The 219751-nt window shown below is 65.9% G+C and carries 222 protein-coding genes, 3 tRNA genes and 1 other RNA gene (2 of these 226 cut by a window edge); 117 read left to right on the top strand and 109 right to left on the bottom strand.

Features of this window, described 5'->3' with window-relative positions:
- The 3 genes from phnX to ACZZZD_RS12675 all read left to right on the top strand — a co-directional run.
- Positions 1–429, top strand: partial view of a phosphonoacetaldehyde hydrolase gene (gene phnX, locus ACZZZD_RS12685; protein ID WP_463435510.1) — the 3' portion only. The gene continues 414 nt to the left of window position 1, outside the view; only the last 429 of its 843 coding nucleotides appear in the window; its start codon lies off the left edge, out of view; the stop codon is at positions 427–429.
- Positions 430–444: 15 nt separating this feature from the next.
- Positions 445–1713 carry a DUF5690 family protein gene (locus tag ACZZZD_RS12680; protein ID WP_463435509.1) on the top strand — a complete coding sequence of 423 codons (1269 nt, stop codon included), beginning with the start codon at positions 445–447 and terminating at the stop codon, positions 1711–1713.
- Positions 1714–1866: 153 nt separating this feature from the next.
- Positions 1867–4455 carry a TonB-dependent receptor gene (locus ACZZZD_RS12675; RefSeq protein ID WP_463435507.1) on the top strand — a complete coding sequence of 863 codons (2589 nt, stop codon included), beginning with the start codon at positions 1867–1869 and terminating at the stop codon, positions 4453–4455.
- 141 nt (positions 4456–4596) lie between these two features.
- Here ACZZZD_RS12675 and ACZZZD_RS12670 read toward each other — a convergent pair whose 3' ends face one another.
- From ACZZZD_RS12670 to ACZZZD_RS12650, 5 genes are all read right to left on the bottom strand, one after another.
- Positions 4597–5049, bottom strand: a complete 453-nt coding sequence (locus ACZZZD_RS12670; protein WP_463435505.1) for a spore coat protein U domain-containing protein — start codon at positions 5047–5049, stop codon at positions 4597–4599.
- On the bottom strand, positions 5037–7190 hold the full coding sequence (locus ACZZZD_RS12665; RefSeq protein WP_463435504.1) for a fimbria/pilus outer membrane usher protein: 2154 nt from the start codon (positions 7188–7190) through the stop codon (positions 5037–5039). The genes ACZZZD_RS12670 and ACZZZD_RS12665 overlap by 13 nt, the downstream gene beginning before the upstream one ends.
- Before the next feature lie 181 nt (positions 7191–7371).
- Complete coding sequence (locus ACZZZD_RS12660; protein WP_463435503.1) at positions 7372–8067, bottom strand: fimbrial biogenesis chaperone; 696 nt, start codon at positions 8065–8067, stop codon at positions 7372–7374.
- Positions 8068–8107: 40 nt separating this feature from the next.
- Positions 8108–8581, bottom strand: a complete 474-nt coding sequence (locus ACZZZD_RS12655; RefSeq protein WP_463435501.1) for a Csu type fimbrial protein — start codon at positions 8579–8581, stop codon at positions 8108–8110.
- Positions 8582–9018: 437 nt separating this feature from the next.
- Complete coding sequence (locus ACZZZD_RS12650; protein ID WP_463435499.1) at positions 9019–9573, bottom strand: lysozyme inhibitor LprI family protein; 555 nt, start codon at positions 9571–9573, stop codon at positions 9019–9021.
- Positions 9574–9657: 84 nt separating this feature from the next.
- On the opposite strand from ACZZZD_RS12650, the gene ACZZZD_RS12645 reads away from it, so the two are divergent.
- Positions 9658–10686 carry a L,D-transpeptidase family protein gene (locus tag ACZZZD_RS12645; RefSeq protein ID WP_463435497.1) on the top strand — a complete coding sequence of 343 codons (1029 nt, stop codon included), beginning with the start codon at positions 9658–9660 and terminating at the stop codon, positions 10684–10686.
- 33 nt (positions 10687–10719) lie between these two features.
- Here the strand turns inward: ACZZZD_RS12645 and ACZZZD_RS12640 are convergent, their stop codons facing one another.
- The 3 genes from ACZZZD_RS12640 to ACZZZD_RS12630 form a co-directional block, all read right to left on the bottom strand.
- Positions 10720–11430, bottom strand: coding sequence for a hypothetical protein (locus ACZZZD_RS12640; protein WP_463435496.1), 711 nt, complete (start codon positions 11428–11430; stop codon positions 10720–10722).
- A 139-nt stretch (positions 11431–11569) separates the two neighbouring features.
- Complete coding sequence (locus tag ACZZZD_RS12635) at positions 11570–12346, bottom strand: lysostaphin resistance A-like protein (protein WP_463435494.1); 777 nt, start codon at positions 12344–12346, stop codon at positions 11570–11572.
- Entirely contained in the window at positions 12343–13422 is a 1080-nt protein-coding gene (locus ACZZZD_RS12630; protein ID WP_463435493.1) for a hypothetical protein, read from the bottom strand. The genes ACZZZD_RS12635 and ACZZZD_RS12630 overlap by 4 nt, the downstream gene beginning before the upstream one ends.
- A gap of 221 nt (positions 13423–13643) precedes the next feature.
- Between ACZZZD_RS12630 and ACZZZD_RS12625 the strand changes: the two genes are divergently transcribed.
- Positions 13644–14303: a hypothetical protein gene (locus ACZZZD_RS12625; protein WP_463435492.1), complete on the top strand. Its 660-nt coding sequence runs from the start codon at positions 13644–13646 to the stop codon at positions 14301–14303.
- A 627-nt stretch (positions 14304–14930) separates the two neighbouring features.
- Here the strand turns inward: ACZZZD_RS12625 and ACZZZD_RS12620 are convergent.
- Genes ACZZZD_RS12620 through ACZZZD_RS12570 form a run of 11 tightly spaced genes read right to left on the bottom strand, consistent with a single transcriptional unit; the run spans position 14931 to position 24095 of the window.
- Positions 14931–15275 carry a hypothetical protein gene (locus ACZZZD_RS12620; RefSeq protein ID WP_135194676.1) on the bottom strand — a complete coding sequence of 115 codons (345 nt, stop codon included), beginning with the start codon at positions 15273–15275 and terminating at the stop codon, positions 14931–14933.
- A 2-nt stretch (positions 15276–15277) separates the two neighbouring features.
- A complete protein-coding gene (locus ACZZZD_RS12615) occupies positions 15278–15820 on the bottom strand; it encodes a chemotaxis protein CheD (RefSeq protein ID WP_463435489.1) in 543 nt (180 codons plus the stop codon).
- Entirely contained in the window at positions 15817–16206 is a 390-nt protein-coding gene (locus tag ACZZZD_RS12610) for a response regulator (RefSeq protein ID WP_463435487.1), read from the bottom strand. The genes ACZZZD_RS12615 and ACZZZD_RS12610 overlap by 4 nt, the downstream gene beginning before the upstream one ends.
- Positions 16207–16221: 15 nt before the next feature.
- Complete coding sequence (locus ACZZZD_RS12605; protein ID WP_463435485.1) at positions 16222–17262, bottom strand: protein-glutamate methylesterase/protein-glutamine glutaminase; 1041 nt, start codon at positions 17260–17262, stop codon at positions 16222–16224.
- Positions 17262–18122 carry a CheR family methyltransferase gene (locus ACZZZD_RS12600; protein ID WP_463435484.1) on the bottom strand — a complete coding sequence of 287 codons (861 nt, stop codon included), beginning with the start codon at positions 18120–18122 and terminating at the stop codon, positions 17262–17264. The genes ACZZZD_RS12605 and ACZZZD_RS12600 overlap by 1 nt, the downstream gene beginning before the upstream one ends.
- Positions 18119–18574 (bottom strand): chemotaxis protein CheW, encoded by a 456-nt coding sequence (locus tag ACZZZD_RS12595; RefSeq protein ID WP_159846579.1) that lies wholly within the window; start codon positions 18572–18574, stop codon positions 18119–18121. Before ACZZZD_RS12595 ends, ACZZZD_RS12600 begins: the two co-directional genes overlap by 4 nt.
- Before the next feature lie 3 nt (positions 18575–18577).
- Positions 18578–20782, bottom strand: coding sequence for a chemotaxis protein CheA (locus ACZZZD_RS12590; RefSeq protein WP_463435482.1), 2205 nt, complete (start codon positions 20780–20782; stop codon positions 18578–18580).
- 27 nt (positions 20783–20809) lie between these two features.
- Entirely contained in the window at positions 20810–21175 is a 366-nt protein-coding gene (locus tag ACZZZD_RS12585; RefSeq protein ID WP_463435480.1) for a response regulator, read from the bottom strand.
- Positions 21172–21447: an STAS domain-containing protein gene (locus ACZZZD_RS12580; RefSeq protein WP_463435478.1), complete on the bottom strand. Its 276-nt coding sequence runs from the start codon at positions 21445–21447 to the stop codon at positions 21172–21174. Before ACZZZD_RS12580 ends, ACZZZD_RS12585 begins: the two co-directional genes overlap by 4 nt.
- Positions 21447–23372 carry a methyl-accepting chemotaxis protein gene (locus tag ACZZZD_RS12575; RefSeq protein WP_463436131.1) on the bottom strand — a complete coding sequence of 642 codons (1926 nt, stop codon included), beginning with the start codon at positions 23370–23372 and terminating at the stop codon, positions 21447–21449. Before ACZZZD_RS12575 ends, ACZZZD_RS12580 begins: the two co-directional genes overlap by 1 nt.
- A 45-nt stretch (positions 23373–23417) precedes the next feature.
- Complete coding sequence (locus ACZZZD_RS12570; protein ID WP_463435477.1) at positions 23418–24095, bottom strand: TorF family putative porin; 678 nt, start codon at positions 24093–24095, stop codon at positions 23418–23420.
- A gap of 229 nt (positions 24096–24324) precedes the next feature.
- On the opposite strand from ACZZZD_RS12570, the gene ACZZZD_RS12565 reads away from it, so the two are divergent.
- The 4 genes from ACZZZD_RS12565 to ACZZZD_RS12550 are packed head-to-tail and all read left to right on the top strand — an operon-like array spanning position 24325 to position 29222.
- Positions 24325–25806, top strand: a complete 1482-nt coding sequence (locus tag ACZZZD_RS12565) for a sensor histidine kinase (protein WP_463435475.1) — start codon at positions 24325–24327, stop codon at positions 25804–25806.
- On the top strand, positions 25803–26414 hold the full coding sequence (gene fixJ / locus ACZZZD_RS12560; protein WP_463435473.1) for a response regulator FixJ: 612 nt from the start codon (positions 25803–25805) through the stop codon (positions 26412–26414). The genes ACZZZD_RS12565 and fixJ overlap by 4 nt, the downstream gene beginning before the upstream one ends.
- A 34-nt stretch (positions 26415–26448) precedes the next feature.
- Positions 26449–28950, top strand: coding sequence for a helicase-related protein (locus tag ACZZZD_RS12555; RefSeq protein WP_463435471.1), 2502 nt, complete (start codon positions 26449–26451; stop codon positions 28948–28950).
- A complete protein-coding gene (locus ACZZZD_RS12550; protein ID WP_463435469.1) occupies positions 28947–29222 on the top strand; it encodes an RNA-binding S4 domain-containing protein in 276 nt (91 codons plus the stop codon). The genes ACZZZD_RS12555 and ACZZZD_RS12550 overlap by 4 nt, the downstream gene beginning before the upstream one ends.
- A 33-nt stretch (positions 29223–29255) precedes the next feature.
- Here the strand turns inward: ACZZZD_RS12550 and ACZZZD_RS12545 are convergent, their stop codons facing one another.
- Positions 29256–29882 carry a YceI family protein gene (locus tag ACZZZD_RS12545; RefSeq protein WP_463435468.1) on the bottom strand — a complete coding sequence of 209 codons (627 nt, stop codon included), beginning with the start codon at positions 29880–29882 and terminating at the stop codon, positions 29256–29258.
- 188 nt (positions 29883–30070) lie between these two features.
- Here ACZZZD_RS12545 and fdxA point away from each other — a divergent pair, with 188 nt between their 5' ends.
- Both fdxA and ACZZZD_RS12535 read left to right on the top strand, forming a co-directional pair.
- A complete protein-coding gene (gene fdxA, locus ACZZZD_RS12540; RefSeq protein WP_159846606.1) occupies positions 30071–30412 on the top strand; it encodes a ferredoxin FdxA in 342 nt (113 codons plus the stop codon).
- A gap of 301 nt (positions 30413–30713) precedes the next feature.
- On the top strand, positions 30714–31244 hold the full coding sequence (locus ACZZZD_RS12535; RefSeq protein ID WP_159846611.1) for a CarD family transcriptional regulator: 531 nt from the start codon (positions 30714–30716) through the stop codon (positions 31242–31244).
- A 73-nt stretch (positions 31245–31317) separates the two neighbouring features.
- Here ACZZZD_RS12535 and ACZZZD_RS12530 read toward each other — a convergent pair whose 3' ends face one another.
- Positions 31318–31827, bottom strand: coding sequence for a DUF3617 domain-containing protein (locus ACZZZD_RS12530; protein ID WP_463435465.1), 510 nt, complete (start codon positions 31825–31827; stop codon positions 31318–31320).
- A gap of 193 nt (positions 31828–32020) precedes the next feature.
- Between ACZZZD_RS12530 and rpmB the strand changes: the two genes are divergently transcribed.
- Both rpmB and ACZZZD_RS12520 read left to right on the top strand, forming a co-directional pair.
- A complete protein-coding gene (gene rpmB / locus ACZZZD_RS12525) occupies positions 32021–32320 on the top strand; it encodes a large ribosomal subunit protein bL28 (protein WP_463435463.1) in 300 nt (99 codons plus the stop codon).
- Positions 32321–32432: 112 nt separating this feature from the next.
- Positions 32433–34151 carry a M1 family metallopeptidase gene (locus tag ACZZZD_RS12520; protein ID WP_463435460.1) on the top strand — a complete coding sequence of 573 codons (1719 nt, stop codon included), beginning with the start codon at positions 32433–32435 and terminating at the stop codon, positions 34149–34151.
- 154 nt (positions 34152–34305) lie between these two features.
- On the opposite strand, the gene ACZZZD_RS12515 is transcribed toward ACZZZD_RS12520, so the two are convergent.
- Positions 34306–35082 carry a transglutaminase-like domain-containing protein gene (locus ACZZZD_RS12515; protein WP_463435458.1) on the bottom strand — a complete coding sequence of 259 codons (777 nt, stop codon included), beginning with the start codon at positions 35080–35082 and terminating at the stop codon, positions 34306–34308.
- 202 nt (positions 35083–35284) lie between these two features.
- On the opposite strand from ACZZZD_RS12515, the gene ACZZZD_RS12510 reads away from it, so the two are divergent.
- The 3 genes from ACZZZD_RS12510 to ACZZZD_RS12500 are packed head-to-tail and all read left to right on the top strand — an operon-like array spanning position 35285 to position 37569.
- Positions 35285–35812, top strand: a complete 528-nt coding sequence (locus ACZZZD_RS12510; protein ID WP_463436129.1) for a biliverdin-producing heme oxygenase — start codon at positions 35285–35287, stop codon at positions 35810–35812.
- Positions 35809–36615 carry an ATP-binding protein gene (locus ACZZZD_RS12505; RefSeq protein WP_463435456.1) on the top strand — a complete coding sequence of 269 codons (807 nt, stop codon included), beginning with the start codon at positions 35809–35811 and terminating at the stop codon, positions 36613–36615. The genes ACZZZD_RS12510 and ACZZZD_RS12505 overlap by 4 nt, the downstream gene beginning before the upstream one ends.
- A 45-nt stretch (positions 36616–36660) precedes the next feature.
- A complete protein-coding gene (locus tag ACZZZD_RS12500) occupies positions 36661–37569 on the top strand; it encodes a DMT family transporter (protein WP_463435454.1) in 909 nt (302 codons plus the stop codon).
- Positions 37570–37641: 72 nt separating this feature from the next.
- Here ACZZZD_RS12500 and ACZZZD_RS12495 read toward each other — a convergent pair whose 3' ends face one another.
- Positions 37642–37845: a cold-shock protein gene (locus ACZZZD_RS12495; protein WP_463435453.1), complete on the bottom strand. Its 204-nt coding sequence runs from the start codon at positions 37843–37845 to the stop codon at positions 37642–37644.
- Between the two features lie 196 nt (positions 37846–38041).
- Positions 38042–38803: an extensin-like domain-containing protein gene (locus ACZZZD_RS12490; RefSeq protein ID WP_463435451.1), complete on the bottom strand. Its 762-nt coding sequence runs from the start codon at positions 38801–38803 to the stop codon at positions 38042–38044.
- A 113-nt stretch (positions 38804–38916) separates the two neighbouring features.
- On the opposite strand from ACZZZD_RS12490, the gene ppk2 reads away from it, so the two are divergent.
- Complete coding sequence (gene ppk2 / locus ACZZZD_RS12485) at positions 38917–39666, top strand: polyphosphate kinase 2 (protein ID WP_463435450.1); 750 nt, start codon at positions 38917–38919, stop codon at positions 39664–39666.
- A 6-nt stretch (positions 39667–39672) separates the two neighbouring features.
- Here ppk2 and ACZZZD_RS12480 read toward each other — a convergent pair whose 3' ends face one another.
- Genes ACZZZD_RS12480 through tsaD form a run of 3 tightly spaced genes read right to left on the bottom strand, consistent with a single transcriptional unit; the run spans position 39673 to position 42195 of the window.
- A complete protein-coding gene (locus ACZZZD_RS12480) occupies positions 39673–40050 on the bottom strand; it encodes a Rieske (2Fe-2S) protein (RefSeq protein ID WP_463435449.1) in 378 nt (125 codons plus the stop codon).
- The gene (locus ACZZZD_RS12475) at positions 40043–41041 is read right to left on the bottom strand and encodes an NAD(P)H-dependent glycerol-3-phosphate dehydrogenase (protein WP_463436127.1); all 999 of its coding nucleotides are present in this window, start codon (positions 41039–41041) and stop codon (positions 40043–40045) included. The genes ACZZZD_RS12480 and ACZZZD_RS12475 overlap by 8 nt, the downstream gene beginning before the upstream one ends.
- Positions 41042–41067: 26 nt before the next feature.
- Positions 41068–42195 (bottom strand): tRNA (adenosine(37)-N6)-threonylcarbamoyltransferase complex transferase subunit TsaD, encoded by a 1128-nt coding sequence (gene tsaD, locus ACZZZD_RS12470; protein WP_463436125.1) that lies wholly within the window; start codon positions 42193–42195, stop codon positions 41068–41070.
- Positions 42196–42241: 46 nt separating this feature from the next.
- Here tsaD and hemC point away from each other — a divergent pair, with 46 nt between their 5' ends.
- The 3 genes from hemC to ACZZZD_RS12455 all read left to right on the top strand — a co-directional run bounded on the left by hemC (position 42242) and on the right by ACZZZD_RS12455 (position 44031).
- Entirely contained in the window at positions 42242–43195 is a 954-nt protein-coding gene (hemC, locus tag ACZZZD_RS12465; RefSeq protein ID WP_463435448.1) for a hydroxymethylbilane synthase, read from the top strand.
- The gene (locus ACZZZD_RS12460; RefSeq protein ID WP_463435447.1) at positions 43192–43914 is read left to right on the top strand and encodes a uroporphyrinogen-III synthase; all 723 of its coding nucleotides are present in this window, start codon (positions 43192–43194) and stop codon (positions 43912–43914) included. The genes hemC and ACZZZD_RS12460 overlap by 4 nt, the downstream gene beginning before the upstream one ends.
- Before the next feature lie 41 nt (positions 43915–43955).
- Positions 43956–44031, top strand: a tRNA-Thr gene (locus ACZZZD_RS12455).
- A gap of 432 nt (positions 44032–44463) precedes the next feature.
- Here ACZZZD_RS12455 and ACZZZD_RS12450 read toward each other — a convergent pair.
- Positions 44464–48114: a YobI family P-loop NTPase gene (locus ACZZZD_RS12450; RefSeq protein ID WP_463435446.1), complete on the bottom strand. Its 3651-nt coding sequence runs from the start codon at positions 48112–48114 to the stop codon at positions 44464–44466.
- A 154-nt stretch (positions 48115–48268) separates the two neighbouring features.
- Positions 48269–48523, bottom strand: coding sequence for a helix-turn-helix domain-containing protein (locus ACZZZD_RS12445; RefSeq protein ID WP_463435445.1), 255 nt, complete (start codon positions 48521–48523; stop codon positions 48269–48271).
- Between the two features lie 206 nt (positions 48524–48729).
- Between ACZZZD_RS12445 and ACZZZD_RS12440 the strand changes: the two genes are divergently transcribed.
- From ACZZZD_RS12440 to ACZZZD_RS12420, 5 genes are all read left to right on the top strand, one after another.
- Complete coding sequence (locus ACZZZD_RS12440; RefSeq protein ID WP_463435444.1) at positions 48730–49053, top strand: hypothetical protein; 324 nt, start codon at positions 48730–48732, stop codon at positions 49051–49053.
- The gene (locus ACZZZD_RS12435) at positions 49053–49490 is read left to right on the top strand and encodes a hypothetical protein (RefSeq protein ID WP_463435443.1); all 438 of its coding nucleotides are present in this window, start codon (positions 49053–49055) and stop codon (positions 49488–49490) included. Before ACZZZD_RS12440 ends, ACZZZD_RS12435 begins: the two co-directional genes overlap by 1 nt.
- 199 nt (positions 49491–49689) lie before the next feature.
- On the top strand, positions 49690–50085 hold the full coding sequence (locus ACZZZD_RS12430; protein ID WP_463435442.1) for a hypothetical protein: 396 nt from the start codon (positions 49690–49692) through the stop codon (positions 50083–50085).
- 80 nt (positions 50086–50165) lie between these two features.
- On the top strand, positions 50166–50555 hold the full coding sequence (locus ACZZZD_RS12425; RefSeq protein ID WP_463435441.1) for a hypothetical protein: 390 nt from the start codon (positions 50166–50168) through the stop codon (positions 50553–50555).
- Positions 50552–50839: a hypothetical protein gene (locus ACZZZD_RS12420; RefSeq protein WP_463435440.1), complete on the top strand. Its 288-nt coding sequence runs from the start codon at positions 50552–50554 to the stop codon at positions 50837–50839. The genes ACZZZD_RS12425 and ACZZZD_RS12420 overlap by 4 nt, the downstream gene beginning before the upstream one ends.
- Before the next feature lie 45 nt (positions 50840–50884).
- Here the strand turns inward: ACZZZD_RS12420 and ACZZZD_RS12415 are convergent, their stop codons facing one another.
- On the bottom strand, positions 50885–51262 hold the full coding sequence (locus ACZZZD_RS12415; RefSeq protein WP_463435439.1) for a LysR family transcriptional regulator: 378 nt from the start codon (positions 51260–51262) through the stop codon (positions 50885–50887).
- 343 nt (positions 51263–51605) lie between these two features.
- On the opposite strand from ACZZZD_RS12415, the gene ACZZZD_RS12410 reads away from it, so the two are divergent.
- Positions 51606–52562: an AAA family ATPase gene (locus tag ACZZZD_RS12410; protein WP_463435438.1), complete on the top strand. Its 957-nt coding sequence runs from the start codon at positions 51606–51608 to the stop codon at positions 52560–52562.
- A gap of 153 nt (positions 52563–52715) precedes the next feature.
- On the opposite strand, the gene ACZZZD_RS12405 is transcribed toward ACZZZD_RS12410, so the two are convergent.
- Positions 52716–52943 (bottom strand): hypothetical protein, encoded by a 228-nt coding sequence (locus tag ACZZZD_RS12405; RefSeq protein WP_463435436.1) that lies wholly within the window; start codon positions 52941–52943, stop codon positions 52716–52718.
- 403 nt (positions 52944–53346) lie between these two features.
- Here ACZZZD_RS12405 and ACZZZD_RS12400 point away from each other — a divergent pair, with 403 nt between their 5' ends.
- Positions 53347–54498 carry a tyrosine-type recombinase/integrase gene (locus tag ACZZZD_RS12400; protein WP_463435434.1) on the top strand — a complete coding sequence of 384 codons (1152 nt, stop codon included), beginning with the start codon at positions 53347–53349 and terminating at the stop codon, positions 54496–54498.
- A gap of 560 nt (positions 54499–55058) precedes the next feature.
- Here the strand turns inward: ACZZZD_RS12400 and ACZZZD_RS12395 are convergent.
- Both ACZZZD_RS12395 and ACZZZD_RS12390 read right to left on the bottom strand, forming a co-directional pair.
- Positions 55059–55676, bottom strand: a complete 618-nt coding sequence (locus tag ACZZZD_RS12395) for an SOS response-associated peptidase family protein (RefSeq protein ID WP_463435432.1) — start codon at positions 55674–55676, stop codon at positions 55059–55061.
- Positions 55677–55686: 10 nt separating this feature from the next.
- A complete protein-coding gene (locus ACZZZD_RS12390) occupies positions 55687–56082 on the bottom strand; it encodes a helix-turn-helix domain-containing protein (protein ID WP_463435431.1) in 396 nt (131 codons plus the stop codon).
- Positions 56083–56137: 55 nt separating this feature from the next.
- On the opposite strand from ACZZZD_RS12390, the gene ACZZZD_RS12385 reads away from it, so the two are divergent.
- Entirely contained in the window at positions 56138–56512 is a 375-nt protein-coding gene (locus tag ACZZZD_RS12385) for a LexA family protein (protein WP_463435429.1), read from the top strand.
- A complete protein-coding gene (locus ACZZZD_RS12380; RefSeq protein ID WP_463435427.1) occupies positions 56512–57753 on the top strand; it encodes a Y-family DNA polymerase in 1242 nt (413 codons plus the stop codon). The genes ACZZZD_RS12385 and ACZZZD_RS12380 overlap by 1 nt, the downstream gene beginning before the upstream one ends.
- A gap of 62 nt (positions 57754–57815) precedes the next feature.
- Here the strand turns inward: ACZZZD_RS12380 and ACZZZD_RS12375 are convergent, their stop codons facing one another.
- From ACZZZD_RS12375 to ACZZZD_RS12365, 3 genes are all read right to left on the bottom strand, one after another.
- Positions 57816–58514 (bottom strand): hypothetical protein, encoded by a 699-nt coding sequence (locus tag ACZZZD_RS12375; protein ID WP_463435426.1) that lies wholly within the window; start codon positions 58512–58514, stop codon positions 57816–57818.
- Between the two features lie 27 nt (positions 58515–58541).
- Complete coding sequence (locus ACZZZD_RS12370; protein ID WP_463435425.1) at positions 58542–60254, bottom strand: RNA-directed DNA polymerase; 1713 nt, start codon at positions 60252–60254, stop codon at positions 58542–58544.
- 94 nt (positions 60255–60348) lie between these two features.
- On the bottom strand, positions 60349–60741 hold the full coding sequence (locus tag ACZZZD_RS12365) for a hypothetical protein (protein WP_463435423.1): 393 nt from the start codon (positions 60739–60741) through the stop codon (positions 60349–60351).
- A gap of 720 nt (positions 60742–61461) precedes the next feature.
- Between ACZZZD_RS12365 and ACZZZD_RS12360 the strand changes: the two genes are divergently transcribed.
- Positions 61462–62136: a GIY-YIG nuclease family protein gene (locus ACZZZD_RS12360; RefSeq protein WP_463435421.1), complete on the top strand. Its 675-nt coding sequence runs from the start codon at positions 61462–61464 to the stop codon at positions 62134–62136.
- Between the two features lie 502 nt (positions 62137–62638).
- Here the strand turns inward: ACZZZD_RS12360 and ACZZZD_RS12355 are convergent.
- Both ACZZZD_RS12355 and ACZZZD_RS12350 read right to left on the bottom strand, forming a co-directional pair.
- Positions 62639–63298 (bottom strand): hypothetical protein, encoded by a 660-nt coding sequence (locus ACZZZD_RS12355; protein ID WP_463435419.1) that lies wholly within the window; start codon positions 63296–63298, stop codon positions 62639–62641.
- Positions 63267–63818, bottom strand: coding sequence for an EF-hand domain-containing protein (locus ACZZZD_RS12350; RefSeq protein ID WP_463435418.1), 552 nt, complete (start codon positions 63816–63818; stop codon positions 63267–63269). Before ACZZZD_RS12350 ends, ACZZZD_RS12355 begins: the two co-directional genes overlap by 32 nt.
- Before the next feature lie 198 nt (positions 63819–64016).
- On the opposite strand from ACZZZD_RS12350, the gene ACZZZD_RS12345 reads away from it, so the two are divergent.
- From ACZZZD_RS12345 to ACZZZD_RS12335, 3 genes are all read left to right on the top strand, one after another.
- On the top strand, positions 64017–64481 hold the full coding sequence (locus ACZZZD_RS12345) for a Ros/MucR family transcriptional regulator (protein WP_463435417.1): 465 nt from the start codon (positions 64017–64019) through the stop codon (positions 64479–64481).
- Positions 64482–64646: 165 nt separating this feature from the next.
- A tRNA-Thr gene (locus tag ACZZZD_RS12340) sits at positions 64647–64727 on the top strand.
- 170 nt (positions 64728–64897) lie between these two features.
- Positions 64898–65251, top strand: a complete 354-nt coding sequence (locus tag ACZZZD_RS12335) for a helix-turn-helix domain-containing protein (RefSeq protein ID WP_463435415.1) — start codon at positions 64898–64900, stop codon at positions 65249–65251.
- Here ACZZZD_RS12335 and ACZZZD_RS12330 read toward each other — a convergent pair whose 3' ends face one another.
- The 4 genes from ACZZZD_RS12330 to ACZZZD_RS12315 form a co-directional block, all read right to left on the bottom strand.
- Positions 65252–65620 (bottom strand): hypothetical protein, encoded by a 369-nt coding sequence (locus tag ACZZZD_RS12330; protein WP_463435414.1) that lies wholly within the window; start codon positions 65618–65620, stop codon positions 65252–65254.
- Positions 65620–66006 (bottom strand): hypothetical protein, encoded by a 387-nt coding sequence (locus ACZZZD_RS12325; RefSeq protein WP_463435413.1) that lies wholly within the window; start codon positions 66004–66006, stop codon positions 65620–65622. Before ACZZZD_RS12325 ends, ACZZZD_RS12330 begins: the two co-directional genes overlap by 1 nt.
- A gap of 89 nt (positions 66007–66095) precedes the next feature.
- Positions 66096–66434: a hypothetical protein gene (locus ACZZZD_RS12320; protein ID WP_463435411.1), complete on the bottom strand. Its 339-nt coding sequence runs from the start codon at positions 66432–66434 to the stop codon at positions 66096–66098.
- Positions 66435–66461: 27 nt separating this feature from the next.
- Positions 66462–66908, bottom strand: a complete 447-nt coding sequence (locus ACZZZD_RS12315; protein ID WP_463435409.1) for a helix-turn-helix domain-containing protein — start codon at positions 66906–66908, stop codon at positions 66462–66464.
- 157 nt (positions 66909–67065) lie between these two features.
- Here ACZZZD_RS12315 and metK point away from each other — a divergent pair, with 157 nt between their 5' ends.
- Entirely contained in the window at positions 67066–68271 is a 1206-nt protein-coding gene (metK, locus tag ACZZZD_RS12310; RefSeq protein WP_463435407.1) for a methionine adenosyltransferase, read from the top strand.
- A 5-nt stretch (positions 68272–68276) separates the two neighbouring features.
- On the opposite strand, the gene ACZZZD_RS12305 is transcribed toward metK, so the two are convergent.
- From ACZZZD_RS12305 to ACZZZD_RS12290, 4 genes are all read right to left on the bottom strand, one after another.
- A complete protein-coding gene (locus ACZZZD_RS12305) occupies positions 68277–69542 on the bottom strand; it encodes a pentapeptide repeat-containing protein (RefSeq protein ID WP_463435406.1) in 1266 nt (421 codons plus the stop codon).
- A 53-nt stretch (positions 69543–69595) separates the two neighbouring features.
- A complete protein-coding gene (locus ACZZZD_RS12300; RefSeq protein WP_463435404.1) occupies positions 69596–70225 on the bottom strand; it encodes a bifunctional diaminohydroxyphosphoribosylaminopyrimidine deaminase/5-amino-6-(5-phosphoribosylamino)uracil reductase RibD in 630 nt (209 codons plus the stop codon).
- Entirely contained in the window at positions 70222–70935 is a 714-nt protein-coding gene (gene gpmA / locus ACZZZD_RS12295) for a 2,3-diphosphoglycerate-dependent phosphoglycerate mutase (RefSeq protein WP_463435402.1), read from the bottom strand. Before gpmA ends, ACZZZD_RS12300 begins: the two co-directional genes overlap by 4 nt.
- 217 nt (positions 70936–71152) lie before the next feature.
- Positions 71153–73807 (bottom strand): TonB-dependent receptor, encoded by a 2655-nt coding sequence (locus tag ACZZZD_RS12290; protein WP_463435400.1) that lies wholly within the window; start codon positions 73805–73807, stop codon positions 71153–71155.
- A 349-nt stretch (positions 73808–74156) separates the two neighbouring features.
- Here ACZZZD_RS12290 and rpsT point away from each other — a divergent pair, with 349 nt between their 5' ends.
- The 8 genes from rpsT to gyrB all read left to right on the top strand — a co-directional run bounded on the left by rpsT (position 74157) and on the right by gyrB (position 82359).
- The gene (gene rpsT / locus ACZZZD_RS12285; protein ID WP_135194610.1) at positions 74157–74426 is read left to right on the top strand and encodes a 30S ribosomal protein S20; all 270 of its coding nucleotides are present in this window, start codon (positions 74157–74159) and stop codon (positions 74424–74426) included.
- A gap of 500 nt (positions 74427–74926) precedes the next feature.
- Entirely contained in the window at positions 74927–76366 is a 1440-nt protein-coding gene (gene dnaA, locus ACZZZD_RS12280) for a chromosomal replication initiator protein DnaA (protein ID WP_463435396.1), read from the top strand.
- A gap of 108 nt (positions 76367–76474) precedes the next feature.
- Entirely contained in the window at positions 76475–77593 is a 1119-nt protein-coding gene (gene dnaN, locus ACZZZD_RS12275; protein WP_463435394.1) for a DNA polymerase III subunit beta, read from the top strand.
- Between the two features lie 68 nt (positions 77594–77661).
- A complete protein-coding gene (locus ACZZZD_RS12270; protein WP_463435392.1) occupies positions 77662–77949 on the top strand; it encodes a GIY-YIG nuclease family protein in 288 nt (95 codons plus the stop codon).
- 54 nt (positions 77950–78003) lie between these two features.
- Positions 78004–79152, top strand: a complete 1149-nt coding sequence (gene recF / locus ACZZZD_RS12265) for a DNA replication/repair protein RecF (protein ID WP_463435390.1) — start codon at positions 78004–78006, stop codon at positions 79150–79152.
- 45 nt (positions 79153–79197) lie between these two features.
- Positions 79198–79434 carry a ribbon-helix-helix domain-containing protein gene (locus tag ACZZZD_RS12260; RefSeq protein ID WP_463435388.1) on the top strand — a complete coding sequence of 79 codons (237 nt, stop codon included), beginning with the start codon at positions 79198–79200 and terminating at the stop codon, positions 79432–79434.
- Positions 79431–79928 carry a type II toxin-antitoxin system RelE/ParE family toxin gene (locus tag ACZZZD_RS12255; RefSeq protein WP_463435386.1) on the top strand — a complete coding sequence of 166 codons (498 nt, stop codon included), beginning with the start codon at positions 79431–79433 and terminating at the stop codon, positions 79926–79928. Before ACZZZD_RS12260 ends, ACZZZD_RS12255 begins: the two co-directional genes overlap by 4 nt.
- 4 nt (positions 79929–79932) lie before the next feature.
- Positions 79933–82359 (top strand): DNA topoisomerase (ATP-hydrolyzing) subunit B, encoded by a 2427-nt coding sequence (gyrB, locus tag ACZZZD_RS12250; protein WP_463435384.1) that lies wholly within the window; start codon positions 79933–79935, stop codon positions 82357–82359.
- 18 nt (positions 82360–82377) lie between these two features.
- On the opposite strand, the gene ACZZZD_RS12245 is transcribed toward gyrB, so the two are convergent.
- The 6 genes from ACZZZD_RS12245 to ACZZZD_RS12220 all read right to left on the bottom strand — a co-directional run bounded on the left by ACZZZD_RS12245 (position 82378) and on the right by ACZZZD_RS12220 (position 88425).
- A complete protein-coding gene (locus ACZZZD_RS12245; protein WP_463435383.1) occupies positions 82378–82818 on the bottom strand; it encodes a hypothetical protein in 441 nt (146 codons plus the stop codon).
- 87 nt (positions 82819–82905) lie between these two features.
- Positions 82906–83298 (bottom strand): hypothetical protein, encoded by a 393-nt coding sequence (locus ACZZZD_RS12240; RefSeq protein ID WP_463435382.1) that lies wholly within the window; start codon positions 83296–83298, stop codon positions 82906–82908.
- 26 nt (positions 83299–83324) lie between these two features.
- The gene (mnmC2, locus tag ACZZZD_RS12235; RefSeq protein ID WP_463435381.1) at positions 83325–85154 is read right to left on the bottom strand and encodes a tRNA (5-methylaminomethyl-2-thiouridine)(34)-methyltransferase MnmC2; all 1830 of its coding nucleotides are present in this window, start codon (positions 85152–85154) and stop codon (positions 83325–83327) included.
- A gap of 83 nt (positions 85155–85237) precedes the next feature.
- On the bottom strand, positions 85238–85543 hold the full coding sequence (locus tag ACZZZD_RS12230; protein WP_463435379.1) for a hypothetical protein: 306 nt from the start codon (positions 85541–85543) through the stop codon (positions 85238–85240).
- 131 nt (positions 85544–85674) lie between these two features.
- Entirely contained in the window at positions 85675–86541 is an 867-nt protein-coding gene (gene motA, locus ACZZZD_RS12225; protein WP_463435377.1) for a flagellar motor stator protein MotA, read from the bottom strand.
- 84 nt (positions 86542–86625) lie between these two features.
- Positions 86626–88425, bottom strand: coding sequence for a long-chain-acyl-CoA synthetase (locus ACZZZD_RS12220; protein ID WP_463435375.1), 1800 nt, complete (start codon positions 88423–88425; stop codon positions 86626–86628).
- 324 nt (positions 88426–88749) lie between these two features.
- Here ACZZZD_RS12220 and ACZZZD_RS12215 point away from each other — a divergent pair, with 324 nt between their 5' ends.
- On the top strand, positions 88750–89340 hold the full coding sequence (locus ACZZZD_RS12215; protein WP_463435374.1) for a hypothetical protein: 591 nt from the start codon (positions 88750–88752) through the stop codon (positions 89338–89340).
- 43 nt (positions 89341–89383) lie between these two features.
- On the opposite strand, the gene ACZZZD_RS12210 is transcribed toward ACZZZD_RS12215, so the two are convergent.
- The gene (locus ACZZZD_RS12210; RefSeq protein ID WP_463435372.1) at positions 89384–90709 is read right to left on the bottom strand and encodes a PQQ-dependent sugar dehydrogenase; all 1326 of its coding nucleotides are present in this window, start codon (positions 90707–90709) and stop codon (positions 89384–89386) included.
- Between the two features lie 12 nt (positions 90710–90721).
- Positions 90722–91273, bottom strand: a complete 552-nt coding sequence (locus tag ACZZZD_RS12205) for a lipocalin family protein (RefSeq protein ID WP_463435370.1) — start codon at positions 91271–91273, stop codon at positions 90722–90724.
- A 147-nt stretch (positions 91274–91420) separates the two neighbouring features.
- On the opposite strand from ACZZZD_RS12205, the gene cysD reads away from it, so the two are divergent.
- From cysD to ACZZZD_RS12190, 3 genes are all read left to right on the top strand, one after another.
- Positions 91421–92389: a sulfate adenylyltransferase subunit CysD gene (gene cysD, locus ACZZZD_RS12200; protein ID WP_463435368.1), complete on the top strand. Its 969-nt coding sequence runs from the start codon at positions 91421–91423 to the stop codon at positions 92387–92389.
- Complete coding sequence (gene cysN, locus ACZZZD_RS12195) at positions 92389–94302, top strand: sulfate adenylyltransferase subunit CysN (protein WP_463435366.1); 1914 nt, start codon at positions 92389–92391, stop codon at positions 94300–94302. The genes cysD and cysN overlap by 1 nt, the downstream gene beginning before the upstream one ends.
- 68 nt (positions 94303–94370) lie before the next feature.
- Positions 94371–95408: a mechanosensitive ion channel family protein gene (locus tag ACZZZD_RS12190; protein ID WP_463435364.1), complete on the top strand. Its 1038-nt coding sequence runs from the start codon at positions 94371–94373 to the stop codon at positions 95406–95408.
- A gap of 147 nt (positions 95409–95555) precedes the next feature.
- Here the strand turns inward: ACZZZD_RS12190 and ACZZZD_RS12185 are convergent, their stop codons facing one another.
- Positions 95556–97706: a malate synthase G gene (locus ACZZZD_RS12185; RefSeq protein WP_463435363.1), complete on the bottom strand. Its 2151-nt coding sequence runs from the start codon at positions 97704–97706 to the stop codon at positions 95556–95558.
- Positions 97707–97946: 240 nt separating this feature from the next.
- On the opposite strand from ACZZZD_RS12185, the gene ACZZZD_RS12180 reads away from it, so the two are divergent.
- Positions 97947–98321 carry a hypothetical protein gene (locus tag ACZZZD_RS12180; RefSeq protein WP_463435361.1) on the top strand — a complete coding sequence of 125 codons (375 nt, stop codon included), beginning with the start codon at positions 97947–97949 and terminating at the stop codon, positions 98319–98321.
- Positions 98322–98348: 27 nt separating this feature from the next.
- Here ACZZZD_RS12180 and ACZZZD_RS12175 read toward each other — a convergent pair whose 3' ends face one another.
- Positions 98349–98495: a hypothetical protein gene (locus tag ACZZZD_RS12175; protein ID WP_463435359.1), complete on the bottom strand. Its 147-nt coding sequence runs from the start codon at positions 98493–98495 to the stop codon at positions 98349–98351.
- 209 nt (positions 98496–98704) lie between these two features.
- On the opposite strand from ACZZZD_RS12175, the gene ACZZZD_RS12170 reads away from it, so the two are divergent.
- From ACZZZD_RS12170 to ACZZZD_RS12155, 4 genes are all read left to right on the top strand, one after another.
- Entirely contained in the window at positions 98705–100231 is a 1527-nt protein-coding gene (locus ACZZZD_RS12170; protein WP_463435358.1) for a hypothetical protein, read from the top strand.
- 31 nt (positions 100232–100262) lie between these two features.
- On the top strand, positions 100263–101894 hold the full coding sequence (locus ACZZZD_RS12165) for a peptide chain release factor 3 (RefSeq protein ID WP_463435356.1): 1632 nt from the start codon (positions 100263–100265) through the stop codon (positions 101892–101894).
- A 56-nt stretch (positions 101895–101950) separates the two neighbouring features.
- Entirely contained in the window at positions 101951–102295 is a 345-nt protein-coding gene (locus ACZZZD_RS12160) for a hypothetical protein (RefSeq protein ID WP_463435354.1), read from the top strand.
- Positions 102296–102403: 108 nt separating this feature from the next.
- Positions 102404–103618, top strand: a complete 1215-nt coding sequence (locus ACZZZD_RS12155; RefSeq protein WP_463435353.1) for a hypothetical protein — start codon at positions 102404–102406, stop codon at positions 103616–103618.
- 4 nt (positions 103619–103622) lie between these two features.
- Here the strand turns inward: ACZZZD_RS12155 and cysQ are convergent, their stop codons facing one another.
- Positions 103623–104450 (bottom strand): 3'(2'),5'-bisphosphate nucleotidase CysQ, encoded by an 828-nt coding sequence (gene cysQ / locus ACZZZD_RS12150; RefSeq protein ID WP_463435352.1) that lies wholly within the window; start codon positions 104448–104450, stop codon positions 103623–103625.
- Between the two features lie 95 nt (positions 104451–104545).
- Here cysQ and chpT point away from each other — a divergent pair, with 95 nt between their 5' ends.
- The 3 genes from chpT to ACZZZD_RS12135 all read left to right on the top strand — a co-directional run bounded on the left by chpT (position 104546) and on the right by ACZZZD_RS12135 (position 106500).
- On the top strand, positions 104546–105217 hold the full coding sequence (gene chpT / locus ACZZZD_RS12145; RefSeq protein ID WP_463435350.1) for a histidine phosphotransferase ChpT: 672 nt from the start codon (positions 104546–104548) through the stop codon (positions 105215–105217).
- Positions 105218–105310: 93 nt separating this feature from the next.
- A complete protein-coding gene (locus ACZZZD_RS12140; RefSeq protein WP_017505646.1) occupies positions 105311–105688 on the top strand; it encodes a response regulator in 378 nt (125 codons plus the stop codon).
- Positions 105685–106500, top strand: a complete 816-nt coding sequence (locus ACZZZD_RS12135) for a CheR family methyltransferase (protein ID WP_463435345.1) — start codon at positions 105685–105687, stop codon at positions 106498–106500. The genes ACZZZD_RS12140 and ACZZZD_RS12135 overlap by 4 nt, the downstream gene beginning before the upstream one ends.
- A 19-nt stretch (positions 106501–106519) precedes the next feature.
- Here the strand turns inward: ACZZZD_RS12135 and cckA are convergent, their stop codons facing one another.
- From cckA to ACZZZD_RS12105, 6 genes are all read right to left on the bottom strand, one after another.
- A complete protein-coding gene (gene cckA, locus ACZZZD_RS12130) occupies positions 106520–108568 on the bottom strand; it encodes a cell cycle histidine kinase CckA (protein ID WP_463435344.1) in 2049 nt (682 codons plus the stop codon).
- Positions 108569–108619: 51 nt separating this feature from the next.
- Positions 108620–109696, bottom strand: coding sequence for a flagellar biosynthesis protein FlhB (gene flhB, locus ACZZZD_RS12125; protein WP_463435342.1), 1077 nt, complete (start codon positions 109694–109696; stop codon positions 108620–108622).
- Positions 109689–110462, bottom strand: coding sequence for a flagellar biosynthetic protein FliR (gene fliR / locus ACZZZD_RS12120; RefSeq protein ID WP_463435340.1), 774 nt, complete (start codon positions 110460–110462; stop codon positions 109689–109691). The genes flhB and fliR overlap by 8 nt, the downstream gene beginning before the upstream one ends.
- Positions 110462–110725 (bottom strand): flagellar biosynthesis protein FliQ, encoded by a 264-nt coding sequence (fliQ, locus tag ACZZZD_RS12115; RefSeq protein ID WP_135194575.1) that lies wholly within the window; start codon positions 110723–110725, stop codon positions 110462–110464. Before fliQ ends, fliR begins: the two co-directional genes overlap by 1 nt.
- An 85-nt stretch (positions 110726–110810) precedes the next feature.
- The gene (locus tag ACZZZD_RS12110; protein WP_463435338.1) at positions 110811–112499 is read right to left on the bottom strand and encodes a response regulator; all 1689 of its coding nucleotides are present in this window, start codon (positions 112497–112499) and stop codon (positions 110811–110813) included.
- Entirely contained in the window at positions 112496–113995 is a 1500-nt protein-coding gene (locus ACZZZD_RS12105; RefSeq protein ID WP_463435337.1) for an ATPase domain-containing protein, read from the bottom strand. Before ACZZZD_RS12105 ends, ACZZZD_RS12110 begins: the two co-directional genes overlap by 4 nt.
- A 342-nt stretch (positions 113996–114337) precedes the next feature.
- Between ACZZZD_RS12105 and folE the strand changes: the two genes are divergently transcribed.
- The 5 genes from folE (at position 114338) to ACZZZD_RS12080 (ending at position 121412) form a co-directional block, all read left to right on the top strand.
- Positions 114338–114922 (top strand): GTP cyclohydrolase I FolE, encoded by a 585-nt coding sequence (folE, locus tag ACZZZD_RS12100; RefSeq protein ID WP_463435335.1) that lies wholly within the window; start codon positions 114338–114340, stop codon positions 114920–114922.
- A 64-nt stretch (positions 114923–114986) separates the two neighbouring features.
- Positions 114987–116144, top strand: coding sequence for an acyltransferase family protein (locus ACZZZD_RS12095; RefSeq protein WP_463435333.1), 1158 nt, complete (start codon positions 114987–114989; stop codon positions 116142–116144).
- Between the two features lie 138 nt (positions 116145–116282).
- Positions 116283–117956: an MFS transporter gene (locus ACZZZD_RS12090; protein WP_463435331.1), complete on the top strand. Its 1674-nt coding sequence runs from the start codon at positions 116283–116285 to the stop codon at positions 117954–117956.
- A gap of 91 nt (positions 117957–118047) precedes the next feature.
- Entirely contained in the window at positions 118048–118857 is an 810-nt protein-coding gene (locus ACZZZD_RS12085; RefSeq protein ID WP_463435329.1) for an SLC5/6 family protein, read from the top strand.
- Positions 118854–121412: a hybrid sensor histidine kinase/response regulator gene (locus ACZZZD_RS12080; RefSeq protein ID WP_463435327.1), complete on the top strand. Its 2559-nt coding sequence runs from the start codon at positions 118854–118856 to the stop codon at positions 121410–121412. Before ACZZZD_RS12085 ends, ACZZZD_RS12080 begins: the two co-directional genes overlap by 4 nt.
- An 11-nt stretch (positions 121413–121423) precedes the next feature.
- On the opposite strand, the gene ACZZZD_RS12075 is transcribed toward ACZZZD_RS12080, so the two are convergent.
- Positions 121424–122035 (bottom strand): response regulator transcription factor, encoded by a 612-nt coding sequence (locus ACZZZD_RS12075; RefSeq protein ID WP_463435326.1) that lies wholly within the window; start codon positions 122033–122035, stop codon positions 121424–121426.
- Positions 122036–122197: 162 nt separating this feature from the next.
- Between ACZZZD_RS12075 and ACZZZD_RS12070 the strand changes: the two genes are divergently transcribed.
- From ACZZZD_RS12070 to ACZZZD_RS12055, 4 genes are all read left to right on the top strand, one after another.
- Entirely contained in the window at positions 122198–123544 is a 1347-nt protein-coding gene (locus ACZZZD_RS12070; RefSeq protein ID WP_463435324.1) for a DcaP family trimeric outer membrane transporter, read from the top strand.
- A gap of 20 nt (positions 123545–123564) precedes the next feature.
- On the top strand, positions 123565–125505 hold the full coding sequence (gene acs, locus ACZZZD_RS12065) for an acetate--CoA ligase (protein WP_463435322.1): 1941 nt from the start codon (positions 123565–123567) through the stop codon (positions 125503–125505).
- A gap of 83 nt (positions 125506–125588) precedes the next feature.
- On the top strand, positions 125589–126584 hold the full coding sequence (locus ACZZZD_RS12060) for a bile acid:sodium symporter family protein (RefSeq protein WP_463435320.1): 996 nt from the start codon (positions 125589–125591) through the stop codon (positions 126582–126584).
- A gap of 22 nt (positions 126585–126606) precedes the next feature.
- Positions 126607–126680, top strand: a tRNA-Gly gene (locus ACZZZD_RS12055).
- Between the two features lie 59 nt (positions 126681–126739).
- Here ACZZZD_RS12055 and ACZZZD_RS12050 read toward each other — a convergent pair.
- The 5 genes from ACZZZD_RS12050 to ACZZZD_RS12030 all read right to left on the bottom strand — a co-directional run bounded on the left by ACZZZD_RS12050 (position 126740) and on the right by ACZZZD_RS12030 (position 130362).
- Positions 126740–127702: a TraB/GumN family protein gene (locus ACZZZD_RS12050; protein WP_463435318.1), complete on the bottom strand. Its 963-nt coding sequence runs from the start codon at positions 127700–127702 to the stop codon at positions 126740–126742.
- A 41-nt stretch (positions 127703–127743) separates the two neighbouring features.
- Positions 127744–128394, bottom strand: coding sequence for a hypothetical protein (locus ACZZZD_RS12045; protein ID WP_463435317.1), 651 nt, complete (start codon positions 128392–128394; stop codon positions 127744–127746).
- Positions 128391–128597 (bottom strand): helix-turn-helix transcriptional regulator, encoded by a 207-nt coding sequence (locus ACZZZD_RS12040; protein ID WP_135194562.1) that lies wholly within the window; start codon positions 128595–128597, stop codon positions 128391–128393. Before ACZZZD_RS12040 ends, ACZZZD_RS12045 begins: the two co-directional genes overlap by 4 nt.
- A gap of 3 nt (positions 128598–128600) precedes the next feature.
- Positions 128601–129059, bottom strand: a complete 459-nt coding sequence (locus ACZZZD_RS12035) for a hypothetical protein (protein ID WP_463435315.1) — start codon at positions 129057–129059, stop codon at positions 128601–128603.
- Between the two features lie 85 nt (positions 129060–129144).
- Positions 129145–130362 carry a DNA recombination protein RmuC gene (locus ACZZZD_RS12030; RefSeq protein WP_463435313.1) on the bottom strand — a complete coding sequence of 406 codons (1218 nt, stop codon included), beginning with the start codon at positions 130360–130362 and terminating at the stop codon, positions 129145–129147.
- Between the two features lie 114 nt (positions 130363–130476).
- On the opposite strand from ACZZZD_RS12030, the gene ACZZZD_RS12025 reads away from it, so the two are divergent.
- Complete coding sequence (locus ACZZZD_RS12025) at positions 130477–130833, top strand: hypothetical protein (RefSeq protein WP_463435311.1); 357 nt, start codon at positions 130477–130479, stop codon at positions 130831–130833.
- Positions 130834–130839: 6 nt separating this feature from the next.
- Here ACZZZD_RS12025 and recR read toward each other — a convergent pair whose 3' ends face one another.
- Together recR and ACZZZD_RS12015 are read right to left on the bottom strand one after the other, a co-directional pair.
- Entirely contained in the window at positions 130840–131442 is a 603-nt protein-coding gene (gene recR, locus ACZZZD_RS12020; RefSeq protein ID WP_463435310.1) for a recombination mediator RecR, read from the bottom strand.
- Positions 131442–131771 (bottom strand): YbaB/EbfC family nucleoid-associated protein, encoded by a 330-nt coding sequence (locus ACZZZD_RS12015; protein ID WP_463435308.1) that lies wholly within the window; start codon positions 131769–131771, stop codon positions 131442–131444. Before ACZZZD_RS12015 ends, recR begins: the two co-directional genes overlap by 1 nt.
- Before the next feature lie 173 nt (positions 131772–131944).
- On the opposite strand from ACZZZD_RS12015, the gene ACZZZD_RS12010 reads away from it, so the two are divergent.
- Positions 131945–132559, top strand: a complete 615-nt coding sequence (locus ACZZZD_RS12010) for a malonic semialdehyde reductase (RefSeq protein WP_463435306.1) — start codon at positions 131945–131947, stop codon at positions 132557–132559.
- 78 nt (positions 132560–132637) lie between these two features.
- Here the strand turns inward: ACZZZD_RS12010 and ACZZZD_RS12005 are convergent, their stop codons facing one another.
- Complete coding sequence (locus ACZZZD_RS12005) at positions 132638–133360, bottom strand: c-type cytochrome (RefSeq protein WP_463435304.1); 723 nt, start codon at positions 133358–133360, stop codon at positions 132638–132640.
- A gap of 142 nt (positions 133361–133502) precedes the next feature.
- Between ACZZZD_RS12005 and ACZZZD_RS12000 the strand changes: the two genes are divergently transcribed.
- The gene (locus tag ACZZZD_RS12000) at positions 133503–134225 is read left to right on the top strand and encodes a 3-deoxy-manno-octulosonate cytidylyltransferase (RefSeq protein WP_463435302.1); all 723 of its coding nucleotides are present in this window, start codon (positions 133503–133505) and stop codon (positions 134223–134225) included.
- On the opposite strand, the gene nudC is transcribed toward ACZZZD_RS12000, so the two are convergent.
- Entirely contained in the window at positions 134222–135142 is a 921-nt protein-coding gene (gene nudC, locus ACZZZD_RS11995; RefSeq protein WP_463435300.1) for an NAD(+) diphosphatase, read from the bottom strand. The two genes, ACZZZD_RS12000 and nudC, sit on opposite strands and share 4 nt — an antisense overlap.
- 49 nt (positions 135143–135191) lie before the next feature.
- Here nudC and ffs point away from each other — a divergent pair.
- An RNA gene (gene ffs / locus ACZZZD_RS11990) (signal recognition particle sRNA small type) lies at positions 135192–135285 on the top strand.
- Positions 135286–135590: 305 nt separating this feature from the next.
- Positions 135591–137447 carry a DNA polymerase III subunit gamma/tau gene (locus tag ACZZZD_RS11985; RefSeq protein ID WP_463435298.1) on the top strand — a complete coding sequence of 619 codons (1857 nt, stop codon included), beginning with the start codon at positions 135591–135593 and terminating at the stop codon, positions 137445–137447.
- Positions 137448–137453: 6 nt separating this feature from the next.
- On the opposite strand, the gene ACZZZD_RS11980 is transcribed toward ACZZZD_RS11985, so the two are convergent.
- Together ACZZZD_RS11980 and ACZZZD_RS11975 are read right to left on the bottom strand one after the other, a co-directional pair.
- Positions 137454–138008, bottom strand: a complete 555-nt coding sequence (locus ACZZZD_RS11980; protein ID WP_135194551.1) for an ActR/PrrA/RegA family redox response regulator transcription factor — start codon at positions 138006–138008, stop codon at positions 137454–137456.
- 87 nt (positions 138009–138095) lie between these two features.
- Positions 138096–139550, bottom strand: a complete 1455-nt coding sequence (locus ACZZZD_RS11975) for an ActS/PrrB/RegB family redox-sensitive histidine kinase (RefSeq protein ID WP_463435295.1) — start codon at positions 139548–139550, stop codon at positions 138096–138098.
- 44 nt (positions 139551–139594) lie between these two features.
- On the opposite strand from ACZZZD_RS11975, the gene ACZZZD_RS11970 reads away from it, so the two are divergent.
- The 3 genes from ACZZZD_RS11970 to ACZZZD_RS11960 all read left to right on the top strand — a co-directional run bounded on the left by ACZZZD_RS11970 (position 139595) and on the right by ACZZZD_RS11960 (position 142435).
- Entirely contained in the window at positions 139595–140218 is a 624-nt protein-coding gene (locus tag ACZZZD_RS11970; RefSeq protein WP_463435293.1) for an SCO family protein, read from the top strand.
- A gap of 251 nt (positions 140219–140469) precedes the next feature.
- The gene (locus tag ACZZZD_RS11965) at positions 140470–141750 is read left to right on the top strand and encodes a polyhydroxyalkanoate depolymerase (protein ID WP_463435292.1); all 1281 of its coding nucleotides are present in this window, start codon (positions 140470–140472) and stop codon (positions 141748–141750) included.
- Positions 141716–142435, top strand: coding sequence for a M48 family metallopeptidase (locus tag ACZZZD_RS11960; protein ID WP_463435291.1), 720 nt, complete (start codon positions 141716–141718; stop codon positions 142433–142435). The genes ACZZZD_RS11965 and ACZZZD_RS11960 overlap by 35 nt, the downstream gene beginning before the upstream one ends.
- Here ACZZZD_RS11960 and ACZZZD_RS11955 read toward each other — a convergent pair.
- From ACZZZD_RS11955 to ACZZZD_RS11945, 3 genes are all read right to left on the bottom strand, one after another.
- Positions 142432–143610: a GAF domain-containing sensor histidine kinase gene (locus ACZZZD_RS11955; protein ID WP_463435289.1), complete on the bottom strand. Its 1179-nt coding sequence runs from the start codon at positions 143608–143610 to the stop codon at positions 142432–142434. The genes ACZZZD_RS11960 and ACZZZD_RS11955 overlap by 4 nt on opposite strands.
- A 94-nt stretch (positions 143611–143704) precedes the next feature.
- Positions 143705–145801 (bottom strand): transglycosylase domain-containing protein, encoded by a 2097-nt coding sequence (locus ACZZZD_RS11950; RefSeq protein WP_463435287.1) that lies wholly within the window; start codon positions 145799–145801, stop codon positions 143705–143707.
- A gap of 106 nt (positions 145802–145907) precedes the next feature.
- Positions 145908–146858 carry an alpha/beta fold hydrolase gene (locus tag ACZZZD_RS11945; protein WP_463435286.1) on the bottom strand — a complete coding sequence of 317 codons (951 nt, stop codon included), beginning with the start codon at positions 146856–146858 and terminating at the stop codon, positions 145908–145910.
- Between the two features lie 377 nt (positions 146859–147235).
- Between ACZZZD_RS11945 and ACZZZD_RS11940 the strand changes: the two genes are divergently transcribed.
- Positions 147236–148330, top strand: a complete 1095-nt coding sequence (locus tag ACZZZD_RS11940) for a Rieske 2Fe-2S domain-containing protein (protein ID WP_463435284.1) — start codon at positions 147236–147238, stop codon at positions 148328–148330.
- Between the two features lie 162 nt (positions 148331–148492).
- Here ACZZZD_RS11940 and ACZZZD_RS11935 read toward each other — a convergent pair whose 3' ends face one another.
- Positions 148493–149509 carry an adenosine kinase gene (locus tag ACZZZD_RS11935; RefSeq protein ID WP_463435282.1) on the bottom strand — a complete coding sequence of 339 codons (1017 nt, stop codon included), beginning with the start codon at positions 149507–149509 and terminating at the stop codon, positions 148493–148495.
- A gap of 92 nt (positions 149510–149601) precedes the next feature.
- Between ACZZZD_RS11935 and ACZZZD_RS11930 the strand changes: the two genes are divergently transcribed.
- A complete protein-coding gene (locus ACZZZD_RS11930) occupies positions 149602–150474 on the top strand; it encodes an ATP-grasp domain-containing protein (protein WP_463435281.1) in 873 nt (290 codons plus the stop codon).
- Here the strand turns inward: ACZZZD_RS11930 and nth are convergent.
- Together nth and ACZZZD_RS11920 are read right to left on the bottom strand one after the other, a co-directional pair.
- Positions 150471–151217, bottom strand: coding sequence for an endonuclease III (gene nth / locus ACZZZD_RS11925; RefSeq protein WP_463435280.1), 747 nt, complete (start codon positions 151215–151217; stop codon positions 150471–150473). The two genes, ACZZZD_RS11930 and nth, sit on opposite strands and share 4 nt — an antisense overlap.
- Complete coding sequence (locus ACZZZD_RS11920) at positions 151214–152530, bottom strand: flavin monoamine oxidase family protein (RefSeq protein ID WP_463435278.1); 1317 nt, start codon at positions 152528–152530, stop codon at positions 151214–151216. Before ACZZZD_RS11920 ends, nth begins: the two co-directional genes overlap by 4 nt.
- Positions 152531–152664: 134 nt before the next feature.
- Between ACZZZD_RS11920 and ACZZZD_RS11915 the strand changes: the two genes are divergently transcribed.
- The 5 genes from ACZZZD_RS11915 (at position 152665) to ACZZZD_RS11895 (ending at position 157271) form a co-directional block, all read left to right on the top strand.
- Positions 152665–153759 (top strand): HlyD family secretion protein, encoded by a 1095-nt coding sequence (locus tag ACZZZD_RS11915; protein ID WP_463435277.1) that lies wholly within the window; start codon positions 152665–152667, stop codon positions 153757–153759.
- Positions 153756–155366 carry a DHA2 family efflux MFS transporter permease subunit gene (locus tag ACZZZD_RS11910; RefSeq protein ID WP_463435275.1) on the top strand — a complete coding sequence of 537 codons (1611 nt, stop codon included), beginning with the start codon at positions 153756–153758 and terminating at the stop codon, positions 155364–155366. Before ACZZZD_RS11915 ends, ACZZZD_RS11910 begins: the two co-directional genes overlap by 4 nt.
- Positions 155366–155971 (top strand): TetR/AcrR family transcriptional regulator, encoded by a 606-nt coding sequence (locus tag ACZZZD_RS11905; RefSeq protein ID WP_463435273.1) that lies wholly within the window; start codon positions 155366–155368, stop codon positions 155969–155971. Before ACZZZD_RS11910 ends, ACZZZD_RS11905 begins: the two co-directional genes overlap by 1 nt.
- Positions 155972–156030: 59 nt before the next feature.
- Entirely contained in the window at positions 156031–156804 is a 774-nt protein-coding gene (locus tag ACZZZD_RS11900) for a creatininase family protein (protein ID WP_463435271.1), read from the top strand.
- A gap of 68 nt (positions 156805–156872) precedes the next feature.
- Positions 156873–157271, top strand: coding sequence for a phasin family protein (locus tag ACZZZD_RS11895; RefSeq protein ID WP_463435269.1), 399 nt, complete (start codon positions 156873–156875; stop codon positions 157269–157271).
- 73 nt (positions 157272–157344) lie between these two features.
- Here ACZZZD_RS11895 and ACZZZD_RS11890 read toward each other — a convergent pair whose 3' ends face one another.
- Positions 157345–157869 (bottom strand): hypothetical protein, encoded by a 525-nt coding sequence (locus ACZZZD_RS11890; RefSeq protein ID WP_463435267.1) that lies wholly within the window; start codon positions 157867–157869, stop codon positions 157345–157347.
- A gap of 86 nt (positions 157870–157955) precedes the next feature.
- Between ACZZZD_RS11890 and ACZZZD_RS11885 the strand changes: the two genes are divergently transcribed.
- Positions 157956–158303, top strand: coding sequence for a hypothetical protein (locus ACZZZD_RS11885; RefSeq protein ID WP_463435265.1), 348 nt, complete (start codon positions 157956–157958; stop codon positions 158301–158303).
- Between the two features lie 97 nt (positions 158304–158400).
- On the opposite strand, the gene ACZZZD_RS11880 is transcribed toward ACZZZD_RS11885, so the two are convergent.
- From ACZZZD_RS11880 to ftsY, 3 genes are all read right to left on the bottom strand, one after another.
- Entirely contained in the window at positions 158401–159015 is a 615-nt protein-coding gene (locus tag ACZZZD_RS11880; protein ID WP_463435263.1) for a MarR family winged helix-turn-helix transcriptional regulator, read from the bottom strand.
- A gap of 98 nt (positions 159016–159113) precedes the next feature.
- The gene (locus ACZZZD_RS11875; RefSeq protein ID WP_463435261.1) at positions 159114–159761 is read right to left on the bottom strand and encodes an inner membrane-spanning protein YciB; all 648 of its coding nucleotides are present in this window, start codon (positions 159759–159761) and stop codon (positions 159114–159116) included.
- A 1-nt stretch (position 159762) separates the two neighbouring features.
- On the bottom strand, positions 159763–160698 hold the full coding sequence (gene ftsY, locus ACZZZD_RS11870; protein ID WP_463435260.1) for a signal recognition particle-docking protein FtsY: 936 nt from the start codon (positions 160696–160698) through the stop codon (positions 159763–159765).
- Between the two features lie 511 nt (positions 160699–161209).
- Here ftsY and ACZZZD_RS11865 point away from each other — a divergent pair.
- A complete protein-coding gene (locus ACZZZD_RS11865; protein ID WP_463435259.1) occupies positions 161210–161422 on the top strand; it encodes a ParD-like family protein in 213 nt (70 codons plus the stop codon).
- Entirely contained in the window at positions 161419–162186 is a 768-nt protein-coding gene (gene map / locus ACZZZD_RS11860) for a type I methionyl aminopeptidase (protein WP_463435258.1), read from the top strand. Before ACZZZD_RS11865 ends, map begins: the two co-directional genes overlap by 4 nt.
- 148 nt (positions 162187–162334) lie before the next feature.
- Here the strand turns inward: map and pelA are convergent, their stop codons facing one another.
- The gene (gene pelA / locus ACZZZD_RS11855) at positions 162335–163630 is read right to left on the bottom strand and encodes a pectate lyase (RefSeq protein WP_463435257.1); all 1296 of its coding nucleotides are present in this window, start codon (positions 163628–163630) and stop codon (positions 162335–162337) included.
- A 220-nt stretch (positions 163631–163850) separates the two neighbouring features.
- Here pelA and ACZZZD_RS11850 point away from each other — a divergent pair, with 220 nt between their 5' ends.
- The 4 genes from ACZZZD_RS11850 (at position 163851) to ACZZZD_RS11835 (ending at position 167938) form a co-directional block, all read left to right on the top strand.
- A complete protein-coding gene (locus ACZZZD_RS11850) occupies positions 163851–165893 on the top strand; it encodes an NAD(+) synthase (protein WP_463435256.1) in 2043 nt (680 codons plus the stop codon).
- 165 nt (positions 165894–166058) lie between these two features.
- Positions 166059–166283 carry an alkylphosphonate utilization protein gene (locus tag ACZZZD_RS11845; RefSeq protein ID WP_159846931.1) on the top strand — a complete coding sequence of 75 codons (225 nt, stop codon included), beginning with the start codon at positions 166059–166061 and terminating at the stop codon, positions 166281–166283.
- A gap of 42 nt (positions 166284–166325) precedes the next feature.
- Positions 166326–167450: a CobW family GTP-binding protein gene (locus tag ACZZZD_RS11840; RefSeq protein WP_463435255.1), complete on the top strand. Its 1125-nt coding sequence runs from the start codon at positions 166326–166328 to the stop codon at positions 167448–167450.
- A 71-nt stretch (positions 167451–167521) separates the two neighbouring features.
- A complete protein-coding gene (locus tag ACZZZD_RS11835; protein ID WP_463435254.1) occupies positions 167522–167938 on the top strand; it encodes an endonuclease domain-containing protein in 417 nt (138 codons plus the stop codon).
- Here the strand turns inward: ACZZZD_RS11835 and ACZZZD_RS11830 are convergent, their stop codons facing one another.
- Together ACZZZD_RS11830 and ACZZZD_RS11825 are read right to left on the bottom strand one after the other, a co-directional pair.
- Positions 167939–168991 (bottom strand): 1,9-bis(guanidino)-5-aza-nonane synthase, encoded by a 1053-nt coding sequence (locus ACZZZD_RS11830; RefSeq protein WP_463435253.1) that lies wholly within the window; start codon positions 168989–168991, stop codon positions 167939–167941.
- Positions 168992–169202: 211 nt separating this feature from the next.
- The gene (locus ACZZZD_RS11825; protein WP_463435252.1) at positions 169203–170468 is read right to left on the bottom strand and encodes a type III PLP-dependent enzyme; all 1266 of its coding nucleotides are present in this window, start codon (positions 170466–170468) and stop codon (positions 169203–169205) included.
- Between the two features lie 258 nt (positions 170469–170726).
- Between ACZZZD_RS11825 and phnC the strand changes: the two genes are divergently transcribed.
- The 7 genes from phnC to ACZZZD_RS11790 all read left to right on the top strand — a co-directional run bounded on the left by phnC (position 170727) and on the right by ACZZZD_RS11790 (position 177599).
- Complete coding sequence (gene phnC, locus ACZZZD_RS11820) at positions 170727–171536, top strand: phosphonate ABC transporter ATP-binding protein (protein WP_159846950.1); 810 nt, start codon at positions 170727–170729, stop codon at positions 171534–171536.
- On the top strand, positions 171533–172546 hold the full coding sequence (gene phnD, locus ACZZZD_RS11815) for a phosphate/phosphite/phosphonate ABC transporter substrate-binding protein (RefSeq protein ID WP_463435251.1): 1014 nt from the start codon (positions 171533–171535) through the stop codon (positions 172544–172546). Before phnC ends, phnD begins: the two co-directional genes overlap by 4 nt.
- On the top strand, positions 172543–173355 hold the full coding sequence (gene phnE, locus ACZZZD_RS11810) for a phosphonate ABC transporter, permease protein PhnE (protein ID WP_463435250.1): 813 nt from the start codon (positions 172543–172545) through the stop codon (positions 173353–173355). Before phnD ends, phnE begins: the two co-directional genes overlap by 4 nt.
- A gap of 79 nt (positions 173356–173434) precedes the next feature.
- Entirely contained in the window at positions 173435–174499 is a 1065-nt protein-coding gene (locus tag ACZZZD_RS11805; RefSeq protein WP_463435249.1) for a substrate-binding domain-containing protein, read from the top strand.
- A gap of 84 nt (positions 174500–174583) precedes the next feature.
- Positions 174584–175462 carry a UTP--glucose-1-phosphate uridylyltransferase GalU gene (galU, locus tag ACZZZD_RS11800; RefSeq protein WP_463435248.1) on the top strand — a complete coding sequence of 293 codons (879 nt, stop codon included), beginning with the start codon at positions 174584–174586 and terminating at the stop codon, positions 175460–175462.
- A gap of 97 nt (positions 175463–175559) precedes the next feature.
- Entirely contained in the window at positions 175560–176357 is a 798-nt protein-coding gene (locus tag ACZZZD_RS11795; protein ID WP_201304488.1) for an enoyl-ACP reductase FabI, read from the top strand.
- 57 nt (positions 176358–176414) lie between these two features.
- Positions 176415–177599 (top strand): benzoate/H(+) symporter BenE family transporter, encoded by a 1185-nt coding sequence (locus ACZZZD_RS11790; protein WP_463435247.1) that lies wholly within the window; start codon positions 176415–176417, stop codon positions 177597–177599.
- A gap of 49 nt (positions 177600–177648) precedes the next feature.
- Here ACZZZD_RS11790 and ACZZZD_RS11785 read toward each other — a convergent pair whose 3' ends face one another.
- On the bottom strand, positions 177649–178047 hold the full coding sequence (locus ACZZZD_RS11785; protein WP_463435246.1) for a DUF3597 domain-containing protein: 399 nt from the start codon (positions 178045–178047) through the stop codon (positions 177649–177651).
- 51 nt (positions 178048–178098) lie between these two features.
- On the bottom strand, positions 178099–178800 hold the full coding sequence (locus tag ACZZZD_RS11780) for a glutathione S-transferase N-terminal domain-containing protein (protein ID WP_463435245.1): 702 nt from the start codon (positions 178798–178800) through the stop codon (positions 178099–178101).
- Between the two features lie 159 nt (positions 178801–178959).
- Here ACZZZD_RS11780 and ACZZZD_RS11775 point away from each other — a divergent pair, with 159 nt between their 5' ends.
- The gene (locus ACZZZD_RS11775; protein WP_426020544.1) at positions 178960–179133 is read left to right on the top strand and encodes a YegP family protein; all 174 of its coding nucleotides are present in this window, start codon (positions 178960–178962) and stop codon (positions 179131–179133) included.
- Here ACZZZD_RS11775 and rimM read toward each other — a convergent pair whose 3' ends face one another.
- From rimM to ffh, 3 genes are all read right to left on the bottom strand, one after another.
- Positions 179134–179661 carry a ribosome maturation factor RimM gene (gene rimM, locus ACZZZD_RS11770; protein ID WP_463435244.1) on the bottom strand — a complete coding sequence of 176 codons (528 nt, stop codon included), beginning with the start codon at positions 179659–179661 and terminating at the stop codon, positions 179134–179136. It abuts the gene before it with no gap.
- A 204-nt stretch (positions 179662–179865) separates the two neighbouring features.
- On the bottom strand, positions 179866–180435 hold the full coding sequence (rpsP, locus tag ACZZZD_RS11765) for a 30S ribosomal protein S16 (protein WP_463435243.1): 570 nt from the start codon (positions 180433–180435) through the stop codon (positions 179866–179868).
- A gap of 25 nt (positions 180436–180460) precedes the next feature.
- Entirely contained in the window at positions 180461–181999 is a 1539-nt protein-coding gene (gene ffh, locus ACZZZD_RS11760) for a signal recognition particle protein (protein ID WP_463435242.1), read from the bottom strand.
- A 313-nt stretch (positions 182000–182312) separates the two neighbouring features.
- On the opposite strand from ffh, the gene ACZZZD_RS11755 reads away from it, so the two are divergent.
- Positions 182313–183518: a saccharopine dehydrogenase family protein gene (locus ACZZZD_RS11755; protein ID WP_463435241.1), complete on the top strand. Its 1206-nt coding sequence runs from the start codon at positions 182313–182315 to the stop codon at positions 183516–183518.
- 10 nt (positions 183519–183528) lie between these two features.
- Positions 183529–184707, top strand: coding sequence for a carboxynorspermidine decarboxylase (locus ACZZZD_RS11750; protein ID WP_463435240.1), 1179 nt, complete (start codon positions 183529–183531; stop codon positions 184705–184707).
- Between the two features lie 36 nt (positions 184708–184743).
- Here the strand turns inward: ACZZZD_RS11750 and ACZZZD_RS11745 are convergent, their stop codons facing one another.
- From ACZZZD_RS11745 to ACZZZD_RS11715, 7 genes are all read right to left on the bottom strand, one after another.
- Positions 184744–186120, bottom strand: coding sequence for a S41 family peptidase (locus ACZZZD_RS11745; protein WP_463435238.1), 1377 nt, complete (start codon positions 186118–186120; stop codon positions 184744–184746).
- 139 nt (positions 186121–186259) lie between these two features.
- Positions 186260–187339 (bottom strand): murein hydrolase activator EnvC family protein, encoded by a 1080-nt coding sequence (locus ACZZZD_RS11740; RefSeq protein WP_463435236.1) that lies wholly within the window; start codon positions 187337–187339, stop codon positions 186260–186262.
- A 1-nt stretch (position 187340) separates the two neighbouring features.
- On the bottom strand, positions 187341–187805 hold the full coding sequence (gene rlmH / locus ACZZZD_RS11735) for a 23S rRNA (pseudouridine(1915)-N(3))-methyltransferase RlmH (RefSeq protein ID WP_463435234.1): 465 nt from the start codon (positions 187803–187805) through the stop codon (positions 187341–187343).
- A 4-nt stretch (positions 187806–187809) separates the two neighbouring features.
- The gene (gene rsfS / locus ACZZZD_RS11730) at positions 187810–188244 is read right to left on the bottom strand and encodes a ribosome silencing factor (protein ID WP_159847318.1); all 435 of its coding nucleotides are present in this window, start codon (positions 188242–188244) and stop codon (positions 187810–187812) included.
- 144 nt (positions 188245–188388) lie between these two features.
- Complete coding sequence (locus tag ACZZZD_RS11725; RefSeq protein WP_463435232.1) at positions 188389–189054, bottom strand: nicotinate-nucleotide adenylyltransferase; 666 nt, start codon at positions 189052–189054, stop codon at positions 188389–188391.
- Between the two features lie 79 nt (positions 189055–189133).
- Complete coding sequence (locus ACZZZD_RS11720; protein ID WP_463435230.1) at positions 189134–190009, bottom strand: alpha/beta fold hydrolase; 876 nt, start codon at positions 190007–190009, stop codon at positions 189134–189136.
- A 17-nt stretch (positions 190010–190026) separates the two neighbouring features.
- Positions 190027–190515, bottom strand: coding sequence for a Fur family transcriptional regulator (locus ACZZZD_RS11715; protein WP_463435228.1), 489 nt, complete (start codon positions 190513–190515; stop codon positions 190027–190029).
- 117 nt (positions 190516–190632) lie between these two features.
- Between ACZZZD_RS11715 and ACZZZD_RS11710 the strand changes: the two genes are divergently transcribed.
- Positions 190633–191409 (top strand): SapC family protein, encoded by a 777-nt coding sequence (locus ACZZZD_RS11710; protein ID WP_463435226.1) that lies wholly within the window; start codon positions 190633–190635, stop codon positions 191407–191409.
- Positions 191410–191469: 60 nt separating this feature from the next.
- On the opposite strand, the gene ACZZZD_RS11705 is transcribed toward ACZZZD_RS11710, so the two are convergent.
- The 3 genes from ACZZZD_RS11705 to phyR all read right to left on the bottom strand — a co-directional run bounded on the left by ACZZZD_RS11705 (position 191470) and on the right by phyR (position 194029).
- Entirely contained in the window at positions 191470–191877 is a 408-nt protein-coding gene (locus ACZZZD_RS11705) for an acyl dehydratase (protein ID WP_372691415.1), read from the bottom strand.
- Between the two features lie 23 nt (positions 191878–191900).
- Positions 191901–192932, bottom strand: a complete 1032-nt coding sequence (locus ACZZZD_RS11700) for an NADP-dependent oxidoreductase (RefSeq protein WP_463435223.1) — start codon at positions 192930–192932, stop codon at positions 191901–191903.
- Between the two features lie 302 nt (positions 192933–193234).
- Positions 193235–194029, bottom strand: a complete 795-nt coding sequence (gene phyR / locus ACZZZD_RS11695; protein ID WP_463435221.1) for an anti-anti sigma factor/receiver protein PhyR — start codon at positions 194027–194029, stop codon at positions 193235–193237.
- A 120-nt stretch (positions 194030–194149) separates the two neighbouring features.
- Here phyR and nepR point away from each other — a divergent pair, with 120 nt between their 5' ends.
- From nepR to obgE, 6 genes are all read left to right on the top strand, one after another.
- Positions 194150–194431, top strand: coding sequence for an anti-sigma T factor NepR (nepR, locus tag ACZZZD_RS11690; RefSeq protein ID WP_463435220.1), 282 nt, complete (start codon positions 194150–194152; stop codon positions 194429–194431).
- Positions 194428–195039 (top strand): sigma-70 family RNA polymerase sigma factor, encoded by a 612-nt coding sequence (locus tag ACZZZD_RS11685; RefSeq protein ID WP_463435219.1) that lies wholly within the window; start codon positions 194428–194430, stop codon positions 195037–195039. The genes nepR and ACZZZD_RS11685 overlap by 4 nt, the downstream gene beginning before the upstream one ends.
- Positions 195040–195141: 102 nt before the next feature.
- Positions 195142–196809 (top strand): sensor histidine kinase PhyK, encoded by a 1668-nt coding sequence (gene phyK, locus ACZZZD_RS11680; RefSeq protein WP_463435217.1) that lies wholly within the window; start codon positions 195142–195144, stop codon positions 196807–196809.
- 86 nt (positions 196810–196895) lie between these two features.
- Positions 196896–197033, top strand: a complete 138-nt coding sequence (locus tag ACZZZD_RS11675) for an entericidin A/B family lipoprotein (RefSeq protein ID WP_184279633.1) — start codon at positions 196896–196898, stop codon at positions 197031–197033.
- 93 nt (positions 197034–197126) lie between these two features.
- Entirely contained in the window at positions 197127–198581 is a 1455-nt protein-coding gene (locus ACZZZD_RS11670) for an NAD-dependent succinate-semialdehyde dehydrogenase (protein WP_463435215.1), read from the top strand.
- A 52-nt stretch (positions 198582–198633) separates the two neighbouring features.
- Positions 198634–199680 carry a GTPase ObgE gene (obgE, locus tag ACZZZD_RS11665; protein ID WP_463435213.1) on the top strand — a complete coding sequence of 349 codons (1047 nt, stop codon included), beginning with the start codon at positions 198634–198636 and terminating at the stop codon, positions 199678–199680.
- Here the strand turns inward: obgE and ACZZZD_RS11660 are convergent, their stop codons facing one another.
- Positions 199681–200820, bottom strand: a complete 1140-nt coding sequence (locus ACZZZD_RS11660) for an AI-2E family transporter (RefSeq protein ID WP_463435211.1) — start codon at positions 200818–200820, stop codon at positions 199681–199683.
- A 99-nt stretch (positions 200821–200919) separates the two neighbouring features.
- Between ACZZZD_RS11660 and ACZZZD_RS11655 the strand changes: the two genes are divergently transcribed.
- The 10 genes from ACZZZD_RS11655 to ACZZZD_RS11610 are packed head-to-tail and all read left to right on the top strand — an operon-like array spanning position 200920 to position 209702.
- A complete protein-coding gene (locus ACZZZD_RS11655) occupies positions 200920–202482 on the top strand; it encodes a helicase HerA-like domain-containing protein (protein WP_463435210.1) in 1563 nt (520 codons plus the stop codon).
- A gap of 50 nt (positions 202483–202532) precedes the next feature.
- Complete coding sequence (locus tag ACZZZD_RS11650; RefSeq protein WP_463435208.1) at positions 202533–203093, top strand: NifU family protein; 561 nt, start codon at positions 202533–202535, stop codon at positions 203091–203093.
- A gap of 45 nt (positions 203094–203138) precedes the next feature.
- Entirely contained in the window at positions 203139–203819 is a 681-nt protein-coding gene (tsaB, locus tag ACZZZD_RS11645; protein WP_463435206.1) for a tRNA (adenosine(37)-N6)-threonylcarbamoyltransferase complex dimerization subunit type 1 TsaB, read from the top strand.
- A complete protein-coding gene (gene rimI / locus ACZZZD_RS11640; protein WP_463435204.1) occupies positions 203816–204259 on the top strand; it encodes a ribosomal protein S18-alanine N-acetyltransferase in 444 nt (147 codons plus the stop codon). The genes tsaB and rimI overlap by 4 nt, the downstream gene beginning before the upstream one ends.
- Before the next feature lie 27 nt (positions 204260–204286).
- Positions 204287–204772 (top strand): Fur family transcriptional regulator, encoded by a 486-nt coding sequence (locus tag ACZZZD_RS11635; protein ID WP_159847368.1) that lies wholly within the window; start codon positions 204287–204289, stop codon positions 204770–204772.
- A gap of 44 nt (positions 204773–204816) precedes the next feature.
- The gene (gene miaB, locus ACZZZD_RS11630) at positions 204817–206208 is read left to right on the top strand and encodes a tRNA (N6-isopentenyl adenosine(37)-C2)-methylthiotransferase MiaB (protein WP_463435202.1); all 1392 of its coding nucleotides are present in this window, start codon (positions 204817–204819) and stop codon (positions 206206–206208) included.
- Positions 206208–207194: a PhoH family protein gene (locus ACZZZD_RS11625; protein WP_463435201.1), complete on the top strand. Its 987-nt coding sequence runs from the start codon at positions 206208–206210 to the stop codon at positions 207192–207194. Before miaB ends, ACZZZD_RS11625 begins: the two co-directional genes overlap by 1 nt.
- On the top strand, positions 207191–207640 hold the full coding sequence (ybeY, locus tag ACZZZD_RS11620; RefSeq protein WP_463435200.1) for an rRNA maturation RNase YbeY: 450 nt from the start codon (positions 207191–207193) through the stop codon (positions 207638–207640). Before ACZZZD_RS11625 ends, ybeY begins: the two co-directional genes overlap by 4 nt.
- Before the next feature lie 4 nt (positions 207641–207644).
- Complete coding sequence (gene lnt, locus ACZZZD_RS11615; protein ID WP_463435199.1) at positions 207645–209282, top strand: apolipoprotein N-acyltransferase; 1638 nt, start codon at positions 207645–207647, stop codon at positions 209280–209282.
- Positions 209283–209297: 15 nt separating this feature from the next.
- The gene (locus tag ACZZZD_RS11610) at positions 209298–209702 is read left to right on the top strand and encodes a helix-turn-helix domain-containing protein (RefSeq protein ID WP_463435198.1); all 405 of its coding nucleotides are present in this window, start codon (positions 209298–209300) and stop codon (positions 209700–209702) included.
- Here ACZZZD_RS11610 and greA read toward each other — a convergent pair.
- Positions 209699–210178 carry a transcription elongation factor GreA gene (greA, locus tag ACZZZD_RS11605; protein ID WP_463435197.1) on the bottom strand — a complete coding sequence of 160 codons (480 nt, stop codon included), beginning with the start codon at positions 210176–210178 and terminating at the stop codon, positions 209699–209701. The two genes, ACZZZD_RS11610 and greA, sit on opposite strands and share 4 nt — an antisense overlap.
- Positions 210179–210263: 85 nt before the next feature.
- Here greA and ACZZZD_RS11600 point away from each other — a divergent pair, with 85 nt between their 5' ends.
- Both ACZZZD_RS11600 and ACZZZD_RS11595 read left to right on the top strand, forming a co-directional pair.
- Complete coding sequence (locus ACZZZD_RS11600; RefSeq protein ID WP_463435196.1) at positions 210264–211472, top strand: BaiN/RdsA family NAD(P)/FAD-dependent oxidoreductase; 1209 nt, start codon at positions 210264–210266, stop codon at positions 211470–211472.
- Positions 211473–211509: 37 nt separating this feature from the next.
- Positions 211510–213156 (top strand): M28 family metallopeptidase, encoded by a 1647-nt coding sequence (locus ACZZZD_RS11595; RefSeq protein ID WP_463435194.1) that lies wholly within the window; start codon positions 211510–211512, stop codon positions 213154–213156.
- Between the two features lie 130 nt (positions 213157–213286).
- Here ACZZZD_RS11595 and ACZZZD_RS11590 read toward each other — a convergent pair whose 3' ends face one another.
- A complete protein-coding gene (locus tag ACZZZD_RS11590; RefSeq protein WP_463435192.1) occupies positions 213287–215608 on the bottom strand; it encodes a sensor histidine kinase in 2322 nt (773 codons plus the stop codon).
- A 127-nt stretch (positions 215609–215735) separates the two neighbouring features.
- On the opposite strand from ACZZZD_RS11590, the gene ACZZZD_RS11585 reads away from it, so the two are divergent.
- Positions 215736–216134, top strand: a complete 399-nt coding sequence (locus ACZZZD_RS11585; RefSeq protein WP_463435190.1) for a metallopeptidase family protein — start codon at positions 215736–215738, stop codon at positions 216132–216134.
- 4 nt (positions 216135–216138) lie between these two features.
- Here ACZZZD_RS11585 and ACZZZD_RS11580 read toward each other — a convergent pair whose 3' ends face one another.
- Positions 216139–216834, bottom strand: a complete 696-nt coding sequence (locus ACZZZD_RS11580) for a MarC family protein (RefSeq protein WP_463435188.1) — start codon at positions 216832–216834, stop codon at positions 216139–216141.
- A gap of 85 nt (positions 216835–216919) precedes the next feature.
- Between ACZZZD_RS11580 and pyrF the strand changes: the two genes are divergently transcribed.
- Positions 216920–217651 carry an orotidine-5'-phosphate decarboxylase gene (pyrF, locus tag ACZZZD_RS11575; protein ID WP_463435186.1) on the top strand — a complete coding sequence of 244 codons (732 nt, stop codon included), beginning with the start codon at positions 216920–216922 and terminating at the stop codon, positions 217649–217651.
- 49 nt (positions 217652–217700) lie between these two features.
- On the opposite strand, the gene ACZZZD_RS11570 is transcribed toward pyrF, so the two are convergent.
- Entirely contained in the window at positions 217701–218840 is a 1140-nt protein-coding gene (locus ACZZZD_RS11570; protein ID WP_463435184.1) for a hypothetical protein, read from the bottom strand.
- A 98-nt stretch (positions 218841–218938) separates the two neighbouring features.
- On the bottom strand, positions 218939–219196 hold the full coding sequence (locus ACZZZD_RS11565; protein WP_463435182.1) for a DUF1674 domain-containing protein: 258 nt from the start codon (positions 219194–219196) through the stop codon (positions 218939–218941).
- Positions 219197–219291: 95 nt separating this feature from the next.
- On the opposite strand from ACZZZD_RS11565, the gene htpX reads away from it, so the two are divergent.
- A protein-coding gene (gene htpX, locus ACZZZD_RS11560) for a zinc metalloprotease HtpX (protein ID WP_463435180.1) crosses the window boundary here: on the top strand, positions 219292–219751 show its 5' portion. It continues 515 nt past the right edge of the window; only the first 460 of its 975 coding nucleotides appear in the window; the start codon lies at positions 219292–219294; the stop codon falls past the right edge of the window.

The following is a 219751-nucleotide window of genomic DNA, read 5'->3' as shown; positions in this document are numbered from 1 at the left end:
GCGGCTCAGGGTTACGAACCGGCGACGGTCGTTTGCGCTGGAGAGACGCGCGAAGGACGCCCCGCGCCCCTTATGATCTGGAAGGCCCTGGTCGAACTGGGCGCCTGGCCGACCGATGCTGCGGTCGTGGTCGACGACGCCGCCGTCGGCGTCGAGGCGGGGCGCAACGCCGGCTGCTGGTCCATCGGGCTGGCGGGCTCGGGCAACGGCGTCGGCCTTTCGCTCGACGCGTATGAGGCGCTGGACTCACAGGACAAAGCCGCTCGCCTCGCCGTGGCCGCCCAGGCCCATGTGGCGGCGGGCGCCGATCTCGTCATCGAGAGCGTCGCGTACCTGTCGCAGGCCTTGGCCATGATCGAGAACCGTATCGCCGAGGGGTTCAAGCCGGGCGAAGCCGACTGCGTCTGCATCGCGCCGGTTCCAGTCTGAGCGCGAGGGCAAGTGATGACCGCCGAAGTTTCCCCCGCTCGCACGTCGCGAGACCTCGGCGTCGTGCTGATGGGAGGCGTCGCCGCCTTCTGCGTCTATCTTTCGATGTACGCCTTCCGAAAGCCCTTCGCCGCCGCCGCCTATGAGGGCGTAGTCGGCTGGTCGGCTGTGATCGATTTCAAGGTCGCTCTGGTGGTGGCCCAGGTGGTGGGTTACGCCCTGTCCAAACTGGTCGGGGTCAAGCTGATCTCCGAGATGAACGGCGCGCGACGCGGCGCGGCGATCCTCGGCCTGATCGGCGTTTCGTGGTTGGCGCTGGTCCTCTTCGCCGTTGCGCCGCCCGGCTGGAAAATCTTCGCCCTGTTCCTGAACGGCCTGCCGCTGGGTCTGATCTGGGGGCTGGTGTTCAGCTATCTGGAAGGGCGGCGCACGTCCGAGGTCCTGGGCGCAATACTGTGCGCCAGCTTCATCGTCGCGTCGGGTGTGGTCAAGTCGGTGGCGGTCTGGCTGATGACCGACCACGGGGTGACGGAATGGTGGATGCCTGCCGCGACGGGTCTGCTGTTCATGCCGCTTTTGACGGCCTCGGTCGTCGGCCTGTCACGCATGCCGCCGCCGGATGAAGCAGACATCGCAGAACGCGTCGCCCGTCGTCCCATGTATGCGGCCCAGCGCCGCGCGTTCCTGAAACAATATGGCTTCGGCGTCCTGGTGCTAGTGCTGGCCTATGTGATGCTTACTGCCCTGCGGGATTTTCGCGACAACTTCGCCGCCGAAATCTGGATCGAGATGGGCTATGCGGGCGTCTCCAGCGTTTTCACCGCCAGCGAATTGCCGATCGCCGCGATCTGCCTGGTCGCGCTCGGCGCACTGATGCTGGTCAAGGACAACCGCCAGGCCTTGATGGCCATCCACGCCATCACCGGATTCGGAATGGCCCTGATCGGCCTCTCCACCCTGGCGTTTCAGCACGGATTCCTGGCCCCCTTGCCGTGGATGATCGCTTCCGGCGCGGGCCTCTATCTGGCCTACACCCCGTTCAACGCCATGCTGTTCGACCGGCTGATCGCGGCGACGCGCCAGGTCGGCACTGCCGGCTTCCTGATATATCTGGCGGACGCTTCGGGCTATCTTGGCAGCGTGGTCCTGACACTGACGCGTAACCTCGCGACCGTCAGCATGCCTTGGCTCGCGTTCTTCATGGCGAGCGCCGTATGGGCGTCTGCAATAGGGTGTGTTCTGACTATTGTCAGCGCGTTCTATTTCGCCAGAAAGTTTCGCTGAAGCATTCGATCTGTGTCTGTGACGATTTTGCGAAACGAAAACTCGCGAAATCTATGATCGACATTGAGGCAATCAAATGGTTCCTCCGCGCGGGACATGGTGTGAGGAGCGGGCCAGACGCCACCGTCGGCTAAATCTTTTGAGAGACCTCCGATGAAGCGCGCCTTCCTCCTCATGGCGGCCAGTTCGACTGTCCTCGCGGCCGCTGCTGCGACCACGCCGGCCGTGGCCCAGGCACAAGCCGATGCAGCGACGGGCCTGCCGTCCCAGGTCGACGACATCGTCGTCACCGGCGCCATCATCGGCGGCGAACGCCGCGCCCTGAACATCCAGAGGTCGGCCGACAACATCCTGAACGTCGTCTCGTCCGACGGCATCGGCCGCCTGCCGGATCGCAACGCCGCCGAGGCGGTGCAGCGCGCCCCGGGCGTCGCCATCGAGCGCGATCAGGGCGAAGGCCGGTTCGTGGCCGTACGGGGCCTGCCGTCGCAATGGAGCTCGACCCTGATCAACGGCGGCCGTCTGCCGACCGCCGAGGAGGAGACGACCAGCCGCGCCACGGCCTTCGACTTCTTCCCCTCCGACCTGATCGACCGCGTCGAGGTGTCCAAGGCGGTCACCCCGGACATGGAGGGCGACGCGATCGGCGGCAGCGTCAACTTCATCACGCGCACGGCGCCCAGCGAACGGACCGTCCAGGCCACGGCCGGACTGACCTATTCCGACAAGGCCGGCGAATACGGCGACCTGCTCAGCCTGACGGTCGGCGATCGTCTGATGGACGGCAAGTTCGGCTTCCTGCTGAGCGGCACCCGCTACGTCCGCGACTGGGCCACCGACAACTATGAGCCGCGTCGCGGCGGCGACGGGATCGGCGTCACTCGCCTGGAACTGCGCGATTACACCGGCACGCGCGAGACCCTGGGGCTTAACGCTGCGGCCGAGTACAACTTCGACAATGGCGGCCAGGTGTTTGGGCGCGCCCTTTACGGGACGTTGGAAGACGACGAGACCCATTACAAGCACCGGCTGAACTTCGCCTCGAACCGGGTCGAGGTGCAGCACATCTTCAACACCCTGATCACCGAGCTGAGCGGCGGCGAGTTCGGCGGCCGCCATCCCTTCGCCGGCGGCGAACTGGACTGGAAGCTGGGCTCCTACCAGAACGAGTTCCGTTACGGCGACACGCCGGACGGCCAGGATAACTCCTATTTCGTCGTGCGTTTCGACCAGCGCAACGTCGGCTATCAGGGGCTGGAAAACAGGGGCGCGGGTAACCTGGCCTACAACACCATCGACGGCGGGTCCGATCCGGCCGACGCCATCAGCAACCATCTGCCGGCCGGTTTCCAAATGGATCCGACCCAGACGCGCCTGGCCAATGTCGAGCTCTACAAGATCGCCGTCACCGAGCGTGACCGCGTCGTCGCCGAGGTCAACTACACCCGCGAGATCAGCCCCGCTCTGGAGCTGAAGTTCGGCGCCAAATATCGCGACAAGGAACGCGACGCCTCCTTCGAGGATCTGTTCTACACCTGGAACCCGGCGGCCGGTCCGGTTCCGACCCTGGCCGACTTCGCTTTGATGGATCAGCCCGGTCGCGGGGACTTTCTGGACGAGTTGGCCATCGGCGCCCAGTACCGCAACCAGTTCTCGCAGGTGGTGTCCGAGGACGACATCACCGCCTGGTACAAGGCCAACCGCCAGAACCTGATCCTGGACGCGGCCGGTTCGGCGACCCTGGAGAATGGCGGCGCCCTGGGCCGGACCTTCAAGCTGAACGAGAAACAGTCCGCCGCCTACGCCATGGCGACCTGGCGTCCCGACCCGCGTTGGACCGTGCTGGGCGGGCTGCGGCTGGAGCACACCGACACGACCGTGAACGGCCAGGTGCTGGTGGATGGCGTATTGACGGCCGAGAATCGGTCGAACGACTATCTCGCGGTCCTGCCGTCTCTGCACCTGACCTATCATCTGGACGCGGACACAAACCTGCGCGCCGCCGTGACTCGCACCTTCGCGCGACCCGACTTCGGCGACATCGCCCCCGGCGGCGCCTTCAGCGAGGCCGACCTGGAATTCTCGGGCGGCAACCCGGACCTGAAGCCGACCTACTCCACCAACCTGGATCTGTTGTTCGAGCGCTTCTACAGCAACGTCGGCGTGGTCTCGGCGGGCGCCTTCTACAAGCGGATCGAGGATCCGGTGTTCGACACCCGCACCGTGGGCAGTTTCCGGGGCATCGACGGCGTCGCCTTCCTGGCGCCCGCCAACGGCGAAGGCGGCTGGCTCTATGGGCTGGAGCTGAACCTGCAGCGCCGGCTGACCTTCCTGCCCGGCGTCCTGTCCCACCTGGGTGTCAACGCCAACTACACCTACACCCAGTCCGAGTTCGAACTGCCGGACGGCCGCAAGGCGGCGATCCCGCGCCAGGCGGACAACCTCGGCAATGTCGCGGTCTATTACGACGACGGCCGCCTGTCGGGCCGCTTAGCCATGAACTACAAGGGCGCATACATCGAGGAGTACGGCTCCGACGCCGCGTCCGACAGCTACTATGGCGAGTACACCAGCCTGGACTTCAGCGCCGCCTACGACATCACCGACCGCGTCACCATCTTCGGCGAAGCCTCGAACCTGACCGACGAGAAGCTGTTCTACTACCTCGGCGAGGAGGATCGCCCGCTGCAGGTCGAATACTACGGCCCTCGCTTCCTGCTGGGTCTTAAGGCCAGTTTCTGAGCAAAGGGCGCCCACCCGTTTCGGCGGGTGGGCGTAATCACGGATTCTGAATCATTGCTGAGGCGCTCGCTTCTGGCTGCCGAACCAATGTCCGCTGCCGTCAGGCTCGCGGGGAGGCTCCGCAAGAACCGCCGATCCAGGTTAGAACTCGATCTGCAGCACCAAAAAATCGCTGTAACCGCCTGCAGGGACGAACTGCCCGGCGGGGACAGACCCATAGATCGCCCAACTGCCTACGCCAGGAGACGACAAGCGCGGCGCTGGGAAGGCGGCGGTGCCTGCGGACCCGTCGCCGAGGACGATGCGATGGGTGGGTTCGACGTACAAGTTGTAGTGAAGCTTGTACGCGCCGGATGTCATGGAGCGGGTGAGATACTGGCCCGATCCGCCCGCGCTCATCGTCACCCGCGCGTTGCCTTCCAGTCCGGCGGGCGTGCAGGTGACCGTCACCCGCCCGTTCGCGGTGTCCCGCGCCGATCCCAGACTGCTGTAGTGACCGAAGTCCACATCCGACACATCCAGACGGCAAGACGCGGTCTGCGCCGCGACAGGCAAGGGGGAGGCGACGAGGCAGGCGGCGATCAGGGCACGCATTCGAAAGGTCCAAGGCGGGGAAGGGTGTTGTCGGGCACGCTGGCGGTGAAATGCGCCTTGCACGCTCCGCTTCGCCAGCGGAGTTGAAGTTCGTTGGGGCCATCGGCGAGGCCTCTTACGAAGATTTCGCCATCGAACCCTAGAGGCGCTTCGAAGTCTCCCCCCGCCAATCGAACGGCTGCGCCCGGAGGAGGCGCCTCGCCACCGGGCAACCTGAGCACGACGACTGCGGATCGCGATCGGGTTACGGTGAAGCGAGCGACCGCCCCAGCCTCGTCCCGGGGAGAAATCAGCAGCGAAGTTCTCGGCGCAGATGCGTCGATGTGGAGGTCCCGAGGGTCGATCGAAAGCGCGTTGGGGACATAGGATTGAAGGCCGGTGACCAGAAGTCGACCGTTCCGGTCCGTGCGTCCAGCCGGTCGATTCTCGATCGCCACCCGAACGCCTGGAGCCCCTTCGACGTCCACGACTGCGAAACTGTCATCGACCCGACCGCCCAGAAACACGCCTCCGCCCATGAACACGAGAGACTGCGCCACCTCCGCCTGAACGCCAGTCGAACCTGCCGTGTTCACCGCACGAACGAAGAGGTCTGCTTTGGACCCATCCCAACTGGCGCTGCCTTCCAGGACGGGTGGGTGTCCCTGGGCGTCTCTTGCGCCGAATTCCCATCTGAGCCGGCCGGATTGAGCCTCGCCCTGCACCTGAACGTCGCTCCGGGGCGATCCATCGGTCCAGCCTTGCTGAACATAAGCGTTGCCGCCCCATGCGAGCGGCAGCGACAGGGCCAGGTAACCGCCCCAATCGCCTCGGGTCGTATCCGCAAAGGCCGTGGCCGAGAGACGCATTTGGCGGCGCCGTCCAACCTCGATGTTGTAGGCACCCGACACGATGCTGGACAGGGCGTGGGTTTCATCACGCTGACGCGCGTAGATGACATTGAGTTGGCCGGCGGGCCCGAAGTTGACGCCGAAGGAGGCCGAGGCGCGCTCGGTGAATTCCGCATAACCGAACCGTGTCGGAAGGTCTTCGTAGCCGAAGCTCCGCATATAGCTGGCTTGCACTTGAAAACGTGGGGTTGCGCGCGAGGCCGAGACGTCAAAGGCCCATCCGGGACGGTTGTTCGACTGGCTAAGGAGAACTGCGGCATCGAGCAGGATCGCTTCACCCACAGCGGTCGTGATCCCGCCGGCCGCCCCGCCATAATCCTTCGAGATCGCACCCTGCGCACGCCAGGTCAGCCCCCCATGGCCGCGTGCGATGCTTCCGGCGGCGAAGACGGGGCCGTAGTCGTTGCTTCGCAGGTTGTAACCGCGCCGCGGAAATCCCGCCTCCAGGCTGAAATCGAAAACGCCGGGCGCCAGCAACTGGTTGGTGGTGTAAAAGGGAAGAACGACCTGCGAGCGACGGCCCGCCCGATCGGTGATCACTGCGACGATCGTGTTGGATCCGGTCACGGTCGGCAAATCGGTCAGGCGAAAGACGCCGGGCTCAACAGCGTCCGAGTAGCGCTGGACCCCGTTCACGAAGAGATCGATGGTCGATGGCGCGGAAATTTCCTGATCGAGCTCTGGAACCGGCATCGTCAAGATGTCCGGACGAAGAGCGAAGTTCCGGCGCCATTGTACGCCGCCGAAACGCAGCGGCCTGGCCCAGATTGGTCCATGGGTGAAGGAATCACCCAGGCGCAAACGCCAACTTCGACCTGTGTCGTCGTAGTCGGCATAGGTCATCAACCGAATGAACCGGGCGTCTTCTCCCGGGTCGAACTCCGTCACCCCTCGACTGACGAAGGTGAAGTCAGGCGTGAACAGACGGGTGTCCAGGGTCGCTGAAAAAGAGACTGGAAAGACGCCTTCATCGCCGTCGGACGAGCCTTGCACGAAGGCGTTCCACCCCACCAGGGCGCCCCAGTCGGCCCGGGCCTCGACCCGAGGAGGGCGCGGCGCGACCGGCAAGTCTTGCACGACCAGGCCCGCCGCAGGAATTGTCATCCTGATTGATTGAGTCAGGGAATCGATGGTCCAGGCAAGCTCGTCGACCCTATCGAGCCATATCCAGCGTTCGTCCCCCAGCCACATCCCCGCGCCCTCGGAGGCGTTGATGCGGATACCCGCCAGCTGCCTGGCGGGTATCCGCAATCTTCCGCCGTCCTCTACAAAACGGGCGACAAGTCCGAGAGGGAATCCGTTCAGCTCCACGTCAAGCAGAAGCACCGAGCCACGCGAAACCTCCGGAGATTCCTGGGCTCTCGTCTCCACGACGTCGGCCCCCAGGAAAATCAGGATCGCAAGGATGAACGGCGGAGGTGACCGAAGGCCTTCACGGGGCGATCGACACATCGGCCTGGACCGCTCCAAACTCGCCTTCCCCACCCACGGTCAGAGTACGACTGTCGGCGGGGACGCCGGCCAGGGTCCAGGTCCGGGCGCTCTCGCTCAGCACATAGCCCTCGATGGGGCCTGCTACGGCCCGCCCGTCAATAGTGACAACGCCGCCCATTACCCGGTCGTGCACCGGGCCGACGTTTTCCGCCGTAAGCAAGACGGTCTCGCCCTGGCGCTTAGCCGTCCACTTCAGGGATGGGCGATCTTCAAGGGAACGCACGATGAAGACCGGGACGAGCGCGCGGATCGCGGTGGTGACGACGGCGCTCCGCCCGTCTGCTTCGGCCGGAATCTGATCGATCATCAATCGGAAAGCGTGTTCGCTGCGGTCCGACGGCAGGGTCTCCGCAACGATCCTGATTACTTGCGATTCCCCTGCCGCCAAGGCGACCTGCGGCGGGCTCGCAAGCAAGATCGTGGAGGGCGAGTGCTGATCACCCTCCGGCGTTTGGCTCCAGTCCATGGCGCGAACCTGAATATCCATTGGCCCGCTGTTGGTGTTGCGCACAGTGAGGGTCGCCGTCCTCTCGGTCCCGACGAGCTGGATCCGGGTCGGGCCGATCTGCAACGAGTTGGCAACGGAGGGATTTTGCGCTTGCCCCGGCGGGGCCTGGCCCGCGAACAGCGCCAACGCCAGAAATAGTCCTGTAGAAGACATGCTGTTTTCCGATTTAGTACTGAACAGTGACGCGGACGGTGTCGACATAGCCGCCGACGGGCACGGTCTGACTCGCCGGCACTTGACCGTATACGGTGTAGACCACCTGTTGTCCGGTGTTGGCGTTCCCCAGAAGCTGCCACGCAGCACCTCCGCTATTCAGCGGGTCCTGCAGGGCAGAGTCGCGATAGATCTGATAGTTCAGGTTTGCTGGGCCAGCCATATGACGGGCTTGGGGATTACCCGATCCGCCCCCATCCAGCGTCACCGTCGCGGCCGATCCGGGAGTGCATTGGATGGTTACGGTCGTACTGGCCGTGGAGGCGGTCGTGGGATCGTAGACCCCGAAGTCGAGATCCTGGGCCGAGACATGGCATTCCGCCACAACCTGCGCTCGGACGGCGAACTGCGCGGTCTCGGTTTGCGCTAAGGCGACGCTTGGGCTCAAAAGCAATCCCCCCACTAAAAACAACGCAGATTTTGCCATTTGGCCCTTCCGTCAACACTGAAATCGTCAAGAAAGCCCAGGAGGGCACTGTAGCAAAGTAGAAAATGCATCACTACAATAGTCAAGTCCGGCAATAATAAAAATGATCGTTAACTGTAGATTGCGGTGAAGCTTCGGCCCTTGTGTCAGTCGAGATGTATTCCGCGATCTTGCCCCGATGATCAAAAAGGCCGGCTCTAAAGACGCCGACATCGCGGTGCCTGCCCTGAACGAGGGCCCAGACTGTTGTCCGGCCTTTATCCCAGGCTCGCGCCAAGCGACGAAATGTACCAAGACTCCTGCGAAAAACTCGTGCCCTCCCCGTGGCGGGCCGACTGCGATTATGTAAGTTTGGCTAACCTGCACGCTGTCGACGGACGACCTCGGCAGAATAGTGGTGCTGGTCTCGGCGCCCAAGCGACCGGCCAACTGGAAGCTCAGCGCTTGAACCGGCAGGAAAGTCGAACACCGTCGTGTCGCTGAATGGTCAGGCTGCGGCCTGCCGCGAAGGTGTTGAAGGGCGACCAGTGGGTGGTTCTTTGACCGGCGATCCAGGCAAACCCTGCATCCCCATAAGCCGCCACAACGCCGTCACGCACATCGAGCCGTAGGGTTTGCCGGTCACCAGCGCCAACGCAGCGCGCAGTTTTGAGGTGGCTGTCGGTAGGCTCGAGAACGGCGACGAACAGCCGCTCGCGCTCGGCGTTAGCGTCACGCAGACACGCGCCCTGATCGATCTGGAAGGCGCACAGGGCGCGCCGCTTGAACCACGCCGGCTGATCCTCGATCCAATCGTTCGTAGGCATGGCGGCCTCGACCGCTCGCCAACTTGCGGAGAGGTCACGCTCCTGTCTGGAGAGGTCTTGATCGGCGCAGATGAACTGATCGGAAGCATAGACGGGGCGGTCACAGTTGGCTGTCGTCTGCTCCATCGGAGGCGGAACTGCCTGCGCCGTCATCCAAAGACCTGTGATGGCGAGAACGATGCTCATGTGCTTCTCCCGACGCGCGTTGTGACGGGACGTCGGCGCGAATAGTCTCGCGTGAGATTAGCACCAAAGCCCAGAGGATCGGCCATGAGCCTGTCGGAATACATGAGGCGCGCAATGCGACCGTCCGTTTTGGCCGTGCTCCTGGCTGTTTCGGGCGCGGAGTCCGCCTTAACCCAAGGTCGCCCGGCCAGCGCGGCTGTGGACCTCGCGCGCGCAGCGGAAACGCTCCAGCCGGGCGAGTGGGTATGGGCCCCCGAGATCGCCCCGACCGGACCGATCATGATCTATGTGAACCTGTCCGACCAACGCGCCACCGTTTACCGCAACGGCGTCCGGATCGGGGTGAGCACCATCTCGTCAGGACAGCCGGGGCACGAGACGCCCACGGGCGTCTTCACAATCCTCCAAAAGGACGCCCGTCACCATTCCACGACCTACGACAATGCGCCGATGTTCTACATGGAGCGGCTGACCTGGGACGGCATCGCGTTGCATGCTGGCGGTTTGCCCGGCTTCCCGGAAAGTCATGGCTGCGTGCACCTGCCGCTGCAGTTTGCCCGCCTGCTTTATGGAGCGACCGACTTCAGCGTGACGGTCGTAATCGCGGGCGACGCGGCTCGGCATGTGGGCGCGGTTCCCGCAGGCGTGCTGGCGCCGTTCGCGGCGGGCGGCCGTCCTGTCGAGCTGCTGGCCGTGGATGCGCCATGGCGCTGGAAACCAGAGCAGGCGGCTGAGGGACCGACGACGATCATCATCTCCAAGGTCGATCAGGTCGCCGTGGTCCTGCGCAACGGCGTCGAGATCGGCCGCAGCGTCATCGCTCTCGACGATCACGATGGGGAGGTACACGTCTTGACCCTGTCGTCCGGGCCAGGCGGCGGTGAGAGATGGGTCTACGCCGGCCTGCCGGGACGCGAGGCCGAGGCGGGAGCCGAGTTGAGCGCGGCCATGGTCGGTCGCCTGCGTGCGCCGCGCCCGTTTTACGCTCAGCTTCGGGCAAGCCTCCGCCCTGGCGACACCGTCGTGATCACTCCCGCGCCGATCGGGGAGGGGTCGGTCGGCCATCCCCTGACGGTGATGGACTCCATCGCCGAGCCGATCGCGACCCCTTAAAGGCGGGGACGCAGGGGCGCGTCGCCGCCAGTTTCAGCGGCCAGCGCTAACGTTCAGCGTATAGTTGGCGCGCTCTCCGCGACGCGCCGCGTTGCGCATCAGGTAGACTTCGACCTTGTAGGTCCCGCTGGCGGTCGTGCGTCCCTGATAGCGATTGCCGCTGGTCGATCCGATGAACAGGGCTTGGTTGGCGCCGGGCGCGGTGACGTTGAAATAGCTGGATCGGTTTGATGTCCGCATGCTGACTGTAAAGGTCTGGCCGGCGCGCAGATCGATCAAATAGGTCACGGTTTCGTAGCCCGACACCGTGCCTTGCCGCGTTGCCGACGATGCGCCGCGCGCAAAGCGGATGGTCTCGGTCCGGCCGCTGGCGACCGGGCCTCCGACTGGACCCGGCAGGGTGGTGGGACGCCCGTTAGGGACTGATCCCGGCAAGGTCGTCGGGCGCGACCGGCGGCAGTCCGGCGCCGGCGTCGATACGATCGAGTCATATCTGCCGTTCACCGTCGCCACCGACAGGCAGACGCCGCGTCGCTCGTTCCACCAGTAGGTCCAGGAGCGGTCGTCGCCCGTCTCGCCGCCGACGTTGACATATCCGCGTGTGTTCAGGACGGTCTCGCCGCTGCTGCCGCGCGCCCCGACCAGGTCGCGGACATCCGAGGGCGTGCTCTGGGCCGAGGCCACGCCCGGAAGGGCGAGCGGCGAAAACAGGACCAGGCTCATGGCGATGGCTGAAGGTCGCATCTAAGTCTCCCGCAAAGTCGCTCATCGGCGACGCAAACGACGCTGAAAATTACTTGAACTTATTGGCTCGGACGTGAACGCTTCCGAACTCAAAACCAGAGCGGCTATCACGCGCTAGAGTTCCGCAAGCGCTGCCAAATCATACCCCCGCGTCGATGGGCATATGCCCGATCGTGAACGAGACGAGGAAGAGCGACCAGTCGTTAGCGACATGGGCGATCGCGCAGACCCAGAGATTGCGCGTGACGACGTAGGCCAACGTCAGGATCAGGCGCGCTGTCCCTATCGTCGTAAGGCACTGCAGCACATTCCAGTTGTAGGTCGGCAGATGCATCGCCGCGAACCACAGGGTGGATACGATCACTGCGATGAAGAGCCCCCATCGCCTCGAAAGACCGAACTTGGAAACGCACAGCCACAGCACGGCCAGCAAAGGCAGGATGGTGACCAACTCCTCGCCGATCAACTGGATGAAGGTGCGCGCTAGAAAGAGAAGCAGTTCGGTTTGACTGGCCTTGACCAGCCCTTCCACAGCCGGGTTTGGGGACGTGTCCGCGAGGCTGGTGAGGATAAGGCCGACAACCATCGAGCAGATGATCGTCAGCAGGGCGAAGCCCAGTCCCGCAAGCATGCCTTTGACGCCGATCGGGCGAAAAATAGCCGGAGCACGCCAGCCTGTTACGGCCATCAAGGCCAGCAGCGGCAGGCCGGTGAAGAGCAGCGCAGGAATGAAATCGAGCGGGAAGGTTTTCAGCGGCAGCGACACCAACAGGCCGAAGGCGACCAGCACAGCGGCGATGATCGTCAGCCAGCCGCGCCCGCTGATCTGAACCGGCTCCCCATTGTAGTAGGGCAGGTCGGTTGTGGCCGACCGGTGGATCCGATCCTTCGCGTCAGTCCGGAATGCGGCGATCATTTCAGGCGTCCGCTGAGGGTCTCGGGCGTTTCGATGGTGCGCTCCCACTTGAGGGACTTGATCTCCCAAGCGGGGTCCGTGGCTTTCAGATCGCGCAGCAATCCGGGCAAGTGGCCGGCGCCGTATGTGACATAGATTTTGTTCGCCGGGCTTTGGGTGATCCGCGCCGCCAGCTCGCGATTGCGATAGTCGAGCACGACCCTATTGATCGGAGCGCTCTCGTCGTCATTGGACGTCACGATATTGAGGATGCCTCGGCACGCCGTTCCAACCAGAAGCTGCTGGCCCGGGGTCGCGCGATCCAGCCAGGCTAGGGTTTTGGCCATGCTGGCGCTGGACGCCTCATCATTCTTCACATCGGACGAACGGGCATAGGCGGCGAACTCTGGGTCTGTGCGGACGAGACGTTCGTATTCGCGCTTCATGTCACCCGTCGTGACGTCGGCGGCGACGTGCCGCTCCGGGTGCGCCGCCTTGTCCACGTCCAGCAGGGTGAAATAGTTTAACTGGAAGTCGAGCCCGCACGCTTTGCCGAAAGCGGTGTAGTTGGCGGATAGATCCCCGCCGCCGGCCAGGGTCTGGCTGAACCAAGCCTCAGCGCTCGGGTCAGGCCGCACCCCTTCGTAGAAGATGACGTAGCCCTCGGTCAGGGCGCGTTCCAGGTCATAGACCACGCCCTTGTAGAAGCTCTCTGTGCCGATATGCATCATGCCTTGGAAGACCACTGTCTTCTTGCCGTTCGACAGGGTGGCCAGCGGCACGGTCACCGGGCGCAGCGTCGCGTTGAACGCCAGGAAATAGATCGGCGTCGCCGCCAGGATCGCCAGCACGGCGAAGGTGGCAAAAGCCGTCTTCAGCAGCGACCTCCGCCATGGCTGCCTACGTTGTCGGGAGAACAATCGCCGCACACCCCAGGCGATGGGCGCGGCTAGAAAGCCGGCAAAGACCGCCAAGCCCAGAACCGCCCACCAGCCGACATCGAACAGGATCGGCAGGCTCAACAGCATGCCGACCAGAATTAGGAACCACAGGATCGCGGAAACGCGGATCAGCCAGACGCCGGTAGACTCTTTCAATCTGCTCTCCTGGCTCCTGAAGCGGATCCGACGAACGAAGAAGCCTCTGCTACGATATGGCTGCGACGTCTCGGAGAGCAGTTGGTCTCAACTCCCCCAAACCGTCAATCGATGTTCAAAAGCAGCGCGCCTCCAGCGTAATCCGATTGTGGATGTCTTACAGGTCTGCAACGGTAAGCGCTTGCGGACAACCAACTGCAGTCGAGGCAATCATGGATTTCATGAAGCTCCTGAAAAGCTTCGAGGATTTCATCTTTGAAGCCGCCAGTTGGCTGATTTTTTATCCGCTCACTCTCGGACGCATCATCATGCATCCGCTCAAGGCGATGGAGTATTCCGATCGCGAACAGACTGACGACAGCGAGCATCGCTACGACGATGCTTTGAGCCCACCGCTATTGCTGTTGGTGACGATCGTCCTGGCCAATATCATCTCCGCGGCGGCCCATATCCCGCCACCGGAAGCGACCTCGGAAACGTTCAAGGCGATTTCAACGACCCAGCAAAACCTGATCCTCTTTCGCTCATTGGTCTTCAGCCTGGTCCCGCTCATCACCGCTGCAAGCTTGGTGCATCGGCAAGGCAAGAAATTGAGCCGCCAAACCCTACGGGCCCCCTTTTATGCGCAATGCTATCTCGCCGCGCTCTGCGCTGCGTCCTTCACCCTTGGCGATGTCTTCCTCCGACGCCCCGACCTTAACAACGCGATTGGCTGGGCCATAATCTTCGGCGGGTTTCTCTGGTTTATGAATGTTCAGTCCGCATGGTTCGCGAGGAAACTCAATGTAAGTCGGCAAAAGGGGACGTTGATCGCGGCTTGGGCGACCGTCCGGGCCCTCGCCTATCTGCTCATTATCGTGATCCCGATCGTAATCGTTTGAACGAAGTACTTTGCTGTTGCCCTCAAGAAGCGAGGAGCGAGCCGAGAAGAACTGGTTCAACTCGCGCGACGGCTAGTGGGAAAGCGTTGTCGAGCTCATGAATCCTTTAACGCAGCTTCGATACGATGCGCGTTCCATCGGAGCGGCGAGGCCGCTCCGGGGGGAGGATGAAGCTAAAAGTCGATGAAGCCCACTGCGTTAGCTCCTAGGCCTTATAGACGATGGAAGGCGGGGCGTGGTTTTCCACTGACCCTTCGACGACCACTCCAAGACTGAGCAGGTCCTAGGTGGTTTCGGTTCAATCTGAGCAGCTCTCAGGTGGTCGCCTCAAATGGTCACATTTCCGGAACCTAACGATTGCGGCCCCGGAGTGAGTAGGTTTTAAGTGGTCCCGACACCTTTTATCGAGACCACCTGACGCGGCTCAAACCGCTTAAGCAGCTGAATCCGCCGCGTAAATGACAGCGCCAACAGGTTACTCAGCGTCAACCGCCGCACCACGCAGCCGGATGGAGCGCAGTCCATCGGCGCCGGCAACGCGCATCGACCGCCTAAGGGCCATGAGCAGCGCCCATCAGGAGGATCGTGGCATGCGCCAGGTTGAGCCGGCCGCCGCCGGCCATGGCGTCAGAATAGCATCAGGTCGCCGGCGTCGGCGGTGGACGCCGGGCGATGTTCGCCGGCGGCGGGCCGCAGGCGGCCGGCCATGTCGGCCAGCGACAGTCGGCTGACGGCCTCGGACGGGCTGGCGCCGCCGCCCAGCATGCGCAGGACGCCGGACAGGGCCTCGAGCCGCTGGGTCAGGGCGTCGAGCGCCTGGGCCTGGGTCAGGGCGTTGGGGCGTTCCTCCGGCGGGGCGCGGCGGACCAGATCGCTGACCAGGGCCTCGATCCCGTCGATGCCTTCGCGGACCAGCATCAGCTCGTCGGCGACGGCGGCCAGCAGATCGGCGTGTTCGGGAGGGGCGCTCATGATCAGAACAGTTCCAGCGCGCCGGTATCGACCGGGGCGACGACGGGCACAGGCTTGGGCGCGACGACATCGGTGACGGCGCGCTGCAGGGCGCGGCCGGAGACCGGCCAGTAATGCAGACGACGTCCGCCGTCGCCGCGCAGGCTTCCGCCCACGACCGGGATGCCTTCGTCGCGCAGGAAACGTTCGGCGAAGTCGGCGTTGCTGCGGCCCACATCGCGCAGGCTGTCGAACATGCGTCCGCCGCCGAACAGCTTGGCTTCCAGCCGCTCGCGCCGACCGCCGGCCTTCAGCAGGTCATTGATCAGAAGCTCCATCGCATAGGCGCCGTAGCGACGCCCGGCGTCGGTCCCCGCCCCCGAGCCTTCCGGCAGCAGGAAGTGGTTCATGCCGCCGACGCCCGCCAGCGGATCGCGCAGGCACATGGCGACGCAGGACCCCAGGATGGTGCTGAGCACGACGTTGGGATCGGACGTGATGTGGTGCTCGCCCTGACCGACGTGAACGCGTTTCTCCACGCTGTCCTTCAGAGCGGCGAAGCTCATGTCAGGGGACCGAAGACGGCTTCCAGCTTGCCTTTGAGCTGAGCGACCGTGAATGGCTTGACCAGGTAGTTGTTGACGCCGAACTGCACCGCGCGCTGGACCAGTTCGCGGTCGGCGCGGCCGGTCAGCATGATAAAGGCGGTCTTGGACGTGGGCGGGTGGGCGCGCACGGCGCGCAGCAGGCCCAGCCCGTCCAGGTTCGGCATGTTGTAATCCGAGATGATCAGGTGCGCGGGCTTGGACACGATGTCGCGCAGCGCGATCTCGCCGTCGGCGGCCTCGCGAATCTCGCGAACGCCGAGTTGTTGCAGACTGGTGCGGACCAGCGAGCGCATAGTCATCTGGTCGTCGACGACCAGACAGTGGAGAGAGGCGGCGGCGGGCATGAGGTACGCTCCCGGTTAGGCGACTGACCGTGCGGCCTTATCGGCGCACAGTTCTAGGATGGCGGGGGACAGGCGGTGCAGCGGCAACTGCCGCTCCACGGCGCCCAGTTCGAAGGCGGCCTTGGGCATGCCGTAGACGACGCAGGTGGCCTCGTCCTGGCCCAGGGTGCGGCCGCCGGCTTCGCGCACGGCCAGAAGGCCCTTGGCGCCGTCGCGGCCCATGCCCGTCAGAATGACGCCCGTCATCGGACGCTTCAGGCGCACGACGGACTCGAACATCACGTCGACGGAGGGGCGGTGGCCGTTGACCGGATCGCTGGCGATCAGGCGGCAGCGTGGCGTCAGGCCAGAGGAAACCTCCAGATGGGTCGCGCCGCCAGGGGCCAGATAGATGTGGCCGGTTTTCAGCGGCGCGCCGTCTACCGCCTCAGTGACGGTCGGGGCGCAGACGCGGTCCAGACGAGCGGCGAAGCTGGCGGTGAAGGTCGCCGGCATGTGCTGGGTGATGATCGTGGCGGGGCAGTTTTCGGGGAAACCGCTGAGCACCGTCAGCAGGGCCTCGACCCCGCCGGTGGACGAGCCGATGGCCAGGATATGATTGAAATCGGGGCGATAGGCGCGCGGCGCCTCGGCGGCGGCCGGCGTGTCGCCTCGGGCGCGGACGCGCGAGCGGGCGGCGGTCTTCACCTTGCCGATCAGGTCGTGGAAGGCGTCCACGCTGGCGACCGCCGGCTTGGCGACGGCGTCCACGGCGCCGATCTCCAGCGCGGCCAGGGTCACGTCGGTCCCCGCCGCCGTCAGGGTCGAAACCATGACCACCGGCATGGGCCGCAGCCGCATGATCTTTTCCAGGAACTCCAGCCCGTTCATGTTGGGCATTTCGACGTCCAGGGTGATGACGTCGGGGTTCAGGGCCTTGATCGCAGCGCGCGCCTCGATGGGATCGGCGGCGGTGCCGACAACCTCGATCTCAGGGTCCGATTTCAGGGCGGCCGAGATCAGGCCGCGCATGGTCAGGCTGTCGTCGACGACCAGGACGCGGACGGGCGCGCTCATCAGGCGCCGCCCAGGCGATAGGTGGTCAGGCCGGCGGTGTGAAGCTGGCTGGCGGCGCCGCCTGAGACGCGTTCGGAATGGCCGATATAGAGAGTCGCGCCGGGGTGCATCAGCGGCGTGAACCGCTTCCACACCCGCTCCTGGGTCGCGTCGTCGAAATAGATCACGACGTTGCGGCAGAAGATGACGTCGAACTTGCCCTTCATCGGCCAGTCGCCGATCAGGTTCAGCTCCTTGAAGCTGACCAGGCGTTTCAGCTGCTGACCGGCTGTCCACTGGCCACGGTCGGCGCGGTCGAAATATTTGCGCCACAGGGTGACGGGCGCCGGCTCCAGCGCTTCCTCGGAGTAGGTGCCGTCGTGGCCTTGGGCGACCATGTTCGGATCGATGTCGGTGGCCAGGATCCGCACATCCAGGTCCGCCGCCTCGGGCAGGACCGACAGGATCGTCAGGGCCATCGAATAGGGCTCCTGCCCGTTCGAACAGGCGGCCGACCACAGGCGCACGCGGCCGCCGGCGCGCGCCCGCGCCGCCAGCTCGGGCATGACACGGTCGCGCAGATCATCGAAATGGTGCGGCTCGCGATAGAAGCGCGTGACGTTGGTGGTCAGGGCCGCCGTCATCTTCTGGCGCTCATCCACGCCGTCCACGCCCTCGACCAGGGCGCAGTAGTCGCGGAAGCTGGTCAGGCCCAGGGTGCGCAGACGCTTGGCCAGGCGCGAATAGACCAGCGCGGCCTTGCCCTCGTTCAGGGCGATGCCGGCATGGGCATGCAGCATTTCGGCGATGTGGCGGAAATCCTCGGCGGTGAAGACGAACTCGCCCTCGACGATGGATCCCCGACCGGCGGCGGCAGTCATGCGGCTTCGGCCTCGACCTGAGGCAGGATGTAATCCAGTTCGATCAGGCTGATCATGCGACCGTCGATGGAGAAGATGCCTTTCACGAAGGTCTTCACCTGGTCGCTAGCCACGTCGGGCGTCGCCTGCACGGAGGCCTCGCTCATCTGCAGGATGTCGGACACGGCGTCGACCAGCAGCCCCACCATCCGACCGCCGATGTGGGCGACCATGATGACGTGGCGGGCCGTCGGTTCCGAGGTCGTCAGACCAAAGCGGGCGCCCAGGTCGATGATCGGCAGGACGGTGCCGCGCAGGTTGATGACGCCCTTCATATAGCCCGGCGAACGCGGCAGAGGCGTCGCGGGCGTCCAGCCGCGGATTTCCCGCACCGACATGATGTCGACGCAGAATTCCTGACTGCCGATGCGGAAGGCGATGAGTTCGCGCTGGGGATCTTTGGCTTCGGTCATGGTTCAGCTCGCGAGCTTGAAATCGGGGCGGATGGATTTGCGGCGCATGTCGGTGACGATGACGTCGACGTCGAGGATCAGGGCCACGCGACCGTCGCCCAGGATGGTGGCGGCGGCGACGCCTTCGACCTGCTGGTAGTTGGTCTCGAGGCTCTTGATGACGACCTGGCGCTGACCCTGGATGGCGTCGAACAGAAGGGCCGCCTGCTGGCCGCTCTCGGTTTCGACGACCACGGCGACGCCGTCGGTCGGGTTCATCGGCTGCTCGCGGAAGCCCATGATCAGGGCCACGTCGATCAGCGGCAGGAAGCGCTCGCGGAAGCGGATCACGGGATCAACGCCGCCGACGAAATGCAGGTCGGCCGCCTGAGGCGTCAGGCTCTCGACGATGGCCGGCAGGGGCGCGATCAGCGTCTGTTCGGCGGCGGCGACGACCATGCCGTCCAGCACCGCCAGCGTCAGCGGCAGGCTGAGGGTGAAGGTCGATCCCTTGCCGGGAACCGAGCTGATGGAGATCCGGCCGCCCAGAGCCTGGATCGAGCGCTTGACCACGTCCATGCCCACGCCCCGGCCCGAGATGTCGGACACGACGGCGGCGGTGGAGAAGCCGGGCGCAAAGATCAGATTGTCGATCTGCTCGTCGGTCAGGGGCGCGTCGGCGGCGATCAGCCCCTTGTCGATGGCGATCTTCTTGACGCGCTCGCGGTTGATGCCGCGACCATCGTCGGAAATCTCGATCACGATCCGGCCCGAACGGTGCAGGGCGGCCAGGCGAACCGTGCCCTCGGCCGACTTGCCGGCGGCGACGCGCTCGTCGGGCGTTTCCAGCCCGTGGTCGATGGCGTTGCGCAGCATGTGGGTGATCGGCTCGGCCAGGCGTTCGACCACGGTCTTGTCGACCTCGGTGTCCTCGCCGACGGTGACCAGGCGGACCTGTTTGGAGACCATGTCGGCGACTTCGCGGACCAGGCGCGGCATGCGCTGGAACACCGACTTCACCGGCTGGGCGCGGATGGCCATGACGCTGTCCTGGATCTCGCGGGTCAGCAGTTCAAGGTCTTCGAGGCCGAGCGCGATGCCGGACGAACGGGCCAGGCCGCTTTCCAGGACGCGTTGCGACAGCATGGCCTGCTGGATGACCAGTTCGCCGACGACGTTGATCAGGCGGTCCACCCGATCCAGGTCGACGCGGATCGTCACCGGCGCCGGGGCGACGGGCGCGGAGGCCGGAGCTGCGGCGGCAGGGGCCGGCGCAGCAACGGGCGGCGGTGCGACAACGGGGGCCGGGTCAGGCTCGAAGGCGACGAATGGGATAACTTCCGCAGGGGCCTCAACGACCGCGCCGCCGGCCTTGGCCAACAGGGCGGCGATGTCCAGATCGTCGCTGGCCGGCAGGATCGCCGCCGGCTCGTCTTCGAACGTCGTGCTCATGTCCGACGCGCCTCCCAAGGGGGTAATGGTCAGTTCGCAGTCGCTCTCCACGAAGTCGAAGACCTCGCGAACGGCGGCCTCATCGACGGCGGCGTCCAGATCGACGGTCCAGGTCAGGCAGCCGTCCTCGACCGGCAGGGCGTCCAGGACGGGCACGTCGGTGTCGTCCAGAACCACCGTCGTCGGGCCAAGGCGGCCCAGTTCGCGCAGCAACAGACCCGTCTCGTTGGCGTTGGCGTACATCCGGCCCAGCGGCTTGAACACGATGCGCCAGCCGACGGCCCCAGGCCCGGGCGCGACGGCGGTCGGTTCGTCCAGCGCCATGTCGAAGGCCATGGGGACGAAGCCGAAATCGTCGTCTTCATCCTCGACCACGGGCTGAGCCTCGCCGCCGTGGGTCAGCATTTCCAGCTCGGCGACCAGGGCGGCGGAGCGCCCCTCGTCCACCGGCGGGATCAGCCCTTGCGCCGCCTGGATATGGTCGGCCAGCACGTCCGAGGCTCGCAGCAGGGTCTTGATCGTGATCGTGTCGCAGGGTTTGCGGCCCCCGCGCAGTTCGTCCATCAGCGTCTCGAACACGTGGGCGAACCGCACCAGGGCTTCCAGCCCGAAGGCCCCTGCCCCGCCCTTGACGGAATGGACGGCGCGGAAGACGGCGTTGATCGTCTCCAGGTCGGTCTGACCCTGCTCCAGCAGCATCAGCTTTGCTTCCAGGTCTGCGAGCAGTTCGTCGCATTCCTGGAAGAAGGTGGCCTTGATGGCTTCGAAGGCGTCCATGGGTCCGGGTCCGGCGGGCGTGGGTGGTCAGGCGGCGACGCGGCGGACGGCGTCCACCAGTTTTGCGGGGTCGAAGGGTTTGACGATCCAGCCGGTGGCGCCGGCGGCGCGCGCGCGCGCCTTCTTCTCGACGTCGCTCTCGGTCGTCAGTACCAGCACCGGCGTGGTGCGGTGGTTCGGATCGGCGCGCACGCCTTCGATGACGCCGAAACCGTCCATGCGGGGCATGTTGATGTCGGTGATGATGACGTCGGCGCCCTTGGCGGCCAGCGTCTCCAGTCCGTCCACACCGTCGATGGCCTGGATCACGGTATAGCCCGCGTCTTCCAGCGCCATCAGCAGCATGTCGCGCATGGTGCGTGAATCGTCGATTGTCAGAACGGTCTTCGTCATGCCGTCAGCCCCTCGGTGTTGAAGTCGGGCGCGCCAAAAGCCGCCCATTGTTCCACCCAAGCTTGCGACACAGAACCTAACCTTAGGTTGACGCCATCGATTGCCCAGGTTTTCCGCGCCGACATGAGGATTTGCAGGCACAGTCCTCCCAGGCGCTGGACCGCCGAGGCGTCCAGCGTCAGGTCTTGACCGCGAAAAGCCAGCAGTTCGGCCTTCAACGGCTCTGCCGCATTACGGTCCAGCACATCGACCAGGGTCAGGGTCTCGCTCATCAGAACTCCTCCCAGCCGTCTTCGACGGCGGCGGCTTGCGGCTTCAGGGCGGCGCCGCCGCGACCGATGGTCTTCAGCGCGGCGACCATGCGGCTGGCGGGTTTGGGCGCAGGCGGGGCCGAATGGGTGCGAACCGGCGCAGGCGAAGACGCCTGCTGGTGCGAACCGACGCGGAACTGAGCGACCGACGCCTGCAGGCTTTCAGCCTCCTGAGCCAGCGAATGGCTGGCGGCGGTCGATTGCTCGACCATCGCCGCGTTCTGTTGCGTGACCTGATCCATCTGGTTCACGGCGGTGTTGACCTGGGCCAGGCCCACGGCCTGTTCCTGGGCCGAGGCGGCGATCTCGGTGACCAGGCTGTCGATTTCGGCGACCCGGTCCACGATCCGTTGCAAGGCCTCGCCGGTCTCGCCCACCAGTTTCACGCCGGCGCCGACCTGGCCGGTAGAGGCCGAGATCAGGGTCTTGATTTCCTTGGCCGCTTCGGCCGAGCGCTGGGCCAGAGCCCGAACTTCGGAGGCGACCACCGCAAAGCCGCGACCGGCGTCGCCTGCACGAGCAGCTTCCACGCCCGCGTTCAGGGCCAGAAGGTTGGTCTGGAAGGCGATCTCGTCGATGACGCCGATGATCTGGCTGATCTGCGACGACGACTGTTCGATCGCGGTCATGGCGGAAACGGCGTCACGAACGACCACGCCGCTCTTCTCGGCATCGCCGCGCGCGGCCTGAACCACGTCGGAGGCCTGTCGCGCGCCCGAGGCGGTCTTGTTCACCGTGGCGGTGATCTCGTCCAGGGCGGCGGCGGTTTCTTCCAGCGAAGCGGCCTGCTGCTCGGTGCGGCGTGACAGGTCGTCGGCGGCCTGGCTGATCTCGCCAGCGCCCGAGCGGATGCCGGAGATGTTGGCGACCACGACCGAGACGGCCTGCTGCAACTGGGCGATGGCGGCGTTGAAGTCGGTCTTCAGCACTTCGGCACGCGGCGCGACTTCCGTCGTGAACCGGTGCGTCAGGTCGCCGTTGGCCATGGCGGACAGGCCGTTCGCCAGGGCGTCCAGGGCGACCTTGTCTTCGGCGGCGGCGCGGGCCTTGTCGGCCTCGTTGGCGGCGCGTTCCTGCTCGCTCATCGAGCGGTGCGCGGCGGCTTCCTGCTCGACGCGGACCTTGTCGATGGCGGCGTCGCGGAAGGCGACGATGGCCTGGCCCATCTTGCCGAACTCGTCCTTGCGGTCGGCGCCGACGATCTGGATCGCGGTGTCGCCCGCCATCAGCTTCTGCATATAGCCGATCATCGTGAAGATCGGCCGCGTGATGGCGCGGGTAGCGGCGAAGCCGGCGGCCAGAGCGATCACGAGTGCGGCGATCAAGCCGATCACCACCGCATTCATCGCGTCGTGGGTCGCCTGCGCCTGAGCATCTCGAGCTGCGGTCAGGGCGGCGTCATTCGAAGCCTTGATCTCGTCGATCGCCTCTTCCAGAGGAGCGACATACGTGTCGGCGACGCCGGTGCGGCCGACCATACTGACCGCTTCGGCGCCTCGGCCTTCGCGGACCATGGCGGAACCAGCCTCGACCACATTTTTGTACCAGGTCGCGTTCGCTTCCACTCCCTTGTCGATCGGCGCGGTGCGATCGGCGGGCAATATGGTCCGCAACTCAGCCATGGCCCCCAAGAACTTGGCGCGGTGGGCGTCGAGACGCTCGATGTAGTAGGGATCCTGGGAAAGCAGATAGCCCCGAAGCGCGTTCTCCTGCCGCGCCATGTAGAACTCAGCCGTGGCGGTCGTGCGGTTCGCCTTGTTCTCCAGGCTACGTTGATCGCCAGACGTTTCCATCTTGACCAGGCTCATCACCACCACGGCGCCCATGACGGCGATCGCCATAAGCACCAAACCGAAAGCCGCAAACAGCTTCCGGCCGACCGGCATATTTTCGATAATCTTCAACTCAGCATCCCCCGATGGATCGGTAACTCAGAACGAATAGGTGGCGGCGGCGACGAGGCGGCCCTCGTAGGGCTCGCCCACGCTGTGGCGGTCGGTGTCGTACCAGCGCAGATCGACGGCGAAGGCGTCGGTCAGCTTGTGCTTGGCCCCGACGTTCCAGGCGTTGTAATCGACCCCGCCGTCCGCCATGCGGTTGGCGACAGCGGCCGACACCTTGGTCTTGGCGGCGACGGCGACCGTGCCTTGAAGCTCAAGCCACCAGGCCTCTTTCGTGGCCGCGAAGCCGTCGGGCGAATAGTTGACGCGCAGGCGCGTGGCGATCGGACCCAGCTTGCGCGAGGCGTCGGCCTGATATTCGAAATAGTTCTCATCGACGCCGAGGCGCGAGCCCGTCAGGTCGCGGTTGACGACGCCCAGATCGAAGGCGACGCCGGCCGCCTTGGGGCGCCAGCCGACCATGCTGACGATCTCCATGTCATAGCCTTGGGATCCGGCCGCGTCCGAGACGAAGACGCTGGCGTAACCGTCGCCGAAGTCGACCTCGGCCTTGGCGAAAGGCGCGGTCTTCTCGTCGCTCTTGCCCAGTCCCTTGCCGACATATTGACTGGCGACGCCGACATCCAGACCGAACGACTGGGCCTGGGCGGCGATGGGTGCTGCGAGGCTTACTGCCGCGACAGCGAAGAGGGGAAACGAACGAAACATGATGGTCCTTGAGGCGTATGCATTCTGCACTCCAAGGATGAGGCGATGATTAATATTAAATCTGAACCACGGCTTAGGTAGGATTGCGTAAGAACGGCGACGCTTGGCGTGCGGACATCGCCAGCGGCCGATTACGTATTTTCACGCATAGCTAAAGGGCCTATGGTAAATACGTCAAAAAGACGACAGGAAGGACGTCGTTGGTTCTGATGTTTCGAGATACTGCGTAGTGAAGCGTGAAAACGCAGCCCCTCTACGATTTGGCCCGCCGGGTATTGTGTTGCGTCGCACAAAAACTTGGTGGGGAGGCATCATCGTCGCCTGCGCTGCAGTATTGTTCGCTTCGGTGATACGCCTCGCGCTCGAACCCTTGGGACATTTTTATTATTTGCCGATGGTTCCGGCGATAATGGTCACAGCCCTGTTCGCGCGTCGGGCGGCTGTGATGCTTTCCATCGCTCTGGCCATCTTTTTGAACCTTTGGCTCGTTCCGCGCGAAAGCGTGTCCGACGCCGTTGTGAACGCCGTTCTTTTCGCCGTCGTGGCCTGGAGCATCGCCGAAGTTTGCCGACGGCTGACGGGCTCGCTTCGGACATCGCGAGCGCTGATGCGTGACCTGGCGCTCCGGGAGATGCTTCTCGATACCATTCTGACGTCCGCGCCCATCGTGACGCTTGATCGGACCGGCCGCACGCAGCGCGTGACGCCCGCCGCGGCGGCGCTGCTGGGCGTCGGCCGCGACAGGGCCATGGACGTGCCGTTTCAAACGCTTCTTCCAGGCTTTGATGAGGGGGCCCTGACGCTCGCACGGCATGGCGGCGAAATTCTCGCGCCCTCATCCGCCTTCTGGACGGTCGTCCATCCCGGCGGTGGTCGTGTGCCGCTGACGATCCACGCCCATGTGCTGCCCGAGGACATCACCCCCGAACACATCGTTCTGGCGCTCGCAGATCAAAGCCAAGCCGAGGGGATCAGGCAGCGTGAGCGTGACCTGACCGAAAAGCTCAACCACGTCTGGCGCCTGAACTCCATGGGCGAGATGGCGGCGACGCTGGCGCACGAAATGAACCAGCCCCTGACGGCCGCCGCTGTCTATCTGCACGCCGGGCAGGCTGACCTCGCCAAGGTCGGAGCGCCGGCAGAGGTCGCCGGTCGGGCGCTGGATCTGGCGAAGGCGCAGCTGCTTCGGGCCGGCGACATCATCCGGCGCATGCGCGAGCTCATCTCGTCCGGATCGCGCACCTTCACCGAGGAACGGGCATCCACGATGATCCAGGACTTGCACCCGCTTTTCGTCCTCATCAGCCGCGACACAGACGTTACGATCGAGATCGACGCAAACGCCGAGGATGATCAAGTCCTGGCGGATCGTATCCAGTTGCAGCAGGCCCTGGCCAATCTGGTCCGGAACGCTGTGGACGCCGTGATCGGACGCTCAGACGGCCATGTCTCCGTTCTCGGCCGCTCGCTCGGCTCCGAAGGTTATGAAATCGCCGTCGAGGACAATGGCCGCGGCATTCCCACGGATCAGCAAGACAGCATCTTTCACCCCATGCTCTCGACCAAGGCAGGCGGCATGGGCCTGGGTCTGTCGGTGACCCGCTCAATCGTGGAAAGCCACGGCGGCGCTCTGATAGTCGGCCGCAGCAAACTGGGCGGCGCCGCCTTCACCTTCCGCCTGCCCCACAGCCCGGAGCTCGACGCCGCATGAACGCGCATTCCGTCTTCATCGTCGATGACGACCCAGCCATGCGGGACTCGCTCGTCCTCATGTTGCGGGGGGCCGGATTTCGAGCGCGCGCCTTCGCCAGCGCCGACGACTTTCTGGAGAACCTGCCGACGGACAAGAGCGCCTGCGTCGTCTCCGACGTGCGCATGCCCGGCGTGGAGGGCCCGGAACTGGTGCGCAGACTTAAGACGATGAGGGGCGACAGCTGGCCTGTGATCGTCATCACCGGCCATGCCGACGTGCCGCTGGCGGTTCAGCTGATGAAGGCGGGGGTGGTCGACTTCATCGAAAAGCCCTTCGATCCCCAGCAGATCCTGAAATGCGTGAGCCACTGCATCGCCTCGCTGAGCAGCCTGGAGGCGAACCGAACGGCGCGGGATGAGGCCCAGAGCCGCTTGGCGACCCTGACCACCCGCGAGCGCCAGGTTTTCGACGCCCTGATCGATGGCTGTTCGAACAAGGAAATCGCGCTGCGCCTTGAGATCAGCCCCCGCACGGTGGAGATTTTTCGCGCCAAGGTGATGACCAAGATGCAGGCGTCGAACCTGTCCACCCTGGTTCGTATGGGAATGCGCGCCGGCGACGCTTGAGCCCAAGCAGAATCGTCTCCACCTTAGGGCGGACATGAGCGACCGGTCCGCAGGCCTCGCCCCGTCCCGCGTCACCGCGGTCCTGGGGCCCACCAATACCGGCAAGACCCATCTGGCGGTCGAGCGGATGCTGGGTCACGCCTCGGGCATGATCGGCCTGCCGCTGCGCCTTCTCGCCCGCGAGATCTACGAGCGGATCGTGCGCCAGCGCGGCGCCGCCGCCGTCGCCCTGATCACGGGCGAGGAAAAGATCGTCCCGCCGCGCCCCCACTATTTCGTCTGCACCGTCGAAGCCATGCCGCTGGAGCGGTCGGTCGAGTTTCTGGCCATCGACGAAATCCAGCTGGTCGCCGATCCCGAGCGCGGTCACGTCTTCACCCAGCGGCTGCTGCACGCGCGGGGCCGGTTCGAGACCATGTTCCTGGGCGCCGGCACCATGGAGCCGCTGATCCGCCGCCTGGTCCCGGATGTGGAGATCGTGACGCGGGATCGCCTGTCCACGCTATCCTATGCCGGATCCAAGAAGCTGACCCGCCTGCCCCGCCGCAGCGCCATCGTCGCGTTCAGCACTGAGCGGGTCTACGCCATCGCCGAACTGATCCGGCGTCAGAGGGGCGGCGCGGCCGTGGTCATGGGTTCGCTCAGCCCTCGCACCCGCAACGCCCAGGTCGCCCTGTATCAGTCCGGCGAGGTCGATTTCCTGGTCGCCACCGACGCCATCGGCATGGGATTGAACATGGACGTGGACCATGTCGCCTTTGCGGGTCTGCGCAAGTTCGACGGTCGGCGGACCCGTTGGCTGCACGCCCACGAGATCGGCCAGATCGCCGGGCGCGCCGGGCGCCACCTGCGCGATGGCACATTCGGCGTCACGGCCGAGGCCGAAGATCTGGACGCCGATCTCGTGGAACAGGTGGTCGAGCATCGCTTCGATCCAGTCGAAGCCGCCGAATGGCGCAACGGCAAGCTCGATTTCGACACCCTGCCCGACCTGCTGCGGTCCCTGACGGTCACGCCCCAGCGGATCGGTCTGAACCTGACCGGGGAAGCGCTGGACGAAACCCTGCTGCGTCGTCTGATCAAGGACGAGGAGGTGGCCCGCATCGGCCGGTCGCGCGGGGCCATCATGCGGCTGTGGGAAGCCTGCCAGCTGCCCGACTTCCAGAAGACGACGCTGGACGAGCATGCGCGGCTGGCCAAGGACGTCTTCCATGCCCTGACCGGCAAGCGGGGTCGGCTGACCGACGACTGGATGGCGCCCCGCTTCGCCTTCGTGGATCGCGACGACGGCCAGATCGACCAGCTGTCGGCGCGGCTCTCGGCCGTTCGCACCCTGTCCTACATCGCCAACCGGCCCGACTGGGTCCACGACGCGCAAGGCTGGCGCGACAAGACCCGGGCGCTGGAGGACCGGCTGTCTGACGTGCTGCACGAGCGCCTGACCGCCCGGTTCGTGGATCGTCGCACCACCGCCCTGATGCGCGCCCTGAACGTGCGTGACGACAGTTTCTCAGGTCTTGGCGCCGGGGTCGCCGACGACGGCGAGGTCACGGTCGAGGGTCAGGTCGTGGGTCAACTGGAAGGCGTCCGCTTCCAGATGGAGAAGGGCGCCTCGGCGCTGGAGGATCGCACCCTGCGTCAGGCGGCGGTCCGCGCCGTGACGCCCGAGATCAATCGCAGGCTGGGTCGGCTGGCGGCCGAGACCGATGAGGCCTTTTCCGTCACGCCGGACGGGGCGGTGCTGTGGCGCGGCGTGCTGACGGCCCAGATCGTGGCCACGCCGCAGGGGGTCGATCCGTTCTCGCCTCAGGTGCGGCTGTTGGGCGAACTGGGGCCGACGCCGGCGCGAGAACGGGCGCGTCGCCGTATCGAGGCCTGGCTGGCATCGGAGGCGGGCCGCGCGCTGCGCGATCTTCGCCGCCTGCGCCAAGCGGTGGAATCGGGGGCGCTGAAGGGCCTGCCGCGCGGCATCGCCTTCCGCCTGATCGAGGCCGGTGGACTGATCGACCGACGCGAGGTCGAACGTGATCTGGCGGCCCTCAGCCAGGTCGAGCGACGCACGCTGAAGAGCTTCGCCATTCGCGTCGGCGTCCACTCCATCTGGCTGCCCGGCCTGCAGAAGCCCCGCGCCCGACATTTCGCCCAAGGGTTCGTGGATGCGCCTCTGATCCCGGCGACGCCCGACCTGATCCCGACGCCGGCCGAGACGCCCTCCCCGCGCCTGCTCTCGGCCCACGGCCTGCGTGCGGCCGGCCGCTGGCTGGTCCCGGTCGAGACCCTGGAGAAGATGGCCGACCTGCGCGCCGGCAACCACGGCAGGCTGTCTGACGAGGCCCTGACCGACCTGGGCTGGAGCGCCGATCAGGCGAAACAGGTCATCGCCGCTCTGAAGACCGAACGCGCCCGCCTGCCCGACAAGCCCGGCGTTGCGCCGAAGATCGTCAAGGATTCGCCCTTCGCGGCGCTGGCGGTTCTGACGGAAGCCCCGCCGGCACGGCCCAAGCGTCGCCGACCGCGTCGAAAGGCGACGGCTTGAGCGAGGAGGCTTGTCGCATCGATCTGTGGCTGTGGCGCGCGCGGTTCGTGAAGACGCGGGGGCTGGCCGCCGATCTGGTCGAGCGGGGCGCGGTGCGGCTGACCCATCACGGGCGGGAGGCGCGGCTAGACAAGCCCAGCCGCTGCGTCCACGTCGGCGACCTGTTGACCTTCGCCCAGGACGGGCGCGTCACCAGCCTGAAGGTGGAGGCGCTGGGCGAAAGGCGCGGACCTGCCGAAGAGGCCCGCGCCCTCTACTCGCTTACGGCTTGATGGCTCAAGCAGCGCAAAGCGCGATAGCCCTACTTACTGCTTGAGAACGAACTCGCCCTCAATGTGCAGCTTCACTTCGTCGGACACGGCCGGCAGGGCGTAGTTGATGCCGAAGTCCGAGCGTTTGATGGTGGCCTCGCCGTCGAAGCCGGACTTGTAGGCGCCCATGACGGTTCCGGCGCCGTTGAACTGGACCTCGATGGTGACGGGCTTGGTTACGCCTTTCAGAGTCAGGTCGCCGACCACGGTCGCTTCGTTGGAGTCATCCGAATCCACCGTCACCGAGCGCGAGACGAAGGTCGCCGTCGGGTGGTTGGCGGTGTCGAAGAAGTCGGCGGTCTGCAGGTGGGCCTTCAGCCGGTCGTCGTTCGGCGCCACATCGGTCAGCGGAATGGTGGCCGTCAGGGTGGAGGCCGACGGGTTGGTCGGGTCCAGCTTCAGCTCGGCCTTCACGTTCACGAACTGGCCCGTATAGGTCGACAGGCCGAAATGGTTCACCGACCAGGTGATCTTGCCATGGCTGGATTCCAGGTCGTAGTTGCCGGCGGTGACTTCGGCGGGGGTCTTGGTCAGAGCGGCCTGGGCCACGACCGCGCCGCCGGCGGCGAGGCTGAGCGCCAGCGCGCCGGCAAGGGCGTATTTCGTGAAGGGCGTACGCATGGAAGAGCTCCTGTCGATATGACGGTGAATATGCAATCACTACAGTTGCGATTAAGCCTGGCTGTTGTCAAGTGGCGTCGATCCCGCTTGAGAACGTCTCTCGCCTTAAGCCCTGCTGTTGACAGTTGGTTGCGTGGCCGCCATGTCGCAGGCCTCCCGCTCACAGACCGACACCCGTTCTTCGCCCAATGACCTACATCGTCACCGACGCCTGCGTGAAATGTAAGTTCATGGACTGCGTCGAGGTGTGTCCGGTGGACTGCTTCTACGAGGGCGAGAACTTCCTGGTCATCGCACCCGACGAATGCATCGACTGCGGCGTGTGCGAACCGGAATGCCCTGTCGACGCCATCGTGCCCGACACTGAGGACGAGCCGGACGGCAAGTGGCTGCAGGTCAACGCCGAATACGCCAAGGTCTGGCCCAACATCACCGTCAAGGGCACGCCCCCCGCCGACCGCGAACAGTACGAACGCGAGACCGGAAAATACGAGAAATACTTCAGCACCAAGCCGGGCAAGGGTTCCTGACTTAGAGCCCGGCGACGATCAAGCCTTGCCGCAAATCCGCGTCCGCCCTGTGGACGTTTTGAAATTCCGCAGATTTGTGATAGGTTCTGTTTCATTGGATCGGGCGGTCCGCGAAATCTTCGCGCCGCCCGTGTTTGCGACAGCATCCCGCCCACAGACGGGATCGGCCAGAGGTTTGGTGATCCGTTTCCGCATTTGACGTCCAGCATCATCCCCTCCGACGGAGCGATCCGGCGGATGAGATCCTGTTTGCGTTTCCTGCGCCTTCGCGTCGCCCGGCCCTGACCGGGAAAGGACGATTATGACGAGCAAGACTGGTCTGGAGTTCAAGGTTGGCGACGCGGTCGTCTATCCGGCGCACGGCGTCGGTAAAGTCGCAGCGGTCGAGGTCCAGGAAGTCGCGGGCATGTCGCTGGAAGTCTATGTCGTGACCTTCGACCACGAGAAGATGACCCTGCGCGTTCCGACCAAGAAGGCCGCGACGGCCGGCCTGCGTTCGCTGGCCGCCGACGATGTCGTGACCAAGGCCCTGACAACCCTGAAGGGCCGCGCCCGCATCAAGCGCACCATGTGGTCGCGTCGCGCCCAGGAATACGAAGCCAAGATCAACTCGGGCGACCTGATCTCCATCGCCGAAGTGGTTCGCGACCTGCACCGCGCCGACACCCAGCCGGAACAGTCCTATTCGGAGCGCCAGCTCTATGAATCGGCGCTGGACCGCATGGCCCGCGAAGTCGCCGCCGCCAACAAGATCGACAAGGACGCCGCCGTCGAGCTGCTCGCCAAGTCGCTCAGCGCCAAGAAGCCGATCCCGACCGCCGAAGCCGCTTAGGCTTCGACCTCGGACGAAAGAAAAGGCCCCGGATCGCTCCGGGGCCTTTTTTGTTGCTCGGCCGGGTGAGCCTTCAGAAATACTCGGCGTTGGCCGGGCACTGGGCGCTGATGCGGCGTGCGGTGATGCTGGCGGGAATATAGGGGGTGCCGCGCACGATCTGGGCGCCGCCGCGGAAGCTGAAGCTGGTGTCCGTATAGGTCCCGTTCAGTCGCACGGCGATGCGGCGATTCTTGTGATCGGAACACGTGCCTTCAAAACGCGCATTGCCGCCGCCGACCACCCGGGTCGGATAGGTGCAGCGCCACTTGTTGGTCGACAGGCCGCCGAAGAAGCGGTTGATCTCGCTGGGCCGAACGCAGCGCTGGAGCGTGTCGCGTTGGCCCACGGCGCTGGTGGTGTATTCCCAATAGCCGGGCAGGACTTCGGACTGGGCGGGCGTTTGGGCGGGCGCGATGGCGGGCGAGGCCAGCATGAAGCCGCCGGCGATCACCGGGGCCAGGACGGCGAGCGCGCGCTTGGGCAGGCGGTCGATCAACGACGGACGGGACATGGCGGCCTTCTGTTCTGCTTTGGTCTGCATGGTATGACCCATACAGCGCGGCATTTGAATGACGGCTGAACGAACCGTCTGGATCATGCGTCCAGACTCAGCTTGACGCCGAACCGCCTCTTCCCTTATACGGCCCCCTCTCGCGCGGGCAGGTTCCTGCGCGCAACTGTTCATGCGTCTTCTCCCATGCTCGGGCTGGACGCCGCATCTTAAGGATCTGACGATGTCGCGTCGTTGCGAACTCACCGGTATCGGCCCGATGGTCGGCCACAATGTGAGCCACTCGAACATCAAGACCAAGCGCCGGTTCCTGCCGTCGCTGAAGACGGTCAAGCTGACTTCGGAAACCCTGGGCCAGACGTTCAGCCTGCGTATCTCGAACGCCGCGCTGCGCACCCTGGACTACAAGGGCGGTCTGGACGTCTTCATCGTCAAGGCGCGCGACGAGCAGCTGTCGATCGCCGCCCAGCGCATCAAGCGTCAGGTTCGCGCCAAGATCGCCGAGCAAGCCGCCGCCGCCTGATCGGCGTCTGCGACATAGAGTTCTGGAAGAGGCCGGTGGAAACACCGGCCTTTTTCTTTGCGCGTCACTCGGGCCGCGCTAAGCCTTCCCCGCCAGACCGAAGGGAAGTTCGATGCGCATCACGGTTCTGCTCGCCGCCGCGAGCCTTCTGGCCCTGACCGCCTGCGCCACCACCCCGACCGCCGCGACGACGCGCGAATCGACCCCCTACACCCTGGCCACCGACCAGCCGTTGACGGCCGAGCAGCAGGCGATGCGGTTCGACAAGGCCGACCTGACGATCCGGGTTATCCCTGCCGATAAGGCCATCGACGCCGTCGCCGTGCTGGACTTCACCGCCAAGGCCCCGCTGGGGGCCCTGGTCGTCGATCTGGATACGCTGCTGACCATCTCTTCGGTTCAGATCGACGGGGTCGAGGTCGCCGTCGACCGCTGGTCCAATCCCGAGGGCCGGCTGACGGTGCAGTTGGCCCAGATGCTCGCCGCTGGACAGTCCGTCGCCTTGCGCGTCGCCTATGCCGGTCAGCCGCGCGTGGCCCCTCGTGCGCCCTGGGACGGCGGCTTCGTCTGGTCCACCGCGCCATCGGGCGAGCCCTGGATCGCCACGGCCGTTCAGGGCGAAGGCTGCGACATCTTCTGGCCCTGCATCGACAGCCCGCACGGCGAGCCGGGCCGGGTCGATCTGCACATCACCGTCCCGTCCGAGCTATCGGCGCCGTCCAACGGCCGTTTCCTGGGCAAGGTCGATCACGGCGACGGCTGGACCACCTGGAACTGGACCGCCAAGTCGCCCAACACCTACGCCATCGCCCTGAATGTCGGTCCCTATGAGGAGGTCGCGGGCGAGTATCGCAGCCGGTTCGGCAACACCATCCCGATGGCCTACTGGCATCTGACGTCGGACACGCCGGAACAGGTCCAGGCCCTGTTCGCCCAGTTCCCGCAGATGCTGGACTTCTTCGAAGCCACCGTCGGCCCCTATCCCTTCGGCGACGAGAAGATGGGCGTGGTCGAGACCCCGCACCTGGGCATGGAGCACCAGACCATCAACGCCTACGGCAACGGCTACAAGATCGACGGCCGGGGCTATGATTGGCTGCTGCAGCACGAATTCGCCCATGAGTGGTTCGGCAACCAGCTGACCAACCAGAACGCCGACGACATGTGGCTGCATGAAGGCTTGGGCAGCTATATGCAGCCGCTCTACGCCCGCTGGCTTCTAGGCGACCGCTACATGCAGCGCGAACTGGCCAACCAGCGCGAGGGGTTGATCAACAAATACCCCGTCGTGTCAGGCACGCCCAAGACCGAGGACGAGGTCTACAAGGGCGATGTCGGGCCGGGCAATGACATCTATTCCAAGGGCTCGCTGATCAGCCATTCGCTGCGGATGCTGATCGGGGACGCGGCCTTCCACGAGGCGATCACCCGCCTGGTCTATGGCCGACCCGATCCCCGACCAGGCAATTTCGCGCCGCTGTATCGTTCGACGGGCGACTTCCTGGACATCGTCAATGTGGTGACGGGCCAGGATTATGGCTGGTTCTTTCAGGCCTATCTCTACAATGCGGCCCTGCCGGTGCTGACGCAGAGGCGCGAGGGCGGGGTGCTGCGGCTTGAATGGACCACGGGCGACGGCGGGGTCTTCCCCATGCCGCTGAAGGTCGAGATCGATGGCGTCGTCCAGACCGTGGCGATGACCGACGGCCGGGGTCAGGTCGCGGTTCCGGCGGGGGCGCACGTGCTGATCGACCCGGAGAACAAGGTGCTGCGCCAGATGGATGTGATCGACGAACTGCAGGCGTATAAGGCGGCGCAGAAGCCCAAGTAACGACCCTTCTCCCATTGGGAGAAGGTGGCCCGAAGGGCCGGATGAGGGTCGGCCGGTGGGCCAACTCGCACCACCCGCCCCTCACCCTTTCGCGCAAAGCTGATCGCTTCGCTCTCAGGCGCTCAAGCCCTCTCCCAATGGGAGAGGGTAAGCATCACGCCGCCGCCACTGTCACCGACTGGCGCACCATCTGGCACCGTTCCTGGGTCGTCAGGAAGGCGATATCGGCGGCGTCCCGACCGCAGGCGATCCGCACCAGACCTTCGACCGGCGCGAGGCCCGTCGCATCGACCAGCCACCAGCCGTTGTCCAGCCAGACCTCGAAAATGGCGTGGAAATCGGGCGGCTCCAGCTGGTGGGCGAAGGCGCTGACCGCGCGCGCCGGAATGCCAGACGCCCGGCACAGGGTCATGCCCAGGTGGGTGAAATCGCGGCACACCCCGGCGCGGTCGATGAAGGTGCGCGCCGCCGTGGTCTCGGTGTCCGACACGCCGTGCTCGTAATCGACGTTGGCGGTGATCCAGTTCAGGATCGCCAGCACGCGCGCGCCGCCGGCCGTGTCGCCGAACTCGCGCGTCACGAACCGACCGAACTGGTCCGACGGGCAATACCGGCTGGGTTGCAGATAGGGCAGGACCTCGGCGGGCAGTTCGCCCCAGTCGTGCTGCGACACGCTGGGCGGCAAGCCCTTCAGCACGCCGTTCTCGACCACCGCCTCATAGGTCAGGGTGACCTCGCCATTGACATGGCACCGCAGCGTCCGGGCGCCGAAATCGACGTCCTCGTCCTCGTGAAACTCGACAGGCGGGTCGAAGGTCAGGGTCTCTTCGATGATGTCCTGACCCGGCCAGTGGGCCACCTGGATCTTGTAGATGGCGTCCGTGGGCGGATCGAAACGATAGACGAGCTCGGCGCGCACGCGCAGTTTCATGAGGGCCTACCGTTCCGAGCGAAGATGAAAATGGACGAGGCTGCTGAACGCCATGCGCCCTGGGCCGTTCCGTGTCCGTGACGCGCCTTCTAGCGCGGCTTGATGCCCGTGAAAATCGACACCAGTATGTTAGTCTGGAGCCTATGATCGCTTCTCCCGCCCTTCTCGCTCTTCGGGAAGCCGCCGCATCCGCCCATGAACGCTGGAGACCGAGGCCCGGATCGAGGCGCGCCTCGCCGACCGCACGACCCGCGCCTCGACGGTCCAGGCCTTTCACCGATTTCACGCCGGTCTGGAGCCTGTCAGCCACCCGCTGGTCGCTCAACTGAACATTGATGTCGGCGGCGGGTTCGCGCCCCGCTCTCGCAACGACGGCATCGCCCAGGACCTCGCGACGCTCGACGTCCGTGTCCCCGCGGCCGCACGTCCCACCCCGCCGACAACGGCCGGGGCTGCATTGGGCTGGGTCTATGTCGCCGAAGGGTCGATGCTGGGCGGTCGAATAATCCGCCGCCGCTTGACGGCCGAAGGTCGCGATCTGGATGGTCTCAGCTTCCTCGACCCGTACGGCGAGGAGACCGGCGCGCGCTGGCGCGCCTTCATGGCCCTGTTGGACCAGGCCTGCACCTCGGGTCGGGCGACCGTCGAAGAGATCGTGCAGGGCGGCCTCGACGGTTTCGCCTTCGCCCATGAGACTTTGCAGCCCCAGACCCAAGACGCGGCCGCATGACCGAGACCCTGGACATGGCGGCAACCGCTCTGACCGAATGCGATCGCGAGCCGATCCACATTCCCCAATCGATCCAGCCGCACGGCTTCATGCTGGTGCTGGACCTGCAAAGCCAGACGATCAGACAGGGCGCCGGCGCGATCGAGGACCTGACCGGTCGCAAGAGCTGGATCGACCGTTCGGTCGCAGACGTGCTGGGCGATGTCGCCGATCGAACGATCCGCAACATGGCCGCCCAGCAGGAGACCGGCTTCGCCTGTCGCTGGCGTGCGACCAACCGGCTGGAATACGACGTGGTCGTGCATCGCGCCGCCGACGCCAATCCCGGTCTGCCCAGCGAGCGTCTGATCATCGAGGTCGAACAAAGCTCGCAGCAGGCGCGGCTCGGGGTCGAACTGATCGCCGACCTGGACGCCGCCGGCGCCGGCGAACTGATCGCGGACCTGGGGTCCAGCATGGGGCCGGACTGGGTCGCCGCCATCGAGACCGATCTGGCCCCCGTCTGCGTCGAGCCAGGTCGCGCCATCACCATCGGACTGATCCTGACCGAACTGATCATCAACGCTCAGAAATACGCCTATGACGGCAAGCTCGGCCCCCTGCGTATCGACTTGGAGGAAGACGACGCCTTCTTGCGCCTGTCGGTCGAGGATGAGGGGCGCGGCGGCCATATGGCGGGCAAGGGATTCGGCTCCATGATGATCAAGAGCCTTGTGGGCCAGTTGGACGGAACCATCGACTTTCGCGACCGCGCGCCCGGCCTGAGCGTCGTGCTGCGCGCACGGATCGATCCATTGGCCTGATCCAGCCTGTGGCGTCACGCCGCAGGGCGGCGTAAGAGCCGCGCCATGTCCGCATTGGCCTTTCGACCCTCCCCCCGCGCCTTTGCGCTGATCGTGTTGCTGATCGCCGCCTGCGTGCTGGGCCTGGCGCCCATCCTGGTGCGGTTGACGCAGACGGGGCCAGCGGCGGCCGGTTTCTGGCGTTTCCTGTTCGCTTTGCCCCTGTTGACGATCCTGGCGGCGCGCGAGCCGGGCGGGATCGCGACCCCGTCGAAATGGGCACTGCTGGCGGGCCTGTTCTTCGCGCTGGATCTTAGCTTCTGGCACTACGGCATCGTCATGACCTCGGTCGCCAATGCGACGGTGCTGTGCAACCTGACGCCGGTGGTGGTCACCCTGTTCGGCTGGTTCGTGTTGAAGGAAAGACCGCACCGGCTGTTCCTTGTGGCCCTGGCGCTGGCGATGGGGGGAGCCTTCGCCATGGCGGCGGGGGCGGACGGCGGACAGGGCACCAATCCGCCGCTGGGCGACATTTTCTCGCTGTCGGTGGCGGTCTGGTACTCTGGCTATTTCCTGGCGGTGAAGGCCGCGCGCGCCACGGCCGGCGCAATGCGCGTCACCTTCTGGGCCACCCTTCTGGGCGCGCCGCTGCTGTTGATCGTCGCCTTTGCCCTGGGCGAGGACATCATTCCCGCCGGTCCCGCCGGCTGGGCCGCCTGTATCGCCATGGGGGTCATGCACGTCTTCGGTCAGGGCGGCGTGGCCTGGGCGCTCGGCAAGCTGCCGGCCTCGGTCACGGCCGTGACCATCCTGATCCAGCCCGTGGTGGCCGGGTTGCTGGGCTGGTGGGTGTTCGGCGAGACCCTGACGCCAGTTCAGGCCCTGGGCGGCGCTCTGGTGCTGGGCGCCATCGTCCTGGCGCAGCGGTCGCAGAGGGCGAAACCCGACGGGCTAAAGCAGCGCGAAGCGCGGTAGCCCAAGAAAAAGAAAACGGGCGCAGGAGAAACTCCCGCGCCCGCATCTTAAAGCCTTGAAGGCTGATCGGACTCAGAGAACCTTGAGGTCGATCGCCGAGGTCTTGCCGCGCTGGCTTTCCAGCTCGTATTCGACCTTGGCGTTCTCATCGAGGCCCTGAAGTCCGGCCTTCTGAACGGCGGTGATGTGAACGAACACATCCGTTCCGCCGCTATCGGGCTGGATGAAGCCGAAGCCCTTGGTGGGGTTGAACCACTTGACCGTGCCGGTCGCCATGTCTGCGTCTCCGTCAACGCGCTTTTCCAGGCGGATCCCCCGAAGGGTGACCCGACAATCCATCTGGACAGCTCGTTCAGGCGAAGGAGCGAAACGCGGGTGTGGACCCCACGCAAAATCCGGACTGCATCGATGTTGTCACCCGGCTTTTCGAGACGGTCAACAGCAAAGCGATTCGCGTTGGTCCCATTCAAGATTAACGGCAGATGCCCCGCGCGGCGCCGTCGATGTGCAGATGGTTGGCATGGGCGGCGTTGTAGTCGGGGGTCAGAACGGTCGAGAACAGACGGCACGCGCCGTCGCGAACGGTGTGGAGAAACCGCGCGCCCGGTTCGCCTGCGGGCCCGTCGCCCCGCCAGTCGTTCAGCACACTGACGGTCCGACCGTCCTTCAGCGTGACCCCGGCGACGTCCAGCGCGTTGGCCTTGGCGTGCTCACTGGGCCGCTCCTGCTCGTTTTCCAAGCCATAGATACGGCGGCAGGAGTAGGTCCCGTAGTTCTCGACGCGGGCCGGCGCCGAACCCAGGATGTCGCGCGACGCCGGCCGCAGCACCTGCCGGTCCCAGATGACGTAGCGCACGGCCAGCGGGCACTGCATGACGACGCCCGCCGGCGCCAGCGGGGTCACCTCGCCGCCCGTGATCCGCACCGCGCCGCGCACGATGCAGAAGCCGCCGTCGTCGCGGTCGGCTGCGCGTTCGACCTCGACTCCCGCGTTGCGCAAGGCCTGCATACAGGCCTCCGTCGCGCTGTTCACCGCCTGGGGCGAGGCGGCGGCCGGCACGTCGAAGGCGGCGACCTTGGCCGTCGTGGCCCGTCCCAGCGGTCGATCCAGGTCCAGCGGCTCCCACGGCAGGTCCTGCGGCGGAGCGAAGACGTTCAACAGGGCGAAGGCCGCGCAGACCAGCAGCGCGAGCTCCCACACAAGATTCCACATATCCGCCAGATCGCGCTTCATTCCGCCCCGTCATGGGCCGACAGGCCCGAGGCGGTAACGCCCAGCTTCGCCGTCGGCTCCCTGAGATAAGGCCTGCCCTTGCCGCCCGCGCCAACCTGGCCCAGTCTCGATCCATGGGAAAGAAATCAGACGCCTATGATGCCGAGCTGGAGCAGATCCAGTTGGCCATCGTCCAGAGTCAGGTCTGGGGCATCGAACACGGCGCGCGCGTGGTCATCGTGCTGGAAGGCCGAGACACCGCCGGCAAGGACGGGGCCATCAAACGGCTGACCGAACATATGTCGCCGCGCCAGACCCGCGTCATCGCCCTGCCCAAGCCCAGCGACCGTGAAACCAGCCAATGGTATTTCCAGCGCTACGTCCCGCACCTGCCGGGCGCGGGCGAGACGGTGATCTTCAACCGCTCCTGGTACAATCGCGCCGGGGTCGAACCGGTGATGGGATACTGCACGCCCGAACAGTATGCCCAGTTCATCACCGACGCGCCCCGCTTCGAACGGATGCTGACGGACGACGGGATCGTGCTGATCAAGATATGGCTCGATATCTCGCGCAAGGAGCAGGCAAAGCGGCTGAGCGAGCGACGAACCGATCCGCTGAAACAGTTCAAGCTGTCATCGCTGGACGCCGAGGCCCAGACGCGCTTCGACGCCTATTCCGACGCCCGCGACCGCATGCTGGAGGAAACGGATCGTCCGTTCGCGCCCTGGATGGTCGTGGCCACCGACGACAAGAAGACAGCGCGGCTGAACATCGGGCGCTACGTCCTGTCAGTGCTGGGCCACACCGAGATCGAGGTGAAGACGCCGGATCCTGACGTGGTCTTCGACGCCGCCAAGGCCAAGGGCAAGCTGGCGCGCTGATCGGCCTCAGGCCGTCCTGACGATCCCGCCCGCCGACGCGACCGGCCAGGGCGTCAGCCGCCCGCCCGCGCAGGGACCGCCCTTGCACTCGCCCGTGAGCGGCTCGAACACCGCCCCGTGCCAGCCGCACAGGATCAGCGACCCGTCGGGCGTCAGATAGCGGTCGATCTCCATGGCGATGGGAAAGCCCGCATGGGGACAACGGTCGACCCAGCCGGCGACCTGACCGTCCTTGCGCACGACGAAGCCGTGGAAGAAGGCCTCGCCGATCTGAAGCACGAAACCGCGCGAGCCTGGATCGGCGATGTCGTCCTCGGCGCACAAGGCGACATTGGGCGGCGTCTTCCAGACCCGCTTGCGCTCTGCCGGGACGTCCTCAGACACGCTCGGCCTTCAGCGGACGCGACAACAGGCCGTCGATCAGGCCGTCCACGTCGATCTCGCCGGCCAGCAGGGCGGCGACGCCTTCGGAGATCGGGATTTCCACGCCCAGGCGCGCCGCCAGTTCGCGCACGGCGGGCGCGCTCTCATACCCTTCTGCCACCGACCGCTTGCCGGCAAGGGCCTGTTCCACCGTCTGCCCCTGGCCCAGGGCCAGACCCAGGCTCATGTTGCGCGACTGGGGGCTGGAGCAGGTCAGAACCAGGTCGCCCAGGCCGCACAGGCCCGCCACCGTCTCGGCCTGACCGCCCATGGCGACGGCGAGGCGGGTCATTTCCGCAAAGCCGCGCGTAATCAGGGCGGCATGGGCGCTGCGGCCCAGTTGGCGGCCCTCGGAAATGCCGCAGGCGATGGCCAGCACATTCTTCAGCGCCCCGCCCGCCTCGGCCCCGACCAGATCGGTGGCCAGATAGGGCCGGAAGCCCGGCGCCGACAGGGTGTTCAGCAGCGCCTCGCCCAACGCCGCATCCGCGCAGGCCAAGGTCACGGCGGTCGGCAGACCGCGCGACACCTCGCCGGCGAAACTGGGGCCGGACAGCACGGCGGCCGGGGCGTCCGGCAGGGTCTCGGCCAGCACCTCGGTCATCAGCTTCATCCTGCCGCGCTCGACCCCCTTGGAGCACAGCACCACCGGCACGCCGGCGCGGTGATGGGGCGCAAAGGCCTTCAGCGTCGCGCGCATATGCTGGGCCGGAGGCACGGCCAGAATTACGTCGCAGTCGGCCAGGTCGGCCAGGTCGGCCGTGAATTTCAGCGCGTCCGCCAACGGCACGCCGGGCAGATACAGGTCGTTGGCCCGCGTCGCCCGCAAGGTCTCGACCAACTGCTGTTCGCGCGCCTGCAACGTCGTGTCCAGACCTGCGCGGACGCAGACCTGGGCCAGGGCCGTGCCCCAGGCGCCCGCGCCGATGACCCCTGCCGTGCGGAATTCCATACGCCCTCCCGAGGCTTCTTTATCGTTCACGCCTTGGCGCCTTTGCGGCCCGGCTTGTGCGAAGGATCGGACAGGGCGCGCGCTTCGTCCAGCGGCCATCGCGGCCGGGCGACGACGTCAATGTCGCTGGTCAGTCCCAGAGCCAGCCGCTCCGCCCCCGCCAGGGCGATCATCGCCGCATTGTCGGTGCAATAGGCCATCGGCGGGGCCAGGAAATCGAAGCCATGTTTCGCCGCCGTCGCCTGCAAGGTCGCGCGGATGGTCTTGTTGGCCGCGACCCCGCCCGCCACTACAAACAACCTGTGCTCATGGGTTTCGGCATAGGCGGCCAGCGCCCGCTCCGACCGATCCGACAGCTGGCGCGCGATGGCGTTCTGGACCGCGTCGGCCAGGTCGGCCTTGTCCTGCTCCGTCTCGCACGTCTGGGCGATGCGGAAGGCCGCCGTCTTCAGGCCCGAAAAGGAGAAGTCGCAGTCTTTGCGGCCCAGCAGGGCGCGCGGCAGATCGAACCGCGAGCCGTCACCGCTGGCTGCCAGCTTCTCCAGCGCCGGGCCGCCCGGATACCCCAACCCCAGGGCCTTGGCGATCTTGTCGAAGGCTTCGCCGGCAGCGTCGTCGATGGTGGCGCCGATCCGGCTCATGTCGCCGATGCCGCGCACCTCCAGAAGCTGGCAATGGCCGCCCGACACCAAGAGCAACAGGAACGGATAGGCTGCGTCCGCCCCCAGCCGGGCCGAAACGGCATGGCCTTCCAGATGGTTGACCGCCACCAAAGGCAGGCCGCGCGCCAGGGCCGCCGCCTTGCCGAAGCTAAGGCCCACCATGACCCCGCCGACCAGACCCGGCCCGGCCGTCGCCGCGATGCCGTCCAGCCCGTCATAGCCCATGTCCGCCTCGGCCATCGCGCGGCGCGTGACCTCGGCGATCATCTCGACATGGCTGCGCGCCGCGATCTCGGGCACCACGCCGCCATAGGCCGCATGGTCGTCGATCTGACTGTGAACGACCGAGGACAGGACCTCCGCCCGACCATTTGTCAGGCGCACCACCGAGGCGGCGGTCTCGTCGCAACTGGTCTCCAGGCCCAGCACCGTCAGCGCCCGGACATCCCGTCCAGTTGCTGACTTGGCGCCGCTGCTATAGTCGGCGGACATCTCCATCGGGTCGAGGTAGCGACCCGGCGACCGGTGCGCAACGCTCATGACCTTTCCTCTCCGCATCGGCACCCGGCGCTCCAAGCTGGCCTTGGCCCAGTCCGGCATGATGCAGCGCGCCATCGGCCGCGCCCTGAACGTGCCCGAGGCCGAGATCGACACCGCCGTTCCGCTGGTCGAGATCGTCACCACCGGTGACCGCATTCAGGACCGCCGCCTGCTGGAACTCGGCGGCAAGGCCCTGTTCACCAAGGAGATCGAGGAGGCGCTACTGGCCGGCCAGATCGACATCGCCATCCATTCGATGAAGGACGTCCCCGCCGAACAGCCGCAGGGCCTGTGCATCGCCGCCATCCCCGAACGCGAGGACGCCCGCGACGCCTTCATCAGCCGCGACTTCGACAGTTTCGACGCCCTGCCCTTCGGCGCGCGCCTGGGCACCGCCAGCCTGCGCCGCCAGGCCCAGGCCCTGGCGCTGCGGCCGGATTTGAAGGTCGAGATGCTGCGCGGCAACATCGACACCCGCCTGCGCCGCGCGGCCGAGGGCGATTTCGACGCCATATTGCTGGCCGTCTCGGGCATGGCCCGTTTGGGCGTCACCGAACATATCCGCGAGAAACTGTCGCTGGACGCCTTCCTGCCCGCGCCGGGCCAGGGCGCCCTGGCCATTCAGACGCGTGCCGCCGACATTGACGCACCTTGGGTCGCCGCCCTGAACCACCCCCAGACCGCCATCGCCGTCGCCGCCGAGCGCGGGGCCATGATGGCGCTTGAGGGGTCGTGCCGCACCGCCGTCGGCGCCTACGCCCTGATCGCCAACGACAGCCTGCACCTGACCACCGAAATGCTCAGCCCCGACGGATCCGCCCGCTGGCGCCGCGTTGGTGATCTTTCTCAACCCACCGCAGCCGACGCCCGCGCCCTGGGCCAGCGTCTGGGCGGCGAGGTTCACGCCTCCGCCGGCGACCAGGAGGTCGATCCCGCGACCCTGGACGGATGACCGCCCCCGACGCAGAAGCCAGGCCCGCCCGCGTCTGGATCACCCGCGCCGAACCCGGCGCCGCCCGCACCGCCGCACGCCTGCAAGCCATAGGGTTGGAGCCCGTCGTCGCCCCCCTTTTGGCGATCGAAAACCTGACCCCGCCCGTCCCCGACCTGGCCCTGTTCACCGCCCTGGCCTTCACCAGCATCAACGGCGTCACGGCCTTCGCCGCCCTGACGCCCGAACGCGACCGCCCGGTCTTCGCCGTCGGCGATGCGACCGCCCAGGCCGCCCGCGACGCCGGCTTCTTCGATGTCCGATCCGCCTCCGGCGACCTCCACGCCCTCGCCCGCCTGATCGCCTCCGAACTGAGCGACGGCGTCGTGATGGTCCCGCAAGCCGAAACCCCAGCCGGCGACTTCGACGCCGCCTTGGCCCAAGCTGGCGCGCGTAACGTGTCCATCCAGTCCCTGACGGTCTATCGCGCCCAGCAGAGGGCGGCCGTCCTGCCGAAGACGTTCGACGCCGTGCTGATCCATTCCCCCCGCGCCGCTCATATCCTTGCCGACCACGCTCCGCAGGCCCTACCCTACGCCGTCACCGCCTGCATCTCCCCCGCCGCCGCCGCCCCTTTAATCGGCCTAGGCCTGACGCCGGCCGTGGCCGAAAGGCCTGACGACGCCTCATTGCTCACGATCTTGAAAGCGGCGCTTGGCAAGCGCGATCCGGCCGTATAAAGACCCCGTCTCGCGCGGACGACTTCCTCCGTCGCAACCGGGCCGCTTTAGCTCAGCCGGTAGAGCACATCATTCGTAATGATGGGGTCAGGTGTTCGAGTCACCTAAGCGGCACCACCACTTCCAGTAGGGACGGACGACGGAAGCGCGCGAAAGCGCGCAAATCCCAGTCTATACCCCGTTCCCACGCTAGAGTGCCTCTAGCCTTGGTGGGTCATTCGTAATGATGGTGTCAGGTGTTCGAGCCACCTAAGCAGCACCACCTCTCCAAAGCACCATTAGCTTTGAAGCCCGGCAGGGATGTGCCGGAAGAGGCTTCCGCTTGGGAGTTGCGTGGGTTGGCGGTGGGACGGACACTACGCCGGTCCGGACACTTTACCGACCTTAGAATTGTTTTTGTCCGGCAGGCGAGGGCGTCCTGATTCGGCTATCAGGCGCTCAGCCGGCGGTGGATTGCGGGATCGACACTAAGGCCTTCAGGTTGGTTGATGCTGGCGCGTGGTTGCTGCGTCGTTACGACCAAAACGGTTTCAGTAGTCCTTGGCCTGATCAGCGCCTGAACAGATTGATGCGAATCGATCCTCCAAACCATCCTTCACTCCAGGATGAGATGACCTCCTTCGCCTTGAGCCATTTCGCCAGCTCGAGATTTTGATCGTTCATTTCCAAGATGGGGATGTGGTAACCCGTGCTAATCTCCGAGAATGGCCTCGGCAGATGAGACAGAATCTTGCGAGCGGCGTGCTTGTCGAACAAAGCCTGGGATGTGTTGAACAATGCAATCTGGGCGGCGGATTTCGAACCGTTCAGAATGATCGCTTGAGCAGCCGCTTCATCGAGCATCGTGATGTCCTCGGTCGCCAGGATCGTTTCGCCGACGGCACGCGCACGCGACGGCATGCCGGAAAGCGTGGACAGGTCCATCGATCGGACGACCGCAAGCTTTTGCTCGCTGGCGATGTTCGATCCCAGCAATCTCTCTCGGAAATCGTCGTCAACCGAGTATGAATTTGCGTTCGCGAGATACACGTCGGCTTGGTTCGCGACGAAGATGAGTTGAAGGTCGGGATATGGCTCCAAACGATCAAAGTTCTCAGGCGACAGAGACACCCCCCCGTTCTCGACCAAAATCCGCAGTTTCGGCTCGCTAATATTTTCTGGGAACTTCCGAAACTGCTTTGGCAGCAGATTGACGTAAGTCCTGTACGCATCCTCATCGAGGCCGTCGTCTCCGATCAGGAACTGGCGGAGCTCCAACGCCGCATCGCCATCAGGAATTGGCTGTGTCCCGAGCGTATTCAACGTAGCGCTCTGGTTTAGATAGAAGGTGAGGCTATCAGCATCGAACGTCTCGCTCGCGAGGAAGGCGCTGCAGTTCGCCCACACTGGCTCGATCCGACCGAGTTGGACGATCAAGGCGTGTAGCCTGTTTGGCGTTCCGTCCAGAGAGGGCAGCAGCGCCTTCTGCTGTGCGAGGAAGGCGGCGATGTCATCGTCGTCTAACCCGTCATGGGCGATCGCGGCGATGATCGCGGGGACACTTTCTTCAGAGTTTCTGTCAAGATTTCGCAGAACGTTTGTAAAGTACTCCTGAAAATTTTTCTCGACCTTCGACTGAAGCGCTTCGTTCTCTGCGCGCAACAATGTTGTGTAGTTCTGCTTCTCCAAGGCGTCTGTCTCTTGGAGGCCCAGAACGGAGCCAAATATGAAGCTCAAGTTCTCGGGAGTAAGGCTGTAAAGCCCCATCTCGAACAGGACGCGGGGGACGCCGGGGAAGCTCTCTAACGAGGAAAGGTCGGCGATCTCGATATCAAGAAGCGCCAGCTTAGAAGGATCCACATTGATCCCAAGCGCGAGAATGGGCGGTAAGTTTGTGGACACATATTCCGAAAATTCCGGGTGCCTCTCCGGCATGCTTTGAAGGATCGAGGGCGGCAGGTGCGCCACCAAATGCGCCACGTGTTTAAGGCTGTTGGGACTGCCAAGTACCGTTGGGACGAACTCTTGCCATGCCTCGGTCAGCTTGCCGAGTAGGGCCGGGACTTCGATCCCAGTCGAATAGTAAGTCGCCAAGAAGGCTTCGCTCTTCTCGAAGTGGCCGGAGATGAACATGATCGCCCGCGCCGTTTCGTCTGCATATGTCAGTGTGTCGCCGAAGAGGCAGTCGACGATTTTGACGTTGAGGACGTAGACCTGCCTAAAGTCATCCTTTCGCATCGCCGCGATGACTTCTTTGGGATTGTCGACTTGGAAGTCTGGTTCCGGATTCGAAAAGCCGCGAATTTGGATCAGGAAATTATTGTCGTTCGGTGACAGACGCCCTTTGTGGAAAAGAGACGTGTACTGATAGTACGTGTCATCGAGAAACCCTTCGAGCACCAAGAACTTCGCGAGACGGCCATCCTCGCCGAGCTCCTCAAAATGGGCGTCAAAAGCTGAGGGGGTGAGCCGGACAATCTCGTTGAATTTGGCGGTTCGCAAACCTGAAATCTTGGCTCTTAGATCTTGGACTTTCCTCGAATTTTGGGTTTTACCTTGGGTAGATTTGGCTTGAATTTCTTCCTTACGCTCTCTGTACGTCTGTTTCGGATCGATCTCCTTTTGAAGATTGGAGATATCAAAACTCTGCCGATTACCGTGAATGTCCCAGTAATAGATGCGCTGGGACTCAATTATGTTTTCGAAGGCATCGTGCCTTGGTAGCGCGGCGAGGCTCACGGGTGCCCCATCTACGCCCACCCTCGTCGTCAGGGCTGGGAGCTTTTCGATCAGGCCCATCGCATACACGCGAGCGAGCTCCTGAATGTCTGCGGGCACCTGTCGTTGCGCCCGGTCGGAGAGATCCTCCAACTCAGAAATCTCTTTCTTGAGTTCAGATTCTCCGAGCGCGATCAGTTCATCATGACGTTTCAGTATTCCTGCGAGAGCGCCTTTACCGCGATGCAGGTTCTCAAAGTCCTGAGGAAATACATTCTTGTAGATCAAGACCGCGAGAAGCTTGTTTGGGTCCAGCACCTTGTCTTCACCCGTCTCGAGGCTAGCTATATATATAGCGTATTCATTAAATATGTTCTGGATCAGCCGAAGGTCATTTAGGTAACGGGACGATTCTCTCAAGAACTGCCTATCTAGGCTACCGGCCAGAGCGAGACGTTCCTCCTGCTCCAGAACCTTATCGATTGAGTTCGACGAGTTGATGATCGGTATGACAGGCAGGATGAATTCGAAGAATTTCGTACGGTCTGTATTCACGAACATGTCGTCGCGGAGGGCGTAAAGGAATCTGATCTTTCGCGTCACCCCCGCGTTCGCGTTGATGAGGCTATTGATCTCTCTCAGAGTGACAAAAATCTCAGTGTTATTAAACCTGTCAAGGTCTTCTATAACAACCAAGTTATAACGCGTGGATTGGAAGAAGTAGATGATCTCATCCAGATGACGATTGAGAATCGACTCCTGCGTCAGCGCGATCGGCGTTATCTCGATGTCCTTCAAGGAAATGCTCTTGAGAGAAACCCCGAAGCTTGCGACGTAGAAATAATGAACAGCAAACCATAAGAACAATAAGCCCATGCCGAAAAAGGCCAAATGCGGCCAGTTGCTGAGCGCAATTGGAGAAAGGTACTCGCCGCTCGAAATCGCTCCGATATTTTTGACGATCTGCCAGCAGGAAATCAGCCCGAACAATATGAAAAGCGATACGCCGACTGCGCTCTTGCCAGGCGTGTTGATCCGCTTGAAGCGGGAGAGCGGCAGCTTGTTCGCGTCGGCCCCATAAAGCATTTGCTGGAGAATGCTTCTTTCGATCTCCTGCTTGCTGACATGGCCACTTTCGGAGGTAGCCTCCGGCAGGAATGCGGCGAGGGATATCTGAAGCACCTGCCGCCGGCCGTACTTCGCCAGGAACGACTCTATAATGCTGCTCTTCCCGGAGCCGTACGGCCCGGTCAGCGCAATGTTCGACACCCGAGGATTGCTTGTCGCGTAAAGGAGCGCTTTTGAGTAGACGCCAGTCTCGTCAGCTTTGTCGGTTGGGGCGAGGTCAACAAAGGCGGTTTGTTTGGCATCCGGCAGCTCGAAGCGGCTGCGCGGAGCTTGGACGCCTCGACTGAGGTCACTCTTCGCGGGCGGTGCACCGGCGAGCCGTGTCGCCAGTGCCAGCCGAAGTTGGCGGATGCGCTCCCTGATCTCGATTTTCATTCCGCCCCTCCTGCAAGTTATGTTCTCAGGTGCTTCGCAATCGATCAATGCGAAACTAGAGGACGAACATCTGCCAAAGCCTAACAACCCCCAGGTGCGCAGGTTGCTTCTGGGTATCGGCGGTTCTCCAATGTCCGGTTTTGGCGCAACCCGGTCAGCGCGCGCTTCGGCCCTTAAGCTTAACGAAATCCGCTAGCAGCTTCGCCGGATCGTGTCCAAGAGCCTCCGCCACATGGCAGAACTCAATAACATCGAGCCGGCGCTCGCCTCGCTCCACCTTCGACACGAAGCTCTGAGGCTTTCCCAATCGGTCTGCTAGCTCGACCTGGGTGACGCCTGCAGCCTTCCGCGTCGAGGCGATGAAGCCAATCAGCTCCTGATGCCGCTGCGTGAATATCGATGACGGCAACGCACGCCCCTGATCGGTGAGGCGCTTTCGCTAAAACCTAAATCGGGATATCCCAGATTCGGTTATTTGGTTTGGGAGGCCGCTACCGCCTGGCGCAGGAGCGAACACAAGCAACAACAGCCTGATGCCGCGCCGAGCGCAAAACTCGGCATCTTATATGATGTGCAAATAACTGCGCGTCTCAACACACTATGAGATCGTATCGGATGAATAGTAATATCGCCCGCATCGGGCTGGCAGCCGTGGCTGCTTTCTACGTAATTGTAACAAGCCTGTTTCTGCAAGCCTACATTCCGCTCCAGCGATTCTACGCCGGCGTCGAGGCAACGTCACTTTCCGATAACCCGAAGGATAGAGATCAAAGACTGCAAGACACCCTGAGCTATCCAGAAAACGAGAGGAAGGTCAGCCGCTACGGTTCCATTCTTCTCTGGGGCACGGTCGGAATCGCGACTTTCGGCGGCGTCTATGTGGCAACACGCCAGAGGAAGCGCGTGGACACGGCTCAATCGGCTAAGGGAGGCGTCTAATGAAGCGCCTCGTCTTTGCAGCTCTCGCCGCTGGCGTCCTGGCCGTCGGTGGCTGCGCTTCTGCACCAGCACGGACGCCCGGCACCTATGTCAGCCAGAGCGAACCCGTCTACCTGATCACCGAAGCTCAGGCCGATCAGATCCTGGTGGACGCCATGAACGTCGAGTTCGGCACCAGCCCGATCGTTCGTGTCGAGCATCCGAACAGGGGGTATCAGGCCACCATCAAGTTCCTGTTCGACAGCCACCAGATCGTCGGCACGATGGTTCCCTCCAGGGGCCGCAAAGCTGACGGCACGCTGCAGGACGGCTTCTATTTCACCGTCTCCCACAGCGGCACCATGCCCCTGTCAGGGATTACCCGCTCAAAACGCTTGAAAGACCGGCTCAACGACGCCGCGACGGCCCTTTCGCCAAGCGTCCCGTCAGCTCGGTAGATCACGCATCGGCTGGTCGGCGTCAGACCCTGGACACCATCGTCCGTCCTCGGCCAAAAGCCTGAAAAGCCGATGCCCGTCATCGACTTTAAGGCCGATCACTAGGGCGGCCTGACGCCTTCCAGAACCCCAACCATCACCGACCCCCGTGGCCATCCGCTGCGGGGGTTTTTTCGTGCCCCGAAAGGACACCCAGACAATGCTCTCCCTGAACGACCGTGACGCCGTTACTGCCGCGCTCACAGACCATAGCCTCGACCCTACCCTGCGTGCCCTCATCGGACTTCGTGTCTGGCAGGTGGACACCGATCGTCGCCGTCCCCTTGGCGAAATCCTCCAGATCGTCGTCGTCCAGCCGAGCGATCCTCCCGAGGCCATTCACGCCGCCGTCGGCTTCCCCATCACCTGGGACCAGGCCGATCAACCCGGCTGGGAATGGATGAACGACCACGGCTCATGGTTCGAGCTAGCCTACGTCCTGACCGATGATTTCGGGATGCTGGTGTTCGTCGCTGACCATCCCCACACCAACCACACGCTCCGCTTCAACTGCCTGGGCGTTGCCGACCGTCCTCCGACCTCCAACGCCGACTAGGCGTCAACAACTCATCCGACCCGCGCCCTCCGACATCCCGTCGCGAGGGCTTTTTTTGTGCCCGAAGGACACCAGTTTCCATGCTCTGCCTGAACACCCTCGCCGACGTCGCCGGCATAATCAGCGACTCTGACCTAGACGATGACCTGCGCACCCTGATCGCTCATCGCGGATGGCAGGCCTACGCCGATCATCCCTCATGCCTCAGCGAGGACTCCCGGATCGTCGTCGTCCAGGGCGGCGACACCCCCGACGTGATCAACACCGCCGTTGGCTTCCGGATCACTGGCGATGATGCCGAGGAGCCGACCTATGACACCCTGGAAGATCACGGCCTATGGTTCGAGATTGTCTACCGGGGCCGGTGCGGGCGAGACACCGTCGTCTTCGTAGAGAACGGTCCAGGGACGGAGTTGGGCCTGCACCATCTTTGCCTTGTACACTTCTGGACTGGAGAGGCACGCCGATGATGGGCCGCTTCCTTCTCCTTCTCGCCCTATGCGTCGCCCTCGCCGTTCTCAGGGCCGTCATCATCGCCGTGGTGGCGTTGGCGGTGCTGGCCCTGATCGTCAGCTTCATCACCCGGCCGAGACAGACACTGGTGTTCGTTGGCACCCTTGCCCTGTCTGCCCTGACTGTGACTCAGCCCCTAGCCTGCATCATCACTCTTGCAGCTTTGGGCTTTGTCATCGCTTTTTCGGGCCGCAAGCGACGCCATTCGAAGTCACGGTATCTCGACCCGCCGCACTCGTGATTAGGCAGACAGGCGGGGAGGTCAGACCGGCGACGGCTGACTTCCTCAGCCTTCGCGCGGCTGAATATCAGGGTTCGGCGTCATGGCAGCCTCTGTCCTGTCTTCTGGCAAGGGCATTTCGATGGGCGAGATGCGGGCTTGGCGAAGAGTCTCCAGCACCATCTTAGCTTGAGGTAAAAACTTCTCCCCATCACTGGTCAGGCGCAAAGGCCACACTTGGTAATCGACCAGCGGACGAACTCGACCTCGGGCGAGCCACTTCTCAAGCTTCTGGATGTGCTTTGTAACGGTCGCCTGATCGACGCCCATTTGGGCGGCGGCCGCAACACGGGAACTGGCTTCCACTGACCGCACAAACGCCTCCAGCCAAACGACTCGAAGGCCACCGAACTCGGTCAGATCCTCCTCCTTCTTTTTCGCCACGACGCCTCCAGACGCACTGAATCTGCCCTCGCTGAAGCATTACAAAAATTTTATCTGGCCGCCAGTTTGGCAAGGTCCTGCCGGAAGTATCGTCCGCTAGGAAACGTGGTTTTGCCCCGCCAGAACAGCGATTTGCTCCCATTTACACCGTGAAATTCGCCGGTCAGAACGCGCTCACTGATCGCGCAGACAAGGAGATCGAGCGATGGTTCTACCCCCTAAGCCACCCCCGGAAGATCCGGATAAAGAGCCCCCTGAAACACCGGCAGAGAAGCTCAACCCACTCGTCAGACACAGTCTGAGAGGGGATGCTGCAAAGCTCCACGCACGGGCGGTGGACACCATGCCTCTGCTTGGCGGCATCATGTTTTTGGGGCAGGCAACGATCATCTACGCCCCACCAAACGCCGGTAAAACGCTCTTGGTGATCAGGTTCATTCAGGACGCGATCGACGAGGGGCGGCTCGATCCGAACATGCTCTTCTACATCAACGCGGACGACAGCGGGAAAGGGTTAGCCGAAAAGGTCGAAATCCTGGAGATTCTGAACGCTCACATGCTGGCCCCCGGCTTGAAAGGCTTCAAGGTCAATCAGTTCGTGGACAAGCTTATCGAGGCCACGCAGAACGGCACGGCTCGCGGCTCTGTAGTGATCATCGACACGCTGAAGAAGTTCACCAATCTTATGGACAAAGCCCGTTCCAGCAACTTCGCCAATGTCTGCCGGGAGTATGTGATGGCAGGCGGCACCATCATTGCGCTGGGCCATACAGCGAAGAACCGGAACGCCGACGGAACCCTGCGTTATCAAGGCACAACGGACATTCTCGAAGATTTCGATGCAGCCTATGTCGCCGAACCGATGATGGGCAGCCCAGGAGCATCCGAGAAGATCGTCCGCTTCACCCAACAGAAGAGCCGGGCGGACAGCCCCCAGGAGGTGGCCTATGCCTACTCTACCGAACAAGGCCTGACATACGCTGAGAAGCTGGCCTCTGTCCGTCCCGTCTATGCTGAGGAATTGGAGTTCAGCGCTTTGGAGGCCGACATGCTGGACGACGCAAAGGTTGCAGACCGAATCCGCGCGTTGATTTTCGGCGGCATGGCATCTTCCGGGCAGGACAAGCTCGTTCGCGCCGTGGCTGAGGACGGGGACATATCCCGGTCGCAAGCACGACGGGTTCTGGATCGCTACACGGGCGAAGATCCCGACAAGCATCGCTGGTCAGTCCAGAAAGGCGATCGTGGAAAGCGGACCTACACCGTCCTCCGGAAGCCTCAGGTCGAGGAGGGCGAATAGAACCGCCGCCCCTCCCCAATTTCCCAAAACCCCAGACATTCCGGCCGACACGGCCGACTAACAATCTGGGGACCTGGGGATTTGGGGGCATCGTCGCGCTTCCGGTCTGGCTCTGAAACGGCGCGGGCCAGACCCGCTCAACACTAGCCTAACTCAATCAAGCATGCGGACCGGTTCACCGGCAAGCGCACCCTCACGCCTATCTCCAAGGAATATTTTCTCATGAACCGACAACGTCAGACCGACGGACTCAACATCGACTTGGATGACCAAACCACCCTGGTCATAACGTTTCTCAGCCTGATCGACGGCGGGTTCTCCGAAGGTCAGGCCGCACTCGCCGAGACGGCCGCCCGACAGTGCGGCATGCCGTTTCGCCATGCTCTTTCGATCCTCCAGCGATACACCGGCTCGGACGACCGAGACCATTATTGGAGGCTTCGCGAAGGCAGCCGAAGCCAACACTCGTACGAACTTCTGCCTCCCTGTCGCAACATGGCAGGTGCTTAAGCTCTACGGGCGTCATGTTCGCCTGACTGCGGTCTAGTCGGCACCACCCTATAAGCTGATCGCCTACCTCTGCGGCCCCCTGAGGCCCGCTCCGGGCACCGCATAGCCCGGCTATCCAGACACCCCAGCCCCCGCCCAGGCGGGCCACCCTGGGGCAAACGCGGGCTCGCCCCGCTCCAGACTTCCCCCTCCACCGCAAACCGCCTCCCGCTGCGCCCCCTCGGCACCGCGTGACGGCGCTCGTCTGAAATCAACATCACAAGGAAAATCTCAAATGCCAAAAGCACATCTGACTCAGGCCTTCGTCGCCAATGCCGGCTGCGAAGTCGGCAAGAAAAAAGTAGACTGGTATGATGATACCGTGCCGGGCTTCGTACTGGAATGCCGATGCACAGGGGGAAAGACGTATTATATCAGATACTTGGATCGGTCTGGCACCCAGAGACAGCATAAGATCGGCGGCTATAACGATGTAACCTTCGCTGCGGCCAAGAAGAGGGCTCAGCAACTTCGGTCCGAGGTGGTCATGGGTGGCGATCCAAGCGCTCAGAAGGTTCTGATCAAGTCTATCCCGACCTACGGAGATCTGGCAGCCAAGCACCTGGAGTTCATCAAAGGCAGCAAGTCCTACTCCTCGGTCGAGATGTGTATGCGCGTCCACATCGTTCCGAAGTGGGGGAAGACACGCCTCACCGACATGAACAGCCGGTCGATGGCTCAGTGGCTCAGTGAAAAACGGGCGTCAGGCCTGTCCCCGGCGTCGGTCGAGAAACTCCGTGTCATCATCGGCCGGTCGTTCGTCCTTGGCGCAAGCTGGGACATTCCCGGCACCGAGCGAACCCCTACCCGTGGCATCCCTCGGACACCGCTGAACAATGGCCGTGAGCGCTTCCTGTCTGCCGAGGAAGCGACGCGGTTGAGGGAGGCTGTCGCGGCATCGCAGAACCCTCAGCTTCAGCACATCGTCGGCCTCCTCCTTCTTACAGGGGCACGGCTTCGCGAACTGTTGGACGCCAAATGGGAGAACGTGGATGTCAAACGTCGGTCCTGGCTGATCCCGACCAGCAAGACCGGTAAGCCACGTCACGTCCCGCTTTCCACACCGGCATTGGCGATCATCGAGACGCTGCCTCGCTTCAAGGACTGCCCTTGGCTGGTGCCCAATCCAGAAACCCGCCTCCCCTTCGTGTCGATCAAGCACGGCTGGCAGCGGGCGATCCGGGAGGCGAGGCTGCCGGGTCTTCGTCTTCATGACCTTCGACACTCCGCAGCGTCGTTCATGGTCAACAGCGGTGTCGATCTGTTCGCCGTGGGCAAGGTGCTGGGTCACGCCAGCTATCAGAGCACCCAGCGCTACAGCCATCTCGCCAACGACACCCTGCTGAAGGCCGTAGAGGCCGGGGCGGCAAAGCAGACTGCAATCTAACTTTCATTCGCCTCGTGCGCTGGCTTCGGCTGGTGCGCGGGGCTTTCCATTTTTATTTTTTCTGAACGCAATGCAGCGCGTGGAGACGTAGGAATGTCTGCGCTGAATCTTACGGCACGTCTCTAGTTGCCGCCTTGAGGGGCGCCTCGCGACCTGAGCAGGTTGCCGAGATTCTGTCCGTTCAACCGACACGTTGCGATGACGCGGTCGTGCGAATTGACTCTACCGGTACGCCCCCTGGTGGCGACGCAATTAACCTGACGTCCCCGCGCCAGCCCTGCCAGAATTTCACGACCTCGCCGACCATCTGGTTCGCGAAGTTCGGGCGCGTCAAAATCGGCTAGGCGGACTTCAATCCATTCATTGGGGTCAGCCGTCCGACCGACACACAGACTGTCGCCGTCTCCGACATATCGGACAGTTCCGGCGAACACCTCGCCAGGTCTTGTCGGAAGCCGTCCCTCGCATGGATCTGCACGAACTGCTGTTACCGCCAGCAGAGAGAGACATACAGTAGCAAACACGATCCGGAGCATCAGCCGAACCTGACATTGGTTGGTTTAGGATTTGTATGCATCGTCAGAAGCCGATGCACGCTCCGGGGGTGCTTGGGGAAACACCTTCATTGCCTTCAATGACCCACTAGGCGACGGCTTCAGCAACTCGACCCCAGGACGGCTCAACCTCAACCAATCCAGCCCGGCGGGCGGCGGAAGCACGACAATCTGCCGATCGTGGTAGGGCGACACGTCAGGTCCGGGCTCTGTCGTCAGCATGGCCCAAGTACCGTCCTTCACTATTCCGGCGATCCAGAACCACGCCTCCCCCGTCATCGAGAATGACCACTTGGTCTTTCGCTTCTGGCCAGGCTCGGCGTCCGTGAATTCGTAGAACGCCGACGCGGGGATTAGGCATCGGGTCGTGTTGCCGAACTCTCGCCCATCGCTTCGGAAGTTGAACACCGGACGGCCTTGCGGAGATCGCCACGACCACCGCATCGACGTCAGCAGAGGCCCGTCGTCCCACGTCACGATCGAGGCTGTGTCACCGATCTTGATGTCATCATTCGGCTCGATGTTCGGGATCACGCCACCGTCGAAGCGAAGCGGGAAACCCGTCTCACTGAAGGCGTCGGCGATCTGCGACGCGGGGACGTGCGAGGCGTAGTTGTTGCACACCCTGGACCTCCTATTCGAAGGCCTCGATCATGGACGTGACGGCCTCGCGCTGTTTGTCATTCAGGCTGGACCACGCCCTGATCAAGCGGGCGCTTCCTGGATGGTCGCCGCGATTTTCGCCGACAAGTTCGGCCACATCACACTTCAATGCCCTGGCGGCGAGCACCAGCTTCGGAGCGGCGATCCGGTTCTTGCCCGTCTCGTATTTCTGCACCTGCTGGAAGGTGACGCCGATGGCCTCGCCCAACCGGCGCTGTGTCATTCCGATCGCTTCGCGACGGCCGGTAATGGCCTTACCGATAGCGACGTCTATCTGTTTTTCGTGTTCGCTCATGGCCCGGACTAACTGCGTAATACCGGTGTTTCGCAAGGGGTGTTTTCCCGCGCCGCCATAGGTTCGGTCCACAGGCGGCGGCCAATCTGTCTTCCCACACCCGCAATGTTCTGCATATGTTCTCGTCATGGGCGCGAAGGCATACAGAGGGGACGAAACCACCGGCTTTCAGAGCCCAGCCCAAGATCACGTCGAAGCCGTCCCTGATCTGGCCGAGCTATTGGAGCTTCGTCGGCCACAACGTTATGCCGTCCGAGTGAAGGGTGACGGCCTGCGAAAGCGAGGCATCCACTCCGGCGACATTCTCGTGGTCAACACAGACGGAGAGCCGCGATCAGGAAAGGTCTGTGTCGCCTTCGTTCATGGCGATGTTGTCCTGGCGATCCTGACGGAGAAGGACGGGGAGTGGTGGCTGGAGCCCTCCAACTACGCGCCGCAGCCGATCAGTGAGGACACCGAGGTTTGGGCCATGATCGCAGCGCTGGTTCGGACCGACGTCTGATGTTTGGCCTCATCGACGGCAATAACTTCTATGTCTCGTGCGAGCGGGCGTTCGATCCGACGCTGAGAGGCAAGCCGGTGATCGTGCTGTCCAACAACGACGGCTGCGCCATAGCCCGATCAGCAGAGGCTAAGGCGCTCGGGATCAAGATGGGCGAGGTCTGGCACCTGTCGAAACGCAAGCCCGAGTTCAGCGCCGTCATAGCCAAGTCGTCCAACTACGCGCTCTACGGCGACATGAGCAGGAGGGTGTTCGAGGTGCTGTCCGAGCACTTCCAGCGGGTGGAGCCCTACTCCATCGACGAGATGTTCGTGGATCTGACCGAGTTCGCTCGGGTGGACTACTGCCGGCGTGTCCGTGACCGTGTTCGGCAGGTCGCCAAAATTCCCACCTGCATCGGCATCGGCCCGACTAAGACGCTCGCCAAGCTGGCGAACAAGCACGCCAAGGGCACAGAGATTGGCGTGTCCGATTTCAGCGATCTGGAGGCACGTCGCCAAGCCTTCGCTGAAATGCCGATCTCAGAAATCTGGGGCGTAGGGGGCGCATCGCAGGCCAAGCTAAATGGGCTCGGCATCTTCACCGTGGATCAATTCGCCAGTCTACCCTCGGCGTCGATCAGGAAGTTGATGACCGTCACCGGCCAGCGAACCCATGCCGAACTGAATGGTGTGTCATGCATGCCTCTGACGCTGGCTCCGGCGAAGAAGCAGACAGTGTCGGTCACCCGCATGTTCGGACGCCCCGTCGAGACCTGGGAGGACATGCGGGAAGCCCTTGCGGCTCACGCGTCCAGGGCCGCCGAAAAGTGTCGGACACACGGTTTGGCTGCCACGGGGATGCAGGTGTTCTTTCACACCAATCCACACTCAGGCGAGCCTTGGTACAACGGCCAGCGATCATTCGAGATTGAGCCTACGAACGACAGTTTTTCGATCATCCGCCAAGCCGTCGGCGCAGGTCGCTCGATGTGGAAGCCGGGCCTTCGCTACGCCAAGTGCGGGGTGATCCTGCTGGACCTTCAGGCCGAGGCGGAGGCGTCTTTAAATCTGCTGCCGACGAGCAATCCAGTGCGATCAGAAAAGCTCATGGTGGCCCTGGACGCCGTCAATAAGCGGTTTGGCCGGGGCACGCTGCGTCCAGGTGGGATCAGCAAAACAACCACTTGGTCTACAAGAGCTAACAATCGATCGCCGCGCTACACGACGAGGTTTAGTGACCTGATGGAGGCTACGGCGTAATATCTATCTGGCGTCTTATTAAAACTACACTCGTAGATAACAACCTCCGACGGGGATATAGTTTACGAAGTACCCTCTGGGGTATACCCACGAAGCTCGATCTTCTGCGCTCTGTACCGCGCAATACGTTGTCCGGCATCAATACTCACGCCGACCGGCGTTGGCACTTCTAAAGGCTCGACTTCGTTGAACCGCCGCACTTCATCTGAGTTGTAGAAAGTTTGAAGGACCGTTCGGGCTCGGGCCTGCCATTCGGCTATATCCGTCAGATGCCTATCGCTGCCGACACTACGCTGATTGATCGTGTCAACGAGGCTTGCCGTATTTAGCAGTCCTTCGATTGCTTGACGCTTCGCCGCTAAGCTTTGCTCCGTTGGCCTGTCATTCTGGATCGCAGGCGTTGTCGGCTGGATGCTTGGTGTAGGAATAGGGACGTATTTAACTTCTCGTTCTGGTCGGCTTTCCACGCTGGATGGAGCCACAGCTGGCGTCACGGATTTTGGAGCCGCTTCGATAAGTTCTTTAAAGTCTGACAGCGCTTTTCGCTCGGCAGCCCAAACCGAAAATTGACAAGCGAACAACAGTAGAATGCCCAACGTGAACGACATGTATCGAGCGGGGCGACTATCCTTCAGGGACGCAATCCGTTTTGAACCAAGCAAAAGCCCAAGTGGAAATAGAAATGCCAGGGCCACAACAACTCCCTGCCAGTCGGCCAACTCTTTCGACACTGCTTTGAGATACTCTACCAACTCGACCATTATCGTCCCTCCGTAATATTTCGATTTTCAGTAGAGATCAGGCGTTTCGCTACCCCCGTCCAAGTCGTCATCCTCCGGATCGTTTTCGTAGACTTCTTCGTAGTCGTCTTCGCCATGCTCCAGAATGGCGTCACGAAGACGATGCATGCGTTCGTTAGTTGTACGCAGGCTTCGCAAGATCGCAGCGATTGACGCATAACCTTTATCAATGTCGAGGAACTGTATCGACCTTGTGCGTAGCAGGGAGAAATAGGGGTCTTGGCGGATAAAGTCGTCGGTCACGCCGGGAAGGAAACCACGTGTCACCGCTTCATAGGCATAGAGCCACATTGGCCCGCGAAGACCGGTTGCCGAAAGGGAACGATCCCACACACTTCGATCAACGTTACCGTGGACCTGCTCTCGCGATTCAAGGCAGACAACCAGCGTGGCAATCAAGGCATTTTCTTTCTCGAAAAGCGGAGCCAGCGCCCGAGCGGACAACGTGATATTGAGCCGAATTGCGAAGAACAGTAACCACGTCGCTTCACCTAAGCGGTTCGCTCTCGCAAGCACTGGCATTCGATGCTCAATGAACTCTTTGATCGTGTCCAACGCCAAATCTGACCGTGCAACTTGCCGAAGAAGACATATTTCTACGAGCAATGAGATTAGACTTGGGTTTCGCCTGTAAGCACTGATAAGTCGCGACTGTATGGGCCCCCATTCTTCTACCGCCACAAGAGACGACCGAGCAAATTGAAGACCAAATTTCTCGATATTTATTTCAGGATGATCTCCGCACATCCTCCCTAAATGATAGAAATACCGTAGCATGGCAGCCGTCGAGATTGATCCGCCGGCGGCGTCCGGTCGAGGGATAAGACTTCTGACGGCAAGTTGCCAGCCTGAGGGCTGTATTTCTGATGTTGAATAAACGGCGCTTTTGTCATTGTTGAGTTCGTGCTCAAAATTGGATACTGTGTTGCGGAGCTCTGACAGAAGCTCCTGACCCGTCTCAATTCCAGGCGAGCTTAACGTGTAATCGTCAATGTATCGTGACGCATCACGGCCATCTATACTTAGCTTACTCTGGATTTCCACATCCATAGCCGCCGCCACTATCTCGGCAATCAGTCGGGATGTATCAGGACCGACCGGAAGACCTATAGTTTGCCCGTCTTGGGCATTACGGCACAATAGGTCGATTAAATTGCCGTAGAGCCCAACCCCCCTCTGCTGTTTGGCTACCTCTTTGCCGTAAATGGCCCAAGCAATCGCATGGGTATAAATTGAGTGAAAGAAGGCTCGCACATCCGCAGCGACATAGGTTTCCCTTCGCGCCGAAAGCTCAACTCGGAAGTCGTCCCTCAAATCTATTGTGGGACGCGCAAGAGCACGAGGGCCAGTCCAATCAAACACGGGAGGTGACAGGGAAAGCTTGGAACGGCGCGCAACCCGCCTCAGAGCGATATAGTTGTCAGCGAGGACGCGAGAAACCAAAAGGTGCGCGATCGGATTGGGCACTCCGTGCCGTCGATCATCTTTTCCAAATCGCGGAAAGTAAAACCATATTGGCTCTGAAATGAAACGATGATGGGCAGGCCTTTGGCGCTCAAGCGGAAGAGCGTCGATGCCGTTCAGGATCGATTGTCGAAACTTGGCTAAATCGTCTGATACAAAGCATGGAGGTAACTCTGGCGCGAAATAGCCATGAGAAACTAGGCGGCGCAGTCGCTCGGACTTTGTTTTCGCACTCATCTGATTCGCCCTAGTGTCTGATCTCAAGCTTCACAGACCAAAACGGCGGCCCTTGTATGAGCCGCCGTCGTCAGTCTGAAGATATGTATGAGGCCTAGAGGCCGCCCTGGCCGATCGGAGCCAACAGCGCATTCGGCACCATGATCCGCAAGTCAGCGTTCGCGGGATTATCGCACTGCTTGTCATTGTAGAAAGTCATGAGGTGCGTTCGGCGCTGCTCAGCGAGCTGCTGGGCATCGCGTGCGTTCAAGTAGTTGCCAGCGGCGGCGGGCCAAAACAGCAAGACCGCAGCCACGTTGGCTCCATTAACGCCCTTGTCGCTGTCAGCGTCTCGCTTGATTACGTCCAGCTTGGCAAATTCCTCTTTGAGCTGCGTGCAAGTCATGGCGCGGTCGCCCGGCATCATGACGCTGACCTTCTCGGTCGTCGTGCAAGCAGCAGTGCTCAGGGCAGCCGCAATGGCGGCCGCGATGATTGTTTTCTTCATTTGAGATCCCCCCGGATCAGACTGGTCTGGAGCCCTTTGCTCCAAGATAACATTGATCTAGCACAGTTGATGTCTGTGTCTAGAGGTTGTGCCGATGGGAAGAGGTGGAGGCCCAGCCCCTTGCGGGAAAGCTGGGTAGGCTACTGGGCCGCCGTGTTCCATCGAGGGGAACTTGAGCACCATATCACGTCGTCCACGAGATTTGAGGCAGAGCTCTAATTGAAGCGCAAACGCCTGTCGTTATTCGTCGTGACCCCGCGCTACACCGACGTAGCGTCCCTTCGCACGGTCGATTTTGTGGGGCCAGAACCTCAAAGAACCGACGAATAGCAGGAAGGCTGTGACGGCGATCATCGAAGCGAACACCAATCCCGCTAAGGCCGCGACCATGAAACCTGCCGCCATCGACACTAGCACGGCGGTCGCAGCCCAAGATGTAGGTTTAGCCAGGACAGATCGCGGGAAGCAAAGCGCGGTGACAAGTACGATCACAATTATTGGAAGCGAAACGAGACCTACAAGGATGAGGGCCCACCAGCCCTCCCCAAACTCGGGGATGCCTAGGACGAGTAAGGTCAAACCGAGCACGGGAATGGCCCAGCTGGCAAGCACGCGTAGAGCGAGCGTCTGTCTGAGCCCCATTACCTTACCTCAACCACCCATTGCAGACATTCAATATGTCGGCCTACCCTACGCACCACTCAACAGATCGTCGCCAGCATGTTCGAAAGCCCAATCTCGATTATGGTCGAGGGTATCGTTTACGTCCTAACCAACGAGGCCATGCCAGGCATTGTCAAGATTGGCAGGACGTCCGGAGACACCGTTGAAAGGCGCGTCGCCGAACTCAGCCGCGCGACTGGCGTTCCCCTTCCCTTCCGCGTGGCTGTTGCCAGGCGAGTGCATGATGCGGTTAAGGTGGAGAAGGCGCTCCATGTCGCGTTCGGCCGGGAACGGGTGAACCCTGCTCGTGAGTTTTTCTCAATCGAGCCCTTCCGTCTAATCGAACTATTGAACGCCTTCCCTGGCACCGACCTTACGCCAGAAGCCGAAGCTGCCGCAGAACGTGAAGTTAGGAAGGACGAGCCTCGTGCCTACGAAGCTGAACGGAGCTTCGAACAGAAGAAGCGCAGGCCGCCTCTCAATTTTGAGGAGATGGGTTTGACGATCGGATCTGAACTGATCCACGTTGAGACGGGCGACGTCATCCAAATCGTCGAGGCTAAGAAGGTTCGTCTGAGGGACGAGGTTGTGTCGCTGACGCGAGCTCAGCAGCTTGTCTCAGGCGCACCCTATGCGGTTCAACCTGGCCGGTACTGGAAGGCTGCCGATGGTCGCACAATATCGGAGCACTACGAGGCGACGTATCCCCACGATGACGACGCCGACGTGTGAGGGTCAAGGTGGACTTCCCGTCTGGAGATCACGTCTGATTTCGGCCGTGAAGCTAAGAGGTGAAATCGCCCCGTTGCAGACATGCCAGGCCTCAGTACAGTGGCGGCATGACTAGGGGTTGGAAGATCTTTTGGACCGTGGTCTGCTTAGTCGCGGCGTGCCTATTCCTCTGGGAATTCTTGAATGGATGGTTCGAGATCGTCGCTCCCTACGGTGACGGACACGGCCCCGACCCCGGCTCACGAGAGGCTCTGATGGGGTCTGAGCGACGGCGGCATGATGCTCCACGGGATGCCGCCACGGCCGCTTTCTATTGGCTGGTATTCTCGGCGATTGTAGCCGGTGTTGTCAGCCTGGCCCGCAGCGCCGTCCGCTTGCTGGGCGTCGAAAAGGGATGAGCCACCTGTAGCTGACATCCGCAACGTCCGCTCGTGGCAAGGGTAGCCAATGTCCACTTTCGGGAAGTGAGCCAACTTCGCAAATCGACCCATTGCGGACCCTGTCACGCAGCCCACGTCTCCATTTCATGGAGTGCCTGGAGTCCGGGGTAGTCCCGTTTCTGGGGGTATTGCTGACGGTGATAGGCATCCCAATAGCTGGTCGCCCTCGCGCGGAGCTTCTGCACAGTCTGCCGGTTCTCGCGCACGAGGTTTGCATAGATCGACTGATCCAGAGTTGGGAGCGCGTCCCGAACGTCTTCGACGATCTCGATCACATATTCACCGAGCAACATGAGAACGAACGGCGCGACCCACGCGCTTTGATGGTCAATCACGGACCGGAGGGCCTGCTGGCGTAGGCGGCCATCCGTTGCACGCGTAATGAGGCAGCGTGACGCCGGGTTGAAATTGCTCAACCTTTCGGTGGTGCCGGACAGGCAGGCGAAATGTAGTCGCTGAGGAATGGCAACCATATGACCCGTGACGTCGATTGCCTCGGATCGCTGCCGATAGGCGTCATCGACGAACGGCGACAACTCAGATGCAGCTTCATTTGCCAAAGCGGTCATGTCGAACGGAAATGCTCGACGCGCGGCATCCTGGAACGGCTGGGGGGATAGAGCATACATCCCGCAGTTATGCTGGCTGAAGCAAATGTCCGCTACCCACCCAAAGCGGACGTTGCTGCTCTCATTCGGCGAATTGTACAGAACCGGGCGCACGGGTCAGATACCCGTCGCGGTTCCGGTCAGCCCGGCGGAACAGCACATATGACGCAAAACGGTAGCTTTGCTTGTCTAAACTCGTCCGTCCGTAACCGGCCACATCGCGGTAGTTTGCACCGCTTGCCCGCTCACAGACAGCGCGCGCGTTCGTATCTAAATTGCGAAGCCGACGGGTGCACCAATCCGTGACGTACTCGACCTCGGTGACCGCGCCGTCCCCGTCGGTATCCATCCGGAGCCACGACGCCCAATCCATCGTGTAAAACTCCTCAAACGACATCCGATGATCGCAGTCGAGGTCAGAACGAAGCCCTCGGGTAGCGCTCTCGCGGTCCGAATAAGCCAACCGATCGTTGATATTCTCGGGCGGCGTCGGCGGGTAGTTGGCCGCCCAGTCTCGCCGTGCTTGCTCGCACTCGGAAACGGGCGCGCTGCCGGTCGCCTGCGCTGCAGCGTTCGAGAAAAGACCTGGTCCCGCCAAGAAGACCAATGCCAGCCAGAATACTGCAAGTCGCATCGGTTACTCCCGAATGAGCGAGTTGGACAAACTAAGGCCCACCCTCTTTGCCAAGCGGCGACAAAGAAACAGCGCGCTTCAATCTAGGTTGTCAACGTCCGCTTCCCACCCATTGCAGACGCTCAGAATGTCGGCTTACGGTGGGCACGGAATGTCGATTCAACCGGGATTCTGCCATCGCCAGGAACGCATCGCCAAATGACTGATCAGCCGACTTCATCGCTTCTCGACATGACCGTCGGGATCGTGGCCAACTACCTCTCGAACAACAACCTGGCACCAGAGCGGATCGGCGATCTGATCTCGTCCACTCATGCGGCCCTAGCGAACGTCGGCCAGCCTGAACCGGAAGCCGTCGAAATCTTCGCTCGCGCCAGTGCCGGCCAAGTCCGCAAGTCGATCACTGACGAGGGGCTGATCAGCTTCATCGACGGCCGAACCTACAAGTCGTTGAAGCGCCACCTATCGTCGAACGGGATCACCCCAGACGAATATCGCGATCGATATGGGCTACCCTCCACCTACCCCATGGTTTCGCCTGACTACTCAGCCCGCCGGTCGGAACTGGCAAAGTCGATTGGACTGGGCGCGAAAGGCCGCAAAGCTAAGCCTTCTCCAGATGCTCCGAAGGCATCCGTGAAGCGAGGCCGTCCCACGAAGTGAACTCCTGGCAGCGCGGGCCATGCAGGTATAGCGCAGGTCGCAATTTGTCGCGTTCCCACGCTAACGATCTTTAACTAGGAAACACCTGAACAACCCCTTCGGCCCAAACTGGGAAGCCTGTGGGTGGGGAGCTTTCGGCCTGAGCGAAACGGTGCCAGAAGCTAGGCCCGGCTTGAGTTTGACAGGTAAGCTTCCATCGAATTCGTAATGATGGGGTCAGGTGTTCGAGTCACCTAAGCGGCACCACTTTTCCGAGCGCGGTTCGCGCCGGAAATGACGGCGGTAACGCCGACATGTATCCTGAAGGTTGAATTCATGCGGATCAGCACACGTAGCACTCCCTAGCGGAGCAGCTTTGGCTTGACGGCGTTGACGTTTTGGGGCCATGGCGCCGCATTAGCTGTCCGTAGGCCGACATGAACGACGCAGTAGATCCCGTAGACATCGCCATCGGCGGTCGTATCCGCGCCCGTCGCGAGGAACTGCGTATCACGCAGGCGCAGTTGGCCGCCGGCGCGGGCGTCACCTTCCAGCAGATTCAGAAGTACGAGCGAGGCGTCAATCGCGTGTCGGCTGCGCGCCTTCTGCAGATCGCCTCGGTGCTGAAATCGACCGGCGCCGCTCTTCTGGGCGAGTTGGAAACGGCCGAGGGCGACGAGCTTGCGCTGGCCGCTCCCGGCGTTGCCGAACTGCTGGCCGCCTTCCGCGGGATCAAGGACGCCGCTCAACGCGACGCCCTTCTGACCGTAGCCAAGGCCCTGCGCGGCTGATCAGGCGCGGTTGCTGGCGCTCTTCAACAACTGCTCGACCTCATCGCGATGATCCGACGCGTCCAAGGCCGCGCCGGCGAGCCATGACTGGACCGCATCCAGCGCTCGCATGTCTCGACCGTCCGAACGGCCGGCGTCGGACAGGCTTTGGCGAATGATCTCGATCATGCAGACGGCCTCGACCGCCGTCTTGGGCGCGTGATCCAGAAGCGTGGTTTCCGCCGCTTCCATCGGGGCGAGATCCAGTTCGACCAGCAGGTTCTCGCCGCTGGTCGATAGCCCCTGCGAGCCGACCTGCTTGGCCAGATTGGCTGTCTCCAGCCACGAGCGGAAAAGAGGCATGAAGCCGTTCGAGGTTTGGGTGTTCATTAGATTATGACCTTGTGTGGCGCGCGGGTCGATGCGGGCCGTGATTTGGGATGGGCGTAGGGGGCGGCGCGCGCCTCCCAAACGCCGAAGAGGGCGAGGAGCAGGAGTTCGAACCAGACGACCATTCGGGTCGATACGATCGACCAGAGAAGGGCGTCGGAACCGGCGATACCGGCCACATGGGTCGAGACCGCGATAAGCTGGGCGCCAGCTGCAAGAAGCAGCCACCATCGGTCGTAGCGGAGAGCCAGACCTACCAGCAGAAAGAACATGGACACCGAAAGGATCGCCACCCCCCACCGGAAATTCCCGATGAACAGGTGATCGACCAATGGCGTGCCCCAGTTGAGGACGACCAGGGCGACCAAGGCGATCCGCTCGGGCATACGGCCTTTCCAGAGCAAAAGCGCCATGACGCCATAGGTCAGACACGCCAGAAGCAAGGACAGCGGCGACCACATCCCGACAGCAGCGATCAAGCGGCGACGGCGAGAACCGGGGCGAACCCGGTGGGTTTGACCGTCTTGTCTTCTTGCGCACCGTCCATGTACCAGCCGATCTGATGATCGTCCGCAACCTGGGCCAACTCGCCATGGGTGGAGATCACGGCGCCGCGCACCTCGGCGAGTTGGCTGAGGCCGCGAACCATATTGGCCAGGGCGTCCTGACCGACTTCCGCCGCCAGACGAGCCTCGACCCGACCCTCCAGCGCCGTCTGGACCAGCCGGCAAACCTCGATCATCGCTTGATCGACGGCGTGTTCGGCGGTTCTGACCTGTCGCGCCACCCTGACGCCGACATGCATATTCTTCATTGGCTCATCTCCCGTAAGCCGGTTGCGTCAGCGCATTTCAGCGGGAGCGATCCGGTCAAACAGGGATGGAACCACCATGCCCGCCGTCACGATCCCGATGGCGAACAGAAGGGCGATGGCGGCGCCGGCGACGATGATTCCCAGCCGCGCCAGCACGCCACGTGGCGGCGTCGGCAAAAGCCAGGAAGTCGTCTGATCGAAAACCGTATCGTCCGCCTGTTCGGCCGACCTGGGATCACTGAGCGTATCTTGGACGGTGTTGGGAATGAGTATCGACGCCTCTGAGTAGACACTACTCAACCTGCGCGCCGCCAGTTTGCGATCTGACACGCCGAGCTTTGCGTAGGCTCTGTGCAGGTGGTTGCCGACGGTGCGCGGCGAAATGCCCAGACGCGCAGCGATCTCCTTGTCCTCCAGGCCTTGACCGGCGAGGTGGACACATTCGCTTTCTCTCGTCGTCAGGCTGTCAGACATTTCATCCCCCGACGCCTGTTTACGCTAAATTTCAGCGCTGTCAGCCGGGTTCCCTCCGCCCGCCTTCTCTTTCCATGTCAGCGCCCAGCGTCAGATCACTTGAACATATAAGCATATCTTTATATGTCTGACGGCCTGACACAGACAGGAGCCTCTCTTGGCCGCTCGTTCCTCCTTCCTATTCACCTCGGAAAGCGTTTCCGAAGGTCACCCCGACAAGGTCGCAGACCGCATCTCCGACACCGTCGTGGACGCCTTCCTGGCCAAGGATCCCGAGGCGCGCGTGGCGTGCGAGACCCTGGTCACGACCCAGCGCATCGTTTTGGCCGGCGAAGTCCGCGCCACCCAGCCGGGCAATACCAAGGAAGAGAACGAGGCCTTCACCCAAGCCATCATCGACAGCCTGGAGCCGCTGGTCCGCGCCGCGGTCAAGGACATCGGCTATGAGCAGGACGGCTTCCACTGGGAGACGGCGAACTACGCCTGCTACCTGCACGCCCAGTCGGCCGACATCGCCGTCGGCGTCGACTCGACCAACGAGAAGGACGAGGGCGCGGGCGATCAGGGCATCATGTTCGGCTATGCCTCGAACGAGACGCCGGAACTGATGCCGGCGACCCTGCAATACAGCCACAACATCCTGAAGCGCCTGGCCGAGGTCCGCCACGCCGGCGGCTCGCAGCTGGAGCCGGACGCCAAGAGCCAGGTCACGATCGAATACCAGGACGGCAAGCCGGTCCGCGCGACCTCGATCGTCCTGTCGACCCAGCACGCCAAGGGCCTCAGCTCCGAAAAGGTCGCCGAGATCGTCAAACCCTATATTCTCGAAGTCCTGCCTGAGGGCTTCACCGACGAAGAGACCGTCTGGCACATCAATCCGACCGGCATCTTCGAGATTGGCGGGCCTGACGGCGACGCCGGCCTGACCGGTCGCAAGATCATCGTCGACACCTACGGCGGCGCGGCGCCCCACGGCGGCGGCGCCTTCTCGGGCAAGGATCCGACCAAGGTGGACCGTTCGGCCGCCTACGCCTGCCGCTACCTGGCCAAGAACGTGGTCGCGGCGGGTCTGGCCGACCGCTGCACCATCCAGATCTCCTACGCCATCGGCGTGGCCAAGCCTCAGTCGATCCACGTCGATCTGCACGGCACGGGCAAGATTTCGGAAGCGGTTCTGGAAGATAAGATCCTGGACCTGATCGGCGGCGCGACGCCGCGTGCGATCCGTGAGCACCTGAAGCTGAACAAGCCGATCTACGCCCGCTCGGCCGCCTATGGCCACTTCGGTCGCGAGCCGGATGCGGATGGCGGTTTCAGCTGGGAAAGAACCGACCTAGTCGATCAGCTCAAGGCGTTGGCCTAAGACTGTCAGGCGGCCTGGTCGATGATCAGGCCGCGCACGCCCGTCAGATTGGCGTCGGTCAGGTCGGCCTGACGCATCTGGGCGCCGTGCATTGTCGCCCGGCCCAAATCCGCGCCGACCAGAACCGCGCGCTTCAGATCGGCGCCGGACAGATCCACACCCCGCAGCACCGCGCCCGTCAGATCGGCCGGCATCAAGCGATCGGCGGTGATCAGCAACGGTCCCAACTGCGCCTCGCGCATGTCCGCGCCGTTCATCCTCGCGCCCTTCAGACGCGCCCCGCGCAGATCGGCGCGACGAAGTTTGGCGGACCTCAGATCGGCGTTTTCGAGCTGGGCGCCCTGTAGCTGCACCCCCTCCATGTCCAGGCCATAGAAGACGGCGCCCTTGGCCGACAGCGCGGTCAGGTTCAGCCCCGTGATCGACTTCAGCGGACGCAAATCCACACCGTCGAACACCGACGGCTGGCCCTCTGATCCCCCGGTCTCGCACCAGCGCGCGTGTTCGCGCAGCATTTCTGCGGCGGGCATCCGGTCCACGGATTCGCACGACGACTTATTGTCTGTAAGCGCGCCCTGCATGTCCGCGCCGTCCGCGCGCCACATGGTCATCTTGCAGCCCACAAGGATGGCGTCGCGCAGATCCGCGCCCGACAGGTCCGCACCGGACAGATCGGCCCCGGCGAGGTCCGTGCCACGGAAGTTGGCCTGTTTCAGATTGGCCCTGACCAGTTTGCAGTCCTTCATCACCGCGCCGGAAAAGTCGGCCTTCATGGCGATGACGCCAGACATCTTGGAGCGTTGCAGATTGGCGCCTGACAGGTTGGCGCCGACGGCCTCGGTCTCCTCGCGGTGACGTGGCTCGATGACCTTGAAGCCCAGCTTGGCGTCGGCGGCGGCGATGGTGCCTTCGCGCAGGTCCGCCTCGAACATGTCGGCGCCAGACAGGTCCGCGCCGCGCAGGCAGGCGCCGCGGAGGTCCGCACGACGCAGGCTGGCCTCGGCCAGAATCGCGTCCTGCATGTCCGCGCCGAAGAAGTTGGCGTTGTCGAGCTTGGCCCCCGTCAGGTCGCAACCTTCCAGGCAGGCGGCGGCGAAATCGGCGTCGGCGAGATTGCGGCCCTTCAGACTGAGGCCCGACAGGTCCATCCAGGCGAAGACCGCACGGGCGCCGCCGGGGCGGGCCTGGAACAGCCGGTCATGCCGGGCGCAGACCAGATCCAGTTCCGCCTGCGTCAGGCGTTTTCTCACGATGGGTTCCGCCAGTGCCATTTCGACACATTGCGCCCGTCTGACTTAAGAAACCCTTGAACGACAGGCGGTTGTCAGGCGCTGAGCAGGCCCTGCTCGTCCAACGCCTCGGCGAGCTCTCCAGAGCCGGTCCACAGGCGCGTATAACCCGCCTCGCCCAGCCGCTTCAGCTCGGTGACCAGATCGGCCTTGGGCGAGGCGACGAAGCGGCCGTCGAAGCCGACGCCGTCTTCGCTAACCCGTACCATCGGACGCCCGGTTTCCAGCCGGTGCAGGAAGCCTTCGCACAGGGCGGCCCCCTCCTCGCACATCAGGCCGGTCTCGACGGTCAGGCCTTGCGCGCGCAGACGCTCGGTGCCGCGTCCGGCGGCGAAGGGAGACGGGTCCAGGCAGGCGATGACCACCCGCGCCACGCCCGCCTCGGTCAGGAAGTGGGCGCACGACTTGCGGCCCGACGACCGGGCGCCGCACGGCTCCAGCGTGACATAGACGGTCGAACCAACGACCTCGGCGCCGGCGGCCGGCACGGCCTGCTCCTCGGCGTGGGGGCGGCCGCCCGGCGCGGTGGCGGCCTGGGCGATCACCCGGCCGTCCTTGACGACGACGCAGCCGACCGCCGGATTGGGCCAGGTCTCGCCCATGCGGCCCTTTGCCAGCGCAATGGCCTGGGCCATGAAGGCCTGGTCGGCTGCGGTCCAGTTCATGATGCGGTCGGCAGCGCTTCGGCGCGAGCGGCGTCGAGATAGCGGGCGGCGGTGGGCTTCAGGTCCGCGTCCAGATCGATCTCCAGCGGATTGCCCGTGGGGATTTCGACGCCGACGATCTGATCGTCCGGCACGCCGAACAGCAGTTTGACGATGGCGCGCAGCGAGTTGCCGTGGGCGGCGATCAGAACGTCCTCGCCGGCCTTCAAGCGCGGGGCGATCTCGGTGTCCCAATAGGGTTTCACCCGGTCCAGCGTGGTCTTTAGGCTTTCGGTGTCGGGAATGGCCTTGCCGACATAGCGGGGGTCGGCCTCGAAATCGAACTCGCCGCCGGGCGCCAGCGGGGGGGGCGGCACGTCATAGCTGCGGCGCCAGACCTTGACCTGGTCCTCGCCGTGCTTCTGCGCCGTCTCGGCCTTGTTGAGGCCTGTCAGCCCGCCGTAGTGGCGCTCGTTCAGGCGCCAGTCCTCGACCACGGGAACGTCGGTCAGGCCCGCCGACTGAAGGGCCAGGGCGCCGGTGCGCTTGGCGCGCGTCAGGACCGAGGTGAACATGACCGCCGGCTTGAACCCCGCCTCGGCGATCAACTCGCCGCCGTGACGCGCTTGGGCCTCGCCTTCCGCCGTCAGATCGACATCGACCCAACCGGTGAAGCGGTTTTCGAGGTTCCACTGGCTCTGGCCATGGCGAAGCAGGATCAGGCGCGGCATTCGGTCGGTCCTTTGGGAAACGGTCTTTCGGGGTAGGACGCCCTCCCAAGTCGGTCAAGGCTCACCGGGACCAAGCCGTCGCCCGGCTTGTCGCACCGGGCGCACGGAGGTAACAGTCGGCCGATGTCAGACCGTCTGTTCTTCCCCCTGGCGCTTGCCGCCGCCGTCGTGATGATCGCCCTGGCGACCGTCTGGCCCTGAGACGCTGAGCGTATCCCTAGAACAGGATCTTGCGCAGGTTGATGCGGAACACCCGTCCCTGCGGGTCCAGATAGTCGCGCTGATAGTTGACGGGCGTGGCGCCGTCGCTGCTGGTCACCGAAACCCGGTCGTCGAAGATGTTCTGAACGCCGAAGCCGATCCGTGTTCCCTTCAGGATCGGGAAACGCTCCACCCACGACGTGCGCTGGGTCAGGTCGGCGAAGGCGAACAGATTGACCGTCGTCCGTCCCGAGAAGTCCAGATCAGGCGAGCCCAGAGCGTCGCCGTTGACCGTGGTGCCCGCACGCCAGTTGGCGTTGACGAAGGCGCCCAGCCCGTTCTTGAACAGGCCGGTCTGAACCTGGACCTCGTGGCGCGACTGGCCGCCTGAACCTGAGATCGAGTCCCCGTCCAACAGGTCAAGCGGCTCCAGCCCCTCGCGGATCACCACCTCGTCCTGAACGCGCCAGGTGTGGGTCAGCGACAGGTTGAACATGCCCTGCCCCGGCTGCATCCCCGGCCCGCGCGAACCGCGCATCCGACCGCCGCCGGGCCCTCCGGGTCCGCCCGGCCCGCCGCCCATCATCATGCCACCGCCGCCAGGACGACCGCCCGGTCCCCGTCCCGCCAAGGCGGGGTCGGCCTTGCCGAAGGGGCGCGAGAAGTTGAAGCCCCACTGCACGTCCTGCTGCTCGCGCTTGAAGAAGTTCAGCGGGCGCGCGTCAATGGACAGCAGATTGCCGTCGGCGTCGCGAACAAACCGCTCCGGCAGGGCCGCCTCGAGGTCAGGCGTGATGGTCGGGAAGCTGGAGATCTCGTCGTCCGCCTCGGTGCGGGTATAGGCCAGGTTCAGCCGGAAATCCTGGGCCGATAGCGGCTGCCAGTTCATGCCCAGCTTCAGGATGCGTCGATCCTCGGCCTTCAGATTGGGATCGCCGCCGGTGATCTGGTTGACCTCGACGGTCTGGCTGTTGCGGAAATCGAAGACCGGGGTGTTGGGCGTCGAGACCGTGGGGTCGTTCAACTGCTGGACGGTGGGGGCCTTGCCCTCGTCGGAATAGTTGGCCGACAGTGACAGCCGCTCGACCGGCGACCAATTCAGACCGGCCCCGACCGACGAGACGCCGCCGAAGTCGGACAGTTCCTGATAGGCCAGGTTCAGATTGGCCGACAGATCGCCGATCGTGGGCAGGATGCCGCGATCGACATTGGAGATCGGCAGGTCGAAGTTGGCCTGGACGCTGCCCGAGTTGCGCGACTGCGAACGGTCGATGACGTCACCTGAACGGACACTCTCTGAATCAAGCGACTGATAGCCGGCGCCGACCTTGAAGGTCGAGGTGATGTCGCCCGCCGGCAATTCGTACGGCCGGCCGTTCAGCACCAGCTCGGCCGTCGCGGTCTGGGCCACCGAGTTCGCGGTGTCGCGAGCGCTCTCCGTCACCCGACCGTCCAGGTCGCCGAACGGATTGATGGTCAGGTCCCCGGCCGTGATCGCCGATTGCAGCGACGTCGCATCCACGCCTCGTCCGGTGGAGGTGTCGGTCTCGACGCGGCTGTATTCCCCCGTCGCCGTCCAGCGCCAGTCGCCGACATAACCGTCGAACACCGTGCCCAGTTCGGCGCTGCGGGTATCCGTCTCGCGCGTCAGGGCGCCGGGCAGGTTCAGATAGCGATACAGCAGCACATCGTCGCCGAACGGCGACCAGGGGCTGGCGTTCGGCAGGGTCAGGGTCACGCCGGGCAGCCCCAGGTAGCTGAAGCTGCTGGAGTCCTCCAGGCTGCCGCTCAAGGTCATGCCGACCTTGTCGTTCAGATCATGCTTGTAGGTGCCCGCGATCGACGCCTCCGCCGTTTTGGGCGACAAGGAACGATAGGCGTTCAGATCGCCGATGTTGGCCACGCCCGCCGTGGAAACGAAATCGGACAGGGTAGGCGCGCCGCTGGCCGCCGAGACGGGGACGCCCGCCACATCCACGGTCGATCCGGCGAGGGCCGACAATGCAGGGTCGATCTCCCCGCCGTCCAGTCCGGTGATATTGCCCCGGCGGTCGAACAGGGTGTTGGTGTCGCTGCGATCGATGTCGCGTTCGGTCTCGAACAGGGTGTTGGCGGTCGACCCATTGATGTCCAGCGACCAACGGTCGGCCCCGGCGATGCGCAGGACGTTATTCTCGGTCGACGTCGTAGTCCGACCGCCCTGCTCCGGCCGACTAACGTTGACCGAGGCGGTCAGCGACTTGAAGTCCGCCTTCAGGACGATGTTCACCACCCGCTGGTTCGCGCTGTAGCCATAGGACAGCGCCGTCTCTTCCGGCAGAACGTCGAAACGTTCGATCGCCTCGGGCGGGATGCCACGGATCTCGCGGAAGCCCGAGATGCGGCGCCCATTGACCAGAAAGACCGGCGATCCGCCCCGCGCGCTGCGGGTCTGGGCTTCCAGCAGCGTGACCAGTTCGCCGATGTTGGTCGCGCCGAACGCCTGGATCTGTGCCGAATCGTACGAGACGATCGGCTCCTGTCCACCCAGGGCCACGCCGCGACGCGCGGCCGTGACCTCGACATCAGGCAGCACCACCGTGGGCTCTTCCTGCTGCACCTGGGGCTGGGCAGGCTCGACGACGGCGGCGGCAGGGGCCAGCGCAAGAAGAAGAAGCGCGGTCTGGGTCATGGAACAACGATCCGGAAGAAGATTTCAGCCCCTGTGGGATGGCACAAACATGGCTGGAAAACGACGCAATTCATGAAGTTTCAGAAAGCGTTGCACCCTTTCAACACCGGCGAAAAAGCCGCGACGGAATGGGCGATCTGGCGCGTTGAAGCTGATCGTGGTGCGTCCGAAAAGCCGTCTACAAGACGCCGTCGACGATCACATCCAGGTTCGCCGTCGGCCAACCTGGGAGTCGATCAAAGAAGACTCCGCGTTGACCACCCCCGGGCTTTCGGCTATAGGCCCGCCCTCTTGAGATTTCCGCGCCGTGGACGTGTGCTCCGCGGCGTTTTCCGTTCGAAGGTTTGACATGGCCAACAACCCCGGCGCCCGCAAGGCGATCCGCAAGATCGAAGCGCGTACCGAAGTGAACAAGGCGCGCCGTTCGCGCGTCCGCACCTATCTGCGCAAGTTCCAGGAAGCTCTGGCCGGTGGCGACGCCGCCGTCGCCAAGACCGCTTTCGTCGAAGCTCAATCCGAGCTGATGCGCGCAGTCTCCAAGGGCGTCGTTCACAAGAACACCGGCTCGCGCAAGGTGTCGCGCCTGGCCGCCCAGCTGAAGAAGCTGTCGGCCGCCTGAGCCAGAATTAATCCAACAGCAGACGGAACAGCTGTCGCTGTTTCGTTGTGGGATTATGAAGCAATATCAACGCCGAAGGAGCGCATGCTCCTTCGGCGTTTTGCGTTGTGTCGCTAAGGTGCAATTTTGAAATCCGCGCTCGTCGAGCGGCAGGTCGCCAGAAATTCCAAGCAGGATCAGGGTTTGACGGAGTCAAACAATTTAACTGCGAATCGACCAACGAATCAGCGTTGACCCACCCGGCTCGCAGCGTAAGTTTTGGCCTCTAACGCACTTCCATCCCAGCACGGATGAAGACGGCGCGGGACTTAGTTTCGCGTTGGCGGGAGATGTCTGTCCAGAGGTTCGACCCCGTCCGAAAAGCATCGCTTTTCGGCGCAGGAGAAGTCGTCCCTGAACCATCGCCCTGAAGCTGCGGAAGGTCGGATTTGGTTTTGGACTGGGCGGGCAAGATGGTCGGGGGCGCAACGGCGATGGCGGGCGGAACGAATACGTCGGGAATGACGGACCCGGACCGCATCTGGAGCGAGGCCTCCGTGCGCCTGCGCGCCGAGATCGGCGACGGCCCCTTCTCGTCCTATATCGCCCCGTCGGCAGTCCGGCTGGACAACGCCGGCCATCTGATCCTGGTCACCCCTACCGCCTATGCCCGTGACTGGGTGCGCAAGAACGCCCTGCGCCGCATGAACGAGTTGTGGCTGGGCCTGGACGGCCTGTCGCGTCGCCTTGAGGTGCGTTGCCGCGCCGAGGTGGGATCGGCCCCGCCGGCCTCGGCCGTGCTGTCGGGAGCCGGGGCCGGCAATGTGCTTGACGCCGCCCCGCGCCTGGCCGCCTTCGCCTCGACGCCCCAGATGGCTCCCGCCGCCCCGATCAGCGCCGACGGCGCCCGCGCCGTGCGCGCCGCCGGCCTGCAGGACCGCCTGACCTTCGACAGCTTCGTGGAGGGTCAGGGCAACGCCTTCGCCCTGGCCATCGCCAAACAGGTCGCCAGCTGGGCCGACGGTCACTTCAACCCGGTCTTCTTCTGCGGCCCCTATGGCTACGGCAAGACCCACCTGCTGAACGCCATCGCCTGGGAAGCCCAACGCCTGCGGCCCGAGGCCAAGGTCGTCTATCTGACCGCCGAACGGTTCCTGTCCACCTTCGTCAAGGCGATGCAGGACCGCTCGACCGCCGCCTTCAAGGAAAGCCTGCGCTCGGCCGACATGCTGCTCCTGGACGACGTCCAGTTCGTGGGCGGCAAGACGAGCACCCAGGAAGAACTGCTCTCGACCCTGACCGCTCTGATCGAGGACGGCAAACGCATCGTCTTCTCGGCCGACCGCGCGCCGATGGCCCTGACCGAGGTCGAGCCGCGCCTGCGCAGCCACCTCGCCGCCGGCCTGACCTGCCCGGTCGAGGCGGGCGACCGCGAGCTGAAGATCGCCGTGGCCCAGAACCGTCTCAAGGCCCTGTCGGCCCTGGGCGTCGTCCAGGGCGAGGCCAATCCCGAGGTTCTGGCCCAGCTGGTGGACCGCACCCCCGGCTCGATGCGTGAGCTCGAGGGCGCCGTGAACACCCTGGCCGCCGCCGCCGGTTCGCGCCTGTCGGCCGTCTCGGTGGACGAGGCCTCGATCCTGCTGGGCGCCGCCCTGCGCGGCGGACCCGAGCGTCGCATCACCGTGGACGAGATCCAGAAGACGGTCGCCGACCACTTCAACATGAAACAGGCCGACCTGCTCAGCGAGCGGCGCACCCGTGCGGTGGCCCGCCCGCGCCAGATCGCCATGTATCTGTGCAAGCAGCATACGACGCGCTCCTATCCCGACATCGGCCGTCGTTTCGGCGGGCGCGACCACACCACGGTCCTGCACGGCGTGCGCAAGATCGAGGAGCTGATGCCGCAGGACGACCAGATCGCCCGCGACGTCGAGGCCCTGACGCGCAAGCTTCGCGGTTGAAGCTGTGGAGCAGCGGGACTGACCCGTTGCTCCCGCCGCGCAATCCGCTAGTGTCCAAGGTCACTTAACCGCGGCCATCTGCGAATCGGCCGCGCCGGGCGAGACGATATGCAGCTGACCATCGAACGATCCGCGCTCCTCAAGGCCCTGGGCCACGTGCAGAGCGTCGTCGAACGTCGAAACACCATTCCGATCCTGTCCAACGTCCTGCTGTCCGCAGGGCGCGACCGGCTGGCCTTCGCGGCCACCGATCTGGACATGGAGATGGTGGACGAGGCCGAGGCCCAGGTTCAGGTCGAGGGCCAGATCACGGCGCCCGCCCACACCCTGTACGAAATCGTGCGCAAGCTGCCGGAAGGCGCCGAGGTCTCGCTGCTCTATTCGGGCGACGATCCGCGCCTGGTCGTCTCGGCCGGTCGGTCGCGCTTCAACCTGCCGGTCCTGCCGGCGGGCGATTTCCCCGTCATGTCCACCGACAGCGCCGGCGCCTCCTATGTCATGCCCAAGGAAGACTTGGCCCGCCTGATCGACAAGACCCGGTTCGCCGTCTCGACCGAGGAAACCCGCTACTATCTGAACGGCCTTTATCTGCACACGGTGTCGGAGGCCGGCGCGCCCCTGCTGCGCGCCGTCGCCACCGACGGTCACCGCCTGGCCCTGGCTGAGACCCCGGCGCCCGAAGGCGCGGCCGGCGGCCCCGGCGTGATCGTGCCGCGCAAGACTGTGGATCAGGTCCGCCGCCTGCTGGACGATGCCGGCGGCCCGGTCGAGGTCACCGTCTCGGCCCAGAAGATCCGCTTCTCTATGGGCGAGGCGTCCCTGACGTCCAAGGTGATCGACGGCGCCTTCCCCGACTATCTGCGCGTCATTCCCAAGGGCAACGACAAACAGGCCGACATCGACAACGCCCTGTTCGCCAAGGCCGTCGATCGCGTCGCCACCATCTCGGCCGAAAAGAGCCGTTCGGTGAAACTGGCCTTCGACAACGACCGGGTGAAGCTGACCGTGCGCAACATGGAAGCCGGCCAGGCCGAGGAAGAGGTCGAGATCGGCTATTCCGACGAACCATTCGAAATCGGCTTCAACGCCCGCTACCTGCTGGACGTCGCCGGCCAGATCACCGGCGAAAACGCCGCCTTCCGCTTCGCCGACCCGGCCTCCCCCACCCTGGTCCTCGATCCGGCCGATCCGGGCGTTCAGTATGTGCTGATGCCGTTGCGGGTGTAGGCAAGGTTTTTCCGCTCATCCCGGCGAAAGCCGGGACCCAGTGCTTTCGTTTTTACCGGAGGCTGGCCTTGGCGTTCTTCACCTACATCATCGCCAGCCGCCGAAACGGCACGCTCTACGCCGGCTCGACCGACGATCTGATAAAGCGTGTGGCGGAGCACCGCGACAAGCTGCGTCCCGGCTTTACGAGCCGATATGGCATCGCGCTACTGGTCTGGTACGAAGTCCACGAAACGCGCGATGCGGCCTTCGTTCGCGAACGCCAGATCAAGGAATGGAAACGGGTCTGGAAGCTGGAGCTTATCGAGCGCAAGAACCCGGCATGGGCGGATCTGTTTCCAACATTGCTCGGTTAGATCGTGCCGAGCGAAAGCACTGGGTCCCGGCTTTCGCCGGGATGAGCGGATAGATTGAGCCTGATTTCCCTCACCCTCACCGACTTCCGCTCCTATGCGGGCGCACGGCTGGAGATGACCTCCGGGCCTGTGGTGCTGCATGGGCCGAACGGGGCGGGCAAGACCAATCTGCTGGAGGCGATCAGCCTGCTGACCCCAGGCAAGGGGCTGCGCAGCGCCACCGCCGCCGAGATGGGCCGGCGCGAGCCCGGCGAGGCGACCGGCCGCGCCTGGGCCGTCATGGTCGAACTGGACGACGAGACCCGTCTGGGCACCGGCGTCCAGACGGCAGGCGCGGCGCGGCGCATCGTGCGGATCGACGGCGAGACGGCGCAGCCGGGGCGGTTGCTCGACTATCTGCGCCCCGTCTGGGCCACGCCCGAGCAGGACCGGCTGTTTTCCGACGCGCGGGCCGAGCGGCTGAAATTCTTCGACCGGTTGGTCTTCGCCGCCGATCCCGATCACGCCGCCAGCGTCTCCATCTATGAAAAGGCCCTGCGCGAACGGCTGCGCCTGCTGAACGACGCCCAGGACGGACGTGAGGCCGACCCTGTCTGGCTGGATGCGCTGGAGCTTCGCCTGGGCGACGCCGGCGCCCGCGCCGCCATCGCCCGCGTCGCCGCCCTGCACGCGCTCCAGGCCGCCATCGACGCCCGCAGCGACCGCCCCTTCCCTCAGGCCGACCTGGGCCTGGACGGCCCCGCCGAACAGATGGCCGAGACGGGCGCGGAGGAAGACGAGATCGCCGCCGCCATCCGTGAAGGTCTGGCCAAGGCCCGCGCCCGCGACGGCGCCGCCGGCCGCTCGCTTTTCGGCCCACACCGCACCGACCTGACCGCGCTGCACCGCGAGAAACAGCGCCCCGCCGCCGAAGGGTCGTCGGGCGAGCAAAAGGCCCTGGTCCTGAACCTGATCCTGGCCCAGATCACCCGCCTGTCAGATCATGTCGGGACGGGGACCGTCGCCGGCGCCGCCCGCCCCGTCCTTCTGCTGGATGAAGCCCCCGCCCACCTTGACGAACGCCGCCGCGCCGCCCTGTTCGACGAGATCGTGGCCCTCGATCTCCAGGCCTTCATGACCGGCACCGAACGCGACCTGTTCGCGGGCCTGGAAGGCCGCGCCCAGTTCGTGCGCGTCGCCGGCGGCGCGCTGGAAAGCGACTAGATTGCCGACGGTTCGCCGTTCCGGTATCCTCGGCCCATGGCGACGATGACCCTTTCCCTGCCAGACTCATTGAAGGCCTTCATCGACGCTCAGGTCGCCGATCAAGGTCTGGCCGCCGACAGCGACTACGTCCTGGCTCTGGTGCGTCAGGAGCAGGATAAGAAGCGCATCCGCGACATGCTGATCGAAGGTCGAGACTCCGGGCCGGGAGAGACGGTCGATGCTGACTATTTCAAACGCCGCCTGGATCGCATCGAAACCGCTAGGCAGGGCCAGGGGTGAAGCCACGCGCGATCCGTTCATTGAGCAGCGCGGATCGCGATTTCGACCTCATCGTCGATCACTATGTCCACGAAGCAAGCTTCGACACGGCTACGCGTTTCGTCCACGCCTTGGATGCCGCCTACGTCGTGCTGACCGAAGCGCCTGACGCCGGATCGCCAGTTTTGGGCGGCGCCTCGGGCATCCCTGACCTTCGGACATGGACGTTGCGAGGCTTCCCCTACCTGATCTGTTACGTCCATTTGGACCATGAGATCGTGGTGTGGCGCATCCTTCATACACGGCGCGATCTGGTCGGAGCGTTTTCGGAACGTCGTTTCCGAACTGACGGAAATCCGCCGCCGTCAAACGGGTCGCTGAACCGCCGTTTCGCTCGCAATTCCCGTCAAATTTCCTATATGTTGCGGGCTTCGGCGCGGTGCGATCCCGTGGCCAATTCGAGCGCCGGGTTCGGCGCTCCATCCCCGTCCCGGTCGGGACTTCAGAGCCAATGACTTCATGACCGATCCGATTGCCGACATGCCCGAATACGGCGCCGATTCCATCAAGGTTCTCAAAGGCCTGGACGCCGTGCGCAAACGCCCCGGCATGTATATCGGCGACACTGACGACGGGTCCGGCCTGCACCACATGGTCTATGAGGTGGTGGACAACGCCATTGACGAGGCCCTGGCCGGCCACGCGGACCTGGTTCAGGTCATCCTGAACGCCGACGGCTCGGTCACCGTGACCGACAACGGCCGCGGCATTCCCACCGGCATCCACGAGGGCGAAGGCGTCTCGGCGGCCGAGGTCATCATGACTCAACTGCACGCGGGCGGTAAGTTCGACCAGAACTCCTACAAGGTCTCGGGCGGCCTGCACGGCGTGGGCGTGTCCGTGGTCAACGCCCTGTCCGACTGGCTGGAACTGAAGATCTACCGCGACGGCAAGGCGCACCAGATGCGGTTCGAGCGCGGCGACACGGTCAAGTCGCTGGAGATCACCGGCGTCGCCCCGATCCGCGAGGACACCGGCAAGCCGCTGAGCGGCACCGAGGTTACCTTCTTCCCGTCGCTGACGACCTTCAGCCACATCGACTTCGACCTGAAGACACTGGAACACCGGCTGCGCGAGCTGGCCTTCCTGAACTCGGGCGTGGTCATCAAGCTGGCCGACCAGCGTCACGCCGAGCCGGTCGAGATGATCCTGCACTACGAGGGCGGGGTCGAGGCCTTCGTGCGCCACCTCGACAAGTCCAAGACGCCGATCCTGAAGGACGTCATCGTCATTCGCGGCAAGAAGGAAGGGATCGAGCTGGATCTCGCCCTGTGGTGGAACGACAGCTATCACGAGACCATGCTGTGCTTCACCAACAACATCCCCCAGCGGGATGGAGGCACCCACCTGTCGGCCTTCCGCGCCAGCCTGACGCGCGTCATGGGCGGCTATATCGAGAGCTCGGGCGCCGGCAAGAAGGAGAAGGTCTCCGTTACCGGCGAGGACGCCCGCGAGGGCTTGACCTGCGTCCTGTCGGTCAAGGTGCCGGATCCCAAGTTCAGCAGCCAGACCAAGGACAAGCTGGTCTCGTCCGAAGTGCGCCCCGCCGTCGAGGCCCTGTGCTCAGAAGGCCTGGCCCAATGGTTCGAGGAACACCCGGTCGAGGCCAAACAGGTCGTCGCCAAGATCATCGAGGCGGCGTCCGCGCGTGAAGCCGCCCGCAAGGCCCGCGACCTGACCCGCCGCAAATCGGCGCTGGAGATTTCCAGCCTGCCGGGCAAGCTGGCCGACTGCCAGGAACGCGATCCCGCCAAGTCCGAACTGTTCATCGTCGAGGGCGATTCCGCCGGCGGTTCCGCCAAACAGGCGCGCAACCGCGAGAACCAGGCCGTCCTGCCCCTGCGCGGCAAGATCTTGAACGTCGAGCGTGCGCGCTTCGACCGGATGCTGAGCTCAGAACTGATCGGGACGCTGATCCTGGCGCTGGGCACCGGCATCGGCCGCGACGACTTCAACGCCGACAAGCTGCGCTATCACAAGATCATCCTGATGGCGGACGCCGACGTCGACGGCGCCCACATCCGCACCCTGCTGCTGACCTTCTTCTATCGTCAGATGCCCGAGCTGATCACGCGAGGCCACGTCTATATCGCCCAGCCGCCGCTCTATAAGGTCGCCAAGGGCAAGCAGAGCCGCTACCTCAAGGACCAGTCCGAGATGGACTCCTACCTGATCGAGGAAGGCTCCTCCGAGGCCGAGTTGGACATGTCCACCGGCGAGCGTCGCCTGGGTCTGGACCTGCAATCCCTGGTGCGCGAGGCCAAGGCCTTCAGCGCCAGCGTCGATCGCCTCAGCCAGCGCGCGCCCGCCTTCGCCATCGAACAGGCGGCCCTGGCCGGCCTGTTCGCCGAGAACTCGGACACGGCGACCGCATCGGCGGCAGCCGCCGTGCGCCTGAACCTCTATGCCGAAGAGGGCGACGGCGACTGGACGGGGGCGCCGGGCGAACAGGGCGCTGTCGTCTTCACCCGCACCCGCCGCGCGGTGCAGGAGACCATCGTGCTGGAAGAGACCCTGATCCGTTCGCTGGACGCGCGCCGTCTGGCCGAACGCGCCCAGGCGTTCGACGGCGTCTTCGTCGCCCCCGCCACCTATCGCCGCAAGGACAAGTCCACAACCATTCGCGGGCCGCTGGACCTGCTGAACGCGGTGCTGGACGCCGGCAAGAAGGGCCTGTCGATCCAGCGCTACAAGGGTCTGGGCGAGATGAACCCCGAGCAGCTGTGGGAGACGACGCTGGACGTCAACGCCCGCACCCTGCTGCAGGTCTCGGTCGAGCATGAGGAAGACGCCAACGACCTGTTCGCCAAACTGATGGGCGACGTGGTCGAACCGCGCCGCGAGTTCATTCAGGAAAACGCCCTGGACGCCGCCGTCGACGTCTGACGGCGACAGGGACGCGGCCTACTGGCCGCGTCCGCCGACGATAAAGGCCTGAATGGTCGGGAAGGCCGCGCCCTGGGGCCGCATATCTTCACAGGCGAAAGACTTGATCCCGCCGTAGATGCCGCCGCTGGGCGTCGCCTCCCACGGCGTATCTTCCGAATAGCGGTCGGTTTCGACGCCATCCGCCCCATAGGTCACGGTCGCGCCCGAGCGTGACTGGCCGTCCGAACACCGCACCATGACCTCTTCGGTCTCGTGGCTCAGATTGGTGGCGTCGCCGTGCGCCGGCACCCGCGCCATCCGCGTCGTGGCCACGTCGTCCACCGGCGTCAGGCCATCCAGATCGACGATATAGACGATGGCGTCGCTGCGCGAAAACGCGGCCCAGCTTTCCGCCGCCACGGGCGACGCCAGGCCGAACGTCGCCAGTATCGCTGCCAGACCGACTGTTCTGATCATTATCTTCCCTCCCCAGGCAAGACGATCATTTCATACCCGTGTGCGGAAGAATTCAATCTCCCTGACGGTCCAGCAACGGTTTTCCGATCAGGGGCGATCCCGCGACGGCAGGGCCGCAATCTCCTCGGCCGTCAACTTCTTGCTCACGTCGACTCGGCAAGGCACGACGCCGGTCGAAGCACTGGCCAACGTCGCTTGATCACCAACGCACAGGCGGCTTGAGCTGCCCACCGGATTAAGCGCAATCGAAAGCGAGTGGGTCATGTCACGGCAGGCGGCGGCATTGATCTGAAAAACGTCCGCGTTTGGTGCGCGAACATAAAGTGTCTGATCGTTCGGCACGGTAAAGTTGCGGGCCATACCAGGCCGGAAACACTGATTGGCCTCGATGCGGCCGGTCGATGAAGGCGCTCCTGCCGTGGAAGGGGAGAACGCCGCCAGCATCAAAAAGGCGGTCGAGCTCAAAATTAGACGTCGCATAGCTTTCTCCTGAAGGCAGCCCCAACTCAACCTTCACTTGCAATCGCTCGGTGTGCAAGGAAAACTTGAGCGACCGCCCGGTGCGGCGAAACGCGCGCCGCCAGATCGCGCGGCAAAGGCGACGGTCGGTTCAGGATCATGGCGGCGAGATGCTCCCCCAGCAGGGGCGCGACACAAAAGCCGCGCGAACCCAGGCCGCCCAGCAGATAGAGACCCTCGTCCAGAGCTCCAGCCAGGGGCAGACGATCCGGCGTGGTGGCGCGGATCGCGGCGCGGCTCTGCGCCTGTCCCGCCGCCTCGATCCTGTCGGCCAGACCCGGCAGGCGCGCCCGCAAGGTCGCCAGATTTCTCGCATTGTCGTCGTCACGCGGCGTCGTGTCGGTGTCGCCCCGGTCATGGGTCGCGCCATAGAGGACGCCCTGGCCGGTCGGGATCGCATAGCCGCCCCAGGCCATAGGATGGGTAACGACGTCGCCCTCCACCCAATCCGCCTGTCCCCGCACAGGTGACAGGCGCGGCGCCGGGTCATGCCCCTCCAGCAGGGACGCCGATCCCCAGCCGGCGGCGATCACCACCGCATCGACCTCGGCCAGCATCGCAGGCTCCTCGCCGATCAGACGCCAACGGCCTTCGGTCCGTTCCAGTTTCGTCACGCGCTCAAAGCGCATGTCCGCATCGCCCAGCCAGTCCGACAGTACGGCGGCGGGACGCACCGCACAGGCCCCCTTCATCGACAGACCGCCCTGCCCGGTCGCCTCGCCGGCCAGGGTCGCTGCGGCGCCTTCGTCCAGCACGACCATAGCGCCTTCGGCCCAGATCGGCTGGCCCGCGATCTTGTCGAACCGGGCCGTATCGCGCGGCGCCTGGGGCAGTTGCAGCACCCCATGGCCCGTCACGGCGTCCGGCGTCGCGGCATAGAGATGCCCCGCCCGTTCCAGCGCCTGGGCGTGCAGGGCGGCGATGCCGACGTCGCCCACATCCAGGCGCGGCGTGACCAGGGCCGCCGGAAAGCCCGATCCGCCCGCGCCCGGCCGTTCGGCCTCGAACACCACGGCCCTGACGCCCTGATCTCTCAATGCCCGCACCATCGACGCCCCCGCCACGCCGGCGCCGATCACGGCGATGGTGGGAACTGGCGCAGGCGCAAAGGCCGAGGGCAGATGCGCCTCCAGCCGCTCGCGCTTGCGGCCATGGCCGGGGCGTTTCTCGACCACGAACCCCTGCTCCGCCAGGCCACGCCGCACGGCGCCGGCGACGGTGAAGGTGGCCAGGCGCGCGCCGGGCGCCGACCGCGCGGCGATCAGCGCCATGACCTGTGGCGACCACATGCCGGGGTTCAGCGCCGGAGAGAAGCCGTCCAGGAACCAGGCATCGGCCGCGCCTGACCACTGCTCCAGCGCCCAGGCCGCATCCCCGACCGCCAGGTCCAGCACGGCGTCGAAGTCGGGCAGGTCCACACGGTGAAAACCCGGCGTCGCAGACGGCCAGTGTTCGATCAGCGCCTGCGTCGCCTCAGCCAACTCCGGCCAGGCGTCCAGCGCCCGCCCCGCCTCGGCCGCCGTCAGCGGAAAGCCCTCGATGGAGAAGATATGCAGCCGCCCGCCCTCGGGGCGGGTCCGCCGCCACAGGTCCAGCAGGGCGGCGATGTTCAGCCCCGTGCCGAACCCTAGCTCCGCCACCGTGAAACAGTCCCGTCCGGCCCAGGCGTCCGGCAGACCGCAGCCGTCCAGGAACACCGCCCGCGTCTCCGCCAGCCCGTCGTCGCGCGAGAAATAGACATCCCCGAACCGGCCCGAGCGCGGCTCGCCCTCTTCGGTCCAGGTCAGTTGCGGCGAGGCGTCGTCAGCGGAAATCATGGCCCGGCTCTAGCACCTTCGTCGCACAGACGAAAAAGGCCGCCCCGTTCGAGGCGGCCTGATCGATGGCTTGCCGCCATTCCCTAATGGGCGGCGGGCGCGTGCCGCGGTTCGGCCGGCGCGGCGGGGGACGGCGCCGCAGCGGAGGCGTCCGCGCCCTGCATCGTCGTTGCAGCCGGAGCGGCGGCGGTGTCGTTCAGGATGGCCTGGTTGGCGGCGGCCTCGGCGTCCTTGGCGGCCTGATCGACCGTCAGGGCCGCTTCCTCGGCGGTGCCGGCGGCTTCGACCGCATCGGTGGCGGGCGCCCCGGCTTTTTCTTCAGGCGCCTTGCTGCAAGCGGCCAGGACCAGGACCGCAGCCGATGCGGCGACGAGGGCTTTGATACGCATGAGGACTTCTCCGAAGGCTTGGCGGGCTGCGCGCCTCGCACCTGGACGATAAGGCCGCCTTGCGCGCCAGGGCAAGTTACGATCAGGCAAGGCGTGATCAGAGCGCTGTCACGCCGCAGCTTCCGCCGGACTTAGACGGCGGCGATACTGTTCAGCGCTTCTTCCATCTCGCCGAACGACGGCTGGGCGGACGAAGGAATGTCGCCCCGGCCGATCTCGACCGAGATCTGAGCGGCGTTGCCGTGCAGGTGGGCCACCAGCACCGACTGGATGATCTTATAATAGGCCGCTTCCTCATTGATGATCGCGGTCAGGCGTGCGGCGAACGGGCCGACCAGGCCATAGGCCAGGAACACGCCCATAAAGGTGCCGACCAGGGCGCCGCCGATCATGGTGCCGAGAACCTCGGGCGGCTCGGTGATCGAGCCCATGGTCTTGATGACGCCCAGCACGGCCGCGACGATGCCCAGTGCGGGCAGGCCGTCGGCCAGGGTCTGAAGCGCGTGCGCGTTTTCCAGGTGTTCGTGATGGTGCTTTTCGAGCTGCTTTTCCATCGCGTCCTCGACCTGGTGCGGATCCTCCAGGTTCATCGTCATCATCCGCAGGGTGTCGCAGATGAAGTCGACGGCGAAATGGTCCTTCAGCACCTTGGGGTACTTCTGAAAGATGGCCAATTCCTTGGGCTTTTCGATGTGGCTTTCCAGCGCCACCACGCCCTTGGACTTCATGGTCTTGGTCAACTGGAACAACAGCGACAACAGGTCCTTGTAGTCCTGCTTCTTCCACTTGGGTCCGGCGAAGCACTTGCCCAGCCCCCCCATGGACCCTTTGATCACGGTCATGGAGTTGGAGATCATGAAGGCCGCGATGCCTGCGCCGCCGATCGCCATCAGTTCGTGGGGCGCGGCGTGCAGGATCACTTCGAACTTGCCGCCGGATATGGCGTAGCTGCCGAAGACGAGGCCGAACAGCAGCACGATGCCGATGATCTGGAACATGAAAGCGAACGATCCTGACGCGAGAGATCGGGATCATCGCCGTTAATCATTAAGACGGCGTTTCGCGAACGCCGTCTCCTGACCTCAGATGCGGCCTTCGCCGTTCAGGATCGCGGTGCGCGCCGCCGCCGTCAGCTTCTGATACCCGGCCTTGCCGCCGCGCACGTAAAGCGCCGTGCCGGTCTTTTCGGGATCGAAGCCGTCCGCGACCAGATCGGCCTTGCGATACTTGAACGTGCCGGTCGTTTCCGCCGACTTGATCAACCGCAGGAACACAGGCTGGGCATAGGCCGGCAGCTTGGCCTCGACGTGGTCGGAGAAGGCCTGAGCGTCGAACTTGCCCTCGACCACCAGCGCCGCCATGCCCGCCTTGCCGTCCTGGGCCGGGACCGGGACGCCGTAGACGATGGCCTCGGCCACGCCCGGCGCATCCATCAGCACCTGTTCGACCTCCGAGGTCGAGACGTTCTCGCCCTTCCAGCGGAAGGTGTCGCCCATCCGGTCCACGAAGTAGAAATAGCCCTCGGCGTCCTGTTTCATCAGGTCGCCGGTGCGGAACCAGCGGTCGCCCTTCTTGAACACGTCGGTCAGGATCTTCTTCTGCGAAGCGGCCTTGTCGGCATAGCCCGAGAAGTCGTGGCGGATGTCGTTGCCGATCAGGCCGATGGCCTCGCCCACCTCGCCGACACGCGCCAGGCGGCACAGGCCGTCGGAACCACGGATCGGCTGTTCGGTATCCACGTCGAACTCGACCAAGCGAATATTGATCTGCGACTTCAGGAAACCGGGCACGCGGCCGATGGCGCCCTGTTTGCCGTCGAAGTTGAACAGCGAGACATTGCCCTCGGTGGAGCCGTAGAATTCCAGGATCTCGGGGATGCGGAACCGGCTCTGGAAGTCGGGCCAGACATCGGCGCGTAGGCCGTTGCCGAACGCTAGTCGCAGCTTGTGCTTGGTCTCGTCCTCGTGCGGCGGACAGTTGACCAGATAGCGGCACAGCTCGCCGATATAGACGAACATGGTCGCGCCCGACGACCGCACGTCAGGCCAGAAGGTGCTGGCCGAGAACTTCTTGCGGATCACCAGCCGCGCGCCGTTCAACAACGCCGCGCCCACCCCGACCAGACCGCCGGTCGAGTGATACAAGGGCAGGACGTTGAAGATCCGATCCTCGGGCGTCGACCGCGTGGCGCCGGCGAAGGCGCGCATATAGGTCCGGGCGCGCGAATGTGGGATGCGCGCCGCCTTGGGCAGGCCGGTCGTGCCGGAGGTGTAGATATAAAGGGCGGTGTCGCGGTTGGTCAGACCCTCGCGCGCCGACTTGGACGGCCGCACCGACGAGCCGCCGCGCACGGGCTTGTCCAGGCCGCGACGGTCGCTGGTCTCCAGATCGTCGGGCAGGCCCAGCACCCAGAGCGCCAGATTGTGATCGACCAGAGGCCGCGCCTCCTCGATCTGGCGCCAGCAGTCCTCGTCGGCGACGACGTTGAAGGCGTTCGAGATGGCCAGACAGTGCGCCAGCCCCTGCCCGTTCAGATTGGTGTTGATCAGGGCCGTGGCGATGCCGACCTTGGAGAAACCGATCCAGGCCGCCAGATATTCGATCCGGTTCGTCATCATCAGGGCGATGGTGTCGCTGCGACGCAGGCCCCGGTTCTTGGCCCAGTGGGCGAAGCGGTTCGCCATGGCGTCCAGGTCGCGATAGGTCACGGTGCGCTGGCCGTCGTCGATGGCGATATTGTCGGCGAACTTGTCCACCGCCTCTTCGAGGTCGTCGCAAAGCAGGACATCGCTGTCCAGCTCGATCGGCTTGATGCGCTTGAGCAGGCGGAACAGGCCGCGCGAGAACCGGACGTCCCGACGGATATTGGCTACAAAACCCATGCGCGCCGTACTCCGGTCATTGCGTGTTCCACCCGGTCCGGTGATGGACGAAGGGGGGCCGTCGGGTCAACCACGCGGTCCGCTATCCCGTGCGAACGCGGCGGATTGGCGCCAGCCGTGACCCATTTGTTCTGTTGACGCCGGGGAAATCCAGAGGCGGCGCCTGCTTTTTATTGCCGCATTCCACGCCGATCCGGCCGCAAAGGGCGCGGTTGTCGCCGCATTCCGGGCGAGAAGGGTGTTTCTTCGGGGCTTTTGCGCCGCCGGCGGAACGACGTTGCGAGACGGCGGGTTGGTTGATCAACGTTATGGAGGACAGAAACAATGTCGATGACCTACGCCAACGCCGAGACCGAAGCCCGCACCGAGGACACCGCCTTCGTGCCGCGCTACGCCCGCAACACCAAAGCCAAAAAGTCGGTGAAGACCTGGATGATCCTGGCCCCGATCGGCGCCGTCGTGCTGCTGGGCAGTGGCGTCGCCATGGTTATGGGCGGCGGTGAACAGACCGCTCCCGCGCCGGCCGCCGAGGCTGCGGCCCCTGCGATGCAGACCGCGCCCGCCGCAATGACCGCCGCCGAAACGCCCGTGATGGCGGCCGCTTCGATGGAGGCCGCTCCGGCCCCGACCGCCGCGCCGACGCCGACTGCGCCCGCTCCCGTCGCTCGTCGTGCTGAACCTCGCGCCGAGCCGGTCGCCCGTCGCGCCGCCCCGGCTGCTGAACGCCCGGCCGCCGCTCGCGTCGAGACGCCGGCTGTCCCGACCGGTCCTCAGCCCTATGCGGCCCCAGCCAGCCCTACGGCCAGCACCAGCCAGCTAAACGCCGCGCCTGCTGCGGCCCCAGCGCCGGCTCCGGTCGTGACCACGCAGGTCCAGCCGACGGCCCCGTCGATTTCGGTTCAACCGCTGAACTGATCGTCGTCAAATGAGAAAGGCCCCGGCTCCGGCCGGGGCTTTTTTATGCGCCCGCCGTCACGCGCCAGATCACATTGCCCACGTCGTCCGCGACCAGCAGCGCGCCCAGCCGGTCGATCTGAACCCCGACCGGCCGCCCCTGGGCCTGACCTTGGGCGTTCAGGAAACCGGTCAGCACATCCTGCGGAGGGCCGGCCGGGCGACCGTCCACGAACGGCACGAAGATCACCTTGTAGCCGTTGCGTACGCTGCGGTTCCACGAGCCGTGCTGACCCACGAAGGCCCCGCTCCGAAAAGCGGGCGGCAACAACATCGCTCCCTCGCCGAACGTCAGCCCCAGAGACGCAGTATGGGCACCTAGCGCATAGTCGGGCCGGATTGCCCGCGAGACCATGGCCGGATTGGCAGGCGGCCGCGCATCGACGTGTTGGCCGTAATAGCTCCACGGCCAACCATAGAAGGCGCCGGGCGTCACCGAGGTCATGTAGTCGGGCACCAGATCGTCGCCGATCTCGTCGCGTTCGTTGACCGCCACCCACAGCTTCCCGCTCTGCGGGTTCCAGTCCATACCCACCGGATTGCGCAGGCCCGAGGCATAGACCCGCCGCGTCCCCGTCGCCGGATCGATCTCCAGAATGGCGGCGCGGTCCACCTCTTCGTCCAGGCCGTTCTCGCCGACGTTCGAGTTGGACCCGATCCCGACATAAAGCCGGCTTCCGTCAGGGCTGGCGACCAGACTCTTGGTCCAGTGGTGATTGCGACCGGCGGGCAGGTCCACGACCCTGGTCGCGACGGCATCGATCCGCGTCTGTCCCGTCCGATAGGGGAAGACCACCAGCGCATCGGCGTTGGCCACATAGAGGCGCTCCCCCACCAGGGCCATGCCGAACGGCGAGGTCAGGCCGGTCAGGAAATCCGTCTTCGTCTCGGCGACCCCATCGCCGTCGGCATCGCGCAACAGTACGATCTTGTTCGGACTGGGCACGCCCGCGCCGGCTCTGGCCATGACCTTGCCCATCACCCAGTCGCGTATTCCACCCTTCTTGTCTTCGGGCGGAGGCGGCGCATTGGTTTCCGCCACCAGAATGTCGCCATTGGGCAACCGATAGAGCCAGCGCGGGTGGTTCAGACCCGTCGCGAACGCCTGCACCCGCAACCCCGCCGCCGCCACAGGCGTCGCGCCCTGGGGCCAACTGGTCGCTGGGGCGATCTTCACGGTCGGGAGCAACCCCTGGCGCGGCGCTGGCAGTTGCGGGTTGGCGCCGAACCCCGCCTCCGACGGCAGCGCCGTTTGCCCGGCACAGGCCGCCAGTCCCATCACGGACGCAACGACGGTCGAGAGGAGCAAAGTCTTCGACGTGGCGGACATGATCGTGGGTCCTCAGCGCGGGGGTTGGGCGGGAAACTCCAGGCGACTGACGTCATAGCCTAGCGCGCTCGCCCGTTCGGTCAGACTTCTTACCTGCGCCTGGGTCGGCAGGTCGCGAGTGTAGATGAACAGCCGCTCGAAAGTCGGATCGGCCGAGATGAACCAGCTATAGTCGTCCGCACGGTCCAGCACCCAGTAATCCCAGGTCACGAATCCGGCCAGATACTTGACCCTCAGTTTTGAATTCGTCCCCGGATCGAGGATTTCGCCGCGCCCGCCGATGGCCTTTTCCTTGCCCTGCGGCGTGCCGACCTGACAGGTATCGCGCACGTCGATGCGCGTGCCCTCGACCGGCGTATAGATCGATGCGCCCGCCACACAGCCGTCGGTCAACCGATCCGGCAGGCGCGCGATCTCGTGCCAACGCCCAGACCACAGACGCTGAACATCCACCGGCTTGGCGGGCTGGGGCGCGCGATATTCGGAAGAAGACGGGGCTGTCACGCAGCCGGCCAGGGCGACGACGGCGACGGCGGAGACCATCAGGGATTTCATGCTGGACATGAGCGGTTCCGTTCAAAGACATAAGCCGCGCTCGGCGACCCTGGTTCCTTTACGTCGCAACGTGGTTCTCGGACGCCGCAGGCCGAAAATCTCATAGCAAGCAGCAGTATCCATCGCTTGTCCCCTGGCGCGCATTGGCGTTGTCACATGGCGTTCGACGGAGACGCCTCGGTGAATATCGCCACCCTGACCAGAAGCCGCATCGCCCTGCCCCCCGCACGCCTGACGCACCTTCAGCGGCTGGAGGCCGAGAGCATCCATATCATGCGCGAGGTGGCGGCCGAGGCCGAGCGCCCGGTCATGCTGTATTCGATCGGCAAGGACTCGGCCGTGATGCTGCATCTGGCGCGCAAGGCCTTCTATCCTTCGAAGCCGCCCTTCCCCCTGCTGCACGTCGACACGACGTGGAAGTTCCGCGCCATGTACGCGATGCGCGAACAGGCGGCGGCGGATTTGGGCGTCGAACTGCTGGTCCACCAGAATCCCGAGGCCGTCGCGCGCGGCATCAACCCGTTCGACCACGGCTCGGCCCTGCACACCGACCTGTGGAAGACCGAGGGGCTGAAACAGGCACTGACCCTGCACGGCTTCGATGCGGCCTTCGGCGGCGCCCGTCGCGATGAGGAGAAGTCCCGCGCCAAGGAGCGGATCTTCTCGTTCCGCACGGCCGAGCATCGCTGGGATCCCAAGAACCAGCGCCCCGAGCTCTGGCGGCTCTACAACACCCGCAAACGTCCGGGCGAGAGCATCCGCGTCTTCCCCATCTCCAACTGGACCGAGCTGGACGTCTGGCAATACATCCACCTGGAGCAGATCCCCATCGTGCCGCTTTATCTGGCCGCCGAACGGCCGGTGGTCGAACGCGACGGCGCCCTGATCATGGTGGATGACGACCGGTTCCGGCTGCGGCCGGGCGAGACGCCGCAGATGAAGTCGATCCGCTTCCGCACCCTGGGCTGCTACCCCCTGACCGGGGCGGTCGAGAGCACGGCCGCGACCCTGCCCGAGGTCATTCAGGAAATGCTGCTGACCACCACGTCGGAGCGCCAGGGCCGGATGATCGACCACGACCAGTCCGCCTCGATGGAGAAGAAGAAGCAGGAGGGCTATTTCTGATGGCTCACCAATCGGACCTGATCGCGCGCGACATCGACGCCTATCTGGACGCCCACCAGCACAAGAGCCTGCTGCGCTTCATCACCTGCGGCAGCGTGGACGACGGCAAGTCCACCCTGATCGGGCGGCTGCTTTACGACTCCAAGATGATCTTCGAGGATCAGATGGCGGCGCTGGAGGCCGACAGCCGACGCGTCGGCACGCAAGGGGGCGACATCGATTTCGCCCTGCTGGTCGATGGCCTCGCCGCCGAGCGGGAACAGGGCATCACCATCGACGTGGCCTATCGTTTCTTCTCGACAGAGAAGCGCAAATTCATCGTCGCCGACACCCCCGGCCACGAACAATATACCCGCAACATGGTCACCGGCGCCTCGACCGCCGACGCCGCCGTCATCCTGATCGACGCCCGTCGCGGCGTCCTGACCCAGACCCGCCGACACGCCTATCTGGTCAGCCTGCTGGGCATCCGCCATGTGATCCTGGCGGTGAACAAGATGGACCTGATGGGCTGGTCCCAGGATGTGTTCGACGCCATCGTCGCCGACTTTTCCGCCTTCGCCGGCCAGATCGGGCTGAAGACCTTCGACGCCATTCCGATGTCGGCCCTGCGCGGCGACAACATCACTGAGGCCAGCGCCCATTCGCCCTGGTACGCCGGCCCGCCTTTGATGAGCCTGCTGGAAACGCTGGAGGTCGGAGACGACCTGCAGGCCGATCCCTTCCGTCTGCCGGTGCAATGGGTCAACAGGCCCAACCTCGACTTCCGCGGTTTCGCAGGCCAGATCGCCGCCGGGACCGTGCGACCCGGCGATCCGGTGCGTGTCCTGCCGTCGGGCAAGACCTCGACCGTGGCCCGCATCGTCACCGCCGACGGCGACTTGTCCCAGGCGGTCGCGGGCCAGTCGATCACCCTGACCCTGACCGACGAAATCGACGTCTCGCGCGGCGACGTTCTGGCCAGCGCCGACGCCCCGCCCGAGGCGGCGGATCAGTTCGAGGCCACCGTGGTCTGGATGGACGACGAGCCCCTGCTGCCGGGTCGGCCCTACTTGCTGAAGATCGGCGCCAAACTGGTCGGCGCCACCATCACCGAGCCCAAGCACAAGGTGAACGTCAACACCCTGGAGCAGCAGCCGGCCAAACGGCTGGAGCTGAACGAGATCGGCGTCTGCAACCTGTCGCTGGACGCCCCCATCGCCTTCGCTCCCTATGTCCAGAACAAGGACCTGGGCGGCTTCATCCTGATCGACCGCATCAGCAATCGAACGGTCGGCGCCGGTCTGCTGAACTTCGCCCTGCGCCGCGCCCACAACATCCACTGGCAGGCGACCTCGGTCGACAAGTCGTCGCGCGCCGCGATCAAGAACCAGAAGGGCCGCGTCATCTGGCTGACCGGCCTGTCCGGCGCCGGAAAATCCACCATCGCCGACCTGGTTGAAAAGCGCCTCTATGCCGATGGCCGCCACACCTATCTGCTGGACGGCGACAACGTCCGCCACGGCCTGAACCGCGACCTGGGTTTCACCGAGGAGGACCGGGTCGAGAACATCCGCCGCGTCGCCGAGGTGTCGAAACTGATGGTGGACGCCGGCCTGATCGTCCTGGTCAGCTTCATCTCCCCCTTCCGCGCCGAACGCCGCATGGCCCGTGACCTGCTGGGCGAAGGCGAGTTTGTCGAGGTCCATGTCGACACGCCGCTGGCGGTGGCGGAGGCCCGCGACGTCAAGGGCCTCTACAAAAAGGCCCGTGCCGGCGAACTGAAGAACTTCACCGGCATCGACAGCCCCTACGAAGCGCCCGAGGCCCCCGAGATCGTCGTGGACACTACCACCATGTCGCCCCAGGACGCCGCCGAACGGATCGTCGCCTGGCTGGACGGCCGTTTCTCGACCGAGGATTTCAGCATCTGACCCTTGGCGGTGTGTCGCGGCTGGGTCACCTTGGAACCTTGACCGTTCGCCAGACGCTCTAGAGGCCGATGACCAATCCGATCCAAAAGCTGGGCCTCGCCTCCATCGAGCAGTCGCAGGTCGCACGCATCGCCGGGTTCAATCTGACCATCGGCGGTCTGGTCAGCGCCGGGGTGATCCTGCTGGTCGCCTTCGCCGCCCACTGGCTGGTGACGCGGTCGCTGCGTCGATTGCGCGAGCGGGCGGATCGCAGCCGCCAGGCTGTCTATCTGCTGGAACGTCTGGCCGGTTACGCCATCATCGTGGTGGGGATAATGTCGGCCCTGTCGGCGGCGGGGCTGAACCTGTCGTCCCTGGCGGTCTTCGCCGGCGCCCTGGGCATCGGCGTTGGCCTGGGGCTCCAGGGCGTGGTCAAGGAGTTCGTCTCCGGCCTGTTCCTGATCTTCGACCGGATGGTGTCGGTCGGCGACTATATCGAGATCGAGGACATCGGCATTCGCGGCGCCATCATGGAGATCGGCCCGCGGGCCACCCGCGTCCGCACCAACGACAACGTCAATGTCCTGGTGCCCAACTCGCGCTTCATCGAACAGCCGGTGACCAACTGGACGCTGAAGGGCGACACCCGCCGCATCCATGTGCCCTTCTCGGTGGCCTATGGCTCGGACAAGGGTCGGGTCCGCGACGCCGTTCTCGCCGCCGCCCGCGCCAGCCCCTTCACCCTGCCCGAGACCGAGGCGCGCAAGAGCCAGGTCTGGCTGGTGGCGTTCGGCGACAAGGGGCTGTCGTTCGAACTGCTGGTCTGGCCGACGCGCGAGGCGGTCAAACGCCCCGCCGCCATGCACGCGGCCTATACCTGGCTGATCGCCGACGCGCTGGAGGCGGCGGGCGTCGAGGTGCCGGTGCCCCAGACCGACCTGCGCCTGCGCACCGCCTTCGGCCTTGAGGGCGACGAGGCCCTGAAACGGCTCGGCTATGGCGTCGGCGCTCCGCCCCGACCGATCAGCCCTCAACGCACCGCCCAGACCGCCAACGACGCCGCCGACGACGTCATGGCCGACGACGAAGCCGATGCGCCGGAAGCGCCGAGCGCACGGACGGATTAAAACAACCCGTCACCCTCGGGCTCGTCCCGAGGGCCCACCCCATCCGTCGCACGGTCAACGATGTGGACCAGCGATCTCGATCGCCCCAAACGCCCGCGCCTGCATCCGCCGTAGGCCCTCGGGACAAGCCCGAGGGTGACGGGTTTTTTAGTGCTGCGACTTCGCCCTCAACCGCCAGGCATGCAGCAGCGGTTCGGTATAGCCGTTCGGCTGTTCCATCCCCTGAAACACCAAGGCCCGCGCCGCCTGATAGGCCAGGCGGGCTTCGGGGTTCGTCGCCATCGGCCGATACAGCGTATCCCCCGCGTTCTGGCCGTCCACCTTGGCCGCCATGCGCAGGAAGGCCGCCTCGACCTGATCGGCCGTGCAGACCCCGTGCAGCAGCCAGTTGGCGATATGCTGCGAACTGATCCTCAGCGTCGCCCGGTCCTCCATCAGGCCGATGTCGTGGATGTCGGGCACCTTGGAACACCCCACCCCCTGATCGATCCAGCGCACCACATAGCCCAGTATGCCCTGGGCGTTGTTGTCCAGCTCGGCCGCCACCTCGTCCTCGGACCAGTTGACGCCATTAGCCAGATCAGGGGCCAGGGGCGGGGTCAGCAGGGCCTCCAGCCCCGGCGTCGGCTGCTCCGCGACGTCCTTCTGCACCGCGAAGACATCGACGGCGTGATAGTGCAGCGCGTGCAGGGTCGCCGCCGTCGGCGACGGGGTCCAGGCGGTGTTGGCGCCCGTCCGGGGGTGGGCGATCTTCTGCTCCAGCATGTCGGCCATCCGATCCGGCGCCGCCCACATGCCCTTGCCGATCTGGGCCTTGCCCGACAGGCCGCATTTCAGGCCGATGGCGACGTTGCGCGCCTCATAGGCGGTGATCCAGGCGCTGGACTTGATGTCCGCCTTTCGCACCACCGGTCCGGCCTGCATGGCGGTGTGGATCTCGTCGCCGGTGCGGTCCAGAAAGCCGGTGTTGATGAAGACGATCCGGTCCTTCACCGCGTGGATGCAGGCCGCCAGATTGGCGGAGGTCCGCCGCTCCTCGTCCATCACCCCGACCTTGATCGCATGGCGCGGCAGGGCCAGCAGATCCTCCACCGCGTCGAACAGCCGGTCGGTGAAGGCCGCCTCGTCCGGCCCGTGCATCTTGGGTTTGACGATGTAGACCGAGCCCGTCGCGCTGTTGCCGAACCCGCCCAGCCCCTTGATGTCATAGAGCGCGATCAGGCTGGTCACGATCGCATCCATGATCCCCTCGGGCGCGTCCGACCCGTCGGCCAGACGAATGGCCGGCGTGGTCATCAGATGTCCGACGTTGCGCACGAACAGCAGGCTTCGCCCCTTCAGGATCACCGTCGATCCGCCCGGCGCCGTCCATTGGCGATCCGGCTCCAGCGCGCGGGTCAGGGTCTCTCCGCCCTTCTTGAACGTCGCCGACAGGTCGCCCCGCATCAGGCCCAGCCAATTGCGATAGGCCTCGGCCTTGTCCGCCGCATCGACGGCGGCGACGGAATCCTCCAGATCGACGATGGTCGTCAGGGCCGATTCCAGCACCACGTCGGCCAGCCCCGCCGCATCGCCGCGCCCGACCGGATGGCTGCGGTCGATGACCAGTTCGATGTGCAGACCGTTGTGCGCCAGCAGGATCGACGCCGGCGCCCCCGCCTCGCCCGTAAAGCCGACGAACTGTCCCGCATCCTTCAGCGCCGGCGACAGGGCGCCGTCCACCACCGACCAGCCGCCCACATCCGCGTGCGATCCCTCGGCCAGCGGCGCCGCCTCATCCAGGAACACCTTGGCCCGCGCCACCACCCGCGCGCCGCGCGCCGCGTCATAGCCGCCGCCGGCCGGCAGATCGCCCAGGGCGTCCGTGCCATACAGGGCGTCATACAGGCTGCCCCACCGTGCATTGGCGGCGTTCAACAGGAAGCGCGCGTTCAGCACCGGCACCACCAGCTGCGGCCCGGCCATCTGCGCGATCTCGGCGTCCACCCCTTCGGTGCCGATGGAAAACGCCGCCGGCTCATCGACCAGATAGCCGATCTCTCTCAGGAAGACCTCCGACGCCCCCACGTCATAGGGCTGGCCCCGCCGCGCCCGATGCCAGTCGTCGATCTGCGTCTGCAAAACGTCGCGTCGCGCCAGCAACGCGCGGTTCTCCGGCGCGAACCGTTCGAAGATCGTCGCCGCCCCGGCCCAGAAGCTGGCCGCATCCAGGCCCAGCCCGGGCAGCACGTCCTGTTCGATCAGGGCGATCAGCTCGCCCGCGACCTTCAGCCCGGAGCGATCTTCGTGGGTCGTCATGACGGCCTCTCCCCGGCGCGAGGCCGGACCTGTAACAATGCGTGATCAGGTAAGCCGAGCCCGCGCCGCTCCGCAAGGGTCACGTCGCGTCATCGCGGTCGCTTTTCATCGAAGGCAGGCCGTTCGACCCCCGCGCTCGGTCAGAAACTCTTAACCGCGTCCGTGAACGGGACCGCAAGCGGCGGCGCCTATTGTGAGCTTACGGACGAACTCGCGTCCGGCCAGTCGAGCGTATCGCCCATGCTGTTTCTTCTGAACGATGTCGTGTTCGATCTGGAAGAGGCCTGCCCGGCCACGCCCGCCGACACGCGCCGGTTCGAGAAGCTGGAGTTCGACTATGTGCTCGAACTGGGCTGCGAACTGTTCGCCGAAGATCCGCTGCTGCACCGCAACGATCCCGAACGTGCGCGCCGCCTCGCCTGGCTGATCGCCCAGCGCAGCCCCGACGTGAACGCGGCCCTGTTCGCCGCCCCGGCCGTCGCCTGCAACCCCGACCTGGTCGAACCACGCTTCTGCGCCCTGCCGCAGCAGGTCATGCATCAGCTTCAGGCCAAAGGCCGTCGCCTCGACGCGGTGTCCGCCGACCGCGCCGTCTGGAACCGCCTGGCCGCCTGATCGCGGCGCAGGCCTGAAGCGCGGTGGTCAGACCACCGCGTTGAAGAGCACGTGCACCAGTGTCGCCACGGCCACGATAAAGCCGAACCCGACCGCCAGCCCAAGGGCCGGATGAAGAGGCGCATGCTCTCGGTGCGTATGGGCGATACGGTCTTGAGGATGGATGACAGCCATCGTCTTTGTCCTTTCCCTAATGATCCCGGATCGATCCGGGAGGGGAGCGTCGGACTCTGACGGCCTGATCGTCTCCTCCAGAAGAGAGCATGACTCCAATATCCCCTGATGGCGAGGGGTTATTTCAAAAGTGATGCACCGGCCTTTTGACTGGACGAACACCCGCTCGGATTGCATGATTTGGCGCAGATATCAGTATCGGGGGATGCATGAAGTTCAAGAACCAGTGGCGCGGGACGCTAATCGTTCTGGCGGGCCTTCTTTGTGCGGCCACGCCCGCCTTCGCCGAATGGCGGCGGGCCGAAACCTCCGGATTCATCGTCTATAGCGACGGCGATGCTGGCGTCCTGCGAGACAACGCCTTGCAACTGGAGCTGTTCGAAAGCTCGCTGCGTCTGCTGCACGGCGCCGATCCCGCCGCCCGCGCGCCCAGGAAACTGGCCATCTATCTGGTCGGCGATCGCCGCAGCCTGGGCCAAGTCTGGCCGGGCATTCCCGAAAGCATCGCCGGCTTCTATCGACCCAGCGAGGACGGCGTCTTCGCCATCGCCGTCCGCGAGCGCGGCAGCCTGGACACCCTGCTGCATGAATACGCCCACCACTTTATGATGGGGTCGTCCGGTTCCGGTTATCCGGGCTGGTTCATTGAGGGATACGCCGAATATTTCATGACGGCGGACTTGTCGCCACGCCGCGTCGCCATTGGCGATTTCAACAAGGGGCGGGCGGATTGGCTTCAATACGGCCGCTGGCTGCCCATGGCCGACATCGTCACCAACCGCCCAAGTCAGTACGGAGACGGGAATGCGGTCGCGATGTACTATGCCCAAGCGTGGCTGCTGACCCACTGGCTGATGTCTGATCCGACGCGAACACGGCAGATGCTCAACTATTTCAGCCGCCTTCGCGCAGGCGAGTCCTCGATTGCCGCCTTGGAAGCGGCGACCGGCATGTCGATGGCCGACATTGATCGCGCATTGAAGGTCTATGTGCGCGGCCGTGTGCCGATGAAGAGCTTCTCCGCAGAGCAATTTCCCGTGCCGCAGGTGACATTGACGACGTTGTCGCCCGGCGAAGATTCGCTTCTACTGTTGAACCTGCGCCTGTCCAGCGTCAGCGACGACGAGGATCAACGCGGCACCCTCCTGTCTGAAGTGCGTAACCGCACCGCCGCCTTCCCCAACGACCCGTTCGCGCGACGCCTGCTGGCCCGCGCCGAGATTCGCATGGGTGATCGTCAGGCCGGCGAGACCATCGTGCGCGACTTGGTCGAGGCGAAACCGGACGATACGGAGTCCCTTCTCCTCCTGGCCGAAAGCCGCATAATGACCGCCAGAGACGACGAGGAAGTCGATCGCGCGACAGCCATGGGCGAGGCCCGACGGTATCTGGCCCGCGCCTATGCGCTGGACGACACAGATTTCAGAACGCTCTACATGCTGTCGACGACGCGTAACGGCGCGCCGGGTTTCCCAAACGACAACGACATGGAAACCCTGCTGGCCGCGGTGGAGTTCGCGCCGCAGATTCCCTCCATCCGCCTGTCTGCCGCCCAGGCCTATGCCGCGCGTGACGAATATGGTCGCGCGATCGCCATGCTTGAACCGATGGCGTCCAATCCGCATGGAGACCGGGGCTCGGCCATCGCACGGACCCTGATAAGCAGTTATCGCTCACGCCAGAGCGGGGATGGATCTCCGGCCGTTGAATCGCCGCGTGAAGCCGCCAGCGAGTGACTTTCGCCGCGCGCCGGGGTAGTCGCGCGCCATGTCCTCCTTGACCCTGCCTGAAGAAGCCGCGCGCCGCCGGACCTTCGCCATCATCGCCCACCCGGATGCGGGCAAGACGACCCTGACAGAACATATCCTGCTGGCGGGCGGCGCCATCCGCGCGGCCGGCGCCGTGCGGGCGCGCGGCGAGAACCGGCGCACGCGTTCGGACTGGATGAAGATCGAGAAGGAGCGTGGGATTTCCGTCAGCGCCTCGGTCATGACGTTCGAGCACGACGGCAAGATGTTCAACCTGCTGGACACGCCGGGGCACGAGGACTTTTCGGAAGACACCTACCGCACCCTGACCGCCGCCGACTGCGCCATCATGGTGCTGGACGCCGCCAAGGGGATCGAGCCGCAGACGCTGAAGCTGTTCGAGGTCTGCCGCCTGCGCGACATTCCGATCATCACCTTCATCAACAAGCTGGACCGCGAGGCCCAAGACCCGATGACCCTGCTGGACGACATCGCGTCGCGGCTTCAGTTGGACCCCGCCCCGATCTGGTGGCCCGCAGAGAGCGGCAATCGCCTGCGCGGCATGGTCGAAGTCGGCACCGGCCGGTTTCAGCCCTATACCCGCAAGATCGCCGGCTCGGCCGAAGACCCGGATCACCCCGCCGCCCTGCCGCTGGACCAGGCGGCGCAGTATTTCGAGGCGGGCGAGCAGAACAACCTCGCCGAGGCCGTCGAACTTGTCGAGGGCGGCTATCCGGCCTTCGACCGTCAGGCCTTCCTGGAAGGCCATATGACGCCGGTGCTGTGGGGTTCGGCCCTGCGCCACTTCGGCATCGACGAACTGCTGAAGGCCATCGGCGACTGGGCCCCGGCGCCCAAGATGATGAAGGCCAAGAAGGAGTCCCCGCCCGAGACCCGCAACGCCCCCGCCCCGGTCGAGACCGTGGTCGAGCCGGGCGCGAACGAAGTCACCGGCTTCGTCTTCAAGGTCCAGGCGAACATGGACCCCAACCACCGCGACCGCATCGCCATGTTCCGCATGGCGTCGGGCGCCTTCAAGCGCGGCATGAAGCTGAAGGTGCAGAACACCGGCAAGTCCCTGTCGGTCAATGCGCCCATCATGTTCTTCGCCAGCGACCGGGAGCTGGCCGACGACGCCTTCGCCGGCGACGTGATCGGCATCCCCAACCACGGCGTGCTGCGCGTGGGCGACAGTCTGTCGGAAAGCGGCGTGGTCCGTTTCGCCGGCCTGCCCAACTTTGCGCCGGAAATCCTGCAGCGGGTGCGGGTCAAGGATCCGCTGAAGGCCAAGCATCTGAAGAAAGCGCTGGAGGGCTTGGCCGAGGAAGGCGTGACCCAGCTGTTCCGTCCCGAGATCGGCTCGGACTTCATCGTCGGCGCCGTGGGCCAGCTTCAGTTCGAGGTCATGGCCGACCGCCTGGGCGAGGAATACGGCCTGGACGTCATCTTCGAACCGTCCCCCTACGCCGAGGCCCGCTGGATAGGCGGCACGGACGCCGACATCGAGGATTTCAGCGGCAAATACCGCCCCCAGATGGCTCGCGACATCGACCAGGCCCCCGTCTTCCTGGCCAAATCCAGCTGGGAAACCGGCTACGTCGGCGAACGCTTCCCCAAGATCGCCTTCACCAAGACCAAGGAGCGGGGCTGACCCCGCTCTGCGGCAAACGACTTCCTTTGGTCACGCGACTGAGCCATGGTCGCGGGATGTCGTCGCTTCTCGCCCTCGCCAGCGCAGTCTTCATGCTGCAGGCCGCCCCGCCCGTGGGGCTGGTCTCGTATGACGAGGCGGTGCGTTGCGCCGGTCTGACCCAGGCGGCGTCGGAGCTCGAAGGTGGCGAGAGCGTCCAGGGGCGGCAGCTGTATGACGCGGCTCTGTATTGGTCGCTGGCCGCCATGCAGGCGGCGACGGCGGCGGGCAAGCCAGCGACGGCCGCCGAGGCCGATCAGACGCGGGCGCGTATCGCGGCTGTGCGTTTGTTGAACGGCGATGCGCCTGAAGCCAGGGCCGGCCTGCAGCGCTGCCAGCAGAAGACGCCGAAACTCGACTAGATTGTCCGCATAAGGCCAAGTCGAACCGCTTTCGCGGCGCTGCGTTTGCATTGGACGCCCCGTGAGACGCAGTCTGCGTCCCGAAGCGGGATAACAGAGGTCCAGCGCATGTTCGAATTCGGCCGCGATCTTCGAAAACTCTTCGCTCAGGCGCGTGAGAGCGAAGACCTGGGCTGGGTCGAGCTGATCGGCGCGGACCTGTTGCAGGCCGAGGCGCGGCGCGAAACCACCGACGCCGGGCGCGTGTCCTGCGCCCGACCCTTCGAAACCGAACACCGCGCGGCGGCCCTGTGGCGGGAGCACGCCCGGCGCGGCGGGGCATCCGACAGCCTGGACCGCGCCGAACGCTGCGCCGACAGCCTGGCGCGCACAGCCGCAGGCGAGGATCAGGTCGCCCTGGCCGCCATGGACAAGGCGGCGGTACTGATGCTGCGTTTCGACCTGTGCGGCGACCCCGCGCGGCTTGACCGGGCGCTGGCCACCCTGGCGGCCGTCGGTCGCCCGCGCAGCCGCCGCATAACGGCCAGCATGGCCGCGCTGCACGCCCGGCTCAAGGTCCGCGCCGCCCGCCTCAGCGGCGATGTCGCCAGCCTGTCCGACGCCGCCGTGCTGATGGACGCTGCGGTGCGCAGCGACGATGCGCATGACATGGATCTGCGGATGGATCGCGCGGCCCTGTCGCTGGAGATGGGCGTGGTCCAGCGGGACGTGCGTCTGCTGGATCAGGCCGGCCGTGACCTGGGCGCCCTGGTCGAGACCGCCTCGCCGGATCATCGCCCCCTGACCCGCGCCCGCGCGCTTGCCCTGTGCGGCGCCGGCCTGTCGGCGCTGGCCGCCATCGCCGGTCATGAAGAGGCGCGCGCCCAGGGCCGCATCATGTTCGACGCCGCCGCCGATCAGTTCACCCCCGACCACAGCCCGCTGGACTGGGCTGCCATTCAGGTTCTCCGCGCCGGCGACGACGCCCAGCCTCTGATGCTGCTGACCCAGGCCGAGAGCCTGACGCAAGGCGGCGAACTGATCATCGGCGCCCTGGTCCGCGAACGTCGCATCACGCGGGAGGTCGCCCTGGCCGAAGCCGTCAAGGACACGACGGCCCTGATGACGCTGGAGACCCGCCTGCGGGCGCGGATGTCGGAGGCCACGCCGCTGGACTGGGCCGCCGATCAGATCGGCATGGCCGAGATCATGCGGGCACGCCATCGTCTGGGCGGAACGGCCCCGGCCGATCTTGGCCTGATCCTGGCCGAGGCCGCCATGACCGCCCGCGAACTGGGCGTCGAGGCCCTGGCCGACCGGGCCGAGGCCCTGCTGAACGCCTGAAGCCTCAGCCGCCCATTGCGACGAAGGCGCCGTTCAGGAACTTGGTCTTGCCATAGGCCAGCCGCTGACCGTCATCGGCCAGCACCCGGCCGCCGGCGGCTTCCAGCACGGCCTGACCCGCTGCGGTGTCCCATTCCGAGGTCGGGCCGGTGCGCGGATAGGCGTCGAACCGACCTTCGGCGATCAGGCAGAACTTCAAAGACGAATCCGTCCCCTGCCAGCGCGAGCAGCCGTGACGAGCGGCCAAACGCGTCGCCTCCTCGTCGGTGATGCTGTGGCTCAACAGGGCCATGCCTTCTTGAGGACGGTCGCGAACCCGGATCGGACGCCAGTCCTCGCCCGCATGGGCCTCGCCGGCCTGAAGCGCGCCGAACTGACGCCGGAAGGCGCCGCCCTCGGGCTTGTCGGTGCGCCAGGTCGTCGCCGTCGCCGGCGCCGTCACCACGCCCGCGACCGGATGCTGGCCATGGATCAGGGCGATATTGACCGTGAAGGCCTCGCCGCCGCGCACGAAGCCGCGCGTGCCGTCCAGCGGATCGATCAGCCAGAACCAGTCCTCGGCGCTGGCGGGGGCGCCGTTGGCCGAAACCGCCTCTTCCGCCACCGTCTGGACGCCGGGATACAGGGCCGCCAGCCGTTCAAGGATCAGGGCCTCGGCCGCGCGATCAGCCTGGGTCACCGGGCTGTCGTCGGCCTTGGTCTCGACCGCCGTGCCCGCGCGCCAATAGGGCAGGATCAGCCGTGCGGCCTCCTCCGCGATCTCGGCGATGGCCAGGGAAAGCGCGCCGGACTTCAGATCGCGCGCCAGAACAGTTGTCGAGGAGGTCGTCATTGGCGGGTCGATAGACCATCCGGGCGGTTCCATGAACCGGCAAATCACTCCAACTTCGCGCGCGACACGAACTGTGACCTGAGCGCGCCAGACCTATGACCCCGACCCACGACGCAGACGCCGCTCCGCTGGACCTTCCCGTCGATGGGACGGAGCTGGCGACCTACATCGCGGCCAAGCTGTGCCATGACTTCATCAGCCCGTCTGGCGCCATCGTTTCCGGCCTGGACCTGATGCAGGATCCGACGGCCCAGGACATGCGCGACGACGCCCTGGCCCTGATCGAACAGAGCGCCCGCAAGATGGTCGCCCTGGTGCATTTCGCCCGCGTCGCCTTCGGCGCCGCCACCACCAGCGAACGGTTCACGGCGCGCGAAATCGAAGGCCTGGTGTCCAACATGGTCCAGGGCGGTCGCGCCTCGCTGGACTGGCGCATCGCCGACGGCGAGTTTTCAAAGCCCCAGGCCCGCGCCCTGACCAATCTGGCCTATCTGACGGTCGGCGCCCTGCCGATGGGCGGCGTCGCCGTGATCCAGTCCCGCACCGAGGACGGCCGGCTCTATCTGGAAGGGTTCGCCGAGGGCGCCCGCGCCCGGCTGAAGCCCGAAGCCGTGGTCGGCCTGGCCGGCGAACGCCTGACCGAGGGTCTGGCTGGACAGTGGATCCAACCCTATTGGCTGTGGCTGACCGTGACCGAGGCCGGTGGGGCGTTACGCGTCAAGGTTGAAGACGGCAAGGTCTCCCTGATCGCCCGAATGCCCGCCTGATTTCCAATTCCCAACGACTCATTAACTGGCGTCTGAGATAAAAAGGGTCCATGCGCCTCGGGCGAAAGCCGCCGTGTCTTTGAGGGATCGATCTTGGACTTCCGAACCTGCCTGATCGTCGACGACAGCCGCATCATCCGCAAGGTTGCGCGCCGCATCGTCGAGGGCTTGGGCTATGAGGTCGACGAGGCCGCGGACGGCTCCGAGGCCCTGGCCTATTGCACCGGCGCCATGCCCGACGTGCTGCTGGTGGACTGGAACATGCCGGTGATGGACGGGATAACCTTCCTGCGTCGCCTTCGCGCCATGCCGGGCGGCAAACAACCCAAGGTGCTGTTCTGCACGATCGAGACCCGTCCCGAGCGGATCGCCGAGGCCTTGGCCGCCGGCGCCGACGACTATGTCATGAAGCCTTTCGACGGCGAAATCCTGCAATCCAAGCTGACGGAGGTCGGAGCGATCGCCGCATGACCCCAGAGGACTTCGACAAGCTGCAGTCCCTTCTCGCCACCCGCGCCGGCTACCGGCTGTCGCGGGATCGCATCCACCTGGCCGAACACCGGCTGGGGCCGATCGCGCGGCGCGAGGGTTACGCCAATGTCGAGGCCCTGCTGTCGAACCTGTGGGCCAATCCGGTCGCCTCCCTGGCCTGGTCGGTGATCGAGGCCCTGCTGAACGCCGAGACCTGGTTCCGCCGCGACCGCACACCCTTCCGCATCCTGGAAACCGAACTGCTGCCGGCCCTGTCAAAGGCGCGGCCCGACGGGCGGATCAAGATCTGGTCGGCCGGCTGCTCGACAGGGCAAGAAGCCTGGTCCATCGCCATGACGGCGATGGAGGTCGGGGTCGATGTCGATCTGGTCGCCACCGACCTGTCGCAGCGCGCCATCGAAAAGGCGCGCTCGGGCCTCTACACCGGCTTCGAGATCCAGCGCGGCCTGACGGCCAAGACCATGCTGCGCTGGTTTGAACCCATGGATGACCAGTGGATTGCCAAGGCCGAGCTGGCGGATGCTGTCCGCTTCGGCCGCGCCAACCTGCTGGACGAACCGACCGACGACGCGCGGTTCGACGTCATCTTCTGCCGCAATGTCCTGTCGGACATGGAGCCGACGCGTCGCGCGCGTTTGCTGGACGGGCTGGAGCGCCGTCTGGTCGATGACGGCTGCCTGTTCCTGGGCGCCGACGAGAAGCTGGAGGGCGAGACCGTCGCCTTCCGCGCCGTCAACGGCCGCCGGGGCCTGTATGTGAAGGCGCCCTCGGCGCTTCGCCGCGCGGCCTGAGCCGCCGTCACGCAGGCGTTCACCCCGCGTGCAGTTCCTGCTTCACACGCTCCGCCAGGGTCTTGATATCCAGCGGCTTGGGCAGGAAGGACACCCCGACCTCGTCCTGCAACAGGTCCGAAAAGTCGCTTTCGGCATAGCCCGAGATGAACATCACCGGCGCGTCGCCCAGATACTGCCGCGCCTTCTTCAGCAATGACGGCCCGTCCAGCCCCGGCATGATGACGTCCGAGATCATCATGTCGATCTGGCCCGCATGTTCCTCGGCCAGCAGCAGGGCCTCCTCGCCGTCGGCGGCCTCGATCACCTCATAGCCGCGCTGGCGCAGCAGACGGGCGGCGATGCCGCGCACCGCGTCCTCGTCCTCGACGAACAGGATGCGCCCCGCGCCCGACAGGTCGCGCGGCGTCTTGACCTTGACCTCGACCGGCAGAACCTCGGCCAGCTCCGCCTCGCCTGCCGCCGGCAGGAAGATGCGGAAGGCCGCCCCAGCTCCCTCGATGTTGCTGACGGTGATATGGCCGCCCGCCTGCTGGGCGATGCCATAGACGGTGGCCAGGCCCATGCCGGTCCCCTCGTTCACCGCCTTGGTGGTGAAGAAAGGCTCGAAGATCTTGTCCACAAGTTCGGGCGGCACGCCGGGGCCGGTGTCCGACACCTCGATCAGGGCCACCTCGTCCGTCGGCGCATCGACCCAGCCCAGGGCTCGCGCCTCGTCGCCCGTCAGGCGGCGGGTGGCGATGGTGACCACGCCGGCGCCCGGCTCGACCACGCCGCGCATGGCGTCGCGGGCGTTGACGGCCAGGTTCATCACCGCCGTCTCCAGTTGCGACTTGTCGGCCAGCACGACGGGCAGGTCGCGGCCGTAATCCGTCTCCAGCCGCACGTCCTCGCGCAACAGACGACGCAACAGAATAGCGAACTCGCCGACCAGTTCGCCCAGGTCCAGCCGCTCGCGCCGCACGGTCGACTTGCGCGAGAAGGCCAGCAGCTTGCGAACCAGATCGGCGGCGCGGATGGCCGTCTGGCGGATCTCGTTCAGCCCCTCGTAGGACGGATCGCCCACCGGATGCCGTTCCAGCAGACCCGACAGCTGAAGCTGGATCGCGGTCAGCAGGTTGTTGAAATCGTGCGCCACGCCCCCGGCCAGCTGCCCCACGGCCTGCATCTTCTGGGCCTGGTTGAGCTGCAGCTCCATCGACTTCTGGCCCGAGACGTCGAACAGCCAGATCCGCCGCCTGTCGCCTTCGGGCGCCACATACAGATGCAGCATCTTGTCGGGATAGGCGCGGGCGATCAGCTCGATCGGACCCGAAGACCCGGCCGCCAGCTTCAGCCGCGCCTCGGCGACGCCGCCCGGATCGAACAGATGGCCGAATGCCGCATCGCGCGCCGCGCCCGGCCCGGTCAGCACGGCCAGGGCCGGATTGGCCTCCTCCGCCCGGCCCGAGAACAGGTCGTCGCCGCCGATGACGGCCGAGCCGAACGGCGCCCCGGCGGCCATGGCGCGGGCCTCGCCGGTCGCGGCGGCGGGCGCATGAACAGGCGCCGAGGCGATGGGCAGGACCGCGTCGGGCGCGGCGCGCATCAGGAACCGGCCTTCCCCCGTCCTGCTGTCGCCGACCTGGCCGATCACGACCTCGATCTCGCGCGCGCCGATCATGACGATGGCGCGGCCCGGCTCGCCTTTGCGCGCCTGGGCGAAGGCCATGTACAGAGCCTGGGCCGACTTGCCGCGCGGCAGGGCGCCCGTCGCGCCATTGGCCTCGGCCCATGCGGCGTTGAAGGCCAGGATCTGTCCTGAATCCCACACCAGCGCCGCCGGCTCGGCCATGGCCTCCAGCACCTCGATGGCGGCGTCGATGCTCGGCTTGGCGTTCGCCGCCCGGCGGAAACCGAACAGGCCGATCAGCGCGATCATCCCCACCGTCAGGATCAGCACCAGCCCCGGCGCCGAGGTCGGATTGTCGCGAAACGCCGGATAGGCCAGGGCGGCGATCGCCGCCACCACGCCGAACGCCATCACGGCCGACAGAAGATCGAACGAAGGGCGTCGGGTGGACGTCATGCAGCCTCGCGAATCAGTGGCCAGATCATACGCTCAAATCCTGACGCACTCTTACCGACGCTTTCTGGACTGGAAGACGAAGCCGATGATCTTGGCGGCGGCGTCGAAATGCTCGCGCGGAATGATCTCGTCCACCTCGACCGTGGCGTAGAGCGCGCGCGCCAGCGGCACGTTCTCCACGATCGGCACTCCGTGCTCGGTCGCCACTTCGCGGATCCGCAGCGCCAGCGCGTCGACGCCCTTGGCCACGCAGATCGGCGCCCCGTCGCCCTGATCCGGCTCATAGCGAAGCGCGACCGAATAGTGGGTCGGGTTGGTGACGATGACGGTGGCCGTGGGCACATTGGCCATCATCCGCTGGCGGCCGCGCTGCATGCGGATCTGCTTCAGCTTGGCCTTGATGTGCGGGTCGCCCTCGGACTGTTTGTAGTCTTCCTTCAGCTCTTCCTTGGTCATCCGCATCCGCTTGGCGAAGCGCATCTTCTGCCAGACGAAGTCGGCGCCTGCGGTCGCTCCCAGCAGCAGAATCGAGGCGAAGAACAGCGACACCGCCATGTCGCGCGCCAGCGGCAGGATCGCCAGCGGGCTCATCGCCACCATGTTCTCGAACTCGCGCAGGTGCGGCTTCAGCACCATCCAGCAGACCACGCAGACGGCGATCAGCTTCAGGAAGGTCTTGACGAACTGCATCAGGCCGTCGGGTCCGAATATCCGTTTGAACCCCTGCAACGGGCTGACCGCCGACCATTTCGGCTTCAGCTTCTCGGCGGTGAAGATCAGGCCCGACTGCGCCAGATTGCCCCCCACTCCGCCCAGGATGGTGGCCAGCATGACCGCCCCCAGGAAGGGCGCGATGGCCCAGACCGTGCGCACCATGATCTGGTTGCCGGCGCCCGAGTTCAGCGTGCCCAGCATCTCGTGCGGGGCGGCGATGAAGGGCAGCATCTGTTCGGCGATGGACGAGGCGAACCAGCCCCCCGCCATCAGGATCACCGCCGCCGCCCCCGCCAGCGACAGGACCTGGGCGACGTCGGGCGACTTGGCCGAATCGCCCTTCTTTCGGGCGTCCTCAAGCTTTCGCGGGGTCGCCTCTTCGGTTTTCGACTCGGGATCCGCACCTTCAGCCACTGGGGCCTCCGAACACGAAATACTCCGCCAGGCGGCGGTAGCGGTCGATGAAAATGGTGCCCAATGCACCCAGGCTCAGCGCGAAGATCGACAGGCCCAGGATGACGCTCAAGGGCGCGGCGGCGAAATAGACCTGGAACGACGGCATGACGCGCGCCACCAGGCCGGACGCCAGGTTGAAGATCAGGGCGAAGACCAGCACCGGCGCCGCAAGTTGGACCCCCAGCATGAAGCTGTCGCCCAGGGTGCGCACCGCCATCTGGGTGAAGTCGGCCATCACCAGCGGCTGAGCCGGCGAGATCAGCCGATAGGACCCCACCATGCCGGCGATGAACAGGTGATGGGTGTCTGTGGCGAACAGCAGCGTCACCCCCAGCAGGGTCAGAAAGGCGGCGATGGTCGTGCCCGGCTGGGCCTGCATCGGGTTGGCGGTCTGCGAAAAGCTCAGCGTCGTCTGCAGCGACACGATCTCGCCCGCCGTCGACAGGGCCGTCATGAACATGCGCAGCAACAGGCCGATCATCAGGCCGACGACCACCTCGCGGATAATCCACCCGACCATCAGCCCCACGCTGTCGGGTAATCCAGGCAGCGATCCGCGCACCACCGGCCACAGCGCCAGGCTGATCACCAGCGCCAGCGACAGCCGCACGCGCGGCGGCACATAGGCCTCGCCGAAACCGGGGATCAGCATCAGGATCGCCGCGATCCGGGCGAAGATCAGTCCCCCGGCCCAGACCTGATCGGCGGTCGCGTAAGCCTCCACTACATCCCCGCGATGCGGGCCGCGATCTGGCGCATGAAACCGCCCAACAGGGCGCCCATCAGCGGCAGGAACAGGATCAGGCTGACGAAGATGGCGATGATCTTGGGCGCATAGATCAGGGTCTGTTCCTGGATCTGCGTCAGGGCCTGGAACAGGCCGATCACCACGCCGACCACCAGGCCCACGATCAGGACCGGCAGGCACAGCTGTATCGTCAGCCAGATGGCGTCACGCCCGACGTCCAGAACTTCCGCGCCGTTCATCGGCTCACGCTCCCCAGAGATACTGGGCAGAAAATGCCGACAGGATGGTTAACAGGCCGCTAACCAAACGCGTATTCGACGCGGATCAGGCCGCCAGGGTGCGAGACAGTTTGCGCGCCAGTTCGGCCTGGGTGAACGGCTTGCGCACGATCAGGTCCTCGCCCACGTCGATCAGGGCCTCGGCGTCAGCATATCCGGTGGCGAACAGGATCGGCGCGAACGGTCGGCGCGCCTTAAGTTCGCGCGCCAGCTCGCCGCCGTTCATCCCCGGCATGGCGAAGTCCAGCACCATGGCGTCGATCCGGTCGTGATGCTCCAGGCTTTCCAGCGCCGCCCCGCCGCTGTCGGCCTCGATCACATCATAGCCCAGGTCGCTGAGGTAGCCGGCGGTCACGTTCCTCACCGCCTCGTCGTCATCGACCACCAGCACGACCAGGCCCGCATCGTGGGCCGTCATCAGTTCGCCGCTCACCTCGCGCTCCTGCATCGGCTGGGCCTCCGCACGGGGCAGGAAGATGCGGATCGTCGTGCCCGTGCCGACCTCGGTGTCGATGCTGACCCCGCCGCCCGACTGTTTGGCCAGACCGAACACCTGGCTCAACCCTAGGCCCGAACCCTTGCCGACCTCTTTGGTGGTGAAGAAGGGTTCGAACGCCCGCGACAACACGTCTTCCGTCATGCCCGAGCCCGTATCGCGGACCGACACCACCACATAGTCGCCGGCCGGAAGTTCCTCAGGCTGGCCCAATACCCCGGTCTGGGCGGCGGTCGCGGCGTTCTCGGTGCGGATGGTCAGCGACCCGCCGACCTCCATCGCATCGCGCGCATTGATGGCCAGGTTGAGGATCACCAGTTCGATCTGCGTCGGGTCGATCATCGCCGGCCAAAGGTCGGAGGCCAGTTGCGGCGGCTGGATCTGCACGCTGCCGCCGATGGCGCTTTGCAGCATGTCGCCCATGCTGCGCACCGTCTCGTTCAGATCGACCGCCCGCGGCTCCAGCTTCTGGCGGCGCGAAAAGGCCAGCATCTGCGCCGTCAGCCGCGCCCCGCGTTGCGAGGCCTCACGCATCATGTCCAGCCGACGCAGCACCTTGGGATCGCTCTCGTTCTTCCTCAGCTGATCGACATTGCCCAGCACGACGGTCAGCAGGTTGTTGAAGTCGTGCGCCACGCCGCTGGTCAGCTGGCCGACGGCCTCCAAACGCTGCGCCTGACGCAGCGCCGTCTCCACCTTCTCGCGTTCCACGATCTGGGCGGCCAGTTCGCGGTTGGCGTCTTGCAGTTGGGCGGTGCGGTCTGCGACCCGGCGTTCCAGCATCGCCTCCGCGCGCTGGATTTCGGCGATCCGTTCGCGGGCCTCATATTGGCGTTTGCGGCCTCGCAAGGCCGTATCGACCGCGCTGACCAGGGTGGTCGGGTGAAACGGCCGCTCCAGAAAGCTGACATTGCCCAGGGTCACCGACAGCCGACGCGCCGCCGGATTGCGCTCGACGCTGCCGCCGCGCCGATTCAGCACCAGAAAGGGAAAGTCGGACCAGGATGGCTGCCCCTCGATCCAGGCGGACAGGGCGTTGAGGTCGCCGTTGATCAGCATCTCCTCGACCACCACCGCCAGGGCCGCGCCCTCGATCATCCGCGCCAGAAGATCATCCAGCGTGTCGCAGACCTGCGCCACCGTACCCGCCTCCGTCAGAATCTGGGCGGCGACGACGGCGTCACGCCCGACGGGCGCCAGGACCAGGGCGCGTTCGGAAAGCTCCCCGCCCCGTGTCATTCGGAGCGGTCGCCCATCAGGCCTTCGCCGTCCTGGGCCACGAAGTTTGGCACGCCGCGCAGCACGCCCTGGAAACCGTACAGCGGCTCGCCCAGCGTCAGGCCGTCGGTCCCGATGTCGAACTCGCGGATGGTCTTCTCGTGACCGCCGGCGCGCTTCTTGATGACTGAGATGGCGCGTCGCACCAGGCCCACCGCCTCGAAATAGCGCAGCAGGATGACGGTATCGGCCAGATAGGTCACGTCCACCGGCGCCTTCATGTCCCCGACCAACCCGTGCTGGGCCACCGTCAGATAGGTCGTGGCGCCCTGGCGGTTCAGGTACTGCAGCAGTTCGTGGATGTGCAGGACCAGGAACTGCTCCTGCGGCATGGCCGCTTGATAGCCGTTCAGACTGTCGATCACGACGGTCTTGACGTCGTGATTGTCGACACAGTTTCGAACCCTTGCGGCGAACTCGCCCGGCGCCAGTTCGGCGGCGTCCACCTGTTCCACGATCAGAGACCCTTCGGCCTGCATCGTCTCCAGATCGATGCCCATCTCGCGCATCCGCGAAAACAGCAGGCCCAGTTCCTCGTCGAAGACGAACATGGCGGCCTTCTCTCCTCGCGCGATCGCCGCCGTCACGAAGTTCACCGCGACCAGAGATTTGCCCGTCCCTGCCGGCCCCAGGATCAGAGCGCTCGACCCGCGCTCGACCCCGCCGCCCAGCAGGGCGTCCAGACCCGCCACGCCGCTGGACATGGGTTCGCGCTTGAACTTGGTGCGATGTTCGGAAGCGACGATGCGCGGATAGACCTCAAGGCCGCCGGTCTTGATGGTGAAGTCGTGATGGCCGCCGCGGAATCGACGCCCGCGATATTTCATCACCCGCACCCGGCGCCGCTCGGCCCCGTATTCCGGCACCAGCTCCTGCAGCTGGATCACGCCGTGCGCGACGCTGTGAACCGTCTTGTCGTTGGCGTCGGTCGTCAGGTCGTCCAGCATCAGCACCGTCACGCCGCGCTTGGCGAAATAGTGTTTCAGCGCCAGCACCTGGCGCCGATAGCGCAGCGACCCCTGGGCCAGCAGCCGGATTTCCGACAGGCTGTCGATCACCACCCGCTGGGGCTGAAGCCGCTCGACCGCCTCCAGGATCATGCGGCTGGTCTCGCCCAGTTCCAGGTCGGAGGAATAGAGCAGGCTCTGCTGCTGCTGTTCATCCAGCAGGCTTTCCGGCGGAACCAGTTCGAACAATTCGATGCCGTCCAGCGACCAGCCGTGCGACCGAGCCGTGGCCCGCAGCTCTTCTTCCGTCTCGGACAGGGTGATGTAGAGCGTCGTCTCGCCCAGCGACGCCCCGGTCATCAGGAACTTCATGGCGGCGGTCGTCTTGCCGGTGCCCGGATTGCCTTCCAGCAGGAACAGTCTGTCCCGCTCCAGCCCCCCGGCCAGAATGTCGTCCAGTCCGGCGATCCCGAAGGCGGCCTGGTCTTGCTTGGTCTCGCCGTCCGTCATGCCGTCCTCTTGCCTTTTAGCTGAGCCGTAACGCACGGAAATGCAGAAGGTTACAAGCGGCGCTCGTCGCACGGCCGCGCCCTGGCTCCGAAAGTCTCGCGACAGGCCTTGAAGGTGGCCATCCGCATCCCGACTTGACCATTCAGCCGGACCTGAAACCCCCCCGGGTTTCAGACGAAGTGCACTATTCAGACGGTGTTTTTTGCGTGGCGTCGTCTGGATTTGAGACGAAGTGCACCATTCAGACGGTGTTTTTCGGGGCCGAGGTCTGAAAACGGCCGCGCTTCGTAAAGGGCGGCCCAGGCCCTCCCATTCCCGTAATCGCCCCGCTATGTAGGCCCCATGACCGACGCTCTTCCCCCCAAAGTCACCCAGGCCGACGCCGAAGCCGCCGTCCGCACCCTGATCGAATGGGCGGGCGACAATCCCGACCGCGAAGGCCTGCTGGAGACCCCGGCCCGCGTCGCCCGCAGCTATCGTGAGCTGTTCGAGGGCTATGAGGTCGACCCCCTCTCCTATCTGGAGAAGACGTTCGAGGAGACGGGCGGCTACGACCAGCTGGTCGTGCTGAAGGACATCCGCTTCGTCAGCTTCTGCGAACACCACATGCTGCCGGTCGTGGGCAAGGCGCATGTCGCCTATCTGCCGACCGACCGCGTCGTCGGCATTTCCAAACTGGCCCGCGTCGTGCGCGGCTTCGCGCGTCGCCTGCAGATCCAGGAAAAGATGACCTCCGAGATCGCCGAGGCCATCCAGACCGTCCTGCGCCCCCACGGCGTCGGCGTCGTCATCGAGGCCGAACACAGCTGCATGACCCTTCGCGGCGTCAATGCGCCGGGCGCCAGCCTGTCGACCAGCCACCTGATCGGCGTCGTCCGCGACGATCCCCGCACCCGCGAGGAGTTCCTGCGCCTGGTCCGGGGTTAGGATTTCTCCAACCGCGCGAACTGGCGCATCTCTTGCGGCGAGACGGCGGAAGGAGGCTCTAACGATGCCCTGGTCCGTAATTTCGACCCGCAATGAGACAGTTCAGATCGCGCGCGGCGGCTGGCTGGACGCTCTGCGTTTCATCGTGGCCTTCCTGATCATCTTGCATCACTTCCAGGCCGCAGGGCCGGCGCCCCTGGCGCACGTGATCAATCCGATCTTCGAGCGCGGCGGCTTCCTGCTGACCAACTTCTTCCTGATCGACAGCGGCTATGTGCTGATGCGCGTTTATGGCGCGGCGGTGGACAAGGGCCGGATGTCGCCGGGCGACTTCTTCCTCAAGCGTTTCCTGCGTGTCGTACCCGCCCACCTGATCATGGGTCTGTCCCTGGTCGGGTTCGTGCTGCTGGCCAGCGCCGCCGGCGTCCCGCCCCGCAATCCCGAATGGTTCGCCTGGGACCAGTTGCCGGCCCAACTGCTGCTGCTACAGTCTTACGGCGTTCACGGTGGCCTGGGCTGGAACGCCCCGACCTGGTCGATCTCGGCCCTGATCGGCTGCTATCTGGCCTTCCCCTGGATCATTCGCGGCCTGATGCGCCTGGGTCCGTGGTCGGCGCTCGCCGTGGGCGTCGGCGTCTATCTGGTCGCCAACCAGTTCTGCTGGCACGTCCTGGGCTATCCCGTCTATCAGATGCCGATGCGCTACGGCATCGTGCGCGCCCTGCCGCTGTTCTTCCTGGGGATGTGCCTGGCCTGGTTCGCCCAGAAGGTCTGGATCGCGCCGCGTCTGGCCGGCTGGGCCGGCGTCTTGGCCGCCGTCGGCTTCTTCGCGCTGGAGCTTCACGACAAGCACGCCCTGGCCGCACTGGCCCTGATCTCCATCATCATCCTGGCCGCCGGCGCCGTGCCGGTGAAGAAGCCCTCCAAACTGGTCGAGACGGCCGCCATGGTCTCCTTCTCGATGTTCATCTCCAACGAGGTGATCCGCATCGTCTGGTTCGGCGTGGTCAACGCCGTGGAGGCCCGCGTCTCCCTGCCCGTCGCCGCACAATGGGGTCTTTGGGGCCTGGGTGTCGCGGCGGCCGTCGCCTTCGCCTTCGCCTTCCACTTCCTGATCGACAATCCGATCCAGACCCGCATCCGCGGCTGGCTGAAGCGTCGCAGCGCCCGTCGCGGCCAGGTTCAACCCAAACTGGGACCGGTCATCTCCATCGACGGCTGATCGACCGGCCTTTGCCTATCGGCGATCCTCGACCAAAGTCGCTCTCTCCAGCCGCCTCCCTCTCGGTCAATGTCGGCGTCCACGTATCCGCAGGGATGCGCATAACGGCCGATAACGGCGACTTGGGAGGAAATGGATATGGCGAGCGACGCTCCAATTGCGTCTGGGGAGGGGGAGCACACCGTCGATCGCAGCGATCGTCTGGTCATCCTCGCCTCATCGGTCGGCACCGTCATTGAGTGGTACGACTTCTATCTTTACGGCTCGCTGGCGGCGATCATCACCGTCCAGTTCTTCTCGGGCGTCAACGAAACCACAGGCTACATCTTCGCCCTGATGGCCTTCGCGGCCGGGTTCGCGGTGCGGCCCTTCGGCGCCATCGTCTTCGGGCGGCTGGGCGACCTTTGGGGACGCAAGAACACCTTCCTCGTCACCATGCTGTTGATGGGTCTGTCGACCTTCGTCGTCGGCCTGTTGCCGCCCTATGCGGTCATCGGCATCGCGGCGCCGATCATCCTGGTGCTGATGCGGCTGATCCAGGGTCTGGCCTTGGGCGGTGAATACGGTGGCGCCGCCACCTACGTCGCCGAGCACGCCCCGCAGGGCAAGCGCGGCTTCTACACCTCCTTCATCCAGATCACGGCCACCGCCGGCCTGGTGCTCAGCCTTGTGGTCATCCTCGGTGTCCGGCTTGCGGTCGGTGAGGAAGCCTTCGCTGACTGGGGCTGGCGCGTTCCGTTCCTGGTCTCGATCCTGCTGCTGGGCGTGTCCCTGTGGATCCGCCTGAAGCTTGCCGAGAGCCCATCATTCAAGAAGATGAAGGCCGAAGGCAAGGGCTCCAAGACCCCGCTGAAGGACAGCTTCGGCAAATGGCCGAACCTGAAGATCGTGCTGATCGCCCTGCTGGGCCTCACCGCCGGTCAGGCCGTCATTTGGTACACGGGCCAGTTCTACGCCCTGTTCTTCCTCGAACGGGTCATGAAGGTCGACGCCACGCTGGTCTATGTCCTCTTGACCATCGCGCTTCTGGCCGCCTCGCCCTTCTTCATCTTCTGGGGCTGGCTGTCGGACAAGGTCGGCAGAAAGCCGATCATCCTGGCCGGCTGCCTGATCGCGGCCCTGACCTATTTCCCGCTGTTCAACGCCCTGACCCAGGCCGCCAACCCGCGCCTGGCCGCCGCCGCCGCCTCGGCGCCGGTCGTGGTCTATGCCGATCCGGCGGACTGCAACGTCCAGTTCGATCCGGTGGGCAAGACGGTGTTCAACCACTCCTGCGACGTGGCCAAGTCTTACCTGGCCAAGGCGGGCGTGACCTACACCAATGTCGCAGCGCCCGCCGGGACGGTCGCCGAGGTCCGCATCGGCGATCAGGCCGTGGTCCCCAGCTTCAAGGGCGACGCCATGACCACCGCAGACTTCGCCGCCCAGAAGAAGACCTGGGACGCCGGACTGGGCGAGGCCCTGACCGCCGCCGGCTATCCGGCCAAGGCGGATAGCGCCTTGGTCAACAAGCCGATGGTGGTGCTGATCCTGTTCATCCTCGGCTTCTACGTGACCATGGTCTACGGACCGATCGCGGCGGCCCTGGTCGAGATGTTCCCGACCAACATCCGCTACACCTCAATGTCCCTGCCCTATCATATCGGCAACGGCTGGTTCGGCGGCTTCCTGCCGACCACCGCCTTCGCCATCGTGGCGGCGACCGGCAACATCTACTCCGGTCTCTGGTATCCGATCATCGTCGCCCTTGCGACGGTCGTGCTGGGCTTCCTTCTGGTCAAGGAAGGCAAGGACGTCGATCTGAACGCCTGATCCTGCTTTCAGGCGCAACGGTGAGGCGGGTCGTCGCGAGACGGCCCGCCTTTCGCTTGTGAAACAGCCCATGCCCGGTTCAGATGCCCCCATGTTCAGCTTGACGATCCTCGGCCTGGTCGCCGCCTATATGGCGGTGCTGTTCGCCGTCGCCTGGTATCAGGAACGGCCGGCGACGCGGGCGCGCGGCAAGGGGTTGGGGCCGTCTGTCTACGCCCTGTCGCTAGCCATCTACTGCACCTCCTGGACCTATTACGGCGCGGTCGGCACGGCGGCGCGGGACGGGTGGGAGTATCTGCCGATCTACATCGGGCCGGTGATCGGCCTGACGCTTCTGTTTCCGCTGTGGCGCCGTATCGCCGCCGCCGCCCGGCGCGAGAACGTCGGCTCCATGGCCGACTTCGTGGCCTCGCGTTACGGCAAGAGCCAGACCTTGGGCGCGGCGGTCACGGTCGTCGCCATCCTGGGGTCGCTGCCATATATCGCGCTTCAGCTGAAGTCGCTGTCGATGGCCGGCGCCCTGCTGACCGCGGGTACGCCGGTGGCGGGGTCCGAGCGGCTGACGGTGCTGGTGCTGGCCGGGGTGCTGGCCTTCTTCGCCATCCTGTTTGGGGCACGCCGCCCCGACCTGACCGAACACAACCGCGGCCTGATCCAGGCCATCGGCCTGGAGTCGATGGTCAAGCTGGGCGCCCTCTTGTTCGTCGCCGTCTTCGCCCTGGTCCTGCTGGTCAACGAAGGCTCGCCCCCCGCATTATCGAAGGCCTGGGCGCCCTGGCCGCGCCCCCTGAAGTTACGCCGCGCTTCACCGCCATCACCCTGCTCTCGACCCTGGCCATCTTCTGCCTGCCGCGTCAGTTCCACGTCGCCTTCGTCGAGGGCGCCCAGCCGTCGGACGTGAAGCGGGCGCGCTGGATCTTTCCCCTGTATCTGCTGCTCACCAGTCTGGCGGTCCTGCCGCTGGTGGCGGCGGGCGCCCTGTTCGCGCCGGCGGTGAACTCCGACCTGCTGGTGCTGGCCCTGCCGTTCCAGCGCGGCGAATCCCTGCTGACCGCCGTCGTCTTCGTCGGCGGCTTCTCGGCCGCGACCGCCATGGTCATCGTCGAGGCCGTGGCCCTGTCGGCGATGGTGTCCAACAGTCTGATCCTGCCCTTCCTGGCGCGGGATCGCTGGCGGGTGCGGGGCGACGCCTCGGACATGGCGGGGACCATCCTTCAGGTGCGGCGCGGAGCCATCGTCGCCGTCCTGCTGCTGGCCTGGCTCTATTATCAGGCGACGGATCAGTCGCGCGGCCTGGCCGCCATGGGCCTGGTGTCCTTCGCCGCCATGGCCCAACTGGCGCCTTCTCTGTTCGGCGCGGTGCTGTGGCGCGGCGGCCATGCGCAAGGCGCCTTGGCGGGGATGGCGGTCGGGATGGCGGTGTGGATCGTCATGCTGGCCCTGCCCCAGCTGTCACCCGGCGCCGCATGGCACCTGCACGTCATGCTGGGGATCCAGGACCCGCTGGCCCTGGGCGTCTTCGTCAGCCTGGCGCTGAACCTGACGGCCTATATCGGGGTGTCGCGCTTTGCTCAGCCCCGGCTGATCGACCGCGTCCAGGCCCGCGCCTTCGTGGATCGACTGGGACCGGACTGGATGGAGACCAAGCCTTCGCCGTCAGGCGCCTCGGTCGGCGACCTGCGAGCCCTGGTCGCCCGCTTCATCGGCGACGAGCGGGCCGAGCGCGCCTTCTCCGCCTGGGGCCGCGAGACCGACACCCGGCTGCGCGACGCCGATCCGGCCGATGCGGCCCTGGCCCGCGCGGCCGAGCGGATGCTGGCCGGCGCCATCGGCGCGGCCTCGGCTCGCCGGGTCATCGCGGCGGCCCTGGCCGGCGTCGGCCGTGCGCCCGAGGACGTGGTGCGGATGCTGGACGAGGCGTCCCAGGCCGTCCAGTTCAACCGCGACCTGCTCCAGACCACGCTGGACAACATCGACCAGGGCGTGATCGTGGTGGACGAGGATCTGCGCGTCACCGCCTGGAACCGGCGCTATGTCTCCATGTTCGAACTGCCCGTCGGCTTCGTCCACGTCGGCCTGCCCATCGCCAACATCTATCGCCTGAACGCCGAGCGCGGCGAGAGCCCCGACGACATCGAGGCCTGGGTCGAACGCCGGCTGGAGGCGCTGAGCCGCCGCATCCCCCACGACCACGAACGTCAGCAGCCAGACGGTCGGGTGCTGCGGTCGTCAGGCGCGCCCATTCCCGGCGGGGGATACGCCACCAGCTACACCGACATCACCGCCCTGCGCCGCGCCGCGCGCGAGCTGGAAGAGGCCAACGAACGGCTGGAGGCCCGCGTCGCCGACCGCACCGCCCGGCTGGACGAGGCCCGGCGCGTGGCTGAAGACGCCACGGCGTCCAAGACCCGGTTCCTGGCCGCCGCCAGCCACGACCTGCTGCAACCGCTTCACGCCGCCCGCCTGTTCATCGCCGCGCTGAAGGAGGAGCCTGCGCTGGCGGAGCCGACCAGCCACACCTTGGCCGTCAACGCCGACCGCGCCATCGACAGCGCCCACCGCCTGCTGACCGCCCTGCTGAACCTGTCCAAGCTGGAGGCCGGCGGGGTGCGGACCAATGTGACCCGGCTGTCGCTGGGCGGCTTGTTCGACGAGTTGCGCCGCGAGTTCGCCCCCGTCGCCGAGGCCAAGGGCCTGCGCCTGACCATCATGCCCAGCCGCCTGTGGGCGGCGTCCGACCGCGACCTGCTGCGCTCCATGCTGCAAAACCTGGTGGCCAACGCCATCCGCTATACGGATTCCGGCCGGGTGCTGGTCGGGGCGCGTCGGCAGGGCGAGACGGTGCAGTTGTTCGTCTGCGACACCGGGCGCGGCATCCCCGATTCCGATCACGAGACCGTCTTCGGCGAGTTTGTGCGCCTGCCGGGCGCGGTGGACGAGCCGGGCGCGGGCCTGGGGCTGGCCATCGTGCGCCGCCTGTCCAGCCTGCTGGACCATCCGCTGGAGCTGAGCTCGCGCATCGGACGCGGCACGATCTTCCGCATCACCGTGCCGCGCAGCCCCGCCGACGCGATCCCCGAGGTCGCGCCGGTGCGTGAGGCACGCCTGCCGCTGGCGGGCCTGCGGGTGCTGTGCGTGGACAACGAGCCGGTGATCCTGGACGCGCTGAACGCCCTGCTGACACGCTGGGGCGCGCGACCGACGCTGGTGTCCAGCGTCGCGGCGGCCAAGGCGGCTCAGGGTCCGTTCGACGCCGCCGTGGTCGATCTGCATCTGGGCGACGGGCCGGAAGGGTTCGCCGTCATCGACTGGCTGAGGCCTCACGGCGTGCGACGCATCGCCTTGGTCACCGCCGACACCCGCGACGGTCTGAACGAACAGGCGACGGCGGCCGGGGCGGTTCTGCTGCCCAAGCCGATCAAGCCGGCGGCGCTGAAGGCCTTCCTGTCGAGCTAGGATTTGGCGAGCTAGCTGGGATCCAGCGACTTGGCCAGGATCACCGCCTGGGTCCGGTTGTGAACCCCCAGCTTGCGGAACACGCTGGTCAGATGCGCCTTGATCGTGGCCTCCGATACGCCCAGGTCGAAAGCGATCTGTTTGTTCAGCCGCCCGGCCTTCAGCCCCTCCAGGATCCGCAGTTGCGACGGCGTCAGGCTGGCGACGCGGCCGGCCGGATCGTCGTCGTCCGCCTCCGGCACATCCGGCGCCCAGCTGTCGCCGGCCAGGATGGCGGCGATGGCTTCGACCATCTGGGGCAGGGACGAGGACTTGGGAATGAAGCCGGCGGCGCCCAGGCCCAGGGCGTGGCGCACCACGGGCGCATCCTCGCTGGCCGACACCACCGCGACCGGCACGGTCGGCTGTTCGGCCCGCACGGCGGCGAGCCCGGCCATGCCCTCGCTGTCCGACAGTTTCAGGTCCAGCAGCAGCAGATCGACCGGCCCGGCGACCATCGCCGCCTTGGCCTCGGCCAAACTGGCGCATTCCACCACCGTCGCCCCCGGCGCCGCCTTGTCGACGGCCGAGCGCAGGGCGGCGCGAAACAGGGGATGGTCGTCGGCGACGACGATGCGATCCATAGGCGTCCTTCCGTGCGCGGCGTCTGATCGGCCGCGTCGTCGCCATCATGGCGCGGTTCGACTTTGGTCGAAATTAGACCAATGGCCAATGGCTCCCCGAGGCCAGAGGCGGAAAGGTTTTCGAAGGGACGCCCGCGTTAGATGGGCGCGGGAGGATTCATCATGATCAAGACAAGCCTAATGGCGGGAGCCGCCGCCGTTGCGTTGATGGCGTCGCCCGGCATCGCCTCGGCGCAGGACCAGGCCGCACTGGAAGCGCGCATCGCCCAGCTCGAAGCCCAGTTGAACGCCCTGAAATCCGAGGTCGTCGCCTCGCGCACCCAGCAGGCCGCGCAACAGCAGGACATCATCCGCCTGGAGACCCGCCCGGCCGCGCCGGTGCAGCAGGCCGCCGCACCGGCCGCGCCCAGCGACGGCTTCCGCATCGGCGATCACACGGTCAAGTTCGGCGGCTTCGTCAAGGTCGACGCCTACGCCACGCGCTATTCCGGTGGCGATCCCGCGAACGGCGACGCCCTGCGTGAATTCCACATTCCCGGCTCCATCCCCATCGGCGGCGCCGACGAGGATACGGCGACCGACTTCAACGCCCGTCAGACCCGTTTCTGGTTGACGACCGACGGCATGGTCGGCGGCCACAAGATCGGCACCCGCATGGAGATGGACTTCCAGACCCTGCCCGGCGCCGGTGATCAGCGGACCACCAGTCCCGCCAACCCTGCCCTGCGTCGCGCCTTCATCACCATCGACAACTGGCTGATCGGCCAGGAGTGGACCAACTTCCAGAACACCGCCGTCCTGCCTGAATCCGCCGATTTCATCGGCGCGGCGGAAGGAACGGTCTTCGCCCGTCAGGTCCAGGTCCGCTATACGCGCGGTCCCTTCTCGGTCTCGGTCGAGAACCCCGAGACGACCGTGACCCCGTTCGGCGGCGGCGCGCGCATCGTCGCCGACGACAACAGCCTGCCGGACTTCACCGCCCGCTACGCCGTGTCTCAGCCGTGGGGCGACTTCCAGTTCGCCGGCCTGCTGCGCCAGCTGAAATACGAGAATCCGGCGACCAACATCGATTCCACCGCGACCGGCTGGGGCCTGTCGGCCTCGACCAAGATCAAGGTCGGGTCAAAGGACGACATCCGCCTGATGCTGACCGGGGGCGAGGGCATCGGCCGATATGTCGGCCTGAACTTCTCCAACGACGCCGTGCTGGACGCCTCGGGCGAACTGGACTCCATTGGCGTGGTCGCCGGCTTCGCCGCCTACCGCCACGTCTGGGCGCCCGGCTGGCGCTCCAGCCTGATCTGGTCGGCGCAGAAGGTGGACAACGACACCGGCTTCACTGGCCTGGCGGTCAACCGTTCGGCGCAAAGCGTGCATGCGAATTTGATCTGGTCGCCGGTTACGGCGTTTGATGTCGGGGCCGAGCTGATGTTCGCAGACCGCGAGATCGAGACCGGCGCCAGCGGCGACATGACCCGTCTGATCCTGTTCGCCAAATACGGATTCTGATTTCCCCGGAGACGTCTCGCGTGCCTGATCTCGACCTCTATCCCGTCCCTGCCGACTGGGCCGACAAGGCCCATATGAACCGGGAGGCCTATGAGGCGGCGCGGATCGCGGCGCGCGAGACGCCCGACGTCTTCTGGGCAGAACAGGCCAAGCGTCTGGACTGGATCACCCCCCCGACCCGGATCAAGGACGTCTCGTTCAAGAAGGAAGACTTCCGCATCCGCTGGTTCGAGGACGGCGTGCTGAACGTCTCGGCGAACTGCATCGACCGCCACCTGCCTCATCGCAAGGACGAGACGGCGATCATCTGGGAAGGCGACGATCCCGCCGACAGCCGCCACATCAGCTTCGGCGAACTGCACGCCGAAGTGTGCCGCATGGCCAATGTGCTGAAGGCGCACGGGGCCAAGAAGGGCGACCGGATCACCCTTTATCTGCCCATGATCCCCGAGGCCGCCTACGCCATGCTGGCCTGCGCGCGCATCGGCGCTGTCCATTCGGTGGTGTTCGGCGGCTTCTCGCCCGACAGCCTGAGCGGCCGGATCGAGGACTGCGGCTCGAATCTGGTCATCACGGCCGACGAGGGTCTGCGCGGCGGGAAACATGTTCCGCTGAAGGCCAATGTCGACGAAGCCCTGACGAAGGTGAAGGTCGACACCGTCCTGGTCGTGCGCCGCACCGGCCGCGACGTGCCGATGATCGAGGGTCGCGATTTCGACTACGGCCTGGAAGCCGCCAAGGTCAGCGCCGACTGCCCGCCCGAGCCGATGAACGCCGAGGATCCGCTGTTCATCCTCTACACCTCGGGTTCGACCGGAAAGCCAAAGGGCGTGCTGCACACCATGGGCGGCTATCTGTTCTGGGCCGCCTGGACGCACGAGATCGTCTTCGACTATCGCCCCGGCGAGGTCTTCTGGTGCACCGCCGACGTGGGCTGGGTCACGGGCCACTCCTATATGGTCTATGGGCCGCTCGCGAATGCGGCGACGACCCTGATGTTCGAGGGGGTGCCCAACTATCCCGACGCCGGCCGGTTCTGGCAGGTGGTGGACAAGCACAAGGTCGAGATCTTCTACACCGCCCCCACGGCGCTGCGCGCCCTGATGCGCGAAGGCGACGCGCCGGTGAAGGCGTCCTCGCGCGCCTCGCTGCGCCTGCTCGGCACAGTCGGCGAGCCGATCAATCCCGAGGCCTGGCGCTGGTATCACGAGGTGGTTGGCGACGGCCGCTGCCCCATCGTGGACACCTGGTGGCAGACCGAGACGGGCGGCCATCTGATCACCCCCCTGCCCGGCGCCACGGACCTGAAGCCGGGATCGGCCACCCTGCCCCTGCCCGGCGTCGAGCTGGAGATCGTGGACGCCGAGGGCCAGCCGCTGGAGGGCGCGGCGTCCGGCAATCTGTGCATCACCGACAGCTGGCCGGGCCAGATGCGCACCGTCTATGGCGACGACCAGCGGTTCTTCGACACCTATTTCTCGACCTATCCGGGCCGCTATTTCACCGGCGACGGCTGCCGTCGCGATGAGGACGGCTATTACTGGATCACCGGCCGGGTGGACGACGTCATCAATGTGTCCGGCCACCGGATGGGCACGGCGGAGGTCGAGAGCGCCCTTGTGCTGCACGACGATGTCGCAGAGGCGGCGGTCGTCGGCTATCCGCACGACATCAAGGGCCAGGGCATCTACGCCTATGTCACCCTGAACAACGGGGTCGAGCCGACCGAGGACCTGCGCAAGGCCCTGGTCGCCCACGTCCGCCACGAGATCGGCCCTATCGCCGCGCCCGACGTGATCCAGTGGGCGCCGGGCCTGCCCAAGACCCGCTCGGGCAAGATCATGCGACGCATCCTGCGCAAGATCGCCGAGAACGAGATCGGGTCGCTGGGCGACACCTCGACCCTGGCCGATCCGACGGTGGTGGACGACCTGGTCAAGAACCGCGCCGGGGCGGAATAGACAGGGCGGAATAGGGGCGCGGGGTTCAATGCGGGGGCGGACGCGCCTATCTGTGCGTCAGCCTGCCGCAGCCTGAGCCGTCCATGCCCCGTTTCCTGTCCCGCCTGCCCATCGACGGCTATCTACTGGCCCTGATCGGGATGGTGATACTGGCGGCGCTGCTGCCCGCCAGCGGACAGGCCGCCGTGGTCATGGACTGGGTGGTCAAGGCGGCCATCGCCCTGCTGTTCTTCCTGTATGGCGCGCGCATGTCGCCGGCGGCCATCGGCGCGGGTCTGCTGCACTGGCGGCTGCAAGGCACGGTCTTCCTCTCGACCTTCGTGCTGTTTCCCCTGCTGGGTCTGGGCCTGGTCTTTCTGATGCGTGGATCGCTTCAGCCCGACCTGCTGACGGGGATGCTGTATCTGTGCCTGCTGCCGTCCACGGTGCAGTCGTCGATCGCCTTCACCTCCATCGCCGGCGGCAATGTCGCGGGCGCCCTGACCAGCGCCAGCCTGTCGAATCTGTTGGGCGTGATCGTGACGCCGCTGCTGGTCGCCCTGATGATCGGGGGAGCGGGCGGCGGCATCCACCTGCAGTCCATCCTCGACATCGGCCTGCAGATCCTGGTCCCATTCGCCGTGGGCCAGCTATGCCGCCCCTTGCTGAAAGACTGGCTGACCCGTCACGCCAAACTGACCGGCTTGGTGGACCGCGGGTCCATCCTGCTGATCGTCTACGCCGCCTTCAGCGAAGGCGTCGTCGCCGGCGTCTGGTCTCAGGTGGCCCCTATGGACCTGGTCAAGGTCATCGGCCTGAACATCGTGCTGCTGGCCGTGGTGCTGGGCCTGACCCTGATCGCCGGACGAGCGCTGAAGTTCGACCGCCCCGACCGGATCGTCATCCTGTTTTGCGGCTCCAAGAAGAGCATGGCCACCGGCATCCCCATGGCCGGCATCCTGTTCGCCGGTCACGCTGTTCCGCTGATCGTCCTGCCGATCATGCTGTTCCACCAAATCCAGTTGTTCGCCTGCACCATCATCGCCCAGCGTTATGCGCGAGAGAATGACGCGCGCGTCTTGAGCCCCGTCTTACCTTGAGATAGACCGCCCTCAGGCCATCGCGGGCATGATGTAGTGGTAGCCTGGCAGCTTCCCATGCTGCTCGTGCGGGTTCGATTCCCGCTGCCCGCTCCAGCTGACAGACGAAGCGGTTGGCGAAGGCGCGACTATGCCGCCGCGCCTCCTTTTCGTTCTCAGTTCGCCGCTTCGACCGTGAGGCCGCGTTTTTGCAGGATGGCCTGGACGCTCTCGTCGCCGGTCAGGTGTCCGGCGCCCACGGCGATGAAGGTCGTGCCGGAGCCTTCGAGCAGGGTCTGGATCTGATTGGCCCAATCGGTGTTCCGGTCGACCAGCAGGGCCTGATACAGGGCGGGCGACGCGGTCTTCATTTCTTCGACCATGACGCGGTCCAGGGTGGCGACGTCGCCCTTGGCCCAGGCCTCGACCATGGTGTCCAGCATCGTGACGGCGTTCTCGTAATCCTTCAGCGTCTCGCGCAGGAAGGCCATCTGCACGTCGTCGGGCAGGGAGGCGAGGATGCCGATCTGCTTGTCGATGGTCTCGAACCCGTGGATCGGCTTGCCCGCCGCCTCGGCGCGCGCCTTCAGCACCAGCTCGACGCCGGACTTGGGATCATAGCCGGCCTTGACCAGGGGGGCGACCGACAGGCTGAGCGCCGCCAGCCAGGGCCGCAGGGGTTGAAGCTGCGCGGCCGTCGATCCCATGGCCTGGGCTGCAGCCTCCAGTTCGGCGTTCTCCTCGGGCGTAAGGCGGCTGGACAGAGGCGTCTCCGGCGACAGGCCGTGCTGCTGGATCAGCGGCATGAGAGCGGCCTGGTCGTCGGGATTGCTGATCTCGAACCAGATGTCCGAGGCGCTGTCGAAGGCGGCCTCGACACGGGGACTGGCCCAGCCGGTCGTAGGGCGCAGAACGTGAACCGAGCCGAACAGATACAGGGTCGAATCCGCATCCTTGATCACCCACAGGGCGGGACCTTGGCCCTGGATGGGCCCAGCGACAGCGGGTGACGTCGTCTGGGCCAGGGCGTCGGCCGGGGCTCCGGCGATGGCGACAAACAGGGCCAAGCCGCCGGCGACGCCGATGGCGCCGCGCGCGAGGGTGGAAACGGAGGATCGGAGGCGGGCGGCAAAGGTCATGAGGTCACTCTTGGGTTCAGGAAACAAAAAGGAATGAGGGGTCAGGCCAGACCGCGACGGGCGCTGATCCAGATGGAGACGCCGAGATACAGCGTCATCAGCACGGCGTAGATGTCCCACGCGGTGATCGCCGGGGCGGCGCCCAGGCGTTCGGCCGCGGCCCACAGGAACAGCACAAGCTGGCCGGCGAAGAAGGTGACGGCCGCCGCCTCCATCACGGCGCGACGCAGCAGTTCGTCGGCCTGGCGATAGACGCGCACGTTCATCACCGTGTGCAGCACCACCAGAAGGCCGATGGCGCCGAGGCCGAGCACGGGGCTGACGCCCGTCAGGCTGAACGCGATCGGCAGGGTCAGGATGACGCCGGAGAAGCCCATGACCGCCGCCTGGAACCGGGCGAGACCGGTTTCCTCGGGCGATGCGGCGCCTTCCAGATTGTACATCCGGCCCAGGCGTTTGGCGTCCAGGCTGACGTAAAGCGCCCACAGCGCGCCCAGGACCAGGGCGGCGCCGACCAGCATGGCCAGCATGTCGGACCAGCGTATGGCCTTGTCCATCAGGCCGAACCCGCCCGGCGCGACCTTGGCCAGCCAGCCGCCGACGCCGTATCCGATCACGCCGAACAGGGCGCCGAAGGCGAAGGCCCGGACCCAGCGGGGCCACGAGGTGGGAGAGAGTGAGCGAGACTTCATTTCGTCGGCTCCTGATCGTCGGAAAAGATGGATTCGATGGGCTGGCCGAAGATGCGTGCGATCTTGAAGGCCAGCGGCAGGGAGGGGTCGTAACGGCCGGTCTCCAGCGCGTTCACGGTCTGGCGCGACACGCCCAGGTGTTCGGCCAGTTGCGCCTGGCTCCAGTCACGCTCGGCGCGCAGGACCTTGAGACGATTGTTCATGGCTCAGCCCCGCATCCGCGCTAGCCACCACCAGGCCCAGACGACGGTGTAGCCGATCAGCATGGGGGCGATCATCAAGGCGGCGCCGGCGGACATATAGTCGACGGGAGAGCCGCCCGATCCGACGTGGCGGGCGATGATGTCGCGCCACGGTCCGGCGGAGGACAGGATCAATCCCACGCCGCTGACGCACATGCCGGCCGTGCCGCCCCAATACCAGGCGGCCTTGTGGGCTTCGCGCGCGGCCTCGTCGATCACCCGCATCCATTCGGCGCCGATCCACAGCGCGCCCGCCATGATGGCGGCGGCGCAGATGCCGGTCACGATCAACTCACCGAGTTCAGAGGCGATCCAACCGGAGCTGGAGGCGTAGCCAACCGCAATGCCGCCCAGAAAGGCGAACAGCAGCCCGCCGCCGAACGTGATCACCGTCGCCTTGATTACCGGCCGCCACTTACGCATCAGTCAATACCCCTTGTCCAATTGACAAGTTGCATTGACATCACACCGCGACGCCTGTCAAGCGCCCTTTCCACAGAAAGACGCCCTACTCCGACCTGGACGAGGCGATCAGCTCCGGACGGGCGATGACGCGCGGCGACGTCTCCACCGGCGTCAGATCCGGCAGGGCCTTGCCTTCGTGGTCCACCTGCAGGTCTTCAAAGCGGCGGGCCGAGACCATGACCTGGCTCTCCAGCGAGCCGACGAACTGATTGTACTTGCCCACGGCCTGATCCAGGGCGCGGCCGACGGCCGAGGCGTGGCCGCCCATGACCGATAGCCGTTTGTAGAGTTCGCGCCCCAGGGCCGCGACCTTATCGGCATTGGCCGCCTGTTCTTCCGCCCGCCACCCATAGGCGACGGCCTTGCACAGGGCGAACAGGGTCGAGGGGGTGACGATCACCACGCGCGACGCCATCGCCTGGGTCATCAGGTCCGGCTCGTGGTCCAGGGCGGTGACCAGGAAGGCGTCGCCGGGCACGAACAGGACGACAAAATCCGGGCTGGACTTGAACTGGTCCTGATAGGCCTTGGACGACAGCTGGCGCACGTGGGTCTTCAGGCTGGCGGCGGTGCGCAGACCGACCGAACGGGCGCGCGCCTCTTCGTCGCCGTCGCCCTCGTCGAAGGCCAGGGGCACTTTGGCGTCGATGACGAACATGCCGCCGCCGGGCAGGCGGACGATGAAGTCGGGCCGGTTTTGGCGGCCCTCGTCGTCGGCGCTGGACGTCTGTTCGGTGAAGTCGAACCGGCCGGCCATACCGGCGGCCTCAAGCACGTTTCGGCAAGTCTGTTCGCCCCAGCGGCCGCGCCGGCCGGTGTTGCCGCGCAGGGCCTCGGTCAGCTTGCGCGCCTCGTCCCGCGTCGCCGAGGACGCCGCCATCAACTGGGTCAGTTGTTCGCGCAGACCGCCGGTCTCTTCGGAGCGGGTCTTTTCCAGCGCCGCGACATGTTCCTGAAACTTGTTCAGGGTGTCGGCGACGGGCTTCAACTGGGCTGCCATCCGCTCGCGCGCCAGTTGGTCCTGGGCGCGGAAGGTCTCGGTCGCGCGGCTGACCATCTGGTCCGCCACCACCTGGGCCGACTGGGCCGCCTGGGCCTTGAGCAGTTCGCCCATGGTGACGCGGCTTTCCTCGACCAGATCGATGCGCGCCTCGGCCGCCGCCAGCGCGCCTTGCGTTCTCTGCCAGCCCATGAAGGCCCACAGGAAACCGCCCGCAAAGGCGGCCGCGAGAAGAGCGAGGATGGGCACGAGCATGTTCATGCTCCGTTCCTAGCGGGAGTCGCTGCCGATGAGAAGCGCAGGCCCGCCTCTCAGGAACGTAGCCGTTCCGATGACGTTGGTTTGGCTGAAGATGTCCACGGAGGAGCGACGCCGATGATCCCGCAAGAACCCGAACGCCACGACAAGGCCGCCGACGCCGTCCACGAAGGTCGCCCGGTCGACGCCGAACTGGTGCGCAGCGGACGCAAGGGTCCGCGCATCCTGGTGCTGCTGGTCGTGTCGACGCTGGCGGCGGCGGTGCTGCTGCTTGGGATCTGGATGATCTCCAACGGCGGCTTCAACGCCCAGAACGACGAAACCGGCCCGACCGCAGCGGATACGCGGGATTTTGCGGGTGACAGCCAGACGCCGCCGGCGGCCGATGCGCCGACGGACGCGACCGGCAGGGCCGCGCCGGTTCCGACCGGCGAGGCGCCCAACGTCAACGCGCCGTCGACGCCTTCGAACTGATCGCTGTCAGGCGGGGCGGCGAGCTTTCAGGGCCTGGACGATAGTGCCGTCGTCCAGCCAGTCCAGCTCTCCGCCGACCGGCACGCCGCGCGCCAAGGACGTGACCTCGACTTCGGGGCCGCCGATCCGTTCGGCGACATAGTGGGCGGTGGTCTGGCCGTCCACGGTGGCGGGCAGGGCCAGCACGACCTCGCGCACCCCGCCGCCCCGCACGCGCCCGACTAGTTCTGTGATGCGCAGATGCTCGGGCCCGACGCCGTCCAGGGCGGACAGCAGCCCGCCCAGCACATGGTATTTGCCGCGAAAGGCGCCGGATCGCTCCATGGCCCACAGGGCGCCGGCCTCCTCGACCACGCAGATCAGGCCGTTGTCGCGCGATCCATCCGAACAGATGGCGCAGGGGTCGCGGGTGTCGGGCGTGCCGCACACCGAACAGGACACGACCTTTTCCGCCGTCTCGGCCAGCGACGCCGCCAGCGGCACCAGCAGTTGCTCGCGCCGTTTCAGCAGGGCCAGGGCCGCACGCCGGGCGGAGCGCGGACCCAGGCCCGGCAGTTTGGCGAGAAGGGAGATCAGCCGTTCGATCTCCGGCCCGGCGGAGGCGGCCATCAGAACAGTTTCGGCATTCCCGGAATGTTCATCCCGGCCATCGGCCCGGCGGCTTCGCGCATCAGGGCGTTGTTCTGTTCATCCAGCTTGCGCTTGGCGTCGGCGTGGGCGGCGACGATCAGGTCGGCCAGGATCTCGCCCTCCCCGGGCGACAGAAGGCTGTCGTCGATCTTGATCGCGGTGATTTCGCCCGGTCCGCGCAGGGACACCGAGACGAGGCCGCCGCCCGAGGAGCCCTCGGCGGAGGTTTCGGCCATCTTCGCCTGGGCGTCCTGCAGCTTTTGCTGCATCGCCTGGGCCTGCTGCATCAGTTGTGTCAGGTCTTTCATCCTCCCTAGATAGGGGCAAGCGGCGGCCTGCGACAGGGGTGTTTTTCGTCACAACCGCCGCCGGAGAGATGCAGCATCAGAAACGATGAATTGCGATATTCGCACTTGTGATGGTTGCGGAAGCGATTAAATCAGCACCTGCACTTGTTGCTTTTTAATCAGGACGCTTTCCAATGGCCTATGACGCCATCACCCAACGCGACGCTCCGCTGTCGGACGCCGCCCTGTCGCAACTCTTCACCGAGGCGCGCACCCGCAACGGCTGGACCGATCGCCCTGTCGCGCCGGAGTTGCTGCAGAAGCTCTACGACCTGACCAAGTTCGGCCCCACGGCGGTCAACGCCAGCCCGGCCCGTTTCGTCTTCATCACCTCGCCACAAGCCAAGGCTCGTCTGATCCCGCTGATGAGCGAAGGCAATCAGGCCAAGACCCAGCAGGCGCCGGTCAATCTGATCATCGCCCAGGACATCGACTTCCACGAACATCTGGACGCCTTGTTCCCTCATGCGCCAGGCGCCAAGGCCTGGTTCGCGGACGAAGCCGGCCGTCGCGAGAGCGCTTTCCGCAACGCCTCGCTGCAGGGCGGCTATCTGACCATCGCCGCGCGCGCGTTGGGTCTGGACGTCGGACCAATGTCCGGGTTCGACGCGGCGGGCGTGAAGGCCGAGTTCTTCCCCGACAGCAATGTCGAACCGAACTACATCCTCAATCTGGGCTATGGCTCGGACGAGAACCTGTTCCCGCGCTCGCCGCGCCTGTCGTTCGACGAGGCGGCGCAGATTCTCTGAGGCGGCTGCGTCCAGCGCAAACGAAGAAGGGCGGCCCGTCGGGGCCGCCCTTTTGTCGTCTTGGCGTCGCTGTCGCGATCAGTGGTTGGCCGGCGCCGTGCTGGTCGCGGCGGGCGGAGCCGCCGGCGTGGCCTGGGCCGCAGCGGGCGCGCCCTCGGCCGGGGTCGTGCCGGTCGCCTCGGTCGCCGCAGCGCCTTCGGTGACGGGCGCTTCTGCACCAGCGGCAGGCGCAGCCGCGCCGGGCTGACGGGCGGGATCCGGGGCGGGGACAGCAAAGCCGCCCGAGCCTTGCGTACGCAGCCAGGCGATCAGGTTGATGCGCGTTTGAGTGTCGCGGATGCCGGCGAAGGACATCTTGGTGCCGGGGACGTATTTGGCCGGGGCGGTGATGAAGCTGTTGAGCTGGTCATAGCCCCAGGTCGGCTCTTCGGCCTTGTGCTTGGTCATCGCGTCGGAATAGGCGAAGCCCGGACGGTGCTCGACCGGACCACCGACCACGCCCCACAGATTCGGACCGATCTTGTCGGCGCCGCCCTGGTGCGCGTCATGGCAGGCCTGGCAGCGCGCGAAGGCGGCCTCGCCGGCGGCGAGATCGGCCGTCGGCAGGACCGTGCCCCAGTCGGGCGCCAGTTCGGGCGCTTCACCGCCGGCGGCCTCGTCCGGCGCATCGACGAAATAGCCCATCTTTTCCGGGGGTTCGGAATGATAGATCAGGCCAGAGGCCTGTTGCACGACCAGGATGACGAAGGCCGTCCCCAGAGCCGCACCGAAAATCTTGTTCCACTTAAGATCGCCGCTCATGCGCCTGGTCGAATCCCTCTGCCGGCCGGGCCCCTCGAAAACACGCCCCGGACATAATCTTGCGTTGGCGTCTCTGGCACGGTAGCGCCGCCTTCGCAACCGGCCCGGTACGCGTTGGGCCAGACAGGCGTCAGGGAAGTCGATGAATCCGTTGATAATGATACCCGCTCGCATGGCGGCGACTCGTCTGCCGAACAAGCCGCTGGCGCTGATCGGCGAGGTGCCGATGATCGTGCGGGCCTATCGCCAGGCCGAGGCCTCGGGCCTGCCGGTCGTGGTCGCCGCCGGCGATCCCGAGATCGTCGAGGCGATCGAGGCGGCGGGGGGAAGGGCCATATTGACCGACCCAGCCCTACCCTCGGGCTCGGATCGCATCCGGGCCGCCGTAGACGCCATCGATCCGGAAGGCGATTTTGACGCGGTCATCAACGTACAGGGCGACATGCCCTTCGCCAGCCCCGGCCTGGCCGTCGCCTGCGCCGCCATCCTGCATGGCGAGCCGACGTGCGACATCGCCACCCTGGTCGCCACCGAGGCAGAGGCGTCGGACCGGACCAATCCCGACGTGGTCAAGGCGGTGCTGGCGTTGGGTGAGAACGAGCGCCAGGGCCGCGCCCTCTATTTCACCCGCTCGACCCTGTATGGCGACGCGCCCATCTGGCGGCACATCGGCGTCTATGGCTATCGCCGCGAGGCCCTGAACCGCTTCTGCGCCGCGCCGCAATCGCCGCTGGAGACGCGTGAGAAGCTGGAACAGTTGCGCGCCCTGGAGATGGGGATGCAGATCTGGGCCGCCGTCATCGACGAAGCGCCCCTGTCGGTCGACAATCCCGCGGACCTGGAGGCGGCGCGGACGTTGGCCTAGGCCTCCTCGACCCAGGCTTGGATCAAACTGTGGGCGATGGCGAAGGGGGGCGGGGCCTGGATGGTGGGGTGTTCGCCGGCCAGCACTGCGCGCGCCTCGGCCCGCGTCAGCCAGGCCACCGATTCCAGCTCGGTCTGGTCGGGTCGGGCCTGATCGTCCGAGACCTCGGCGATCAAGCCGATCATCAGTTGCGACGGGAAGGGCCAGGGCTGGCTGGAGTGATAGGCCGTGGCGATCACGGTCAGACCGGCCTCTTCCTTGACCTCTCGGGCGCAGGCCTCCTCGATGGATTCGCCGGGCTCCAGGAAACCGGCCAGGGCCGACATCCGCCCCTCGGGCCAGGCCGCCTGACGGCCCAGCAGACAGATGGGTTCCGCGCCGCCTTTATAAACCGGCAGCATGATGGTGACCGGATCGACGCGCGGGAAATGCTCGCTCCCGCAGGCCGGGCAGCGGCGCTTCCAGCCGCCTGAGGCCGTCTCGGTCAGCGTGCCGCAGTTGGCGCAGAAACCGTGCCTGCGCCGCCAGTCGAACAGGCTCTTGGCCCCACCCGCCATGGCCGCATCCGCCGCCGGCAGGACGGCCGCCGCCGCCCGCAGCTCTTGAAAGGCGCCGACGCCCGACAGCGGCCCGTCGGTCGGATCGATGGAGCCCTCGAACTCGATGGCGAAGACGGGTTCGTCATTCCAGAGGCCCAGAAACGCCTCGCGATCCCGCACCAGGGTGCGCGCATGGCTTATCGCCAGCCAGGTCAGGCGCGGCCCCTCGGCCGTCTCTGCGATCAGGGGCCGACCTTCCCACAGGACCATGGCCTGGGCGTAGGGCTTGCCTGCCTGCTCGGCCAGCCAGTCGGGATCGTTGCGCAGGTCGCCGGCCCGATCGAGCGGATTGCCGGCGAAGGTGTTCTGATGGGCCATGCGGGTTTTGTAGCTCTTGATTCCGACGGCCGCACCCGTCATATCTCCGCTCGGAGATCGCGGGCGAAGGTTTCGCCAACTTGGTCAGGGCCGGAAGGCAGCAGCCACAACGAATTCCCCTTCGGGTCGCGGTCTCTACTTCTCTCTTTCTTTGGGCGCTACGCTCGCGACGCGGTCGCTCGCTGCTTGAGCGCGATTGTGCGCTATCCCTCGCCGCATGGCGGGTCTCTGCTTGAGCGCGTGCGCGTCTCCCTTCTCCCCTCGGGGGAGAAGGTGGCTCGCGGAGCGAGACGGATGAGGGGGCTGCCAGACGCAGGACAGCTCTTGCCGTCAGTGGGGCGGACAGAGCCCCCTCATCCGAGCCCTTCGGGCCCACCTTCTCCCCCGAGGGGAGAAGGGAGATTGAATCGCTTCTACCCGCCCCGGACCCGCTGTAAGACTTCTCCCCATGACGGACAGCGACACGAATCTCGACGGCCCGCCTTGGGAAGAGGACGACGTCGTCCAGCGCGACGAGAACACCGACGACATGTTCGGCGCGCCCGCTGCGGCGCCTGAGCCGGTCGCGGCGCCCGTCTCTGCGCCTGTCGTGGGCAAGCCCGCCCCCGCCCATGCCGATGTCGAGGCCCATGTGGACGACGGGGCGGCCTATCAGGTGCTGGCGCGCAAATACCGGCCGCGCACGTTCGAGGATCTGATCGGGCAGGAGGCGATGGTGCGCACCCTGACCAACGCCTTCGCCACCGGCCGGATCGCCCACGCCTTCATGCTGACCGGGGTGCGGGGCGTCGGCAAGACGACCACCGCCCGTCTATTGGCGCGCGCCCTGAACAACGAGACCGACGTCATCGACAAGCCGTCGCTGACCCTGACCGCCCACGGCCGGCACGACGCCGCCATCATGGCCGGCCAGCACATGGACGTGATGGAGATGGACGCGGCGTCCCACACCGGCGTCAACGACATTCGCGACATCCTGGAAAGCGTCCGGTATGCGCCGGTCGAGGCACGCTACAAGGTCTATGTGCTGGACGAGGTCCACATGCTGTCGACGCAGGCGTTCAACGCCCTGCTGAAGACGCTGGAAGAGCCGCCGCCCCACGCCAAATTCATCTTCGCCACCACAGAGATCCGCAAGGTGCCGGTGACGATCCTGAGCCGGTGCCAGCGGTTCGACCTGCGCCGCGTAGAGCCGGAGGTGCTGGTCGAGCATCTGGGCCGGATCGCGGATCGCGAAGGCATGAAGATCGAGACGGACGCGCTCGCTTTGATCTCGCGCGCGGCCGAGGGGTCGGTGCGCGACGGGCTGAGCTTGCTGGATCAGGCCCTGGTTCAGGCCGAGCGGGGCGAGACGGTAAAGACCGAGACGGTGCGCGACATGCTGGGGCTGGCCGACCGGACCCAGACCATCGCCCTGTTCGAAAGCGTCATGGCCGGCCGCACGCCCGAGGCGCTGGAAAGCTTCCGCACCCTTTACGGTTTCGGCGCCGATCCGGTGCAGGTGACCAACGACCTGCTGGAACATTGTCACGCGGCGTCGGTCGCAAAGATGCTGGGTCCGAACGCGACGCGCCTGCCCAATGACCAGGCGCAGAAGCTGGCGGCCCTTGGCGCGGCCATTCCGGCGGCGACCCTGTCGCGCACCTGGCAGATGCTGCTGAAGGCGCTGGACGAGGTCCGGCGCGCGCCCAATCCGGCCGATGCGGTCGAGATGGCCATCGTGCGTCTGGCCTATGCGGCCGATCTGCCGGGACCGGAGGAGGCGCTGAAACGGCTCCAGTCCGGCGAACCGCTGGGCGGCGGCTCGGCCCCGCGTGGCGGCGGTGGAGGCGGCGGCGGTGGAACCTCGGCGCAGCTGGCGGCGCGGCCGGTGATGGCCCCCGCCCTGCCCGATCCGCAGACCTTCGAACAGGTCGTCGCCCTGATCGGCGAGAAGCGCGAGGTCGGGCTTCAGATGGACGTGGAGCGGTATGTGAAGCCGGTCTCGTTCAAGCCCGGCGCCATCGTCTATGAAAGCGTCCAGGGCGCGCCCATCGAACTGGCGCGCAAACTGTCGGCGCGTCTGCGCGAATGGACCGGGCGCACCTGGCTGATCGCCGCCAACGGTCAGGGCGGCGCCGAGACGGTGATCGAACTCCAGAAAAAAGCCCGCGCCGCCGAACGCGCCGAGGTCGAGGCCAATCCCTTCATCAAGGCGGTGATGCTGGCCTTCCCGGGCGCCAAGCTGGGGGAGATCAAGACCATTGCCCCGACCGTGGTCACCCCGGAAATCCCCGATGCGTCCGAGGACGACGACGAGGATTGAGCCGCGCTACCTCGGCGCGCGTTTGGCCAGGATGCGTTGCAGGGTGCGGCGGTGCATGCCCAGGCGGCGGGCGGTTTCCGAGACATTGTGGTCACACAGCTCATAGACGCGCTGGATATGCTCCCAGCGGACCCGGTCGGCGCTCATGGGGTTTTCGGGTGGCTCGGGCGAATCGCCGGTGGCGAGGAGGGCCTTGACCACGTCGTCGGCGTCGGCGGGCTTGGACAGATAGTCGACGGCGCCGGCCTTGACCGCCGCGACCGCCGTGGCGATGGCGCCGTATCCGGTCAGCATGACGATGCGGGCGTCCTCGCGCTTCTCGCGCACGGCCTCGACGACCTTGAGGCCGTTGCCGTCCTCCAGCCGCATGTCCAGCACGGCGAAGGCCGGGGCCTTGTCGCGCAAGAGTTGGGTCGCCTCGGCGACGGACTCGGCGGTGGTCACCTGAAAGCCGCGCGCCTCCAGCGCGCGACCCATGCGGGTGCGCAGGGCCTGGTCGTCGTCCAGCAGCAGCAGGGACTTGTCGGGCAGGGCGGCGATGCGGGCTTCTAGTTCAGACATTCGGTTCTCTCCTGCCGCTTCAAGTCGGGACGGGTAGCGTGCGGGTCAAGGCCAAGGTTCCGCCTGCGACGCTAAGACCCAATCCGCTCATGCCGCGACTTCCAGCGCCGGGCGCGCCCAGCGCACGGCCACGCGGGCGCCGCGCGGTGCGCCCTTGGTCTCGGATTGCGCCAAGCCCTGGCCCACGCTGACCGAGCCGCCGGTGCGTTCCAGGAGGGTGCGGGCGATGAAGAAGCCCAGGCCCATGCCGCCTTGGCTGGGGGCGATGGGGGCCTCCACCGTTGCCCGGCGCTTGGACGGGCGGGCGGCGGCGGCGATCTGGGCGGCCAGGGCCTGGCGCGCCTTGCCCTGGGGGCGACTGGTCACATAGGGTTCGCCCAGGCGGGGCAGGATGTCGCTGGCGAAACCCGGTCCGTCGTCGAGGATGTCGATCTCGATCCAGCCGGCGTCGACCACGGCCTGGACCCGCACGGTGGTCGCAGCGAAGTCGGCGGCGTTCTCGACCAGGGTGGACAGGCCGTGGACCACCTCGGGCAGGCGGCGCACGCGCGGCGCGGGCTGGCCGGGCGGCGTCTTCACCAGCACCTCGAACGCCAGGTCGAAGCCGCGGTGGGGTTCGACCACCTCTTCCAGCAGGGCCTTCAGCGACACATCGGCATAGAGGGCGTCGTCGCCCTCGGGCTGTTGCGACAGCTGGGTCAGGATGCCCCGGCAGCGTTCGGCCTGTTGCAGGATCAGGGCGGCATCCTCTGCCGCATCGCTGTCGGGGGCCGAGGCGCGTTGCAGCTCCTTGGCCACGACCTGAATGGTCGCCAGCGGCGTGCCCAGTTCGTGCGCCGCCGCCGCCGCCAGACCGCCCAGGGCCGCCAGCCTCTGTTCGCGTTGCAGCACGTCCTGGGTCGTGGCTAGGGCCAGCTCCAGCTTTTCCGCATCGGCCGCCACCCGCCAGGCGTATCCAGCAGTGAAGACCACGCCCGTCACCAGAGCCATCGCCATGCCCAGCCGATACAGGGTCGGCAGGTGGAAATCCTCGTACGGGCGCCAAGGCAGAGGCTCGGACCAGAAGAACAACAGGCCCACCGCCATCAGGGCCAGCGCGCCCAGCATCAGGGCCTGGCGCGCCGGAAGGGCCGCCGCCGCTATGGTCACGGGCGCCACCAACAAGAGGCAGAATGGGTTCTCCAGCCCGCCCGTCAGGGCCAGCAGCACGCCCAGCTGGAAGATGTCGAAGCCCAGGTGGATCGCCGTCTGGCGCCCATCCGGCAGGCTGGCCTCCAAGCGCCGCACCCGCGCCATCGCCCCCAGGTTCACCACCGCGCTGATGGCGATGACGATCAGGCAGGGCCAGAGCGGCAGGGGGAAGTGCAGACCCTGATGCGCCGTCAGAATCGCCGCGCTCTGACCGATGATGGTCAGCCAGCGCAGAACGATCAGGGTGCGAAGGGAAAAGCCTCGCCCTCGCCGTGGCGCATCGCGCCAATCGTCCAGCGGATCGGATGAGGACGCGCCATGCGGCGCAATGCGGGCTTCTGTCGAGGTCACGCCGCTTCTATAGACCGATCAGATCCGTTTCGTGAGAGGCCGTCATGCCGCGTCGTTCCATCCTGCTGTTCGCAGGCGCCTGTATCGCCATCGCCGTGGCCCTGGCCATCATCACCGTCGTGGTGGTGAGCGGACGCAGCCCCACGTCAAACGGCGCCGAGATCACATCGACCGGCCAGCCGCTGGTCGGCGGTGATTTCAACCTGGTCAACCAGGATGGTCAGCCCGTCGATCAGACGATGCTGAACGGCAAATGGAGCCTGGTCTTCTTCGGCTTCACCTACTGCCCCGAGTTCTGCCCCACGACCCTGGCGGAACTGGCCGTCGTGCAGCAGCGGCTGGGCGAAAAGGCCAAGGACCTGCAGATCGTCTTCGTCAGCGTCGATCCCCAGCGCGACACACCCCAGGCGCTGAAGGACTATCTGTCGTCCGACGGCTTTCCCAAGGGGACCATCGGCCTGACGGGCACGCCGGAACAGGTGGCGACGGCGGCCAAGGCTTACCGCGCCTTCTACGAGAAGGTCGGCGAGGGCGAGGCCTATACGATGAACCACTCCCTGACCGTCTATCTGATGGGGCCGGACGGCAAGTTCCGCACCGCCGTCGCCTATGGGATGGGTCCGGACAAAACGACCAAGATCATCGAGGACGCGATCACGCGGGGGTGAATCTTCCCCCTGCTCGTCATCCTAGGCCTTGTGCCTAGAATCCATACGCTCGGTGTATGAGGTTCGGCGGCCGGCGTCTGTCGATCAACGGACGGGTTCGAGTCTATGGATCCTAGGCACAAGGCCTAGGATGACGGGGTGTCGTGGGAGCTCATCCGACTAAGGGCTATTCCGCTGCCTCATAATCCTTTTGCAGGGTGATGCATTATATGTTGCCCTGCACAAACGGCGATGGGCCGTAACGGATCGTCATGCTCTACGCATTTCATGAACTCGCCTACCAATCGGCCCTGCCGTTCCGGGTCGGCGCCCAGATGGCGCGCAACTTCTGGACCTCGCCCTTCAATCCGGCGTCGGACACCGCGATCGGGCGCACGGCCTACGCCTCGGCCGAGCTGTTCGAGAGCGTCACCCGGCGATACGGCAAGCCGGACTGGAAGCTGGAAACCCTGGAGATCGGCGGCAAGACCGTCCGCACCACCGAACAGGTGATCTGGCAGAGCCCCTGGTGCCGCCTGGTCCGGTTCGCGCGCAACATCGGCGACCTGAAGCGCGCGGGCAAACCCGTCGCCGCGCCCGCCGTCCTGATCGTGGCCCCGCTGTCGGGCCACTACGCCACCCTGTTGCGCGGCACGGTCGAGGCCTTCCTTCAGGACCACGACGTCTATGTCACCGACTGGATCAACGCCCGCCAGGTGCCGATGCTGGAGGGCCGGTTCGACTTCTTCGACTATATCGACCACGTCCGCATGATGCTGGCCGAGATCGGCGGCCGCGCCCATGTCGTCGGCGTATGCCAGCCCGGCCAGCCGGTGCTGGCGGCCGGGGCCGTGATGGCCGAGGACGGCGACGAGAACCGGCCCCTGTCCATGACCTTCATGGGTTCGCCCATCGATGCGCGCCTGTCGCCGACCGTGACCAATCAACTGGCGGAGGAGAAACCCTTCACCTGGTTCAAGTCGAACATGATCCACACCGTGCCCCTGCCCTATTCCGGGTTCGGGCGACGGGTCTATCCGGGCTTCGTTCAGCTCTACAGCTTCATGTCGATGAACGAGGCGCGCCACCGCGATGCGCACTGGGACTATTTCAACAGCCTGATCGACGGCGACGGCGACGGGGTCGACAAGCACGAGGAATTCTACGATGAATATCTGTCGGTGCTGGACCTGACCGAGGAGTTCTATCTCCAGACCATCGACATCGTCTTCCAGCAGCATCTGCTGGCGCGGGGCCTCTTGGAACATCGCGGGCGCAAGGTGGATCTGACCAAGATCACCGACATCGGCCTGATGACCGTCGAGGGCGAGAAGGACGACATTTCCGGCGTCGGCCAGACCCAGGCCGCGCACGGTCTATGCCCCAACATCCCGGAGGATCGCCGCGTGCTCTATGTCCAGCCGGGCGTGGGCCACTACGGCGTGTTCAACGGCCGTCGTTTCCGTGACGAAATCTATCCCCGCGTCCGCGATTTCATCGCCCAGAACGAGGCTGTCGGTGGCGTACCGCAACGATCAGCGGCTGCCGCTTGACGAAGGGGGCGGTTCCGGCCCCACGCTGAGACTGTCCGTCAATCCACGCGCGCGACGCCTGTCGGTGCGGATCGATGCGCGGGCGGGCGAGGCCGTGGTCATCGCCCCGACCGAGCGCGCCCTGACCCAGGCCGTCTCCTTCGCACGCACCAAGTCCGTCTGGATCTGCCAACGGTTGGCGGTGCGGCCCAAGGGTCGGCCGCTGGAGCCGGGACAGGTCATCTCCCTGCGCGGTCGCCCTGTGCGGCTGGAAGCCGTGCCGGGCGCCGGCGCAGCGCGGCTGGTCGAAGAGGGAACCGTCATCCGCTCGGGCGGCGAGGGCGAGGCCTATGCGCGGCGGGTCGAGAACCTGTTGAAACGCGAGGCGCGCGATACCCTGCTGGAACGCACCGACCACCACCTGCGCGCCCTGGGGCAAAAGCCGGTGAAGATGTCGATCGCCGACACTCGGTCGCGCTGGGGCTCGTGCAGCCCGCACAACCGCACCATCCGCTATTCCTGGCGCGTCATCATGGCCCCGCCGCCGGTCATCGACTACCTCGCCGCCCACGAGGTCGCCCACTTGGTCCACGCCGACCACAGCCCGGCCTATTGGTCCGTGGTCGAACGTCTGGTCGGGGATCACAAGCCGTGGCGAAAATGGCTGAAGGATTACGGCGGGGCCCTGCACGCCGTGGGGCGTTAAAGCGCCTGAACGACCGGCATGCGGAAGACGAACCGGGTCTCGGCCTCGTCCGAGACGACCGTCAGTTCGCCATCGTGGGCGGTCGCGATCTGGCTGGCGATATAGAGGCCCAGCCCCAGGCCGTCGCGCACATCGGTCGTGTCGCGCCGGTTGAAGGGCTGGAACAGGCGCGGCTGCACCGTCGCCGGAATAGGTCGGCCGCCATTGGCCACGGACAGTTCGAACGTCTCGCCCACCACGGCGGCGGCCACCCGCACCGGCTGATTGGGATCGCCATGCACAAGGGCGTTGGCCAGAAGGTTGGACATCAGTTGGGCGATCCGGTCGGGGTCGCCCGGCACCGCGCCGACCAGGACGATCTCGGTTTGGACGATCCGGCCGGGGTGGGCGGCGCGTAGTTCGTCCACCACCTGATGCAGCATGGCCGGCAGCTCAGTCACGGGGCGTCGCGCCAGGCTGAGCCCGCCGCCCAGACGGCCGCGGGCGAAATCCAGCACGTCGTTGATCAGCCGGCTCATTCGGCCCGCCGAGCCACGCATCTCGCCCAGGATCCGGCGCGTGTCCTCGCCCGTGACCTTGCGCTCGAGTAGAGTCGCGCCCGCTTCGATCGCCGCCAGGGGATTACGGAGATCGTGGCCGAGGACGGCGATGAACTGGTCGCGCAGTTCCGCGGTCTCGCGCGCATCCAGCAGGGCGGCCTCGGACTGAGCCAATCGGCGGCCGGCATCCAGTTGACTGGCGATCAGGCGGGCGAACAGTTCGAACATCCGCACCGTCTCGGGCCGCGAGGCCGGGGCCGGCTTGGGGTCGATGGCGCACAGGGTGCCGAAGAAATCGCCGTCGTCCAGAACGATGGGCACGGCGATATAGCTTTCCAGCCCATAGGCCTTGGGCGTGTGGTGGTCGCGCCAGAGCTGGTCCGCCGAAGCTTGGTCGAAGGCGATAGGAGCACGGGTCTGGCGCACCTCGTTGCACAGGGTCGAGCGGATCGGCAGTTCGCCCCCGACCGGCAGGCCGAAGTTCACCTCGTCCAGCACGGCGCAGGCCAGCCAGCGATCCTCGGTCACATGGGCGACGACGACATAGCCCATGCCGGTGACGCGGGCGCAGACCTCCAGAATGTCGTTGACGTCGTCCAGGGCGGCGACAGCGGCCGTCTCCGGCGTCTCGATCACGAGCGTCGTCGTTTCATCGTCGTTCGTTGCGCTCACCGACATGCCGTCAACGTAACGGCAAAATCAGCGCGTGTTAAGCGCGCCCCGCCCTGGGTCAGAAGAACAGGGCGTCGCCCTTGCGTTCGGGCGGCTGGCGGCCCTCCGGCTGCGGGTTTGGCGCGTCTCGGGGCGCGAGCTGAGGCGCATTCGGACGCATCATCGGCTGCTGCGGCGACGGCTGCTGAATCTGCCCCTCCGGGTCTTCGACATAGGGCTCGCCCAGCAGCGGATCGACGGGTTCGACCGGCAGGCCGTTGTGGTCCAGGCCGCTCATCAGGTCGCCGACGGGATCGGGCGCGACCCAGCCCTCTGGCATGGCCGGGCCGTCGGGGATGCGGGGGGCGTTCAGGCGCGGCAGGGCCGCCTCCATGAAGCCCTTCCAGATGGCGGCGGGCGACGAGCCGCCCGTCACGCCGCGCATGGCGGTGTTGTCGTCCTTGCCGACCCAGACGGCGGTGACGAAGCCGCCGGTGTAGCCGACGAACCAGGCGTCCTTGTAGTCCGAGGTCGTGCCCGACTTGCCGGCTAGGTCGCGGCCAGCGATCGCCACGCTGCGCCCCGTGCCGCTGGTGACCACGCCGCGCAGCATCTGGTTCATGTAGTAGAGCGACGGATTGTTGATCGCCTGGCCGCTCTGGCCCGTCTCGCGCTGATAAATGACACGGCCCTGGGGCGTGCGGATGCGGCTGATGCCATAGGCGTCGACGCGGCGGCCGCCGTTGGCGAAGGCGTCATAGGCGGTGGCCATCTCCAGCGGCGAAACCTCGACGGCGCCCAGGGCCATGGCCGGCTCCAGGCCGATGCGGCTTTCGATGCCCAGGCGGCGCGCGGCGCGGGCGACGCTGTCGCGACCGACCTGATCGGCGACATAGGCGGCGACCGTATTGGTGGACTGGGCCACGGCCTGGGCCAGGGTCATATTGCCGCTGAAGGCGCCGGAATAGTTGCGGGGCGACCAGGCGCCGATGGTGATCGGCTGATCGACCACCGGGGTCTGGGGCGTGTAGCCGGCCTCGACCGCCGCCAGATAGACGAAGGGCTTGAACGCCGAACCCGCCTGGCGTTTCGCATCGACGGCGCGGTTGAACTGGCTGTCGGCGTAGGAGGCGCCGCCGATCATGGCCCGCACCCGGCCGTCGCCGTCCAGGGCCACCAGGGCCGCCTGCTGCACGCCCTTGCCTTCGTCGCGGTCCAGGATGCGACGCACCGACCGCTCGGCCGAGGTCTGAAGCGTCAGGTCCAGGGTGGTCTCGACCACCATGTCCTCGGTCGGTTCGCCGACCAGGCTGCGGATCGACTTGTCCAGCCAGTCGATGAAATACTGGGCGTGCTGGGTCGCCAGGGTGCGCGAGACGATGACCGGCTGGGTCACGGCCTGTTCGCGCTGGGCCGCAGTGATGACGCCGGCCTCTTCCATCTCGTTCAGGACGACGGTGGCGCGGGCGGCGGCGCGCTCGCTCTCGGACACCGGCGAATAGCGTGACGGCGCCTTCAGCAGGCCCGCCAGCAGCGCGGCCTCGCCCACGGTCAGGTTCTTGGCCGACTTGTCGAAATAGCGTTGCGAGGCCGCCTCGATCCCATAGGCGCCGGCGCCGAAATAGACCCGGTTCAGATACAGGGCCAGGATCTCCTTCTTGGAGAATTTCATCTCCAGCCAGACGGCCAGCATCAGCTCCTGCACCTTGCGGCGCATGTTCTGGTCGGGCGTCAGGAACAGGTTCTTGGCCAGTTGTTGCGTCAGGGTCGAACCGCCCTGCACCACGCGGCCGGCGCGCATGTTCGTCGCCATGGCGCGGGCCATGCCGATCGGGTCGAAGCCGGGGTGGTGATAGAAGCGCCGGTCCTCGATGGCGATGAAGGCCGCCGGAACATAGTCAGGCAAGGCGTCCAGATCGGCGGGCGGCGCCATCTGCGTGCCTCGCGTCGCGATCAGGGCGCCGTTGCGATCCAGATAGGTGATGGAGGGCTGGCGATCGACCTGGTACAGGCTCGACGTATCCGGCAGGCCGCGCGCGAAGACGGCGAAAAAGACGACCAGGAATATCAACCCCCAGACGGCCAGCACCGCGCTCCAGTAGAACAGCCGTTGCCAGGCCGACCGGCGGGGCTTGCCCTGCGCCTGTTGTCCGCCCGCGTTAACTGGACCCGCCATGACTATCCTTCAGATGCCGCGCTGGGCGGGTTTTCGTTCATGGGCTGTGTATCGCGTATGAACGACCGCCGAAACGGTCCCGCCGACTTCACGGGATCGTGAGCGGCTATTTCGCCGAAAGAAAGGCGTCCAGGTCGGCGTAAAAGACCTGGGGCTGGTCAAACATGATGAAGTGGGCGCTGTCGTCGATGCGCTTCAGTTCGACGCCCTTCAGATTGGCGAATGAGGCCTGATAGATGGCGTCGGTGATCTGGGGCGTCATGCGCGCATCGTTGAACTTGACGTACAGCACCTCGGTCGGAGCCGTGATGCGCGACAGTTCGGGACGCAGGTCAGTGGTGATTAGTTCGCGGAAGGCGGCGGCGGAGACCTTCTGGTCGCTGGTCCTCATGTCCTCAAGCGCCTCGGCGCGGCGGCTCTCGGTGTTGACCATGCCGGTGATGGCGGTCGTGGCCTGGGCGACATAGGCCTCGCGCGGGCTGGTGGATTGGGCGGTCCAGATCTGGTCGGCGACGGGGGTCACGCTTTCGGCGGTCGCACCCGGCGCTGCGAACATCGCCCCCATGAAGGGGATCATGTCCACGACCATCAGTTTGCCCACGCTGTCGGGATGGCGCGCGGCCAGCATCAGGCCGATGGTCCCGCCCAGCGAATGGCCGACCACGGCCGGCTTGGTCAGCCCCTGCTCGCGGATGTAGCGGGCGATTTCCTCGGCGACCGGAGCGGCCACGAGGCTGGGCGTCGCGCCCTGGGCGTTGCCCTCGGCCGGCGCGCCGGCGAAGCCCTGGACGTGGATACGGTGGACGCGCCAGCCTGCGCCGTCCTGGGCCGCCAGATGATCCACCGTCCCCTGCCAGACCTCGGGCGAGGAACTGAGGCCGGGGATCAGGATGATGTCGCGCCCATCCATGTCGCCGTCGACGCGGACATGGATGCGGTCGGAGACGAAGGCTGCAGGGCTGTGGCCGTGTTCGGGGTGGATCCCGTGGCCGTCCTGGGCCGAGGCGACGACCGGCGCGCCTAGCATGGCGGCGGCGATGGCGAGGATGCGGAACATGGCGAAACTTCCCTTGGACGACCTGAGCGGCGTTCTTCGAACAAGACATAGCCCCGCCGCGACAGGCAGGGGAAGCCTGCGCATCTTTCCTTTCGTCATCCTCCGGCGCGAAGCGACCGGGGGAGCCAGCGGCGCGCGTGAGCGCGAAGCTGTCGCGGGGTGGATGTCCGAGCATCGCAGTGGACACATCGCCTTCGGCGCCGCTGGCTCCCCCGGTCTGCGCCGCGAGCGGCTTGCCGGAGGATGACGAAAGGAGAGGAGGCTTTTGGACAAACCGTCCCGCTTACCTCGGCGCACGCCCTCTATGGCTGCGACGCCCACGCTGTTAAACAGCGCGGATGACCGCCGCTCCCGTTCAGCCTACCCAAGCCACACCCATGGCCGAAGCCGCCCCGTCCAAGGCGGGCGTCAGTCCGTTCGGCAAGGGGTTCGTCACCGACGCCTGGTATTTCGTCGCCCTGGGCCGCGACGTCGCGCCCGCCAGTCTGAAACGCTACGAGATCATGGGCGAGCCGGTGCTGATCGGCCGCACCCGCGCGGGCCAGGTCTATGCGATGCGCGACATCTGCCCCCACCGAGCCGCGCCCCTGTCGGCGGGAAAACTGGTGGAGAAGCCCGGCGAGGGCGAGACGGTCGAATGCCCGTATCACGGCTGGCGTTTCCGCACCGACGGGGTCTGCGCCGCCATTCCGTCCCTGGTCGAGGATCAGGCGTTCGAGGCCAACCGCATCCGCGTGCGGTCCTATCCGGTGCGCGAGAGCCAGGGGATCGTCTTCGTCTGGATGGCGTCGGACGCCCGAAATCCTATGGACCCGGACCACGAGCCGCCGGTCTTCCCCGGCGTGGTCGGCGGCGAGGCCAAGCTGGTCGAGGCGATGGATTTCGACAGCCATATCGACCATGCCGTCGTCGGCCTGATGGATCCCGCCCACGGGCCTTACGTCCACCAGCAATGGTGGTGGCGGTCTGAACATTCGATGCACGAAAAGGCCAAGGCTTTCGCCCCGACCGAGTTCGGCTGGGCCATGGTGCGCCACGCGCCGTCGTCGAACAGCCGTCTCTACAAGGTGCTAGGCGGCGCGCCGGCGACCGAGATCACCTTCCGCCTGCCCGGCTTCCGCTGGGAGCATATTCAGGTGGGCGAAAAACAGGTGCTGGCCCTGACCTGCCTGACCCCGATCACCGACACGAAGACGCGCATCACCCAGATCTTCTGGTCCGACCACTGGGTGTTCGGCCTGGCCAAGCCCTTCCTGCGGATGGGGGTTGTCGCCTTCCTGAAGCAGGACGGCGGCATGGTGAACCTGCAGAACGAAGGCCTGCGCTATGACCCCGCCCTGATCTGGATCGACGACGCCGATCGACAGGCGAAATGGTACCAGCAGCTGAAGCGTGAATGGGCCAAGAGCCGGGCGGAGGACCGGCCGTTCGTCAACCCGATCCAGCCGGTGACGCTGAGGTGGAAGAGCTGAAAGCCGACGTCTCCTCCCCACTTGTGGGGAGGGGGACCGCGAAGCGGTGGAGGGGCTCTTGAAGTCCCACCGGCGCCTGTGATGCGGTGCAGAACCCCTCCGTCACGGCGCTGAAGAAGCGCCGCGCCACCTCCCCACGAAGTGGGGAGGAGACGGTGATTTCTAGATCTTCAGCCCGTGCTCACCAGCCAGATCGGCCAGCTTCACCATCGGACGCGGGCCCCAGTGGGCGATGACTTCCGACGCCGCCAGCGAGCCCAGCTTGCCGGCTTCTTCCAGGGTCAGGCCGCGCGCGACGCCCAGCAGGAAGCCGGCGGCGTACTGGTCGCCGGCGCCCGTCGTGTCGATCACCTTCGCGACCGGATAGGCGGCGACCAGAACGCGCTCGTCGCCCTTGATCACGACCGAGCCATGCTCGCCGCGCGTGACGGCGGCGATCTCGACGATGGCGGCCAACTTCGCGGCGGCGGCGTCGAAGTCTTCGGTTTCGAACAGGGCGCCCAGCTCGGCCTCATTGGCCAGGACGATGTCGGCGGACTGGGTGATGAAGTCCAGCAGTTCGGCGCGCCAGCGCGCGACGACGAAGGTGTCCGACAGGGTGATGGCGACCTTGCGGCCCGCCGTGTGCGCGGCGGCGGCGGCCCGCTCGAAGGCGGCGCGGGCGGGCGCCGGGTCGAACAGATAGCCCTCCAGATAGACGATCTCGCTGGAGGCGATCAGGGCCTCATCGATGTCGTCAGCATACAGTTGGTTGGCGGCGCCCAGGAAGGTGGCCATGGTGCGCGCGCCGTCCGACAGGACGTTGATCAGGCAGCGGCCGGTGCCGAAGCCTTGGTCTGCGCCCCCCGTCAGGACCGGGGTGTCGAAGTGGACGCCGGCGGCGCGGATATCGTGGCTGAACACCTCGCCCAGCGTATCGTCGGCGACCTTGCCGATATAGGCCGCGCGACCGCCGAACGAGCCGACGCCCGCCACGGTGTTGCCGGCCGAACCGCCCGAGGCCTCGACGCCCGGCGCCATGGCGTCATACAGGGCGGCGCTGCGTTCGGCGTCGACCAGTTGCATGGAGTTGGGCGCCAGGTCCTGGGCCGTCAGGAAGGCGGCCTCGCAGGGGCTGAGGACATCGACGATGGCGTTGCCGACGGCGCAGACGTCATATTGGGCGGTGTTCTGGGTCATGATCGCGCCTTAGCCGGTGAATGAACCCGCGTCACCAGAAATCATATAAGGAAGCCCTTATATGCCCACCCCCGCTTCGGTATGAGGAGCATATGACCCAGATCGCCGTCCTGATCCCCGATCCGTCCGACCGTTCCTATATCGGCCGCTGGCCCGAGGTGCTGGAGCGGCTGAAGGTGACGCTGGAAAGCACGGGCGCGACGGTTTCACCGACGCCCTGGACCGATCATGTCGAGGACGCCTCGAGTCTGGCGGCCTATGACCTGATCCTGCCGGTCATCGCCTGGGGCTATCACCGCGATCATGGGCGCTGGCTGGAGGCCTGCGCGACCTGGACCCAAGCGGGACTGCCGGTCGCCAATCCGGCGCCGGTGCTGCGCTGGAACTCGGACAAGGCCTATCTGGCGCGGCTGGCGGACAAGGGCGTGCCCATTCCACCGACTCGCTGGACCGATAGCGTGACCCAGGACCAAGTGGACGCCGCCTTCGCCGAGACCGGCGCGCCGCTGCTGATCGTCAAGCCGACCGTGTCGGCCGGGGCGTTTCGCACCCTGCGTCTGGCGCCCGGCCAACCCTTGATCGATGCGCCCGAAGGCGCGGCGATGATCCAACCCTATTTGAAATCCATCGAGACCAAGGGCGAGACCTCGTTGCTGTTCTTCGGCGGCCGGTTCAGCCATGCGGTCAACAAGCGCCCCGTGCCCGGCGACTTCCGCATCCAGATGCAGTTCGGCGGCCTCTATACGACCGTCACGCCGGGCGCCGAGGCCATGGCCCTGGCGCAGCAGGTGCTGGCGGCCATCGACGAGCCGCTGCTTTACGCCCGCATCGACCTGGCCCGCGACGACGCCGGGGCCTGGGTGCTGATGGAGGCTGAACTGATCGAGCCGGACTTCTACCTGGACCATGATCCGCAGAACGGCGCCGGTTTCGCTGAGGCAGTAAGGGCGCGGCTGGAAACCTAAGCCGCCTCGCCCAGCGCCAGCAGCCCGGCCCGCGATGGGCACAGGTCGGCGATGATGCAGGACAGGCATTTGGGCTTCTTCGCCGTGCAGGTGTAGCGACCGTGCAGGATCAGCCAGTGGTGCGCCTTGGGCAGCCAGTCCTCGGGCACGACCTTGAACAACTGGGCCTCGACCTTGTCCGGCGTTGCGGCGTTGGCCAGGCCCAGCCGGTGCGAGACGCGAAAGACATGGGTGTCGACGGCGATGGCCGCCTCGATCCCCAGCTCGTTCAGCACCACCGAGGCCGTCTTGCGTCCCACGCCCGGCAGGGCCTGAAGGTCGGCGCGGTTCAGCGGGATCTCGCCGCCATGCTGCTCCAGCACGATGCGGCTCAGCGCGATGACGTTACGCGCCTTGCCGCGATAAAGGCCGATGGAGGCGATGTAGGGGACCAGGCCCTCTTCGCCCAAAGCCAGCATCTTCTGCGGCGTGTCCGCGACCTTGAACAGTTTGTCGGTCGCCTTGTTGACCGAAACGTCCGTGGCCTGGGCCGACAGGGCGACGGCGACGACCAAGGTGTAGGGGTTGGAGAAGTTCAGCTCGGTCTTGGGGTCGGGCATGACGCCGGACAGGCGTTCGAAGATGGTCTCGACCCGATCCTCGTCCGGCGGCCAGCGCAGCACGGGAATGGCCGCGCCGGTCATGATGGGCGGGCGTTTGGCGGCCGGTTTCGCGACGGATTTTCGGGCCTTGGCGGGCTTCATGCCTCGCTGTCGGCGTCGCCGCGACGCGGGTCAAGACCCAGACCCTTGAGTGCTGGGGCCGTCAGGGCCGCCTCTGCCGCGCGGCGCCCCTCCATCCAGGCGCCGTGCGCCGTGCCGTAATAGACGGGCGCGGTCGCCTCGCCGGCCAGGAAGATCCGGTCCTCGACCGCCACGCGCAGTTTCGCCCGGTCCGCCGCGTGACCCGGCAGGGCGTGGGAATAGGCGCCGCGCGACCAGGGATCGACGCCCCATCCGCTGACCGCGACCGCTTCCAGCCGCCGGCGCATATCCGAGCCCAAGGCCGCGACAAGTTCGGACAGGGCGAAGTCGAACAGGGCGGCTGGGCCCTGCGCCTCCAGCCCCCAGGCCAGGTCGGCGCCGAAATAGGCCTCGATCATCGGCCGCCCGAACGGCCGCAGATGATAGCCGCCGGTTTCGGCCGTGTCGGTGCGGGTCCACAGCTGGGTGTCGGGCTGAAAATCGCCCGCGCCGCGCACCGTCATATGCACTTTGGACGCCAGGCCCAGGGGCACGCCCGCCGTCGCCTCAAGCAGGGCCGGAACGGGCGGGTCAATGCGGACGGTCTCGCTGGCGATCAGACTGTTTGGCACGGTTAGGATCACGATCCGCGCGGTCAGTTCGCCCCGACTGGTCTCCAGTCGCAGCAGAGGGCCGGATCTGTCGATGCGACGCACGGCGCAGTCCGTCACCGTGACCGACGACACAGCCTCGCCCAGCCGCGCGATCAGACGACCATAGCCCTCGCGCACCCGCCAGTTCACGCCGGTGTCGCCATAGGCGTCGTAATCGAGGCTGGACACCTCGGCGAAGCGCGCGCCGTTCAGGGCGCCGGAGATGGCGTCCATCCGGGCGTTCCAGCGGCTGTCGGGATCGAAGAAGTCGGAGGCCGGGCGGTCTTCACCCCGCGCGGCCGCCTCGGTGACGCGCTGGTCGAAGGCGGCGAAGGCCTCGCCGAACGCGGCTTGGTCGGCACGGGTCAGCTCGTGATCGAAGGCCTGGGTGCGCCAGGGCGGCGGTGTGTGGTCCAGCGTCAGCCCCTCGGCCTCGACGCGGCCCGCCAGGACATTGTCGTCGGCCGAATGCAGCCAGCCGCAGCCCATATCCAACCCCTCGCCCTCGGCCCTGAGCGTCCAGGCGCGCCCGCCGATGCGGTCGCGGGCCTCCAGCACCAAAATCGACAAGCCCGGCCGCATCAGGCGACGCGCGGCGGCGATCCCGGCCGCGCCGGCGCCGATCACGACGACATCGACCTGTGAAGGAAGCGGATTCGAGGCCTTGGGGAGATCGGTCATGCGGCGGGAAAGATACACGAAATCCCCCACCGCCGTGGGGACGTTCAAACATTCGCACGATTGGACATTGATTTTTGGACGGCGGTGTCCATTTTAGCGCCGCTTCAAAACGTCGCACCCTCCCCGGATGTCTTATGTCGCCTGAACTCAAGAAACGCCTGCCGCTGTTCGCGGCGGTCATCGTCGGCCTCGCCTTGATCGTGGGCGGCGTCATCTGGTGGGTGAACGGCCAGCGGTGGGAGACCACCGACAACGCCTTCGTCCAGGCCGACACCACCCTGGTCAGCCCGCAGCTATCCGGGCGCGTTACCGAGGTGCTGGTCGGCGACAACCAGAGGGTCGAGGCAGGCCAGATCCTGGTCAGGCTGGACGATTCCGACCAGAAGGCCGAACTGGCCCAGGCCGAGGCCAATCTGGCGGCCGCCATCGCCTCCGTCGGCCATGTCGACGCCCAGGCCGAGCAGGAACAGGCGACCATCGCCGCCCGCGCCGCCGCCGTGACCCAGGCCAACGCCCAGGCCGGTCTGGCACGCGCCGAGGTCGATCGCTACGGCAAGCTGGCCGAACAGGGCTGGGTCTCGCAGCAGCGTATTCAGACCGAGCGCGCCTCGGCCGCCACCGCCTCCGCCAGCGTGCAGCAGGCCCAGGCGGCCCTGGTCGCCGAACAGCGCACCGCCGGCGTGCTGGGCTCGACCCGCCAGCAGAGCGTCGCCGCCGTCGAACAGGCCCGCGCCGTCGTCGATCAGGCCCGCATCGCGCTTGAACGCACCGTCATCCGCGCGCCCGTCGCCGGCGTCGTCGGCGCCCGCAGCGTCCGCGCCGGCCAATACGTCAACGCCGGCACCCAGTTGCTGTCCATCGTGCCCCTGACCAACACCTATATCGTCGCCAACTTCAAGGAGACGCAGCTGGACAAGGTGCGTCTGGGCCAGACCGTCGAGATTTCGGCCGACGCCTTCCCCGGCCGCAAGATCGAGGGCCGCGTCGACAGCTTCGCCCCCGCCACCGGCTCCGAGTTCGCCCTGATCCCGGTCGAGAACGCCACCGGCAACTTCACCAAGATCACCCAGCGCGTGCCCGTGCGGATCGTGGTCAGCGGCGCCGACCGCAGCCTGGCGCTGCGTCCCGGCCTGTCGGTGGACGTCAAGATCGACCTGAAGAGCCAGGGCGGCCAGAGCTTCGGCGAGGCCGCGATCGGGGCCGCTACGACGGGAACCGCAGGTCAGTGACCGCCGCCAACCCCGCCGCAGACGGCGGGGCCCCCGCCGCGAAAAAGGGCCCCGTCGCCGGCCATCCCGAAATCAACTGGACCATGCTGCTGCTCGGCTTCGCCGGGATGGTGGTGGGCCAGTTCATGGCCATTCTGGACATCCAGATCGTCGCCGCCTCCCTGCCCCAAATCCAGGCCGGCGTGGGCGCCTCGGCCGACGAGATCAGCTGGATCCAGACCGCCTATCTGATCCCCGAGGTGGTGATGATCCCGCTGTCGGGCTTCCTGTCGCGCCTGTGGGGGACGCAGCGGTTGTTCCTGGCCTCGTGCGCGGGTTTCGTGCTGATGAGCATCGCCACGGGCCTGTCGACCTCCATCGACATGATGATCCTGTTCCGGGCCATCCAGGGCTTCGTCGGCGGGGCCATGATCCCGACCGTCTTCGCCGTCGCCTTCACCGCCTTCCCGCCGGACAAGCGGGTCACGGCCAGCGTCGTCATGGGCCTGATCGTCACCTTGGCCCCGACCGTCGGCCCGACCCTGGGCGGACACCTGACCGAATGGCTGAGCTGGCGCTGGCTCTTCTTCATCAATGTGGGCCCAGGCCTGCTGGTGCTGTTCCTGGTCGGTCGGTACGGAAACTTCGATAAGGGCGATCCATCCCTGGCCAAGGGCTTCGACTGGTGGGGCCTGGGCTTCATGGCCGCCTTCCTGATGAGCATGCAGTTCGTGCTGGAGGAAGGGGCCAAGAACGACTGGTTCGACGACACCCATATCCTGCTGCTGGCGGTGGTCGCGGCCGTGGCCGGGCCGGTTTTCATCTGGCGATCCCTGACCTATCGCCAGCCGATCGTTGAGTTGCGCGCGTTCGGCAACCGCAACTTCCTGGTCGGTTTCATCATGACCTTCATCGTCGGTTTCGCCCTGTTCGGCGGCACCTTCCTGTTGCCGTTGTTCTTGGGGCGGGTGCTGGACTATTCGTCGTCGGAGGTGGGCACCACCATGGTCGTTTCGGGCCTGGCGATGTTCGCCACCGCCCCCTTCGCCGGGCGGCTGGTGCGCAAGATGGATGCGCGCATCCTGATGTTCGGCGGCTTCATGCTGTGCGCCTGGGGCATGTGGGAAGCCCGCGTGGTCACCGAGAACTGGGGCTTCTGGAATTTCGCCTCGATCCAGGCCTTCCGCGGCGTGGGCGTGATGCTGGCCATGATCGCCTCGCAGCAGGTGACGATGGCGACCCTGCCGCCGCACATGGTCAAGAACGCCTCGGGCCTGGTCAACCTGGCGCGCAACGTCGGCGGCGCCTTCGGCCTGGCGATTTTGAACACCAGCCTGACCACGAACACGGCTCTGCACATGAGCGAGCTGACCAGCGCGATCAATGAAGGCGATCAGGCGATGCGCCAGATGATGGCCGGCATGGCCCAGCGGTTCGGCGGCTCCATCGACCCGGCGGCCTCGGCGATGAAGGCCATCTATGGGATGTTGCAGAAGCAGGCGACGACGATGGCGTTCGGCGACGCCTTCGCCTTGCTGGGAATCCTGTGCGCCTGCGCGGCCTTCGTCACCCTGGCGGCCCAGCCGGTGAAGGCCCAGGCGGGCGCGCCGCCCTCGGACGTCCACTGATGGCGCGCCGTCGCGGGCAGGTGGACGAAAGAAAGAGCGAGGCGATCCTGGACGCCGCCGCGACCCTGTTCGCCGACAAGGGATTGCAGGCCAAGATGGACGAGATCGCCAAACTGGCCGGCGTCTCCAAACAGACGGTCTACAACCGTTTCGCCTCAAAGCTGGAGATCGCCCAGGCCCTGGCGAGCAAGCGGGTCGAGGACATCGTCGCGCCTTTGCGCGGAACGGGAGATCCCCAGACGGTGCTGGAGACCCTGGCCCTGACGCTGTTGAACCGGGTGTGCAGCGCCGACAAGGTCGGCTCGATGCGCGGCGTGGCCCTGGTGTCGGTCGAGGCGCCCGAGATGGCCCACGCCATCTATGAGGCCGGCCCGCGTCGGAGCCTGAAGGAGGTGGCGCTGTGGCTGGCGGAACAGACGCGGCTGGGGCGGCTGGACGTTTCCGATCCTGAGGAGGCGGCCGAGATGTTCTCCGGCCTCGTCCTGGGTCACGGCCATCTGCGCGCCATGCTGGACGTGCCGCAACTGGCCCCCGAAAAGCGCGCGGCGCGGGCCAGGGAGGCGGCTCGTATCTTCGTCGTCGCCCATGCGCCGAAGACTTCCTGATACACAGGCCTCTAGCCGCGCTAGAAGCGGTGGTGTTTTCGTAGCCTGAGAGTTCCGCCATGCTGATCCACCTGTCGTCCTGGCCCGAGATCGATGCCCGACTGAACGACGGCGGGCCGCTGTCGAAGACGGTCGTCGTCCCCATCGGCTCCAACGAGCAGCACGGACCGACAGGGCTTCTGGGCACCGACTGGCTGTGCCCCGAGATCATCGCCCATGCGGCCGAGAAGACCGACGGCGACCTGATCGTGGCCCCGACGTTCAACATCGGCATGGCCCAGCACCATCTGGCCTTCGCGGGGACCATATCCTTGCGTCCCTCGACCTTCATGGCCGCGATCACGGACTGGGTGTCGTCGCTGAGCCGGCACGGGTTCGAGCGGATCTATTTCCTGAACGGGCATGGCGGCAACGTCGCCACCATCGAGGCGACCATCTCGGAGATCTATTCCGAGTGGAGCTTCGTCGAGGATCAGCCGCCCTTTATCCTGAAGCTGAAGAACTGGTGGGATCTGCCGGGCGTGCATGGGTTGTGCAACCGCCTGTTCCCCACCGGCCATGGAATGCACGCCACCCCATCCGAGATCGCGGTGACGCAGGCCGCCTATCCCGAGCGGATCAAGACGGCTGAGTATTCGCCCAAGATCGCACCCAACGGCCCGATCCGCGACGCCCTGGACTATCGCGCCCGCTTCCCCGACGGCCGGATCGGCTCGGACCCGGCACAGGCCAGTCCCGAGAAGGGCCAGCAGATCATCGACGCGGCGATCCCCGCCCTGTTGAGCGACATCTCGGCCTTCGCCGCAGAGACCCAACCTGGAGGTCCTCACTGACCCGCAAGACCCCCACAGCCGCCAATGTAGCCGCCGTCGGCGCCGAGATTCTGGCCGCATCGGCCGAAGTGATCGCGGCCCGCACCGGCCTGATGGCCCAGGGCCTGACCAGCGCCACGGGTCAGGACTTGAAAGAGCTGTCGCTGATGAGTTCGGAGAAGACCGAGGCCCTGTCCGCCTCTGCCGACGCCATGGCCGCCAGCGCCGGGGCCATCGGCCAGCGGCTGGGACGCGCGGCGATGGACGAGGGGGCGCATGCCCTGCGGGCGGCGGCGGCTGTCACTCAGGCGCGCACCCCGGCCAAGGCGGCCGAGGCCCAGTTCAGCTATGCCATGGGCTGGTGGAGCCGGGCGGCGGCCCAGGCCATGACCCTGAACGGCGAACTGATGAAGGCCCAGGCCGAAGCCTTGGCCCCCATCCACAAGACGGCGACGGCCAATGCGAAACGGCTGCGCAAGAAGAGCTAGCGCCTACAGGCAAGGCGGCGCGCGGGCGCCGCAACCGGACATGCCTATGGTCCGAAAAGGGTGGAAAACGGACCTAGGCTTTTCTTTTCTCGACCAGCAGGCGATCCACCCTTTGGAAAAGTTCAGGCCATCTCTTCGAAGGCCATTCCGCCAAGTAATAATCGATCCTGACGGTCGTTCCGGCGAGGGATTTATGCGCTGTGCATGACCGCCCCAGATTTTCGCCATCGACGGTGATGAACGGGGACTGTCCACACTGACCGCTGAAATGCTCCGTAAATTTAGTCCCTCCGCGATAGGGCACGATTGAAATATGAACATCACTTGGTTCGACGTTCTTAAACGACAGCAATTCCGTCATGATTTCCCCCGCAGGTGGCTCACATACGTGCCCATATCCGTTCTTCTGCTTAACCGTCAGCCCTCCAGCTTCTTCCTCGGGCAGCACCCAGACCGTATCCGCTACGCGAACCTGTAGCGTCCCGTCTGTGACGCAAGCAGGCGGTTTTGGCACGAACAGCATCCCGACAAGACCGATGCTGACGACCCCAAAGCCTATGAGCAGCCAATAGGCAGCGGAAATTCGAGACAAGTTCATGCTTCACTTTAGCAGACCTTACGTATGACGCAGATGGGTCGAACGCAGAAGTTGCTTGCCGAGATTGGTCGCGCGAAGATGTCGTGATGAGCACCGGCATCGAGGACTGGACAGCGGTGAAGCGGGCTGTTGACGAGGTCGTAGCCGCTCGGCCGGACGAATATGCGCCGGCGGTCGTTGGTAATCTGGACGATCTGCTAGCCCACATTCAGAACTCCAGTCGGCCTGCTCCATCCGTCATACCGGGGTATTGGCCTACCTTCCTTTTGGAGTGGGAGACCGAGCAGGCGAAGAACCTCCAGATCGAAGTCTTCGACGACCGCTACGAAGTTTCCCGGTTCTTCGATGGCAGGACCGACGTCTGGTATGAGCCCCACACGCACGGAGACACCTTCTCCGACCAATTCAACGCCGAGCTACCCAACGCGGATTGAACGTCCGCAGGGGGTCGTGAATTATCTTCAAGATCGCGCGGACAACCGAACCTTCAACACCATCACTACGGGGAAGGTCTGGATGAAGCGGCAAATCTCAGGCCGTCTCGACGACCTTGAGCTTGGGCTTCTTGACCTTGGCGGGCTTGGTCGGGCGGTCGGCCTTCTTGGCGGCTTTCTCGGCCTTCTTGGCTTCTTTTTCGACCGCCTTCAGCGCCTTCTTGGCGGCCTTGGCCTCGGCCTTGGCGGCGTCGGGGGCAGCGTCGGCGGCGGCGGCCAACTCGGCCAGTTGCGCCAGGAAGGTCTCGCGCTGGCCCTTGGGCAGCAGGGCCATGATCCGCTTGTCGGCGGCATCCACCAGCGGACGGGCGGCCTCCAGACGGGCGGCCCCTTCCGTGGACAGACGAACCGCCTTGGCGCGGGCGTCCAGGGTCGAACGCTCGCGCTCCAGCAGGCCCTTGGCCGTCATGCGGGTGACCAGGTCGGCCAGGGTCGAGCGGTCGATGCCGGTCATGCGGACCAGTTCGGTCTGGGTCAGACCGGCCTTGATCGACACCGCCTCCAGCACTGCGAACTGGCGCTGGGTCAGGCCGTCGGAGCCGGTCTCTTCGGCATAGATGTCGAGCGCCAGTTGCAGCGCGCGGTGCATCAGGTGGCTGGGCGAGGTCGCCAACGGCCCGACCTTCCTTGCCGCTTTTCCAGCCTTCACCATCGCACCGCTCCCCTTAAGTTTCGTCCGAACACGTATCAGCTATGCTTTACGATTTGACGGGAAAAGCGCGTCGGTTCCGTGACAGTTCCGCTTGCCGCCTACAGTCCCGGATCGGGCGAGATCGGGCCGGGCTCCTCGTCCTTGATCATGTTCTTCATGATCAGAGGCACCTGGGACAGGCCGAACAGCGAGGCGGCGATCCACAGCACTCCGCGAAAGCCGGTCCAGACGTCGTTGGGATTGGGCGTGTCGCGGCCAAGCGCGTGCCAGATCGCGGTCACGGCATCAGGGCTGCGGAACACCTCGTTGAGGATGGCGACGGCCAAGAAATAGAGGCCGTAACGCAGAGTCAGAGTGCGCCATGCGGTGTCGGTCACTTGGATCGCCGAACCCAGCAGGGCCTTGAACGGATATTTCTTCAGCGGAATCGACCCTAGCAGCACCGCCGCCAGAAGCCCGTTCTGGACCGTCAGCTTCAGTTTGATGAACAGGTCGTCGTGGGTGAAGATGGTCAGCAGACCGAACACCAGGGCGAACAGTCCGGTGATCAGCGGCAGGGGCGCGAACCGCCGCTCGACTGCGAACCCGACGGCCAAAGCCACAGCCGAGGCGCCCACCAGCACCCAGGTCGCCAGGATCATGTCGCGGGTGACGAAATAGCTGATCATGAAGGCGGCGAGGGCGCCGAAGTCGACGACCTGGCGGATCCACTGGCGGTTCTTCGTGGGAGCGGGTGCGTCAGTCATCTCAGTCTTCCAGTCCTACCAGCGAACGGGAAAAGGCGCGGGCGTCGAACGGTTGCAGATCCTCGACGCTCTCGCCCACGCCGATCAGCATCAGGGGGGCGTCGGACGCCTGGGCCACGGGCACCAGAACCCCGCCACGCGCGGTGCCGTCCAGCTTTGTCATGACGATGCCGGTGACGAAGGCGGTGCGGCCGAAAATCTGTTCCTGGGCCAGGGCGTTGCGGCCCACCGTGGCGTCCAGCACCAGAAGCGTGTCGTGTGGGGCGTCCGGATCGATCTTCTTCAGCACCCGCACGATCTTGAGCAGTTCGTCCATCAGGGCGGACTTGTTCTGAAGCCGGCCGGCGGTGTCGATCAGGACGACGTCGAAGCCCTCATCCTTGGCCTTGGTATAGGCGTCGAAGGCCAGGCCTGCGGCGTCGGCGCCGTCGCGGCGGCTTTCGAAATGGGCCCCGGCGCGTTCGGACCAGACCTTGAGCTGTTCGCGGGCGGCGGCGCGGAAGGTGTCGCCGGCGACGATCATCACCTTGGCGCCCTTGCCCGTCAGATCGGCGGCGATCTTCCCCAGGGTGGTGGTCTTGCCCGAACCGTTCACCCCGACGAACAGGACGACATAGGGTTTGGGGCCGGACAAAGGATCGAAGGTCGCCTGGCGCGGCGACAGTTCGGCGGCGACGGCCTCGGCCAGCGCCTCTTTCACTTCGTGCTCCTGCGCGTCCTTGCCGAACTTCAGCGAGCGGAAGCGTTCGACGATGCGGGCGGAAGCGGCCGGGCCGAGATCGCTTTCCAGCAGATGCTCTTCCAGCTGCTCCAGCGAGGCCTCGGACAGGGGCTCCTTGACGAAGGTGGCGACGACCTGATCGGTCATCTGTTTGGAGGAGCGCGAGAGCCCAGCGGACAGGCGCTGGAACCAGCCCTTTTTCGGCGTGTCGGTCATGGGATGGCTTTAGCGGGGGCGAAGGCGAACGTCATCCGCATTCGCGAGCGAGGTGAAGGGCGGTTTGAGACTGTGGGCGTGAAAAACACCGTCTAATTCGTCTAATTCGTCTGAAATCGGGTTCTGCTAATCCGTGTGGCGAGGTCGTGGGGGGATTATAGGCGAGGTGGAAATGGGGGATGGCAAAAGGCGATAAACAATCGACAGGCCTTTGAAATCGTTGATTTCCGACCAGCGTCATTGCGATGGCTGAGCCTCTTTCTCTTTCGTCATCCTCCGGCAAGCCGCGCCTTCGCGGCGCAGACCGAGGGACCCAGCGGCGCCGAAGGCGATGCGTCCGCCGCTCAATCGTAGAGCATCGTTTCCGCGACAGGGTCGCGCTCGCGCGCGCCGCTGGGTCCCCCCGGTCGCTTCGCGCCGGAGGATGACGAAAAGGGAAGAGTGCGTGCTTGCGTCATCGGATGCTTAAAAATATACACCACACATACGTTTCATATATCAGAGACCACCCATGGGCATCGTCAACATCGAGGACGAGCTGCACGAGCAGCTGCGTCGGGCCGCGAAGGCGTCCTATCGCTCCATCAACGCCCAGGCGGCGTTCTGGATCAGGATCGGCATGTTGTGCGAGACCCATCCGGGCGTGACGTTTCAGGAACTGGTGGCGCGCGAGCTGAGAGCGGCGGGCGTGGATGCGCCAGTCCTGACGGACGCCGCCGCATGATCAAGACGCCGGCCGAGATCGAGCTGATGGCGCAGTCCGGGCGATTGCTGGCCTCGGTCTTCACCCATTTGGACGCAATGACGCTGGAGGGGTTGAGCACGCTGGAGATCAACGACCGGGTCGAGGCCTTCATCGTCGATGAGTTGAAAGCGCGACCGGCCAGCAAGGGCCAGTACGGCTATGGCTTCGTGCTGAACAGTTCGCTGAACCAGGTCGTCTGCCACGGCGTGCCCTCGGCGGACGAGGTGCTGAGGGACGGCGACATCGTCAATCTGGACATCACCCTGGAGAAGGACGGCTTCATCGCCGATTCCTCCAAGACCTATCTAGTCGGATCGGTCGGACCGCAGGCGCGACGGCTGGTCCGCACGACCTATGAGGCGATGTGGAGGGGCATCCAGGCGGTGCGGCCGGGCGCCAAGCTGGGCGACATCGGTTTTGCGATCGAGAAACACGCCCGCAAGGCCGGCTATTCGGTCGTGCGCGACTATTGCGGCCACGGCATCGGACGCGAGATGCACGAAGACCCGCAGGTGCTGCATTTCGGCAAGGCGGGGACCGGCGCGACCCTGCGCGAAGGCATGACCTTCACCATCGAACCGATGCTGAACCAGGGCGTCCGCACGGTCCACACCGAGGACGACGGCTGGACCGTGGTCACCGACGACGGAAAACTGTCGGCCCAGTTCGAACACACGGTGGCGGTGACGAAGGACGGTGTGCGGGTGTTGACCCTGAGGCCCGACGAGAAGCGGGCGGGTTGAATGCGCCCAGGTCTCCTCCCCGCAAAGCGGGGAGGTGGCGCGGCGCGTCTTCAGCACCGTGACGGAGGGGTTCTTCGCTGACGTCAGTGGGACTTCGAGAGCCCCTCCACCACTTCGCCCCCCCCCACTGCGTGGGGAGGAGACGAAGTCAGCGCGCGGCCGACCAGGCCGCATAGGTGTCCAGCGCCGTTTGAGGCTGAGCGAGCCACCAGGAATAGCCGTTGCGGCGACCGACGGAGATGCCGTTGACGTCGTCGTGGATCGACAGGTCCTTGTCGCCGAAGATCGGGCGGCCGGTGACCAGGTCGTAGTTGCGCGACCAGATCGGGCCGGCGCCCGGCTTGTCGATCAGCTTGCGGCCGTCGTCGGTCATTTCGAACGACTTGTCGTAGGTGCGGTTCGCCTCAAGCCAGGCGACGCCGCCCCGGATGGCGGCCTGGACCTGAGGCGACGGATCAGGTTCGCCCATCAGGAAGATCAGGATGTCGGTGGTCTCGCCGCTGGCGATGGAGCGGGGTTCGTAGTTGCGGGCGCTGGTCGGGACCAGGCGCATCGGCTCGACCTGTTGCGGCCAGCCCAGCAGGCGGTCGCCCTGTTTGACCTGGGCGGCCAGGGTCACGTCGATGGCCTTTTTCGTCGCCTCGCCGGCGCGCGCTTTCAGGTCGGCCGGGACGAAGTCGAAGCCCTCAGCGCCCTTTGACACGTCGCGCAGGATCATGGCCGCCTCGGCCACCGCATTGTCGTTGAAGGTGATGGAATCGTGGAAGCCGCCCTCCAGCGGCCAGATCTGGGGCCAGCCGCCGTTCGGATACTGGGCGTTCAGCAGATAGTGGACGCCCTTGATCACGCTGGCGCGCCAGGCGTCGCCCTGACGGCCCGGCGTGCGGGCCGCGACCTTGGCCAGATAGCGCATCTCGGTCCAGGTGGCGTTGTTGTCCAGCGTGCCGACGAAGGTCCAGAACCGGTCTGCGGGGGCGTCGAAGTTGGCCGGGTTCTGCTCCATCGTCTCGGCGTCGTTGGAGAAACGCTGGCCCGGCAAGCGGGTCAGGCTGCGGTCCTGGTTCTTGCTCCAGCCGCCGGCGGGGGTCTGGAAGGTGACGATGGCGTCGGCGACGGCGCGAGCTTCGGCCGTGCCATACCAGGCGGCGGGGCGATCCAGCGGCATGTGCGAACTGTTGCCGCGAATAGCCAAGGGCGGCGGGGGCGGGGTCGCGCCTGCGGGCAGTTCGGCGGCCAGGGCCGCGCGATCCGCCAGATGCTGAGCCTGGGACCGGGCCAGATAGTCCGCCCAAGCGCCGCGCTCCGCGTCCGGCAGGGCGCCGATCCGGTCGCTGGTCAGGCCGACCGCCGGGGTGTTGGCGCGAATGACCTCGGCGTGGGCCACGGTCATGATACCGGTGGCAAGAACAAGGGTCAGGACCGAGGCGGCGAGGGTGTGTCTCATGGTGCGTTTCCTGGATGCGGCCCGGCTTCTGCGCCAGTCCCATTATTTGTGGCACACTCTACATATTGAAACCGACCGCGCAAGCGGGTGGACGTCGGTTTGGTCGATGCTCTACGGCGGGCCATGATCAAGGCGTGCGACGCAGGGATTCCGTCCCATCGTCATTCGCGCCTATATGAGGGCTGACGACCGGCGCGTGCCGGGTGCAGCGGACGATCCGATGGTAGACGCCACCTCCTTCTTCTCGCCCAAGACGCACGGCTTCGTGCGCGTGGCGGCGGCGACGCCGGTCAGCCATGTCGGCGACCCCAAGGCGAATGCGGATGAACACGTCGCCCTGATCCGTCAGGCAAGCGAACAGGGCGTGGACCTGATGGTGTTCCCGGAGCTGTCGCTGTCGGCCTATGCGATCGACGACCTGCATATGCAGGCGGCGCTGCTGGACGAGGTGGAGCGGCAGATCGCAGTGCTTGCCGAGGCGACAGCTGAGGCGGACATCGTCGCCGTGGTGGGCGCGCCGCTCCGCAATGGAGACGCGCTTTACAACTGCGCCGTGGTGATCGGCGCGGGCGAAGTGCTGGGGGTCGTGCCCAAGACCTATCTGCCCAACTATCGAGAATACTATGAGAAACGCTGGTTCGCGCCGGCTTCTGCCCGCAGCGAGGACGTAATCCAGCTGAACGGCGAGACGGTGGATTTCGCGCCGGGCCTGCTGTTCGAGGCGGTCAACCGGCCGGGCTTCGTGTTCGCGGCCGAGATCTGCGAGGACTATTGGGCGCCCCTGCCCCCCTCGACGCGGGCGGCGCTGGCGGGCGCGCGGATCCTGCTGAACCTGTCGGCGTCCAACATCGTCATCGGCAAGGCGGACGAGCGGGCCATGCTGAGCGCCAGCCATTCGGCGCGGACCCTGTCGGCCTATGTCTTCGCCGCCTCGGGCTGGGGCGAGAGCACCACCGACCTGGCCTGGGACGGTCAGGCGACGATCCATGAACTGGGGTCGAAACTGGCCGAGGGCGAGCGGTTCGCCCTGGACAGCCACCTGACGCTCGCGGACGTGGACGTGGACCGGATCGGGCTGGACCGACTGCGCAACGGCACCTTCGCCGAATGCGCGAGGAACGAGGGTGAGCCAGCGACGGTCGTGCCCTTCATGGCGCGCGAGGACCATGAGGCCAGCGAATTGATCCGACCGCTGGACCGCTTCCCCTTCGTGCCGGACGACGCCGGGCGGCTGGATCAGGACTGCTACGAGGCTTTCAACATCCAGGTCCAGGGCCTGATGCGCCGGATGGCGGCGACGGGGTCGCAGCGGCTGGTGATCGGCGTGTCGGGGGGGCTGGATTCCACCCAGGCCCTGCTGGTCGCGTGTCGTGCCTTCGACCGGCTGAACCTGCCCAGGACCAATATCCTGGGCTTCACCATGCCGGGGTTCGCCACGTCCGAGGGCACCAAGTCGAACGCCTGGCGGCTGATGACCGCGCTGGGTGTGACGGGGGCCGAGATCGACATCCGGCCCGCCGCCGAACAGATGTTCAAGGACATCGGTCACCCCTATGCCGAGGGTCAGCCGATCCACGACATCACCTTCGAGAACGTGCAAGCGGGCCTGCGGACCGACTATCTGTTCCGGCTGGCGAACCAGAACAAGGGGTTCGTGCTGGGCACCGGCGACCTGTCGGAACTGGCGCTGGGCTGGGCCACCTATGGCGTCGGCGACCACATGAGCCATTACAACGTCAACGGCGGGGTGGCGAAGACGCTGATCCGGCATCTGATCCGATGGGTGGCGGGCGGCGACCTGGCGAGGGCGGAGGCGCGCGAGACGCTGCACGCCATTCTGGACACCGAGATTTCACCCGAACTGGTGCCGGCCAAGGATGGCGTGATCCAGTCGACGGAGGGGACGGTCGGCCCCTATGCGCTGAACGACTTCTTCCTGTTCTACATCAGCCGGTTCGGCCTGAAGCCGTCCAAGGTGGCCTTCCTGGCGCATCAGGCCTGGGGCGATGCGGGCGCGGGCGACTGGCCGGCGAACACGCCCGAGGATGAAAAGGTCGAATACGACCTGGCGACGATCAAGGCCTGGCTGAGGAAGTTCCTGATCCGCTTCTTCCAAACGTCGCAGTTCAAGCGGTCGGCCCTGCCGAACGGGCCGAAGGTGGTCACCGGGGGGTCCCTGTCGCCCCGCGGGGACTGGCGCGCGCCGTCGGACGGGAATGCGCGGGTGTGGCTGGACGAACTGGACGCCAACGTGCCGGACTGAACCATCTCCTCCCCATTTTATGGGGAGGTGGCGCGGCGCTCTTGCGCCGTGACGGAGGGGCTGTGTCCGCATCGCTGATGTCTGTGGGGCGTCAAGAGCCCCTCCACCACTTCGTGGTCCCCCTCCCCATTGCATGGGGAGGAGACAGAAGGTTAGAGCTTCGCCATGACCGACGACGTGACCAAAGACTCCAACGGCAACATCTTGGCCGACGGCGACAGCGTGACCCTGATCAAGGATCTGAAGGTCAAGGGGTCGGGCGGGGTGACGCTGAAGCGCGGGACGCTGGTCAAGAACATCCGCCTGACCGGCGATACCGACGAGATCGAGGCCAATGTCGACAAGGTGCGCGGCCTGGTCCTGCGCGTCGAGTTCGTGAAGAAGGCCTAGCCCCTCTTCCCAAGCGTGATGTCAGCCGCCATCTAGCGGCCTATGACCGACACCCTCGCCGCCCCCGCCTCGACCGCCGCGACTAATGGCAAGATCCCCGTCACCGTCCTGACCGGCTATCTCGGCGCGGGCAAGACGACGCTGCTCAACCGGATCCTGACCGAGGACCACGGCAAGCGTTACGCCGTCATCGTCAACGAGTTCGGTGAGATCGGCATCGACAACGACCTGGTGGTCGGCGCCGACGAGGACGTGTTCGAGATGAACAACGGCTGCGTCTGCTGCACGGTGCGCGGTGACCTGATCCGTGTGGTCGCCGGCCTGATGAAGCGCCAGCGTCCCGGAAAGCCCGCCTTCGACGCCATCATCGTCGAGACCACGGGTCTCGCCGACCCCGGTCCGGTGGCCCAGACCTTCTTCGTCGACGAGGACGTCAAGGCCAAGACCCAGCTGGACAGCGTCACCACCCTGGTCGACGCCAAACACGTGATGGCCCGTCTGGACAACTCCAAGGAGGCCCGCGAGCAGGTGGCCTTCGCCGACCGGATCATCCTGAACAAGGTGGACCTGGCGACGGCGGACGAACTGGACGCGGTCGAGGCGCGTCTGCGGGCGCTGAACCCGTTGGCGCCCATCGTGCGCGCCGAGCGCTCGAACGTGCCGCTGGACCAGGTGCTGGGCCTTCACGCCTTCGACCTGGACCGCATTCTGGAAGTAAAGCCGGACTTCGTGAACCCGCCGCATGGCGCGGACGGCCATGTCCATGACGAGGCTTGCGGTCACGACCACCAGGATCATGACCATGATCACGGGCATGACCATCATCACGAACATGGTCACAGCCACGGCGCCCGCGGGCACGCCCACCAGGACGACATCAAGGGCATTTCCCTGTCTCTGGACCGCCCGCTGGACGGCGCCAAATTCACCGCCTGGCTGGACAAGCTGCTGGGCGAGCAAGGCCAGAACATCCTGCGCGCCAAGGGCATCATCGATGTGAAGGGCGAGAACCGCCGCCTGGTCTTCCAAGCCGTGCACATGATCCTGGAAGGCGACCTGCAGCGCGAATGGGGCGTCGCCGAACGTCGTTGGAGCCGCGCCGTCTTCATTGGGCGGGATCTGGACGAGGCGGCGCTGAAGGCCGGATTTGAGGGCTGCGCCGCTTGAGTTGACCCTTCTCCCCTCGGGGGAGAAGGTGGCCCGCAAAGCGGGTCGGATGAGGGGGCTGCCGGACGCAGATGTGGCAATCGCCGCCGAGAACTCGACAGTCGAAACGTCTGCGCGCCGACATGACCGGCGCGGAGGCGATCCTTTGGTCGATGCTGCGTAATCGACAGCTGGATGGATTGAAGTTTCGGCGGCAGGCGCCGGTCGCGGGAGCGATCGCCGATTTCGCCTGTCATAAGATCAGGTTGATCATAGAACTGGATGGCGGCGTGCATGATCTGCACGAAGCGCGTGATGTAGCACGGGATGGGCGTCTGCGCGCGTCGGGGTACGAAGTGCTGCGGTTTCGAAACGCGGAGTTTTCGAAGAATCCGGCGGTCGTGACCGAGGCCATACGGCGACATGCCGCGCTGCGGACACAGCCCCCTGATCCGACCGGCTCCGCCGGCCACCTTCTCCCCCGAGGGGAGAAGGACGACGACGACTGATTACTTACCGAACAGCTTGTTCCAGCGGCGCTTGTCTCGGGTCTTCCACGCGCCGCGGTGGTAGGCGTCGGAGCCGATCAGGGGGACGACCGTGGTGGCTTCGGCGAAGACCATCTGTTCGTGGGTGGTCTGGACCTTGCCCCACGACGCGGCCTCTTTCAGCGTCGAGGACGAGCAGGCCCCGTCGCGGACGTCTGCGACGGTGATCTGGACGGCATAGCGGTGCATCTCGGCCTCGACGCCGAGGATTTCGGCGCAGACGACCGTGTCCTGGGCGAAGTTCTTGGGCACGCCGCCGCCGACCATGAACAGGCCGGTGACGCCGGCGGCGATCTTGATGTCGGTCAGTTCGCGGAAGTCGGCGATGGCGTCCAGCATCAGATAGGGTTTGCCGGCGGCCGCGCGTTCCTTCTGGTGCTTGACCAGGCCGAAACCGGCCGAGCTGTCGACGAAGGCCGGGCAGAAGATCGGCACGCCTTCTTCATAGGCGGTCTGGATCAGCGAGCCGGGCTTCTTGGCGTTGCCCTCGCTCAGCCACCTGCCCATTTCCCAGATGAACTCGCGGCTGGAATAGCCGCGCGGCTCAAGACGGTTGGCGATCTCCAGGATCGTGTGATCGCAGGCCTGGAGCTCTTCCTCGTCGATATAGGTGTCGTAGATCCGGTCGATGTAGTTATCGCGCAGGACGTTGTCGTCCACCTCGCCGGCGGCCTGATAGTGTTTGAAGCCCAGGGCCTCGAAGAAATCCATGTCCACGATGGAGGCGCCGGTGGCGACGACGGCGTCCACCATGCCGAACTTCACCATGTCGCGGTACACATGCATGCAGCCGCCGGCCGAGGTCGAGCCGGCCAGGATCAGCCAGGGCGAGCAGTCCTTGTCCTCAATCGCCATCGAGAAGATGTCGGCGGCGCGGGCGGTGTCGCGCGAGCTGAATGACATCTTGCGCATGCTATCGATGATCGGACGTGCGTCGAAGCTGGTGATATCGACGTGCTCGACGACATTCTGCAGCAGTTGGGCCTTGGTGTTGGCCTGGACGGGTGCGTTCATTTCGGAGGTTTCCCTTTGATTTGAGCGCCCGTCGAACAAGCAGACATGCCGGGACGGAGCGACCGACAGGACCGATAGACTTACAGTCTCAACCCGTCACCCTCGGACTTGATCCGAGGGTCGGACGCGCCGCCGGGAACGTCCCGCAAGGGAGGCGCAGAGGGCCCGATCCTCGGGTCGAGCCCGAGGATGACGGATTGGTTGGAGCGACCTACTTCCGGCGCGACTTGCGCTGACCGGCCTTACCCTTGGGACGTGACAGGCGCACGACCTTGCGGGCGTTCTCCTCGGCCGTGGTGCGCACGGTGGGGATGGAGCGCGGGGCCAGACCATAGAGCGAAGCCATCGGGGCGTCCTCGACCACGGCGAGATCGTGCTCGCCATAGCCGTTGAAGCCGGTCGACATCGCAACGCCATAGGCGCCCAACATGCCGATCTCGATGAAGTCGCCTTCGCGCACATCGGCCGGCAGCCAGAACGGGCCGGGCATATGGTCGATGGAATCGCAGGTCGGACCGTAGAACTGGAACGCCTTCAGATCGCTCGCCGCCTCGCCGTCCCGGACCAGCTTGGTCGGGAAGGGCCAGCGCGAGTGGGTCGCGTCGAACAGCGAGCCGTACGAACCGTCGTTCAGATAAAGAGCGTCGCCCTTGCGCAGATCAACGCGGGCCAGGATCGACGAGGATTCGGCGACCAGCGCCCGGCCGGGTTCGCACCACAGCTCGGTCGTTTCCGACACCGGCATCTCGTTGAAGCCGCGATGGATGGCGTCGGCGTATTCGCTCATGTCCGGCGGGACCATGCCCGGATAGACCGAGGGGAATCCGCCGCCGACATCGACGATGTCCACGATGACGCCGGCGCGGCTGATCGAACGGCCGACCTGGGCCATGGCGGCCTGGTAGGCGGTCGGACGCATGCACTGGCTGCCGACGTGGAAGGAAACGCCCATCAGGCCTTCCTTGACCGCCTGGCGCGTCGCCATCAGCAGGGCCGGAGCCTGATCCGCCGAAACGCCGAACTTGCCCGAAAGCGTATAGGCCGCGCCGTCGGCAGAGACGGCCATGCGCACGATCAGATTCAGGTCGTCCGCGCCGCCGGTGGCGTCGAGGATCTTGTTCAGCTCATCGACGCAGTCGAGCGAGAAGGTCCGCACGCCGTGGTCGAAATAGGCCTTGGTGATCGCAGACCGGCTCTTGACTGGATGCATGAAGGCCAGACGCACGTCATGGCTGACCGAGCGAACCAGCTCGATCTCGGCGATGGACGCCACGTCGAAACCGCGAACGCCCGCCTCGATCAGGGTCTCGACGACCCAACGCGACGGATTGGCCTTCACGGCATAGAAGACGTCGGCCTTTAGATTATCCTGGAACCAGCGCGCCGCTACGGAAACCGAACGCGGCCGCACGAGGGCGACGGGACGTTCAGGGGACCGCTCACGGACCAGGTCCAGGGGAAGCTGGTACGTGCGCAATTCACGTAACCCCCTGCTAATTGTTAAACCCAGACCGGCGTTAGCGGCGCAGACAGGACCTACGGGGTCCGCCGGAAGACGCGATATGGGGATGGCGAACTGTCATGTAAAGCGGTTTTTTCATGGCAGGACTTCGCACCGACCTGTGCGTAAAGCGCCGCACTGGACGAGATCGCGCCCGACGTGCGATTAAGGCCTTGCCTAGACGCCTTCGTCGCGTCATGCGGCGCCCCTTCGCCACAGCCTCCTAGCGAGTTCATGAGTTCATCCGCAGCCGCCGTCTCCCCCGGGCTCGTCCTGGCGCGCGACGTGTCGAAGACCTTCGGATCGCGAAAGGCGCTGGACGGCGTCTCGATTTCCGTGGCCTCCGGCGAAATGGTCGCCCTGATCGGTCCGTCCGGTTCGGGCAAGTCCACCCTGCTCCGCTCCATCACCGGTCTGCAGTCGATCGACGCGGGTAAGGGCACGATCCAGGTGTTCGGCGAGACCGTACAGAAGGACGGCCGGGTCACCGGCTCCGTGCGCAAGGCGCGCGGCAAGCTGGGCATGATCTTCCAGCAGTTCAATCTGGTCGGCCGCCTCAGCCTGTTCTCCAACGTCATGCTGGGCGCGCTGGGCCGCCTGCCCGCGTGGAAGGGGCTGCTTGGGGCCTGGCCCCAAGCAGACAAGGACAAGGCCATGGCGGCCCTGCACCGCGTCGGCGTGTCTGACTATGCGGCTCAGCGCGCCAACACCCTATCGGGCGGCCAGCAGCAGCGCGGCGCCATCGCCCGCGCCATCGTGCAGGGCGCCAAGGCCATCCTGGCCGACGAACCCGTCGCCTCGCTGGACCCGGTGTCCGCCCGCAAGGTGATGGAACTGCTGGTCGAGCTGAACAAGCGCGACGGCATGGGCGTGATCGTCACCCTGCACCAGGTCGACTACGCCATCCGCTATTGCGACCGCGTCATCGCCCTGCAGGGCGGCAAGATCGTCTATGACGGTCCGTCAACGGCGCTGGACCAACAGCGCCTGATCGAAATCTACGGTCCCGAATTCGAGGACGCGTTCTGGGAGACCAAGGCATGAGCCTGTCCCGTATTTCCCCTACTCGCCGTCTGATGGCGGCGGCCGGCGCGGCCGTCGTGATCCTGGGTCTGGCGGCCTGTGGCGGCGGTGACGACAAGAAGGCCGGCGGCGCGCCGACCGAGATCACCTTCTCGATCCTGTCCGCCGAGGGCCAGGCCTCGTCGGGGCCGCTGTGGCAGCCGCTCCTGGACGACATGTCCAAGGCCATCGGCGTGCCGGTCAGACCCTATTTCGGCTCGAACTATACGGTTCTGGTCGAGGCCATGCGCGGCAACCACACCCAGGTCGGCTGGTTCTCGGCCAAGCCCGAGGTCGAGGCCATCGACCGCGCCAAGGCCGAGGTCATCGCCCGCACCGTCAACCGCGAAGGGCTGGACAGCTATCAGTCGACCCTGATCGTCAAGAAGGGCTCGGGCATTACTCTGGACAAGGTCCTGGCGTGCGGCAAGCAGTACAATTTCGGCATCGGCGACGCCCAATCGACGTCGGGCACCCTGGCCCCGCTGACCTTCCTGTTCAATCCGCGCGGCGTCGTTCCGGCCCAGTGCTTCAAGACCGTGCGCTCGGCCAACCACCAGGCCAACGCCTTCGGCGTCGCCACCGGCGTGATCGAAGTGGCCACGTCCAACAGCGTCAACACCGTCTTCATGCGCCGCGAGAATCCGCAGCTGGCCAGCCAGATCGAGGACATCTGGACCTCGCCCCCCATCCCCGAGAGCGGCATCGTCGTGCGCGAGGACCTGGACCCGGCGTTGAAGGAAAAGATCCGCAGCTTCTTCCTGACCTATGGCCAGGGCGAAGGCGCCGAGGCCGAGCGTCAGCGCAAGGTTCTGGCCGACCTGGAATATTCCCGCTTCGCCGCCGCCGACGACAGCTATCTGGACCCCATTCGCGAGATGATCGCCGACCAGAAGCTGGGCGAGGCCCGCGCCAAGGGCGACACCGCCGCAGCGACCGCCGCCGAGCGCGAGCTTCAACGCCTGCGCAGCCTGCGTGAGGTCCGGCCTTGACCGCAGTCGCGTCCCCCGCCGTCTCCATCCCGGCGGCGCCCAAGAAATCCACCCTGGCGTGGGCGGCCGATATCCTGGTGTGGGGCGGCGTAGCCGCCGTTCTGCTCTACAGCATCGACGCCGTCGATCTGCGTAACCTGTCGCGCCTGTTCGCGGGTAACGAGAGCACTCAGCTGTTCGTGCACGACCTGCTGCGCCCCGACTTCGGCGACTGGAAGATGTTCGTCGCCAAGATGTGGGAGACGGTGCAGATCGCCCTTTGGGGCACCTTCCTGGCCGTCATTCTGGGCGTTCCGCTGGGTCTGGCCGCCGCGCGCAATATCGCCCCTGCTTGGATCGTGACGCCGGTGCGCTGGGTGATGAACCTGCTGCGCTCAGTGCCCGACCTGGTCATCGGCCTGCTGTTCGTGACCGCCGTGGGCCTGGGGCCGCTGGCCGGCGTGCTGGCCATCACCCTGAACACCGCAGGCGTCCTGGCCAAGCTGTTCTCCGAAGCCGTCGAGTCGATCGACAAGGGGCCCGTCGAAGGCGTGCGCGCCACCGGCGCCGGCAAGCTGCATGAGATCGTCTGGGGCGTGTTGCCGCAGGTCGCGCCGCTGTGGACCTCGTTCGCCCTGTACCGCTTCGAATCCAACAGCCGTTCGGCGACGGTTCTGGGTCTGATCGGCGCCGGCGGCATCGGTCAGGTGCTGTTCGACAGCATGAACGCCTTCGACTTCCGCGCCGTCTCGGCAATCGTGATCGTCGTGGTCGTCGCCGTGACCCTGATCGATACCCTGTCGCAGGTTATGCGTCGCCGCCTGCTGTAGCCGTGATGGTCTCGTTCGCGGGACTGTCATAATCCTCTGCTCTAAGCATCGCGAAATCGATGCTCAGGGAGAGCTCAGGATGATCCGCACACTGAAACTGGCGGCTTCGGCCGCCGCCCTTCTGGCCCTGGCCGCTTGCGGCGACAACGCCGGCGGCGGATCGTCCGGCACGCGCGCCGGGATCTGGTCGGCCGGCTCGTCGACCGTCTTCCCCTTCGCCACCCGCGTCGCCGAGACCTTCGCCCGCGCCTCCAACGGCGCGGCGCCTCGCGTGGAATCGCTGGGCACCGGCGGCGGCATCCAGGCCTTCTGTCAAGGGATCGGCCCGGCCACCCCGGACATCGCCAACGCCTCGCGTCAGATGAAACAGTCCGAGTTCGACCTGTGCGCCAAGAACGGCGTCACCGACATCGTCGAGATCAAGATCGGCTTCGACGGCATCGTCATCGCAACCGCCCGTAACGGCAACGGTTTCAACTTCGAACTGAACGACCTGTACGAAGGCCTGGCCAAGGAAGTTCCGGGTCCGAACGGCACCTTCGTCGCCAACCCGACCAAGACCTGGAACCAGGTCAACGCCGGCCTGCCGAACCAGCGTATCCAGGTCTATGGCCCGCCGCCCACCTCGGGTACGCGCGACGCCTTCCTGGAGCTGGGCATGACGCCGGGCGCCAAGCTGGTGCCGGCCGTCAAGGCGATCGAAGGCGACAAGGACCGGTTCGAGGGCATCGCCCACACCGTGCGCGAAGACGGCGCGTGGATCGACTCCGGCGAGAACGACAACGCCATCGTCCAGACCCTGACCCGCACGCCGGGCTCGCTGGGCGTGTTCGGCTATTCCTTCCTGGAACAGAACCTGGACACGGTGAAGGCCGAGACCATCGACGGCGTCGCCCCCACGGCCGACACCATCGCCAGCGGCGAATATCCGCTGTCGCGCAGCCTCTACATCTATGTGAAGAAGGCCCACATCGGCGTCATTCCGGGCCTGCAGCAGTTCGTGCAGGAGTTCCTGTCGGAAGGTTCGGCCGGCAAGGGCGGCTATCTGGCCGATCGCGGCCTGATCCCGCTGCCGGAAGATCAACTGCTGGCCCAGCGCGCCACCATCGCCGCCATGACCCCAATGCAGCGTCCTGCCAAATAACGGACGGAACCGACCGCCGTCCCGCCCCTTCTTTCGCCGGTCCGCACCGGCTAGAAGGGGCGGGATAGCTGTCAGGATGTATTGATGACCACCACGCCCGCGCGCCTGCGCAAGGCCGTATTGCCCGTCGCGGGCCTCGGCACCCGCGTCCTCCCCGGCACCAAGACCACGCCCAAGGAACTGCTGAACGTCGTCGATCGGCCGATCCTGTCCTATATCGTCGAAGAGGCGCGCGAAGCCGGGATCGAGCACATCGTCTTCGTCACCGGCCGCTCCAAGGGCGCGATCGAGGACTATTTCGATCACCAGATCGAGCTGGAAGCCCAGCTGCTGGCCAAGGGCAAGACCGAAATCCTAGAGATGATGAACGCCGAACTGGCGTCCGCCGGCGAGATGAGCTTCACCCGCCAGATGCAGCCCAAGGGCCTGGGCCACGCCGTCTGGTGCGCGCGCGACATCATCGGCCATGAGCCGTTCGCCGTCATCCTGCCCGACGTGATCGTGGACTCACAGCCCGGCGCCCTGAAACAGCTGGCCGAGGTCTACGCCGAGACCGGGGGCAACATCATCGGCGTGGAATCCGTGCCCGAAGACCAGACCCACAAATACGGCATCGTCGATCCGGTCAGCCGCGACGGCTCGCGGATCGTCATGAAGGGCATGGTCGAAAAGCCCGCCGCCGGAACGGCGCCGTCCAACCTGTCGATCTCGGGCCGCTACATCCTTCAGCCGGAAATCTTCGACCTGCTGGCGACGCAGGAAACCGGCGCGGGCGGCGAGATCCAGCTGACCGACGCCATGGCGCGTCTGATGCAGCACCAGGCCTTCACCGCCGTCGAATATGCGGGCGTGACCCACGACTGCGGCGACAAGATCGGCCTCTTGAAGGCCAATGTCGCGCTGGCCCTGAAACGTCCAGACCTGGGCGAAGCCGCTCGCGCGGTGATCTCGGGCCTGCTTTAAGGCGACGGTCGAGGGCGTTGAGCGCGCCTCTCCACCCTGCTAACCCTCCGCGCACATCATCAGGAGACGAACCATGGCCACATCCGAAGGCTGGGACATGCCGACCGGCGACCTCATGAAGGGCAAGAAGGGCCTGATCATGGGCGTGGCGAACTCCAGCTCCATCGCCTGGGGCATCGCCTCGCAACTGGCGGCGCAGGGCGCGGAACTGGCCTTCACCTATATGGGCGAAAGCCTGGAGCGGCGTGTGCGGCCGCTGGCCGAAAGCGTCGGCGCCAAGCTGCTGATTCCCGCCGACGTCACCGACGACGCCTCGATGGACGCCGCCTTCGCCGAGCTGGAAAAGACCTTCGGCACGATCGACTTCGTCGTCCATTCGGTGGCCTTCGCCAACAAGGACGAGCTGAAGGGCAGCTTCGTGGACAACACCACGCGTGACAGCTTCCTGCTGGCCATGAACATCTCGGCCTTCAGCTTCGTGGATGTATCCAAGCGCGCCGCCAAACTGATGCCGAACGGCGGCAGCCTGATCACCCTGACCTATCTGGGGTCCGAGCGGGTCATCCCGAACTACAACACCATGGGCGTGGCCAAGGCGGCGCTGGAGGCGGCGACCCGCTATATCGCGCGCGACCTGGGTCCCAAGAACATCCGCGTCAACGCCATCTCGGCCGGCGCCATGCGCACCCTGTCGCTGGCGGGCATCTCGGGCGGGCGCGGCCTGCACTCCAAGTCGGCGCAGTTCTCGCTGATCAAGGAAGAGACCTCGATGGAGGGCGTCGCCGGCGCCGCCCTGTGGCTGTGCTCGGACCTGGGGCGTTCGACCACGGGCGAGGTCGTTCACGTCGATGCGGGCTTCCACGCCGTGGGCCTGCCGGACGACATGGAAGGTTGATCGGGGAAGCCTGATCAGGCCCTTCCGACGTTCACGGTGACGGTTTAAGGCCGGGGCATGACTGCTCCGGCCTTTTCCTTGCGCGCCCTGCCCGCCTCCGCCTTTTCGTCCGCCGCCGTGGCGACAGTGATCGGGTTCGGCGGGACCGTCGCCCTGGTGGTTCAGGCGGGTCAGGCCCTGGGCGCGGATGCGGGCCAGATCGGGTCGATGGTGACGGCCCTGTGCCTGGGCATCGGCGCGCCCGGCGTGCTGTTGAGTTGGCGGCTGAAGATTCCCGTCGTCCTGGCCTGGTCGACGCCGGGCGCGGCCCTGCTGGCGGCCTCGACCCTGGGCCTGTCGTGGCCGACGGCCATCGGCGCCTTTGTCTTCGCTGCGCTTCTGATGATCCTGACGGGCCTGATCCCGGCGCTGGGCCGGCTGGCGGCAAGGATCCCGGCGGCCATTGCATCGGCCATGCTGGCGGGGGTGCTGCTGCCCTTTGTGTTGCGGCTGTTCAAGGTCGTGCCGGACGAGACGGTGCTGGTCGTCGGCCTGGTTGCCCTGTTCCTGATCTTTCGGCGCCTGCAGCCGGTCTGGACCCTGCCTGCGGTATTGGCGGCGGCCTTTGCGGTGCTGGCGATCCGGGGGCAGTTGGCCCTGCCCGCCGGAACGGGCCTGTTTGGCCATCTGCAGCCCGTGGTTCCTGTGTTCGACTGGAAGGCGGCCATCAGCCTGGGCTTTCCGTTGTTTCTGGTGACCCTGGCCGCGCAGAACCTGCCGGGGCTGGTGGTGTTGCAAAGCGCGGGCTATCCGCCGCCCGCAAACCGGCTGATCCTGTCCACCGGTGTCGCCAGCCTGCTGGCGGCCCCGTTCGGCGCGCACGGGGTCAATCTGGCGGCGATCACGGCGGCGATCTGCACCGGGCCGGACGCTCATCCCGATCCCGCCCGGCGCTGGGTCGTGGGCGTGATCTATGGCGGCTTCTATGTGGGTGTAGCGCTATTCGCCGCGCCGCTGGCGGGGTTGTTCATCGCTATGCCGCCGGCCGTACTGGCGGCGGTGACGGGCCTGGCCTTGATCGCGCCGCTGACCGGGGCGCTGCAGGGAATGATGGTCGAGACGGCGTCGCGAGAGGCCGCCGTGCTGACGTTCGCCGCGACGGCGTCGGGCCTTGCCCCGTTCGGGGTAGGATCGGCCTTCTGGGGCTTGGTCGTCGGCTTTGCAGCCTTAGCCGCCGGACGCTGGGTCAGACCGCAGGTCTGACCCAGCACCTCTCTTTCAGCCTATCACGCGTCGCGCTGCTTGAGGCGGGTCAGTCGCGCAGCGACGCCGGGACCTGACCGCCGTTTTCGGCCAACTTCTTCCAGACCGCCTTGGACAGGGCGATGTTCTGTTCGGCCGAGCCGTGCTCGCCGGCATGGACGTTCAGCTCTTCCGCCAGTTCCTTGCGGGCCGCCAGACTGGAATCCAGATCCAGCAGCTTCAGCAGATCGACGATCGAGGTGCGCCAGTTGCCGCCCCCGCCCTTGGACGCCGCCAGATCGCTGAGCACCGCCTCGACATCGACCGGCGGCAGGGCGGATCCAGTCGTCGGGATCGGCCCTGCGCTGGGCGTCGGCGGGACCCCGGCGGTGGGTGTCGGAGCCGGCGCAGGCGCGGCTTTCGGCTTGTGGCCCGTGATCTTGTTCCAGATCGAAGAGAAGATACCCATCGGTCGCGCTCCTGTTGGTGTCGTCAGATAATGCTTTCCAAGCGCGACGGTTCAGTGACGCGCCGGAATCTCCAGCCCGCGCTGTACCGCGGGGCGGGCCAGGCCCCGTTCCAGCCAGGCGGCGACGCGCGGGAAGTCAGAGAATCCAACGATCTCACCCGCCTCGTAGAAGCCGATCAGGTTGCGGACCCACCCCAGGGTGGCGACGTCGGCGATGGAGTAGTCTCCGACGATCCAATCCCGGCCTTGAAGCCGCGTCTCCAGCACGCCCAGCAGGCGGCGGCTTTCGGCGACGTAGCGGTCGCGCGGGCGCTTGTCCTCGTAATCCTTGCCGGCGAAGCGGTGGAAGAAGCCCAGTTGGCCGAACATCGGGCCAATGGCGCCCATCTGGAACATGACCCACTGGATCGTCTCGTAGCGGGTCGCGGGATCGGCCGAGAGCAGCTTGCCGGTCTTTTCGGCCAGATAGATCAGGATGGCGCCGGATTCGAACAGGGCCAGCGGCTGCTCGCCCGGCCCGTTCGGATCGAGGATGGCGGGGATCTTGCCGTTGGGGTTCAGCGATAGGAATTCCGGCCCCCAAGTCTCGTTCTTAGTTATGTCGACCAGGTGCGGCTCATAGGCCAGGCCGACCTCCTCCAGCATGATGGACACCTTCACCCCGTTGGGCGTCGGCAGGGAATAGAGCTGGATTCGGTCGGGATGCTGAGCCGGCCAGCGCTGGGTGATCGGGAAGGCGGACAGGTCGGTCATGGCAGGCCTCGGTCGGTTGAGGCTTGTATGTTGGAGCCGCCCCTCGCTTTGGCAACAGTCGCCGTCGCCGTTTGATCGCGGGCTTGTGTCTGGAATCGGACCTCCGACGATGCCAGCTTGGCCGTGGCCGATCACAGGTCGCAGGAAGGGAGACGCCCGATGGCGCACAAGTTCGAAGTCTATCAGGACAAGGCTGGCGAATACCGCGTCCGCTTCAAGTTCAACTCCGAGGTGATCTTCTCGACCGAGGGCTATTCCGACAAGTCGGGCGCCAAGCGCGCGATCGAGTCGATCAAGAAACACGTCGGCGATGCGCCGGTGGAAGACGCTTAGCTAGTCGGGCTCGCGCTCGCCCACCTCGGTCGGCGGCACGGCCAGCAGCCAGCCGTCGGCCAGGTGCAGTTCGGGCGTCGCTTCCTTGGTGAAGGGCAGATACCAGGTCGGGCCGCCCGTCGCGGGGGCGATCTCCAGCATGTCGTCGGCGCCGAAGTTCTGGACCGACTTGACCGTGCCCATGACGGCGCCCGCCCTGTCGCGGACCTCGACGCCCAACAGGTCGGCGAGATAGAATTCGTCTTCCTCCGGCTCGGGGAAGCGGTCGCGGGGGACGTGCAGCTTCAGGCCGCGCAGCGCGTCGGCCTCTTCCTTGGTGGCGATTTCCTTGGCTCGGCCGACGACGCCGCTCTTGTCCGGTCGGGTCGCGGTCAGGGTCAGGGCCACCGTGCCGTCGGCGCGCAGCAGCGGGCCGTATGCGGTCAGGGCCAGGGGATCGGCGGTGAAGGCGGTCACCCGCACTTCGCCCCGCACCCCGAAACCGCCGCCGATCTGGCCGACGAGGATCAATCTGCTGTCCGTGGTCATACTGGTCCTTAGAGCCTGATCGGTGAAGAGGAATCGCTTCGCTATTCCACTGACGCCGTGAATCAGGCTCGAAATTTAAAGCGAAAGCATGATTCACGCTTTTGGAGGAACCGCGAAGCGGTTCCTCCAAAAACGATCATGCTTTTGCGCATGAAAAAGGCGGCGTCGAAAGACGCCGCCCTGATCATCGTAAAACCGAAAGGCTTAGCCTTCGGCCTTTTCTTCGGTCACTTCTTCAGCAGCCGGGGCTTCTTCGGCAGCAGCTTCAGCAGCGGGCGCTTCTTCGGCGGCGACTTCTTCAGCAGGCGCTTCTTCAACAGCCGGGGCCGGAGCAGCGGCGGCTGCGGCGGCTTCTTCCTTGGCGCGGGCGGCGGCTTCAGCGGCCTCGACCTTGGCGGCGGCTTCGGCTTCCAGACGATCAGCTTCGCGCTGGGCGCGCTCGGCGGCGCGTTCCTGGGCCTTCTTGCCCGGAGCGCCCTTGTTCGGGTTGTTCGACTGGGTCCATTTGACCTTGCCGGCCAGGGCTTCGTCGGCGCTTTGCGAGATGAAGCGCGCGACGCGGTCGGTCGGCTGGGCGCCCTTGCCGAGCCATTCAGCGATGCGATCGACCTTCAGGGCGACGCGCGGGGTGGCGCCGTCCTTGGGCAGCATCGGGTTGTAGCTGCCGACCTTCTCGATGAACTTGCCGTCGCGGGGCGAGTGCGAGTCGGCGACGACGATGTGGTAGTAGGGGCGCTTCTTGGCGCCACCGCGGGCCAGACGAATTTTCAGCATTTTCAGGTCTCTTTCTAGGAAGTCGTTATTTCTTGGGAGGGAAGCCCGGAAGGCCAGGCAGGCCCCCCGGAAGTTGTCCGCCACCCAATCCGGCGAGCCGGTCCTGGATGGCTTTCAGTTCTTCGGCGCTGGCTTCCGGCGTCTTGCCGCCGCCCAGGGCCTTCAATCGGTTCAGATCGGGACCGCCGCCGCCCATTCCTGGGATGCCGCCGCCGCCGAGGCCGCCCAGCATGGCGGCCATCTGCTGCATCTTCTTGGGTCCGCCGCGCGCCATCGACTTGACCACGTCGGCCATCTGGCGATGCTGTTTCAGAACCCGGTTCACGTCCTGCACGTCCACGCCGGCGCCGGCGGCGATGCGCTTCTTGCGGCTGGCGTTCAGCAGGTCGGGCTTCTTGCGCTCGGCCTTGGTCATCGAGGAGATGATGGCTTCCTGGCGCAGGATCATGCGGTCGTCGATGCCGCTTTCGGCCATCTGGCCCTTCATCTTGGCCACGCCGGGCAGCATGCCCATGATGCCCTGAAGCCCGCCCATCCGCTTCATCTGCTGAAGCTGGCCGGCGAGGTCGTCCAGATCGAACTGACCCTTGGCCAGCTTCCGGGCCATCTTCTCGGCCTTGGCCTGGTCCAGGTCCTGGCTGGCCTTTTCGACCAGGGCGACGATATCGCCCTGGCCCAGGATGCGGCCGGCGACGCGGCGCGCGTCGAACACGTCCAGCGCATCGACCTTTTCGCCGGCACCCAGATATTTGATCGGCAGGCCGGTGACGGCCCGCATCGACAGCATGGCGCCGCCCCGACCGTCGCCGTCGGCGCGGGTCAGGACGAGGCCGGTCAGGGGCAGGCGCGCGTGGAAGGCGGCGGCGGTGCGCACCGCGTCCTGGCCAGTCAGGCTGTCGGCGACCAACAGGGTCTCGATGGGTTGCGAGATCTCGGCGACCTCGGCCACCTCGTTCATCAGCCCTTCGTCCAGGGTGATGCGGCCGGCGGTATCCAGGATCAGGACGTCGAAGCCCTGAAGCTTGGCCGACTGCAGCGCCCGGCGCGTGATCTGAACCGCGCTCTCGCCCGCCACGATCGGCAGGACGGCGACGTCGATCTGTTTGCCCAGCTGGGCCAGCTGTTCCATCGCGGCCGGACGACGCGTGTCCAGCGAGGCCATCATGACCTTCTTGCGATCGAACTTGGTCAGGCGCAGCGCCAGCTTGGCCGAGGTCGTGGTCTTGCCCGAACCCTGCAGGCCGGCCATCAGCACCACGGCGGGCGGATTGGCGTTGGTGTTGAGCGGGACCGGCTCTTCGCCGCCCAGCATCTCGATCAGACCGTCATAGACGATCTTGACCACCTGATCGGCCGGCCGGACCGAACGGATGACCTCTTCGCCCGTCGCGCGTTCGGTGGCGAAGGCGATGAATTCCTTGACGACCGGCAGGGCGACGTCGGCCTCGAGCAGGGCCACGCGCACTTCGCGCATCGCCTCGGCGACGTCCTTTTCGGACAGGGCGCCGCGCCCGGTGATCCGGTCGAAGACGCCTGTCAGCCGCTCGTTCAGAGCCTCGAACATTCACTACCTCGTGGCGACGAGTGAAACGGCCCCATACGACAACGGCCCCCGGCGACGATCACGTCGGCGGAGGGTTCTCGCCATCCTCGTCCATCCTGAGATGGGGTCGTGATGGTGGAGACGCAGGTTCACTTGCGTCGGAAGCGGCGGCTTATGGAGGAAAACAAGGCGGAAGGCAACCGGAGCGAGTCGGTCACGCTTTAATCCTGATCTTCGTCACGGCATTTAGCGGATTGTCATCATCGTGCTAAGAGCCCCGCCCTTTATAGGGGCGGCGATGTCGCCAACGTTTTTGACTTCAGGAGAAGCACACATGAGCAAGGTGCTGGTTATCGGCGCAGGCGGCGTCAGTTCGGTCGCGGTCCACAAGATGGCGATGAATGCGGACATCTTCTCGCATATCACCCTGGCGAGCCGGACCAAGTCCAAGTGCGACGCCATCGCCGAATCCGTGAAGTCGCGCTTCGGCGTGAGCATCGACACCGCCGCCATCGACGCCGACGACGTGGCGGCGACCACCGCCCTGATCAAACAGGTGCAGCCCGAACTAGTCGTGAACCTGGCCCTGCCCTATCAGGACCTGGCGATCATGGACGCCTGTCTCGCCGCCGGCGTGAACTATCTCGACACCGCCAACTATGAGCCGCGCGACGAGGCCAAGTTCGAATACAAATGGCAGTGGGCCTATCAGGAGCGTTTCAAGGACGCGGGTCTGATGGCGCTGCTGGGTTCGGGCTTCGACCCCGGCGTGACCTCGGTCTTCGCCACCTACACCAAGAAGCATCTGCTGGATTCCATCGAGACGCTGGACATCCTGGACTGCAACGGCGGCGACACCGGCCTGCCGTTCGCGACCAACTTCAACCCCGAGATCAACCTGCGCGAAGTGACCGCCCCGTCGCGTCACTGGGAAAACGGCCAGTGGGTCGAGGGCCCGGCCCTGTCGCACAAGCAGACCTTCGACTTCGAGGGCGTGGGTCAGAAGAACATGTACCTCATGTACCATGAGGAGCTGGAATCGCTGGCGAAATTCTACCCCGAGATCAAGCGCATCCGCTTCTGGATGACCTTCGGCGACAGCTACCTGAAGCACCTCGAAGTGCTGGAAAACATCGGCATGACCTCCATCGAGCCGATGATGTTCCAGGGCCGCGAGATCATTCCGATCGAGTTCCTGAAGGCCCTGCTGCCGGAACCGTCATCGCTGGGTCCGATCACCAAGGGCAAGACCAACATCGGCACCATCGCCACGGGCGTGAAGGACGGGGTCAAGAAGACGGTCTACGTCAACAACATCTGCGACCACCAGGAAGCCTATGCCGAGACCGGCAACCAGGCTGTCAGCTACACCACCGGCGTGCCAGCCATGATCGGCGCGGCCCTGATGCTGACCGGCCAGTGGAAGGGCGCGGGCGTGTTCAACATGGAACAGCTGGACCCCGACCCCTTCATGGACATGCTGAACAAGCACGGCCTGCCGTGGAAGGTTCAGGACCTGGACGCCCCTCTCGACTTCTAAGGCTCAGACCATGGCCATGCAGACCCAAGCCGGTGGACCGGGCGCCTTCGCCCGGTTCGACCTGAACCGCGTCCCCTCGCCCGCCTTCGTGGTCGACGAGGCGGCGGTGCGTCGCAACCTGTCCGTCCTGAAGGACGTGGGGGCGCGCGGAAATGCGCGGGTTCTGCTGGCCCTGAAGGCCTTTTCAATGTGGTCGCTGGCCGATGTCGTCGGGGAATACCTCGACGGCGTCTGCGCCTCTGGCCTGTGGGAGGCGCGGTTGGCGCGGGAATTCTATCAGGGGCACCTGACCACCTATTCACCGGCCTACAAGCCGGCGGACCTGCCCGAGATCCTGCGTCTATCAGACACGGTCATCTTCAACGCCCCGGATCAGATCGCCCGGTTCGCCGATGTGATCGCGGTGGCCAGGGGCCAGGGCGAGACGTTCGACATCGGCCTGAGGCTGAACCCCGAACATTCCGAGGCCGAGGTCGCCAAATACGACCCGTGCCAATTCGGGTCGCGCCTGGGGTTCCCGGTGTCGCAGCTGAAGCCGGAGCATCTGGACGGCGTCGACGGCCTGCACATCCATGCCTTGTGCGAACAGGGCTTCGAGCCGCTGGAGCGGATCTGGGCGGCGGTGGAGCCGACGCTGGCGCCCCTGCTGGCCGATCTGAAGTGGATCAACCTGGGCGGCGGGCACCATGTGACGCGGGCCGATTACAGGCGCGATGATCTGGCCGCGTTCCTACGCCGGTTGGGCGAGACGCATGGGCTGACGGTCTATATCGAGCCGGGCGAGGCTGCGGCGCTGGACGCCGGCATACTGGTCGGCGAGGTGCTGGACACTTTCGACAACGGCATCGCAGTCGCCATCACCGACATCTCGGCGACCTGCCACATGCCCGATGTGATCGAGGCGCCCTATCGTCCGGCCATGCTGAACGAGGGCGAAACGGGGATGACCTATCGCCTGGGCGGGCCGTCGTGCCTGGCGGGGGACATCATCGGCGACTACGTCTTCGAGACGGCCCCGACGGCGGGGACGCGCATCGCCTTCCTGGACCAGGCCCATTATTCGATGGTGAAGACCAACACCTTCAACGGCGTGCCTTTGCCAACCATCGCTCTGTGGAACAGCGAGACGGACGCGCTGACGCTGGTGCGCGAATTCGACTATTCGGAATTCCGCGACCGTCTGTCCTGATCGCAAAAAGGGCGGCTCTCGCCGCCCTTCCCTGACCTATTCTTCCTTCGGTTCGTCCGCCGCCGGCTCGGCATCGGGCTTGGGCGTGGAACCCGGTTCGGTGACGACGACGCCTTCGGGCGCAGCCGACAGTTTCGACAGGTCGCCGCCGGCGCGCAGCACGTCCAGCGCCCGCTGAAGCTGGTAATCCTTTTCCTTGTCGAAGCTCTCGCCGGGGGCTTCGCGCGGCGTGTGCGGACCCTTGCGCTCGGCGCCGATGGAGGCGTCCAGGGCGGTGGCGTAGGCGGCTTCGGAATAGATGAAGCTGGAGCGTGAGACGATGCGCGCCTCGGCCTCGGACCGGGCCACCTCCAGGTCCGGCTCGATGCCGATCTTCTGGATCGAAGCGCCCGATGGGGTGTAGTAGCGCGCGGTCGTGATCGAAAGGGCGCCGTCCTGGCCTTGGCGTAGCGGGATCACCGTCTGGACCGAGCCTTTGCCGAAGCTGGTCAGGCCGACCACGGTCGCACGCTGATGATCCTTCAGGGCGCCGGCGACGATCTCGGACGCCGAAGCCGAGCCATAGTTGACCAGCACGACCAGCGGCAGGCCGCCGGTGATGTCGCCGGGCTTGGCGGAGTAGCGTTGGATCTGCTCGGGCTTGCGGCCGCGCTGGCTGACGATCTCGCCGCGCTCCAGGAAGGCGTCGGACACGTCGATGGCGGCGTTCAGCAAACCACCGCCGTTGTTGCGCAGATCCAGGACATAGCCCTTCACGCCCGGCTTCTCGGCCTTGATCTTGGCGATGGCCTCGTTCAGCTCGCGACCGGTGTTCTCGTTGAAGGTCGAGACGCGCAGATAGCCGAAGTCGCCCTCGACCCGGCCGGTGACCGACTGGACCTTGATGACCTCGCGGGTCAGGACGACCTCCAGCGGATCCTCGCCGTCGCGCAGGAAGGTCACCTTGATGCTGGTGCCAACGGCGCCGCGCAGCTTCTCGGACACCTGGCTGACCGTCAGGCCGGCCGCGTTCTGGCCCTCGATCGAGGAGATGACGTCGCCGGCCTGGACCCCGGCCTTGGCGGCGGGGCTGTCGTCCATCGGCGAGATGACCTTCACCATGCCGCCGTCGGCGCTGATGGTCAGGCCGACGCCCGAATACTGGCCCTCGGTGCGCTCGCGCAGCTCGTCGTAGTTGGAGGGCGGCAGGTAGTTGGAGTGCGGGTCCAGCGCCGTCATCATGCCGGCCAGGGCGGCCTCGATCAGCTTCTTGTTGTCGACCGGGACGACATAGGCCTGCTCGACGATGCCCACGACGTCGCCGAACAGCTCCAGCATGCGGAAGGTTTCATTGCGAGGGGTCTGGCTGCTGACAGCAGCGGCGGATCCGCCGAGCACCAGAGCGGCGCAGCCGACGAGGAGCAGTTTACGCATTCGGTCTCTTTCGGTCGGGCCGATCATTCAAGGCGCCCGTGGGAAGGGTAAGGCGGTGCAGACACGACCAAATCGTGGCGACGCAGCGTTCCGCCGATAAAATCAGCGTCAGAGGAGAATGCAAAGGACTATTGCAGGTTCACTGCAACCACGGCCCCGGATCGATGGGCCGTTCGTCGCGACGCAGCTCGAAATAGATGTCGCCGTCCGGGCCGCTGCGGCCCAGGGTCTGGCCGTCCGACACGCGGGCGTCCGATCCCACATCCACGCTGTCCAGGCCGGCGATGACCGCGCGCCAGCCGGGGCCGAGGTCCAGCACCACCACATTGCCCCATCCCGTCAGAGGCCCGGCATAGGCGACCTTGGCGTCGGCGGGGGCCGTCACGGCCGCTCGGTCGGCGCGCCAGCGCCAGCCGGAAGTCCCGGCGCCCCAGGTCTGGCTGGGCGCGCCGGAGAGGGGCGGACTGAGGCGGGCGCGACCGGCGGGCAGGCGAGCCGTAGGGGTTTCCGCCGCCTGGGTCGCGGGCACGGCCCCGCCCAGTTCGCGGATACGACGTTCCAGCACGGCGGCGGCTCGCTCGGCGGCGCGGGCCTCGGCGTTCAGCACGGCGGTCAGGGCGGTCTTGCGCGCCGTCAGACCCTCGATCTCTCCCCGGCGGTCGCCTTGCGCGCTCTCGGTCGTCAGCAGCCGTTCGGAGGACAGGACGGCGAGGCGGCGGATACGCATGATCTCGGCCTGACGGGCCCCCAAGGCCTTGGCGCGGTTTTCCAGGTCTGGCGTCATGGCCTTGAGCAGGATCGAGGCGCGCACCGTGTCGATGGCCTTGTCGGCCGGCACCAGCAGGGGCGGCGGCGGGCGGCGGCTCATCATCTGCAGGGCGCTGAGCAGACGGCCCTGGGCGCCGCGTTCGCGGGTCAGGTCGGTGACCAGTTCGGCCTCGCGTTCGGTCAGTTGCTGCAGGCGGGCCCGCTGGTCGTCGATCTGGCGGTCGTCGGTCTGTTCGTCGGCGCGCAGCGAGGCCAGGCGGCGCTCCAGCTGGGCCAGTTCGGACTTGGCGGCGTCGGCGTCGGCGCGCAGGCGACGCGCCCGCACGGTCTCGTCGCGATATTCGGCCTGGATGCGCGACAGCTCGCTTTCGGGCGCCTGACGACCCATAGCGGGCGCGGCGCAGACGAAGCCCGTCAGCAGGGCTAGCGATAGGGGAATGGCGCGACGCATGTCAGTCGCGATGATATGGCGATCCGGCCAGGATGGTCACGGCCCGATACAGCTGTTCCGCCAACATGGCGCGCGCCAGGGCGTGGGGCCAGGTCTGGGGACCGAAGGCCAGGGTCGAGGCGGCGGCGGCCCGCACGCTCTCGTCCAGCCCGTCCGCCCCGCCGATGGCGAAGACCAGACGGCGTTCGCCCTGGTCGCGCAGCTTGGCGATGTGGTCGGCGAAGGCGCGCGAGGAATAGGTCTTGCCGCGTTCGTCGCAGGCGATCAGATGCGCACCCTCCGCGGCCGCGAGGATCAGCTCGGCCTCCGGCGCCTTGCCCGGCTTTCGGGCTTCAAGGTCGATCAGTTCGAGGGGACCGAGGCCAAGCGTGCGTCCCGACAGGGTGGCGCGCTTGGCGTAGTCGTCGGCGAGCGTCGCCTCAGGCCCCCGGCCCGGTCGGCCGATGGCGACGATGCTCAGCTTCATGGTGTCAGTCGCGGACCATGCGGTGGGCGGAATCGACGGCCCAGATCTTCTCGATATTGTAGAAGGTGCGCACTTCCGGGCGGAACAGGTGAACGATCACGTCGCCGGCGTCGATCAGGACCCAGTCGCAGTGCGGCAGGCCCTCGACCTTGGCCTTGCCCAGACCGTTTTCCTTCAGCGTGCGCAGCAGGTGGTCGGCGATGGCGCCGACGTGACGGTGCGAACGCCCGGACGCCACGATCATGGTGTCGGCCATGGCGCTTTTGCCCTTGAGGTCGATCAGGACCATGTCCTGGGCCTTATCCTCGTCGAGGCGGCTCAGAATGGCTTCTTCAAGCGGGGTTGCGCCGACGGGGCGCGGAGCGGAATCGTCGAAACCGCGCGGGGAAGCGTCGGATTCAAAGCCGTCTTCGGAATGGAGAGGTTCGATAGCGTCCATCTCGTGCGCCGTGTTCGAGACGGCGGCGTCTTGCGTATCATACGCGGGCGAGGGGGTCAGCGGAGGGCTCCGGGAGCGTTGACTAAAGAGGCCCTTTAGCACGGATGGGCCGCAACGTGAACCGGCGCCCGAATCATCGGGCGATCACGAGGCCGCGCGTCGCCCCGTCGAAGTCCTGATTGCTGTCGAGGACAGGGGGTTGAGCGGCGCCGTCAGATAGGTCCAGGCGGGCGCTTCAAGCGTGGGCAGCAGGCCGGCTTGCTGGGCCGGAATGCGGAAACCGGCGAAGCGGGCGGCGGCCGGCGCAGTGCGGCTGTCCAGCAGCGAACCCGGCCGGGCGATCACCGCCACGGGCATCAGCCGCATGATGTCGGTCCAGCCTCTCCAGCGATGGAAGCTGGCCAGATTGTCCGATCCCATCAGCCAGACGAAGTGCACGCCGGGATGCCGCGCGACCAGCAGGCGCAGGGTGTCCACGGTCCAGGCGACGCCGGCGCGGGTCTCGAAGTCCGAAACGATCATCGACGGACCGCGCGCTTGCTGGCGGGCCGAGGCCATGCGCTCGTCCAGCGGCGCGCTTTGGCGGGCCTCCTTCAACGGGTTCTGCGGCGAGACCAGCCAGACGACGCGGTCCAGACCGAGGCGACGCATGGCGGTCTCGGCGACATGGGCATGGCCGTCGTGGGCCGGATTGAAGGAGCCGCCGAACAGGCCGACCTTCATGCCCGGCGCCAGGGTCAGGCCATCGCGCAGCGCCCCGGATCGGGGGCCGGCGCCTTTAGGCGCGGGACCGGCGTGGAAGAAGGACAAGCGGCGTCTCGGGCGGCGGGAGTTTTGCTCAGCGGCGCCCTTATAGCGCGGGTGTTTGTTCAGCCTACAAAAATCATTCTTAGACAGCAGCTTCGAACAGGGCGTCACGCGCAATGTCGGCGTGGGTCATGGGGAACAGGTGCCCCCCGCCGGATACGACCTCGACCGTGACGTTGGGCAGGCCGCGAAGCGTGACCGGCACATGGGTCAGGGCGCCGTGTTCGGCCTTCAGGATGCGCACCGGCCCCGGATAGCGGCGCAGCGCCCGCCAGGGATCGTGCGCGTGGGCCGCATAGTTGGCGGCTTCCCAGGCTGGCGCAGCGGTCAGGCTGAAACCACCCTCCCCTTCGCCCAGGCCTTCCGACAGATAATCGGCCAGCACCATGTCGGGCCAGCCCTTGAAGGCGCCGCGCCCGCGATAGGCGGCCATGGCCTGCTCGCGACTGTCGAACAGGCTGCGACGACGCAAGGTCGCCTTGGCGATGGGGATCGCGCCCATCAGCCGGTGGGCGAAGGGCAGGTTGAAGGCGAAGACGGCAGACCGCTTCCAGATCACGGGATCGAACAGGACCAGGCTGGACACGCGCTCCGGCTGTTCGGCCGCCGCGAGCAGGGAGGCGGTCCCCCCCATCGAATGGCCGGCCATCACCACCGGCGGACCGTCGATGGCCTTGAGCAGGGCCAGCAGATCGTCGCGGTGATCCAGCCAGTTGGTCTTGGGACGGGTGAAGACCGGCAGGGTCGAACGGCCATGCCCACGCAGGTCGGGCGCCCAGATGCGCAAACTGGCCGACAGGGGCGACAGCAAGCTGCGATAGGTGGCGGCGTTGAAGCCGTTGGCGTGGGAGAAGATCAGATCGACCGGCCTGTTCGGATCGCCGAAGTCCAGCACCGCCATCTCGCCCGCGCCCCAGCGGTTGTCGATGGGGACGGACAGGCGCCGAGGGGGAGACATCAGCGCCGCATCCATGCTCAAGCCGCCTCGCGGCACGCGGCGCAGCGCCCGTGCGCCTCGATCGTGGTGCGGGCGATGGCGTAACCGGCGGCCGATGCGGCGGCGTTCATCGCGCTCTGATCAGGCCCGCTGACCTCCCGCGTGGCGCCGCAGCAGTCGCAGATCAGGAAGGCGGCGGCATGGGCGGCATCGCCGTCGTCGGTGCAGGCGACATAGGCGCTGATCGAGGCGATGCGGTGGGCCATACCCAGCCGTTCCAGGAACTCCAGCGCGCGATAGACGGTCGGCGGCTTGGCCGCCTGGCCGTCCTCGCCGAAGCGCGCGATCAGGTCATAGGCCTTCACCGGCTCGCCGGTTTCCAGCAGCAGCGCCAGCACCCGGCGGCGTTGGGTGGTCATGCGTTCGCCACGCTGCGCTGCACGCGCCTCAGCCGCCGCGAGGGCGCGATCCAGCGCGCCGCCCTTCAGGCCGGAGTGGTCATGATCGTGATCGCAGGCGGAACCCATGCGCCACAGCTAATGGCTTAAGGCCCCTATCGCAACTGAAGCATCGCGGGTTTGCCGCTGGGACAGGGTTGGGCTAGAAGGCGCGCCTTCAATCTCCATTCAGAGCGTCCTCGCTTCATGACCGACACGAACAACTCGCCGCTCGAAGGCAATGTCCTCTTCTACGTCAATCCGGAGCCGCTTGATCAGAGCATCCACGGCGGCCTGGGCGTCAATCCGACCGACAAGCCCTATGCCTTCGTGGCCCAGACCAATGTCGTGCCGCTGACGGTGACCGAATTCTCGGCCGCCGCCCTGTCCTATCCGATCATCTTCACCGGCGAGAACCGCCAGCCGGTGGCAGTGATGGGCCTGCGCCAGAACGAGAACCTGTTCGTCGCCGACGACGGCGAGTTCCGCGCGGAAGCCTATGTGCCGGCCTATGTGCGCCGCTATCCGTTCGTCTTCGCCGACGACAAGCAGAACCAGCGTCTGATCCTGTGCATCGACCGCGGCGCGTCGATCGTCGCCGAGGGCGGCCAGAACCCGCTGTTCGTCGATGGCCAGCCCAGCGACTACACGAACATGGCGATGGAGTTCTGCAACAACTTCGAGCAGGAGCGTCAGCGCACCGAAGGCTTCGTGGCGCTGATCAACGAGTTGGACCTGCTGGACATCCGCGAGGCCCACTTCACGCCGCGCAATCCCGACGGCACGCCGGGTCAGCCGCAGAAGCTGGCCGAATACTATGCGGTGTCGGAAGACAAGCTGCGCGCCCTGTCCGCCGAAAAGCTGGCCGAGCTGCGTGACAACGGCGCCCTGGGCCAGATCTACGCCCACCTGGTGTCGCTGGTCGGTTGGGATCGCCTGATCGCCCTGGCCGTGCTGCGCCAGGCGCCGACGACCGTCAACTAAGCCAAAGACGACCCAAGACGTTCAGCCCCGCCGGTTTCGCCGGCGGGGTTTTTCGTGGGCTCAGCGCCGCGAGAACAGCGCCCGCGTCAGGCAGGAGAAGACCAGCCGCCCCGCCTCGTCCAGCAGGTCGTGCGAGGCGATGACGATGCCTTTTTCGTCCCCGACCGGATCCTTGCCCATCACAGTCATCCGGCCCCGCAGCAGTTCCCCGGCCGGGGGATTGCGCATGTAGCGCAGGCCATCGACGGCAAGGACCTTGGTCTGGGCCCAGCCGCCGGACTTGTCCGCCGCCAGCCGGCTCCACAGCACATAGACCATGGCGTCCGGCGCGCCGTAGGCGACATCCCAACCGGGTGAGAACCGCTCGATGAATACGTCCAGCGCCGCCTGATCGACGGCGCAGGCGCCCAGCGGCACGACCTGACCCACTTCCAGGTCTTCGAAATGGACGTGCAGCGGATCGCTCATGGGCGGGACTTTCCGTATCGGCTTCAGGCGGGTTCTTCGGAAACACGAACCAGCAGCTTGCCGTCGTGATCGCCCGTGAACAAGCGGTTCAACGAATCCACCGCGCCGTCCAGGCCGTCATCGACGTGAACCTTCCACTTCACCCGGCCATCCGCCAGCCACGGCCCCATCTCGGCGACCATCTCGCGGGCGCGCGGGGCATAGTCCAGAACCAGGAAGCCCTGGACCTGAAGACGGTGGGTGATGATGCGCGCAAAATTCGGCGACGGCGGCGCCTTGGTCGCATTGTAGGAGGACACCAAGCCGCAGACCGCCATCCGGCCGTGGACCTTCAGCCGGTTGAAGACGGCGATCATGATGTCGCCGCCGACGTTCTCGAAGTTCAGGTCGATACCGTCGGGAGCCAGACGATCCAGCGCCTCGCCGACATCCTCGTTCTTGTAGTCGATGGCGGCGTCGAACCCGAGTTCGTCGGTCAGCCACGCGCATTTCTCGGGCCCGCCGGCGATGCCGATGACGCGGCATCCGCGCTGCTTGGCCACCTGGCCGGCGATGGAGCCGACGGCGCCCGCCGCCGCCGAAATGACGATGGTCTCGCCTTCCTTGGCCTTCAGCACGTCTGTGACACCGAAATAGGCGGTCAGCCCGGTCATGCCGAGCACCGACATATTGGCCGTCAGCGGAAGGCCCGGCGCGCGGTGCACGGGGCGCAGGCCGCCTTCAGGCACGACGGCGTAGTCGGCCCAGCCGCCCGAGGTCGGCATGACCACGTCGCCGGACTTGAAGCGGCTGGACCGCGAGGCCTCGACCACGCCCAGGGTCAGGCCGCGCATGACTTCGCCCAGGCCGACCGGCGGCAGATAGCCTTCGGAATCGTTCATCCAGGTCCGGTTGGTCGGGTCCAGCGACAGATAGACGGTGCGGACCAGCACCTCGTTTTCCTTCAGATCGGGGATGGCCGTCTCGACCAGTTCGAGGTCGCCGGGCTGGATCAGGCCCTTGGGGCGCTGGCGCAGCACCCATTGTCGGTTCGTCTTGCCGTTCGTCGAGGCCATGCCCGTCTCTCCCGTGGGTTTTCTTTGACCACCACCTTGGCCCCGGCGCGCACGGCGGTCGAGCCATGACCAAGAAAAAAGCGGCCCTTGCGGACCGCTTTGAAGTGGCATCATCGAGAATGAGGCGCGGAGGCGGCAAGATCAGCTATCGCTGATCAAGTCGGGGGGCGTCGCCGCCTCCACATTCCGATAACGACGAGGGGGAACACCGGTTCCCGACGAGTGCGTTTTTTACTGAAGGCGCAAAAAGGCCCCGACGCGAATGCGAACGGGGCCTTTCGTCGTCTGTGAAAGGTTGCGGCTTACGCCGCTTCCTTCTGACGCGACGGGTGGAAGAACAGCGCCTGGCTGATCGCCGCCTTCACCGTTTCCGGCTGGAACGGTTTGGTGATCAGGAAGGTCGGCTCAGGACGCTCGCCGGTCAGCAGGCGTTCCGGGAAGGCCGTGATGAAGATCACCGGCACATCCAGGGTCTTGAGGATGTCCTTGACCGCGTCGATGCCTGACGAACCGTCGGCCAGCTGAATGTCGGCCAGGACCAGACCAGGCTTGTGACGGGCGACGGCGTCGATGGCCTCGTCATGCGTCGTGGCGGTGCCCGTAACGCGGTGCCCCAGTTCCTTGACCAGGCTCTGGATGTCGGCCGAGATGATGGCCTCGTCCTCGATCACCAGCACGTCGGTCGCCAGTTCGGCGTCGATGTCGGACTGGGCGTCGGCGATCAGGCGCTCCACATCGCGCGGATCCGCAGACAGGATCTGGGCGGCTTCCGAGGGGGTGAAGCCTTCCAGGGCGGTCAGCAGGAAGGCCTGGCGCGAACGCGGGGCGATGCGCAGCAGACGCTGCGAGGCGTCACTGCCCGTCGTCTCCAGCGTGCCCGTCTCAAGCTGGGCGCCGGTCGACGACCAGATGGCGTGGAAGACATGGTACAGGGCCACGCGCGGCGTCATGTCGGCCGACAGCTGCTGCTCGCCGGCGGCCAGGGCCTCGAGCGCGACACGAACGTAGTTGTCTCCGGTGGATTGGTCGCCGGTCAGCGCGCGAGCATAACGGCGGACATAAGGAAGATGCGGCGCGAGTCTGGCCAAAAGGCTCATTCAGATAGTCCCCGACAAATCACCCGCCGTCCCGGCAAGGGAGGCGCTACAGGAAGGCTAAACGTAGCATAGGCGTCACGGTTCCGCACGGAGGGCGAGCTCCAGCATTAAAACCGGTTCATGCAGGAACCGGGCTTGCAGGAAGGCGTTAGGGTCGGGCATCTCCGCGATGAATGTTGGGTGGGCTTTGCGCTGTCTATGATTGATTCTTCCGACTCCTCTCGGCCGAAAGCGGCTGACAAGAAGGGGGAGGCGGGGCTTGAAGAAGCTCGGCTTCGCCAGCAAGCCATCGGCGTAAAGCTGCGGCACATGTTCGACGAGGTGGTGAATGAACCCGTCCCCGACGAGTTCCTCGACATCCTGAAACGCGCTGACGCCAAGGCTGCGGATAGCGCCGCATGAGTACGTCTCGCCTGGGGGCCGCCCCCAAGCCCGCGTCCGCTGACGATGAAGGCTTCAAGCGTGAACTGGTGGTCCTGATCCCGCATTTGCGCGCCTTCGCTCGCACCCTGACCGGCGATCCCACCGCTGCCGATGACTTGGCGCAAGATGCCATGATGAAGGCGTGGGACGCTCGCGCCTCGTATCAGATGGGCACGAACATGAAGGCCTGGACCTTCATGATCCTGCGCAACCAGTTTTATTCCGAAAAGCGGCGGTCCTGGCGTCAGTCGCAACTCGATCAGGAAGCCGCCGAGCGGACGCTGGTCGCCGTCGATGATCCCGAGGCGCCCGTCGCCCTGGACGAACTGCGTCAGGCGCTGAAGACCCTGCCCGAAGAACAGCGCGAGGCCCTGATTTTGGTCGGCGCGGGCGGTTTCGCCTACGAGGAGGCGGCCGAAATCTGCGGCTGCGCGGTCGGCACGGTCAAGAGCCGCGTCAGTCGGGCGCGCCGTGCGCTTGCGGCCACGCTGGAAAAGGGCGGCTATGGCCGTGACGGCAAGGCGGCGGGCGACGCCATGCGCACCATTCTCGGCGAGGCCGACAGGCTGGCCGGCGCCCGGAACTGACCGGCGGTGAGTGAGACGACCAGAGACGCCTCAAGGCCGCGCCTCGGTCGCACGTGGAATACGGACCGGTTTCAAGGCATTCGTTTTCGGCTGGGCACAGCCATGGCGATGGCTTTGCTGCCGATCTTCGTCCTCAGCCTGATCCAGACCCAGGCGGATTTCCGCAAACAAGCGGAAGACCGTCAGATCGATCTGCAACTTGCGGCCGAACGCAGCGCGTCCGACGTCAAGGCCCAACTGGACAGCGCCCAGGTTCTGCTGCGCGCGCTCAGCCCCGATGCCCTCGGCCCCTATTGCGCGCCACGCCTGACGGCCCTGGTCGGGCGGCTGGAGGGTTATGAAGGCCTCTATCGCATCAGCCCGACCGGCGAGGCGGTTTGCGCCTCCGGCCGCACGGACGGGCTGCGTTCCGGCGTTGCGCCTGCCGCACAGGCGACCTGGTTCCAGCGGCTGCGCAACGGTGAGGAACTGGTCGTCGTACGCGCCCCCGACGGAGCCGGTTATCAAGGCGCGCTGATCGTGGCGACCCGCGCCGAACGGCCGATGGGCCGGTTCGACGGGGCCATGGTCGCCGTCATCCCCCTGTCCGCCCTGCAGCCCGACGTCGCGGATCCTGCCCTGCCCTCGGGCGCGGAGGCTGCGCTGACCGACGGCGCGGGGCGTATCCTGACCGCCAGCGATCCCGACGTCTTCAGGCTGTCTGACGGCGACGACATCGCCGGATGGGTCGCCCGCGCTCGCGACCAGGGGTCGGCGGTGTTCGAGGCCAAGGACGTTCAGAACCACCGGCGCGACTATGCCGGTGCGGCGCTGGCGGGCGGAGATCTCTACGCCCTGTTGTCGGCGCCGGCGCCGGGTCTGCTGTCCTGGGCGCGGCTCAATCCGATCGGAACCTTGTTGCTGCCGCTGGGCGCCTGGCTGACGGCGTTCGCGGCGGTGATGCTGCTATCCGAACGCATCTTCATTCGCTGGCTGGACTATCTGGAGCGGGTCGCGGCCATCTATGCGCGCGGCCGGTTTTCGGTGCGACCGCTACAGGCGATGAACGCCCCGGCTGAAATCCGCACCATGGCCCGCACTCTGGACGAGATGGCTGAGGCCATCACGGTTCGAGATCGCGAGCTGACCGACGCCCTGGCGGAGAAGGACGCGCTGATGCGCGAGATCCATCACCGGGTGAAGAATAACCTGCAGATCATCTCTTCCCTGCTGTCGATGCAGCAACGCGCCCTGATCGACGCCCCGGCAAAGGCGGCGTTGGGCGACACGCGTCAGCGCATCTCGGCCTTGGCCCTGATCTATCGCACCCTCTACCAGAGCAACGACATCCGCCATGCCGATGCGCGCGAATTCCTGAACGAGTTGGTGGGCCAGCTTGTTTCCAGCGAGGCGGGGCGCGGGCCGGTGGTCATCAGTTCCGTGGACGCCGATTCCCTGCACGTCGATCCCGACAAGCTGGCGCCCCTGGCGCTATGGCTCGTCGAGGCGGTGACAAATGCCCAGAAACACGCCTTCGCCGGCAGCGGCGGCGAGTTGAAGGTGCGCTTCCGCGTGCAGGGCGAGAAGTCGGTGCTGGAGGTCGAGGATGACGGCCCAGGCGCACAGGCCGGCGCCGAAGTCGGCGTGGGCCGCACCCTGATGAGCGCCTTCGCCAAACAGCTGCGCGGCGAAACCGAGTTCGATACGCCCCCCGGCGGCGGCACCATCGCGCGTATGACCTTCGCCACGCCCGAAGCCCTGGCGCCCACCGATCCGGCGGACAAGGCATAGAGCGGCGACGGAACCGCAGCCGTGGCGTCGCGTTGATGTGGCAAGACCGGCGGAGTTTCACCCCGGCTAACCTCGGAGCTTCACTCATGCGCAAGATTTTCGTTCTGGTCGCCGCCGCCGCCGCCCTGACCACCGCCGCCTGCAACACCGTTGAAGGCGTGGGCCGCGACACCCAAGCCGCCGGCTCGGCCGTGACCGGCGCCGCCCAAGACGCCAAGAACTAATCGACGGCCGCAGCCTCGGCTGCATCGTCGGACTTGCAAGGCCCCGCATCGTCGGGGCCTTGTTCGTTTCAGGACTGCGACAGGAGTTTTTGCGTGAACCACACCGCCCGCCACGCCGGCCTTGCGCTGCTACGCCAGCACGCCTTGATCGCCGGAGAGCCCATCCTTGCGAACGGTGCAGGCATCGCCGTCGATGATCCGGCGACGGGCGAAATCATCGGCTATGTCCCCGACCTGGGCGCCGCCGAGACCGAACTGGCGATCACGGCGGCGGCCGAGACGTTCAAGACCTGGTCCCGCAGCGACCCTCATGAGCGCGCCGCTTTCCTGCGCAAATGGGCGGCGCTGATCGACGACAATGTCGAGGGGTTGGGCGCGCTGATGGCTTTGGAGAACGGCAAGCCGTTCGAGGAGGCCAAGGGCGAGGTGACCTACGCCAACGGCTTCCTGAAATGGTTCGCGGGCCAGGCCGAGCGCCTGATCGGCGAGACCCAGGACAGTCCGCTGGGCCATCTGATCCTGACCTATCGCGAAGCGGTCGGGCCGTGCGCCCTGATCACGCCGTGGAACTTCCCCGCTGCCATGCTGACCAGGAAGCTGGGACCGGCTTTCGCCGCCGGCTGCACCGCCGTTGTCAAACCGGCGAGCCAGACCCCCTTCACCGCCATCGCCCTGGCCGAACTGGCCTATCAAGCCGGCTTGCCCAAAGGCGCCCTGTCCATCGTGACGGGCGACGCCGCGACCATCGGCAAGGCCCTGACCGACAGCCCTGATATGCGCAAACTGTCCTTCACCGGCTCGACCGGCGTGGGCCGCAAGCTGGCGGAACAGTGCGCCCCGACGCTGAAGCGGGTGTCGATGGAGCTGGGCGGCGCGGCGCCGCTGATCGTCTTCGCCGACGCCGATCTGGACCTGGCCGTGGCCGAGACCATCAAGGGCAAGTTCAGGAACTCGGGCCAGACCTGCGTCTGTCCCAACCGCGTCTATGTCGAACGGTCGGTCGCTGACGCCTATGCTGAAAAACTGGCCGCCGAAGTGGCGAAGATTGTGGTCGGGAACGCCTTCGAAGAGGGCGTGAAGGTCGGGCCTCTGATCGAGGACAAGGCCATCGACAAGGTCGAGAAACACGTGGCGGCGATCAAGGCCGACGGCGGCAAGGTGCTGACCGGCGGCTCGCGCCATGAGTTGGGAGGCCGCTTCTTCCAGCCGACCGTGACCTTGGGCGGCGACGACGCACTGTTCCGCGAGGAAGAGACCTTCGGCCCGATGATCCCCGTCTTCGCCTTCGATACCGAGGAGGAGGTTCTGGAGAAGGCCAACGCCAGCGAGTTCGGCCTGGCCTCCTATCTGTTCACGCGCGATCTGGATCGGGCCATGCGGTTCAGCCGCCGGATCGAGGCGGGCATGTGCGGCGTCAACACCGGCCTGATCTCCACCGCCGTCGCCCCGTTCGGCGGGGTCAAACAGTCGGGCTATGGCCGCGAGGGCTCGGCTCACGGCATCGACGAATATGTGGACATCAAGACGGTCACGCTGGCGCTGAAATAGCGCCAGCCGGGCAGGCCTGTAATTCGCCGTCATCTTTTGGCATAAGCCCGCGATGAAGTTCCTCGACCAGGCCAAGATCTACATCCGCTCCGGCAACGGCGGCGGCGGTTCCGTGTCGTTCCGACGCGAGAAGTTCATCCCTAACGGCGGGCCGGACGGCGGCGACGGCGGCAAGGGCGGCGATGTCTGGATCGAGTCTGTCGATGGGCTGAACACGCTGATCGACTATCGCTACCAGCAGCATTTCAAGGCCCAGACCGGCCACCACGGCCAGGGCCGCCAGATGCACGGCGGCAAGGGCGACGACATCCATCTGAAGGTGCCCGTCGGCACCCAGGTGCTGGACGAGGACAAGGAAACGGTCCTGCTGGACATGGACACGGCCGGCAAGATGGAGCTGCTGCTGAAGGGCGGCAACGGCGGCTGGGGCAATGTGCGCTTCAAGGGGCCGACCAACCAGGCGCCGACCTACGCCAACCCTGGCCAGGACGGCCAGGAACGCTGGATCTGGCTGCGGCTGAAACTGATCGCCGACATCGGTCTGGCGGGCCTGCCGAACGCGGGCAAATCCACCTTCCTGTCGGCGGCCAGCGCGGCCAAGCCCAAGATCGCCGACTATCCCTTCACCACCCTGGCGCCGAACCTGGGAATGGTGGACCTGTCGCCGTCCGAGCGGTTCGTCATCGCTGACATCCCCGGCCTGATCGAAGGCGCCAGCGAGGGCGCGGGTCTGGGCACGCGCTTCCTGGGTCACGTCGAACGCTCGGCCAGCCTGATCCACCTGATCGACGGCACCCAGGACGACGTGGCCGAGGCCTACCGGATCATCCGGGGCGAGCTGGAGGCCTATGGCGAGGGCCTGGCCGACAAGGCCGAGATCCTGGCGTTGAACAAGATCGACGCCCTGACGCCCGAGGCGCGCGAGGAGAAGGCGGCCGAACTGGAAGCCGTCGCCGGTCGCCGCCCCATGCTGGTTTCCGGCGTGTCGGGCGAGGGCGTGCCGGCGCTGCTGCGCGCCGCCTGGGCCGAGGTGAAGAAGACGCGCGGCGCCCTGGCCGGCGACGGCGACACGGATCAGATCAGCGGCTGGCAGCCCTGATCACTCCTCCGGCGCAGGCTCGGGCTCAGGCTTGAGTTTGCGCCGGGTCGATTTCGGCGTGGCGGGCTTCTTGTCCTCGTCCGCATAGGGTTCGCCGTCGCCGGAGAGCAGGATCGCCATCCAGCGCGAGCCTCTAAACTCGGCCAGGATCGCCATCGCCATCACCGCCAGCGGGGTGGACAGGAACATGCCGACAACGCCCCACATCTTGCCCCAGAAGGCCAGGGCCAGCAGCACCACGACCGGGTCGATGTTCTGGTTGTCGCCCTGCATGCGCGGCTGGATGAAGTTGCCGACGACGAACAGGATGACCTGCAGGCCCACGAGCAGCACCGCCGCCGGCCAGTAGCTTTCGAACTGGACCAGGGCGAACAGCGGCGGCGCCAGGCCCGCGACCGCCCCGCCCAACACAGGGATGAAGCCGACGATGAAGATGACGAAGGTCCAGAACTCGGCGTTCTGAAGCCCGACCGCCCGCATCAGTATCCAGGCGACGACACAGATCATCGCCCCGGTCACCGACTGAACCCAGATATAGCCCTCTACCCCGCCGCGCACGCGCTGGAACACCGCCACGGCCTCGTCACGCTGGGCCTCGGACGGGAACATGGCGATGATCTTCTTGCGGAACCCGATCTGGGACGCCAGCAGAAAGCCCAGATAGATCAGGACGAAGAAGGCGCCCGAAGCGATGCCCTGAACCTGGAAGGCCATCGACGTCAGGTAGCCGCGCACATCGACGCCGTTGATCAAATCCTGAGCCGTCGGCGGGTTGGTCAGCCGCACCAGCCCATAGACGTCGCGAATGATCTGATCGATGCGCGGGCCGATGTTCTGGGACACGCCCGAGGCCTCGCCGAAGAAGCCGGCCGCGCCGTTCACGATGATGGCTATGGAGGCGAAGAAGGCCAGCACCACCAGGGTCAGGGCTGCGACACCGGCCCATCGGCTGTTCAGCGGCGTGCGCGCCTCGACCGAGCGCTTCACTCCGTCGATCATGATCAGCAGGAAGATGGCCATGGCCAACGGGGTCAGGATATCCCGCAGCCAATAGACCGCCGCCCCGGCCGCCACCGTGGCGATGACCCCCAGGGCGTTGCGGGCTGCGACCGAGGACGGCATGGCGACGGGACTTTTCATGCCCGTGTTGTCGAACCGCCCGTCGTCGGCGTCAATCGCTGTTCCGACCGCGTTTGGAACGCGCTAGACCTTGTTCGAGACGCCCATCGGAGACCTTGCATGCCCGACGCCCTTCCCGGCCTGTTCCTCGGCCAGTCCGACGCCGCTCAGCCGGAAAGCCTGCTGTTCAACCGCGCCAACCGCCACGGGGTCGTCGCCGGCGCGACCGGGACGGGCAAGACGGTCACGCTGCAGATCATGGCCCAGGGTTTTTCCGACGCCGGGGTGCCGGTCTTCTGCGCCGACGTGAAGGGCGACCTGTCCGGCATTTCCCAAGTGGGAGCCCCGAACGAGAAACTGGTCGCCCGCGCGACCGAGATGGGGCTGACCCTGACGCCGCGCGCCGCGCCCACCGTGTTCTGGGACCTGTATGGCCAGAAGGGCCATCCCATCCGCACGACGGTGTCCGAGATCGGCCCGGTGCTGATGGCGCGGATGCTGAACCTGAACGACGTGCAGGAGGGGGTGCTGACCGTCGTCTTCCATGTGGCGGACAAGGAAGGTCTGCTGCTGCTGGACCTCGACGATCTGCGCAGCCTTCTGGTCTATGTCGGCGAGAACGCCGAGCGGATCGGGCGCGAGGTCGGCAATGTCGCCCCCGCCTCCATCGCCGCCATCCAGCGCTCACTGCTGCAGGTCGAACAACAGGGCGGCGACGCCTTCTTCGGCGAACCGGCGCTGAAGCTGGAAGACATGATCCGCGTCGGCCTGGACGGCCGGGGCCAGGTCAATGTGCTGGATTCGACCAAGCTGATGAACAGCCCGCGCCTGTATGCGGCCTTCCTGCTGTGGCTGTTGTCGGAACTATTCGAACAGCTTCCCGAGGTCGGCGACCCGGAAAAGCCGCGCCTGGTCTTCTTCTTCGACGAGGCCCACCTGCTGTTCAACGACGCCCCGCGCGCCCTGCTGGAGAAGGTCGAACAGGTCGTCCGCCTGATCCGGTCCAAGGGGGTTGGCGTCTATTTCGTCACCCAGAACCCGGCCGACATCCCCGACAGCGTTCTGGCCCAACTGGGCAACCGCATCCAGCACGCCCTTCGCGCCTATACGCCGTCGGAGCAGAAGGGGCTGAAGGCCGCCTCGCAGAGCTTCCGCGTCAACGCCGCCTTCGATACGGCCGAGGCGATCCAGGGATTAGGCGTGGGCGAAGCGCTGGTGTCCACGCTGGACGAAAAGGGCGCTCCCACCATCGTGGCCCGCACCAAGATCCGTCCCCCCGCCTCGCGCCTGGGTCCGGCGACCGACGCCGAGCGCGCGGCGATCATGGCCGCCAGCCCGGTGCGCGGTCTCTACGATCAGGTGCTGAACCGCGAATCCGCCGCCGAAATCCTGGCCAACCGCCACGGCGCCGCCGATCAGGCAGCGGCTCAGGCGAAGGCTCAGGTTGAGGCCGACAAGGCCGCTCAGGTTCAGGCCAAGGCCGATGAGAAGGCGGCCCAGGCGCAAGCGAAAGCGCAGGCTCAGGCCGATGCGCGGGCCGCGCGTGCGACAGCGACCCCGGCCCGTCGTTCCACGCGCGAAACACCGATCGAGGCCATGACCAAGTCGGTCCTTCGCACCGCCGGATCGACCCTGACCCGCGAACTGATGCGCGGCCTGCTGGGCGGGTTGAAACGGCGCTAGGTTCAGCGCAGGGTCTTGCAACGGGGCGGGGGCGAGCGCATCTCCCGCCCATGTTCATCCAGACCGAACCCACGCCCAATCCGAACGTGCTGAAGTTCCTGCCCGGCCGTGACGTGTCGCCGGCCGCCGCGCTGGAATATCGCACGATCGATGAGGCGACGGCCTCGCCCCTGGCCGAGGCCCTGTTCGAGCTGGAAGGCGTCGACGGCGTTTTCTTCGGCGCCGACTATGTGTCCGTGACCCGCCAGCCCGAAGGGCCGGAGTGGTCGGAGATGAAGGCGCCGATCCTGGGCGTCGTCATGGATCATTTCGTCTCGGGCCAGCCGCTGACGCGTGGCGCAAGCGCCGAGGCCGACGGCCATGCCGAGGACGACAGCGAGATCGTCGCCGAGATCAAGGCCCTGCTGGACAGCCGCATCCGCCCGGCCGTGGCCCAGGACGGCGGCGACATCCTGTTCAACTCCTTCGACGAATCGACAGGCGTTCTGAACCTGCGGATGCGCGGCGCCTGCGCCGGCTGCCCCTCGTCGTCGGCGACGCTGAAGGCGGGTGTCGAACAAATGATGCGCCACTATGTGCCGGAAGTGACGCGGGTCGAGCAGACCCTCTGATCGGCGCCGGTGGCGGTTCCGTCCCGCGCCGCCTAGAAGACGCCCATGAGACTTCTGGTGATCGATACGGCGCTCGGCGCCTGCACGGCGGCGGTGTTCGAGGACGGCCGCCCCCTGGCAGTGCGGTTCGAACCGATGACCAAAGGCCATCAGGAACGGCTGGGCGGCCTGGTTCGTGATGTGATGGCCGAGGCGGGCGGCGGTTTCGACAGCCTGGATCGGATCGGCGTCACGGTCGGACCGGGATCGTTTACGGGCCTGCGTGTCGGTCTGGCCTTCGCCCAGGGACTGGGCGCGGCGCTGGATCGGCCCGTCGTCGGCATTTCCGCCCTGGATGCCCTCGCCGCCTCGCTGGAGGAGGCGACAGGGCCGGTTGCAGCCCTGATCGACGCCCGTCGCGGCCAGGTTTACGCCCGCATGTTCGCAAACGACGCGCCCCTGGGGCCAGACGAGGCCCTGTCGCTGGAAGAGGCGGCGCGACGGATCAGCGAGATCGGGGGCGACGTCGCCCTGGTCGGCAATGGCGGAGCGGTGCTGGCGGAGGCCTTCCCAGACCTGAAGTTCGCCAGGATGGACGACCGCGTCGCCCCGTCGCCGGAAGCCCTGGCTCGTCTCGCCGCCGCCGCCCACCCGGCGACGCATCCGCCGCGTCCGCTCTACCTTCGCGCGCCCGACGCGACCCCGCCCAGCCGCCTGCCAGGCCAGCCGCGCCAACCGGCGTCATGACCGCGCCGGACCCGGCCGCCCTCGCCGCCCTTCATGCCCAGGCCTTTGCGGCCCCCTGGAGCGCGCGCGAGTTCGCCGACCTGCTGTCTCAGCCCGGCGTCGTTGCGATCGCGGAACCCGGCGGCTTCGTTCTGATCCGCATCGTGCTGGACGAGGCTGAAATCCTGACCCTGGCGGTCATTCCGACGGCCCGCCGCGTTGGCCTAGGCCGCCGTCTGGTCGAAGATGCGGCCGTCGCTGCGACACAGGCCGGCGCCGCGCGGCTGTTTCTCGAAGTCGCCGAGGACAACGCCCCCGCCCGCGCCCTTTATGACCGCGCAGGATTCCGTCAGATCGGCCGTCGAAAGGCCTATTATGCGGCCGCCGACGGGTCTCGGACGGACGCCCTGGTGATGAGCCGCGATCTCTGTGTGGATCAGGCCAACGTGCCGCTTCCCTGATGCGATCCGAGCCCCTATTCTAGGCGCATGGACCGGATCGAAAAACTCTGCGCCGACCGCGGCATGCGTATGACCGAACAGCGTCGGGTGATCGCCCGCGTGCTGTCGAACGCCGAAGACCACCCCGATGTCGAGGAGCTGTACCGCCGCGCCTCGGCCATCGACCCCCACATCTCGATCGCCACCGTCTATCGCACCGTGCGCCTGTTCGAAGAGGCGGGTGTGGTCGAGAAGCACGACTTCGGCGATGGCCGCAGCCGCTATGAAGAAGCCGGCGACGACCACCACGACCACCTGATCGACACCAAGTCGGGCGAGGTGATCGAGTTCTTCGACGCCGAGATCGAGCGACTGAAGTCCGAGATCGCGGAGCGGCTGGGCTTCCAGCTTATCGGCCACAAGCTTGAGCTTTACGGCGTGGCCATCGAAGGCGCCGAGCCGTCCAAGCGCGAAGGCCTGATCTTCACGCGCCACGCCGCGCGGGTCGATCCCGCCGATGTGGATGCGGGCTGAACGCCCGTCTTGTCGGGGCGCGTGCGGGCGATCATAAGCCCCCGATGACCGAGACCCTGGCTCCCCAAGTCGAGACGACGCTCGAGAAGCGTCTGTTCATCAAGACGTACGGCTGCCAGATGAACGTCTATGATTCGGAGCGCATGGCCGACGTGCTGCGCCCGCTGGGCTATGCCGTCACCGACGATGTGAAGGCCGCGGACTTCGTCATCCTGAACACCTGCCACATCCGCGAGAAGGCGGCCGAAAAGATCTATTCCGAGCTCGGCAAGCTGCGGGAGATGCGCGACGTCCGGCGCGAGACCGGCGGCGACCTGACCATCGCGGTCGCCGGCTGCGTCGCCCAGGCCGAGGGCGAGGAGATCATGCGCCGCCAACCGGCCGTCGATATCGTCGTCGGCCCCCAAGCCTATCACCAGCTACCCGAACTGTTGACCCGCACGGCGCGGGCGCGGGGCGAGCGGATCGGCGCCGACTTCGCCCCCGACGACAAGTTCGACGCCCTGCCCGCTGCACGATTCACCGAAGGACCGACCGCCTTCCTGACGGTGCAGGAGGGGTGCGACAAGTTCTGCACCTTCTGCGTCGTGCCCTATACGCGCGGCGCTGAATGGTCGCGGCCGATGGTTTCGGTGCTGGAGGAGGCGCGGCAACTGGCCGGACGCGGCGTGCGCGAGGTCACCCTTCTGGGTCAGAACGTCAACGCCTATGACGGCGAACGGCCGGACGGGAAGAAGGCGACCCTGGCGGAACTCGCCTATGCCCTGGCCGATATTCCTGGCCTGGACCGCATCCGCTATACGACCAGCCATCCCAACGACATGGCCGACGAACTGATCGCCGCGCACGGCGAACTGGACGCCCTGATGCCCTATCTGCATCTGCCGGTTCAGGCGGGATCGGACCACATCCTGCGGCTGATGAACAGGAAGCACGGGCGCCAGAAATACTTCGACCTGATCGACCGCATCCGCGCCGCGCGGCCGGACATCGCCATCGCAGGCGACTTCATCGTCGGCTTCCCCGGCGAGACGGACAGGGAGTTCGAGGACACGCTGGATCTGGTGCGTCGCGTCAACTACGCAGGCGCCTTCGCCTTCGCCTATTCGCCGCGTCCGGGCACGCCCGCCGCCGGCATGGGCAAACAGGTCGAGCCGGAGATCGCCAAGGAACGGCTGCACCGGCTGATCGCCCTGCTGACCGAACAGCAGACCGCGTTCAACCTCGCCCAGGCGGGCCGGACCCTGAATGTGCTGTTCGACAAGCCGGGCCGACACGGCCACCGTCGCCAAGCCATCGGTCGATCCCCATATCTGCAATCGGTCCATGTCGATGACGCGGATCATCTGATCGGGCAGATCGTTCCGGTCGAGATCGTTGCGGGCCAGCAGAACAGTCTGATGGGTCGTCTCATTTCCCAGCAAAAGGCTGCTTGATGGCGCGTGAGTCCGAATTCGTCCCTTTGAATGACGCCGAGCTGCGTGCGGTCGTCGGGCCGAACAGTCGTCACGTCGCCCTGATCGAGGACGCCTTCAAGGTGCTGGTCGAGGCGCCCGGCGGCGGCGTCTCCGTCAACGGCGGTACGCGCGACCGCAACGATGCACGCCAGGTGATCGAGGACCTGGCCAAGCGCGCGGCCCTGGGCGCCGAGGTCACCGAGGCCGATGTGCGTGCTGCCTTGGGCCAGGCGCGGGGCGGCAAGGGAACGCCGGGCATGGCGGCGGCGGGCGTGTCGCTTCCGGGCGGCAAGCGCGGCTCGATCGTGCCCAAGACCAAGGCGCAGGCGGCCTATCTGGACATGCTGGGCCGATGCGAGCTGTCGTTCGGCGTCGGCCCGGCCGGCACCGGAAAGACCTTCCTGGCCGCCGCCTATGGCGCCTCCCTCCTTCGCCGAGGTCAGGTGGACCGGCTGGTCATCACCCGTCCGGCGGTCGAGGCGGGCGAGAAACTGGGCTTCCTGCCGGGCGATCTGAACGAGAAGGTCGATCCCTATCTGGCCCCGATCTGGGAGGCGCTGAACGACATTCTGGGCGCCGAAGACGTGCAGCGTCGCCGCGACAAGGGCGAGATCGAAGCCGCCCCCATCGCCTTCATGCGCGGCCGCACCCTCAGCCACGCCTTCGTCATCGTCGACGAGGCGCAGAACACCTCGCGCCTGCAGATGAAGATGGTGCTGACCCGTCTGGGCGAGGGCGCGCGGATGGTGGTGACGGGCGACCCGTCGCAGATCGACTTGCTGAACCCGCGCGATTCCGGCCTGGCTCACGCCCTGCGCATCCTCGACGGGGTCAAGGGCGTCGGCGTGCTGAAGTTCGAAGCCTCGGACGTGGTGCGTCACGCCATGGTCGAGCGGATCGTGCGCGCCTATGACGCCGACGCCGCAAAAGGTCGTCCGGCCCCGGACCTCGAAGACCCCGCATGATCGAGATTGAAGTCGAAGCCGAGGCGTGGACCGGCGCCCTGCCGGCTGTCGAAGCGGTGGTGGAGACGGCGGCGAAGGCCGCGCTGGGCACCGTCGAGGGCGACATCGTCGTCCTGCTGACCGACGACGCGGCGGTGCGAGAACTGAACGCCCGGTTCCGCGACAAAGACAAGCCGACCAACGTCCTGTCCTTCCCCGCCCCTGAAAACGCCGCGCCGCATCTGGGCGATATCGTCCTGGCCTACGGCGTCTGCGCGACTGAAGCCCAGGCCCAGGGCAAGACCCTGGCCGACCATCTGAGCCATCTGGTCGTTCACGGCGTCCTGCACCTGCTGGGCCGCGACCACGAGGACGATGCCGAGGCCGAGGAGATGGAGGCCGAGGAGCGCGAAATCCTGGCCCAGATCAGCGTCGCCGATCCCTACGCATCCGAGCAGCAGGACTGACCCCATGTTTCCCGACGCCCTGCTGGACCGTTTCGCCGCTCCGATCCGCGCCCTGCCCGACAAGAAGCGCGCCCTGACGTGGCGTCTTATCCGCATCGTCCTGGCGCTGCTGGCTGGCGCCGGGACGGCCTTCGCCCATCCGCCGTTCGGCGTGCTGATCGGCCTGTTGGGCTATCCGTTGCTGATGATCCTGTCGGAGCGTTCGGACACGGTGCGCGGCGCCTTCTGGATGGGGTGGCTGGCGGGGTTCGCCTATTTCTTCGTCGGCTGCTGGTGGGTGGCCGAGGCGTTTTTCGTCAATCCCGAACAGGCATGGATGGCGCCCTTCGCCGCCAGCCTGTTGCCCGCCGGCCTGGGCCTGTTCTGGGGCGCGGCATGCGCCTTGTATCGTCGCTGGGCGCCGCTGGGCGCGGTGCGGGTGCTGTTGTTCGCCGCCCTGTTCTGCGCCGCCGAATGGCTGCGCGGTCATGTCCTGACCGGCTTTCCGTGGAACCCGGCCGGCGCGACCTGGCGTGCGGGCGGCGGCATGTCCCAGTTCGCCTCGGTCGTCGGCGTCTATGGGCTGAGCCTGGTGACGGTCGCCGCGACTGCGGCCTTTGCGCCGCTGATCGGACCGGGCGCCAAACGCAGTCGACTGATCTCCGCCAGCCTGGGCGCGCTGGCCCTGATCGCCGTCGGGACGTTCGGCGCCGTCAGGCTGGCGCAGTCGGACCTGCAGTTCACCGACACGGTCGTGCGGCTGGTCCAGGCCGATGTGAAGCAGGAGACCAAATGGTCGCCCGAGGCCTATCGCTCCATCGTCGATCGCTATGTCGCCCTGACGGGTCAGGCGGCGGCGCGAATACCTAATGTCGTGGTCTGGCCCGAAGGCGCCCTGCCCGCCTCGGCCAACGACGTCTTCGCCTCGGCCGACGCCCAGGCCATCGCCGACGCCTTGCGGCCCGGACAGACCCTGCTGATGGGTCTGGCGCGCGGCGAGGCGGACCCGACGACGCCGGACGGCGGTCGCTATTACAACAGCCTGTTCGCCTTGGCCGACGAAGGCGGGGCGGGCCTGAGGGTCGCCGCCGTCTATGACAAGCACCGGCTGGTGCCATTCGGCGAATATCTGCCGCTGGGCGGGATCATGACGTCCATCGGCCTGCGCAGCCTGGTGCATATGCCCAGCGATTTTGCCGCCGGGCCCACGCCGGCGCCGATTTCGATTCCAGGCGCGCCGCCGGCCCAGGTGCTGATCTGTTACGAGAGCCTCTATCCCGGCTTCACCCCCGGCGCGGCCGGGCGGCCCGAGTGGATCGTCAATGCGTCCAACGACGCCTGGTTCGGCGCCACATCGGGCCCGCGCCAGCACCTGAACCTGGCCAGCTATCGCGCCATCGAGACCGGCCTGCCTATCGCGCGGTCCACGCCGACGGGGATTTCGGCCATGATCGACCCCTGGGGCCGGATCGTGGACGGCGAACGACTGGACCCCGGCGTCATGGGGGTGATCGACGCGCCGTTGCCGCGCCCGACCGGGATCACGCCCTATGGCCGGTTCGGCGATCTTCTCTTCTTCCTGGCCAGTATAGCAGCGTTCATCTTATCCTTGTGGCCGTTGATTCTGCGATCTAAGGTTCGTTCGAATCGAGCAGCGATCTGATCAAGGGGGATGGAGATGGCGCGTGAGAAGGACGAGGATCCGCATCCCGTCGATCGCCATGTCGGCCGTCGCGTTCAGGAGAAGCGTCTGGATCTGGGCCTGACCCAAACGGCCCTGGCCAGGGCCGTCGGCGTCAGCTTCCAGCAGGTGCAGAAATACGAAAAAGGCACGAACCGTGTCTCGGCCTCGAAACTGTTCGAAATGGCCGACTTCATGAAGGTCGGGATTCCTTTCTTCTTCGACGGCTACGCCAGCGCCCAACCAGGCATGGCGGAAGAGGCGGCGCCTGCGTTCGACCACGAGCACAAGCCGACCAAGGCCAGCGTCGAGATCACCCGCCTTGCGCCGCGCCTGCCCCCACGCAAGCAGAAGCTGATCCTGGACATGATGCGAGACATGCTGGGCGACGAAGAAGTCTAGGCGACCGCGACGATCTCCGCCGACTGACCCGCCACGATCACCGCGTCGCCGACCCGCTTGCCCACGACGGCGCGGGCCAGGGGCGAGACATGGCTGACGGAGCCGGTCGCCGGATCGGCCTCGTCCTCGCCCACGATACGCCAGGTCTGGGCGCGGCCGTCCTCGCGTTCGATGGAGACGGACCCGCCGAACCGCACGGCGCCGTCGTCCTCGGTCGGCTCGACCAATTGGGCCGAGGCCCGCCGGGCGGCCCAATAGCGCAGATCGCGCGTCGCGCGCGCCATCGCCGTGCGGTCGCTCTCGATGGACCCCTTCACCTGGGCGGCGGTATAGGCGGCGCGCGCGGACGTCAGTTCGGCCTCGATCATCGCCAGACCCTGCGGCGTGACTAGATTGGGGTGGGGCGAGATTGGGCGGTCCGCCAAGTCGGCGGCGGTGGCCTCAAGATCTTCTTCGCGGGTGAATGCAACGCTCATGGTACGGAACATAGCGATGCGGGAAGCTATAGCCAGCGCCGCCGCAAGCGCGCAAAGCGACGCCATGCAACAGTCCCCTCGCCCGATGCCCTCCCGAACTGTCCATGTGATCGGCGCCGGTCCCGCCGGACTGATGGCGGCTGAAAGGCTGGCGCAGGCGGGGGCCACCGTCGTGGTGCACGAGCGGATGCCGTCGGTCGCGCGCAAGCTGCTGATGGCCGGGCGAGGCGGGCTGAACCTGACCCATTCGGAACCGCTGGATCGGTTCATGACCCGCTATGGCTCCGCTCAGCCGACGGCAGCCGCCTGGATCGATCGGTTCACACCGACCGACCTGACCGCCTGGGTCGAGGCCCTGGGGCAGGAGACCTTCATCGGATCCAGCGGCCGGGTGTTTCCCAAAGCGATGAAGGCCTCGCCCCTCGTGCGGGCCTTGCTGGCGCGGCTGAGCGAACTTAACGTCGATATCCGCACCCGGTCGCGCTGGACCGGGTGGCGCGACGGAGCGCTGGCGTTCGAGACACCGGACGGCGAACGACTGGAACGGCCTGACGCCGTGGTCCTGGCCCTGGGCGGCGCCAGCTGGCCGCGCCTGGGTTCGGATGGGGCCTGGGCGCCGTGGCTCGAAACGGCCGGCGCCGCCGTCACCCCTTTCCGACCCGCCAATGTCGGCTTCGACGTCGCCTGGTCCGCCCTGTTCCGCGACCGGTTCGCAGGCCAGCCGCTGAAGGGCGTCGCCGTCACCCATGGCGACCGGACCGCGCGCGGCGAGGCGATGATCGCCCGCTACGGCATCGAGGGCGGCGCCATCTATGCGATGTCCGCCGCACTGAGGACGGCGGTCGAGACGGACGGTCGCGCCGATATCCAGATCGACCTGAAGCCGGATGTGGCGGTCGGCAAGCTGACTGACCGGCTGTCGAAGCCGCGCGGCAAGGCCAGCTTGTCGAACCATCTGCGCAAGGTGGTCGGGCTCGATCCCGCCGCCGTCGCCCTGCTGTATGAAGCCGGCCCCCTGCCCGCCTCACCCCGCGCCCTGGCGGAACGGATCAAGGCCATGCCGCTGACCCTGACGGGCGTGCAGGGGCTGGAGCGAGCGATTTCGTCGGCGGGCGGCGTAGCGCTGGACGGTCTGGACGAGCGGTTGATGCTGGTCGCGCTGCCGGGCGTCTTCGTCGCCGGCGAGATGCTGGACTGGGAGGCGCCGACCGGCGGTTATCTGCTTCAGGCCAGCTTTGCTTCTGGCGTGGTCGCGGCGTCCGGCGTCATCGACTGGCTCGACAGCCGGGACTGAGAAAGGCAGGGTCGCCTGGTTCGATTAGGAGTTCCCCATGCGCCGCATCCTACCCGCCGTTTCAGTCCTGGCTCTGATGATGGCCTGTTTTCCCGCCCTGGCGCAGGAGGCCACGCCGAACATCGACGCCGCGCGAATGAACGAGTCGGTGCGGGTCCTGGCGTCGGACGAGTTCGAAGGCCGCGCCCCCGCCTCGCAGGGCGAGGAGAAGACTGTCGCCTGGCTGGTCGAACAATTCCGCGCTGCGGGCGCCGAGGGCGGCGGACCGGACGGCGCCTTCGTCCAGGTCGCCCATCTGTCGCGCACCCGCCAGGACGGCCCGGCGACCGTCGCCGCGACCGTCGGCGGCAGGACGATCAGCCTGGAGCGCGGTCCCGACGTGCTGGTGTCCAGCGACCGTCCGACCGACCACATCACCGTGACCGACGCGCCCGTGGTCTTCGTCGGCTATGGCGCGACGGCGCCGGAGCGCCAGTGGGACGACTTCAAGGACGTGGACGTGCGCGGCAAGGTCATCGTCGTCCTGGTCAACGATCCCGACTTCCAGGCCCCCGAAGGCGATCCCGTCGCCGGCAAGTTCGACGGCGCCGCCATGACCTTCTATGGCCGCTGGACCTACAAGTTCCAGGAAGCGGGCCGTCGCGGCGCCGCGGGCGTGCTGGTGGTCCACGAGACTGACGGCGCCGGCTACGGCTGGTCCACCCTGCAGAACTCGTCCGCCGCGCCCAAGTTCGACATCGTCCGCGCCGATCCCAACGCCGAGCGCGCGCCCTTCCAGGGCTGGATTCAGCGGGCCAAGGCCGAAGAGTTATTCACCGCCGCCGGTCTGGACTTCGCCGCCCTGAAGGACAGCGCCCGCCGCGCCGATTTCAAGCCCGTGATCCTGCCGGGCCTGACCATGAGCGTGGACTTCGGCCAGATCGCCGACAAGGTGGAGACAAAGAACGTCATCGCCCGCATTCCCGGCGCCGAACGTCCGGACGAGACCGTGATGTACGGCGCCCACTGGGACGGCTACGGCGTCGGCACGCCGAACGCTCAGGGCGACAAGATCTATAACGCCGCCGTGGACAATGCGACGGGGGTCGCCGCCCTGCTGGAGCTGGCCCACGCCTTCGCCGACGGTCCGCGCCCCAAACGGTCGGTCGTCTTCGCCGCCTGGTCGGGCGAGGAGGCTGGCCTGCTGGGCTCGACCTACTACGCCGCCAATCCGGTTTGGCCGCTGGAGACCACGGTCGCCAACATCAACGTCGACAGCCTGCTGCCGGGAACCGAGATCGACCCGAACGTCGTCGTCATCGGCAAGGGCAAGAACCAGCTGGACGACGTCCTGGCGCGCCACGCAACCCAGGCCGGCCGCACCCTGATCGCCGACCCGGCGCCCCAGGCCGGAGCCTTCTATCGCTCCGACCACTTCCCCCTAGCCCTGCGCGGAGTGCCGGCCCTATTCCCGGCGGCGGGCTTCACCGGCGCCAGCGCCGCCAGCCGCGACTATGTCCAGAACCGCTATCATCAGCCTACGGACGAATGGGACGCGACCTGGAAAATGGACGCTGCAGCGGCCGACACAGCCCTGATCTACGCAGTCGGACGCGAGCTGGCGGACAGCGATCAATGGCCGGAATGGAACGCGGGCGCCGAATTCGGCCCGGCTCGCGATACGTCGAAAGCGTCGCGGCGCTAGACCTTGATCGGTTGAGGAAGAATCGCTTCGCGATTCCGCTGAAGCCGTGAATCAAGGTCTCGCTTGAATCTGGAGCCTGATTCACCGCTACGTCGAAGCGCGAAGCGCTTCAACTCAAGCGGATCAGGCTCTAGAGTTCCAGCTGAAGCTCGGGCGCGGCGGCGGTGGTCGCGGCGCCCAGCGGCAGGTGCAGGATGAAGGCGGCGCCCTTGCCGGGCTCGCTTTCCACCTCGGCCCAGCCGCCGTGCAGCTCGACCAGCGCCTTGACCAGGGCCAGGCCCACGCCGGGCCCGCCCCGTTCGCGCCGCACGAAGCGGTCGAAGACGTGGGCCTGCAGGTGATAGGGGATGCCGCGCCCGGTGTCGGACACGGTCAGCCGGACCTCGGCTGCGCCGGTCTCGGCCTTCAGCTCCACCGCCCCGCCCTCGGACACGGCCCGGGCGGCGTTTTCCAGCAGATGATCCAAGGCCTGGCCGATGCGGTGCTCGTCCGCGCGGATCGGCTTGAGGTCGGTGGGACAGGAGATGGTCAGGGTGGCGCCGCGTCCCTCGACCCTCGCACGGACCTTTTCCGCCGCCTGGTTCAGCAGGTCGCTGACGCGCATGTCGCCCAGCGACAGCTCCATCTCGCCGGCGTCGATCTGGGCCATGTCCAGCACGTCGTCGATGGAGCGGGCCAGCTGGCTGGCGGCGACACGGATGGCGCCCGCGTGCTGGCGGCTGCGTTCGGGCAGGTCGCCCATGGTCTCCAGCAGTTCGGAATAGCCGACGATGGTCGTCAGAGGCGTGCGCAGCTCATAGGAGACGCTGCCCACGAACTCGCGTTTCAGCGCCTGGCTTTCAGCCAGGGCCTGTTCGCGTTGGACCAGGGCCTGTTCCAGCCCGCGCCGGGCGGTCACGTCCGAGAAGGCGACCAGGGTCGCGCCGTCCGGCAGGGGACGGGTCTGCCAGGCGGCGACGCGCCCGTCGACGGTGCGCCCCTCGCCCGAGATGGCGACGCGGCTCTCGGGATCGGGATCGGCAACGCGCGCCTTCAGCCCCAGCCACAGCGCCGGATCGGGCAGCACCGCCTTGCACAGTTCGGCCAGCGCGTCGAAGTCGGCCGCCCCCGAAATCCGGTCGCCCGACAGGTGCCAGAAAGTCTCGAACGCCTCGTTGTGCAGCCTCAGCCGACCGTCCGAACCGAACACGGCGACGGCGTCGTTCAGCTTGTCCAAAGTCGCGCGCTGGACCTGAATCTGGGCGTTGAACCGGCTACGCAGCTTCAGCTCGTCGGTGATGTCCGAGAAGATCAGCAATATGCCGCCCAGCGGGTGTGGCTGGCGCACGACGCGCAAGGTGCGGCCGTCCGGCAGGGACCAGCTGTCGTCGGGCGAGGCCTCTGACGCGCCATAGAACTCAAGCTCGCGCGTTTTCCAGCCGGCGTAATCCACCACCTCGGGCAGGCTGCGACGCTGGCGCAGGCGATCCAGCAGTTCGGCATGGGTCGGGCGTTCATCCAGCCAGGCCGCGTCGATGTCGAACAGGGTCTGGAAGGCGGTGTTGTGGAAGGCCAGTCGCTTTTGCGGGCCGAAGATGGCGACGGCGTCGGCCAAGTGGTTCAACGTCTCGTCATGGGCGTCGACGTGGCGGCGCAGGGTGTCGCGCGTTTCCTCCGCCTCGGTCACCTCAATGGCGAAAGCGGTGACGGCGCCGCCCCCCGCCGGTTCGGCGATGATGCGCCAGGCGCGGCGCGCCCCTCCGCCGGTCGTCCAGCGGAAGCCTTCCTGGCGCACGCCCAGGCGCGCGGCCTCGGCGACCAGGGCGTCGGCCCCGCGGTCGAACGACAGGCCTTCCTCAATGGCGGCGTCGATGGTTTCGGCGTTGATCTCGGCCAGCCAGGCGCGGTTGGCCCAGGCCAGCTTTCCGGTCCCATCCACGACCCAGGTCGGCATGGGCGAGGCGTCGCCCAGCATGGCCAGGCCGCTTTCGGTCGCATCGGCGCCGGTCAGGGTGAAGCGCGACGCGGGCGACAGCCGCAGCCAGGCGGACCCGCCCGCGACCCGTCCCTCGATCCGCCACGGTTCGACATCGTCCAGCGCGACCAGACCTTCGAACGCCTGGCCTGACTGGACCAAGGCCTCGATCAGGGCGTCATGGGTGATCTTGAGCTTGGTCAGGACGGCGGCGCCGACCTCTTCGCTGTCGCCCGCCAACCGCGCGATCAGTTCGGCCGAGCCGATGGGCGCGCCGGCCGCCTCGCCGTCCGGCGTCAGGGCCAGGCTGACGTCGTCGAAGGCGCGCAGCATGGCGTCGTGGCGGCTGAGGTCCGCCAGGGCCTCGACCCGCTCGCGCTCGGCCTGGACGGCCGTCTCGTTCAGCCGTCCGCGCAGCAGCAAGGCCCAGGCGCTGACGGCCATGGCCAGTCCGGCTGCGCCCGCTGTGGCGACATAGGCGATGTCGGCCTCGGCCATTCGTGTCCTTGGAGAGTCTCAGCCCCGATTCGGTAACCATACCCCAAGCGTGCGAAAAAGCGGCAGTCTCGTGATCGCGTCATCGCGCCCTGTTGCGCCGCCCCCTCGGGACCGCAATATCGCAGTCATGACCGACGCGATCGCCCCATCCCTCGACGACTTCGCCAGGCTGGCGCAGGAGGCGTTCGACGCCCTGCCGGGGCCTTTCAGACAGGCGGCCGGCGAGGTAGTCATCCGCATCGACGACTTCGCCGACGAAGCGACGCTGGCGGAGATGGAGATCGACGATCCGTTCGAGCTGACGGGCCTGTATCACGGCGTGGACATCGGGCGGCGCGACAGCCTGGGGCCGGCGGCCGAACCGTCGCGGGTCTTTCTCTATCGTCGCCCGATCCTGGACGAATGGTGCGAGCGCGGCGACGTGGGGATCGGCGAACTGATCGCCCACGTCCTGATCCACGAGATCGGCCACCACCTGGGCCTGACCGACGACGACATCCACGCCATCGAAGACGACGAGGACTGAAAGCCTACTTCACCGCCGGATAGGGCGTCGTCACCGCGCCGGAGATCATGCCGGGGATGGCCTCGCCCAGGCCCAGCAGGATGAACTGGATCGCCAGCGCGCACAGGATCAGGCCCAGCACCTTGACGATGATGGCCATGCCCACTTCGCCCAGCAGGCGGCTGAGCGAACCCGTCAAGGCGAAACAGACGAAGGACACGGCGCAGGCCGCCGCGATGGCGACCAGCGACCCCATGGTGCCGGCGTAGCCCAGCTTGGCCGCCTCGCCCGCCTGGATGATGACCGCCGAAATGGCGCCGGGGCCGATCATCAGCGGAATGGCGAAGGGCACGACCAGACGCTGGAAACGCCTGCGCGCATAGCCACGCACGTCCTTGGTGTCGGCGAGGGCGTCCTTGTCGGCGAACATGGCGAGGAAGTCGCCGCGCGCCATGTCCAGCCCCAGGAACAGCAGCAGAATGCCCCCGGCGATGCGGAACGCCGCCAGCGAAATGCCGAAAAACTGCAGCAGGCCCAGGCCCGTGAACAGGAAGAAGGCCAGGAAGACGGCGGCGAAGGCGCAGATCAGTGCCGAGACCGAAATCCGCTGGCGCAGCGTCGCGCCCGCCGTGGCGGCGGCGAAGATCGGCAGATTGCCGATCGGGTCCAGCAGGGCGAACAGGGTCACGAACAGGTTGACACCCAAATCGACTGCGTTCATCGCTTGTCCTCGCCCTCAATCCGTCACGCCGCATGCCGACGCGCCCCCACGGGTCCCGGCATAGCCGCTCAGCGCGAGTCCGTCGATGACCCAGACCAACACAGCGACGCCCAATCACGCACCTGACGAACGGATCATCTGCGCCCTGGACGTGCCGACGACGGCCGAGGCGGCTGCTCTGGTCGCGCGGATCGGGGATGCGGTCGGCTTCTACAAGATCGGGCTTCAGCTGTTCGCGGTCGGCGGCATGGACCTGGCGCGCGATCTGAAGGCGCAGGGGCGCCAGATCTTCTTGGACTGGAAACTGCACGACATCGGCGCGACGGTGGAGAAGGCGACGGCCAATCTGGCGAATGCCGACTGCGATCTGCTGACGGTCCATGCGCGGCCGCAAGTGATGGCGGCGGCGGCGCGAGGCGCGGCAGGATCAAGCATGAAGGTGCTGGGCGTCACGGTCCTGACCAGCCTGACCGCCGAGGACTTGAGCGCGGACGATCACAGCCTGTCGCCTGCCGAACTAGTCGAACAGCGGGTGCGTCAGGCGCTGGACGCCGGCATCGACGGTGTGGTCTCCAGCCCGCATGAGGCGGCTCGGGCGCGCGCCCTGGCCATCGAGGCGGGACGGCCGGACTTCCTGATCGTGACGCCGGGCGTGCGGCCGGTCGGGGCGGCGCTGGACGACCAGGCGCGGGCGGCGACGCCGCAGGCGGCGCTTGAGGCCGGCGCGAGCCATCTGGTCATCGGCCGGCCGATCACGGCCTCGGCCGATCCCCGCGCGGCGGCGCAGGAGATCGCACAGCAGATCGCCCTGATCTGAGACAGACCAGGGCGACCTTTTCGTCTTCGGTTGTCCTACCGCGAGGCGATCAGCCCCGCTCGCCCGGCTCCTGGGCATAGCCGTGGCGCGGCGGCGCGTGAGGCGCAGGCGCTTCCGGCGGCGGCAGATCGCCGTAATAGCCCTGCGGCGGGGGCGGCGGTCCGGGAATGGTGTTCACCTCCGGCGGGGCCACATAGATCTGGGCCGGGGCGACGTTGACCGGTGCGGACTGCACATAGACCGGCGACTGATCGACATAGACCGGACCGCCGGTCTCGATCTGCGGCGGCGCCATGTTCACCTGACCGGGCGCGACCTGGATGCGTTGCGGGCCGATATTGACCGGGGCCGACTGCACATAGACCGGGGCCTGATCGTAATAGACCGGGCCGCTCGTCTCGATCTGCGGCGGGGCCAGGTTCACCTGAGAGGCGGCGACCTGAACACGCTGAGGCCCGATGTTGACCGGCGGCGCCTGCACATAGATGGGCGGTTGCTCGATATAGGTGGGCGGGCCCATCTCGATCTGGGGCGGCGCGAAGTTCACTTGCGACGGGGCGACATAGATGCGCTGCGGCGCGACCTGCACCGGCGGGCCCTGGACATAGACCGGCGGCTGATCGACGTAGCGTTGTTCGTAACGCACGGGCGGACGGCAGTTGCAGTCAGCCGGGCGGCCCTGCTGATACGGACGCCAGCCGATATAGTCGCGACCGAAACCATAGACGGGATAGCCGACCGGGGCGCTGACCGGGGGACGACCGACCAGGACCGGGGCCGAGGTCACATAGCCGCCGCCGTATCCACCGCCGTAATAGCCGTCCGAATAGCCGCCGCCGCCGACATAGGTCGTGCCGCCGCCGACGTAACCGCGCTGGAAGCTGGACGAGCTGGAATAGGACCGGGCGTTGATCGCCGAATAGCTGGAGGCGCCGGCATAGGCGCCCGAGTTGGCATAGGCATTGGCGTTGGCGTAGGCGCCGCCGTTCACATTGACGTTGTGGTTAGCGTTATAGTTGCCGCCGCCGTAATGGCCGCCTCCACCGCAACCGCCGCCGCAGCCGCCGGGTTGGCCGCCGTGACCGCCGCCATAGCCTCCGCCGTGTCCGCCGGGACCTCCGGCGAGAGCGGGCGCCGCCGAAAGCAGCAGAGCCGCCGATGCGGCAGTGATTATCGACTGTATCGTCACGGGACAGACTCCTCTGAGTTGTCCCTGCACTGGCAAGACCGGCGCCTGTTTCTTAAGCTGTGGTTAACCGTTTTCCCCGCGGCGACAGGATCGGCGGGTCAGAAATCGACCGCCAGCCCCTTCTTCTCCCAGTCGCCGAAACGGGTCGGTTCGGGACCGGACGGGCCGCCGTACTCCGTGTCCGTCTGCACCGCCTCCTGGCGCGCGCGACGATCGGCCGCCTCCTGAAGGGCGCGACAGGCGGCCTCGCTGAGGGGGCGTTCGGGCGTGGCGTGGGGCACATCGGCGTTGAAGATGGGTCCAACAGAGGCCGCTTCGGCGTCGTTGTCCGGCCCGGGGGTGGGATGTTCGGTCACAGGGCGGCTCCCTTGAGGCTTGATGCGCCTTCTCTCAAATAGAGGATCAAACCCGTGACGCCAGACAGAACGGCCGGATCGGGGGACGGAACGCGATGAACCATCTGAAGACCTTCATCCTGCTGGCGGCGATGACGGCCCTGTTCGCAGGCGTCGGCTATATGATCGGACGAGGTCCGGGCATGGCGATCGCCCTGTTGCTCGCGGGCGGAATGAACTTGTTCAGCTACTGGAACGCCGACAAGATCGTGCTGAAGATGTACCGGGCCCAGCCGGTCGACGAGCAGCATCCCAACGCCGTGGTCCGAAACTACGTCGCCGACGTGCGCCAGATGGCCCGCGACGCCGGCCTGCCCCAACCCCAGGTCGCCATCATTCCCAACGACCAGCCCAACGCCTTCGCCACGGGCAGGAATCCCGAGAACGCCGCCGTCTGCGCCACCACCGGCCTGTTGGACATGCTGACGCGCGAGGAGGTGCGCGGGGTGATGGCGCACGAGCTGGCCCATGTGAAGAACCGCGACACCCTCATCATGACGGTGACGGCGACCATCG

The organism is Brevundimonas sp. AC546 (assembly GCF_979258305.1).
Note: the sequence above shows the minus strand (reverse complement) of the source record. Positions and strands in the feature narration are given on the sequence as shown.

Excerpts from the sequence above, each read along its gene's own strand:
- ACZZZD_RS12680 (WP_463435509.1), top strand. The coding sequence starts at position 445 with ATGACCGCCGAAGTTTCCCCCGCTCGCACGTCGCGAGACCTCGGCGTC.
- ACZZZD_RS12675 (WP_463435507.1), top strand. The coding sequence starts at position 1,867 with ATGAAGCGCGCCTTCCTCCTCATGGCGGCCAGTTCGACTGTCCTCGCG.
- ACZZZD_RS12670 (WP_463435505.1), bottom strand. The coding sequence starts at position 5,049 with ATGCGTGCCCTGATCGCCGCCTGCCTCGTCGCCTCCCCCTTGCCTGTC.
- ACZZZD_RS12655 (WP_463435501.1), bottom strand. The coding sequence starts at position 8,581 with ATGGCAAAATCTGCGTTGTTTTTAGTGGGGGGATTGCTTTTGAGCCCA.
- ACZZZD_RS12650 (WP_463435499.1), bottom strand. The coding sequence starts at position 9,573 with ATGAGCATCGTTCTCGCCATCACAGGTCTTTGGATGACGGCGCAGGCA.
- ACZZZD_RS12645 (WP_463435497.1), top strand. The coding sequence starts at position 9,658 with ATGAGCCTGTCGGAATACATGAGGCGCGCAATGCGACCGTCCGTTTTG.
- ACZZZD_RS12640 (WP_463435496.1), bottom strand. The coding sequence starts at position 11,430 with ATGCGACCTTCAGCCATCGCCATGAGCCTGGTCCTGTTTTCGCCGCTC.
- ACZZZD_RS12635 (WP_463435494.1), bottom strand. The coding sequence starts at position 12,346 with ATGATCGCCGCATTCCGGACTGACGCGAAGGATCGGATCCACCGGTCG.
- ACZZZD_RS12625 (WP_463435492.1), top strand. The coding sequence starts at position 13,644 with ATGAAGCTCCTGAAAAGCTTCGAGGATTTCATCTTTGAAGCCGCCAGT.
- ACZZZD_RS12620 (WP_135194676.1), bottom strand. The coding sequence starts at position 15,275 with ATGAGCGCCCCTCCCGAACACGCCGATCTGCTGGCCGCCGTCGCCGAC.
- ACZZZD_RS12615 (WP_463435489.1), bottom strand. The coding sequence starts at position 15,820 with ATGAGCTTCGCCGCTCTGAAGGACAGCGTGGAGAAACGCGTTCACGTC.
- ACZZZD_RS12610 (WP_463435487.1), bottom strand. The coding sequence starts at position 16,206 with ATGCCCGCCGCCGCCTCTCTCCACTGTCTGGTCGTCGACGACCAGATG.
- ACZZZD_RS12605 (WP_463435485.1), bottom strand. The coding sequence starts at position 17,262 with ATGAGCGCGCCCGTCCGCGTCCTGGTCGTCGACGACAGCCTGACCATG.
- ACZZZD_RS12600 (WP_463435484.1), bottom strand. The coding sequence starts at position 18,122 with ATGACTGCCGCCGCCGGTCGGGGATCCATCGTCGAGGGCGAGTTCGTC.
- ACZZZD_RS12595 (WP_159846579.1), bottom strand. The coding sequence starts at position 18,574 with ATGACCGAAGCCAAAGATCCCCAGCGCGAACTCATCGCCTTCCGCATC.
- ACZZZD_RS12590 (WP_463435482.1), bottom strand. The coding sequence starts at position 20,782 with ATGGACGCCTTCGAAGCCATCAAGGCCACCTTCTTCCAGGAATGCGAC.
- ACZZZD_RS12585 (WP_463435480.1), bottom strand. The coding sequence starts at position 21,175 with ATGACGAAGACCGTTCTGACAATCGACGATTCACGCACCATGCGCGAC.
- ACZZZD_RS12580 (WP_463435478.1), bottom strand. The coding sequence starts at position 21,447 with ATGAGCGAGACCCTGACCCTGGTCGATGTGCTGGACCGTAATGCGGCA.
- ACZZZD_RS12575 (WP_463436131.1), bottom strand. The coding sequence starts at position 23,372 with ATGCCGGTCGGCCGGAAGCTGTTTGCGGCTTTCGGTTTGGTGCTTATG.
- ACZZZD_RS12570 (WP_463435477.1), bottom strand. The coding sequence starts at position 24,095 with ATGTTTCGTTCGTTTCCCCTCTTCGCTGTCGCGGCAGTAAGCCTCGCA.
- fixJ (WP_463435473.1), top strand. The coding sequence starts at position 25,803 with ATGAACGCGCATTCCGTCTTCATCGTCGATGACGACCCAGCCATGCGG.
- ACZZZD_RS12555 (WP_463435471.1), top strand. The coding sequence starts at position 26,449 with ATGAGCGACCGGTCCGCAGGCCTCGCCCCGTCCCGCGTCACCGCGGTC.
- ACZZZD_RS12545 (WP_463435468.1), bottom strand. The coding sequence starts at position 29,882 with ATGCGTACGCCCTTCACGAAATACGCCCTTGCCGGCGCGCTGGCGCTC.
- fdxA (WP_159846606.1), top strand. The coding sequence starts at position 30,071 with ATGACCTACATCGTCACCGACGCCTGCGTGAAATGTAAGTTCATGGAC.
- ACZZZD_RS12535 (WP_159846611.1), top strand. The coding sequence starts at position 30,714 with ATGACGAGCAAGACTGGTCTGGAGTTCAAGGTTGGCGACGCGGTCGTC.
- ACZZZD_RS12530 (WP_463435465.1), bottom strand. The coding sequence starts at position 31,827 with ATGCAGACCAAAGCAGAACAGAAGGCCGCCATGTCCCGTCCGTCGTTG.
- rpmB (WP_463435463.1), top strand. The coding sequence starts at position 32,021 with ATGTCGCGTCGTTGCGAACTCACCGGTATCGGCCCGATGGTCGGCCAC.
- ACZZZD_RS12520 (WP_463435460.1), top strand. The coding sequence starts at position 32,433 with ATGCGCATCACGGTTCTGCTCGCCGCCGCGAGCCTTCTGGCCCTGACC.
- ACZZZD_RS12515 (WP_463435458.1), bottom strand. The coding sequence starts at position 35,082 with ATGAAACTGCGCGTGCGCGCCGAGCTCGTCTATCGTTTCGATCCGCCC.
- ACZZZD_RS12505 (WP_463435456.1), top strand. The coding sequence starts at position 35,809 with ATGACCGAGACCCTGGACATGGCGGCAACCGCTCTGACCGAATGCGAT.
- ACZZZD_RS12500 (WP_463435454.1), top strand. The coding sequence starts at position 36,661 with ATGTCCGCATTGGCCTTTCGACCCTCCCCCCGCGCCTTTGCGCTGATC.
- ACZZZD_RS12495 (WP_463435453.1), bottom strand. The coding sequence starts at position 37,845 with ATGGCGACCGGCACGGTCAAGTGGTTCAACCCCACCAAGGGCTTCGGC.
- ACZZZD_RS12490 (WP_463435451.1), bottom strand. The coding sequence starts at position 38,803 with ATGAAGCGCGATCTGGCGGATATGTGGAATCTTGTGTGGGAGCTCGCG.
- ppk2 (WP_463435450.1), top strand. The coding sequence starts at position 38,917 with ATGGGAAAGAAATCAGACGCCTATGATGCCGAGCTGGAGCAGATCCAG.
- ACZZZD_RS12475 (WP_463436127.1), bottom strand. The coding sequence starts at position 41,041 with ATGGAATTCCGCACGGCAGGGGTCATCGGCGCGGGCGCCTGGGGCACG.
- tsaD (WP_463436125.1), bottom strand. The coding sequence starts at position 42,195 with ATGTCCGCCGACTATAGCAGCGGCGCCAAGTCAGCAACTGGACGGGAT.
- hemC (WP_463435448.1), top strand. The coding sequence starts at position 42,242 with ATGACCTTTCCTCTCCGCATCGGCACCCGGCGCTCCAAGCTGGCCTTG.
- ACZZZD_RS12460 (WP_463435447.1), top strand. The coding sequence starts at position 43,192 with ATGACCGCCCCCGACGCAGAAGCCAGGCCCGCCCGCGTCTGGATCACC.
- ACZZZD_RS12450 (WP_463435446.1), bottom strand. The coding sequence starts at position 48,114 with ATGAAAATCGAGATCAGGGAGCGCATCCGCCAACTTCGGCTGGCACTG.
- ACZZZD_RS12440 (WP_463435444.1), top strand. The coding sequence starts at position 48,730 with ATGAATAGTAATATCGCCCGCATCGGGCTGGCAGCCGTGGCTGCTTTC.
- ACZZZD_RS12435 (WP_463435443.1), top strand. The coding sequence starts at position 49,053 with ATGAAGCGCCTCGTCTTTGCAGCTCTCGCCGCTGGCGTCCTGGCCGTC.
- ACZZZD_RS12430 (WP_463435442.1), top strand. The coding sequence starts at position 49,690 with ATGCTCTCCCTGAACGACCGTGACGCCGTTACTGCCGCGCTCACAGAC.
- ACZZZD_RS12425 (WP_463435441.1), top strand. The coding sequence starts at position 50,166 with ATGCTCTGCCTGAACACCCTCGCCGACGTCGCCGGCATAATCAGCGAC.
- ACZZZD_RS12420 (WP_463435440.1), top strand. The coding sequence starts at position 50,552 with ATGATGGGCCGCTTCCTTCTCCTTCTCGCCCTATGCGTCGCCCTCGCC.
- ACZZZD_RS12410 (WP_463435438.1), top strand. The coding sequence starts at position 51,606 with ATGCCTCTGCTTGGCGGCATCATGTTTTTGGGGCAGGCAACGATCATC.
- ACZZZD_RS12405 (WP_463435436.1), bottom strand. The coding sequence starts at position 52,943 with ATGGCGAAACGGCATGCCGCACTGTCGGGCGGCCGTCTCGGCGAGTGC.
- ACZZZD_RS12400 (WP_463435434.1), top strand. The coding sequence starts at position 53,347 with ATGCCAAAAGCACATCTGACTCAGGCCTTCGTCGCCAATGCCGGCTGC.
- ACZZZD_RS12385 (WP_463435429.1), top strand. The coding sequence starts at position 56,138 with ATGGGCGCGAAGGCATACAGAGGGGACGAAACCACCGGCTTTCAGAGC.
- ACZZZD_RS12380 (WP_463435427.1), top strand. The coding sequence starts at position 56,512 with ATGTTTGGCCTCATCGACGGCAATAACTTCTATGTCTCGTGCGAGCGG.
- ACZZZD_RS12375 (WP_463435426.1), bottom strand. The coding sequence starts at position 58,514 with ATGGTCGAGTTGGTAGAGTATCTCAAAGCAGTGTCGAAAGAGTTGGCC.
- ACZZZD_RS12370 (WP_463435425.1), bottom strand. The coding sequence starts at position 60,254 with ATGAGTGCGAAAACAAAGTCCGAGCGACTGCGCCGCCTAGTTTCTCAT.
- ACZZZD_RS12365 (WP_463435423.1), bottom strand. The coding sequence starts at position 60,741 with ATGAAGAAAACAATCATCGCGGCCGCCATTGCGGCTGCCCTGAGCACT.
- ACZZZD_RS12360 (WP_463435421.1), top strand. The coding sequence starts at position 61,462 with ATGTTCGAAAGCCCAATCTCGATTATGGTCGAGGGTATCGTTTACGTC.
- ACZZZD_RS12350 (WP_463435418.1), bottom strand. The coding sequence starts at position 63,818 with ATGCGACTTGCAGTATTCTGGCTGGCATTGGTCTTCTTGGCGGGACCA.
- ACZZZD_RS12345 (WP_463435417.1), top strand. The coding sequence starts at position 64,017 with ATGACTGATCAGCCGACTTCATCGCTTCTCGACATGACCGTCGGGATC.
- ACZZZD_RS12335 (WP_463435415.1), top strand. The coding sequence starts at position 64,898 with ATGAACGACGCAGTAGATCCCGTAGACATCGCCATCGGCGGTCGTATC.
- ACZZZD_RS12330 (WP_463435414.1), bottom strand. The coding sequence starts at position 65,620 with ATGAACACCCAAACCTCGAACGGCTTCATGCCTCTTTTCCGCTCGTGG.
- ACZZZD_RS12325 (WP_463435413.1), bottom strand. The coding sequence starts at position 66,006 with ATGCCCGAGCGGATCGCCTTGGTCGCCCTGGTCGTCCTCAACTGGGGC.
- ACZZZD_RS12320 (WP_463435411.1), bottom strand. The coding sequence starts at position 66,434 with ATGAAGAATATGCATGTCGGCGTCAGGGTGGCGCGACAGGTCAGAACC.
- ACZZZD_RS12315 (WP_463435409.1), bottom strand. The coding sequence starts at position 66,908 with ATGTCTGACAGCCTGACGACGAGAGAAAGCGAATGTGTCCACCTCGCC.
- ACZZZD_RS12305 (WP_463435406.1), bottom strand. The coding sequence starts at position 69,542 with ATGGCACTGGCGGAACCCATCGTGAGAAAACGCCTGACGCAGGCGGAA.
- ACZZZD_RS12300 (WP_463435404.1), bottom strand. The coding sequence starts at position 70,225 with ATGAACTGGACCGCAGCCGACCAGGCCTTCATGGCCCAGGCCATTGCG.
- gpmA (WP_463435402.1), bottom strand. The coding sequence starts at position 70,935 with ATGCCGCGCCTGATCCTGCTTCGCCATGGCCAGAGCCAGTGGAACCTC.
- ACZZZD_RS12290 (WP_463435400.1), bottom strand. The coding sequence starts at position 73,807 with ATGACCCAGACCGCGCTTCTTCTTCTTGCGCTGGCCCCTGCCGCCGCC.
- rpsT (WP_135194610.1), top strand. The coding sequence starts at position 74,157 with ATGGCCAACAACCCCGGCGCCCGCAAGGCGATCCGCAAGATCGAAGCG.
- dnaA (WP_463435396.1), top strand. The coding sequence starts at position 74,927 with ATGACGGACCCGGACCGCATCTGGAGCGAGGCCTCCGTGCGCCTGCGC.
- dnaN (WP_463435394.1), top strand. The coding sequence starts at position 76,475 with ATGCAGCTGACCATCGAACGATCCGCGCTCCTCAAGGCCCTGGGCCAC.
- ACZZZD_RS12260 (WP_463435388.1), top strand. The coding sequence starts at position 79,198 with ATGACCCTTTCCCTGCCAGACTCATTGAAGGCCTTCATCGACGCTCAG.
- gyrB (WP_463435384.1), top strand. The coding sequence starts at position 79,933 with ATGACCGATCCGATTGCCGACATGCCCGAATACGGCGCCGATTCCATC.
- ACZZZD_RS12245 (WP_463435383.1), bottom strand. The coding sequence starts at position 82,818 with ATGATCAGAACAGTCGGTCTGGCAGCGATACTGGCGACGTTCGGCCTG.
- ACZZZD_RS12240 (WP_463435382.1), bottom strand. The coding sequence starts at position 83,298 with ATGCGACGTCTAATTTTGAGCTCGACCGCCTTTTTGATGCTGGCGGCG.
- mnmC2 (WP_463435381.1), bottom strand. The coding sequence starts at position 85,154 with ATGATTTCCGCTGACGACGCCTCGCCGCAACTGACCTGGACCGAAGAG.
- ACZZZD_RS12230 (WP_463435379.1), bottom strand. The coding sequence starts at position 85,543 with ATGCGTATCAAAGCCCTCGTCGCCGCATCGGCTGCGGTCCTGGTCCTG.
- motA (WP_463435377.1), bottom strand. The coding sequence starts at position 86,541 with ATGTTCCAGATCATCGGCATCGTGCTGCTGTTCGGCCTCGTCTTCGGC.
- ACZZZD_RS12220 (WP_463435375.1), bottom strand. The coding sequence starts at position 88,425 with ATGGGTTTTGTAGCCAATATCCGTCGGGACGTCCGGTTCTCGCGCGGC.
- ACZZZD_RS12215 (WP_463435374.1), top strand. The coding sequence starts at position 88,750 with ATGTCGATGACCTACGCCAACGCCGAGACCGAAGCCCGCACCGAGGAC.
- ACZZZD_RS12210 (WP_463435372.1), bottom strand. The coding sequence starts at position 90,709 with ATGTCCGCCACGTCGAAGACTTTGCTCCTCTCGACCGTCGTTGCGTCC.
- ACZZZD_RS12205 (WP_463435370.1), bottom strand. The coding sequence starts at position 91,273 with ATGTCCAGCATGAAATCCCTGATGGTCTCCGCCGTCGCCGTCGTCGCC.
- cysD (WP_463435368.1), top strand. The coding sequence starts at position 91,421 with ATGGCGTTCGACGGAGACGCCTCGGTGAATATCGCCACCCTGACCAGA.
- cysN (WP_463435366.1), top strand. The coding sequence starts at position 92,389 with ATGGCTCACCAATCGGACCTGATCGCGCGCGACATCGACGCCTATCTG.
- ACZZZD_RS12190 (WP_463435364.1), top strand. The coding sequence starts at position 94,371 with ATGACCAATCCGATCCAAAAGCTGGGCCTCGCCTCCATCGAGCAGTCG.
- ACZZZD_RS12185 (WP_463435363.1), bottom strand. The coding sequence starts at position 97,706 with ATGACGACCCACGAAGATCGCTCCGGGCTGAAGGTCGCGGGCGAGCTG.
- ACZZZD_RS12180 (WP_463435361.1), top strand. The coding sequence starts at position 97,947 with ATGCTGTTTCTTCTGAACGATGTCGTGTTCGATCTGGAAGAGGCCTGC.
- ACZZZD_RS12175 (WP_463435359.1), bottom strand. The coding sequence starts at position 98,495 with ATGGCTGTCATCCATCCTCAAGACCGTATCGCCCATACGCACCGAGAG.
- ACZZZD_RS12170 (WP_463435358.1), top strand. The coding sequence starts at position 98,705 with ATGAAGTTCAAGAACCAGTGGCGCGGGACGCTAATCGTTCTGGCGGGC.
- ACZZZD_RS12165 (WP_463435356.1), top strand. The coding sequence starts at position 100,263 with ATGTCCTCCTTGACCCTGCCTGAAGAAGCCGCGCGCCGCCGGACCTTC.
- ACZZZD_RS12160 (WP_463435354.1), top strand. The coding sequence starts at position 101,951 with ATGTCGTCGCTTCTCGCCCTCGCCAGCGCAGTCTTCATGCTGCAGGCC.
- ACZZZD_RS12155 (WP_463435353.1), top strand. The coding sequence starts at position 102,404 with ATGTTCGAATTCGGCCGCGATCTTCGAAAACTCTTCGCTCAGGCGCGT.
- cysQ (WP_463435352.1), bottom strand. The coding sequence starts at position 104,450 with ATGACGACCTCCTCGACAACTGTTCTGGCGCGCGATCTGAAGTCCGGC.
- chpT (WP_463435350.1), top strand. The coding sequence starts at position 104,546 with ATGACCCCGACCCACGACGCAGACGCCGCTCCGCTGGACCTTCCCGTC.
- ACZZZD_RS12135 (WP_463435345.1), top strand. The coding sequence starts at position 105,685 with ATGACCCCAGAGGACTTCGACAAGCTGCAGTCCCTTCTCGCCACCCGC.
- cckA (WP_463435344.1), bottom strand. The coding sequence starts at position 108,568 with ATGACGTCCACCCGACGCCCTTCGTTCGATCTTCTGTCGGCCGTGATG.
- fliQ (WP_135194575.1), bottom strand. The coding sequence starts at position 110,725 with ATGAACGGCGCGGAAGTTCTGGACGTCGGGCGTGACGCCATCTGGCTG.
- ACZZZD_RS12110 (WP_463435338.1), bottom strand. The coding sequence starts at position 112,499 with ATGACACGGGGCGGGGAGCTTTCCGAACGCGCCCTGGTCCTGGCGCCC.
- ACZZZD_RS12105 (WP_463435337.1), bottom strand. The coding sequence starts at position 113,995 with ATGACGGACGGCGAGACCAAGCAAGACCAGGCCGCCTTCGGGATCGCC.
- folE (WP_463435335.1), top strand. The coding sequence starts at position 114,338 with ATGACCGACGCTCTTCCCCCCAAAGTCACCCAGGCCGACGCCGAAGCC.
- ACZZZD_RS12095 (WP_463435333.1), top strand. The coding sequence starts at position 114,987 with ATGCCCTGGTCCGTAATTTCGACCCGCAATGAGACAGTTCAGATCGCG.
- ACZZZD_RS12090 (WP_463435331.1), top strand. The coding sequence starts at position 116,283 with ATGGCGAGCGACGCTCCAATTGCGTCTGGGGAGGGGGAGCACACCGTC.
- ACZZZD_RS12085 (WP_463435329.1), top strand. The coding sequence starts at position 118,048 with ATGTTCAGCTTGACGATCCTCGGCCTGGTCGCCGCCTATATGGCGGTG.
- ACZZZD_RS12075 (WP_463435326.1), bottom strand. The coding sequence starts at position 122,035 with ATGGATCGCATCGTCGTCGCCGACGACCATCCCCTGTTTCGCGCCGCC.
- ACZZZD_RS12070 (WP_463435324.1), top strand. The coding sequence starts at position 122,198 with ATGATCAAGACAAGCCTAATGGCGGGAGCCGCCGCCGTTGCGTTGATG.
- ACZZZD_RS12060 (WP_463435320.1), top strand. The coding sequence starts at position 125,589 with ATGCCCCGTTTCCTGTCCCGCCTGCCCATCGACGGCTATCTACTGGCC.
- ACZZZD_RS12050 (WP_463435318.1), bottom strand. The coding sequence starts at position 127,702 with ATGACCTTTGCCGCCCGCCTCCGATCCTCCGTTTCCACCCTCGCGCGC.
- ACZZZD_RS12045 (WP_463435317.1), bottom strand. The coding sequence starts at position 128,394 with ATGAAGTCTCGCTCACTCTCTCCCACCTCGTGGCCCCGCTGGGTCCGG.
- ACZZZD_RS12040 (WP_135194562.1), bottom strand. The coding sequence starts at position 128,597 with ATGAACAATCGTCTCAAGGTCCTGCGCGCCGAGCGTGACTGGAGCCAG.
- ACZZZD_RS12035 (WP_463435315.1), bottom strand. The coding sequence starts at position 129,059 with ATGCGTAAGTGGCGGCCGGTAATCAAGGCGACGGTGATCACGTTCGGC.
- ACZZZD_RS12030 (WP_463435313.1), bottom strand. The coding sequence starts at position 130,362 with ATGAACATGCTCGTGCCCATCCTCGCTCTTCTCGCGGCCGCCTTTGCG.
- ACZZZD_RS12025 (WP_463435311.1), top strand. The coding sequence starts at position 130,477 with ATGATCCCGCAAGAACCCGAACGCCACGACAAGGCCGCCGACGCCGTC.
- recR (WP_463435310.1), bottom strand. The coding sequence starts at position 131,442 with ATGGCCGCCTCCGCCGGGCCGGAGATCGAACGGCTGATCTCCCTTCTC.
- ACZZZD_RS12015 (WP_463435308.1), bottom strand. The coding sequence starts at position 131,771 with ATGAAAGACCTGACACAACTGATGCAGCAGGCCCAGGCGATGCAGCAA.
- ACZZZD_RS12010 (WP_463435306.1), top strand. The coding sequence starts at position 131,945 with ATGGCCTATGACGCCATCACCCAACGCGACGCTCCGCTGTCGGACGCC.
- ACZZZD_RS12005 (WP_463435304.1), bottom strand. The coding sequence starts at position 133,360 with ATGAGCGGCGATCTTAAGTGGAACAAGATTTTCGGTGCGGCTCTGGGG.
- ACZZZD_RS12000 (WP_463435302.1), top strand. The coding sequence starts at position 133,503 with ATGAATCCGTTGATAATGATACCCGCTCGCATGGCGGCGACTCGTCTG.
- nudC (WP_463435300.1), bottom strand. The coding sequence starts at position 135,142 with ATGGCCCATCAGAACACCTTCGCCGGCAATCCGCTCGATCGGGCCGGC.
- ACZZZD_RS11985 (WP_463435298.1), top strand. The coding sequence starts at position 135,591 with ATGACGGACAGCGACACGAATCTCGACGGCCCGCCTTGGGAAGAGGAC.
- ACZZZD_RS11980 (WP_135194551.1), bottom strand. The coding sequence starts at position 138,008 with ATGTCTGAACTAGAAGCCCGCATCGCCGCCCTGCCCGACAAGTCCCTG.
- ACZZZD_RS11970 (WP_463435293.1), top strand. The coding sequence starts at position 139,595 with ATGCCGCGTCGTTCCATCCTGCTGTTCGCAGGCGCCTGTATCGCCATC.
- ACZZZD_RS11965 (WP_463435292.1), top strand. The coding sequence starts at position 140,470 with ATGCTCTACGCATTTCATGAACTCGCCTACCAATCGGCCCTGCCGTTC.
- ACZZZD_RS11950 (WP_463435287.1), bottom strand. The coding sequence starts at position 145,801 with ATGGCGGGTCCAGTTAACGCGGGCGGACAACAGGCGCAGGGCAAGCCC.
- ACZZZD_RS11945 (WP_463435286.1), bottom strand. The coding sequence starts at position 146,858 with ATGTTCCGCATCCTCGCCATCGCCGCCGCCATGCTAGGCGCGCCGGTC.
- ACZZZD_RS11940 (WP_463435284.1), top strand. The coding sequence starts at position 147,236 with ATGGCCGAAGCCGCCCCGTCCAAGGCGGGCGTCAGTCCGTTCGGCAAG.
- ACZZZD_RS11935 (WP_463435282.1), bottom strand. The coding sequence starts at position 149,509 with ATGACCCAGAACACCGCCCAATATGACGTCTGCGCCGTCGGCAACGCC.
- ACZZZD_RS11930 (WP_463435281.1), top strand. The coding sequence starts at position 149,602 with ATGACCCAGATCGCCGTCCTGATCCCCGATCCGTCCGACCGTTCCTAT.
- nth (WP_463435280.1), bottom strand. The coding sequence starts at position 151,217 with ATGAAGCCCGCCAAGGCCCGAAAATCCGTCGCGAAACCGGCCGCCAAA.
- ACZZZD_RS11920 (WP_463435278.1), bottom strand. The coding sequence starts at position 152,530 with ATGACCGATCTCCCCAAGGCCTCGAATCCGCTTCCTTCACAGGTCGAT.
- ACZZZD_RS11915 (WP_463435277.1), top strand. The coding sequence starts at position 152,665 with ATGTCGCCTGAACTCAAGAAACGCCTGCCGCTGTTCGCGGCGGTCATC.
- ACZZZD_RS11905 (WP_463435273.1), top strand. The coding sequence starts at position 155,366 with ATGGCGCGCCGTCGCGGGCAGGTGGACGAAAGAAAGAGCGAGGCGATC.
- ACZZZD_RS11900 (WP_463435271.1), top strand. The coding sequence starts at position 156,031 with ATGCTGATCCACCTGTCGTCCTGGCCCGAGATCGATGCCCGACTGAAC.
- ACZZZD_RS11890 (WP_463435267.1), bottom strand. The coding sequence starts at position 157,869 with ATGAACTTGTCTCGAATTTCCGCTGCCTATTGGCTGCTCATAGGCTTT.
- ACZZZD_RS11885 (WP_463435265.1), top strand. The coding sequence starts at position 157,956 with ATGAGCACCGGCATCGAGGACTGGACAGCGGTGAAGCGGGCTGTTGAC.
- ACZZZD_RS11880 (WP_463435263.1), bottom strand. The coding sequence starts at position 159,015 with ATGGTGAAGGCTGGAAAAGCGGCAAGGAAGGTCGGGCCGTTGGCGACC.
- ACZZZD_RS11875 (WP_463435261.1), bottom strand. The coding sequence starts at position 159,761 with ATGACTGACGCACCCGCTCCCACGAAGAACCGCCAGTGGATCCGCCAG.
- ftsY (WP_463435260.1), bottom strand. The coding sequence starts at position 160,698 with ATGACCGACACGCCGAAAAAGGGCTGGTTCCAGCGCCTGTCCGCTGGG.
- ACZZZD_RS11865 (WP_463435259.1), top strand. The coding sequence starts at position 161,210 with ATGGGCATCGTCAACATCGAGGACGAGCTGCACGAGCAGCTGCGTCGG.
- map (WP_463435258.1), top strand. The coding sequence starts at position 161,419 with ATGATCAAGACGCCGGCCGAGATCGAGCTGATGGCGCAGTCCGGGCGA.
- pelA (WP_463435257.1), bottom strand. The coding sequence starts at position 163,630 with ATGAGACACACCCTCGCCGCCTCGGTCCTGACCCTTGTTCTTGCCACC.
- ACZZZD_RS11850 (WP_463435256.1), top strand. The coding sequence starts at position 163,851 with ATGGTAGACGCCACCTCCTTCTTCTCGCCCAAGACGCACGGCTTCGTG.
- ACZZZD_RS11845 (WP_159846931.1), top strand. The coding sequence starts at position 166,059 with ATGACCGACGACGTGACCAAAGACTCCAACGGCAACATCTTGGCCGAC.
- ACZZZD_RS11840 (WP_463435255.1), top strand. The coding sequence starts at position 166,326 with ATGACCGACACCCTCGCCGCCCCCGCCTCGACCGCCGCGACTAATGGC.
- ACZZZD_RS11835 (WP_463435254.1), top strand. The coding sequence starts at position 167,522 with ATGTGGCAATCGCCGCCGAGAACTCGACAGTCGAAACGTCTGCGCGCC.
- ACZZZD_RS11830 (WP_463435253.1), bottom strand. The coding sequence starts at position 168,991 with ATGAACGCACCCGTCCAGGCCAACACCAAGGCCCAACTGCTGCAGAAT.
- phnC (WP_159846950.1), top strand. The coding sequence starts at position 170,727 with ATGAGTTCATCCGCAGCCGCCGTCTCCCCCGGGCTCGTCCTGGCGCGC.
- phnD (WP_463435251.1), top strand. The coding sequence starts at position 171,533 with ATGAGCCTGTCCCGTATTTCCCCTACTCGCCGTCTGATGGCGGCGGCC.
- ACZZZD_RS11805 (WP_463435249.1), top strand. The coding sequence starts at position 173,435 with ATGATCCGCACACTGAAACTGGCGGCTTCGGCCGCCGCCCTTCTGGCC.
- galU (WP_463435248.1), top strand. The coding sequence starts at position 174,584 with ATGACCACCACGCCCGCGCGCCTGCGCAAGGCCGTATTGCCCGTCGCG.
- ACZZZD_RS11795 (WP_201304488.1), top strand. The coding sequence starts at position 175,560 with ATGCCGACCGGCGACCTCATGAAGGGCAAGAAGGGCCTGATCATGGGC.
- ACZZZD_RS11790 (WP_463435247.1), top strand. The coding sequence starts at position 176,415 with ATGACTGCTCCGGCCTTTTCCTTGCGCGCCCTGCCCGCCTCCGCCTTT.
- ACZZZD_RS11785 (WP_463435246.1), bottom strand. The coding sequence starts at position 178,047 with ATGGGTATCTTCTCTTCGATCTGGAACAAGATCACGGGCCACAAGCCG.
- ACZZZD_RS11780 (WP_463435245.1), bottom strand. The coding sequence starts at position 178,800 with ATGACCGACCTGTCCGCCTTCCCGATCACCCAGCGCTGGCCGGCTCAG.
- ACZZZD_RS11775 (WP_426020544.1), top strand. The coding sequence starts at position 178,960 with ATGGCGCACAAGTTCGAAGTCTATCAGGACAAGGCTGGCGAATACCGC.
- rimM (WP_463435244.1), bottom strand. The coding sequence starts at position 179,661 with ATGACCACGGACAGCAGATTGATCCTCGTCGGCCAGATCGGCGGCGGT.
- rpsP (WP_463435243.1), bottom strand. The coding sequence starts at position 180,435 with ATGCTGAAAATTCGTCTGGCCCGCGGTGGCGCCAAGAAGCGCCCCTAC.
- ffh (WP_463435242.1), bottom strand. The coding sequence starts at position 181,999 with ATGTTCGAGGCTCTGAACGAGCGGCTGACAGGCGTCTTCGACCGGATC.
- ACZZZD_RS11755 (WP_463435241.1), top strand. The coding sequence starts at position 182,313 with ATGAGCAAGGTGCTGGTTATCGGCGCAGGCGGCGTCAGTTCGGTCGCG.
- ACZZZD_RS11750 (WP_463435240.1), top strand. The coding sequence starts at position 183,529 with ATGGCCATGCAGACCCAAGCCGGTGGACCGGGCGCCTTCGCCCGGTTC.
- ACZZZD_RS11745 (WP_463435238.1), bottom strand. The coding sequence starts at position 186,120 with ATGCGTAAACTGCTCCTCGTCGGCTGCGCCGCTCTGGTGCTCGGCGGA.
- ACZZZD_RS11740 (WP_463435236.1), bottom strand. The coding sequence starts at position 187,339 with ATGCGTCGCGCCATTCCCCTATCGCTAGCCCTGCTGACGGGCTTCGTC.
- rlmH (WP_463435234.1), bottom strand. The coding sequence starts at position 187,805 with ATGAAGCTGAGCATCGTCGCCATCGGCCGACCGGGCCGGGGGCCTGAG.
- rsfS (WP_159847318.1), bottom strand. The coding sequence starts at position 188,244 with ATGGACGCTATCGAACCTCTCCATTCCGAAGACGGCTTTGAATCCGAC.
- ACZZZD_RS11720 (WP_463435230.1), bottom strand. The coding sequence starts at position 190,009 with ATGTCTCCCCCTCGGCGCCTGTCCGTCCCCATCGACAACCGCTGGGGC.
- ACZZZD_RS11715 (WP_463435228.1), bottom strand. The coding sequence starts at position 190,515 with ATGGGTTCCGCCTGCGATCACGATCATGACCACTCCGGCCTGAAGGGC.
- ACZZZD_RS11710 (WP_463435226.1), top strand. The coding sequence starts at position 190,633 with ATGACCGACACGAACAACTCGCCGCTCGAAGGCAATGTCCTCTTCTAC.
- ACZZZD_RS11705 (WP_372691415.1), bottom strand. The coding sequence starts at position 191,877 with ATGAGCGATCCGCTGCACGTCCATTTCGAAGACCTGGAAGTGGGTCAG.
- ACZZZD_RS11700 (WP_463435223.1), bottom strand. The coding sequence starts at position 192,932 with ATGGCCTCGACGAACGGCAAGACGAACCGACAATGGGTGCTGCGCCAG.
- phyR (WP_463435221.1), bottom strand. The coding sequence starts at position 194,029 with ATGAGCCTTTTGGCCAGACTCGCGCCGCATCTTCCTTATGTCCGCCGT.
- nepR (WP_463435220.1), top strand. The coding sequence starts at position 194,150 with ATGCAGGAACCGGGCTTGCAGGAAGGCGTTAGGGTCGGGCATCTCCGC.
- ACZZZD_RS11685 (WP_463435219.1), top strand. The coding sequence starts at position 194,428 with ATGAGTACGTCTCGCCTGGGGGCCGCCCCCAAGCCCGCGTCCGCTGAC.
- phyK (WP_463435217.1), top strand. The coding sequence starts at position 195,142 with ATGGCGATGGCTTTGCTGCCGATCTTCGTCCTCAGCCTGATCCAGACC.
- ACZZZD_RS11675 (WP_184279633.1), top strand. The coding sequence starts at position 196,896 with ATGCGCAAGATTTTCGTTCTGGTCGCCGCCGCCGCCGCCCTGACCACC.
- obgE (WP_463435213.1), top strand. The coding sequence starts at position 198,634 with ATGAAGTTCCTCGACCAGGCCAAGATCTACATCCGCTCCGGCAACGGC.
- ACZZZD_RS11660 (WP_463435211.1), bottom strand. The coding sequence starts at position 200,820 with ATGAAAAGTCCCGTCGCCATGCCGTCCTCGGTCGCAGCCCGCAACGCC.
- ACZZZD_RS11655 (WP_463435210.1), top strand. The coding sequence starts at position 200,920 with ATGCCCGACGCCCTTCCCGGCCTGTTCCTCGGCCAGTCCGACGCCGCT.
- ACZZZD_RS11650 (WP_463435208.1), top strand. The coding sequence starts at position 202,533 with ATGTTCATCCAGACCGAACCCACGCCCAATCCGAACGTGCTGAAGTTC.
- tsaB (WP_463435206.1), top strand. The coding sequence starts at position 203,139 with ATGAGACTTCTGGTGATCGATACGGCGCTCGGCGCCTGCACGGCGGCG.
- rimI (WP_463435204.1), top strand. The coding sequence starts at position 203,816 with ATGACCGCGCCGGACCCGGCCGCCCTCGCCGCCCTTCATGCCCAGGCC.
- ACZZZD_RS11635 (WP_159847368.1), top strand. The coding sequence starts at position 204,287 with ATGGACCGGATCGAAAAACTCTGCGCCGACCGCGGCATGCGTATGACC.
- miaB (WP_463435202.1), top strand. The coding sequence starts at position 204,817 with ATGACCGAGACCCTGGCTCCCCAAGTCGAGACGACGCTCGAGAAGCGT.
- ACZZZD_RS11625 (WP_463435201.1), top strand. The coding sequence starts at position 206,208 with ATGGCGCGTGAGTCCGAATTCGTCCCTTTGAATGACGCCGAGCTGCGT.
- ybeY (WP_463435200.1), top strand. The coding sequence starts at position 207,191 with ATGATCGAGATTGAAGTCGAAGCCGAGGCGTGGACCGGCGCCCTGCCG.
- lnt (WP_463435199.1), top strand. The coding sequence starts at position 207,645 with ATGTTTCCCGACGCCCTGCTGGACCGTTTCGCCGCTCCGATCCGCGCC.
- ACZZZD_RS11610 (WP_463435198.1), top strand. The coding sequence starts at position 209,298 with ATGGCGCGTGAGAAGGACGAGGATCCGCATCCCGTCGATCGCCATGTC.
- greA (WP_463435197.1), bottom strand. The coding sequence starts at position 210,178 with ATGAGCGTTGCATTCACCCGCGAAGAAGATCTTGAGGCCACCGCCGCC.
- ACZZZD_RS11600 (WP_463435196.1), top strand. The coding sequence starts at position 210,264 with ATGCCCTCCCGAACTGTCCATGTGATCGGCGCCGGTCCCGCCGGACTG.
- ACZZZD_RS11595 (WP_463435194.1), top strand. The coding sequence starts at position 211,510 with ATGCGCCGCATCCTACCCGCCGTTTCAGTCCTGGCTCTGATGATGGCC.
- ACZZZD_RS11590 (WP_463435192.1), bottom strand. The coding sequence starts at position 215,608 with ATGGCCGAGGCCGACATCGCCTATGTCGCCACAGCGGGCGCAGCCGGA.
- ACZZZD_RS11585 (WP_463435190.1), top strand. The coding sequence starts at position 215,736 with ATGACCGACGCGATCGCCCCATCCCTCGACGACTTCGCCAGGCTGGCG.
- ACZZZD_RS11580 (WP_463435188.1), bottom strand. The coding sequence starts at position 216,834 with ATGAACGCAGTCGATTTGGGTGTCAACCTGTTCGTGACCCTGTTCGCC.
- pyrF (WP_463435186.1), top strand. The coding sequence starts at position 216,920 with ATGACCCAGACCAACACAGCGACGCCCAATCACGCACCTGACGAACGG.